211 protein-coding genes, 1 tRNA gene, 2 pseudogenes and 2 riboswitches (2 of these 216 cut by a window edge) are annotated in these 228,052 nt (G+C 62.3%); of the genes and pseudogenes, 114 read left to right on the top strand and 100 right to left on the bottom strand.

Annotation, left to right across the window (positions count from 1 at the left end; translation table 11 throughout):
- The 3 genes from QM996_RS11825 to QM996_RS11815 all read right to left on the bottom strand — a co-directional run.
- Nucleotides 1-1,473: the 5' portion of a putative bifunctional diguanylate cyclase/phosphodiesterase gene (locus QM996_RS11825; RefSeq protein WP_500267640.1), read on the bottom strand. 912 nt of this gene lie to the left of the window's left edge; 1,473 of the gene's 2,385 nt are visible here — the first part of the coding sequence; the start codon lies at nt 1,471-1,473; the stop codon falls past the left edge of the window.
- Between the two features lie 261 nt (nt 1,474-1,734).
- The gene (locus tag QM996_RS11820) at nt 1,735-2,349 is read right to left on the bottom strand and encodes a 50S ribosomal protein L25/general stress protein Ctc (protein WP_500267639.1); all 615 of its coding nucleotides are present in this window, start codon (nt 2,347-2,349) and stop codon (nt 1,735-1,737) included.
- Between the two features lie 155 nt (nt 2,350-2,504).
- Complete coding sequence (locus QM996_RS11815; protein WP_500267638.1) at nt 2,505-3,686, bottom strand: benzoate/H(+) symporter BenE family transporter; 1,182 nt, start codon at nt 3,684-3,686, stop codon at nt 2,505-2,507.
- A gap of 250 nt (nt 3,687-3,936) precedes the next feature.
- Here QM996_RS11815 and QM996_RS11810 point away from each other — a divergent pair, with 250 nt between their 5' ends.
- The 3 genes from QM996_RS11810 (at nt 3,937) to QM996_RS11800 (ending at nt 7,331) form a co-directional block, all read left to right on the top strand.
- A complete protein-coding gene (locus tag QM996_RS11810; RefSeq protein WP_500267637.1) occupies nt 3,937-4,893 on the top strand; it encodes a sigma-54-dependent transcriptional regulator family protein in 957 nt (318 codons plus the stop codon).
- Between the two features lie 376 nt (nt 4,894-5,269).
- Nucleotides 5,270-6,778 (top strand): aldehyde dehydrogenase family protein, encoded by a 1,509-nt coding sequence (gene adh / locus QM996_RS11805; RefSeq protein WP_500270300.1) that lies wholly within the window; start codon nt 5,270-5,272, stop codon nt 6,776-6,778.
- A 154-nt stretch (nt 6,779-6,932) separates the two neighbouring features.
- Nucleotides 6,933-7,331, top strand: a complete 399-nt coding sequence (locus QM996_RS11800; RefSeq protein WP_500267636.1) for a DUF779 domain-containing protein — start codon at nt 6,933-6,935, stop codon at nt 7,329-7,331.
- A 6-nt stretch (nt 7,332-7,337) separates the two neighbouring features.
- Here QM996_RS11800 and QM996_RS11795 read toward each other — a convergent pair whose 3' ends face one another.
- The gene (locus QM996_RS11795) at nt 7,338-8,243 is read right to left on the bottom strand and encodes a LysR family transcriptional regulator (protein WP_500267635.1); all 906 of its coding nucleotides are present in this window, start codon (nt 8,241-8,243) and stop codon (nt 7,338-7,340) included.
- Between the two features lie 118 nt (nt 8,244-8,361).
- Between QM996_RS11795 and QM996_RS11790 the strand changes: the two genes are divergently transcribed.
- Nucleotides 8,362-9,390: an aldo/keto reductase gene (locus QM996_RS11790; RefSeq protein ID WP_500267634.1), complete on the top strand. Its 1,029-nt coding sequence runs from the start codon at nt 8,362-8,364 to the stop codon at nt 9,388-9,390.
- A gap of 70 nt (nt 9,391-9,460) precedes the next feature.
- On the opposite strand, the gene QM996_RS11785 is transcribed toward QM996_RS11790, so the two are convergent.
- The 4 genes from QM996_RS11785 to pgeF all read right to left on the bottom strand — a co-directional run bounded on the left by QM996_RS11785 (nt 9,461) and on the right by pgeF (nt 13,441).
- On the bottom strand, nt 9,461-10,393 hold the full coding sequence (locus tag QM996_RS11785) for a ribose-phosphate pyrophosphokinase (RefSeq protein WP_500267633.1): 933 nt from the start codon (nt 10,391-10,393) through the stop codon (nt 9,461-9,463).
- 206 nt (nt 10,394-10,599) lie between these two features.
- A complete protein-coding gene (locus tag QM996_RS11780) occupies nt 10,600-11,409 on the bottom strand; it encodes a hypothetical protein (RefSeq protein ID WP_500267632.1) in 810 nt (269 codons plus the stop codon).
- Nucleotides 11,410-11,493: 84 nt separating this feature from the next.
- A complete protein-coding gene (locus QM996_RS11775) occupies nt 11,494-12,645 on the bottom strand; it encodes a M24 family metallopeptidase (RefSeq protein ID WP_500267631.1) in 1,152 nt (383 codons plus the stop codon).
- A 1-nt stretch (nt 12,646) separates the two neighbouring features.
- A complete protein-coding gene (gene pgeF, locus QM996_RS11770) occupies nt 12,647-13,441 on the bottom strand; it encodes a purine nucleoside phosphorylase YfiH/LACC1 family protein (RefSeq protein WP_500267630.1) in 795 nt (264 codons plus the stop codon).
- 410 nt (nt 13,442-13,851) lie between these two features.
- On the opposite strand from pgeF, the gene QM996_RS11765 reads away from it, so the two are divergent.
- From QM996_RS11765 to QM996_RS11750, 4 genes are all read left to right on the top strand, one after another.
- The gene (locus QM996_RS11765; RefSeq protein WP_334198640.1) at nt 13,852-14,877 is read left to right on the top strand and encodes an IS110 family RNA-guided transposase; all 1,026 of its coding nucleotides are present in this window, start codon (nt 13,852-13,854) and stop codon (nt 14,875-14,877) included.
- Nucleotides 14,878-15,192: 315 nt separating this feature from the next.
- Complete coding sequence (locus QM996_RS11760) at nt 15,193-16,335, top strand: TRAP transporter substrate-binding protein (RefSeq protein ID WP_500267629.1); 1,143 nt, start codon at nt 15,193-15,195, stop codon at nt 16,333-16,335.
- Between the two features lie 169 nt (nt 16,336-16,504).
- Nucleotides 16,505-17,173, top strand: coding sequence for a TRAP transporter small permease subunit (locus QM996_RS11755; protein WP_500267628.1), 669 nt, complete (start codon nt 16,505-16,507; stop codon nt 17,171-17,173).
- On the top strand, nt 17,170-18,915 hold the full coding sequence (locus QM996_RS11750) for a TRAP transporter large permease (protein WP_500267627.1): 1,746 nt from the start codon (nt 17,170-17,172) through the stop codon (nt 18,913-18,915). Before QM996_RS11755 ends, QM996_RS11750 begins: the two co-directional genes overlap by 4 nt.
- Before the next feature lie 16 nt (nt 18,916-18,931).
- On the opposite strand, the gene QM996_RS11745 is transcribed toward QM996_RS11750, so the two are convergent.
- Together QM996_RS11745 and lgt are read right to left on the bottom strand one after the other, a co-directional pair.
- Nucleotides 18,932-20,035, bottom strand: a complete 1,104-nt coding sequence (locus tag QM996_RS11745) for a class I SAM-dependent methyltransferase (protein ID WP_500267626.1) — start codon at nt 20,033-20,035, stop codon at nt 18,932-18,934.
- A gap of 65 nt (nt 20,036-20,100) precedes the next feature.
- Entirely contained in the window at nt 20,101-20,940 is an 840-nt protein-coding gene (gene lgt, locus QM996_RS11740) for a prolipoprotein diacylglyceryl transferase (RefSeq protein WP_500267625.1), read from the bottom strand.
- 215 nt (nt 20,941-21,155) lie between these two features.
- Here lgt and QM996_RS11735 point away from each other — a divergent pair, with 215 nt between their 5' ends.
- The 4 genes from QM996_RS11735 (at nt 21,156) to QM996_RS11720 (ending at nt 23,733) form a co-directional block, all read left to right on the top strand.
- A complete protein-coding gene (locus QM996_RS11735; protein WP_275024421.1) occupies nt 21,156-21,416 on the top strand; it encodes an accessory factor UbiK family protein in 261 nt (86 codons plus the stop codon).
- A 448-nt stretch (nt 21,417-21,864) separates the two neighbouring features.
- Entirely contained in the window at nt 21,865-22,365 is a 501-nt protein-coding gene (locus QM996_RS11730; protein WP_043618087.1) for a type III secretion system chaperone family protein, read from the top strand.
- 2 nt (nt 22,366-22,367) lie between these two features.
- Entirely contained in the window at nt 22,368-23,186 is an 819-nt protein-coding gene (gene proC, locus QM996_RS11725; RefSeq protein ID WP_500267624.1) for a pyrroline-5-carboxylate reductase, read from the top strand.
- 205 nt (nt 23,187-23,391) lie between these two features.
- Nucleotides 23,392-23,733, top strand: a complete 342-nt coding sequence (locus QM996_RS11720) for a tRNA-binding protein (protein WP_500270299.1) — start codon at nt 23,392-23,394, stop codon at nt 23,731-23,733.
- Nucleotides 23,734-23,826: 93 nt separating this feature from the next.
- On the opposite strand, the gene QM996_RS11715 is transcribed toward QM996_RS11720, so the two are convergent.
- From QM996_RS11715 to QM996_RS11705, 3 genes are read right to left on the bottom strand one after another with little or no spacing between them, the layout of a single operon-like run.
- The gene (locus tag QM996_RS11715; RefSeq protein ID WP_483503822.1) at nt 23,827-25,209 is read right to left on the bottom strand and encodes an ATP-binding protein; all 1,383 of its coding nucleotides are present in this window, start codon (nt 25,207-25,209) and stop codon (nt 23,827-23,829) included.
- Between the two features lie 32 nt (nt 25,210-25,241).
- Nucleotides 25,242-25,943: a response regulator transcription factor family protein gene (locus QM996_RS11710; RefSeq protein ID WP_500267623.1), complete on the bottom strand. Its 702-nt coding sequence runs from the start codon at nt 25,941-25,943 to the stop codon at nt 25,242-25,244.
- A gap of 56 nt (nt 25,944-25,999) precedes the next feature.
- The gene (locus tag QM996_RS11705; protein ID WP_429816031.1) at nt 26,000-26,476 is read right to left on the bottom strand and encodes a MarR family winged helix-turn-helix transcriptional regulator; all 477 of its coding nucleotides are present in this window, start codon (nt 26,474-26,476) and stop codon (nt 26,000-26,002) included.
- A gap of 269 nt (nt 26,477-26,745) precedes the next feature.
- Here QM996_RS11705 and QM996_RS11700 point away from each other — a divergent pair, with 269 nt between their 5' ends.
- The gene (locus tag QM996_RS11700) at nt 26,746-27,636 is read left to right on the top strand and encodes a branched-chain amino acid aminotransferase (protein WP_500267622.1); all 891 of its coding nucleotides are present in this window, start codon (nt 26,746-26,748) and stop codon (nt 27,634-27,636) included.
- A gap of 73 nt (nt 27,637-27,709) precedes the next feature.
- Here QM996_RS11700 and QM996_RS11695 read toward each other — a convergent pair whose 3' ends face one another.
- Nucleotides 27,710-27,976 carry a hypothetical protein gene (locus tag QM996_RS11695; RefSeq protein ID WP_043618063.1) on the bottom strand — a complete coding sequence of 89 codons (267 nt, stop codon included), beginning with the start codon at nt 27,974-27,976 and terminating at the stop codon, nt 27,710-27,712.
- A gap of 334 nt (nt 27,977-28,310) precedes the next feature.
- Nucleotides 28,311-28,934: a DUF1236 domain-containing protein gene (locus QM996_RS11690; protein WP_500270298.1), complete on the bottom strand. Its 624-nt coding sequence runs from the start codon at nt 28,932-28,934 to the stop codon at nt 28,311-28,313.
- A 149-nt stretch (nt 28,935-29,083) separates the two neighbouring features.
- Here QM996_RS11690 and QM996_RS11685 point away from each other — a divergent pair, with 149 nt between their 5' ends.
- On the top strand, nt 29,084-29,248 hold the full coding sequence (locus QM996_RS11685; RefSeq protein WP_500267621.1) for a hypothetical protein: 165 nt from the start codon (nt 29,084-29,086) through the stop codon (nt 29,246-29,248).
- Between the two features lie 67 nt (nt 29,249-29,315).
- Nucleotides 29,316-29,957, top strand: a complete 642-nt coding sequence (locus tag QM996_RS11680) for an MBL fold metallo-hydrolase (protein WP_500267620.1) — start codon at nt 29,316-29,318, stop codon at nt 29,955-29,957.
- A 196-nt stretch (nt 29,958-30,153) separates the two neighbouring features.
- Here QM996_RS11680 and QM996_RS11675 read toward each other — a convergent pair whose 3' ends face one another.
- The 3 genes from QM996_RS11675 to QM996_RS11665 form a co-directional block, all read right to left on the bottom strand.
- Nucleotides 30,154-30,576 (bottom strand): BA14K family protein, encoded by a 423-nt coding sequence (locus QM996_RS11675; RefSeq protein ID WP_500267619.1) that lies wholly within the window; start codon nt 30,574-30,576, stop codon nt 30,154-30,156.
- Between the two features lie 147 nt (nt 30,577-30,723).
- Nucleotides 30,724-30,939 (bottom strand): cold-shock protein, encoded by a 216-nt coding sequence (locus QM996_RS11670; RefSeq protein ID WP_057253168.1) that lies wholly within the window; start codon nt 30,937-30,939, stop codon nt 30,724-30,726.
- Nucleotides 30,940-31,640: 701 nt separating this feature from the next.
- Entirely contained in the window at nt 31,641-32,537 is an 897-nt protein-coding gene (locus QM996_RS11665) for a DMT family transporter (protein ID WP_500267618.1), read from the bottom strand.
- A 91-nt stretch (nt 32,538-32,628) separates the two neighbouring features.
- On the opposite strand from QM996_RS11665, the gene QM996_RS11660 reads away from it, so the two are divergent.
- Nucleotides 32,629-33,060 carry a hypothetical protein gene (locus QM996_RS11660; RefSeq protein ID WP_500267617.1) on the top strand — a complete coding sequence of 144 codons (432 nt, stop codon included), beginning with the start codon at nt 32,629-32,631 and terminating at the stop codon, nt 33,058-33,060.
- Nucleotides 33,061-33,083: 23 nt separating this feature from the next.
- Here the strand turns inward: QM996_RS11660 and QM996_RS11655 are convergent, their stop codons facing one another.
- The 3 genes from QM996_RS11655 to QM996_RS11645 form a co-directional block, all read right to left on the bottom strand.
- Nucleotides 33,084-34,271, bottom strand: coding sequence for a PQQ-dependent sugar dehydrogenase (locus QM996_RS11655; protein ID WP_500267616.1), 1,188 nt, complete (start codon nt 34,269-34,271; stop codon nt 33,084-33,086).
- Nucleotides 34,272-34,354: 83 nt separating this feature from the next.
- Entirely contained in the window at nt 34,355-35,041 is a 687-nt protein-coding gene (locus QM996_RS11650; protein ID WP_500267615.1) for a class GN sortase, read from the bottom strand.
- Nucleotides 35,013-37,367, bottom strand: a complete 2,355-nt coding sequence (locus QM996_RS11645) for a marine proteobacterial sortase target protein (protein WP_500267614.1) — start codon at nt 37,365-37,367, stop codon at nt 35,013-35,015. The genes QM996_RS11650 and QM996_RS11645 overlap by 29 nt, the downstream gene beginning before the upstream one ends.
- A 461-nt stretch (nt 37,368-37,828) precedes the next feature.
- On the opposite strand from QM996_RS11645, the gene QM996_RS11640 reads away from it, so the two are divergent.
- Together QM996_RS11640 and QM996_RS11635 are read left to right on the top strand one after the other, a co-directional pair.
- The gene (locus QM996_RS11640) at nt 37,829-39,031 is read left to right on the top strand and encodes a pyridoxal phosphate-dependent aminotransferase (protein ID WP_500267613.1); all 1,203 of its coding nucleotides are present in this window, start codon (nt 37,829-37,831) and stop codon (nt 39,029-39,031) included.
- Between the two features lie 256 nt (nt 39,032-39,287).
- Complete coding sequence (locus tag QM996_RS11635; RefSeq protein ID WP_500270297.1) at nt 39,288-40,175, top strand: LysR family transcriptional regulator domain-containing protein; 888 nt, start codon at nt 39,288-39,290, stop codon at nt 40,173-40,175.
- Nucleotides 40,176-40,205: 30 nt separating this feature from the next.
- On the opposite strand, the gene QM996_RS11630 is transcribed toward QM996_RS11635, so the two are convergent.
- Both QM996_RS11630 and carA read right to left on the bottom strand, forming a co-directional pair.
- The gene (locus tag QM996_RS11630) at nt 40,206-40,844 is read right to left on the bottom strand and encodes a glutathione S-transferase family protein (RefSeq protein ID WP_500267612.1); all 639 of its coding nucleotides are present in this window, start codon (nt 40,842-40,844) and stop codon (nt 40,206-40,208) included.
- 136 nt (nt 40,845-40,980) lie between these two features.
- Nucleotides 40,981-42,186 (bottom strand): carbamoyl-phosphate synthase small subunit, encoded by a 1,206-nt coding sequence (gene carA / locus QM996_RS11625; protein ID WP_500267611.1) that lies wholly within the window; start codon nt 42,184-42,186, stop codon nt 40,981-40,983.
- A gap of 327 nt (nt 42,187-42,513) precedes the next feature.
- Here carA and QM996_RS11620 point away from each other — a divergent pair, with 327 nt between their 5' ends.
- Complete coding sequence (locus QM996_RS11620) at nt 42,514-42,963, top strand: GatB/YqeY domain-containing protein (protein WP_500267610.1); 450 nt, start codon at nt 42,514-42,516, stop codon at nt 42,961-42,963.
- 335 nt (nt 42,964-43,298) lie between these two features.
- Nucleotides 43,299-45,311 (top strand): DNA primase, encoded by a 2,013-nt coding sequence (gene dnaG, locus QM996_RS11615; protein ID WP_500267609.1) that lies wholly within the window; start codon nt 43,299-43,301, stop codon nt 45,309-45,311.
- Between the two features lie 55 nt (nt 45,312-45,366).
- Here dnaG and QM996_RS11610 read toward each other — a convergent pair whose 3' ends face one another.
- Nucleotides 45,367-46,206, bottom strand: a complete 840-nt coding sequence (locus QM996_RS11610; RefSeq protein ID WP_500267608.1) for a glycosyl transferase — start codon at nt 46,204-46,206, stop codon at nt 45,367-45,369.
- Nucleotides 46,207-46,408: 202 nt separating this feature from the next.
- Here QM996_RS11610 and recQ point away from each other — a divergent pair, with 202 nt between their 5' ends.
- The 3 genes from recQ to tdh all read left to right on the top strand — a co-directional run bounded on the left by recQ (nt 46,409) and on the right by tdh (nt 51,345).
- Complete coding sequence (recQ, locus tag QM996_RS11605; protein WP_500267607.1) at nt 46,409-48,286, top strand: RecQ family ATP-dependent DNA helicase; 1,878 nt, start codon at nt 46,409-46,411, stop codon at nt 48,284-48,286.
- 598 nt (nt 48,287-48,884) lie between these two features.
- Nucleotides 48,885-50,072, top strand: coding sequence for a PLP-dependent aspartate aminotransferase family protein (locus tag QM996_RS11600; protein ID WP_500267606.1), 1,188 nt, complete (start codon nt 48,885-48,887; stop codon nt 50,070-50,072).
- A 238-nt stretch (nt 50,073-50,310) separates the two neighbouring features.
- Nucleotides 50,311-51,345, top strand: coding sequence for an L-threonine 3-dehydrogenase (gene tdh, locus QM996_RS11595; RefSeq protein ID WP_500267605.1), 1,035 nt, complete (start codon nt 50,311-50,313; stop codon nt 51,343-51,345).
- A 36-nt stretch (nt 51,346-51,381) separates the two neighbouring features.
- On the opposite strand, the gene QM996_RS11590 is transcribed toward tdh, so the two are convergent.
- Entirely contained in the window at nt 51,382-51,840 is a 459-nt protein-coding gene (locus QM996_RS11590) for a GyrI-like domain-containing protein (RefSeq protein WP_500267604.1), read from the bottom strand.
- Nucleotides 51,841-52,519: 679 nt separating this feature from the next.
- On the opposite strand from QM996_RS11590, the gene rpoD reads away from it, so the two are divergent.
- Together rpoD and QM996_RS11580 are read left to right on the top strand one after the other, a co-directional pair.
- Nucleotides 52,520-54,577: an RNA polymerase sigma factor RpoD gene (rpoD, locus tag QM996_RS11585; RefSeq protein WP_429806327.1), complete on the top strand. Its 2,058-nt coding sequence runs from the start codon at nt 52,520-52,522 to the stop codon at nt 54,575-54,577.
- Between the two features lie 225 nt (nt 54,578-54,802).
- Complete coding sequence (locus QM996_RS11580) at nt 54,803-55,096, top strand: GYD domain-containing protein (protein ID WP_500267603.1); 294 nt, start codon at nt 54,803-54,805, stop codon at nt 55,094-55,096.
- Between the two features lie 27 nt (nt 55,097-55,123).
- On the opposite strand, the gene QM996_RS11575 is transcribed toward QM996_RS11580, so the two are convergent.
- The gene (locus QM996_RS11575; RefSeq protein ID WP_500267602.1) at nt 55,124-55,939 is read right to left on the bottom strand and encodes a DUF8605 domain-containing protein; all 816 of its coding nucleotides are present in this window, start codon (nt 55,937-55,939) and stop codon (nt 55,124-55,126) included.
- 87 nt (nt 55,940-56,026) lie between these two features.
- Between QM996_RS11575 and QM996_RS11570 the strand changes: the two genes are divergently transcribed.
- Complete coding sequence (locus tag QM996_RS11570; RefSeq protein WP_483503788.1) at nt 56,027-56,596, top strand: transglycosylase SLT domain-containing protein; 570 nt, start codon at nt 56,027-56,029, stop codon at nt 56,594-56,596.
- Between the two features lie 48 nt (nt 56,597-56,644).
- On the opposite strand, the gene QM996_RS11565 is transcribed toward QM996_RS11570, so the two are convergent.
- The gene (locus QM996_RS11565) at nt 56,645-57,097 is read right to left on the bottom strand and encodes a VOC family protein (protein WP_500267601.1); all 453 of its coding nucleotides are present in this window, start codon (nt 57,095-57,097) and stop codon (nt 56,645-56,647) included.
- Between the two features lie 151 nt (nt 57,098-57,248).
- Between QM996_RS11565 and QM996_RS11560 the strand changes: the two genes are divergently transcribed.
- The 5 genes from QM996_RS11560 (at nt 57,249) to QM996_RS11540 (ending at nt 59,944) form a co-directional block, all read left to right on the top strand.
- On the top strand, nt 57,249-57,602 hold the full coding sequence (locus QM996_RS11560; RefSeq protein WP_500267600.1) for a DUF1428 domain-containing protein: 354 nt from the start codon (nt 57,249-57,251) through the stop codon (nt 57,600-57,602).
- Nucleotides 57,603-57,833: 231 nt separating this feature from the next.
- The gene (locus QM996_RS11555; protein WP_500267599.1) at nt 57,834-58,256 is read left to right on the top strand and encodes a YjbQ family protein; all 423 of its coding nucleotides are present in this window, start codon (nt 57,834-57,836) and stop codon (nt 58,254-58,256) included.
- Nucleotides 58,257-58,362: 106 nt separating this feature from the next.
- On the top strand, nt 58,363-58,767 hold the full coding sequence (locus QM996_RS11550; RefSeq protein WP_500267598.1) for a nuclear transport factor 2 family protein: 405 nt from the start codon (nt 58,363-58,365) through the stop codon (nt 58,765-58,767).
- Nucleotides 58,768-58,887: 120 nt separating this feature from the next.
- Nucleotides 58,888-59,193 carry a hypothetical protein gene (locus tag QM996_RS11545; RefSeq protein WP_500267597.1) on the top strand — a complete coding sequence of 102 codons (306 nt, stop codon included), beginning with the start codon at nt 58,888-58,890 and terminating at the stop codon, nt 59,191-59,193.
- Nucleotides 59,194-59,557: 364 nt separating this feature from the next.
- The gene (locus QM996_RS11540) at nt 59,558-59,944 is read left to right on the top strand and encodes a hypothetical protein (protein ID WP_500267596.1); all 387 of its coding nucleotides are present in this window, start codon (nt 59,558-59,560) and stop codon (nt 59,942-59,944) included.
- A 375-nt stretch (nt 59,945-60,319) separates the two neighbouring features.
- On the opposite strand, the gene QM996_RS11535 is transcribed toward QM996_RS11540, so the two are convergent.
- A complete protein-coding gene (locus QM996_RS11535; protein WP_500267595.1) occupies nt 60,320-61,060 on the bottom strand; it encodes an SIMPL domain-containing protein in 741 nt (246 codons plus the stop codon).
- 257 nt (nt 61,061-61,317) lie between these two features.
- Between QM996_RS11535 and QM996_RS11530 the strand changes: the two genes are divergently transcribed.
- Nucleotides 61,318-61,393 (top strand) — tRNA-Ile (locus QM996_RS11530).
- 110 nt (nt 61,394-61,503) lie between these two features.
- On the top strand, nt 61,504-63,252 hold the full coding sequence (locus QM996_RS11525) for a tyrosine-type recombinase/integrase (protein ID WP_500267594.1): 1,749 nt from the start codon (nt 61,504-61,506) through the stop codon (nt 63,250-63,252).
- Between the two features lie 57 nt (nt 63,253-63,309).
- Here QM996_RS11525 and QM996_RS11520 read toward each other — a convergent pair whose 3' ends face one another.
- Complete coding sequence (locus QM996_RS11520; RefSeq protein WP_500267593.1) at nt 63,310-63,546, bottom strand: hypothetical protein; 237 nt, start codon at nt 63,544-63,546, stop codon at nt 63,310-63,312.
- A 1,132-nt stretch (nt 63,547-64,678) separates the two neighbouring features.
- Between QM996_RS11520 and QM996_RS11515 the strand changes: the two genes are divergently transcribed.
- The 8 genes from QM996_RS11515 (at nt 64,679) to QM996_RS11480 (ending at nt 71,588) form a co-directional block, all read left to right on the top strand.
- Nucleotides 64,679-65,095, top strand: a complete 417-nt coding sequence (locus QM996_RS11515; protein ID WP_500267592.1) for a hypothetical protein — start codon at nt 64,679-64,681, stop codon at nt 65,093-65,095.
- Between the two features lie 10 nt (nt 65,096-65,105).
- A complete protein-coding gene (locus QM996_RS11510) occupies nt 65,106-65,294 on the top strand; it encodes a hypothetical protein (protein WP_500267591.1) in 189 nt (62 codons plus the stop codon).
- Nucleotides 65,287-65,469, top strand: a complete 183-nt coding sequence (locus QM996_RS11505; RefSeq protein ID WP_500267590.1) for a DUF7706 family protein — start codon at nt 65,287-65,289, stop codon at nt 65,467-65,469. The genes QM996_RS11510 and QM996_RS11505 overlap by 8 nt, the downstream gene beginning before the upstream one ends.
- Nucleotides 65,470-65,615: 146 nt before the next feature.
- A complete protein-coding gene (locus QM996_RS11500; protein WP_500267589.1) occupies nt 65,616-67,166 on the top strand; it encodes a hypothetical protein in 1,551 nt (516 codons plus the stop codon).
- A gap of 340 nt (nt 67,167-67,506) precedes the next feature.
- Nucleotides 67,507-67,818 carry a hypothetical protein gene (locus QM996_RS11495; protein ID WP_500267588.1) on the top strand — a complete coding sequence of 104 codons (312 nt, stop codon included), beginning with the start codon at nt 67,507-67,509 and terminating at the stop codon, nt 67,816-67,818.
- 3 nt (nt 67,819-67,821) lie between these two features.
- Nucleotides 67,822-69,102 carry a plasmid recombination protein gene (locus QM996_RS11490; RefSeq protein WP_500267587.1) on the top strand — a complete coding sequence of 427 codons (1,281 nt, stop codon included), beginning with the start codon at nt 67,822-67,824 and terminating at the stop codon, nt 69,100-69,102.
- Between the two features lie 3 nt (nt 69,103-69,105).
- Nucleotides 69,106-71,157, top strand: coding sequence for a DotA/TraY family protein (locus QM996_RS11485; protein ID WP_500267586.1), 2,052 nt, complete (start codon nt 69,106-69,108; stop codon nt 71,155-71,157).
- On the top strand, nt 71,154-71,588 hold the full coding sequence (locus QM996_RS11480) for a putative Ig domain-containing protein (protein ID WP_500267585.1): 435 nt from the start codon (nt 71,154-71,156) through the stop codon (nt 71,586-71,588). The genes QM996_RS11485 and QM996_RS11480 overlap by 4 nt, the downstream gene beginning before the upstream one ends.
- A gap of 177 nt (nt 71,589-71,765) precedes the next feature.
- Here QM996_RS11480 and QM996_RS11475 read toward each other — a convergent pair whose 3' ends face one another.
- From QM996_RS11475 to QM996_RS11455, 5 genes are all read right to left on the bottom strand, one after another.
- Nucleotides 71,766-72,032: a hypothetical protein gene (locus QM996_RS11475; protein WP_500267584.1), complete on the bottom strand. Its 267-nt coding sequence runs from the start codon at nt 72,030-72,032 to the stop codon at nt 71,766-71,768.
- Nucleotides 72,033-72,557: 525 nt separating this feature from the next.
- Nucleotides 72,558-73,379, bottom strand: a complete 822-nt coding sequence (locus tag QM996_RS11470) for a hypothetical protein (protein WP_500267583.1) — start codon at nt 73,377-73,379, stop codon at nt 72,558-72,560.
- A gap of 63 nt (nt 73,380-73,442) precedes the next feature.
- Nucleotides 73,443-74,126, bottom strand: a complete 684-nt coding sequence (locus tag QM996_RS11465; protein ID WP_500267582.1) for a helix-turn-helix transcriptional regulator — start codon at nt 74,124-74,126, stop codon at nt 73,443-73,445.
- Nucleotides 74,127-74,204: 78 nt separating this feature from the next.
- Nucleotides 74,205-75,266 carry a flagellin family protein gene (locus QM996_RS11460; protein ID WP_500267581.1) on the bottom strand — a complete coding sequence of 354 codons (1,062 nt, stop codon included), beginning with the start codon at nt 75,264-75,266 and terminating at the stop codon, nt 74,205-74,207.
- A 113-nt stretch (nt 75,267-75,379) separates the two neighbouring features.
- On the bottom strand, nt 75,380-75,610 hold the full coding sequence (locus tag QM996_RS11455) for a helix-turn-helix domain-containing protein (RefSeq protein WP_500267580.1): 231 nt from the start codon (nt 75,608-75,610) through the stop codon (nt 75,380-75,382).
- A 16-nt stretch (nt 75,611-75,626) separates the two neighbouring features.
- Here QM996_RS11455 and tnpA (QM996_RS11450) point away from each other — a divergent pair, with 16 nt between their 5' ends.
- The 3 genes from tnpA (QM996_RS11450) to tnpC (QM996_RS11440) are packed head-to-tail and all read left to right on the top strand — an operon-like array spanning nt 75,627 to nt 78,115.
- The gene (tnpA, locus tag QM996_RS11450) at nt 75,627-75,998 is read left to right on the top strand and encodes an IS66-like element accessory protein TnpA (RefSeq protein WP_291165244.1); all 372 of its coding nucleotides are present in this window, start codon (nt 75,627-75,629) and stop codon (nt 75,996-75,998) included.
- Complete coding sequence (tnpB, locus tag QM996_RS11445; RefSeq protein WP_042779359.1) at nt 75,995-76,348, top strand: IS66 family insertion sequence element accessory protein TnpB; 354 nt, start codon at nt 75,995-75,997, stop codon at nt 76,346-76,348. Before tnpA (QM996_RS11450) ends, tnpB (QM996_RS11445) begins: the two co-directional genes overlap by 4 nt.
- A gap of 45 nt (nt 76,349-76,393) precedes the next feature.
- On the top strand, nt 76,394-78,115 hold the full coding sequence (gene tnpC / locus QM996_RS11440; protein ID WP_334197011.1) for an IS66 family transposase: 1,722 nt from the start codon (nt 76,394-76,396) through the stop codon (nt 78,113-78,115).
- On the opposite strand, the gene QM996_RS11435 is transcribed toward tnpC (QM996_RS11440), so the two are convergent.
- The 6 genes and pseudogenes from QM996_RS11435 to QM996_RS11410 all read right to left on the bottom strand — a co-directional run bounded on the left by QM996_RS11435 (nt 78,096) and on the right by QM996_RS11410 (nt 83,333).
- Complete coding sequence (locus tag QM996_RS11435; RefSeq protein WP_334197012.1) at nt 78,096-78,329, bottom strand: DUF6429 family protein; 234 nt, start codon at nt 78,327-78,329, stop codon at nt 78,096-78,098. The two genes, tnpC (QM996_RS11440) and QM996_RS11435, sit on opposite strands and share 20 nt — an antisense overlap.
- Nucleotides 78,330-78,389: 60 nt before the next feature.
- A pseudogene (locus QM996_RS11430) lies at nt 78,390-78,866 on the bottom strand (recombinase family protein); the annotation flags it as partial.
- Nucleotides 78,867-78,981: 115 nt separating this feature from the next.
- Nucleotides 78,982-79,971: a hypothetical protein gene (locus QM996_RS11425; protein WP_500267579.1), complete on the bottom strand. Its 990-nt coding sequence runs from the start codon at nt 79,969-79,971 to the stop codon at nt 78,982-78,984.
- Nucleotides 79,972-80,015: 44 nt separating this feature from the next.
- Nucleotides 80,016-80,234 (bottom strand): KTSC domain-containing protein, encoded by a 219-nt coding sequence (locus tag QM996_RS11420; protein WP_500267578.1) that lies wholly within the window; start codon nt 80,232-80,234, stop codon nt 80,016-80,018.
- Nucleotides 80,231-82,138 (bottom strand): ATP-binding protein, encoded by a 1,908-nt coding sequence (locus QM996_RS11415; protein ID WP_500267577.1) that lies wholly within the window; start codon nt 82,136-82,138, stop codon nt 80,231-80,233. The genes QM996_RS11420 and QM996_RS11415 overlap by 4 nt, the downstream gene beginning before the upstream one ends.
- Complete coding sequence (locus QM996_RS11410; protein WP_500267576.1) at nt 82,131-83,333, bottom strand: SIR2 family NAD-dependent protein deacylase; 1,203 nt, start codon at nt 83,331-83,333, stop codon at nt 82,131-82,133. The genes QM996_RS11415 and QM996_RS11410 overlap by 8 nt, the downstream gene beginning before the upstream one ends.
- Nucleotides 83,334-83,758: 425 nt before the next feature.
- On the opposite strand from QM996_RS11410, the gene QM996_RS11405 reads away from it, so the two are divergent.
- The 10 genes from QM996_RS11405 to QM996_RS11360 all read left to right on the top strand — a co-directional run bounded on the left by QM996_RS11405 (nt 83,759) and on the right by QM996_RS11360 (nt 96,315).
- Nucleotides 83,759-86,623 carry a class I SAM-dependent DNA methyltransferase gene (locus QM996_RS11405; protein ID WP_500267575.1) on the top strand — a complete coding sequence of 955 codons (2,865 nt, stop codon included), beginning with the start codon at nt 83,759-83,761 and terminating at the stop codon, nt 86,621-86,623.
- Between the two features lie 342 nt (nt 86,624-86,965).
- Nucleotides 86,966-87,163 (top strand): hypothetical protein, encoded by a 198-nt coding sequence (locus tag QM996_RS11400; protein WP_500267574.1) that lies wholly within the window; start codon nt 86,966-86,968, stop codon nt 87,161-87,163.
- 82 nt (nt 87,164-87,245) lie between these two features.
- Entirely contained in the window at nt 87,246-89,966 is a 2,721-nt protein-coding gene (locus QM996_RS11395; RefSeq protein ID WP_500267573.1) for an HsdM family class I SAM-dependent methyltransferase, read from the top strand.
- Between the two features lie 129 nt (nt 89,967-90,095).
- Nucleotides 90,096-90,542 (top strand): hypothetical protein, encoded by a 447-nt coding sequence (locus tag QM996_RS11390; RefSeq protein WP_500267572.1) that lies wholly within the window; start codon nt 90,096-90,098, stop codon nt 90,540-90,542.
- Nucleotides 90,542-91,300: a hypothetical protein gene (locus QM996_RS11385; protein ID WP_500267571.1), complete on the top strand. Its 759-nt coding sequence runs from the start codon at nt 90,542-90,544 to the stop codon at nt 91,298-91,300. Before QM996_RS11390 ends, QM996_RS11385 begins: the two co-directional genes overlap by 1 nt.
- The gene (gene tnpA / locus QM996_RS11380; RefSeq protein ID WP_094513458.1) at nt 91,222-91,668 is read left to right on the top strand and encodes an IS66-like element accessory protein TnpA; all 447 of its coding nucleotides are present in this window, start codon (nt 91,222-91,224) and stop codon (nt 91,666-91,668) included. Before QM996_RS11385 ends, tnpA (QM996_RS11380) begins: the two co-directional genes overlap by 79 nt.
- Nucleotides 91,665-92,018, top strand: a complete 354-nt coding sequence (gene tnpB, locus QM996_RS11375; RefSeq protein ID WP_047637286.1) for an IS66 family insertion sequence element accessory protein TnpB — start codon at nt 91,665-91,667, stop codon at nt 92,016-92,018. The genes tnpA (QM996_RS11380) and tnpB (QM996_RS11375) overlap by 4 nt, the downstream gene beginning before the upstream one ends.
- A gap of 61 nt (nt 92,019-92,079) precedes the next feature.
- On the top strand, nt 92,080-93,732 hold the full coding sequence (gene tnpC / locus QM996_RS11370) for an IS66 family transposase (protein ID WP_500267570.1): 1,653 nt from the start codon (nt 92,080-92,082) through the stop codon (nt 93,730-93,732).
- Between the two features lie 942 nt (nt 93,733-94,674).
- Nucleotides 94,675-95,028 carry a hypothetical protein gene (locus tag QM996_RS11365; RefSeq protein WP_500267569.1) on the top strand — a complete coding sequence of 118 codons (354 nt, stop codon included), beginning with the start codon at nt 94,675-94,677 and terminating at the stop codon, nt 95,026-95,028.
- Nucleotides 95,029-95,298: 270 nt separating this feature from the next.
- On the top strand, nt 95,299-96,315 hold the full coding sequence (locus QM996_RS11360; RefSeq protein WP_500267568.1) for a glycoside hydrolase family 26 protein: 1,017 nt from the start codon (nt 95,299-95,301) through the stop codon (nt 96,313-96,315).
- A gap of 123 nt (nt 96,316-96,438) precedes the next feature.
- On the opposite strand, the gene QM996_RS11355 is transcribed toward QM996_RS11360, so the two are convergent.
- The 3 genes from QM996_RS11355 to QM996_RS11345 form a co-directional block, all read right to left on the bottom strand.
- The gene (locus tag QM996_RS11355; protein WP_173517321.1) at nt 96,439-96,678 is read right to left on the bottom strand and encodes a DUF982 domain-containing protein; all 240 of its coding nucleotides are present in this window, start codon (nt 96,676-96,678) and stop codon (nt 96,439-96,441) included.
- Nucleotides 96,679-96,806: 128 nt separating this feature from the next.
- Nucleotides 96,807-97,529: a GntR family transcriptional regulator gene (locus QM996_RS11350; RefSeq protein ID WP_500267567.1), complete on the bottom strand. Its 723-nt coding sequence runs from the start codon at nt 97,527-97,529 to the stop codon at nt 96,807-96,809.
- Between the two features lie 90 nt (nt 97,530-97,619).
- Nucleotides 97,620-98,414, bottom strand: a complete 795-nt coding sequence (locus tag QM996_RS11345) for a DUF1194 domain-containing protein (RefSeq protein WP_500267566.1) — start codon at nt 98,412-98,414, stop codon at nt 97,620-97,622.
- A gap of 158 nt (nt 98,415-98,572) precedes the next feature.
- Between QM996_RS11345 and QM996_RS11340 the strand changes: the two genes are divergently transcribed.
- Both QM996_RS11340 and QM996_RS11335 read left to right on the top strand, forming a co-directional pair.
- The gene (locus QM996_RS11340) at nt 98,573-99,880 is read left to right on the top strand and encodes a glucoamylase family protein (protein WP_500267565.1); all 1,308 of its coding nucleotides are present in this window, start codon (nt 98,573-98,575) and stop codon (nt 99,878-99,880) included.
- Nucleotides 99,877-100,728: a (2Fe-2S)-binding protein gene (locus QM996_RS11335; protein ID WP_500267564.1), complete on the top strand. Its 852-nt coding sequence runs from the start codon at nt 99,877-99,879 to the stop codon at nt 100,726-100,728. Before QM996_RS11340 ends, QM996_RS11335 begins: the two co-directional genes overlap by 4 nt.
- 49 nt (nt 100,729-100,777) lie before the next feature.
- On the opposite strand, the gene QM996_RS11330 is transcribed toward QM996_RS11335, so the two are convergent.
- The 3 genes from QM996_RS11330 to QM996_RS11320 all read right to left on the bottom strand — a co-directional run bounded on the left by QM996_RS11330 (nt 100,778) and on the right by QM996_RS11320 (nt 103,048).
- The gene (locus QM996_RS11330; protein WP_500267563.1) at nt 100,778-101,575 is read right to left on the bottom strand and encodes a CbtA family protein; all 798 of its coding nucleotides are present in this window, start codon (nt 101,573-101,575) and stop codon (nt 100,778-100,780) included.
- A 298-nt stretch (nt 101,576-101,873) separates the two neighbouring features.
- Nucleotides 101,874-102,050, bottom strand: a complete 177-nt coding sequence (locus tag QM996_RS11325; protein ID WP_500267562.1) for a CbtB domain-containing protein — start codon at nt 102,048-102,050, stop codon at nt 101,874-101,876.
- A 43-nt stretch (nt 102,051-102,093) separates the two neighbouring features.
- Nucleotides 102,094-102,357, bottom strand: a riboswitch (cobalamin riboswitch).
- Nucleotides 102,356-103,048, bottom strand: a complete 693-nt coding sequence (locus QM996_RS11320; protein ID WP_500267561.1) for a TetR/AcrR family transcriptional regulator — start codon at nt 103,046-103,048, stop codon at nt 102,356-102,358. It overlaps the preceding riboswitch by 2 nt.
- Nucleotides 103,049-103,147: 99 nt before the next feature.
- Here QM996_RS11320 and QM996_RS11315 point away from each other — a divergent pair, with 99 nt between their 5' ends.
- Both QM996_RS11315 and QM996_RS11310 read left to right on the top strand, forming a co-directional pair.
- A complete protein-coding gene (locus tag QM996_RS11315) occupies nt 103,148-103,342 on the top strand; it encodes a hypothetical protein (protein WP_500267560.1) in 195 nt (64 codons plus the stop codon).
- Nucleotides 103,339-103,818, top strand: coding sequence for an anthrone oxygenase family protein (locus tag QM996_RS11310; protein ID WP_500267559.1), 480 nt, complete (start codon nt 103,339-103,341; stop codon nt 103,816-103,818). The genes QM996_RS11315 and QM996_RS11310 overlap by 4 nt, the downstream gene beginning before the upstream one ends.
- 60 nt (nt 103,819-103,878) lie before the next feature.
- On the opposite strand, the gene QM996_RS11305 is transcribed toward QM996_RS11310, so the two are convergent.
- Entirely contained in the window at nt 103,879-104,673 is a 795-nt protein-coding gene (locus QM996_RS11305; RefSeq protein ID WP_500267558.1) for a Clp protease/crotonase-like domain-containing protein, read from the bottom strand.
- An 82-nt stretch (nt 104,674-104,755) separates the two neighbouring features.
- On the opposite strand from QM996_RS11305, the gene QM996_RS11300 reads away from it, so the two are divergent.
- Both QM996_RS11300 and QM996_RS11295 read left to right on the top strand, forming a co-directional pair.
- Complete coding sequence (locus QM996_RS11300; RefSeq protein WP_500270296.1) at nt 104,756-105,370, top strand: TetR/AcrR family transcriptional regulator; 615 nt, start codon at nt 104,756-104,758, stop codon at nt 105,368-105,370.
- 184 nt (nt 105,371-105,554) lie between these two features.
- A complete protein-coding gene (locus tag QM996_RS11295) occupies nt 105,555-105,926 on the top strand; it encodes a VOC family protein (RefSeq protein WP_500267557.1) in 372 nt (123 codons plus the stop codon).
- A gap of 140 nt (nt 105,927-106,066) precedes the next feature.
- Here the strand turns inward: QM996_RS11295 and QM996_RS11290 are convergent, their stop codons facing one another.
- Nucleotides 106,067-107,350 (bottom strand): methionine gamma-lyase family protein, encoded by a 1,284-nt coding sequence (locus QM996_RS11290; protein ID WP_500267556.1) that lies wholly within the window; start codon nt 107,348-107,350, stop codon nt 106,067-106,069.
- A 126-nt stretch (nt 107,351-107,476) separates the two neighbouring features.
- Here QM996_RS11290 and QM996_RS11285 point away from each other — a divergent pair, with 126 nt between their 5' ends.
- From QM996_RS11285 to QM996_RS11275, 3 genes and pseudogenes are all read left to right on the top strand, one after another.
- A complete protein-coding gene (locus tag QM996_RS11285; RefSeq protein WP_500267555.1) occupies nt 107,477-107,935 on the top strand; it encodes an Lrp/AsnC family transcriptional regulator in 459 nt (152 codons plus the stop codon).
- 220 nt (nt 107,936-108,155) lie between these two features.
- Nucleotides 108,156-109,445 (top strand): mechanosensitive ion channel family protein, encoded by a 1,290-nt coding sequence (locus tag QM996_RS11280; protein ID WP_500267554.1) that lies wholly within the window; start codon nt 108,156-108,158, stop codon nt 109,443-109,445.
- 2 nt (nt 109,446-109,447) lie between these two features.
- Nucleotides 109,448-109,627 (top strand): annotated as a pseudogene (locus QM996_RS11275) (alpha/beta-hydrolase family protein); the annotation flags it as partial.
- On the opposite strand, the gene QM996_RS11270 reads toward QM996_RS11275, so the two are convergent.
- Nucleotides 109,621-110,493, bottom strand: coding sequence for a LysR family transcriptional regulator (locus QM996_RS11270; protein WP_500267553.1), 873 nt, complete (start codon nt 110,491-110,493; stop codon nt 109,621-109,623). The pseudogene QM996_RS11275 and the gene QM996_RS11270 overlap by 7 nt on opposite strands.
- A 124-nt stretch (nt 110,494-110,617) precedes the next feature.
- On the opposite strand from QM996_RS11270, the gene QM996_RS11265 reads away from it, so the two are divergent.
- The 3 genes from QM996_RS11265 (at nt 110,618) to QM996_RS11255 (ending at nt 117,332) form a co-directional block, all read left to right on the top strand.
- Nucleotides 110,618-113,065: a GcvT family protein gene (locus QM996_RS11265; protein ID WP_500267552.1), complete on the top strand. Its 2,448-nt coding sequence runs from the start codon at nt 110,618-110,620 to the stop codon at nt 113,063-113,065.
- On the top strand, nt 113,062-115,509 hold the full coding sequence (locus QM996_RS11260) for a GcvT family protein (RefSeq protein WP_500267551.1): 2,448 nt from the start codon (nt 113,062-113,064) through the stop codon (nt 115,507-115,509). The genes QM996_RS11265 and QM996_RS11260 overlap by 4 nt, the downstream gene beginning before the upstream one ends.
- Before the next feature lie 278 nt (nt 115,510-115,787).
- Nucleotides 115,788-117,332: a trimethylamine methyltransferase family protein gene (locus QM996_RS11255; RefSeq protein WP_500267550.1), complete on the top strand. Its 1,545-nt coding sequence runs from the start codon at nt 115,788-115,790 to the stop codon at nt 117,330-117,332.
- 52 nt (nt 117,333-117,384) lie between these two features.
- Here QM996_RS11255 and QM996_RS11250 read toward each other — a convergent pair whose 3' ends face one another.
- A complete protein-coding gene (locus tag QM996_RS11250) occupies nt 117,385-117,828 on the bottom strand; it encodes an Lrp/AsnC family transcriptional regulator (RefSeq protein ID WP_246304317.1) in 444 nt (147 codons plus the stop codon).
- 114 nt (nt 117,829-117,942) lie between these two features.
- On the opposite strand from QM996_RS11250, the gene QM996_RS11245 reads away from it, so the two are divergent.
- Nucleotides 117,943-118,527 (top strand): cysteine hydrolase family protein, encoded by a 585-nt coding sequence (locus tag QM996_RS11245; RefSeq protein ID WP_500267549.1) that lies wholly within the window; start codon nt 117,943-117,945, stop codon nt 118,525-118,527.
- A gap of 116 nt (nt 118,528-118,643) precedes the next feature.
- Here the strand turns inward: QM996_RS11245 and QM996_RS11240 are convergent, their stop codons facing one another.
- From QM996_RS11240 to QM996_RS11195, 10 genes are all read right to left on the bottom strand, one after another.
- Nucleotides 118,644-119,168 (bottom strand): hypothetical protein, encoded by a 525-nt coding sequence (locus QM996_RS11240; protein ID WP_500267548.1) that lies wholly within the window; start codon nt 119,166-119,168, stop codon nt 118,644-118,646.
- Nucleotides 119,169-119,387: 219 nt separating this feature from the next.
- Nucleotides 119,388-120,512 carry an ABC transporter substrate-binding protein gene (locus QM996_RS11235; RefSeq protein ID WP_500270295.1) on the bottom strand — a complete coding sequence of 375 codons (1,125 nt, stop codon included), beginning with the start codon at nt 120,510-120,512 and terminating at the stop codon, nt 119,388-119,390.
- A 17-nt stretch (nt 120,513-120,529) separates the two neighbouring features.
- A complete protein-coding gene (gene fhuF, locus QM996_RS11230; RefSeq protein WP_500267547.1) occupies nt 120,530-121,285 on the bottom strand; it encodes a siderophore-iron reductase FhuF in 756 nt (251 codons plus the stop codon).
- A gap of 240 nt (nt 121,286-121,525) precedes the next feature.
- Nucleotides 121,526-122,020, bottom strand: a complete 495-nt coding sequence (locus QM996_RS11225) for an ester cyclase (RefSeq protein ID WP_500267546.1) — start codon at nt 122,018-122,020, stop codon at nt 121,526-121,528.
- Between the two features lie 61 nt (nt 122,021-122,081).
- Nucleotides 122,082-123,509: a gamma-aminobutyraldehyde dehydrogenase gene (locus QM996_RS11220; RefSeq protein ID WP_500267545.1), complete on the bottom strand. Its 1,428-nt coding sequence runs from the start codon at nt 123,507-123,509 to the stop codon at nt 122,082-122,084.
- A 25-nt stretch (nt 123,510-123,534) separates the two neighbouring features.
- Nucleotides 123,535-124,350, bottom strand: coding sequence for an ABC transporter permease (locus QM996_RS11215; RefSeq protein WP_500267544.1), 816 nt, complete (start codon nt 124,348-124,350; stop codon nt 123,535-123,537).
- Nucleotides 124,340-125,290, bottom strand: coding sequence for an ABC transporter permease (locus tag QM996_RS11210; RefSeq protein WP_500267543.1), 951 nt, complete (start codon nt 125,288-125,290; stop codon nt 124,340-124,342). The genes QM996_RS11215 and QM996_RS11210 overlap by 11 nt, the downstream gene beginning before the upstream one ends.
- Nucleotides 125,287-126,285, bottom strand: a complete 999-nt coding sequence (locus tag QM996_RS11205) for an ABC transporter ATP-binding protein (protein WP_500267542.1) — start codon at nt 126,283-126,285, stop codon at nt 125,287-125,289. Before QM996_RS11205 ends, QM996_RS11210 begins: the two co-directional genes overlap by 4 nt.
- 218 nt (nt 126,286-126,503) lie before the next feature.
- Nucleotides 126,504-127,664 carry an ABC transporter substrate-binding protein gene (locus QM996_RS11200; RefSeq protein ID WP_500267541.1) on the bottom strand — a complete coding sequence of 387 codons (1,161 nt, stop codon included), beginning with the start codon at nt 127,662-127,664 and terminating at the stop codon, nt 126,504-126,506.
- A gap of 160 nt (nt 127,665-127,824) precedes the next feature.
- Nucleotides 127,825-128,733, bottom strand: a complete 909-nt coding sequence (locus tag QM996_RS11195) for a LysR family transcriptional regulator (protein WP_500270294.1) — start codon at nt 128,731-128,733, stop codon at nt 127,825-127,827.
- Nucleotides 128,734-128,886: 153 nt separating this feature from the next.
- Here QM996_RS11195 and QM996_RS11190 point away from each other — a divergent pair, with 153 nt between their 5' ends.
- Nucleotides 128,887-129,810 (top strand): alpha/beta hydrolase, encoded by a 924-nt coding sequence (locus QM996_RS11190; protein ID WP_500267540.1) that lies wholly within the window; start codon nt 128,887-128,889, stop codon nt 129,808-129,810.
- Between the two features lie 58 nt (nt 129,811-129,868).
- On the opposite strand, the gene msrA is transcribed toward QM996_RS11190, so the two are convergent.
- Nucleotides 129,869-130,588, bottom strand: coding sequence for a peptide-methionine (S)-S-oxide reductase MsrA (gene msrA, locus QM996_RS11185; RefSeq protein WP_500267539.1), 720 nt, complete (start codon nt 130,586-130,588; stop codon nt 129,869-129,871).
- A gap of 159 nt (nt 130,589-130,747) precedes the next feature.
- Here msrA and QM996_RS11180 point away from each other — a divergent pair, with 159 nt between their 5' ends.
- Entirely contained in the window at nt 130,748-131,152 is a 405-nt protein-coding gene (locus tag QM996_RS11180) for an ACT domain-containing protein (RefSeq protein ID WP_500267538.1), read from the top strand.
- 113 nt (nt 131,153-131,265) lie between these two features.
- Here the strand turns inward: QM996_RS11180 and QM996_RS11175 are convergent, their stop codons facing one another.
- From QM996_RS11175 to QM996_RS11160, 4 genes are all read right to left on the bottom strand, one after another.
- Nucleotides 131,266-131,835, bottom strand: a complete 570-nt coding sequence (locus QM996_RS11175) for a TetR/AcrR family transcriptional regulator (RefSeq protein WP_500267537.1) — start codon at nt 131,833-131,835, stop codon at nt 131,266-131,268.
- Entirely contained in the window at nt 131,832-132,326 is a 495-nt protein-coding gene (locus tag QM996_RS11170; protein ID WP_500267536.1) for an HPP family protein, read from the bottom strand. Before QM996_RS11170 ends, QM996_RS11175 begins: the two co-directional genes overlap by 4 nt.
- Before the next feature lie 119 nt (nt 132,327-132,445).
- On the bottom strand, nt 132,446-134,440 hold the full coding sequence (locus tag QM996_RS11165; RefSeq protein WP_500267535.1) for a CocE/NonD family hydrolase: 1,995 nt from the start codon (nt 134,438-134,440) through the stop codon (nt 132,446-132,448).
- A gap of 130 nt (nt 134,441-134,570) precedes the next feature.
- On the bottom strand, nt 134,571-136,175 hold the full coding sequence (locus tag QM996_RS11160) for an ABC transporter substrate-binding protein (RefSeq protein WP_500267534.1): 1,605 nt from the start codon (nt 136,173-136,175) through the stop codon (nt 134,571-134,573).
- Nucleotides 136,176-136,436: 261 nt separating this feature from the next.
- On the opposite strand from QM996_RS11160, the gene QM996_RS11155 reads away from it, so the two are divergent.
- Together QM996_RS11155 and QM996_RS11150 are read left to right on the top strand one after the other, a co-directional pair.
- A complete protein-coding gene (locus QM996_RS11155; RefSeq protein WP_500270293.1) occupies nt 136,437-137,222 on the top strand; it encodes a helix-turn-helix domain-containing protein in 786 nt (261 codons plus the stop codon).
- Between the two features lie 57 nt (nt 137,223-137,279).
- Nucleotides 137,280-137,621 (top strand): PAAR domain-containing protein, encoded by a 342-nt coding sequence (locus QM996_RS11150; RefSeq protein WP_500267533.1) that lies wholly within the window; start codon nt 137,280-137,282, stop codon nt 137,619-137,621.
- 59 nt (nt 137,622-137,680) lie between these two features.
- Here QM996_RS11150 and QM996_RS11145 read toward each other — a convergent pair whose 3' ends face one another.
- Nucleotides 137,681-139,111, bottom strand: coding sequence for a LuxR C-terminal-related transcriptional regulator (locus QM996_RS11145; RefSeq protein WP_500267532.1), 1,431 nt, complete (start codon nt 139,109-139,111; stop codon nt 137,681-137,683).
- Nucleotides 139,112-139,259: 148 nt separating this feature from the next.
- Here QM996_RS11145 and QM996_RS11140 point away from each other — a divergent pair, with 148 nt between their 5' ends.
- The gene (locus QM996_RS11140; protein WP_500267531.1) at nt 139,260-139,517 is read left to right on the top strand and encodes a DUF1127 domain-containing protein; all 258 of its coding nucleotides are present in this window, start codon (nt 139,260-139,262) and stop codon (nt 139,515-139,517) included.
- A 157-nt stretch (nt 139,518-139,674) separates the two neighbouring features.
- Here QM996_RS11140 and QM996_RS11135 read toward each other — a convergent pair whose 3' ends face one another.
- The 9 genes from QM996_RS11135 to bcoG form a co-directional block, all read right to left on the bottom strand.
- On the bottom strand, nt 139,675-141,306 hold the full coding sequence (locus QM996_RS11135; protein ID WP_500267530.1) for an ABC transporter ATP-binding protein: 1,632 nt from the start codon (nt 141,304-141,306) through the stop codon (nt 139,675-139,677).
- Nucleotides 141,299-142,126 (bottom strand): ABC transporter permease, encoded by an 828-nt coding sequence (locus tag QM996_RS11130; protein ID WP_500267529.1) that lies wholly within the window; start codon nt 142,124-142,126, stop codon nt 141,299-141,301. Before QM996_RS11130 ends, QM996_RS11135 begins: the two co-directional genes overlap by 8 nt.
- On the bottom strand, nt 142,123-143,235 hold the full coding sequence (locus QM996_RS11125) for an ABC transporter permease (protein ID WP_500270292.1): 1,113 nt from the start codon (nt 143,233-143,235) through the stop codon (nt 142,123-142,125). Before QM996_RS11125 ends, QM996_RS11130 begins: the two co-directional genes overlap by 4 nt.
- Nucleotides 143,235-144,824 (bottom strand): ABC transporter substrate-binding protein, encoded by a 1,590-nt coding sequence (locus QM996_RS11120; RefSeq protein WP_500267528.1) that lies wholly within the window; start codon nt 144,822-144,824, stop codon nt 143,235-143,237. Before QM996_RS11120 ends, QM996_RS11125 begins: the two co-directional genes overlap by 1 nt.
- Nucleotides 144,825-145,201: 377 nt before the next feature.
- On the bottom strand, nt 145,202-145,984 hold the full coding sequence (locus tag QM996_RS11115; protein ID WP_500267527.1) for a carnitinyl-CoA dehydratase: 783 nt from the start codon (nt 145,982-145,984) through the stop codon (nt 145,202-145,204).
- Nucleotides 145,985-145,987: 3 nt separating this feature from the next.
- Nucleotides 145,988-148,045 carry an acetate--CoA ligase family protein gene (locus QM996_RS11110; RefSeq protein WP_500267526.1) on the bottom strand — a complete coding sequence of 686 codons (2,058 nt, stop codon included), beginning with the start codon at nt 148,043-148,045 and terminating at the stop codon, nt 145,988-145,990.
- Nucleotides 148,046-148,285: 240 nt separating this feature from the next.
- Nucleotides 148,286-149,446: an acyl-CoA dehydrogenase family protein gene (locus QM996_RS11105; RefSeq protein WP_500267525.1), complete on the bottom strand. Its 1,161-nt coding sequence runs from the start codon at nt 149,444-149,446 to the stop codon at nt 148,286-148,288.
- 140 nt (nt 149,447-149,586) lie between these two features.
- Nucleotides 149,587-151,080, bottom strand: a complete 1,494-nt coding sequence (locus QM996_RS11100) for a carnitine 3-dehydrogenase (RefSeq protein WP_500267524.1) — start codon at nt 151,078-151,080, stop codon at nt 149,587-149,589.
- A gap of 14 nt (nt 151,081-151,094) precedes the next feature.
- Complete coding sequence (gene bcoG / locus QM996_RS11095) at nt 151,095-151,997, bottom strand: beta-keto acid cleavage family enzyme (protein WP_500267523.1); 903 nt, start codon at nt 151,995-151,997, stop codon at nt 151,095-151,097.
- A 108-nt stretch (nt 151,998-152,105) separates the two neighbouring features.
- Between bcoG and QM996_RS11090 the strand changes: the two genes are divergently transcribed.
- Nucleotides 152,106-153,077: a GlxA family transcriptional regulator gene (locus QM996_RS11090; RefSeq protein WP_500267522.1), complete on the top strand. Its 972-nt coding sequence runs from the start codon at nt 152,106-152,108 to the stop codon at nt 153,075-153,077.
- Between the two features lie 48 nt (nt 153,078-153,125).
- Here QM996_RS11090 and QM996_RS11085 read toward each other — a convergent pair whose 3' ends face one another.
- Nucleotides 153,126-154,358, bottom strand: a complete 1,233-nt coding sequence (locus QM996_RS11085) for a LysR family transcriptional regulator (protein WP_500267521.1) — start codon at nt 154,356-154,358, stop codon at nt 153,126-153,128.
- 281 nt (nt 154,359-154,639) lie between these two features.
- Between QM996_RS11085 and QM996_RS11080 the strand changes: the two genes are divergently transcribed.
- The 7 genes from QM996_RS11080 (at nt 154,640) to QM996_RS11050 (ending at nt 163,464) form a co-directional block, all read left to right on the top strand.
- Nucleotides 154,640-156,178, top strand: coding sequence for an aromatic amino acid ammonia-lyase (locus QM996_RS11080; protein ID WP_500267520.1), 1,539 nt, complete (start codon nt 154,640-154,642; stop codon nt 156,176-156,178).
- Between the two features lie 29 nt (nt 156,179-156,207).
- Entirely contained in the window at nt 156,208-157,575 is a 1,368-nt protein-coding gene (gene ertD / locus QM996_RS11075; RefSeq protein ID WP_500267519.1) for a dihydroorotase, read from the top strand.
- An 8-nt stretch (nt 157,576-157,583) separates the two neighbouring features.
- A complete protein-coding gene (locus QM996_RS11070; RefSeq protein WP_500267518.1) occupies nt 157,584-158,867 on the top strand; it encodes a Zn-dependent hydrolase in 1,284 nt (427 codons plus the stop codon).
- A gap of 1 nt (nt 158,868) precedes the next feature.
- On the top strand, nt 158,869-159,963 hold the full coding sequence (ertC, locus tag QM996_RS11065) for an S-methyl thiohydantoin desulfurase family protein (protein ID WP_500267517.1): 1,095 nt from the start codon (nt 158,869-158,871) through the stop codon (nt 159,961-159,963).
- A 13-nt stretch (nt 159,964-159,976) separates the two neighbouring features.
- Nucleotides 159,977-160,306: a TfoX/Sxy family protein gene (locus tag QM996_RS11060; RefSeq protein ID WP_500267516.1), complete on the top strand. Its 330-nt coding sequence runs from the start codon at nt 159,977-159,979 to the stop codon at nt 160,304-160,306.
- A gap of 301 nt (nt 160,307-160,607) precedes the next feature.
- Nucleotides 160,608-162,266, top strand: coding sequence for a urocanate hydratase (gene ertB, locus QM996_RS11055; protein WP_500267515.1), 1,659 nt, complete (start codon nt 160,608-160,610; stop codon nt 162,264-162,266).
- A gap of 391 nt (nt 162,267-162,657) precedes the next feature.
- Nucleotides 162,658-163,464, top strand: a complete 807-nt coding sequence (locus tag QM996_RS11050; RefSeq protein WP_500267514.1) for a class I SAM-dependent methyltransferase — start codon at nt 162,658-162,660, stop codon at nt 163,462-163,464.
- A 237-nt stretch (nt 163,465-163,701) separates the two neighbouring features.
- Here QM996_RS11050 and QM996_RS11045 read toward each other — a convergent pair whose 3' ends face one another.
- From QM996_RS11045 to QM996_RS11025, 5 genes are all read right to left on the bottom strand, one after another.
- Nucleotides 163,702-164,463 (bottom strand): SDR family NAD(P)-dependent oxidoreductase, encoded by a 762-nt coding sequence (locus QM996_RS11045; protein ID WP_500267513.1) that lies wholly within the window; start codon nt 164,461-164,463, stop codon nt 163,702-163,704.
- Between the two features lie 4 nt (nt 164,464-164,467).
- A complete protein-coding gene (locus QM996_RS11040; protein ID WP_500267512.1) occupies nt 164,468-165,286 on the bottom strand; it encodes an ABC transporter permease in 819 nt (272 codons plus the stop codon).
- Nucleotides 165,286-166,152 (bottom strand): ABC transporter permease, encoded by an 867-nt coding sequence (locus QM996_RS11035; RefSeq protein WP_500267511.1) that lies wholly within the window; start codon nt 166,150-166,152, stop codon nt 165,286-165,288. The genes QM996_RS11040 and QM996_RS11035 overlap by 1 nt, the downstream gene beginning before the upstream one ends.
- A gap of 271 nt (nt 166,153-166,423) precedes the next feature.
- Nucleotides 166,424-167,584: a polyamine ABC transporter substrate-binding protein gene (locus tag QM996_RS11030; protein WP_500267510.1), complete on the bottom strand. Its 1,161-nt coding sequence runs from the start codon at nt 167,582-167,584 to the stop codon at nt 166,424-166,426.
- 66 nt (nt 167,585-167,650) lie between these two features.
- Nucleotides 167,651-168,733 (bottom strand): ABC transporter ATP-binding protein, encoded by a 1,083-nt coding sequence (locus QM996_RS11025; RefSeq protein ID WP_500267509.1) that lies wholly within the window; start codon nt 168,731-168,733, stop codon nt 167,651-167,653.
- A gap of 220 nt (nt 168,734-168,953) precedes the next feature.
- Here QM996_RS11025 and QM996_RS11020 point away from each other — a divergent pair, with 220 nt between their 5' ends.
- The 19 genes from QM996_RS11020 (at nt 168,954) to QM996_RS10930 (ending at nt 189,573) form a co-directional block, all read left to right on the top strand.
- Complete coding sequence (locus QM996_RS11020; RefSeq protein WP_500270291.1) at nt 168,954-169,724, top strand: helix-turn-helix transcriptional regulator; 771 nt, start codon at nt 168,954-168,956, stop codon at nt 169,722-169,724.
- Nucleotides 169,725-170,013: 289 nt separating this feature from the next.
- Nucleotides 170,014-170,982 (top strand): sugar-binding transcriptional regulator, encoded by a 969-nt coding sequence (locus QM996_RS11015; RefSeq protein WP_500267508.1) that lies wholly within the window; start codon nt 170,014-170,016, stop codon nt 170,980-170,982.
- A gap of 121 nt (nt 170,983-171,103) precedes the next feature.
- On the top strand, nt 171,104-172,549 hold the full coding sequence (locus tag QM996_RS11010; protein WP_500267507.1) for a type 2 periplasmic-binding domain-containing protein: 1,446 nt from the start codon (nt 171,104-171,106) through the stop codon (nt 172,547-172,549).
- Between the two features lie 331 nt (nt 172,550-172,880).
- The gene (locus QM996_RS11005) at nt 172,881-173,804 is read left to right on the top strand and encodes a carbohydrate ABC transporter permease (RefSeq protein WP_429806471.1); all 924 of its coding nucleotides are present in this window, start codon (nt 172,881-172,883) and stop codon (nt 173,802-173,804) included.
- A gap of 10 nt (nt 173,805-173,814) precedes the next feature.
- Complete coding sequence (locus tag QM996_RS11000) at nt 173,815-174,672, top strand: carbohydrate ABC transporter permease (RefSeq protein ID WP_500267506.1); 858 nt, start codon at nt 173,815-173,817, stop codon at nt 174,670-174,672.
- Between the two features lie 3 nt (nt 174,673-174,675).
- Complete coding sequence (locus QM996_RS10995) at nt 174,676-175,794, top strand: ABC transporter ATP-binding protein (protein ID WP_500267505.1); 1,119 nt, start codon at nt 174,676-174,678, stop codon at nt 175,792-175,794.
- Entirely contained in the window at nt 175,791-176,915 is a 1,125-nt protein-coding gene (locus QM996_RS10990) for an ABC transporter ATP-binding protein (RefSeq protein WP_500267504.1), read from the top strand. Before QM996_RS10995 ends, QM996_RS10990 begins: the two co-directional genes overlap by 4 nt.
- Nucleotides 176,915-178,492: an FGGY-family carbohydrate kinase gene (locus tag QM996_RS10985; protein ID WP_500267503.1), complete on the top strand. Its 1,578-nt coding sequence runs from the start codon at nt 176,915-176,917 to the stop codon at nt 178,490-178,492. Before QM996_RS10990 ends, QM996_RS10985 begins: the two co-directional genes overlap by 1 nt.
- Nucleotides 178,489-179,526 (top strand): 2-hydroxyacid dehydrogenase, encoded by a 1,038-nt coding sequence (locus QM996_RS10980; protein WP_500267502.1) that lies wholly within the window; start codon nt 178,489-178,491, stop codon nt 179,524-179,526. The genes QM996_RS10985 and QM996_RS10980 overlap by 4 nt, the downstream gene beginning before the upstream one ends.
- A gap of 67 nt (nt 179,527-179,593) precedes the next feature.
- Nucleotides 179,594-180,256, top strand: a complete 663-nt coding sequence (locus QM996_RS10975; RefSeq protein WP_500267501.1) for a class II aldolase/adducin family protein — start codon at nt 179,594-179,596, stop codon at nt 180,254-180,256.
- Nucleotides 180,257-180,286: 30 nt separating this feature from the next.
- Nucleotides 180,287-181,801, top strand: coding sequence for an FAD-dependent oxidoreductase (locus tag QM996_RS10970; protein WP_500267500.1), 1,515 nt, complete (start codon nt 180,287-180,289; stop codon nt 181,799-181,801).
- Between the two features lie 12 nt (nt 181,802-181,813).
- Entirely contained in the window at nt 181,814-182,866 is a 1,053-nt protein-coding gene (locus QM996_RS10965; RefSeq protein ID WP_500267499.1) for a class II aldolase/adducin family protein, read from the top strand.
- Complete coding sequence (locus QM996_RS10960; RefSeq protein ID WP_500267498.1) at nt 182,863-184,149, top strand: FGGY-family carbohydrate kinase; 1,287 nt, start codon at nt 182,863-182,865, stop codon at nt 184,147-184,149. Before QM996_RS10965 ends, QM996_RS10960 begins: the two co-directional genes overlap by 4 nt.
- Nucleotides 184,146-184,991 carry an HAD family hydrolase gene (locus tag QM996_RS10955; protein WP_500267497.1) on the top strand — a complete coding sequence of 282 codons (846 nt, stop codon included), beginning with the start codon at nt 184,146-184,148 and terminating at the stop codon, nt 184,989-184,991. The genes QM996_RS10960 and QM996_RS10955 overlap by 4 nt, the downstream gene beginning before the upstream one ends.
- Before the next feature lie 13 nt (nt 184,992-185,004).
- A complete protein-coding gene (locus tag QM996_RS10950; protein WP_500267496.1) occupies nt 185,005-185,943 on the top strand; it encodes a sugar phosphate isomerase/epimerase family protein in 939 nt (312 codons plus the stop codon).
- A gap of 100 nt (nt 185,944-186,043) precedes the next feature.
- The gene (locus QM996_RS10945; protein WP_500267495.1) at nt 186,044-186,823 is read left to right on the top strand and encodes a DeoR/GlpR family DNA-binding transcription regulator; all 780 of its coding nucleotides are present in this window, start codon (nt 186,044-186,046) and stop codon (nt 186,821-186,823) included.
- Nucleotides 186,820-187,587 (top strand): triose-phosphate isomerase family protein, encoded by a 768-nt coding sequence (locus QM996_RS10940; protein ID WP_500267494.1) that lies wholly within the window; start codon nt 186,820-186,822, stop codon nt 187,585-187,587. The genes QM996_RS10945 and QM996_RS10940 overlap by 4 nt, the downstream gene beginning before the upstream one ends.
- A gap of 43 nt (nt 187,588-187,630) precedes the next feature.
- On the top strand, nt 187,631-188,074 hold the full coding sequence (gene derI, locus QM996_RS10935; protein ID WP_483503631.1) for a D-erythrulose-4-phosphate isomerase: 444 nt from the start codon (nt 187,631-187,633) through the stop codon (nt 188,072-188,074).
- A gap of 215 nt (nt 188,075-188,289) precedes the next feature.
- Nucleotides 188,290-189,573: a low temperature requirement protein A gene (locus QM996_RS10930; protein WP_500267493.1), complete on the top strand. Its 1,284-nt coding sequence runs from the start codon at nt 188,290-188,292 to the stop codon at nt 189,571-189,573.
- Between the two features lie 342 nt (nt 189,574-189,915).
- Here the strand turns inward: QM996_RS10930 and QM996_RS10925 are convergent, their stop codons facing one another.
- From QM996_RS10925 to QM996_RS10900, 6 genes are all read right to left on the bottom strand, one after another.
- Nucleotides 189,916-190,389: a 6,7-dimethyl-8-ribityllumazine synthase gene (locus QM996_RS10925; protein ID WP_500267492.1), complete on the bottom strand. Its 474-nt coding sequence runs from the start codon at nt 190,387-190,389 to the stop codon at nt 189,916-189,918.
- A gap of 91 nt (nt 190,390-190,480) precedes the next feature.
- Nucleotides 190,481-190,631: riboswitch (FMN riboswitch) on the bottom strand.
- A 123-nt stretch (nt 190,632-190,754) separates the two neighbouring features.
- The gene (locus tag QM996_RS10920; protein WP_429806502.1) at nt 190,755-191,816 is read right to left on the bottom strand and encodes an ABC transporter ATP-binding protein; all 1,062 of its coding nucleotides are present in this window, start codon (nt 191,814-191,816) and stop codon (nt 190,755-190,757) included.
- Nucleotides 191,817-191,827: 11 nt separating this feature from the next.
- The gene (locus QM996_RS10915) at nt 191,828-192,610 is read right to left on the bottom strand and encodes an ABC transporter permease (RefSeq protein ID WP_500267491.1); all 783 of its coding nucleotides are present in this window, start codon (nt 192,608-192,610) and stop codon (nt 191,828-191,830) included.
- Entirely contained in the window at nt 192,607-193,488 is an 882-nt protein-coding gene (locus QM996_RS10910) for an ABC transporter permease (RefSeq protein WP_429806505.1), read from the bottom strand. Before QM996_RS10910 ends, QM996_RS10915 begins: the two co-directional genes overlap by 4 nt.
- A gap of 129 nt (nt 193,489-193,617) precedes the next feature.
- The gene (locus QM996_RS10905) at nt 193,618-194,724 is read right to left on the bottom strand and encodes an ABC transporter substrate-binding protein (RefSeq protein WP_500267490.1); all 1,107 of its coding nucleotides are present in this window, start codon (nt 194,722-194,724) and stop codon (nt 193,618-193,620) included.
- A gap of 307 nt (nt 194,725-195,031) precedes the next feature.
- Complete coding sequence (locus QM996_RS10900) at nt 195,032-195,910, bottom strand: MurR/RpiR family transcriptional regulator (protein WP_500267489.1); 879 nt, start codon at nt 195,908-195,910, stop codon at nt 195,032-195,034.
- A 175-nt stretch (nt 195,911-196,085) separates the two neighbouring features.
- Between QM996_RS10900 and QM996_RS10895 the strand changes: the two genes are divergently transcribed.
- The 8 genes from QM996_RS10895 (at nt 196,086) to QM996_RS10860 (ending at nt 206,734) form a co-directional block, all read left to right on the top strand.
- The gene (locus QM996_RS10895; protein ID WP_500267488.1) at nt 196,086-196,859 is read left to right on the top strand and encodes an N-formylglutamate amidohydrolase; all 774 of its coding nucleotides are present in this window, start codon (nt 196,086-196,088) and stop codon (nt 196,857-196,859) included.
- 113 nt (nt 196,860-196,972) lie between these two features.
- The gene (locus tag QM996_RS10890; RefSeq protein WP_500267487.1) at nt 196,973-198,520 is read left to right on the top strand and encodes an APC family permease; all 1,548 of its coding nucleotides are present in this window, start codon (nt 196,973-196,975) and stop codon (nt 198,518-198,520) included.
- A gap of 188 nt (nt 198,521-198,708) precedes the next feature.
- Entirely contained in the window at nt 198,709-200,073 is a 1,365-nt protein-coding gene (locus QM996_RS10885; protein WP_500267486.1) for a glutamine synthetase family protein, read from the top strand.
- Nucleotides 200,074-200,278: 205 nt separating this feature from the next.
- Nucleotides 200,279-201,664, top strand: coding sequence for an aldehyde dehydrogenase family protein (locus QM996_RS10880; RefSeq protein WP_500267485.1), 1,386 nt, complete (start codon nt 200,279-200,281; stop codon nt 201,662-201,664).
- Nucleotides 201,661-202,806, top strand: coding sequence for an iron-containing alcohol dehydrogenase (locus QM996_RS10875; RefSeq protein ID WP_500267484.1), 1,146 nt, complete (start codon nt 201,661-201,663; stop codon nt 202,804-202,806). The genes QM996_RS10880 and QM996_RS10875 overlap by 4 nt, the downstream gene beginning before the upstream one ends.
- Nucleotides 202,807-203,139: 333 nt before the next feature.
- Nucleotides 203,140-203,886: a ParA family partition ATPase gene (locus QM996_RS10870; RefSeq protein ID WP_500267483.1), complete on the top strand. Its 747-nt coding sequence runs from the start codon at nt 203,140-203,142 to the stop codon at nt 203,884-203,886.
- Between the two features lie 187 nt (nt 203,887-204,073).
- Nucleotides 204,074-204,793 (top strand): AAA family ATPase, encoded by a 720-nt coding sequence (locus QM996_RS10865; RefSeq protein ID WP_483503616.1) that lies wholly within the window; start codon nt 204,074-204,076, stop codon nt 204,791-204,793.
- Between the two features lie 420 nt (nt 204,794-205,213).
- On the top strand, nt 205,214-206,734 hold the full coding sequence (locus QM996_RS10860) for a methyl-accepting chemotaxis protein (protein ID WP_500267482.1): 1,521 nt from the start codon (nt 205,214-205,216) through the stop codon (nt 206,732-206,734).
- 184 nt (nt 206,735-206,918) lie between these two features.
- On the opposite strand, the gene QM996_RS10855 is transcribed toward QM996_RS10860, so the two are convergent.
- The 4 genes from QM996_RS10855 to QM996_RS10840 all read right to left on the bottom strand — a co-directional run bounded on the left by QM996_RS10855 (nt 206,919) and on the right by QM996_RS10840 (nt 211,388).
- Nucleotides 206,919-207,449 carry a dihydrofolate reductase family protein gene (locus QM996_RS10855; protein WP_500267481.1) on the bottom strand — a complete coding sequence of 177 codons (531 nt, stop codon included), beginning with the start codon at nt 207,447-207,449 and terminating at the stop codon, nt 206,919-206,921.
- Nucleotides 207,450-207,614: 165 nt separating this feature from the next.
- Complete coding sequence (locus tag QM996_RS10850) at nt 207,615-207,980, bottom strand: hypothetical protein (protein ID WP_500267480.1); 366 nt, start codon at nt 207,978-207,980, stop codon at nt 207,615-207,617.
- Nucleotides 207,981-208,174: 194 nt separating this feature from the next.
- Nucleotides 208,175-209,464 (bottom strand): NAD(P)/FAD-dependent oxidoreductase, encoded by a 1,290-nt coding sequence (locus QM996_RS10845; RefSeq protein ID WP_500267479.1) that lies wholly within the window; start codon nt 209,462-209,464, stop codon nt 208,175-208,177.
- Nucleotides 209,465-209,960: 496 nt separating this feature from the next.
- The gene (locus QM996_RS10840) at nt 209,961-211,388 is read right to left on the bottom strand and encodes a L,D-transpeptidase family protein (RefSeq protein WP_500267478.1); all 1,428 of its coding nucleotides are present in this window, start codon (nt 211,386-211,388) and stop codon (nt 209,961-209,963) included.
- A 275-nt stretch (nt 211,389-211,663) separates the two neighbouring features.
- Here QM996_RS10840 and QM996_RS10835 point away from each other — a divergent pair, with 275 nt between their 5' ends.
- From QM996_RS10835 to QM996_RS10825, 3 genes are all read left to right on the top strand, one after another.
- Nucleotides 211,664-212,509 (top strand): aldose epimerase family protein, encoded by an 846-nt coding sequence (locus QM996_RS10835; protein ID WP_500267477.1) that lies wholly within the window; start codon nt 211,664-211,666, stop codon nt 212,507-212,509.
- Between the two features lie 100 nt (nt 212,510-212,609).
- A complete protein-coding gene (locus tag QM996_RS10830; RefSeq protein ID WP_173517222.1) occupies nt 212,610-212,948 on the top strand; it encodes a protein tyrosine phosphatase family protein in 339 nt (112 codons plus the stop codon).
- A gap of 61 nt (nt 212,949-213,009) precedes the next feature.
- Entirely contained in the window at nt 213,010-213,363 is a 354-nt protein-coding gene (locus tag QM996_RS10825; RefSeq protein WP_500267476.1) for a cupin domain-containing protein, read from the top strand.
- Nucleotides 213,364-213,423: 60 nt separating this feature from the next.
- On the opposite strand, the gene QM996_RS10820 is transcribed toward QM996_RS10825, so the two are convergent.
- Genes QM996_RS10820 through QM996_RS10810 form a run of 3 tightly spaced genes read right to left on the bottom strand, consistent with a single transcriptional unit; the run spans nt 213,424 to nt 217,001 of the window.
- Nucleotides 213,424-215,070: a thiamine pyrophosphate-binding protein gene (locus tag QM996_RS10820; protein WP_500267475.1), complete on the bottom strand. Its 1,647-nt coding sequence runs from the start codon at nt 215,068-215,070 to the stop codon at nt 213,424-213,426.
- Nucleotides 215,071-215,100: 30 nt separating this feature from the next.
- Nucleotides 215,101-216,054: a DMT family transporter gene (locus QM996_RS10815; protein WP_500267474.1), complete on the bottom strand. Its 954-nt coding sequence runs from the start codon at nt 216,052-216,054 to the stop codon at nt 215,101-215,103.
- Nucleotides 216,055-216,065: 11 nt separating this feature from the next.
- Entirely contained in the window at nt 216,066-217,001 is a 936-nt protein-coding gene (locus QM996_RS10810) for an alpha/beta fold hydrolase domain-containing protein (RefSeq protein WP_500267473.1), read from the bottom strand.
- 185 nt (nt 217,002-217,186) lie between these two features.
- Here QM996_RS10810 and QM996_RS10805 point away from each other — a divergent pair, with 185 nt between their 5' ends.
- The 4 genes from QM996_RS10805 to metF all read left to right on the top strand — a co-directional run bounded on the left by QM996_RS10805 (nt 217,187) and on the right by metF (nt 221,978).
- Entirely contained in the window at nt 217,187-217,963 is a 777-nt protein-coding gene (locus QM996_RS10805) for a ribonuclease T2 (protein WP_500267472.1), read from the top strand.
- A 168-nt stretch (nt 217,964-218,131) separates the two neighbouring features.
- Nucleotides 218,132-219,781 (top strand): ABC transporter ATP-binding protein, encoded by a 1,650-nt coding sequence (gene ettA, locus QM996_RS10800; protein WP_500267471.1) that lies wholly within the window; start codon nt 218,132-218,134, stop codon nt 219,779-219,781.
- A 224-nt stretch (nt 219,782-220,005) separates the two neighbouring features.
- Nucleotides 220,006-221,025, top strand: a complete 1,020-nt coding sequence (locus tag QM996_RS10795; protein ID WP_247958397.1) for an ArsR/SmtB family transcription factor — start codon at nt 220,006-220,008, stop codon at nt 221,023-221,025.
- A 2-nt stretch (nt 221,026-221,027) separates the two neighbouring features.
- Entirely contained in the window at nt 221,028-221,978 is a 951-nt protein-coding gene (gene metF / locus QM996_RS10790) for a methylenetetrahydrofolate reductase (protein ID WP_500267470.1), read from the top strand.
- Between the two features lie 82 nt (nt 221,979-222,060).
- Here the strand turns inward: metF and QM996_RS10785 are convergent, their stop codons facing one another.
- The 6 genes from QM996_RS10785 to QM996_RS10760 form a co-directional block, all read right to left on the bottom strand.
- The gene (locus QM996_RS10785) at nt 222,061-222,216 is read right to left on the bottom strand and encodes a hypothetical protein (protein WP_500267469.1); all 156 of its coding nucleotides are present in this window, start codon (nt 222,214-222,216) and stop codon (nt 222,061-222,063) included.
- A gap of 455 nt (nt 222,217-222,671) precedes the next feature.
- The gene (locus QM996_RS10780) at nt 222,672-223,610 is read right to left on the bottom strand and encodes a DMT family transporter (protein WP_500270290.1); all 939 of its coding nucleotides are present in this window, start codon (nt 223,608-223,610) and stop codon (nt 222,672-222,674) included.
- Nucleotides 223,611-223,898: 288 nt separating this feature from the next.
- Entirely contained in the window at nt 223,899-225,128 is a 1,230-nt protein-coding gene (locus QM996_RS10775) for a lytic murein transglycosylase (protein WP_500270289.1), read from the bottom strand.
- A 196-nt stretch (nt 225,129-225,324) separates the two neighbouring features.
- Complete coding sequence (locus QM996_RS10770; RefSeq protein WP_500267468.1) at nt 225,325-226,110, bottom strand: glycoside hydrolase family 25 protein; 786 nt, start codon at nt 226,108-226,110, stop codon at nt 225,325-225,327.
- Nucleotides 226,111-226,349: 239 nt separating this feature from the next.
- Complete coding sequence (locus QM996_RS10765; RefSeq protein WP_500267467.1) at nt 226,350-227,018, bottom strand: class I SAM-dependent methyltransferase; 669 nt, start codon at nt 227,016-227,018, stop codon at nt 226,350-226,352.
- Nucleotides 227,019-227,022: 4 nt separating this feature from the next.
- On the bottom strand, nt 227,023-228,052 hold the 3' portion of the coding sequence (locus QM996_RS10760; RefSeq protein WP_500267466.1) for a BtaA family protein. 221 nt of this gene lie beyond the right edge of the window; only the last 1,030 of its 1,251 coding nucleotides appear in the window; its start codon lies off the right edge, out of view; the stop codon is at nt 227,023-227,025.

Below are 228,052 nucleotides of genomic sequence, written 5' to 3'. Positions count from 1 at the left end.
CAGCAAGTCGGAAGCGTTTTCCGCATGGGCCGGGTAGACCGAGATGCCGACGCTGGCGCTGACGAGGAGTTCGTTGCCGGCAATCGGCATCGGCTCGCGTAGCGCCGAAACGATGCGCTCGCCGATCTCGCTCGCGAGCGCCGCAGCGTCCGTGTCGGAAATCAGGATGGCGAATTCGTCGCCGCCGAGACGGGCCATGATGTCGCCGGGGCGCAGCGCGTCATGGATGAGCTCGACCGTGTGGCGCAGCACGTCGTCGCCGGCCGCGTGGCCGAAATTGTCGTTGATCCATTTGAAGCGGTCGAGATCGATGAACAGGCAGCCGAGCTGCATGCCGCATTCGTCGGCCTGGCGGATCGCGTCGTCGAGTGCGGCCTCGAATCCCTGGCGGTTGAGCAGGCCGGTGAGGTGGTCGGTGATCGCCTGGGTGTGGTTGCGGCTTTCCGCCTGCTTCAGCGCCGTGACATCGGTCATGACCGAGAGCGACAGGCTGCCTTCGCCGGTCGCCTTCGTTTCCTGGATCAGAACCGTCATCAGTTCGTCGTCTGCCTTGCGGAACGGGACCGTGACCTCGCGGATCTCATGATCGCCGACGGCGATCGTCTTGGCGTGACTGCGATAGGTCTCGTGCCAGTGCTGGTCGATGAACTCGATGAAGTCGCGGCCGATGACGTCGTCGCGATTGTAACCGGTCGCCAGCAGCCAATAGTCGCTGACGGCGAGCAGGCGCCCGTCGACGTCGAGCGAAAACAGCATGGCCGGCGTCAGGTTGTAGATGTCGGTGACGCGTTCGTGCGCGTTCTTCAGTTCCGTCTCCTCGCGCTCGAGCCGGTCCTGCATCTCGTTGAAGTTGGCGGCAAGCGCGCCCATTTCATCGTCGGAGGTCCAGTCGACGCGGTGGCGCGAGCCGAGCCGGCGGGTCGCCTCGATCGCCGCCGTCAGGCGCATCAGCGGGCGCATCACCGTGAAGCGATTGCCGACGAGTGCTGCGGCGAAGACGATCGCGACGGCGAAGAGCAGGATGGCGAGGATCGCCAGTTCGTCCTTGCTGAACTGCGACAGAAGGCCGGGCGTCGGTACTCTCACTTCGATACGGCCGACCTCCTTCACCCCATCCATGGACTGATAGGAAATGGGCAGGCTGAGGATCCGGTCCTTGGTGCCGGGCACGGCGCCGCCAAGCGGCATCTGGGCGAGGATCGAGCCGGTTTGGTCGCGGACAGTGACGGAGAGGATATCGGTGCCGTTTATCAGCGAGCGGGCAATGTGCTTGATGCCGTCGCTGTCGAAATCCCAGATCGGCTTGCCCAGCGCCTCGGCGCTTGCGGCCATCAGCAGTTCGATATTGTGAATCCGCTCGCGTGCGATGCGGTCGCTGGAAATGCTCAGGAAGAGAACGAGCAGCGGGGCAATGAAAACGAGCATTGCGCCACAGACAATCGCAATAAATCGGTTCTCCACGGAGTGCATCATCGGATGCACGCCTTAGAAGGTGCTGCCACGCATCTCATATTCGGATTCTCTTCAGTCTGAGCCCCAGTTTCCCCGCCAGAAGAACATCATCAAAACCTTAAATGTTGCTGAAATCGCTTCGTGATAAATGATGGGACGCGATGGCGGCGCCGTGTGGCAAGCGGCCTGTGGACCAAAGCAAAAAGCCCGCCCCAAACGAATGGGACGGGCTCTCGATGAAGTGCGGCGGGACTGGCTTTTCGCCAGTCACCCGGAAGCCGATCAGGCCTCTGCTTCGCCTTCCGCTTCGTCTTCTTCCTTCACGCCACCGGCCGGAGCAACGAGCGTTGCAACGGTGAAGTCGCGGTCGGTGATGACCGGGGTCGCGCCCTTCGGCAGCTTGATGTTGGAAATGTGAACGGCGTCGCCGACCTTGAGGCCGGAGAGATCGACGGTCAGGAATTCCGGAATGTCGTCAGCCGAAACGTTGAGTTCGACTTCGTGGCGAACGATATTCAGAACGCCGCCAGCCTTCAGGCCCGGGGACTTTTCTTCGTTCACGAAGTGAACCGGAACTTCAACGGTAACCTGGCTGTCCTTGGAGACGCGCAGGAAGTCGACATGCATGGTGAAGTCGCGGACCGGATCCAGCTGGTAGTCCTTCGGCAGGACGCGGATCTTTTCGCCGTTGACGTCGATCGTTGCGACGGTGGTCATGAAACCGCCGGCGTGGATCTTCATCGTCACTTCCTTGGTGGAGAGCGCGATGGAAAGGGGGGCCTGCTTGTCACCGTAGATGACAGCCGGGATAAGACCGTTGCGGCGAAGTTCACGGGAGGACCCCTTACCAACCCGTTCGCGCGTCTCGGCCTTGAGCTCGTAAGTTGCGTGGCTCATGGGTAGACCTTTCTATGTCTAATTCTGGAGAGCTCATCCGACATGCCGGATGAACCGAAGCCGCATGGGCTTCATCCGCGTTGCCTCCAAGGGTGTCTACGCGGACGCGCGGTGCATAGACGAGATCGCCCGCAAATGCAAGCTTTGCCGCGGGTTCAGCCCTTTTTGCTGGTGAGGCGCGCCAGCGCCAGCATCAATCCGCCGGCGATCAGCCCCCAGAAGGCACCGGAAATGCCGCCGAAACTGACGCCGGAGGCGGTGACCAGGAAGGTGATGGCTGCGGCCTCGCGGGTCTTCGCCTCGGTGAAGGCGGCCATGGCGGAACTGGCGAAGGCGCCGACGAGGGCGAGGCCGGCGACTGCCTCGATCAGGATGGAGGGCGCAAGGCTGACGAAGCTGGTGACGACGCCCGCGAGCAGGCCGAAGAGAATGTAGAAGGCGCCGGCATTGATCGCGGACCAGTAGCGCCTGCCGCGATCGGGATGAGAATCGCTGCCGGCGCACATGGCAGCCGTGATTGCCGCCAGGTTGACGGCATGGCCGCCAAAGGGGGCGCTCAGCATGGAGAAGACACCGGTCGTCGCGAACAGCGGCCCGGGAGCCGGGTGATAGTCGTTGACCTTCAGAACCGCGATGCCGGGGATGTTCTGCGAGGCCATTGTGACGATGAAGAGCGGCAGGGCAATGCTGACCATGGCCGCGATGTTGAACTGTGGGGTCACGAATTCGACGGTCGGTACCAGCGCCGAAGACAGGGAGGAAAGGGCTCCTTCGGGGATCTCGACGCCAAAGGCGATGACGAGCACGAAGGCGACGAGCGCGGCAGGCACCGCATAGAGCTTGTTGACGCTGCCGACGACCGCCCAGGCAATCATGATAGGCAAGCCGAGAAGCGGATTGAAGGCAATTGCCTTGACCGGCGCGAAGCAGAGGCTGAGCAGCACGCCGGCGAGCATGGCATTGGCGAGCGGGGCAGGGATGGTCGAAACCAGGCGGCCGAGCGGCTTCCAGAGGCCGGCGATGACGACGAGCACTCCACAGACGAGAAAAGCGCCGACGGCAGCATTGAAGCCGCCCTCGACGACACCGGCGCTGGCGAGCAGGGCGGCACCCGGCGTCGACCAGGCGATGCTGACCGGCAGCCGCGTGACGGCGCTGATGACAATCGCGCAGACGCCCATGGAGATCGACAGCGCCATCAACCCGGAGGCCGCCTGTGCTTCGCTGGCGCCGACGCCGGTCAGCCCATGCAGCACGACGGCGAAGGAACTGGCGAAGCCGACGAAGGCGATCAGCAGGCCCATGAAAAGGCTCTGGAGCGAGAAGTCACGAAACATGGCGGCAACCGGCTGTTGTGGGTTGTAGTCGTGGCGATTTGATCCTCTCGCCTATCACATTCGGGCGCGCTGTCGATATCGGCGGCGTGATGCACCGATCAAACTCGCTGACGGGTGCTGGAGCTCTCGAACCTTCGTCTGGCTAGACCTTTGCGGAGATCGTTGGCTATAGTGCCGCCCAAGCAGGTGCGCCGTTTGGGAGATCGGTCGCATCCGTCTTCGCCGGTCGACGCTTTCAGGGAGGAAGGCGATGCCTGTCGTCAGGGATCATTCGGAACTTGTCTATCGGGTCGCGCACCAGCCTTCGGCCGCGGCGAGTTCGCCGGTGGCCGCCTCCTGGCGCCGCTGCATGACCCTGCACAAGCTTGCTCCGGAGGAAGCGCGTACGCCGCTTCGGCTGCTGGACAGCGAGTTTCTCTCCGTCCGCGAACGTTCGGGTGAGCTGCTGGCGGAGGCCGGCATCGAGCTCGACCGGTTGTTTGCGACCGTCGGTAAGGCCGGCTGCTGCCTGCTCCTCACCGACAATGATGGCGTGGCGCTCGAACGGCGCGGTGCGGTCGGCGACGACGCGGATTTTCGTGGCGTCGGGCTCTGGTCGGGAACGGTGTGGAGCGAGGCGAGCGTCGGTACCAACGGCATCGGCACGGCGATCGCCGACGAGCGCGCCGTCGTCATCCAGCGCGACCAGCATTTCCTCAGCCGCAACATCGGGCTCAGTTGCGCCACCGCGCCGATCCGCGATCATCGCGGTCGGCTGGCGGCGGCCATCGACATTTCCACCTGCCGCGACGATGCCTCCGAGATCACCATGTCGATCCTGTCGCAGGCGGTTCGCGATGCCGCCGCGCGCATCGAGGCAGGCCTCTTCCGTCGTGCCTTTGCCGGTGCGCGCATCGTGCTGGTGCCGGTGGATCGAGCCGGGCCAGCGCTTCTCGCCGTCGACCGCGACGACCTCGTGCTCGGCGCCACACGTGCCGCGCGGCAATGGCTCGATCTCGACGACAGGCGCATTGCCGCCGGGGTTCCAGCTTCCGACCTTCTGAGGGAGGACACGTCGGGCGATGCCGCCGAACTTCCCGATGCGGAGCGCGCCGCCCTTCGCCGCGTCCTGTCGCGCGCCAACGGCAACGTTTCCATGGCGGCCGAGCTGCTCGGCATCAGCCGCGCCACGCTTTATCGCAAGATGAAGCGGCTCTCGGTGAATTGATCTCCTCATCCTGGAGAATGCCCCTCTCCTCGGGTTTAACCCGAGGACTAACCTTCTCCCCGCAGGCGGGGAGAAGGGACGTGCCTAGTAGCGCCCTTTGCGATTGCATTGGCCTCGTTTGCTTGGAGAACGCGGAGCGCGCAACTTGTCCCTTCTCCCCGTGATCACGGGGAGAAGGTCCCGGCAGGGGGATGAGGGGCAGTTTCAAACCGTCGCTGTTCCCTGCTTGCTGCATTGCAGCACGCTCGATGGAGCCAACCTGTCTCAATTCTGAAACAGATCGTCTTGCGGGCGATTGCGCCTCACTATCGAAGACGCGCGTTCGGTCTCACTTTTCCCTCACAGCTCCGTTGCTGGTTCTCAGGGAGGAATGACTATGTTGCATCAGAAGATCGTCGAAAGCCCGTTCAAGCAGAAATACGGCAACTTCATCGGCGGCGAATGGCGCGAGCCGGTGGCCGGCCGCTACTTTGACAACACGACGCCGGTGACGGGCGGCGTGCTTTGCCAGGTGGCGCGCTCGGATGCCGCCGATATCGAGCTGGCGCTCGATGCTGCCCATGCGGTGCGTGAGAAGTGGGGCCGGACGTCCGCTGCCGAGCGTTCCAACATCCTGATGAAGATCGCCGGCCGCATGGAGGACAATCTCGAACTCCTGGCGCGGGCTGAAACCTTCGACAACGGCAAGCCGATCCGCGAGACCATGGCCGCCGACATTCCGCTCGCCATCGATCATTTCCGCTATTTCGCCGCCTGCATCCGCGCCCAGGAAGGTTCGATCGGCGAGATCGACCACGATACGGTCGCCTATCACTTCCACGAGCCGCTCGGCGTCGTCGGCCAGATCATCCCGTGGAACTTCCCGATCCTGATGGCGGCGTGGAAGCTGGCGCCGGCGCTGGCCGCTGGCAATTGCGTCGTGTTGAAGCCGGCCGAGCAGACCCCGGCCTCGATCCTCGTCTGGGCGGAGCTGATCGGTGATCTGCTGCCGGCGGGCGTGCTCAACATCGTCAATGGCTTCGGCCTCGAAGCCGGCAAGCCGCTCGCCACCAGCCCGCGCATCGCCAAGATCGCCTTTACCGGCGAGACGACGACGGGCCGGCTGATCATGCAATATGCCAGCCAGAACCTCATTCCGGTGACGCTGGAACTCGGCGGCAAGTCGCCGAACATCTTCTTCGCCGACGTGCTCGCCGAGGACGACGACTATTTCGACAAGGCGCTCGAAGGCTTTGCCATGTTCGCGCTGAACCAGGGCGAAGTCTGCACCTGCCCGAGCCGGGCGCTGGTGCAGGAGAGCATCTATGACCGCTTCATGGAGCGGGCGGTGAAACGCGTCGAGGCGATCCGCCAGGGCAACCCGCTCGACAGCGCCACGATGATCGGCGCGCAGGCGTCGAGCGAGCAGCTCGAGAAGATCCTCTCCTATATCGATATCGGCAAGCAGGAGGGCGCCGAAGTGCTGACCGGCGGCGGCCGCAACGTGCTCGAAGGCGAACTGGCGGAAGGCTTCTACGTCAAGCCGACCGTCTTCCGAGGGCACAACAAGATGCGCATCTTCCAGGAGGAGATCTTCGGTCCGGTCGTCTCGGTCACCACCTTCAAGACGGAAGCCGAGGCGCTGGAGATCGCCAATGACACGCTCTACGGCCTCGGTGCCGGCGTCTGGAGCCGCGATGCCAACCGCTGCTATCGCTTCGGCCGCGAGATCCAGGCCGGCCGCGTCTGGACCAATTGCTACCATGCCTATCCGGCCCATGCGGCCTTCGGCGGCTACAAGCAGTCCGGCATCGGCCGCGAGACGCACAAGATGATGCTCGATCACTACCAGCAGACCAAGAACATGCTGGTGAGCTACAGCCCGAAGGCGCTCGGCTTCTTCTGATCGCAACCTGCCTTCCCCGCCGCCGGGGAAGGCAACACGAGCGGGAGGGAAGGTAGTCTCCACCCTTCCTCGCGCTCGAGCGGCGGCTGAGGCGTGCTCTCCACCCACGCCTCAGTCGGCCAATGCAGACTGCGCTCGATCAGGGAGGCTCGCCATGTCCACCGAACTGACAGGAACGACAGAGATTAACGAACCGCGCGTGCTTGCCACCGGTGCGGCACTCGATCTCATCGCCGAGATCCGGCGCGACCACCCCGATATCCTGTTTCACCAGTCCGGCGGTTGCTGCGACGGCTCGTCACCCATGTGTTACCCGGCCGATGACTACATCGTCGGCGACAATGACGTGAAGCTCGGCGAAATCGGCGGCGTACCCGTCTATATCAGCGCCAGCCAGTTCGAGGTGTGGAAACACACGCAACTGATCATCGACGTGGTGCCGGGCAGGGGTGGCATGTTCTCGCTCGACAACGGACGGGAGAAGCGGTTCCTGACGCGGTCGCGGCTGTTTGGTGGCGGCGAGAGTTGCGCCGTCATTTTTCGCGGGCGCTGAGGTGACCTATTTCCGCTCCCGCACCATCTTTGCCGCCAGATCGAGAAACGCCCGCAACTTCGGCTGGGTCTGCGCCTTCGCGGGGAAATAGATGAAGAGTCCGGGCGACGTCGGCAGGTAGGCTTCGAGCACACGTTCGAGGCGGCCGCTCGCGACGGCATCGCGCACGGAAAGGTCCGGCAGGTAGGCGAGCCCGGTTCCGGCTTCCGCCATCTCCATGAGCATCTGGAAGTCGTTGACGGTCAGGCCGCCGGGTACGTCGACGGAGAAGTCGCGTCCCTCCCACTCGAATTCCCAGCGGTAGATCGTGCCGGACGCCGGGTAGCGATAACGGATCGCCTCGTGGCGCGTCAGTTCTTCGGGCGTTTGCGGCCGACCACGTTTCACGAAGTACGACGGCGAGCCGACCACGGCCCAGGTGATGTCGGGCGTCAGCCGAACGGCGATCATGTCCCGTTCGACCGCCTCGCCGATGCGAATGCCGGCATCGAAGCCGTGCTCGGTGATATCGACTGCCGCATCGTCGATCGCGATTTCCAGGGAGACATCCGGATGGGCCTGCCGGAAGCGCGGCAGGAGCGCGGTCAGAACCAAGGGGATCGCCATGCGCGGCACGGTCAGCCGCAGGTTGCCCATGGGTCGGTCGCGAAAGTCGCCGAGCAGCTCATAGGCATCGATAATCTCGGTGGCGGCTGGGCGCACGCGCTTCAGGAAGGCGCTGCCGGCTTCGGTCAGCGCGACGCGCCGCGTGGTGCGGACGAAGAGCTGGAGGCCGAGACGGGTTTCCAGCGCCCTGATCGTCTGGCTGACGGCATTGGGCGTGACGCCGAGCGTCGCCGCTGCCGCTGTGAAGCTGCTCGCCTCCGCGACCGCCAGAAACTCCCGCAATCCGTTGAAGGGGTCGTCCGCCATTTGCCAATTATGAAGATTTTCTTCCAGAGCTTTAAAGATAAAGCCCATTTTTCGCAAGAATCTACTTTGGCATGTTGTCTGCAACCTAAACCGGTCTCTGGAGAGGATGGAGAACGACATGCAATATACGATGCTTGGAAATACCGGTCTCGTGGTCTCGCGCCTTGCTTTCGGCGCCATGACCTTCACCGCCGGCGATCGCAGCCTTGGTGCCGTCTACAAGACCGATGCGGAAATGGCCGATGCCCTGGTCGGGCAGGCGCTGGATGCGGGCATCAATTTCTTCGATACGGCCGACGCCTATGCCTCCGGGCAATCGGAACGGATCCTCGGCGAGGCGCTCAAGTCCCATCGCGACGAGGTGGTGATCGCCACCAAGGTTGGCTTCCGCACCGGATCGCCGCTCACCCAGGCCGGCCTCTCGCGGCGCCATATCCTCTGGTCGGTGGACCAGAGCCTCAAGCGCCTCGGTACGGACTGGATCGATGCCTACATCGTCCACAAGGAGGATCCGCACACGCTGCTCGAGGAGACCCTTTCGGCGCTTGATACGATCGTGCGTTCCGGCAAGGTGCGCTACATCGGTTTCTCCAACTGGTCGGCCTGGAAGGTGGCGGCGGCGATGGAGATTCAGAAGGCCAACGGGTTGGCACCCTTCACCCATGGCCAGATGCACTATTCCTTGCTCGGTCGCGATGTGGAGCGTGACCTCATCCCGATGATGCAGCGTTACGGGCTGGGGTTGACGGTCTGGAGCCCGCTCGCTTCGGGCTTTCTCTCCGGCAAATACACACGCGAAAATCTCGGCGATCCGGACAATCGCTACTCCGGTTTCGACATCCTGCCCTTTGACAAGGAGCAGGGCTTCAAGCTGGTGGAGCGCATGCGCGGGATCGCCGATCACCATGGGGCCAGCGTGGCGCAGGTGGCGATCGCCTGGCTGCTGGCAAAGAAGGCGGTGTCGAGCGTGCTGCTCGGCGCCTCCAAGCCGCACCAGCTCAAGGACAATCTCGGCGCGGCGGATCTGGTGCTGACGCAAGCGGAAGTCGCCGCCCTTGACGCCGAGACCGTGCCCGCGCCGGTTTATCCCAACTGGTTCATCGACAATCTCGTCGATCAGCCTGTGGCGCAGGCTCTCGGGAAATAGCGGGGTCTCCGCAACGAAAAACGCCGGCGCTTGGCGCCGGCGTTCATGAATTGCCGCGTTGGAAACGGCCTTAGTCGAAGAGGCTCGATACCGACTCTTCCTGGCTGGTGCGGCTGATGGCCTCGCCGAGCAGGCCTGCCGTCGTGATCACCCGGATATTGTGGGCGGACTGGACGGCCGTCGTCGGCTGGATCGAGTCGGTGATGACCAGTTCCTTCAGCATCGACGAGGTGACGCGGGCGACTGCGCCGCCGGAGAGGACGCCGTGGGTGATGTAGGCGGTGACGCTGGTTGCGCCGTGCTTCAGCAGCGCTTCGGCCGCGTTGCAGAGCGTGCCGCCGGAATCGACGATGTCGTCGATCAACAGGCAGTCCTTGCCCTTCACGTCGCCGATGACGTTCATGACTTCCGATTCACCCGGACGGTCGCGGCGCTTGTCGACGATTGCCAGTAGACAGTCGAGGCGCTTGGCGAGTGCGCGGGCGCGAACCACGCCGCCAACGTCGGGCGAAACGACCATGACGTTCTTGAGGTCGTAGTTTTCCTTGACGTCACGCGCGAGGATCGGGATCGCATAGAGGTTATCGGTCGGGATATCGAAGAAGCCCTGGATCTGCCCGGCATGAAGATCGAGGGTCAGCACGCGGTCGGCGCCGGCTTCGGTGATCAGGTTGGCGACGAGCTTGGCGGAGATCGGCGTGCGCGGACCGGGTTTGCGATCCTGGCGGGCATAGCCGAAATAGGGAAGCACTGCGGTGATGCGGCGGGCGGAGGAGCGGCGCACCGCGTCGATCATGATGAGCAGTTCCATCAGGTGATCGTTGGTGGGGAAGGAGGTCGACTGGATGATGAACACATCCTCGCCGCGCACGTTTTCGCCGATCTCGACGAAGATTTCCTGATCGGCGAAACGGCGTACTGTCGCCTTGCCGAGGGGCAGGTTGAGATAGTTGCAGATCGCTTCGGCCAGAAGCCGGTTCGAATTGCCTGCGAAAACCTTCATTGACGGACCGCCTTGAGCTGGCGCGGTCACCGTCCGGCACTTTCCGGGAGCGGTGTGTTCCGCGCAGATTCCGAGAGCCATTCCAATCGCGGACATTCTTTGCGGATGGCCGCCGTTCAGAGCTGATCGGCCGCTTTTTAGCGAGACTGAACTTGAATGCAAGGGGAATGCTGCGCCGCGAAGGCCAATATCCTAAAAACTTTGTGTCAACCGGCGTGAGATTGCCGCCATTCGAGGTAGGCGTTAATGGTTTTGGTCGCGATTCCCTGCATGGCTGTCGCCGGTACTCCGCTCCACAAGTCGGCGCCGCCGCCGGGAACCGATTCCTGTCCCTGGATGCGGTGCAGGCGGTTGCCGCTGCCGTCGAGCACGTCCCAGACATAGACGACGGTGGTCTTGTCGCCGTCCTTCAGAGTCGAGAAGTAGCCCTTGAGGATATGTTCGCTGCTGGCGTCGGCCGAGCCCTTGATCGTCAGGCCATGTGCGCGTGCGTCGGCGCCGAGCTGCTTGGAGAGCGGCGTGACCGCCTGGACCGGCGCGCCGATGATCGGCAGGAAACGGATCGATCCGCTGGCGGCGGCACTTGCCTTCGGCAGCGAAGCGACGCTCGGCTGGTTCTGAATGGTCTCGGCTGCGGCTGCCGTCTGCTGCACCGGCGTCGGCTGGGCTTGAGGCAAGCTTTGCACCGGAGCGGAACCGGCGGCGAGCCTGTTTGCCTGGCCTTCGAGGGTGCCGGCCGGATCGGTATAGGTCGCGTCGCCGCTGGCGTAGGCCGTCGGCGTGCTTGACGGGGCCGGCTCCGTGGTGAAGGCCGTGGTCTGGCTGACGGGCGCCCGTTGCACCGGAGCAACGGCGGTCTGGCTGGACATGGAGTCGAGGTCGGATTGCGTCACCGGCGGCGAGCGGAAGGTCCCGCCACCGACGTCGACCTGCGGCGTCAGCATGTCGGTGCTGTTGCAGCCGGCCAAGGCGATGAGAAGGCCAAGGCTGAAAAGGGGCGTCGAGAGCTTTCGCATGGTCAACCGTCCGTTTCTGCGCGGCAGTTTCCTGAAATGGTCTCCTGTCGTCTGCCAGTTCAAAGCAATTCTAGGCGGATTTCCCTAAGCAGAAATGAAGTCCAGGCCGTAACGCGACAAGGCGCGTGGCGTATCCGTGGTGGTGAGGTAGGTCTGGCCGAGGGTCATGGCGGTGCCGCTGTCGGAATCCATGATGATCATGTGCACGAACAGCGACATGTTCGGCTCGATCTCCTGCGGGTTGCCGACATGGAACATCTGGTGCTCCATCCAGGAGGGCGAGAAGCGGGCGCCGAGCGAATAGCCGCAGGCATTCAGCCGGTGGCGAGCGAGGCCGCGCTCGTCCATGATCTTGGCATGCATGTCGAAGACGGTGCCGAACGTGTTGCCGGGACGAAGCACCATCTCGATCGCCTGGATGGTTTCGCGGCAGGCGCTGTAGAGTTCGCGGTGACGGTTGGTCGGCTCGCCGATGACGACGGTGCGCATCATCGCGGCATGATAGTGGGCGCTGACGCCGGCCCATTCGAGCGTGAGCTGGTCCTGGCTGTCGAGCACGCGGCGGCCGGACTTGTAGCGGCAGAGCAGCGCGTCGGCGCCGGAACCGATGATGAACTCGTTGGCCGGATAGTCGCCGCCGCCGGCGAGGATCTTGCCCTGCATCGCCGCGAGGATGTCGGCCTCGTTGCCGCCCGGACGGATCAGCGGCAGCGCGGCTTCGAGCGCGTCGTCGGCGAGGCTGGCCGCCTTCTCGACATAGGCGATTTCGGCGTCGCTCTTGACGAGGCGCAGACGGCTGACGAGGAGCGAGGCATCGATCAGTTCGCCGAAGGTCTGGAGCTGGCGGTCGAGCAGACGGGCAACGCGGCCGGTCATGCCGTGCGTGTCATATTCGACGCCGATGCGGCAGCCGAGCAGGTCGAGTTCGCTCAAGAGGTTCTTGAGGTCCAGGGTCGGATCGGCATTGGCCCGATCCACCCAGATCTCGATGCGCTCGATGTTGGAGGTGTGGCGTGCCTGGCGCAGGTCGGCCGAGCGCGTCAGCAGGACCATCGAGCCGTCCTTCTTCACGATCAGCGTCTGGAAGAAGCAGTAGCCGAAGGTATCGTAGCCCGTCAGCCAGTACATGCTCTCCTGGGCGAAGAGCAGCATCGCATCGAGCTTCTCCTCGCGCATCTTCTCCGTCAGCCGCTCAAGACGGCTTGCATATTCTTCCTGGGCAAAATGAAGCGCCATGTCAGGTCCCCCGTATGCAAATGGCGGAAATCTGTCGGCCGTAGTCCGGCTCCTGCCTGTGGGTTGTCCGACGGTAGGAGAAAAAACGCTCCTCGTCGGCATAGGTGCAGATATCGAGATTTTCGGCGGTAACGCCTGCTTCGGTCAACCTGCGGATCGTGAGGCCCGGCAGATCGAACATTGCGTGGCCGTCGCGATCGGACGGCCTGAAATAGGATGCGTAGCTCTCGTTCGACGAGACGAAGCGCTCGACGAATTCGGCGCCGACCTCGTAGTTGCGGCGGCTGATCGACGGACCGAGGCAGGCGACGATGCGGTCGCGCCGGGCGCCGAGCGTCACCATCGCGTCGATCGTGCTTTCGAGCACGCCGCCGAGCGCACCCTTCCAGCCGGCATGGGCTGCGCCGATGACATTGGCTCCAGCATCGGCAAAGAGGATGGGGCCGCAATCGGCTGTCAGAACGCCGAGCACGATGCCCGGTGTCGCCGTCACCAGCGCATCGGCCTCGGGCCTCGCGCCGTCATAGCTTCCATCAATGATGACGGCGTCCGGAGAATGGACCTGGTGCACGGTCGCCAGCCGCTCCAGCGGCGCACCGAACCAGCCGGCGACGCGGATGCGATTCTCGTTGACATGGGCTCTTTCGTCCTTCGAGCCAAGGCCGACATTGAGGCCGCGATAGAGCCCTTCGGAAACGCCGCCCTGGCGGGTGAAGTAGCCGTGGGCGATTGCCGGCCCGACCTTCTCGCTGAAAAGCGAGCTTTGCACGGGAGAAAGCGCGGCGTCATGCTGCATCGGTATATTTGCCTTTGCTTTATGAATAGATTCAATGGGTTTGGGGGCGCGCTCCGGCCCGGCGACTGGCGGCTGATTTGCCGGCGCGATGTTGACCCGCGATGGCTGGGCTGTCAATTCCCGAACGGCGGGGGATGCCGACGGCCTGCGATCTTCAAGGCCGGTTGACGCCCGTTCATCGCGCGATACGCGTTGACGACAGCACCTTCCCAACGCCCGTGCCGGCACGAGGCAAAGCGGAAAATCGGGAAGTCCGGGTGTGGCTCCTGCCTTCAGGTTTTCGAGCGCCGGCGCCTGCAATCTTTGCGTGGGACCCTTTATAGGAGATGGGGTGGTTGCCGTCCTCCCCTAACAGCACGGGAACTATGCCAGGATGATGCGGCGTAGAGCACCAGCGGAGAGGATGGCAAATGAAAGACATGATGATCGGCGTGGACTTGGCAAAAAGTGTTTTCCAGCTTCACGGAGCGACAATGACAGGGCACGTGAAATTCCGCAAGAAACTGGCGCGAGGGCAATTCTACCGGTTCATGGCGACCCAAGCGCCTGCACTTGTCGTTATGGAAGCCTGCGGCAGCGCGCATTACTGGTCGCGAGAACTTGTCAAACTGGGCCATCAAGTAAAGTTGATCGCGCCGCAATATGTGCGGCCGTTCGTGAAGCGGCAGAAAAACGATGCTGCTGATGCCGAGGCTATCGTTATTGCAGCTCGTCAGCCCGAAATGCGTTTCGTCTCACCCAAAACCGCGGACCAGCAAGCTCAGGCGATCCTGTTTCGAGCACGCGAGCGTATTGTCCACCAACGAACGGAGCTGATGAATGCTCTGCGCGCTATTCTCTACGAGTATGGGCAGGCTGTTCCGCTCGGGATTGGCCGCGTCAAGCGCATCGCAGTGATAGTTGAGGACGTTGATATCGACCTGCCTGAGCTTGTGCGAGATGAATGCCGTGATCTGCTAGCACAGATCAACGAGAAGACCGCACGGATCGAGGAAAAGACGAAGCGGCTTATCGAGCTGTCACGGCAGAGCGATAATGCAAGGCGGCTTCAGACCATGCCGGGCGTTGGGCCGATGATTGCAATGGCTGTTGAGGCCTTCGCGCCAGCGATGGAAAACTTCCAATGTGGGCGTAACTTTGCCGCTTGGCTTGGCCTTGTTCCCCGGCAGTTCTCATCTGGTGGAAAGGAACGGCTCGGGCGAGCTTCAAAAGCCGGACAGGCTGACATACGCAGGCTGCTGATAATCGGGGCGATGACCCGTATCAGGTGGGCGAGCCTCAAGCCACCTGTGAAGGGCTCATGGTTAGCGCGGATGCTGACAAGAAAGCCGCGGATGCTGGTAGCGATTGCACTGGCAAACAAGATGGCCCGAAGAATATGGGCAATGTTGATGAAGCAGGAGGATTATCGAAACCAGGCATTGGTTGTGGCCTGACAAGAACCGGCTGCGAGTAGCAGAGCCGGCGATGAGGTGTGAGAAGTCGACGACCTGAATGGGCGCATGATCGAACCGATCGGGATTGGGAAAACCAGAACATTACTCAGGGTCTATAGCCCGTGTAGGAGATTTGGACCCGATCCGCAGATCACCATACCGGCCAGCGGTCTTTCGAAGTGCCGCAATAAAAGGCCTGACAGAAGACCGCACTCGATCACACGTCAGAAGGGTTGGAAACTTCTTGCGCAACGGACGGCAACCACAGAAGTATTGTCTAATATAATAGAATAGCTGAGTTTCCGGGAGGAGAAGATGAAACGAAGAACCCAGATCGAGGGTCGAACGTCGCGTCGCAAATTCCTGGGCGGAGCCGCAGTGGCCGGGGTTGCAATGGTCGCCGCGCCGAACGTTGTCAGGGCGCAGGGGCCGATCAGCATGCGTTGGCAAAGCACCTGGCCCTCCAAGGACATCTTTCACGAATTCGCGCTCGATTTCGCCAAGAAGGTCAATGATATGACCGGTGGCGACTTGAAGATAGAGGTGCTGCCGGCCGGCGCCGTGGTGCCGGCCTTCGGGCTGCTTGATGCCGTATCGCAAGGAACGCTTGACGGCGGCCACGGCGTCCTCGTCTACCATTACGGCAAGCAGGCGGCGCTGGCGCTATGGGGCTCCGGGCCGGGCTTCGCCATGGATGCCAACATGCTGCTCGCCTGGCACAAATACGGCGGCGGCAACGAGCTGCTGGCAAAACTCTACGAGTCGATTGGCGCCAACGTGGTCTCGTTCCCCTATGGGCCGATGCCGACGCAGCCGCTCGGCTGGTTCAAGAAGCCGGTCGCAAAGCCCGAGGATCTTCAGGGCCTGAAGTTCCGCACCGTGGGCATCTCGATCGACGTCTTCACCGGGCTCGGTGCGGCGGTCAATGCGCTGCCGGGCGGCGAAATCGTTGCGGCGCTCGACCGCGGCCTGCTCGACGCGGCCGAGTTCAACAACGCCTCTTCCGACCGGGTGCTCGGCTTCCCGGATGTGTCGAAGGTCTGCATGCTGCAGAGCTACCACCAGAATGCCGAGCAGTTCGAAGTGCTGTTCAACAAGCCGAAATACGACAGCCTGCCTGAACAGATGAAGGCGATTATCACCAATGCCGTCGAGGCGGCATCTCAGGACATGGCCTGGAAAGCGATCGATCGCTATTCCAAGGACTATTCGGAGATGCAGACGGTCGACAAGGTCAAGTTCTACAAGACCCCGGAAAGCATTCTGAAGAAGCAGCTCGAGGTCTACGACGAGGTGGTGAAGAAGAAGGCAGCGGAAAATCCGCTGTTCAAGGAGATCCTCGAATCTCAGATCGCCTTTGCCGCTCGGACCACGCGCTGGGAGCAGGATACCGTCGTCGGCCGGCGGCTGGTGTTCGATCATTACTTCGGACAGGAGGGCGTGGCGAAGGATCTCTGATGCCGCTCGCTCGGCGTGCAGCAGACGCAACGCCGGCGAAGAACGGCCTCCCGCACGGTGCAGACAGCCGAAAAGGTCGCAGTATTCGATAAATCGAAGCGTTGCAGCGAACTCCGTGCTTTTTGAAGGCACGCTGCTGTGGCGCCCCTCTTGAAGCCGAGGGCCCCGCGTGAACGTTCAGCATTTTCTGCTCAAGGTCGATGCGACCAGCGTGTGGATCGGCAAAGCCGCAGCCTGGCTGATTATCGGGCTGATGACGATGGTCTGCGTCGAGGTCGTCAAGCGCTACATCCTGAACATGCCGACGGCCTGGATATTCGACGCCAGCAACATGTTCTACGGGACGCTGTTCATGCTCGCGGGCGCATACGCCCTGGCGCAGAATGCCCATGTGCGCGGCGACTTCCTCTACAGTTCCATGAGGCCGCGCACGCAGGCCGCCCTTGATCTGATCCTCTACATCCTCTTCTTCCTGCCCGGCGTCACCGCGCTCGTTTACGCCGGCTACGATTACGCAGCGCTTTCCTGGCGGATCGGCGAGCATTCCACCGTGACGGCCGAGGGGCCGCCCATCTACTACTTCAAGACCGTCATTCCGGTCGCGGGCGGTCTCGTCCTGCTGCAGGGATTGGCCGAGATCACCCGTTGCATCGTTTGCCTGCGAACCGGTGAATGGCCAAGTCGGCTCAAGGATGTCGAGGAGCTCGACGTCGTCGCCGAGCAGCTCGAGCACAGCGAGCATGTGGACGCGCAAACGCGCGAGGCAGCGATCGAGCGGGCGCAGGAGATCGACCGGGCGGCCCGGCAACGGGGAATGGGGGGAGGCGGCGAGACGTGAGCGATCCACTCCTCGGATTGACGATGCTGATGCTCATCGTGGTGGTCATCATGATGGGATTTCCGACCGCGTTTACGCTTATGGGGCTCGGCATGCTCTTCGGTTTCTACGCCTTCTACAATCCCGCCGAGCACTGGATCAACAATCGCGTCTTCGACCTGATGGTGCAGCGCACCTATGGGGCAATGACCAATGACGTTCTGATCTCGATCCCGTTGTTCGTGCTCATGGGCTATGTGATGGAGCGGGGCGCGCTCGTCGACAAGATGTTCTACAGCATCCAGCTCGCGTTCAAGTGGGTACCTGCCTCGCTCGCCGTCGCCACTCTCATCGTCTGCACCTTCTGGGGCATCGCCAGCGGCCTCGTCGGTGCGGTGGTCGTGCTGATGGGGGTGATTGCGTTCAATCCGATGCTGCGCGCCGGCTATGACGTGAAGCTTGCCTCCGGCGTGATCACGGCAGGCGGTACGCTCGGCATCCTGATCCCGCCCTCGGTGATGATCATCGTCTATGCGGCGGTCGCGGGACAATCCGTAGTGAAGCTCTACGCCGCCGCGATGTTCCCCGGCTTTTTCCTCTCACTCCTCTACCTTGCCTATATTCTCGGTTGGGCGGTCATCAGTCCGAAGATCGCTCCGCCCCTGCCTGAGGAACAGACCAAGGTGCCCGTCAGTGCGTGGATGCGTGGCCTGCAAGCGTCGTACTCGCACAATATGCTGGCCGGGCTTTCTCGCGCATTGGTCTCGCCGACAAGGGCGCTTGCTCTCGAAGCGGAGGAGGGGCCCCTCACCTACTGGGTAATCGTCAAGAATTTCGGTGCTGCCTTGGTTCCGCTGGCGCTGACGGCTTCTTCCATGGCGCTCGTGTGGTGGTATGTCGTCATCCATCCGCAGGCATCGGCCGAAGCGGAGGCGCCGGAAGGGCTGGAACAGCTCGGCATGCCGGCGGCGGATGCGGGGCCGGCCACCGTCAACGGGCCGACGACAACCTTCTACACGTCATTCTGGCTGATTGCCGCAATCGCCGCGGTGGTGCTTGTCCGCTACTACCGCAACATGGACGCGGAGCGGCTACAGGTGGTGAAGCTTTTGGTCTCCTCTGTCATGCCGCTCGGCATCCTCACCATCGTCGTGCTCGGCGTGATCCTGTTCGGGATCACCACCGCGACCGAGTCGGCGGCCGTCGGCGCCGCGGGGGCTTTCCTGCTCGCATTTCAGGCCCGCACGCTCAACTGGCAGCGCACCAAGGAAGCGGTGTTCCTGACGGCGAAGACCACAGCCATGGTGTGCTGGCTCTTCGTGGGCTCGGCTTTGTTTTCCGCGGTGTTCGCCATACTTGGCGGCCAGGCGCTGATCGAGCAATGGGTGCTGTCGCTCGATCTGACGCCCGTGCAGTTCATGTTCCTTTCGCAGGCGATCATCTTCCTGCTCGGCTGGCCGCTCGAATGGACCGAGATCATCATCATCTTCGTGCCGATTTTCCTGCCGCTGCTAAAGCACTTCGACATCGATCCCGTGGTCTGGGGCGTTCTCGTCTTCGTCAACCTGCAGGCGGCATTCCTGTCGCCCCCGGTCGCAATGTCCGCCTTCTACCTGAAGGGGGTCTCGCCGCCGCATGTGACGATCAACCAGATCTTCGCCGGCATGATGCCCTATATGCTGATCGTCGTGCTCTGCATGGTCATCATGTATATCTGGCCCGGGATAACCCTCTGGCTCCCGAACTATCTCTACGGCAGCTGACGAATGGACTGCTCCGTCAGGCCTTTGGCTTGCGGAAAGGGGAAAGCGTAACCGGCGGGCTGCTCACGGCGAGGACCTTGAAGAGTTCGCCCATCTTGCCGGCACCGGCGCCGGCGAGCCTTTCGACGTCCTGGCGGATGCTCGCTTGCGTCGCGGCGTCCTTGTCGCGGCCAAGTGCCGCGGCACGGTCGAGAAGACCGAGCCCCACGAGGAAATCGCCCTGGTGCGCAAGGCCGTTGATCTGCACGTCGTCGGTCTTGGCGCGGCGGGCAAGCTGCTCGAAATCGACATGGCTGGTGAGATCGGCCCGCCCCGGATTGGCGAGTGGCGGATCATACTCGTGATTGCGAACGGCCTGCAGCGTATCGCCATATCCGGTGGCAAGATGGCCGTAATCGATGATCACGGCGGTGCCGCCGCTGATCTTCAGCCGCTCGCAAAGGGCCGACATGACGGCATCGCGGGCAGGGGCGATCTCGAAGATTGTGCCTTCGGCGACCCCCTGCGCCGGCGTCGGCAAGAGGCTGGGGTCGATGCCGGCGACGCCGGCGGCAAAGGTCAGTTCGTCGTTGGCGTCGAGGCCGACCATGCGCTCACGGAACCCTTGCGCGGTGCGCACGAATTGCCGGATCGGGATCGCATCGAACAGCTCGTTGGCGGCGAGCAGCAGGAAGCCTTCGGGCAAAGTCTCGAAGCTTGCGTGCCATTCGACCTTGTTGCCATGGGCGGCAAGGGTTTCGGACTGGATCTTGCGCAGGCGCTCACTGGTTTCGACGAGATGCACGCCGGCGGATGCATAAAGCTCCGGTGCGAGGCGACGCACGACGCGCAACATGTCGGCCATCATCGTGCCGCGGCCGGGACCGATCTCGGCGATGACGGCACCTTCGGGCTTGCCGTGCTGCTGCCAGGCGTGGACGAGGAAGATGCCGATCATCTCGCCGAAGAGCTGGCTGATTTCCGGCGCCGTGGTGAAATCGCCTTCCCTGCCGAAAGGCTCGTGCACCCGGTAATAGCCGTGCTCCGGATCCGCCAGGCAAAGCGAGAAATAATCGGTGACGCTGATCGGCCCGTGAGCCTTGATCAGCGCCTTGATCTTGTCCGCGAGTGGTGTCGTCATGCGTTCGCCCAGTTGACGGGGTGCGGCAGGAAAGCCGCACGCACCCGTTCCTCCTCATTCCGCGCCTAGGCTGCGACCGCGCGGCGGGCCCGGGCGATCGCCCAGATGCCGGCGAGTGCCATCGGCAGCGAGAGCAGCATGCCCATCGTCAGCCAGCCGCCGACAAGATAGCCGATCTGGGCGTCCGGTTCGCGGAAGAATTCGACGAAAATACGGCTCAAGGCGTAGCCAAGTACGAAGATGCCGGTGACAAGGCCCGGCGATTTCAACGCCTGGCGGCGGTAGACGAACCAGGCGAGCACACAGAGCAGCACCAGGCCTTCGAGCGCCGCTTCGTAAAGCTGGCTCGGGTGGCGGGCAAAGGGGCCGCCGGTCGGGAAGACGATTGCCCAGGGCATCGACGACAACCGGCCCCAAAGCTCGCCGTTGATGAAATTGGCAATGCGGCCGAAGAAGAGGCCGATCGGGACGACGGCAGCGACGATATCGAACAGGCTCCAGAGAACGATGCCGTTGCGCCGCGCGAAGATGATCATGGCGAGCGTGGTGCCGAGGAAACCGCCATGGAACGACATGCCGCCGTTCCAGATTTCAATGGCGCGGATCGGATTGGCGAGCACGGAGCCGAGATCGTAGAAGAGGATGTAGCCGATGCGACCGCCGAGAACGATGCCGCCGGCGGCCCAGAGCAGGAAGTCGTCGAGTTGCTGCAGCGTGACGGCGGGGATTTCGTTGCGCCAGAGCGCCGCATTCATCGCGAGGCGGCGCGCATAGAACCAGCCGATCAGGATGCCCGCGACATAGGCGAGCCCGTACCAATGGACGGCAAGCGGCCCGATCTGGAAGATGACGGGGTCGATTTCGGGGAAGGGAAGAATGGCGAGGCGGGCCGCTAAAGTTTCCAAGATATGTTCTCGTATCTATTTTCTTGTGCAAGGGCCGATTGTTTGGCGGAACATGGCGAGCGATTTCCGCCGGGTCAAGGCGCCTGTGCGCGCGCCTGGTACACGGCGGCGTGATTTGGCATGTGATTTTCCTTGCATCCGCTCGCCGCTGACCCTACCTGAAATTCATGACCGCATCGCAATGCGAGGCGATGGCTGAAATGGAGATCGCGACGATGAGCACAGGCGCCAACCGCATTCTGGATGACTTTGCCAAGATGATGACCGATGCCGCAGGTGCCGCCCAGGGCGTGCGCCGCGAAGTCGAGACCGCCTTCCGCGCGCAGGCCGAACGGGCGCTGAACTCGCTCGACGTGGTCAAGCGCGAGGAGTTCGAGATGGTCAAGGAAATGGCGATCAAGGCGCGCGAGGAAAACGATGCGCTGCTCGCCCGCATCGAGGCTTTGGAAGCGCGCCTCGCCGAGGCCGGCAAGTAACGCGATTCCGCCGAAATAACGGTATTTCAGCGTTTTTACTTCGCCCGCGAACTGGTTTCGCGGGCGTTTTGCTGTCGTTTGTCCTGGATCGTCTGAAACGCCGCTAACGCTGGTTAATAAAACCTGAAAAGTTTTCCACCTGTGGACACTGCCAAAAAACCCTTATGGCAGAGTCGGTTAAGCTCTCGCGCTTCATCCAAATGACAACGTGGACGCGATTCATCCCGGCTATTTTTCGGCCCGGGGGCTGGCAGCCTGACTCCGCCATTATACACTGATTTTAAATGATGATTCGAAACGAACCACGCAAGCTCCGGGCAGGGTAAGTCAGCCAGGATGGATGTGAGTTCAGCAATCATAGTGTGTTTGTAATCGGTGTCGGGTTTGCAGCGTTGCGTCTTGTGAGCGTGATGATGCATGTCTGCGCCACACCTATACAGGGTGATGCATGAGCCTTTTGGAAATGGAAGTCGAGCGCCAATCCAACCCGGTCGATATGATCGAGTTCGTGGCTGCAAACAACGACTGGTCGTTCGAACGATCCGGCGAAGATGAAATCGCCATGACGGTCGAAGGCAAGTGGGCGGACTACCACGTTTCCTTCTCCTGGATGGAGGAATTCGAGGCTCTGCATCTCGCCTGCGCCTTCGACATCAAGGTTCCGGAAAGCCGGGTCAATGAAGTCATCCGCCTGCTCTCCCATATCAACGGGCAGGTGCTGATGGGCCACTTCGACCTGTGGCGCCAGGAGGAAGTGGTGATCTTCCGCCAGTCGCTGCTGCTTGCCGGCGGCGCCGAGCCCACCAACCAGCAGGTCGAAGTTCTGCTTTCGAGCGCACTCGACGCTTGCGAATCCTATTATCAGGCGTTTCAATTCGTCGTCTGGTCCGGCATGGACGCGCAGCGCGCCGTCGATGCGGTCCTGTTCGAAACGGTTGGAGAAGCCTGATCATGACGAATGCCGCTTCCGGTCCCATCGTCCTCGTCGGCGCCGGCAATATGGGCGGCGCCATGCTTTCCGGCTGGCTGAAAAGCGGCGTCAAGGGCACCGACGTGCTTGTCGTCGATCCCGGCCCGCCGCCGGCCATGGCCAAGCTCATTGCCGATAACGGCGTGACACATGCGACCTCGGCACCATCCGGTGTCCAGGCGGGCGTGATCTTCCTGGCGGTCAAGCCGCAGGTGATGGAAACCGTGCTGCCGCCGCTGAAGCCGCTCGTCGGGCCGGATACGGTCATCGTATCGGTCGCGGCCGGCAAGACGCTCGCCTTTATCGAAGCCCATCTCGCCGCAGCGGCCACGGTTCGCGCCATGCCGAACACGCCGGCGATGATCGGCCGCGGCGTCACAGGCGCCTTTGCCAATGCACGTGTCAGCGAAGCGCAGCGCGCCCAGGTTCACGATCTCTTGAAGGTGAGCGGTCCCGTCGAATGGGTCAGGACCGAAGCCGAGATCGATGCCGTGACGGCGGTTTCTGGCAGCGGCCCGGCCTATGTCTTCTACCTCGTCGAGTGCATGGCGGAGGCAGGCCGCAAGGCCGGCCTCGAGGCGGACCTTGCCATGCGGCTTGCAAGGGAAACCGTCGCGGGGGCTGGCGAACTCCTGCACCAGTCCCCCGACGAAGTGGCGCGGCTGCGCCAGAACGTGACGTCGCCCGGCGGCACGACGGCGGCCGCACTCTCCGTGCTGATGGCCGACGATGGCATGCAGCCGCTTTTCGACAAGGCCATCGCGGCTGCGCGCAAACGCGCCGAGGAATTGGCCGGATAGAACGAACGCGCCAACCAAATGCAGATTGCGGCCCCGCGACATCGTCGTGGGGCCGATCCGTTTCGTGGGCGTCGACGATCGCTGGATGCGGCGTGTGCCGTGTGAACGAATTGCTCCAATGGCGTCGCCACGGCGCCGAACCTTCCGGAATCTGGCTGGATGCTTTAAGCCCGGCGGCGAAGAGCGTTTCACTAAGGACCTTGTTATGGTTGAAACTATTGAATTTGCTGATTTCGAACGCGTCGATATTCGTGTGGGCACCATCGTCGAGGCCGAGCCTTTTCCGGAAGCGCGCAAGCCGGCCTTCAAGCTGAAAATCGATTTCGGGCCGGAGATCGGCATAAAAAGATCATCGGCCCAAATCACGGTGCATTATCGTCCGGAAGAACTCGTCGGGCGGCAGGTGCTGGGCGTGGTCAATTTTCCGCCGCGCCAGATCGGTCCCGTCCGCTCCGAAGTGCTGACGCTGGGTTTTGAAGACGAGGCCGGCGCGATCGTGCTGGCTGCCACCGAACGGCCGGTCCCCAACGGCAAAAAACTGATGTGATCCCCATGACCGCGTCGGCATAGCGCTTGAGCGATCGGTTGTAGCGGGGGAGGTGGCGCGACAGGCTGCCGAGCGAAAGCCGACTCCTGGCGATCAAGCCGGCACGCGCACCGTTGCCCTGAGGCCGCCGAGCGGGCTGTCGCCCAGCGTGACATTGCCGCCGTGGCTGCGGGCGATGTCGCGGGCGATCGCAAGGCCAAGGCCGGTGCCGGAACTGTCGAGATTGCGTGCCTCGTCAAGGCGGAAGAAGGGTTTGAACACGTCTTCGCGCGATCGCTCGGGAATGCCTGGACCGTCGTCGTCGACGGTGATCGTGACCCATTTGGCGCTGTGGCGGGCGTCGACATTGACGGTGTTGGCATAGCGATAGGCGTTCGAGGCGAGATTGGCGACGAGGCGGGTGAAGGCGTTCGGCCGGACGCGAACCTCGTCTTCGCCCTCGATCGAGGTGGTCAGCGTCTTGCCGAGCAGTTCGGCTTCCGCGGCAAGCCGCGTCATCAGGTCGCTGAGTTTCAACTGGCCGACGTCCTCCTCCGCTTCGCCACGGGCGAAAGCGAGGTAGCCTTCAAGCATGTTCTGCATGTCCTCGACATCCTGGTTAAGGCTTTCGAGATCCGGATTGTTGCCGGCCAACGCCAACTGCAGCTTGAAGCGGGTGAGGATGGTTCTGAGGTCGTGACTGACGCCGGTCAGCATCGCGGTGCGCTGTTCGATCTGGCGCTCGATGCGCTCGCGCATCAGGATGAAGGCAAGGCCGGCGCGGCGGATCTCATCGGCGCCACGCGGCGCGAAGTCGTCGATCTTCTGGCCCTTGCCGAAGCTTTCGGCCGCCTTGGTCAACGCCAGGATGGGCCGGATCTGGCCGCGCAGGAACAGGATCGCGATCGCCAGCAGCACCAGCGATGCCGCCACCATCCACACGAGGAAGATGTGGGTGTTCGAGGCATAGGCCTGGTTGCGCCGGGCGTAGACACGCAGAATGCGGCCGTCGTCGAGCTTGATGCGGATCTCGACGAGCTTGGAGTTGCCGACCGTATCGATCCAGAAGGGGCGGCGGACCTGGTTGGAGATTTCTTCGCCGAGGATCTGATCGAGGATTTCGAAGAAGGGGCTTGGGCGCGGCGGCGGCAGTTCGCCAGGCGGATCGACGGAAATGCTGAGATCGAGTTGCTCGCGAGCGATGCGGATGATCTCGGCAATGTTGCGATCATCGGGGAAGGTATCGATGAGATCGACGATCGCGGCGATGTCGCCGGTCACGGCGGCCGACAGGCGCTGCGTCACCAGTTGCCAGTGGCGCTCCATGAAGATGAAGGCGACGACCGACTGCAGGAGCACCATCGGGATGATGACGATGAGCAGCGAACGGGCATAAAGGCCCATCGGCAGGCGGCGGCGCAGCCAGCGCGTGAAGCGACGCCAGGCATTGTCGCTGGAACCCGCCGCCCCGCGCTCTATACCGTCAAAGCTTGCCATGGAACGCTGCGCTCATCGGAAGGGCTGCCATCTCAGTCCACGCTCAGCCGGTAGCCGATGCCGCGCACCGTCTGCAGCCAGACCGGATTGGACGGATCGTCCTCGATCTTGCGCCGGAGGCGGTTGATCTGCACGTCGATCGTGCGCTCGCCGACCTCGGCATCGTCGCCGATCAGTTCGTGGCGCGGGATGGTCTCTCCAGCGCGCTGCGAGAAGAGCGTCATGATCTCCTGTTCGCGGTCGGTGAGGCGGATATGATCGGCGCCGCGGCGGAGTTCCTTGCGCACCACCGAAAAAGTGTAGGGGCCGAAGATCACCTGGTCGACCTTGGGCGCTTGGGCCGGCTGGTTGCGGCGCAGGATGTTGTTGATGCGCAGCACCAGTTCGCGCGGTTCGAAGGGCTTCGACAGATAGTCGTCGGCCCCGGCCTCGAGACCTTCGATGCGGGAATTGGATTCCGCCAGGGCCGTCAGCATCAGGATCGGTACGGACTTGATCTGCCGGAGGCTATGGGTCAGCGAGATGCCGCTCTCGCCCGGCATCATCACGTCCACGATCAGAAGATCGAAGTCGAGGCCGACGAGCTTACGCCGCGCCTCGTCCGCATCGGACGCGGTTGTCACCCGGAATCCTTGTTCCACCAGGTAGCGGTTGAGGAGATCGCGGATGCGCCGGTCGTCGTCAACGACCAGAAGGTGAGCCGCATCGTCCGAGACAGTCGGTTTTGTCGTCATTCCACGCTTCCCAATTTCCAGGCTCCCGCGCCCCTCTGCCGGTGGCGAGCCTCGTGTCAGTCTGCGGCGTTCTTCATCCCGGCGAGAAAGCGCTTGACCGTTTCCCGCGCGCCCGGACCCGATCTTGCCAATGCATCGGCTATGCGGCGGGACTGTGGCTCGGCCAGCGCACGCGCCAGCGCCTGGCCTTCCTCGGTTGTATAGAGCATGCGCTGGCGACGGTCTTCGGGGCCCGTCTCCTGGCGGATGTAGCCCGAGTCGATCAATTGCTTGAGGACGCGGGCGAGGCTCTGCTTGGTGATCTTCAACGTGTCGAGAAGGTCGGCGACGGTCATGCCGGGCTCACGGTCGACAAAGTGCACGACCCGGTGATGCGCCCGCCCAAAGCCACTCTTTTCAAGGATCGCATCCGGGTCGGAGGTGAAGTCGCGATAGGCAAAGAAGAGCAACTCGATGATCTCGAAATCGATCGTGTCATCATCGGCGGCGGCATCGCTGAGATACCGGGTGTTCTCTTTGGATTGGCCGGCCACGCGGTCATTTCCTTTCAGCCAGATTGCAACTTGCGAAACATTCGGAAAAATACGTCAGCTTTGTTGACATATTTTTACCGCGTCGTTAGCGTCCTCGCTCGGTAAGCGAGACATTTGGCGTTGGCAACACCTTGAAAGGATAAGCCCCGCCGTTCCGTTCGCAAATCCAAAATCACGAAATTGAATTTTCCCTCAGTCAGTTTGCCGATAGACTGAAAGCAGGACGATAATCAACAGAGAATGGCGCATATGCGCCGGAGGATGACACTATGGCAGCGGTTCCATTTGATCAGTTGGACGGAGAGATCTGGTTCAACGGCGAGTTCGTCGCATGGAAGGACGCCAAGATTCACGTGCTGACCCACGGCCTGCACTATGCCAGCGCCGTTTTCGAGGGTGAGCGCGCCTATGGCGGACGCATCTTCAAGCTGACGGAACACAACCAGCGCCTTCACAAGTCGGCCGATATCCTCGGCTTCAAGATTCCCTATTCGGTGGAAGAACTGGATGCGGCGAGCGTCGAGCTCCTGAAGCGCCAGGGCTTCTCCGAAGCCTATGTGCGGCCGATTGCCTGGCGCGGCAGCGAGAGCATGGGCGTTTCGGCGCAGAATAACCGCATCAATGTCGCCATCGCCATCTGGCAGTGGGGCAGCTACTTCAACCCGGCGGAAAAGCTGAAGGGCATCCGGCTCGACATCGCCGAGTATCGCCGCCCTGATCCGGCGACGGCGCCTGCGAAATCCAAAGCGGCCGGGCTCTATATGATCTGCACCATCTCCAAGCATGCGGCGGAGGCCAAGGGCTACGCCGACGCAATGATGCTCGACTATCGCGGCCGGGTGGCCGAAGCCACCGGCGCCAATATCTTCTTCGTCAAGGACGGCGTCCTGCATACGCCGGTGCCGGACTGCTTCCTCGACGGGATCACCCGCCGCACGGTCATCGAACTTGCCAAGCGCCGCGGCTACGAGGTCGTCGAGCGCGCGATCATGCCGGAGGAGCTCTCGGGCTTCACTGAATGCTTCCTCACCGGCTCGGCTGCCGAGGTGACGCCGGTTTCCGAAATCGGCCCCTATCGCTTCAAGCCGGCGACGATCACCGAAAACCTGATGAACGACTACATGAAGGAAGTCTATCCGGTCGCTGCGGCGGCCGAGTAACGCGGTCAGCAATGCTTTCGAATGCGGAAAAGGCGGCCCCGGGCCGCCTTTTGTCTTGCTACGGATGATCGGGTCAGGCGGTTTTGCCGAGGAACTGTCCGACAATGCCGCTCAGCACGCCACCGCCGACCAGGCCGCCGATGGCCTGCATGGCAAGGCCGGTCGCGGCGGCTTCGCCACCGAGCATCTGAATGAGGAACCCTCCGCCCAGGCCACCGATCGCGCCGACGATTGTCCGTGCGACGATACCGAATGCCTGCTGCTTCAACACTGCGCTGGCTGCGTTGCCGCCGGCCGCCCCCGCGATCAATTGGGTAATGATAGGCATTAATGCTTCCATTGATCCCTCCCGTGTCGTGGCTCGTCGTGGACGGGCCACCAAAAGCCGATGATCCGGCACCGATAGGTTGAAGCCGAATCTGGATTATTGTCAATTTGAACGAAATCGCCGCGCCGGCAGCCGGAGCCTTACCTATTGAAATGGTTTGATTTCAGCCGGAAGCGAGCATCTCGCGGTGGCAGGGAGGAACGCACGCACTGGTATCGGGAACGATCGGTTCTCGGACTGCGCTGAACGAAACGCGTGATTCGTGCGCGGGTCGAACGATGGGAGAAGGCGGAAAGCACGGTATTCTCCGGCGACCGCTTGATCGCCGGAGTAGCAAGGGGCCCCGTTATCGATAGACGTAGACGATGCGCCGCGTCGCCGGCTCGACCAGCACGGGCTGGCCGTTGATGCTGACATAGTCGTAGTTATAGTCAGGCACGCGGCGGACCGCGACGGTCTGCGGCAACTCGGCGCCAACCACGACTTCACCATCGAGGTAGACGGTTTCGCCAGGGTTCGACGCGATGTAGGTACGTACGGTTTCCGGCGGCACGATCGGATCGATCTCTTCGACCGGACCGATCAACTCATCGCCGCTGCTGACGATCACCGGATCGCTCGGCTGCGCCTCATAGGTGACGGCGGGAATCGCCAGATCGGCGCGACGTTCCTGCACCACGACGGTCGAACCGCCGAAGTTGGTCGTCAGATATCGCGCATAGACCCAGCCGCGTACGCCATTGATGTCGATGCGGCACCATTTGCTGCCTTCGATGCAGCCGTCGATGACCGCCGTGCTACCGCGGGTCGCCAGGCCGACTGTCGGATATTGAGGGCCCGGACCCGTGCGTATGTTGAGATCCGTGACTGTGGTGGCGGTCATGGCTGCAAAGGCGGCCGGTATGCCGACCGTCAACACCAAACCCGCGGCCGCAGCGGCTCGCAACAGGGGGCGGGTAAGCTTCACCATCATCTTTCTCCTCTTATTGATGAGGGCGAAACGCCCGCGTGCGCGCGGATGTTCCCCCGGGAACGTCACGAAATGTGACGCCGTGACATTCTCTCACGGGTGCCGCGGCCCGAGCGCCTGAAGAGTCGGCAGTGGAAGAGGGGGCAAAAATGCAGGATATTCAACAGGATCAAAACAACGTCACGGCCCGCAGCCTCAAGCCTGTCGTGCGCATCGTCGTTGCCGCCGAACTGGCAATTTCGGCGCTGCTGATGACGACCGTGCAATGGCCGGCGCCACAGGCCGCCACCAGCCAAGTGGCCATTCTGCGCTGATTGGCGCTGTCACCGGCGCCAATTGCCGTTATAGGAAGAACAACAGATCCTATAGAGGCAGACGCGCATGTTACAGGCGGGCATCATTCCAGTTACCCATTTCGAGCAGAATTGCACGGTGCTGTTCGACAGCGAAACCAAGGAAGGCGTGGTCGTCGATCCTGGTGGCGATGTCGATATCATCCTGCAGACGGTTCGCGAGAACGGCATTGCGCTGAAGGCGATCTGGATCACCCATGGCCATATCGACCACGCCGGCGGTGCCAAGGAATTGAAGGATGCGCTCGGGCTCGAAATCATCGGCCCGCACAAGGACGACCTGCCGCTGCTCGAAAGGCTGGAAAGCCAGGCAGAGCGTTTCGGACTGGCGATGAAGGTCCAGAATGTCATTCCGGATCGCTGGCTCGAAGAGGGCGATACCGTTTCCTTCGGCGATCATGTCTTCGAGGTCCTGCATTGCCCCGGCCACGCACCCGGCCATGTCGTCTACTTCAACCGGGCACAGAATTTCGCCCATGTCGGCGACGTTCTGTTCCACGGCTCGATCGGACGCACCGACCTGCCGGGTGGCAATCACCAGCAATTGCTCGATTCCATCCGTGACAAGATCCTGCCGCTCGGCGACAATGTCGGCTTCATCTGCGGCCATGGCCCCGGCGGCCAGATCGGCGAGGAGCGCCGCACCAATCCCTATCTGCGCGGGCTCTGACAGCGCTTGCGATGCTTGCATCGCATGAAAAAAGCACATGCCTCGGGCGAGACATGTGCTTTTCAAGTTCTATTGCATGTCCCCTTAAATCGACCTTGATTTAAGGACGAAGACATGCAGCAAATCAAAGTCCTACGGCGACCTTTGCGCGTCTGATGCGTCTGATAAGACGCGCGGCGCTGTAGGTTGATCTCACTCAGCGGCAGAGATGGCTGCGGCCGTCATAGCCGATGTACGTGCCGCTGTCCGGATCGAACGAGCGGTAGCGCTGCGAGCAATAGCGGTACCATGCCGGCGTCCAAGGCTCGACGCCATAGGTCTCGACGGCGACCGGGCGATAAACCTCACGATAGACCGGGCGGGCGCGGTAGACCGGCCGCGGCTCGTAATATTCGGGTTCCGGATCGATATAGACGCGGTCGCCGTAACCGCCGTAGGAGCGCGGCTGCGAGGCGATCGCGCCGCCGATCAGCGTGCCGGCGACGAGGCCCGCTGCGCCTGCCGCCCACGCATCGCTGTTGTCGTGATGCCGGTGGGTTGCTTGGGCGACGCCGAAGGTCGGGATGACCATGGCGGCGGCGGCGACCGAAAGAACGGCTGCTTTGATGAACTTGTTCATGGGCTTCAAATCCTATCGCATGGACCGGATCAATCCGGATTTCATGATGAGGGGAGGTTAATGCCGCCACCATGAACCGAGCCTGAACAAAAAAAACCCGGCAAGTCTGCCGGGCTTCAACTGTGAATCTGTCAGCAGATGTCGGCGTTAGCCGGCGATCTGCAGGTTGACCGCCTTCGGGCCCTTGCCGCGGCGATCCGGTTCGGTGTCGAAGCTCACCTTCTGGTTTTCCGTCAGACCGTTCAGGCCGGAAGCCTGGACTGCGGAAATGTGTACGAAGATATCTGCACCACCGTTGTCAGGCTTGATGAAACCAAAGCCCTTGTCGGTGTTGAAGAATTTTACAGTGCCAGTTTCGGCCATGCGTCAGGTCCTTTTCTCTCCACCCGTTTGACGGACGGGCGGCATTGCAGTTTGCCCGGATGGGCGTTGGCAGGCAGTTCTCGACGTCTGAGGAAAGGGTCCTGTTACCGCAGCCAGCCATTGGAGAAGTTGCATTTTCATGCGTCTCCCCGGTCTGGCCGCCCGGAGTTTTGCGTCTCCGGCCCGCTTTTATTTCAAGATCTTCCCGTGTTCGCAGATTGCCCGAACAGAGTAAGAGTGATGGGTTTATTTTGAATTGGCAAGCAAAACTTTTCAGGCGTGGTATTGCGTCTTGTCATTGCTCAAAAACCGGTCATTTCCGCGGTTGTTGTCCCTCCTTCAAGATATATCGCAAGCTGTTGAAATCACAGCTTTTTGAAAATGAGTGCCGCAAAATTGAGTGGGTTTTTGCTGTTTTTGGATGCAGCCGCAAGAAGGTTCATTGAACGCCGGCTCAGCCCGGTATTCGCAACTCTCTGATATATTTGATGCTTCTCGCATCCTGCGGTTCTTACGCAAGATTCTTGCAGAAAGTCTGCAGGTGTTGGATTGGGTCGGTCGATTACCCCGTGCGCCGCTCGCTACGCCGAAGCAACGACTTGATGGTCCGGTACAATAGTAAGTAAAGCATCGGCCCGACGTTGGACCGGCCGCTGATATAGTTCATGGCGCAGCGCCGCTTGCGGCCGCAATGTCCGGTTTCAGGTGGCGGCTTCCGCGCGGCGATTTCTGGTCAGTTCGGGTATGATCTCGACCGCAAGCATAGCCGCGAAGATGATGGCGCAGCCGGTATAGCCGATCGGCGTGATGACTTCGCCAAGCAGGAGAACGCCGAAGAGGGCGGCAAAAAGCGCCTCGCTCGAAAGGAAGATGGCCGCCTGCGGCGCCGTGGTGTAGCGCTGGCCCACCACCTGCAGGATGAAGGCGAGGCCGCTGGAGAAGATGCCGGCATAGAGGATTTCGAAGAGGGCGCCTTCCACGGCCGCAAGGCTCAGCGGCCCCGTCTTCACCGCGAAGAGGAAACCGAGCACCGCGCAGACGGCGAACTGCGTCATGGAGAGCAACATCGGCCGGCCGCTGCTGGGGGCGAAGAGGCCGACGAGCAGCAACTGCACCGCCCAGCAGAGGGCGCACAGGATCGTCAGGTAGTCGCCGCCGGTCAATGCCGACAGGGCGCCGCCGCTCAAAAGGAAGATGCCGAAGAGAGCCATCAGCGCGCCTGGCCAGATGACCCAATGCGGCTTGCGGCGCAGGAAGACGACCGTCAGCACGGGCACGAAGACGACATAGAGCCCGGTCAGGAAGCCGGAATTGGTGACGCTGGTGTCGAGAAGGCCGAACTGCTGGGTCGTTGCGCCGGCAAAAAGTGCGAGGCCGATGAAGATGAAATTGCGCACGGTCGTCAGCCGCAGCGGCTCGGCCGCGCGCCTCGTTTCGATGATGGCGAAGGGCATCGCAACCAGTGTCGCGATCGCAAAGCGAAGCGTGATGAACCACAGCGGGCTGATCGCATCCATGGCCGTCGACTGCGCGACGAAGCCGGCGCCCCAGATCGCGCCTGATATCAACAGCAGCAGATTGGCCTGAATGCGGGGCATGTCGTTCTCTCCTCGGACAGGCCGCCGTCTAGCAGTTGCGTTCTGGGCGGGCAAGGCTCATCGTCGGCGTTCATGGTGCTCGGAGATGGCGATGAATGACAGCGGATATTCCGGCACCCCGCTTGCCCGCAAGCTGGGTTTGAAGGACGGGCAGGCGGCGCTGCTTCTCGGCGTTCCGCCCGGGCTCGGGGAAATCACGGACTTTTCCGGATTCTCGACCTGCGAAAGCTCGATCAGTCGCATCGCCGGGCGCAGCTACGACTATATCCATGTGTTCGAGACTGAGAGGTCCCTATTGGATGACTTGGCGCCGGAGGTTGCGGCCCGGCTGAGGCCTGACGGCATGCTCTGGATTTCCTGGCCGAAGAAGGCATCGAAGGTGCCGACGACCTTGACGGAGGATGTGCTGCGCGACGTCTTCCTGCCGCTCGGTCTCGTCGACGTGAAGGTCTGCGCCGTCGATGCGGTCTGGTCCGGGCTGAAGTTCATGTTCCGCAGGGAGTTTCGCGACCGGCTGTCGTGAAGCGGGAGCGAAGGCCTGAATTCCTATTGCGTCGCACCCTTGGAGACCCGCAGAACGGCGCCGTCCTCCTCGTCGGTCACCATCAGCAATGCACCGTCCGGCGCGACGACCACGTCGCGGATGCGGCCGAACTCGCCGTCGAACAGTCGCTCTTCGGAGCCGATGACGCCGCTGTCGTCACGCTCCAGGCGGACGAGAAGCTGGTACTTCAGCGCGGCGACCAACAGGTCACCGTCCCACTCAGGAAACATCTTGCCGCGATAGACGGCAAGCGCGCCGGGGGCGATCGAGGGATCCCAATAGAAGAGGGGCTGGTCGAGGCCTTCCTTCGCGGTGCCTTCGCCAATCTCGGCGCCGGAATAGTCCTTGCCGTAGGTGATGATCGGCCAGCCGTAGTTGTGGCCGGCCTGCGGATTGTTGACCTCGTCGCCACCGCGGGCGCCGTGCTCGACGGTCAGCAGCGTGCCGTCCTTCGGGTCGAAGGCGATGCCCTGGGGATTGCGGTGGCCCTTCGACCAGATCTCCGCCAGCCCCCCGGTGCCGCCGCGATAGGGGTTCGATCCGGGAATGCTGCCATCGGCGTTGATGTGCAGGATGGCACCGGCATGATCACGCGGGTCCTGGGCGCGATCGCCTTCGCCGCGGTCGCCGATGCCGAAGAACAGGCTGCCGTCGGCTGCGATTGCGATACGGGAACCGAAATGCTGTCCCTTGCCGGTGAATTTCTTCATCCGGAAGAGTTCCTTGACGTCGGCAAGGCCGCTCTCGTCATCGGCCAGTTTTGCCCGCACGACGGCGGTGCCATAGCCGCCTTTGCCGTTGGCGGCCAAGGTCAGATAGAGCGTCCTGTTCTCGGCGAAGCCGGGGTCGAGGGCGATGTCGAGGAGGCCGCCCTGGCCACGCTCGGCGACTTCAGGCACGCCCTTCAGCGGTTTCGACAGCTTGCCATCGCGCAGGATCCTCAACCGGCCGGGACGTTCGCTGACGATCAGGCCGCCGCCGGGAAGCGCTTCGACGGACCAGGGGTGTTCGAGGCCGGTTGCCAAGGTTTCGACCCGCAGAGTGCCGTGCTGGCTCGGGAATTCACGCGCCTCCTGGGAACTGGCGCCGGAAGGCGCGACGATCGTGGCCAGAGCAACGAGCACGGCGAGCGCCGGGATATGCCGCCGCTTACTCAAGTGTTTCGACGCTTCTGCATCCGCTCGCCGCATTCCGCTTCTCCGGGCCGATTCGTTCAACAGGCAAGCTGGAGCGGGAGACGAGGCGGTTCAAGTCACATCCGATCAAAAGCGGTTTATTTCGAGATCGAGCCCGTCGTCAGCGGCGCAGGCCGTTGTTCGCCGATGAGATCGGCATTGACGATGTAGCGCATCGGCCCCTGTTCGACCGCATCGAAGGGCCAGCAGGTGGCGAGCGCCAGATGGTGGCCGGTGGCCGATGCATTGATGCCGCTTTCGTCCCAGCGGGCGACGCGGCTCTCGCCGGCCCGGAACAGGAAGCGCCGGCCATCCTTGCGTGTCAGCACCAGGAGATCGCCGGGGTTGACGTCCTTCAGCCATCGGAAATGCGTGTCGCGGTGGGCGGCGATGACGGAGGTGCCTTCGTCGCCGGGCAGGGGTGTCGTCGTCAGCCAGGCCGGGCCGAAGGCGAGCGCCTCGCCGCTGGCGCCTTCGAGCACGATCGCGGAACGGTTCAATCGCGGCGCGGTGATTTCCGCGGCGGTCTGGAAGTCGGCCCAGGGCCAGGGCTTGCCATCCGGGTTGCCGTGCAGTTGCGCCTCGAAGGTGCGCTTCAGAAGAACCTGCGAGACTTCGGCCTTGGCCTTCATGTAGAAGCCCTTGCCGATCAGCATCAGGCCGGCGAGGGCGATGAGGGCGATCACCGCGAGCACGATCGTTTCGACCGCCGAGAGGCGGGCGAGAAAGCCCGGACGAGGCTCGGGCTTTTGGCTGTCAGCGGCCACGACGGCGCACTCCCGCAAGCACGACGGCGGCGATCGGCGCGCGCCAGAAGACGAACGTCGTGCCGGCGAGGAGGGCGAAAGCCAGCAGCATCAGGCCGATCAGGATCTGCTTGTCCGCTTCCGTTGCCGTCTGCGGCAGGTTTACCTGATTGTTGGCCTCGGCGATCAGACCGGCTGCACGCGCCGTCGGGGCCGCCAGCATGCGGTCTGCTGTCGCCATAGCAAGCTTGGTCCGGCTTTCGATCGCCGCGTCGCGTTCGTCGATCTTGCCGGGGGGGCTCCCAGTGGGCTTTTCGCCAAAGACCTTGCCGAAGTCCCAGCCGGCCGGAAGGTTGAGCGGCAGCTTCGTTTCGGCCTGCGGCTCGCCGGCCGGGCGCGACGGCGTAGCATCGACCGCGACGAGGCTGGTGACGCGGGAAACGAGGTGGTGGGCGAGTGCGACGGTCTCGATCCGCTTGTCGAGCGTGGCGGGGTCGGCAATCGAAGCGGCGCTTGCCTCGAGGTCGTCGATCTTGCGACGCGCCCAGAGCTTGGCGATGCCCTGACCGGTTGAGGCCTTGGCGATGTCCATCTCGACCCGCCAGGGCTGGTCGCCGGCCTTGCCGAGGATCTGCAGCTTGCCCTCGGGTGCGGTGCCGTCGAGTTCGGCCGTCAGCACCACCGGTTCGCCGCGGTAGAGATCGGGCATCGGGTTCGGCGTGATGTCGCTTGCCGATGCGCCCTCAAAGCTCGCGGAGATATCGGTCATCGCAGGCCTTTCGAGCTTGGTGAAAAGCTCACCCATGCGCTCGGCCACCTGGTTTTCCGAGCCGATCAGCGTGAAGCTGCCGCGGCCGTATTCGGCGGCCTTGGTCATGAAATGGCTATTCGGGGCCGAGCCGATGCCGACGGTAAAGACACGGGCGTCGCCACGGTTCTTCTGGATCTCGTCGAAGAGCTGCGTCTCGTTGCCGATCGCACCGTCGGTCAGGAAGACGACCTGGCGAAGGGCGCCGGCCTGGACCGGACCCTGGCTGCGCAGCGCCGCTTCGAGCGCCGGCAGCATTTCCGTACCGCCGTCGGCGGTCAGGCCTCGGACATAGGCGATCGCATCCTCGCGCTTGTCCGGCGTCGCCTCGACGAGATCAGGGAAATGCACGGTCATCGTGTCGTCGAAGCGGATGACGTTGAAACGGTCCTCGGGCTTCAGCCTCGAGATCGCCAGGGCCAGGCTCTCCTTGGCCTGCTCCATCGAGGGGCCGGCCATGGAGCCGGAATTGTCGATGACGAAAACGATCTCGCGCTTGACCGGTTTGGCGCCGGCGTCGGCTGCTGCGACCGGCGGCGTCACGAAGGAGAGCAAATAGGTCTTGTTGCCCATCGTCTCCCGGAAAAGACCGGCATAGGGGCTCTTGCCCTCGATCGCCTTCCAGGTGAGCTCGAAGTCGCGGTCGGCTGGAACACTATTGCCCTTCAACGTGACGCGGCGGCTGAGATCGTCGAGGTTGGCGATATCGACGTCGTGGTAGGCGGATTTCACCTCGCCGAGCGGGAAGCCTGCCTTGAGGTTTACCGTCAGCGTGACGGGGTTGACCTTGGCGTTCTCCTTGGGGTCGAGAACCGGGGCCTCGATCTTTTCGCGATCGGGAACCGGGTCGTTGACGGCATAACCGGTGCGGCTGTCGAGATCGACGGTCTGAACGATCGGTTGCGGGTTGTAGCGGGGTGCCACGACCATCGGGAAGCGCAGCGAATAGAGCCCGTTCGACTGGCGCACAGCGCTCTGGTACTCGATCTGCACGACGACCGTCTCGCCGGGGCCGATATTAGCGACCTGGTTGGTGAAGATGTTCGGGCGCTGCTGCTCCAGCAGAGCCGCCTTCTTGCCCTCGACCTTGGCCTGCTCGTAGATTTCCTTGGCGGCCTGGCGCGGCTTTATCTGGCCCTCGATGAAGCGGTCACCGATCTGCATCTTCAGCGTATCGACGGCCGAGTCCTCGGGAAGCGGAAAGACATAGGTACCTTCGACCCAGCCCTTGCTGGGGTTCTCGAAGCGCTGGGTGACACGGGTGCGCATGATCGGGCCGTTGACGTCGATCGTCACGTCCGTCGCCAGCCTCGGCGCTTCGACGAAATAACCGGGTTCCTTTGACGGGAAGAGCAGGGCGCCGGTGCCCAGATCGTTGGGGCGAACATAGCCGGCCATCTTCTGGGGCTCGGCGCTGGCTGTCTCGGCGGCGACCTGCGTCATCAGGCCGATGAGCATCAGGATGCAGGCAGCGAGCGCGGCGATCGCCAGATACATGCCCCAGCGCGCTTCATTCCGTGCGGTCTTCAATGAGGCAATTTCGTCGTCGAGAAACATTGCATACCCCCGTCATGCGAATGTGTTCGGATGATCGAAGAAGAGGCCCGGAAACCGGCTCTTGCAGGACGGAATTGCGGCGTTCCGCGACAGTTGTGATGGCTAAATTATGGCATTTGAAAAATTGCGGGATTGCGCTGATTTTTTTGAATAAATCGCGATCAACAACCGTTTCCGGCCGATACGTTTCGTGGTCGTTCAAACGGTGGCCATAATTCCGTTTTTCGTTGCGGTCGACGCACGGCCGGGCATCGTTCGGGGCCTAAGCGCGCCATCGACGGCGCTGATCGCACTCATGAAACTTTGTCATGGTGACGCTTTTTGCCCGCGTTTCCGGCGTTTTTGCCGTTCCGGCGCTTGCAAGACCCGGCGTCTTTCGACATAGACCTAACCGCTATGGAGCCTGGCTTTTTACGTTCCGTAGCGATCACCTCGTCTCGAAACGATCAGGACCTTCACCCATGGCCTTCCTTGCCGATGCCCTTTCCCGTGTAAAGCCTTCCGCCACCATCGCCGTTTCGCAGAAAGCCCGTGAGCTGAAAGCGAAAGGCCGCGATGTGATCGGCCTCGGCGCCGGGGAGCCGGACTTCGATACGCCCGACAATATCAAGAAGGCTGCGATCGACGCGATCAACCGCGGCGAGACGAAGTACACGCCGGTCTCCGGCATTCCGGAACTGCGCGAAGCCATCGCCAAGAAGTTCAAGCGCGAGAACAACCTCGACTACACGGCTGCCCAGACGATCGTCGGCACCGGCGGAAAGCAGATTCTTTTCAACGCCTTCATGGCGACGCTGAACGCGGGCGATGAAGTCGTCATCCCGGCACCCTACTGGGTTTCCTATCCAGAAATGGTGGCGCTTTGCGGCGGCACGCCGGTCTTCGTCTCGACCAAGCAGGAAAACAACTTCAAGCTCAAGGCCGAGGATCTCGAAAAGGCGATCACGCCGAAGACCAAGTGGTTCGTCTTCAACTCGCCCTCCAACCCGTCGGGCGCTGCCTATTCGCATGCGGAACTCAAGGCGCTGACCGACGTGCTGATGAAGCACCCGCATGTCTGGATCCTCACCGACGACATGTACGAGCACCTGACCTATGGCGACTTCAAGTTCGCGACCCCGGTCGAAGTCGAGCCCGGCCTTTACGACCGCACGCTCACGATGAACGGCGTTTCCAAGGCCTATGCCATGACCGGCTGGCGCATCGGCTATGCCGCCGGCCCCTTGCCGCTCATCAAGGCCATGGACATGATCCAGGGCCAGCAGACCTCGGGCGCCACCTCGATCGCGCAGTGGGCTGCCGTCGAGGCGCTGAACGGCACGCAGGACTTCATACCTGAGAACAAGAAGATCTTCGAAGGCCGTCGCGATCTCGTGGTGTCGATGCTGAACCAGGCCAAGGGCATTGCGTGCCCGACGCCGGAAGGCGCCTTCTACGTCTACCCGTCCTGCGCCGGCCTGATCGGCAAGACCGCGCCGTCGGGCAAGGTCATCGAGACGGACGAAGACTTCGTCTCCGAACTGCTGGAAGCCGAAGGCGTTGCCGTGGTGCACGGCTCGGCCTTCGGTCTCGGCCCGAACTTCCGCATCTCCTATGCGACCTCGGAAGCCCAGCTCGAAGAGGCCTGCCGCCGCATCCAGCGCTTCTGCGCCGCCTGCAAGTAAGCTCGGCCGACGCCGAGACAAACAGTGGGCCTGCCGTCTCCGGCGGGCCCTTTTTCGTTCGTGCTTTGATAGAAGGCGCGAGCAATCCGATTCAAATCGGCCGGCCAAGTCGCTGAAAACAGAATCATTTCTTCCGCCGGATCTTCCTTCGAAGATCGCCCCGATCCAATGGCCGGGTGAGTTTGGTGGACGACGTTGCGGATCTGGCGCCGTCGTGGATATATCGTCCACGCCTATGGACAGGAGGCGAGCCATGATGCGCAATCTCAACGACTTCGTCATCTTCGCCCATGTCGTCGACCACAGGGGCTTTGCGCCGGCGGCGCGTGTCCTCAACGTGCCGAAGTCGACGCTCAGCAAGCGCGTGGCGGAGCTTGAGAAAAGGCTTGGCGTCCGTCTCATCAATCGCACGTCCCGGCGTTTCACCGTGACCGAGATCGGCGAGGACTTCTATCGCCACGCGGCCGCGATGCTGATCGAGGCGGAAGCCGCGGAGGCCGTCGTCAAGGGCAGGCTTGCGGAGCCGAGCGGCACCGTGCGCATCACCGCCTCGGTGCCGACGGCGCAGATCACGCTTGCCGGGCTGCTGCCGCAACTGGCACTGGCCTATCCCAAGATGCGGGTGGTGCTGCACGCGACCGACCGCTTCGTCGATCTCATCCAGGAAGGCTTCGATATTGCGGTGCGCGATCATTTCGCGCCCTTGCCGGATTCCGGTCTCGTCCAGCGGCGGGTTGCCCGCGAAGTCATCTGGCTGGTTGCTGCGCCCGGCTATCTCGCCCGGCGCGGGACGCCACGCCAACCCGGCGATCTCAACGACCATGACGGCTTGCTGACGTCGCTCGCAAGCGATGGCTGGACGCTTCACAATCAGGATGGCGTTGCCGCCTCTGTGCGCCCGAAGCAGCGCTTCGTCGCCGACGAGTCCCGCGTTCTCCTCGAGGCGGCGCTTGCCGGCCTCGGCATCACCGCCCTGCCGCACAAGCTCTGCCGCGCCGAAATCGACGATGGCAGCCTCGTGCAGGTACTGCCCGATTGGCAGGCGGGGCTGGTGACGACGACGCTTTTGATGCCGCATCGGCGCGGCCAGCTTCCCTCGGTCCGCACGGTCGTCGAATTCATCGCCGAGCGGCTCGGCGCGTGATCCCCGGCCAGGAAACGGCTGACGCTGCCTTCACCCCGAGGGTTTCGTCGTCAACAGGCTAGGCCGTTCGGTCATTCGAGACCACCAGTCCGCCAGATTGGGATAGTCCCTGATGAGCGTCTGGCCCTCCGGGGTCAGGAGGAAATAGGCGAACACCGAAGCCGTGTGCAGATCGGCCAAGGTCAGCCGATCGCCCGTAAGCCAGGGTGCGTCCTGCGTGAGGTCGCTCAGCGCCTTGAGCAGGGTGGCGGCCTTCGGGAGGTTTTCTGCAATGCGCGCTTCGTCGGTCAGGTCGCCTTCAGCGGGCTTCGATATCCGCTCGACGTAGATGCCCCACACCATGACCGGGTAGCCATAGGCGTCCATCATGCTGATGATCTGGTTGCCGCGGGCCCTTTGCCGCAAATCCGTAGCCTGGAGCGCCGGCCCCTCGAAGGCCTCATCGACGTAGCGAATGATCGCGCCCGTCTCATAGAGCCTGAAGCCGTCATGTTCGAAGGCGGGAATGCGGCCAAACGGCTGACGCTCAAGATAGTCGCGCGGGGGACCGCCCTCGGCAAAGACGTCGATGGGCACCAGCCGATAGGCGACGCCCTTTTCCTCGAGCGTCAAGCGAACGGTTCTGACATAGACGCTGTAGTCGGCGCCGAACACAACGGGACTGGCCATGACCTGCTCCCTTCCAGCAATGGTCCTGCGGTACGCACAGATATGTCGGACATAAAAAACCCCTCCCGGCAAGTGCCAAGAGGGGTTTGATCCTATGCCGGCAGGGACGCGGCCCTACCGCTTCTGTCGGGTTCCGTCAACGCTCGGCGAGTGCCGGTTCGCCCTTCTTCTCGCGCACCAGGTTCATGAAGCGGCGGAAGAGATAGTGGCTGTCCTGCGGGCCCGGCGAAGCTTCCGGGTGATGCTGGACGGAGAAGACCGGCTTGCCGGCAACGCGCAGGCCGCAATTGGTGCCGTCGAAGAGCGAAATGTGAGTCTCTTCAACGCCATCCGGCAGAGACTTCGAATCCACCGCGAAGCCGTGGTTCATCGAGACGATCTCGACCTTGCCTGTCGTGTGGTCCTTGACCGGATGGTTGGCGCCGTGGTGACCCTGGTGCATCTTTTCGGTCTTACCGCCGAGGGCAAGTGCCAGCATCTGGTGTCCGAGGCAGATGCCGAAGACCGGGATGTCGGTTTTCAGCAGGTCCTGGATGACCGGCACGGCGTATTCGCCGGTTGCCGCCGGGTCGCCCGGGCCGTTGGACAGGAAGATGCCGTCCGGCTTCTGCGCCAGCACTTCATCGGCGCTGGTCGAGGCCGGCATGACGGTGACGCGGGCGTTGAGGCCGGCAAAGAGGCGCAGGATGTTGCGCTTCACGCCGTAGTCGAGCGCGACGATGTGGTAGGCCGCATCGGTTTCGCCGAGCGTCGAATAGCCTTCATTCCAGACCCAGGGCTTCTCGTCCCAGCGCGAAGACTGGCCCGAAGTTGCAACCTTGGCAAGGTCGAGGCCTTCGAGGCCGCTCCAGGCCTTGGCTTCGGCCTTCAGCGTTTCGATGTCGAAGACGCCTGCGGGGTCGTGGGCGATGACGGCGTTCGGCATGCCGTTCTCGCGGATCCAGGCGGTGAGCGCACGGGTGTCGATGCCGCAGAGGCCGATGATGCCGCGCGCCTTCAGCCAGGCGTCGAGGTGCTTGGCGGCGCGGTAGTTGGACGGCTCGGTGATGTCGGCCTTGAAGATGACGCCGACCGCGCCGTGGCGGGCTGCCGGCGTCAGGTCTTCGATATCCTCGTCATTGGCGCCGATGTTGCCGATATGCGGGAAGGTGAAGGTGACGATCTGGCCGAGATAGGAAGGGTCCGTCAGGATTTCCTGGTAGCCGGTGAGTGCGGTGTTGAAGCAGACTTCCGCCTGCACCTTGCCGGTCGCGCCGATGCCCTTGCCTTCGATCACGGTGCCGTCGGCCAGAACGAGCATTGCGGTTGGTTTTTCAGTGGTCCATGCGGGTGTCGCGGTCATCGTTCCTATCCCGTTGCGGCGTGAAGCGCGGGGCTTGAAAGCCCGGCGGTCGATCGCCATTTCATGTGCTCAGGCATGGACGCGCGGAAACCCCGCGGAAAGTGCTCTCATGCCGATGTTGTGCAGGTGCGGGAAAATACCCAAAGCGCTTATCCGGGTCAACCGGCCGCTGTGAATTGTCAGGAAATAAGATTCCTTATAATTCAAGCGGTTGCGTATTCCGTTTGATTGCGCCTGTCACACTGGTTTAAGACGACGACAACAATGATGGTTTCGAACCGGTTCCGGGCAGAGCACCGCGGGCCGGTTTTGACATGGAGTATGAACATGCGCGACCAGTTCGCTGACGCACTGAAGGAAGCCCTGAAAGCCAAGGACGCACGGCGTACCTCGACCGTGCGGCTGATCCAGGCGGCGATCAAGGACCGGGACATCGCCAATCGCGGCCAGGGCAAGGACCCGGTCAGCGATGACGAGATCCTGCAGATCCTCGCCAAGATGATCAAGCAGCGCGAGGAATCGGCCCGCATCTACGACGAGGGCGGCCGGCCGGAGCTTGCCGAGCAGGAGCGCCAGGAAATCGGCATCATCAACCAGTTCCTTCCGGCCCAATTGTCGGAAGAAAAGGTTCGCGAGCTTTGCACTGCTGTCATCCAGGAAACCGGCGCACAGGGCCTGCGCGATATGGGGAAGTGCATGAACGTGCTCAAGGAGCGCTATCCCGGCCAGATGGACTTCGCCAAGGCTTCCGGCCTGGTGAAGGAACTGCTGAAGTAATCCTACAGAGCCGCGCGTCTTATCAGACGCGCAAAGGTCGCTGTAGCACTTTGAATTGCTGGATGTCTTTGTCCTTTAACCGGCTACGATTAAAGGAGACATGCAGCAGGCCCGTCTCGAAAGAGGCGGGCACGCTTTCTCGCCGTCGTCGGCGATCGCTTGATCTGTGAATAGCGTGAAACGCGGGTGGAAGCGGTGGCTTCCTCGCGGCATGCTGCTTATATGGGCGATCGCGCGTGGGCGAGCGTAGGATGCCTTGTCTGCGACCCGTCCGCTTCGCAATCCATCGCGATGAACCTGGATCGCACCAGGCTCGCTGCGATCCAGAGGTATTGATGCGCTTTTCACAGTCCTTCCTTGACGAGATACGCGATCGCGTGCCGATTTCGGACGTGATCGCCAAGCGCGTCGCCTGGGACCGGCGCAAGACCAATGTTTCGCGCGGCGACTATTGGGCCTGTTGCCCCTTTCACGGGGAGAAGTCGCCGAGCTTCCACTGCGAGGACCGCAAGGGCCGCTATCATTGTTTCGGCTGCGGCGTTTCCGGTGACCATTTTCGCTTCCTCACCGACCTCGAAGGCTTGAGCTTCCCGGAAGCCGTGCAGCAGATCGCCGACATGGCGGGCGTTGCCATGCCGCAGCCCGACCCGCAGGCCGAGCGGCGGGAGAAGGAGCGCACCAGCCTTCTCGACGTCATGGAACTGGCGACTCAGTTTTTCGAGGATCAGCTCCAGACCGCCAACGGCGCCAAGGCGCGCGCCTATCTGCGCGAGCGCGGGTTGACGGGCCGCACGATCGAGACCTTTCGTCTCGGCTATGCGCCCGACAGCCGCAATGCGCTCAAGGAATTTCTGGCCGGCAAGGGCGTCGGCAAGGAGCAGATCGAGGCCTGCGGCCTCGTCGTGTATGGGCCTGATGTGCCCGTTTCCTACGACCGTTTCCGCGACCGCATCATGTTTCCGATCCTGTCGTCCCGCGAGAAGGTCATCGCCTTCGGCGGCCGCGCCATGTCGCCGGATGCGCCGGCGAAATACTTGAACTCGAACGAGACCGAGCTCTTCCACAAGGGCAATGTGCTCTACAATTTCGCCCGCGCCCGCCGCGCGGCGCAAGGCGCGTCCCGCCTGGGTGACGCGGGGCCTGACGATGCCGCCGGAACGATCATCGCCGTCGAAGGCTACATGGACGTGATCGCGCTGCATCAGGCGGGCGTCGAGAACGCGGTCGCGCCGCTTGGCACGGCCCTGACTGAAAACCAGCTCGACCTGCTCTGGAAGATGACGTCGCAGCCAGTGCTCTGCTTCGATGGCGATGGCGCCGGCATCCGTGCCGCCAACCGCGGCGTCGACCTGGCGCTGCCACATCTGAAGCCGGGGCGCTCGGTGCGTTTCGCCATGTTGCCCGACGGCAAGGACCCGGACGATCTGGTGCGCCACGAGGGCCGCGCGCCCTTCGACAAGGTGCTCGCCAATGCACGGTCGCTTGCCGACATGGTCTGGCAGCGCGAGATCCAGGGCGGATCCTTCGACACGCCGGAAAAGCGCGCCGAACTCGAAGCGCGGTTGAAGCAGGTGACTGCCGTCATCGCCGACGAAAGCGTGCGCCGCCACTATGGCCAGGACATGCGGGACCGCCTGAACGCCTTCCTGCAATCGTCAGGATCGGGGCGGGGCGAGCGGCGTCCCTTCGAGCGTGGCGGCCGGCAAGGCGGCGGACCGCGTGGCGCCGGCGGGCCAAGAGGGCCGAATGCGGCCGGACCCACGGCGATTTCCGATCGGCTGGCGCGGTCTTCGCTCGTCAGCGGGCAGCAGATTGCGCCGCTCCTGCGCGAAAGCGTGCTGGCGCTCACCATCGTCAACCACCCGCAATTGCTGTTCGACGAGTATGACGAGATCTCGACGATCGAGTTCGACCATCGCGATCTGCAGCGCTGCTGGGCGGCGGTGCTGAATGCTGCTGCCGCGCACGGGCCGCGCCTGACGCGCGAAGGCCTGATCGAGCAATTGGAGGCGGAAGGCTTTGGTACGCTGATCGGCGCGATCGACCAGCAGATCCGCTATGCGCGGCTCTGGACCGCGACGACGGCGGCCGCACCCGAGGATGCCCGCGAAGGCTATCTGCAGGCCCTGGCCTTGCACCAGCGGTCCAAGGCGCTGCACTGGCAGCGACGTGAACTGGAGCGTGAGCTTGCGCATGCCACTGAAGAAGGCGACCTCGAGGCTGTGCCGCAATTGCTGCGCACGCTTCAGGAAGTGCAGCTCGAAGTGACGCGGCTTGAAAACCAGGAAGCGATCATCGAGGGTTTCGGGGTGCTTTCCGGCCGCGTGAAGGGGCCGGCGGCGCGCTAATGCGAAAAACTGCGCCGCCTTGCCAAAACCCGGTCCGATCTTAACGGAATGCCGACTATTCGCGCCAATGTTCGGCCACCCAGGGAGCAGGGCGGATATAGTGGCGCAGGTAGCGGAACGGGTTCTTCTCACGGCGGTCGCCGTTGAACAGACGGCGAATATGTCCAAGCGGCGTGTCGACGCGGCCGCGATAGCCATATTGCCCATCGATCGCATGTTGCGGCAGCAGGCTGCGCGGGAAAAGCACCACGCGCGCATCGGACGGCAGGCGCGGCGCGAAGAAGTAATTGAGCGGGAAGGTCCAATGACAGTCCTGCCGGAAATGCAGCACCCAGCGCCTTGGGAAGAGCTTCACGCCACCGGGCGCATTGCGCGTGACGAAACGCTGCTCGAAGCGGTATTCGTCGGCAATCGCCTGCGGATTGGCGGCAAATTTCTGCTGCAGCGGCACGAGCTTTCCCACCGGGAAGCGGAACAGCGAGGTCTGGCCGAGGCGCTCGAAGGGTGTCGTCTGGTTTCTGGCAAGAATCACGTCATCGGGTTCGCCGAGCTCGAAGAAGGAATCGAGCGATCCGACAATGACGAGGTCGAGGTCGAGAAAGAGAACCGGGCCCTTGAGATTGCCGAGCCTCGGTCCCCACAGCCGCGACTTCTGCCAGATGCCCGGCGTGTTCGTGGGCATGTCCGCGATGTTGAGCGGCGGCAGGTCTTCGCAGAGAATTTCCGGGCGCAGCCCTTCGAAACTGTCGGTGAAACAGGTGAAGGTGAAGGGCGGGGTGATGTTGCGCGCCACCATGGCATAAAGCCGGTTGATGAACGGAGCGCCGTACTTCGTACCCCAGTTGATGCAGATGATCTGCTTGACGCCGCCGCTCGCCGCTAAAATGTTCGCCATGATGACTTCCTGATTTTTGCGAGCCACTAAAGTACCGGTGCGTTGTCAAGGTCAAGCTGGCAAAAGGCTCAATCCCCCACCTTGGAAAGCCTGCTGATCGCGCGGGATTATCGCAGCGTTCTCTTCATTTGCCCTGACGGCTATGGCATTGCGGTCGCATCCTGCGATGATTGCAGGCAGTGATTCCCATGAAGGAGACGTGATGGAGTTTGTCGAAAGGGCGAAGCGCGCCGCAAGCGCTGCCAGCCATCTCTTCGACGACGCCGGCCCGGCGCCGCTCGATGTGCTGAAGCGCGTCTATGGTTATTCCGCCTTTCGCGGCAGACAGCAGGAAGTGGTCGAGCATGTGACAGGGGGCGGCGATGCCGTCGTTCTCTTTCCGACCGGAGCGGGAAAATCGCTCTGCTTCCAGATCCCGGCGCTCTGCCGTCCCGGGCTCGGCATCGTCGTCTCGCCATTGATTGCGCTGATGCGCGATCAGGTGGAGGCGCTGAGGCAGCTCGGCGTCAATGCCGCGGCCCTCAACTCGTCGCTGACCCGCGAGGAAGCGATCGCCGTGCGGCGGCAGATCTACGACGGCACGCTCGACCTTCTCTATGTGACGCCGGAGCGGATCGTCACCGACGGTTTCGCCGATCTCCTCGGCGATGCCCGCATCGCGCTGTTCGCCATCGACGAGGCCCATTGCGTTTCGCAATGGGGCCATGATTTTCGCCCGGAGTACCGCGCGCTCGGGTTGCTGGCGGAACGTTATCCCGGCGTGCCGCGCATCGCCCTGACGGCGACTGCCGATCCACACACGCGCGACGACATCGTCGAGCGGCTGGCGCTGACCAACGCCAAGGTCTTCACCACCAGCTTCGACCGGCCGAACATCGCCTATGAAATCGTCGAGCGCGACCAGCCGCGCCAGCAATTGCTGCGCTTCCTCTCGCGCTTCAAGGGTGCCTCCGGCATCGTCTACTGCCTGTCGCGGGCGAAGGTCGAGGATACGGCCGAGTGGCTGAACGCCCAGGGCATCCGGGCGCTGCCCTATCATGCCGGCATGGACCGGACGCTCAGGGACAAGCATCAGGACGCGTTTCTGAAAGAGGAGAGCCTCTGCCTTGTTGCGACCGTCGCCTTCGGCATGGGCATCGACAAGCCCGACGTGCGCTATGTCGCCCATCTCGATCTGCCAGGATCGGTGGAGGCCTATTACCAGGAGACCGGGCGCGCCGGGCGTGACGGCCAGCCGTCGGAGGTCTGGATGGCCTATGGCATGGCCGACGTGCTGCAACGCCGCCGCATGATCGACGAGGGCGGGGCGGCAGACGACATCAAGCGCATCGAGCGCAGCAAGCTCAATGCACTGCTCGCGATCTGCGAGACTGCCGGCTGCCGCCGCCAGGCGATCCTCGCGCATTTCGGCGAAGCCCATCCCGGGCGCTGCGGCCATTGCGACACCTGCCTGAAGCCGGTCGAGACTTGGGACGGAACGGAAGCCGCGATTAAGGCGCTGGCGGCGGTCTATCGCACCGGCGAGCGCTTCGGCACCGGCCATGTGATCGATGTGCTGATGGGGACGGTCAATGAGAAGACCGAGCGCTTCGGCCATGTCGATATGCCGGTCTTCGGCGCCGGCAAGGATCTTCCGGCCCGCACCTGGCAATCGGTCTTCCGGCAGTTGCTGGCGGCTGGGCTGATCAGCGTCGATCACACGGCCTTCGGCGCGATGAAGCTGGAACCGGAGGCGCGCGCCGTCTTCAAGCGCGAACGTCAGGTGTTATTCCGCAAGGACCGTCCGACCTCCGGCAAGGCCGCGCGGGGCGCAAAATCGGGCTCGCAACGCGAGCGCGCCGACCTTGCCGGCTCCGATCTCGAACTGTTCGAACTGCTGCGCGCCGAGCGTTTCTCGATCGCCAAGGAGCTGAATGTCCCACCCTACGTCGTCTTCCCCGACGCGACCTTGATCGCGCTCGCCAAGGAGCGCCCGCGCGACTTCGATGAACTGCTCGACATCCCCGGCATCGGCGAAAGCAAGCGCGAGCGCTACGGCGAAGCGTTTCTGGCGGTCATCGATGGATATGTGGACGGATGAGGGGACTGACCGCAGGGTCGCGTCTCATCTACGGCCCGTAATGCGGGTTGGGTCGTCAATGTAGCAAATTAAAGTTGAGGAAACCATCAGCGCTACGTAGGAGAAGAATAGCTTCCAGAAAGTGTCCCAGGTGACGATCTCCCAGCCCCAAAAGCATAAGATCATGACAGCGGCCAGAGTAATCGTCGCTGCCACACAAATCGGGCGAAGGATTGATACGATACGAGAAATCATTTGGGGTCTCCTGTAGAAGCGAATGTTACCCATGCTACTACGCCGCGTCCAGCAGGGGTGCCTACTACCGTTAATTTAGTAGCTGTATGGTGCGCTTTCTGCACTCTGTTCGGGCCGCTCTGCCTCTCACGCGGCCGACGCGGCGCCGCGAGAGAAGTGATGATCCCGCTAACCACTTTCGGTGCCAGACAGAATATGTCACGCAGCGCATCCGGCGCGACACAATATGTCCGCCTCGCCATCGCGCCGTGAAATGCCCTGTCGTTTTCGCGCTCGATCCCGGAGAGCGTGGGATTTTGCTGCAAGTCAAAAGCCGTCATGATACTCGTCAGGTACGCGATGTTATCTTACAGCGAGAGCGGCCATGACTTCAGCCTTTCTGTCTCATCTTCGTTCCGAACTCGAGGGCCTGAAGACGGCCGGGCTTTACAAGTCCGAGCGTGTCATCACCTCGAAGCAGGCGGGTGAAATCGAGGTCGCCTCGGGCGACCGCGTGCTCAACTTCTGCGCCAACAACTATCTCGGCCTTGCCGATAACGAGGAGCTCGCCGAGGCCGGCAAGAAGGCGCTCGACCGCTACGGCTACGGCATGGCGTCGGTGCGCTTCATCTGCGGCACGCAGGAGGAGCATAAGCAACTCGAGGCCCGCATCTCCTCCTTCCTCGGCATGGAAGACACGATCCTCTATTCCTCCTGTTTCGATGCCAATGGCGGCCTGTTCGAAACGCTGCTTAGCGAAGAGGACGCGATCATCTCCGACGCGCTCAACCATGCCTCGATCATCGACGGTGTGCGCCTCTCCAAGGCCAAGCGCTTCCGCTATGCCAACAACGACATGGCGGCGCTGGAGGAGGAACTGAAGAAGGCCGAAGGCAGCCGTTTCAAGCTGATCGCCACCGACGGCGTGTTCTCGATGGACGGCATCATCGCCAATCTCAAAGGGGTCTGCGACCTCGCCGACAAATACGGCGCCATGGTCATGGTCGACGACAGCCATGCGGTCGGCTTCGTCGGCACGAATGGCCGCGGCTCGGCGGAGCACTGCGGCGTCGAAGGCCGGGTCGACATCATCACCGGCACGCTCGGCAAGGCGCTCGGCGGCGCCTCCGGCGGCTATACCGCGGCCAAGGCCGAGGTCGTCGACTGGCTCCGGCAGCGTTCGCGCCCCTATCTGTTCTCCAACACGCTGGCGCCGGTGATTGCTGCGGCGTCGCTCAAGGTCTTCGATCTGATCGAGAACGGCGATGCGCTGCGCGAGCGGCTCTATGCCAATGCGGCGCTGTTCCGCACCGAAATGTCGAAGCTCGGCTTCACGCTTGCCGGCGAGGGGCATCCGATCATCCCGGTCATGCTCGGCGATGCGGCGCTCGCCCAGGAGATGGCGGCACGCATGCTGAAGAAGGGCGTCTATGTCATCGGCTTCTCCTTCCCGGTCGTGCCGAAGGGGCAGGCGCGCATCCGCACGCAGATGTCGGCGGCGCACAGCGAAAACGACGTGCGCCGGGCAATCGCCGCCTTCGAAGAGGTCGGCCGCGAGCTCGGGGTGATCTGAGGGAACGTGGGCTTCAGCCCCTCACCTAGCCCTCTCCCCGCAGGCGGGGAGAGGGGACGTGCCCGGCGGACGCTTGGAGATGGGGTTAAAGGGTGCGGCATATCCCTTCTCCCCGTCTCGACGGGGAGAAGGTGGCGGCAGCCGGATGAGGGGCAAGCCCTCACCGGGCGGATGAGGGGCAAGCGCTTGCCGGTGGATGCGGGGCAAACCCCAGAGAAGGTTTGGTGGAGGCAATCAAATGACGAACATGATGAAGGCGCTGGTCAAGTCGAAGCCGGAAGAAGGTCTCTGGATGGAGCGCGTGCCGGTGCCGGAGATCGGCCCGAACGACGTGCTGATCAAGGTCAAGAAATCGGCGATCTGCGGCACCGACGTGCACATCTGGAACTGGGATCAGTGGGCGCAGAAGACGATACCGGTACCGATGGTCGTCGGCCATGAGTTCATGGGCGAGATTGCCGAGGTCGGTTCGGCCGTCACCAAGTACCATGTCGGCGAACGGGTGTCGGGCGAGGGGCATATCGTCTGCGGCAAGTGCCGCAACTGCCGTGCCGGCCGCGGCCATCTGTGCCGCAACACGCTGGGCGTCGGCGTCAACCGGCCGGGCTCCTTCGGCGAGTTCGTCTGCCTGCCGGAATACAACGTCGTGCCGATCCCGGACGACGTGCCCGATGAGATCGCGGCGATCTTCGACCCGTTCGGCAATGCCGTGCACACGGCGCTGTCCTTCGATCTCGTCGGCGAGGACGTGCTCGTCACCGGCGCCGGGCCGATCGGCATCATGGGGGCGCTGGTCGCCAAGCGCTCCGGCGCCCGCAAGGTGGTCATCACCGACATCAACCCGACGCGGCTGGCGCTCGCGAAAAGCGTCGGCATCGATTACGTCGTCGACGCGTCGAAAGAAAACCTAACCGACGTGATGAAGGCGATCGGCATGACCGAGGGTTTCGACGTCGGGCTGGAAATGTCCGGTGCCGCGCCGGCCTTCCGCGACATGATCGACAAGATGAACAATGGCGGCAAGATCGCCATCCTCGGCATTGCGCCGGCCGGCTTCGAGATCGACTGGAACAAGGTGATCTTCAAGATGCTGAACCTCAAGGGCATCTACGGCCGCGAGATGTTCGAGACCTGGTACAAGATGATCGCCTTCGTCCAGGGCGGGCTCGACCTTTCCCCGGTCATCACCCACCGCATCAAGATCGACGAGTTCCGCGACGGTTTCGAGGCCATGCGCTCCGGCAATTCCGGCAAGGTCGTGATGGACTGGTAAGCCTCATGGGCCGTCGTGCAGGCGATGCGCGGCGGCTCAGTTGGCGAGGCCGAACTGGATCTCGATCTCATGGTAGCGGGCGCCTTGGCCCGCCCAGCGATGATAGATTTCGCGGCTCTCGCCGGAGAAATTGTGCCTGCTCATCTCGATCTCCTCGACGAGCGGCGCGTAGCCCTGGGTGAAAAGGCTGCGCATCGGCCCCTGATGCAGGGTTGACGCCACCATGATCGGCTCGAGATCGATCAGGTCGAGCTCGCCGCGATAGTCGTCGCCGCCCTTAACCGGGCGGCAGATGCGCCAGTCGAACCGGGTCTTGGCGTTTTTCGGCAGGTTCTGTGCGATGAAGATCCAGGGCCCGGCGGGCGTCATTCCGGCGCGCTCTATCTCCGCCTCGATGACAGGCGCCAGTGCGGTGCTTTCATTTTTGACATCGGGAATGGTGAGGCGCCGTGCGATCGACAGCACGCGCATGGCGTCGGTTTCCTTGATGAGCATTTGAGCCTCCATGAGATCGGCGGCGAAGGTCGACCGCGGTCGGGTCGCGCGCAAGCAAAAAGCCGGAATAAACTTGCGAACTTTCGGCAGAAACGAGGCTTTCGGGAAATTGTTTTGCGTGCTCGGCGCCACGCCCCTCGCTTGCCTGGAGGCTCTGCCTGCCGGAGTTCGATCTGAAGGCCGCCAAGATCGTCAAATACGACGGCCGCGCGGTTGGGCAACAAAGGGAAGATGAAGCCCTGGTTGCGGGTACGGATATGGCACAACGGGACCTTGCCGATTAAATCGCGGGTACCCTTGTCTTTTGGCGGGCAGCGCCTACATCTTCAGCGGAAGCTGATAAACCCCAAAAAGCGATAGGAACGGCGATTTTTGCCGAATCAGCCGGTTTTTCAGCGGAAATGCTTGACGGGATCGAAAATTATGGGAATCACCATTTCCGAATAAGAAATGGCGAAGTGACACGGCGGTTAGGGAATCATGCCAGAGGCGTTTCAGTGGCAGGACTGTCGGAGCTTGCCCGCTTGCCACGATCGCACTCGTGGTTAAACAGGAATTAAACATCATCCCGTTACGTCAGGGGAAATGATTCGGTGGCGGGTACGCGGCGTGCCCGAACCTTCGAGCGGCATTGGCACCGGACTTAACGCCGGTTGCGACAAGGAAAGCGACGAACTAAATGGCAACCAAAGTCAAAGAAAACGAAGAAGCTGACGTAGAACGCGAAGGTGCTCCGGACGGTCCGCTTCTCGATCTTTCCGACGACGCTGTCAAGAAGATGATCAAGGCCGCCAAGAAGCGCGGCTACGTGACGATGGACGAGTTGAATTCCGTCCTTCCGTCCGAGGAAGTCACCTCCGAACAGATCGAAGACACGATGGCGATGCTGTCCGACATGGGCATCAACGTGATCGAGGACGAGGAAGCCGAAGAGGCGGCCGGTGGCGGTGACGACGAGGCCGGCGACGACGACGGCGACAGCGAAGGCGGCGAACTTGCGCCTTCCGGCGGCACGGCGCTCGCGACCAGCAAGAAGAAGGAACCGACCGATCGTACCGACGATCCGGTCCGCATGTACCTGCGCGAAATGGGCTCGGTCGAGCTCCTCTCCCGCGAAGGCGAAATCGCGATTGCCAAGCGCATCGAGGCTGGCCGCGAAACGATGATCGCCGGTCTCTGCGAGAGCCCGCTGACCTTCCAGGCGCTGATCATCTGGCGCGACGAACTGAACGAAGGCCAGACGCTGCTGCGCGAGATCATCGATCTCGAAACCACCTATTCCGGTCCCGAGGCCAAGGCTGCGCCGCAGTTCCAGAGCCCGGAAAAGATCGAGGCTGACCGCAAGGCCGCCGAGGAAAAGGAAAAGACCCGCAAGGTGCGCACGGCCGCCAACGACGACGACATCACCAATGTCGGCGGCGATGCCATGCCGGTCGAGGAGGAAGAGGAGGACGACGACGAGTCGAACCTCTCGCTCGCCGCCATGGAAGCGGAACTGCGCCCGCAGGTCATGGAAACCCTCGACATCATCGCCGAGACCTACAAGAAGCTGCGCAAGCTGCAGGACCAGCAGGTGGAAGCCCGTCTTGCTGCCACCGGCACGCTTTCGCCCGCCCAGGAGCGCCGCTACAAGGAGCTCAAGGACGAGCTGATCAAGGCGGTCAAGTCGCTGTCGCTCAACCAGAACCGCGTCGACAGCCTGGTCGAGCAGCTTTACGACATCTCCAAGCGCCTGATGCAGAACGAAGGCCGCCTGCTGCGGCTTGCCGAATCCTACGGCGTCAAGCGCGACTCGTTCCTGGAGCAGTATTCGGGCGCCGAACTCGACCCGAACTGGATGAAGTCGATCAGCAACCTCGCCGGCAAGGGCTGGAAGGAATTCGCCAAGAGCGAAAACCAGACGATCCGCGACATCCGCCAGGAGATCCAGAACCTCGCCACCGAAACCGGCATCTCGATCGCCGAGTTCCGCCGGATCGTCTCCATGGTGCAGAAGGGCGAGCGCGAAGCGCGTATCGCCAAGAAGGAAATGGTCGAAGCGAACCTGCGCCTTGTCATCTCCATCGCCAAGAAGTACACCAACCGCGGCCTGCAGTTCCTCGATCTGATCCAGGAAGGCAACATCGGCCTGATGAAGGCGGTCGACAAGTTCGAATACCGCCGTGGCTACAAGTTCTCGACCTACGCCACCTGGTGGATCCGTCAGGCGATCACCCGGTCGATCGCCGACCAGGCCCGCACGATCCGTATTCCGGTGCACATGATCGAGACGATCAACAAGATCGTCCGTACCTCGCGCCAGATGCTGCACGAGATCGGCCGCGAGCCGACGCCGGAAGAACTGGCCGAAAAGCTCGCGATGCCGCTCGAAAAGGTCCGCAAGGTCCTGAAGATCGCCAAGGAGCCGATCTCGCTCGAAACGCCCGTCGGTGACGAAGAAGATTCGCACCTCGGCGATTTCATCGAGGACAAGAACGCGCTGCTGCCGATCGACGCTGCCATCCAGGCGAACCTGCGCGAGACGACGACCCGCGTGCTCGCCTCGCTGACGCCGCGCGAAGAGCGCGTGCTGCGCATGCGCTTCGGCATCGGCATGAACACCGACCATACGCTCGAAGAGGTTGGCCAGCAGTTCTCGGTCACCCGCGAACGTATCCGCCAGATCGAAGCGAAGGCGCTCCGCAAGCTCAAGCATCCGAGCCGCTCCAGGAAGCTCAGAAGCTTCCTGGACAGCTAAGCAAGTTGCAAGCTGCGCTCGTTCCTCGCTAAAGTCGGGCAACATCGAAAATCAGAAAGGCCGGGCCATGTGCTCGGCTTTTTCGTTTCTGCCTCACCCATGTGCTTTATTGTGAGGCTCTGCGCCCAGGAGTATATTCGCGCTTTCGGAGCAATTGGGGCACCCCGTCTGAGACGCGGGAGCAATCGCACCGCGGGCGTGAAACGTGCCCCATGGAGGTGTAGGATGACCACTTATGTCATGCTCCTCAACTGGACCGAGCAGGGTATCAAGAATGTGCGCGAGTCCCCGAAGCGGCTCGACGCGGCAAGACAGGTGCTCGGTGAGATGGGCGGCTCCTTCAAGCATTTCTTCCTGACCATGGGTGACTACGACATGGTGGCCGTCGTCGAGGCACCGGATGATGCGGTCGCCGCGCGCTTTGCGCTGACGCTCGGCATGGCCGGCAATGTGCGCTCGACCACGCTGAAGGCATTTCCCGAGGCGGCCTATCGCGAACTGATTACCTCGCTCGGATAGGCTGAAGGGCAGCGACAGCGGAACTGCTCAGGGCGACCCGTTTCCGGAGAGGATGCGGGCCGCACCGCGTAGCGCGTTGCGAAATGCGTCGTCGAAGCTGACGCCGCTGATCTGCCACGCGTGACTTTTGCCGCCCGACGCCATCCGCCAGTTGGCGATCCAGCCGCGGGCTTGATCAGACCAGACCAGTGTGCCGGCAAGCGTCACATCCCGCTTGCTAAGCATCGCGGGTCTGGTGAATTTTTCCGGGTTCGCTTGGGATATCGCGGCAAAGTCCAGCGCTCCATCGGCGACGGTCGCCCTGTCCGGCAGGGCGACGGAAAGCGCCAGCGGTGCCGCGGCCGCGCGGAGCGAGTCCGCCATATAGGGGCTTTCGTCGCCGTCGCGCGCCAGGACGAAACGGCGTCTCTGATCCTTAACCGCCAGCAAGACGGTGATCACCGGGCGAGGTTCAAGCCATGGTTTTCGGCCGAGCTTTGCAAGAAGCGGGTCGAGCGTCGCCGGCTCGTAACGGCAGGTCAGATCGTGCGGGCGATCGTGAGTGCCCTGTTCGTCGTGGATCGGGACGCCTTCGAGCCGGTCGCGGTAGGAAAAGGACGAGACGAAGCTGCCGGCCTCGGCCTCGAGCACGGCGAAGCCGGGCGCGTCGAGGATCGTCGGATCACCCGAGAGCTTGACCAAAACTTCACTCAGGCACGCGCGAAAACCGATCTGCCGGTTGACCTCGCCGGTGCCGGTGACGATGGCGTCGCTTTGATAAAGCCGATCGATGTCGTCGACATTTGCCGCGCCGCCAAGGCTTACGGCGAACAGGAACGGCAGCAGCACCCGTGACATCGTCATGCCGTTCTCCCAATCGTTCGCCTTTGAATCAAAAGAGATCCTTAACGTTTACACTTTATCAATCTCTCGGAAACCCGAGGTTCTACGATGCGTTGCGTTTTTGTCGTCGTCCTCCTGTTGCTGGCCGGCTGCGGAACGGTGCCGAGAGACACCCGGAATGCCTGCGCGGTTTTCGAGCAGCGAGATGGCCTATTCAACAATTGGCGCCGTGCCGCCTATAGCGCCGAGCGCGAATATGGCGTGCCCGTGCCGATCCTGATGGCGACGATCTATACCGAGTCCGGCTTCCGCCATAATGCGCGGCCGCCGCGCACCAAGCTTTTCGGTTTCATTCCCTGGACGCGCGTTTCGACCGCCTACGGCTACTCCCAGGCGCTCGATGGCACCTGGGCGCGCTACCAGAGCGAGACCGGCCGCTGGGCGGCGCGACGCTCGGACTTCGGCGACGCCATCCGCTTCATCGCCTGGTACCACCGCGAAAGCGCACAGCAGAACGGCATCGCGCTCAACGACGCCTACCGGCTCTATATCGCCTACTACCACGGCCATGCCGGCTATGCCCGCGGCAACTGGAGCGAAACGGCCAAGACCGGAGCCAAACGGGCAGCCGGCATGGCCTCGGTCTATAGCCAGCAGCTGCGCGGCTGCGGCAGCTGACCAGCTCCACGGACCGAGCACCTGTTGCACAGGCGGGTGGGAATTGCTCTATCCCGCCGCTGCCCGCTCGAGTTTGGCGACATCGATCTTGACCATGCCCATCATCGCCTGCTGGGCGCGGGCGGCGCGTGCCGGATCGGGATCGCTGAGGTGCCGCATCAGCGCGTCGGGAATGATCTGCCAGGCAAGGCCGAACTTGTCCTTCAGCCAGCCGCAACGCTGCGGCGTGCCGCCTTCGAGCAATCGGTTCCAATAATAGTCGACCTCCGCCTGGTCGGCGCAGCGCACGAAAAACGATACCGCCTCGCTGAACTTGAAATGCGGGCCGCCGTTCAAGCCCATGAAATGCTGCCCTTCGATTTCGAAGCTCGCGGTGAAGGCCTTGCCATCCGGACCCCTGTTGATGTCGGTGACGCGGGCGTCGCGAAAGATGGAGGTGTAGAAGCCGATGGCTTCCTCCAGTTGATCGTCGAACCAGAGAAAGGGCGTGATCTTCTGCATGGATATGTCTCCCGTGGTGATTGATACCAACGAGGACGAACGGGGGATGCCCGTTCCGACAGGTGCCGCCTGAAAAAAATCCAAGGGGGTGTCGGAACCTTTGTGCCCCGAGCGTCCTATGCTGGTCGAAAGAACCAAGGAGGATTTCTCAATGACCTATGTGGATGGTTTTGTCGTTGCCGTGCCGAAGGCGAATATCGATGCGTACAAGGCGATGGCCAAGGCGGCGGGCGACGTCTGGATGGAATATGGCGCGCTCTCCTACAATGAATGCCTGGCAGACGACGTGCCCTATGGCGAGGTGACGTCCTTCCCTCGCTCGGTGCAGGCCAAGGACGACGAGACGGTGGTCTTCTCGTGGATCGCCTACAAGTCCCGCGCCGACCGCGACACGATCGTCGCCAAGGTGATGGCCGATCCGCGGCTGCAGGGCGATGCCTGGAAGGAAGTCTTCGACGGCAAGCGGATGATCTACGGTGGCTTCCAGACGTTTCTCGAGATGTAGCCGGCGCGTGGCGCCTTTTCTTGCGATGCCCTGCCTTGGACCGGGAACGGTCCGGGGATAGAAGCGTTGGGCAAATCAAAGCGTTGCACCTGCCTGCTGCATGTTGCCTTTAATCGTTGCCGATGAAAGGACAAAAACATGCAGCACTTCAAAATGCTACAGCGGCCTTTGCGTGTCTGGTAAGACACGCGCCGCCGTAGCGGCGGGTGCAGCTTTCCGCCGGAGATCGACATGCCGCAAACGAGCATCACCATTTCCACGCGTGGCCAGGGGCTCTACGAATTCACCGACGAGGCGGCCGCCTTCGTGCGGGCCAACACGGACGGCGAGGGGCTTTTGACCGTTTTCGTCCGGCACACGTCCTGCTCGCTTCTCATCCAGGAAAACGCCGACCCGGATGTGAGGCGCGACCTCGACACCTTCTTCCGCCGCTTGGTGCCGCCGTCCTCCGATCCCTCGATGAGCTGGGTCGTGCACACACAGGAGGGGCCGGATGACATGCCGGCCCATATCAAGGCGGCGCTGACGTCGGTTTCGCTCGGCATTCCCGTTGCCCGTGGCCGCATGGTGCTCGGCACTTGGCAGGGGATCTATCTCTTCGAACATCGCGACCGGCCGCACCGCCGTGAGGTCGTGCTGCACCTTGGCGCCTGACCGCTGCCCGATCGATGCGACCGGCGAGATTGACCGCAACCGGATCCGTTCTAGTTAGAGCTTTGAGCACAGAGGGGCTCCAGCGCGGTGCCGGAGAGGAGCAGCAATGACGGATGCACAGACCATTGCCAATCGCTTCATCGAAGCGCTGAATGAGCGGGATTTCGAGGCGCTGGCGCGGCTCGTCCATGAGGACGTCGAGGTCGATTCGATGACCGGCCAGCGCGCCGTCGGCGCCGGGCCCTTGCGCGCCTGGCTAATGAACTATCTGCGCCGTTTCGACGAGCAGTTCGGCGATGTCGTGCTGATGCGCGATGCCTTCGGCCAGCGCGTGGCGGCGGACCTGACGGCGCGTGGCACCTACCGCGAGACGATGGAGGGCTTCCCCGCCGCATCGGGCCAGAGCTATTCCATTCCGAGCGTACTCGTCTTCGAGATCGAGGACGGCGTCATTACCCGTCTCAGCCACTATCGTAACATTCGCGTCTTCGAGCGCCTGCTCGCCGGCTGACCTCCAGCGGATAAGAGCGGGGAGGACAGGGGCCGGGGATGACAGCGCCGCGCGACCCGCCTATCGTATGCTGCCGGTTGCAGGCCGGGTTCTTGTTTCGCGTTGATCAGGAGATGATGCATGAAAGCCATGCTTCGCAATTCGGTCCTCGGCGTTGCGCTCGCCGCGACGAGTTTCGTGACCTTGCCGGCGGAGGCTGCGGCCCCGATGCCGCTGCCGATGGTCGACCGTTCGGATGTCGATCTCGTCCGCCACCGCGGCTACTGTTCGTCACGCGAGGCGTTGCGCAGGGCCTGGCGTCTCGGCTTTCACCGCGCCCGCGTCGAGCGCGTCACGCATTCGCGCGTCGTCGTCGTCGGCTGGCGCCGCGGTTTCCTGAGCCGGGTCGTTTTCGCCAATGCCTATGGCTGCCCGCGGATCGGCTGATCGCGCGCTTGGGGCCAGCAGATTCCTCGTGGTTTTCGGGCGCGGCCGGCGACGGCTGCACTCGATCTGTCAAGCAGGGGAAGCGTCGGCAAGACGCATGTCCGGGAGTGCCCAACCCGGCGTGCCGGCGCTTCCGACTTTAGAAACGCAGCTTTATCAAAGCGTTACGGCGATCCCGCATTGCTCGGCGCAACTCGCTGCGGCGCCGAATCTCGTCGGCTGGAGCATCAGGAATCACGCGCCGGCTATCTGAACCTTCCATGAACACCAGGTTCCGCTGTCGTTCAGCTTGGGCAGCCTATCCTCTGCTCAATCGCTTGGGACGGTGATTGCCCATTGAACCCTTCAAGCCTGGAGAGATGTCATGAAGAACCGCTTTTTCAACGCTGCTGCCGCCGCCGTCATCGGATTGACCGGCCTGCTTGGCGCAGCCTCCACCGCTTCGGCGGACTCGATCGAATTCGGCTTCGGCCCGCGTGACGGCATCGACGTGCAGTACCGCGATTACAACGGCGGCTACGGCGACGAGCGTGATTGGAACCGTGGCCGCGACCGTCACTGGGATCGTGGTCGCCGCGGCCGCTGCGCGCCGTGGATCGCCGTCGACAAGGCTCGCGACCACGGCCTGCGCCGCGCCTATGTCGCCGACGTCACACCGCGCCGCGTCGTCGTCGAGGGCCGCCGCCACGGCTACCGCCAGACGATCGTCTTCGCCAATGCCCGCGGCTGCCCGACGATCGGCCGCTGGTAAGCTCCAATCCTGAAATCTTCCCGCCTTGTCTCCCCCGGCCGGCGGGAGAATGGCCCCTCATGCTTCGGCATGGGGGGCTTTTTTGTGGGGAATGGGGGCGTGCGCTCCGAGACGCCCCCCGACGCCGTTTATCTCGGGGAAGAGCTTCTGCGTCGTGCGTCGGGCCGCCGCAGCCACGGCAGCCGCCGGCTTCACACCTTCCGCCGGAGTTCGCAGACCGGCACCTACAGCAACCTTTGATTTGCTGCATGTCCGATTTAAGGAGACATGCAGTAAGCCTGCCGTCCAAAACACTTCGCCCCCGGCGCCGATCTCCGAAGCCAGGGGCGAGGATGAATGAAACCCGCACGCGGTCGCGGCGGGGCCTGCAAGGTTTTACTGCTTGATTTCGAAGGTCACGTTGACCATCACGTTGTAGCTGTTCTCGCCGGTTGCAACCGGCACGGCGTCGGCGGCATATTCCTTGGCCATGCCGGCGCGCATCATCGGGACCGGCTCGGGGCGGTAACCCTGTTCGCTGATGTTGACGACCTTGCCGAGCGAAACGCCGGCGGCTTCGGCGAGAACCTTCGCCTTGACGATGGCATCGGCAACGGCGGCCTTGCGCGCCTCAGTGATGATGGGTTCCGGCTTGTCGTTGGTGAACTGGATGCCGCCGCCCTGGTTGACGCCGAGCGTCACCGACTTGTCGACGACTTCGCCGAGCTTGGCGAGGTCACGCACGCGTACGCTGACGCCGTTTATTACCTGGTAGCCGATCAGCTCCGGCGGGCGATTGCCGCCGTCATTGTTGGGCGGGTAGTTGTATTGCGGGTTCACCGAAAAGCCGCTCGTCTGCAGGTCGCGATCGGCAATGCCGTCGGCCCTCAACGCCTTCAGCACCTCGGCCATGGCCTTGTTGTTGGCGTCGAGCGCTTCGCGGGCGGTCTTGGCGTCCTTGACGACGCTGAGTTGCAGGACCGCCATGTCAGGCGCGGCCGTCGCGCGGCCTTCGCCGGCAACGACGATGGTTGCCTTGTCCTTGTCCGACTCCTCAGCCTGAGCGGCGGCCACACCGGCAAAAGCGGCGGCGAAGGCGGCGATCGAAAGCGTGCGGGCAGTGCGTGTGGAAATCATGGTCTATGTCTCTCCGGTTGTTCCGTCCCTGCGCCTTCATGCTTAGCGATTGTGTGAGCATTGCGGCAATGGCTTGTCGGCAAAAAGGTTTTCCGCTAGAGCCTTTGCCATCCGCGAACTGCCATTGGTTCGCGAATCTGGATCGCTGCAGCGCCACACGTTTTATCTGAGACGGGAACGGCCGCTGTAGCACTTAGAGTTGCTGCATGTCTTACCCCTGGATCGTTACGATTTGAGGAAACCTGCAGATCCAGAGTGGGCCTGTAGCTCAATGGTTAGAGCCGGCGGCTCATAACCGCTTGGTTGGGGGTTCGAGTCCCTCCGGGCCCACCATCGACTGTAAGTCATTGATTTTGAACGAATATTTTTAGGTGAATTTTTCGCCGTACACGGCTTTATACACCACAGCGTACACAATTCGAGCCAGAATTGAGAGGCCGAACTTGTACCTTTGGAAACGCGAAAATGGATTCACCTATCAGCAACGCATTCCCGTTAGCGTCGAACCTCAGTTTGGAAAATCGCCGATCCGCGTGAATCTTGGGCCTCTTCCTGCCGCTGACGCAAGGAAAAGAGCGATAATTCTGTCGGCTGCGGCCCTGAGATTAATGGACGATCCGACAATGACGCGTGAAACACTTGTTCACAGTCTTCGTGCGTTGAACGATGAATTGAAAGCTCTCAAAACCGCAAAATTCGGTAAAGCTGTGCAGCTCGGCGGCGCAAAGAACAGGGCCGACGAATTCCGCGAGCTTGGTGAAGACGAGTTGTCCAAGCGCCAGCTCGACAAGGTGGAAGTTCTGAAAGCTGAAAGGGAAATGCTCTCAAGCTTTCACCGACGACTGACCGGCATTGCCGATGCTCTTTCGAAAGATTCTGTTGCATGGGAAGCCGAGCGAGGAACATACCAATCTGTCGTCGCCCTCCTTGGATCGCTCGATAAACAGGGGAGCGCAATCGCGGTAGAGCCGCCACAGGCAAATGTCGCAACGGTCGGCAGCCGACCGCCTATGCCGCTTCCATCTGCGCCAATCAGCAAACCGGCTGAGGATGTCGTTGCCGATAGCAAAGGGCAGGTTACCGATCCTCGTGCTTTCACCGCTGGGACCAAGTTCGGTGTCGCTGGTCGTGTCGTCCTTGATGCTCGAAGGGCTGCGCTCGACACTAGCGACAAAAAAAGAGGTCGCTACGAGGAACGTCTCGAAGCCACCTTCGCGGCCTTCCTAGATGTGATCGGCGATCATCCAATGAGCTATTACCTGCCGATCCACTTGCAAGACTTCGCCACGGTGATGGGCAAGGTTCCAACTAATCGAACGAAATATGCCGTTTTCAATGGGCTGACGCTCGAAGCAATGGGCAGAAAAAACGACGATTTGCCGGACGGAAAGCGTATTCCTCGTTTGTCGCAATCTTCGGTCAAAGAGCACGTCACGCAGGTTAAGCTAATTTGGGAGAAGGCAACTGCTGGCATTGCCGGAGTCCGGGATATTCGTTCATTTAATGTAACCATGCCAGCAGCGGCGACGGCACCGATAGATCGTGAGGGCCTACCGGTCGCCTCATTGAACAAGTGGCTGGCAGATATCGTTAATCCGAAAATCATGCGGAAGCCGCATAAGGCCTGGCTGCCTCTGGTCGGCCTTCTAACCGGAATGCGGCTCTCGGAGATCGTTTACCTGCAATCGTCCGACATTGTTACCATAGAGGGAAATGAGGTCTTCGATTTGAGATTACCTCTCATCATTGATGGCAAGGCAGTCGACCGGCCCCTTAAGACAAAAACTTCTGTGCGCGTCGTCGCGATTCATCCGCTGCTTCGTGAATGCGGCTTTATCGACTTCGCGAAAAAGCAAAGGGGTCGAGGTGGGTTCATCTTCCCCCATTACCACACTGCCAAAGACCCATCAGACGCGGCCCAGAAGCAGATGTCGAATTGGATGATTGCTCTTGGCATTCATGAGCACCTCAGACAAGTTTTCCACTCGCTACGTCACAATGCCAAGGCGTGGTTTCAAATACACCTTGATGAGCGGCTCGCTGACAAGCAATGCGGTCATGCTGCATCTACTGTCGGACGGAAGTACGGGTTTAAAGCACTGACCTCTCAGGAAGTGGAGATGGTTATGGCTATTCCAGCACCACGCGACATCGACTTTACCCCTTTGATCAACTGGCATCAGGCTCAGTAGCGATCTGGTTACGCGCTGTGTTATTGCTCCGCTAATTAGCGTTGGCGGAGCATGCGCCTATGCGCCGAGCCGGTTGAACGCTCGCAGCCCATCCCTTTGAATTTCTCGTTTCAATTCCTGTGCCGCTCCGGGGAGCCTGCTCTTGCGGACAAGCATCTTTTCCGCGCTTCCGTGCCTCTGAACGTAGATCGATGCCAGATAGCAAATCAGGCCGCCTTTCTCGTGTTCGTGGCGGACTTCTTCGATGATGATATTAACCGTCAAGCCCCGGATTTTCGTGATCGTTTGGCGCATTGGAAATCCTCATTTCCATTTGATTTCATTGAATAATCTATAGCAGAAATGCGGATTCTTGAGAATCCGGCTAACGAAAATGATGCCGGGTTTGGGATAGCGTCCGTTAACTGGATCGGTCGGATTTTAATGATTGTCGAAAGCGATCGCTTGCCATGCCCACGACGGCAGGCAGGGGTTGACGGTAAAAGGGGCGGCATAGGCTTTCTATCCGCCTTGGCCAGAATGGGCATGGCGGTGCCCGAAGGGCAGGAAAGCCGCCCCTCTCACCGTCACCGAGCCAGGAGGCTCCATTTTCTATGCGGGAGAAGCGGTGCGCGTAGGCGCATGAAGGCGGGACACGTGGCCCGCCTGAAAGACTTTGGAGCATCGAAATGGAGAGTGGCGAGGGGAACCCTTGCCGGGTTTTGTTGACATTTCGGGTGATCAGCACCTGGGTTCAGATTTATTTTTGCGTCCTCTTGCAGGATTTTTAATTACCTTTATGTGCCGAAACCAAGAAGGAATGATTTTGCGAAAAATAGGCATTATAGGCCACAAATAGGAACTGTTTTCTGTTTTACCGTGTGCATGTTATTCAAATTCTCGAATACGGCCTTCTCACTGAAAAAAACTTGCAAAATACATCTTGCGGCCGCTTACGCTTTGCGCTTATGTTTATCTCGTCAGCAATCGGAAGATAACTGAAGTAAGCTGATGTTCTGTTTCCCCTTTAGGGATTGGAAGTAAGTCGATCCTCTGAGATCAACTTAGGTCTAGGCAGAAATGCTACGGTTCTGTTTCCCATTAAAGGGATTGCGGCAGACATGATGTCTATAAGTCCGCTCCGCCGAACAGGCGGCTCTGAATATGATTTGCGACATCTCGAAATGTCGTGAGTCCTTTGACCGCCGTGCAGGCGGATGTCGCGCCGGTCCAAACGGTGCGTGGATTGAAACGTTATTCAGTTACGATACGTGACTGCCCTCTACCGCCGCATAGGCGGCTCTGAAAAGATTTTGCGACGTTTAAGGATGCCGCAAAATCCTCTACCGCCGTGTAGGCGGCTCTTCCCCGCTTACGCAGGGATGTCCCGCTTCTGTCATCACCGACATTAGCTTCCCCTGCGCACGCAGGGTTGGAGAGCGCATTCGTGCGCTCTCCACGTGCCATCACTATCCCCCGGCAACTTTTGCTTCCGCTCGCGGAAGGCGGCGAAGCTTTGCCCAAAGACAAGGAACTGAAAATGCTTACGTTCAAACACTTCAAAGACCCCGCCGCGATGGTGTGCATCAAAACCGGTCTCAGGATCGACAAAGCCAACAGTTGGGAGACATTCACTCATCTTTTTCAGGAAATGGACGCGAAGCGTGGCGGAGAGCTTCCCGATCAGTTCCTCGCGCTACCGGCGTCAACGGGTGAGTCAGCGCTCATCCAGGCAATCCTTCATGCCGCTGACTACTCTCGACACGCGGACGGGATGGAAGGTACCGGCACGTGGAAGCGTCTCGATTACGTGTCTGGCGTGCACGCGGAAGCCATTGCCGCCGCGATCCTTCGGCGCGGTTGAGAGGAGCGACATGACCTGGGAAACGAAGAATTCTCCTCAGTTGGCTGAAGTCGTGGCACATCGAATAGCTCGATTGGCCGAGCGGCAGCCTCCGCACTTCTGGGTTGCTCTTGGCATGAAGCTCGATGGGTCGGAGAATGGCACAATCACCATGGCCGATCTTCTAGGCGTTCTCATTGATGGAGAACGTGATGAATAAGATCAAATTGGAGCTGGATGATACGCAAGCCTTGGCACTTGCCCAGCTTGCGAAGCGTTCCTCCATCGACCGCGTGCGACCGTTCTCTGCGTCCGAAGAGGAGGCGTGGCAGATGGTCTACGCAATTCAGGAACTGCGCTCGGCGTTGGCAAAGGCGGGATGGGCTCCGCGTTGAAAGTCGGATCGGAGATTGACGCCGATTCCGTTTCCTCTGAGCATTGAAAAAGCCGCCTCAACGGGCTGGAACCCAAGGCGGCTTTAGGAAGATATTCATATGATTGCTGACGGCTACATGGATGTAAAGACCCCTCTTCGGGATCGGTGAGCGGCGGGCTGGCATATCAGCCAGCCGAAACCCCAGACCTTCGCACCCTAAGCCGTCAACAAATTTGGCCGGAAACCTCCGGCGAAATCCCCAACGATCAAGGCATTTCAGGCATGTTTGCAGCAGCGGCAAACGTGGTCGCGGCTGCGTGTTCGAATTTCTTCGACTACGGCCAGTTCGGGCCACGTCAACATATCGAAAATCTCCATCCTCATAATCACCGGGGAACCGGCGGGCTACGTGACGGAGTGGTTGCTTTTGCGCAGCGCGTCAGAGGTCGAGAAAAGGAGTGGCACGAATGGACGGTTCCCGCCGGTAGCAGCGCGATCCATGAAGCTGAGCGGCTGCTTCAGCAGGACAACCTGAACGATATATATGTATCGCAAGCCGCGTTTAAAAAATGGCGCTCGATCTCTCAGATTACGGCTATTGGCGCGTGTTATACCGACCTCGACTATCATACGCGAGCACACTGGAAAGGACGAAAGCCTACCGATGTAGCGGGCGCGGTCATCAGTCATCTGGAAGATGCAATGATCCCAGCTCCGTCATGCATTCTATCGACGGGTCGCGGACTCGTCTGCGTATGGCTGACAGAGCTGTTGCCGCGTGCTGTGCTGCCCCGATGGAATGCCGTCCAGAAGCGGCTGGGGGAGGTTCTGGAGCCCTTCGGCGCGGACAAGCGTGCCCTAGATGCGGCACGGGTATTTCGGCTCTGTGGAAGTCAGAATTCGCGTGCCGACTGGGATCGGCGCACGGTCGGCATGGTGTGGTGTCATGGACCAACGGAAGCGCCTGCCAGACACACTTTCGGAACGCTCGCAGACGAAGTTCTGCCGATTACGCACGCCGAACTGATTTCCTTGCGTGCCGAACGGGCGAAGCGGAAGGCGGAAGGCAAGAGTAAGACCGGTCCGGCAACACGATTATCTGCCGCCACGTACTGGGAGAGCGTTTTGACGGACCTGCAACGCCTTCGTGCGTATCGATGTCAGGATGGCGCGTTGCCAGAAGGCCAACGGGACGCGTGGCTCTTCATTGCCGGAGTTGCTATTTCGTGGATTTCGCCGCCGGAAGTTCTCGGACGGGAAATCATCGCGCTCGCCGACGAGGCGGCCGGATGGCGCGACACAGAAACGAAATCACGCATGTCCGCCATCATCAAGCGTGCTCGAAGAGCGGCGGCTGGTGAGAAGATCACGTTCGGCAACCGGGATGTCGATTGTCGGTATCGAATGAAGGCCAACACGATTGTCGAGTGGCTTGGTATCGATCCAGCGGAACAATGGGCGGCGGGATTGCGGGTGCTGGTGGATCGGGATCGCAAGACCGAGCTTGCAGTCGAGCGCATGGAGCAATCGCGGCGACGGCGAGGTGTAAAGGCGCGTGCCGAACAACAAGCTGCAAGGTTGGAAATGGGCGGCATTGCGCTGTATATCCAAGCCACGCAGGGCCTGAAACGCGATGAACTTGCAGAGCATTTCGGCGTGTCGAGTGGGCAGATGTCCAAAGCTATGCAGGAAGCGAGACGGAAAGCTTCGGCATAGAGATTTTGTGTTTTACCTGACCGGGGGACAAAGCCCCCCGGACCCCAGGGAAGGTAAACACCATACACCGCATCACTTCGTGACGCGGACAGATCGCCACCCCGGCGACGAAGGGGTCTCCATGAAATGGCCCCTCTGGAAGAGGTTCCCGGCAGGGTCCGCCGGAAGGCTCTCCATGAAATGGTCCGGCTGAAGGCCCCTCCATGGAATGGCCGACACTATGACGAAGGAATAGTGGTAGTCGGTCACTACATCTTTGCTTTCGGTCCCTTTTCTCTGTTTCCGCCGATGGGTTTTAGCTCCAATATTCTAGGAATAAATTCCCACGTTGAGCATTTCTATGAAGAACGATTCCAAGTCCAAAAAGGGTGATACAGACGCAGCTAAGTGTGCTCGCATATTCAATCGTCGTTTGCTTGAAACTGCGAGACTTCAGCCTCCGTATGTCGTCTGGAATGAATTGTGGTACCGATGCGACGTCGAAAAAGTTCGTCAGGTTCCAGTGAAATATTTATGGAAACTCGGCGAAGCACTCACAGCCAGAGTTGCAGCGGAAAGTGGAGAACTCGACTTTTTAAAACCGGACGGTTCGAAAGATTTTGAATTTGACTATCCGACATGGGAAACGGAGCCGCAGACCGGCAAGGAATGATGGATGGGCTATCAGTTCGTCCACCTCGAAAGCTACAGCCGTAAGGCCGATGCGAAAGGCAGATCGACAGATTTTATTTTCGGGGAGGCTTCGCGCAAACCGGAAGCCTCCGTTCACGTTTCCGATCCCACGCCGCCCGTCACTGTTTATGGTGTTGGGGTCGAGGCCCTACAGGAAATGCATGATTCCGCCGTTGCCGCTGCGACGGTTGAGATTAAGGGCGGTAAGACCCGGAAAATCAGGCTAGATCAGAAAACCTTGCACACAGTTGTGGCATCGCACCCTTACACGGTGGACGAGGTTCGAGCCGATCCTGCAAAACAAGCGGAGGCCGAAGAGTGGGAGCGGCGCACGATCCAGTGGTTGAAGGACCAATATGGTGACGATCTGAAATCCGTCGTCAGACATGAGGACGAATCTCACTATCACCTTCACGCGTACGTTCTCCCATCGTCGGACCCCGAATTGAAAGCTGCCCGCTATCATCCCGGCGTGACGGCGAAGCGCGAAATCATGTCCGCCGGTCCTGCAGCGGGCGAGGACGCAAAGGCGCTCGGAAAGCGAGCTGACGCTGCATACAAGGCCGCGATGCGTGGGTGGCAGGACTCGTATCACGAGGCCGTCGCGGTCCCGTGTGGCTTGACGCGCCTCGGCCCGCAGCGCCGCCGTCTGACAAGGGAGGAATGGCAGCGAGAACAGGCCCAAGCGCGGGCGCTTCAAAAGACCGTCCAGCGGGCACGGAAGGTTAAGGAAGCGGGCGAAAGCTTCGTCACCAAAACAAAAACAGAAGCATTCAAAATCGCCGCCGCCGCTGCGCAGGAAAAGGAAGCTGCAAAGCAAGCCACCGCCGCCGCTCTGGCTGCGCAGGATCGTGCCACAAAAGCGCAAGAACACGCGAGCGCAATGCTCTCCGATGCCAAGCGCTACAGCGGTTGGGGTGGTCGACTACGGGCCGTATGGGATGGCCTACGACAGTCGAAGATCGCCGAACGAATCCGGCAAGAGTTTGCCAGTAAAATCGAGCGGGCAGAGGCGCTTGTGAAGGCCGGTCAGGATCGACTGAAGATCGAAGTGCGGAAGCGCCGTGATGCCGAAAAACGAGCCCATGAAGCCGCTCGCGATGCGGAAGCAGCGCGTGACGCGGCATTGCGAGCGTCCCTTGAGAGAGATCGAGCATGGGCGATGTTGCCGCGAGAGCGGCGGCAGGAAGTTGCAACGGTTACGCCCACACTGCAACCTAAACTGAGGCCTAGTAGCGGAAGGAAAAGAAATGAGGAGCGTTGATTGATGTTCGATCTCTTCGCAACTCCCGACTCTCAGGATATCGCGTGGCAATGGGTCAACGCGATCCTCCCAGATGACACTTCATCGCCATGGGGGGCAGCGCTGGCGACGTTCTCCGCCGCCTTGACGCTTTTTGCCTGTACCTTGGTTGGCTGGATGACCGTGAGCGGCATAGTGCAGTCAGCTTATACCGGCAAAGTCTTGGGCGAGCGCTGGCATCAGATTTTCACGCCGCTTCGGTTGATCGTCGGCATAGGCCTAATCGTGCCGGTCGCCGGTGGTTTCAGCCCAGCTCATCACCTGATTAAGCAGGTTATCGCGCGGCCGTCGATCAACATTGCTAATGCTGTGTGGGTTGGTTTTGTGGAAAGCGTCGCCGGTCACGGCATCCCGATAACGCCGGTTTCGTCTGGCGGCTCCGGCCTCGTCATGGACGTCGCCGAACACGAGATTTGCGCAGCGGTCGGCAATGCCATAGGGCGCGGCCGTTACAATTCCAGCAGCCCGATTCCCGATCCGCACGGAACGGTCGAGGACCTTGGAATCTTTGGATATCAGAAGCAAATCGTATGGAACTATGGATCGGATTGCGGCCGGTTATCAGTGACGGTACCGGACAGCCGGGAAACCTTTTCCGAGACCCGGCGCAACGCGGTTGCGACCATCATAAGCGCGAGCCGACCGATTGGCGACGCGTACGGGAAGGCCTACGCGGATGGCCGTAACCCGGCTGCGACCGTTGAAGCGGCTATGCTATCGGAATCGGGGGGCAGGCTGCCTAGCGGCGTCGCCGAAGCGATCCGCGCAGCGGGCGCGGCATATGATGGAACAATCGCTGAGGCCGCGCGTGTCGAGGCTGTAGGCCTCGAAACTGAGGCACGATCAAAACTCGTCGAAGCGGCAAAGCAACAAGGTTGGATCAATGCTGGTTCGTACTGGCGTTCCCTTGCCCAATATTCAGAGCTGACGGTCGCGCTCGCGGGCGAGAAAGCGGAAAACACGGCCCCACGGTGGGGTAAAATGTCTGGCTTTGAAAGCACCATTAAGGACGCGCTGTGGGGCCTGCGTCACCAGATTACCGGAGAGCAAATCTCCGTTGATCTGACCGCCGCCGATCTCGCAGCAGCCGGAGACGAATCGGCGGATTTCCTGACGAAGGTCTTAGGTCCGGTCACTCGGAATCTTGGCGAATGGCTGGCAAGCCGCGATCTGGACGCGGACCCAATGGGGTCTATGATCTCGTCTGGACATTCGATGATTTCGGCGGCGGGCGTCGGTGTCATGGCCGGAGCTGCGGCCAGCGCGGGGGCGTCAAATTGGCTTTCTGAAGCCGTCGGAGCTGGTGGGGCGATTGCGTGGCTGCTTGATTGGTCAAAGCTCGCCATTGGCGCTCTATGGCTGATCGGCGCGGCCTGGGCCTATGTCCTGCCGATGCTGCCTTTCCTGTTCGTCATCGTCGCCGCGATCACATGGGCCGCTGCGATCATCGAATCCATGATTGCCGCCCTGCTATGGTCTTTGACCTGGCTGAAACAAGACAGCGACGATTTCGCCGGTCGAGCGCAGATGGCGGGGCTTATACTCCTCTTTAACGTGGCCCTGAGGCCGGTTCTCGCTGTCCTCTCCCTTTGCGGCTCGTACGTCCTGCTGAATGCCGCTCTGGGGACGGTACAGCAGCTTTGGGCAACCGCGTTTTTTGGAACGACCGGGGGGCACATTGCAGGCTTGTCCGGCCTACTCGTGAGCCTGGCACTGCTGACATACATTCAATGGTTTCTGTGCCTGAAGGTCTTCGGCCTGATCGCGAACCTTCCGGATCGCGTAGCGCAATGGCTCGAAGTTCCGACAACCGGCCGCATGGGCGAGGGCGATCATACAAGCGCTGCTGTGGCCGGTGCGGTGGCTTTGAGCCAGCGTAGCACCCCTGGCGCTATCCCTCGCGCCCGGCGGCCCGGGAAAGATAAAGGTGACGATGGCGGGGACTACGAGGTGACGGCCGCCGTCACCTCGAACAAACAACATCCCAACACAAACAAACAGGGGGACACCCAATGATGAAAACCGCAATCCTTGCGGCGCTGGTCGCCGCTCTATCGGCTCCACCCGTCGAATCGGCCCAAATCATGTGGCGCAGTCCTACGGCGGGCGTCCTCGAAGTGACGCCCGCCCGGCCGTCGACTCCGACACCTGATCCTGATGAGGATCAGGGAGGCGAACAGCCAACGGTCGGATTCGGTATTTTCTACGGAGTGACCAACGTAAAAAAGGGCACCAATCTTGCAATCCGGCCGCTCACAGCGTCCGGATTTCCGGGGGATGGCTTCACATACGCGAGCACCACTACCTTACCTCCCGGCATCGTGATTAACTCCGGAACGGGGGTGATCGGCGGAAGAGCTGTCATTCCGGGGACTTTTGAAATTCCCATCCGGATCGCCAGAGACGACGACTCCGAAACGGTGACGGCGATAATCGTTGTCGGTTGACTGCAACCATTGCGGCGGTCATCCTGATTATCTGCGATGGCTACGCAGGAAAACCCTAACTCCAAAATCTACACGGGGCTGTGACGAGACGGTGACGGAAACGTCACCGCTTTGCCTTTACAACGTCGCCTAAAGCTTTCACGAGGCGGGTATAATTTGGAGGCATGTAACCGACTCTTAGAAAGGCCCCCAGACCGTGGCCGAAATCAGGAGAATCGTGGCTACGTTAATTCCTGCGATAGTCGCCAGAATAAGAAGCACTCCCTTACCCCACGGTTTTTTGACCTTTTTCGACTGCTTCCAAAGCAACCACCCGATGATGAAAATCGCCAGCGTCAAAAGTCCAGTCTTCAATGGACTTGAGTAGTCGGCGTACCGCAGCGGCAGCAAAATATTGTTGGTGAAAGAGGCCGTAAGCTGCGCCAACCAGGATGGTTCATTCATCTGCAATACTCCTTACAATGGCAGATTGATTTTTGCAGTTCCTAGATAACTCAAAAATTGAGGCATACAAGTCATCGTGCCGATGCTCGCCTTTTGCGTTTTTGCTGTTCTGGCTTCGCTTCTAACAGCAACCAAATCGCTCGTGAATCTTCGTATGTCGTCACCATGGATTCGTCCAAGCAGTTCCCGCACGTGGACTCTGCGATCTTGATCATGTCCTCCGATGTTTCGCATTCTCCCCGTGTGTACGCCTCAACAATCAGTGCTTGCAGTCGCAGCGGCACTATGCAGCTGTCGCAGCGGCCACGGCCTGTGGCGACTACTGAGTCGAAATCAGCGATACTGAAGTTCATGATAGCCCCTTTCGTTGATGGAACGGGACGGGATCAGAGAAAATGAACAGAAGCAATTCACATATTATTTTGTTTATAATGCCAAACAAAACGTCATCAAGTATTGACAAGGAAATGAATAAAAATGTGCTCTTATGTACGTTAACAGAATTATTCTTAAATTTCCTTGGCGTCAAGGAAGTTGCATCTTCACTTCTCCTTCGGCATCGGGATCGTTTCTCGAAAGAGTATTCTGCCGCTGCGTCTCGTGCAGCCGCAGTATCGCTTGCTCAGCATGCTGCTTGCTCGCTTCCTCCTCCCGTAAACGCTCTTCGCGCCACCGCGCCGCCGCGCGAGAAATTGCCCACAACGTCGCATCAGGAGTGCGAGATCGGCAGTAGCGAATTTCCTTCCAGCCACCCAGCTCTCCTATGCACGCGTCGATCCAGCCGTGATCTTGGTCAGGGAGCATTGTCTTCAGCGCCGCCGCTGCATCGCGGCGCAAGAAATCTTCGCGAAGATGGTCCAAAAGCGTCCAAACATGCGGCGGTTCGTCGGAATAGCGATCCGGCATGCCCGGGACCTTTTCCTTGTAAGTGCGGGCTTTCAGCTTGTGGGGTTCATGGATGCGCGTAAGGTACACAATGTCTTCCCAAGTCAGCCCGTCCATGACTTCAAGATGAGCTTCGCCGGGCCGCGTGGAGCAATCCCAGTAGATGTGTTCAGCGATGTCAAATGGAGGGCGCTCTTCGAATTCGTCCAGCCTCTTCCGTCGCTTTGGGTTTTCCGTGCGTGGTGGTGGCGGCGCGACTGGGACGGGACCGGCCGAAAGGAAAAACGACTGCACTGGCTTTGACTCCAGCAGCAGCAACAAAAGGACGAGCAGCCATCTGCGGCGACGCTCGCGCTCTGCCTGCATCTGGCGGCGGCGTAAGTCGTCCAGCCAACGCCGGATACGTTCGGCAGCGCGGCGCGTCTTGCGGTCTTCTTTTTTGATTTTGCTTCGGTGATCCATTGCATCCTCCAATCAGAGGGATAGTGGCCGGAAGCAATGCAAGGGAGCAGGAAAATAAGTCGGCTAGTCTTCGCTCGTGTGCCGAATTGACCGGTCAAAACCTGCGGTGACGATCAAGGCAGCGAGGTGAGGCAGGCTCCGCGCTCCTGTTTGCTTTTTTACGCGCTCTAGCCGGTGCTCGACGGTGGGGGGGGAGAGGCCCACTGCCGCACCGATTTCCTTTACCGTCATGCCTTCCAGGAGAGCGGTCAAAATCGCTTGATCGGTCGCGTCGATTTCCGGGTTGTTTGCTGGCGTGCCCGACATGAACCTGCCATTAGTGCATACAACCAACCATTGAGGTTGTGTCTCGGCCCTTTGCGGAAGGATAATGCGATCATAGACCACCCGGACCCCGAGCAACTTTGTTTCAACCGCGTCAATTACCGGTCGCGCGGCGCGAATAGCTTTCGTATACGCCGGGAGAACGGAGCTTTCGATATAATCTTGATCCTTGATGTCGCCTAGCCTGCCGCCCTTGAAGACGGAATTGAGGTCCATGATGCGGCTGGTAATACGAGTCTGGCGCACCGGCCGCAGCAGCCATTCCTTCGGTTCGTCCGAATCAGTCTCGATCACCGCTAGGCGCATGCGGATCGTGAGGGATGACATTATTTCAGAATAGATCGCTTCCGGCGCTGCGGGCGTACGAGCGTCTGTGTATAGCCAGGCGTCGATTAATTTTTGGCAGAGAAAGGTGAAGGGCATCGCAGAACCGTTATGAATTGTTGCAACTACATTGGACAGTTCGCTTTGCAGTCACAAGTGGCAGCCTTCGCGTTTCGATCACCGGAAAAGTTGCAGGATCATTTCATGCCCGGAGTTAGCAATTTGGAGGCCGCTGAGGGCCAGTTGTTCCTGGGTTTGCAAAGCCTTCAGCTTCATTGAGGCTTCATCCATCTCAGCATCAACAAGATGTCCTAACCCCTTTGCCACGGTATCCATCAGGCCTTTGTTGAAATCGTCCTGAAGCGCCATCCTCTTCTGAGCCGCTCCGACGACCGACATCCCGTCCGTAACGGCTTGGATTCGCTCGTCCATCTGGTTGATCAGGTGCCCGTAATAATAGTCGCGATCCAAGTTTTCAAAAGCGATTCTGACCTCAGAATTGCGCAATGTATAGATGTTTTCATTCTTCCTCACTTCCCCGCCAGTATCGACGTAGGTCAGAGGAAAGATGATGTTGGCGCTCCAAAGGAAACCGTCGAGATACCCCATGTTTTCGGAGCCGACGTAGTTCCACATGTTATCGACTGTTCGGTTGTAGTTCACCATCACCACGTCTTTGGCATCTATCGACAGGGTCTGTATTTGACCATTGGCATAGCCAACAGTGAATTCAGTCTTCGCACCCGATAGGGCCGGTTCGCTCTTTTCGTTTTTGAGAAGGTTGACACCAGAGAAGCTCGCCGACTCGATAACTGCGTTGATCTGCTGCCAGTGCTGGTAGATCTCGGCGTCCACCTTGGCGACCAGGGAGTCGTCGTAAATCGGATCAGGTTCGTAGTCATACCAGTTCGAAAACCCATCCGTTTTCGGCGGCGGTAGGCTTTTGGCCGTGATCATCAGGTTGCGAATGGCGGTCATTTCTTCTCTGATGTGATCCATGCCAGCGTAGGTAACATCAAGAATTGCGCTCCCGAGCCCGATGCTATCGGAAACCGCGCTCATGGCCGCCCTGTCGGATCGCATTGTAGTTGCAATCGACCAATAGGCGGCATTATCGGCGGCCGTTGCCACACGCATGCCGGAAGAAATCTGCTGCTGCGTCCTGTCGAGATTGCCGCTGATCGACCGGAGAGTTGCGAGAGCAGCCATTGCCCCGTGGTTTGTCTGTATGCTGGTCATGACGAAATCGATGCTCGATGCCGGAACGGGCCTTATGCCTCGCGCGGATCATGGTTCAAAATTCGTTAATGGAGATCGTGGAAACCGAGGGGGAAATCCCCCTCCTGGACGATTCACAGTCCCCATCGCGTCAGAGCCGCTTCCGCAGCGACCGGGTCAGCTTTGATCCTTAGTATCGTCTGCCGAGATAACCCAATTGCCCTGGCAATGAGGGACGCCCCGGCCCCGGCCGCAAGCATCTCCCGAGCCGCATCAAAATCGCCCCGGCTATAACGTACGCATCCGAGGTGGGCCGCCTTGTAGGAATTGTCGGATTTGGCAACGACTGTCCTTATTGACGTCAATAAGGACAGTGCAGCTATGGATCGAGTTGAGATTGTCGATACGGGTCGGCGTCGTCGTTTTAGCAAAGAGATGAAGCTCCAGATTGTCGCGGAGAGTTATTCGGAACCTGGTTTGTGTGCGACGACGGCGCGGCGACATGGAATATCGCGTTCGCAGTTATATGAATGGCGCCGGCTCGCGCGAGCGTGGCAACTGGATGCTGCGTCGCCTGTCGGCGGCTTTGTCCCGGCGCTGCTTGCTCCAGAGGTAAAGCCGGCAGCAGGGTCGTTGCCGACCGCCGGCCGTATGGAGGTTGTCAGCGCCAATGGTCGCCGTGTGATCGTGGACCGCGATGTCGACGTTGAAGCGCTGCTTCGGGTCTTGCGTGGACTGGAGGCGCTGCGATGAATCCGTTTCCGATGGGAACAGGGGTCAAGGTTTGGCTTTCGACGGGCTATACGGACATGCGCTGTGGCTTTCCCTCCCTGGCGCTTCGGGTGCAGGAGGTTCTGCAGCATGATCCGTTGTCAGGGCATCTCTTCGTCTTCAGGGGGCGCAGATCGGATATTTTGAAGATCATCTGGCATGATGGTCTGGGCGCCTGCCTTTTTACCCGGCGACTGGAGAAGGGCCGGTTTATCTGGCCGAATATGGAGGGCGGGGCGGTCGCGATCTCACCGGCGCAATTGTCGTATTTGTTGTCCGGGATCGACTGGCGCAATCCGCAGGAAACCTGGCGTCCGACACGGGTCGGATAGCATTATTACATTGAAAATATTGAGTGAATCTGATCGAATGGCTTCATGACCTCGAAGCCTGTGGATCTTCCTGCGGACCTTGCGAGCGCCTATCTGGCGCTGCTTTCCGAGCGTGAGATGTTGCAGGCTGAACGTGATGTCGTTGTTGCCGAGCGCGATACCGTCGTCGCCGAGCGCGATACCGTCGTCGCCGAACGGGACATTGCGGTGGCGCAAGCCGCCAATGCGCAGGCCATGCTGTCGGACAGTGAGGCCTTGATTGCCAGTCTGGAACTGGCGATCGAAAAGCTGAAGCGCGAACTGCGCGGTCGGCGATCCGAGCGCACGGCGCGCCTGATCGACCAGATGGAATTGCAGCTCGAAGAACTGGTGATGGCGGCGACGGAGGATGAAGCCGCAGCGCAGGCGGCTGCCGCCAAGACCGCGAGCGTACGTTCGTTCACGCGCAAACGGCCGCTCCGAAAGCCGTGGCCGGAGGATATCGAGCGCGAGCGCGTGGTGATCGATCCCCCCGTCACCTGTGCCTGCTGCGGTGGGTCGCGCCTGTCGAAACTGGGCGAGGACGTCACCGAGACGCTCGAGGAGGTTCCGCGCCGGTTCAAGGTGATCGAGACGGTGCGGGAGAAATTTACCTGCCGCGACTGCGAGGCGATCAGCCAGTCGCCGGCGCCGTTCCATGCGACGCCGCGCGGCTTCATCGGTCCTCATCTGCTGGCGACGATCCTGTTCGATAAGTTTGGCATGCATAGCCCGCTCAACCGTCAGAGCACCCGGTTCAAATGCGAGGGCATCGAGCTTTCGACCTCGACGCTGGCCGACCAGGTCGGGTATGGAACGGCCGCGCTGCTGCCGATCTTTGAACTGATCGAGGCGCATGTCTTCGCGGCCGAGCGGCTTTTTGGCGACGACACCACCATTCCCATCCAGGCCAAAGACAAATGCACGACCGGGCGAATATGGACCTACGTGCGCGATGACCGGTCCTACGGCGGCGCGGCAGCGCCGGCGGCGGTATACTATGCTTCGAGCGATCGCCGCGGCGAGCACCCGCAGAAGCACCTGGCCGAGTATGGCGGCATTCTGCAGAGTGATTGTTACAATGGCTTCGAGCCGCTCAGTGTCGCCGAAAAGAAAGCGGTACCGATCACCTTCGCCTTTTGTCATGCGCACGCGCGGCGCAAATTCTTTGAACTGGCCGACATCCAGAAAAATGCCCGCGACCACAACCGCAAGGGCAAGCCGATCTCGCCGATCGCCCTGGAGGCCGTCCAACGGTACGACGCGCTGTTTGAGATCGAGCGCGACATCAATGGATTGAGCGCCGCGGAACGGTTGGCCGCGCGGCAGGAAAAGAGCAAGCCGCTGTTCGACGACATGCACGCGTGGCTGAAAGGGGAGCGCGCCACGCTCAGCAAATCGTCCGAGGTGATCGAGCCGATCGATTACATGCTGAAGCGCTGGGATGGTTTTGCCCGTTTCCTCGAAGATGGCCGGATTTGTCTCACGAACAATGCGGCCGAGCGCGCGCTGAGAGGAATTGCACTCGGGCGCCGCAACTGGACCTTCGCCGGTTCCCAGCGTGGGGCCGATCGAGCCGCCATCATGCTCTCCGTCATCACGACCTGCCGCCTCAACGACGTCGACCCAAAGGCGTGGCTCGCCGATGTGTTCGCCCGCATCGCCGATCTTCCCGCCTCCCGCCTGCACGAACTGTTGCCTTGGCAATGGAAGACACACCAAGGGACGGCTATTGCGGCGGCCGCGTAAACAGCTCCCGGAACAACGCTTGCGAACGCTCCAGGCCTTCATCGGTCAGGATCAATGACTTCGACTTGTTGACTGGGTCGGCGATCAAGCCCTTCTTGTGAAGCCTATCCGTCGTTGCCCAGTCGAAGCCCTTCCAGGCGCAACGCTCGTTGTGCAGCGTCAGCCATAACAGCGCCAAAACCGCATCGTCGATCTTGTCCTCATCGATCTCCATGAGCCGACATTACCACGCGCGGCGCTCAAAATCCTGCGGCCCTGCTCGGATGGATACGCTATAACTGGGTTTTTTGCCGGGATACTTCCGTCTGTCACGCTTAGCCGCCTCAATGCCAGCCTTCTGCGCTTCCTTCGAGACCTCCGCCTGCGCTTGTGCCATTGCAGCCATGAACGAAATGAGGCTGTCGCGAACCGCCTGCTGCATGGAGTCTGCGGACGAGCCGTCAAACGTCATTCCGTTAATAACCGTCCGGATGACGGCACCTTGCCGCATGAAATGGCGAATCGTATCTGTGACATCCCGGTAATTTCGGCCGAGGCGGTCCACCCAGCGAACAACTAGCGTGTCGCCCGCCCTGAGTTTATCGAACAGGCGTTTGCCCTGGGGACGCTCTGCAAGGCTCGTGCTGACACCCGATACTCCATGGTCGGCAATGATTTCATCAATGACGAAACCGGCAGCGCTGGCCTGGGCGATTTGGTGATCAAGGTTTTGTTCTGCCGTGGAAACACGAGCGTAGAGGATGATGGACATTGGGTCTCCGGACTGTCCGATTGGATCATGTCCAGAGCCTCGGCTGTCCGGATGCAAGGAACAACCCTTGCGGACGCGATCCCGGCCGGTGCTGCAATCGCCCGTAAGGGCATACCTAAATGGCTTTTACCTCTCTCTCTAGCAGTCGGAATCTATCCCTTACTTCCTCTCCAGAATAAAATTCGAGGAGGTCTTCCTTCGTGAACTGTCCATCTTTCAGGAACTTCGCCATATATCTCTGATTAAACTCCATCGACAACATGCTTTTGTCGAGCTGCATCAAAATCTTTTTGCAGTTTTCAATATTTGAGTTCACCAACGATTTAACACTCAGAGCTTCATTAATGTCCTTGATGATTCTATTGACAATAATAGCCATGATGTCTTTGTCGAACTGGATAGATTTTGCATTGATCGCTATATCTCGCGCCAACATATAAGCTATCGTAAGATTCCGGTAATCGCCTTTGAGCGAGTCTATGATGGCAACGAACCCTATCGCCGGAATATACCTCACGTCTTGAACAGCGGATAAGATACCACCGTCGACCAGAGACGCATCGAAAACAATAATGCCAACCCTGCCGTCGCGGTTCGCTTGAGCCTCAATGAGCTGACTCCAGGCAGTGTCGCTTTTCTTAGTGAAGATATCTTTTGTTTGAATATCTCCAAGTCGAATGCCTTTATCAAACTTGCACTCGATAGCAATTTTAATATCGTCACTGCCATCAATGTAACAAACGATATCGCCAGTCTTGTTTTTATGTAGATTGCCTGCTGCGTTTCCCGTCAGTTCAACCCTATCAGAAAGGCGACGCTCGGAAAGGAAGGCAGAAAGGTATTCGGCTATCTCCTCTTCAGCGAGATTACCCTTCACCGACGACTTGAAGAAAAGCTCCTTCTTCATGTCGAAAATCAGCTTAAGACTTTCCAACTCCGTCCCTAGTTCATTGGACGTTTTTGCAAGGAAGGATGATATCCGATCTTCCATAAGAGCCAGAACGCCGATGTAAAGGGCCCTATGGAGCTTCTCGTCTCGGTCAGCGGCAGGGAGATTATCGAAGAAACTAAAGAGTATCTGATTTTCGACTTCAAATGAACTCACTTGAAGTCGCTTCGTCTGGTGATTCAGAGTTACAATTGGCATTTCTAAACTTTGCTGTAGCGATAAACGCCCTTGATGTGTGCCGCGAGGTACTGTCCCTTTGAGTCAGCCTGTTCGAATTCTTTGCTGACGTGCGAAGGAATATCGTAGTATTCGTAAATGCCACCATTTTGAAACGCGACTTCCAATGTGTAGGTAGACTCATTGTACCTAATTGAATGAATGTTTGACGATTCAAATGGAGAGTAAGTATGCCACGTCATTGCTTCTGCTCCTCTTCAACTTGTCGAATAATGCGAGGGTTTTGCTGCCGCCAAACTAGAACGAATTCGTCATAATTCGGGTTTTCTTCCATTGAAATATTCCAGCCACCTGGAATCATCGACAGTTCAGGAGCCAGATCATCGCACACCACTGGGTCTTGGCTGTCGGGACGTTGATCTTTTGGTGGGGCTTGGATCAGTGTTCGCATCGGCAGCCCGACAGCTTCGCCTAATATGATGGCCTCACCCGTTCTCAAAATCGGAAGCATGTTTGTCAATCCCTCCAGATTGTCCGTCAACACACTTGTGATGTGGGAGCGGTCGGTTGCGTTGCTAAGCCTTAACGCAAAGAACGTACCGCATTGCGACAAAATCGTGGGGTTGATTTCTGAGGGGCGCTGGCTGACGATCATCGCGCCGATACCATACTTCCGTCCCTCTTTCACAATTCGCTGGACAATTGACGAAGCTGCCCCGTGGAAATTGTCATTCAAGTATGTGTGAGCCTCCTCCATAACAATCAACAGGGGCCGTTCCCTGCCACCCTGCGATAGGTTACGCGCCCAGAACAAGGCGTCGTAAAGCACCCGAAGCAGGATGCCGATGATGTCATTCATCAGCGTTGTCGGCACTCCCGACAGATCAAGGATCGTAACTGGCCTGGCACTACCGAGCCAGCTTTGCATCAGCTCGGCCAGATCGGCCTCAAGCTCACCGTCTTCCTTCGGCTGCCACTTTCCTGGCCTGAGCACGAAATCGAACCGAGAAATTCGCAGCTTTGCGCCTAAACTATCGAGTTGCGCTCGTATGTTGAGGGGGTCAGGCAACCAATTAATCTTCTCGGGGTCGTCCTTCACAGATTTCGGCTTGCGAAACCTTGGGGGAACGCCCTTGTCTGCATCTCCGACTAAATCGTCGCCAGCCGCATTCTTCTCGTACGCCCAATTGGCACGGATGGGCGTTTTTCCACCGTCCGAATAGTACGTGCCAAACTCAAGACAATAGAGATCATACCAAAGGCGGTTGAGGGAAAACGGGATCGGGCTATCGACGCTCAGATTATCAAGAGTGATGCCTGGCTGCGGATATTTTTGGAGGGTGTCCGTCTTTAGCTGGATTATCCTCTCCATGATAACATTCTTCGCCTTGCCATCAGACGGTAAGCTGCCGAATGTCACCCCTAGCAGCTCATCAAAACTCATCGCCCAGAATGGAATCTGGAGCGGCCTCTCGTGATTGTTGCGGGGGTCCGGATTGACCTTGTAGATGTTCGCGCGATCACCGAGCGCCTTTGAATACTCGCCATGGATATCCAGAACCACTATTCTGGCCGATGGAAAGCGACTGGTGTCCGCTAGGGCGTTTAGAAGGCCAGCTACCGTAGTTGACTTGCCTGACCCGGTCGTGCCGACAATTGCAGAGTGTCGCGTGACGAGTTTGTTGATATCCACCAAAGCTTCAATGGACTCACTGCCAGCAATGTGGCCCACCTTAACGAGATGGTGCTGCTCCGCCTTTCTGCCATAAATAGAAGCCAGGTCGTTTTCAGATACGAGATGAACCTCGTCTTCGATGGTCGGGTACTGCGAAATCCCGCGTTGGAACTTTCCGCCCTTGTATCCCTCCCCAATCAGCTGAACTTTGATCCATCTATGCCCGTTGGGCATCTCGGCGGCCATGCTTTCAGGGACTGCGCTGGCACCCACCTGCGAGACAATTCCGAAAAGCTCAACGTACCCGATAGGGATTTTCACGAAACTCCCTACCTGACCAATTCGATATCCCTGTCCATTTACAAAACTTAGACCCGAGAACTGATTTCCTTGAAGAGTTACGCTGACGGACGTTCCGCTGACATCCTGCACCGTTCCTAGCAGGGTGGCTTGGCTTGCGAGTTTATCCATTGGCGTCGTCACCGGCCGCAGTGATATTTCGGAGCAAGTTTCCAAACTGCATGAAGTCTCCGAGCTTCAGCTCGCACGTTTCCCCCTTTTCATCAGGAACAACGATGCCGCCCGGCAAGGGGAACGGTAGATCGGAATATTTCCATTTGCCTGAAGTACGACCAACAATAGCGCCGTCGAAGGCAAGGACGCTTAAGTTTGGCGTGCCAAGTCCGCATGTTCTAGCTTGTCCGTACTTCTCGTCATTCAATTGACCAAACAAGAGCGCGAATACATGCGCAGTCGGATTAGACGCCAATGTTCGGCAAATCACATCGTTGATATGCTCATCACCAAATGAATAGCCGGACATAAACAATATAGATGAAGGCCTGAGCAAGAATTCCTTTAGCCTATCTAACATTGCCAAGTATGGCATCTTCCGGCTTTGATCATATTTCAAATGTGACGGATATATTAGATGCTTCTGACCTTCGGTGGGTTGATCGGACCTGACGACGTTGTTCGTTTTATCTATTTGCCAGTTAAGCGATCCATGGATTTTCCAAAGACGTGACCATCGTGGCGGAAGATCACCTTCGTTTTCCACCGCCCCTAAATCGAAGAACGCTCGCCGGGTGCCGATAAAGCCGTCAAAGTACGGCGCAGAAGACTCCTCAAGAGCCTGCTCAAGTAGCAGGTCATAGTTAGTCGTAAAGATGTGAACAGGCTGCTCTCGTTTGATAGACCGGGTCCAAACAGCCAGATTGTGGTACGGAGTCTTCGAGTTAGGCAGCTCTTGATCTACTACCTTGGAAATTATTGTACAAATATCTTTATCTAAATTCGATAACTGGTCGGCAGTGAGGTCTCTGACAGTGCCTTTTCCGGCCACGCTCGCCAGCAATCTTATTTGTGTGAGCACGTGCTCAATATTCTTGTCGTTGCCGCCATCCTGCCGAACAAGGCTGATTACTCGGTCCCAGGTCGTTAGATTGTCGGAGTTAGCGCCTTTTAGCTTCTCATTGATAATCCCTGTGAGGCCAACAACATCCGGGATCAGTGCATCCGAGACAACCTTATCGCCCTCTTCACGCTGATTTACTCGAACCGAGAGGGGACACCCAGCGCCAATAAAGAAGCCGAGATGCTTCCTATTTTGCGAGAGCGCTTGCTGGACATAGCTTACTTGCCTGACAACGTCGTGAGTGGTCATCTAATGCCTTCGCGTCTGTGTCGGAATCACATTCCCTGAATACAGGCGATACATAGCACGCCCGTTATTGGGGATGAATACTGTCCGCTCAACTACAAATATGGATACCGTGTTATCCAACGCTGAACGTGGTTGGCGATCTGTAGGGCTTGTGCAAAGCCATGAAAGGAATTTGTTCCATACATATAGCTCAAGCTTATGCGAATTCGCGTCTCTGCCTGAAAATCGCAATTTCAATCCAAATTCGCGTGTTCTTGCCAATTCGCCACCAATTTGCCCACCCAGAACCGCATGACCGCAAAAGTAGAACTCGGTGAAAATACATCCAAAAGTCAAGCGGCAACATGCAATTGCCTTTGTAGGCTCAGTTCTCGCGACGCCTCGAATCTGATTAACGTGTGGCACAACCAGAGATCAGCGAGACTATGGAACCTAAAGATTTCATTCAGAAGTGGTCAAACTCCTCGCTTAAGGAGCGTGCTGCCGCCCAAGAGCATTTCTTGGACCTTTGCCGGTTACTTGGCGAACCCACACCCGCCGAAGCTGATCCATCAGGTCTCGACTACGGATTTGAGGTGGGCGCTACCAAGACCACCGGCGGAAAAGGATTCGCCGATGTCTTTAAACGGGGCTACTTCGCCTGGGAATACAAAGGAACGAAAGCAAACCTCGACACTGCCTTCGCACAGCTACAGCGATATGCGGTCGCACTCGACAATCCACCTCTACTAGTAGTTTCAGACATCGGGAGCGCTATCCGCATCCATACCAATTGGACGAATTCCATTTCCAAGGTTTACGAGATTTCGATCTCTGACTTGGGAGATACCGAAAAGCGGGCTTGGCTCAAGGCTGTCTTCTCCGATCCGGATGCTCTTCGACCCAAAAAGACCCGTCAGCAACTGACGGAAGAGGTTGCAGGTGATTTTGCTAAACTCGCCCGTTCACTACGAGAGCGCGGGCATGCACCGGAACCCGTAGCACATTTCATCAACCGCTTGGTCTTCTGCATGTTTGCCGAGGACGTTAAGCTGTTACCAGATAGCATCTTTTCCAGAATGTTGGACCGGGCGTTGGAAGAGCCGGGAGAATTCGAAGCATTTGCCCGCGATTTGTTCATCGCAATGAAGGGGGGAGGCCGCGTCGGATTTGAGCGAATTGCTTGGTTCAATGGCGGGTTGTTTGATGATGATCTGGTGATTTCCCTTACGAGGAGCGAAATCAAAATCGTTCGCGATGCTGCTGCTCAATACTGGGGCGATATTGACCCTTCTATTCTCGGCACGCTTTTTGAACGCGGTCTCGATCCTGATAAACGAAGCCAGCTGGGCGCTCATTATACTGACCGCGAAAAGATCATGATGATTATCAATCCGGTCGTCGTTGAGCCTCTTGCGCTGGAGTGGGAAATAGCCAAAACGAAAATCGCGGCACTTATGGAGAATGCATCCGCAGGAAAAGGCGGAGCGAAAACCAAGTCAAAAAATCAGGCCCAAGCCGTACTGGATGGCTATTTAAAGCGTCTAGCGGATTTCCGCGTTCTTGATCCGGCATGCGGATCGGGCAATTTTCTATATCTCGCATTACGAGCATTGAAGGATATGGAGCACAGGGCTCAGGTCGAGGCCGAAGCACTGGGACTTCCGCGCAGTTTTCCACGCATAGGACCAGAGGTAGTAAACGGTATCGAACTGAACCCTTATGCGGCGGAATTAGCAAGAGTATCTGTGTGGGTTGGCGAAATACAATGGATGTTAAAGAACGGCTTTGCCGCGAGTCAGAATCCGATTTTGAAGCCACTCAATAACATCGAGTGCCGCGATGCCCTAATGAGCCTCGTCGAAGATGATGGGATTGAAAAATGGGAAGAAGCGGATTGGCCGGAGGCGGAGGCAATTATCGGGAATCCTCCATTTCTCGGTAGACGCAGCCTGCGAAGAGACCTCACGGATGCTTATGTCGACGTCCTCTACCGTGTTTATAGCGGTCAGGTACCACAAGATGCTGACCTAGTAGCCTATTGGGTAAAGAAGGCGGAAAAGGCAATTGCGTCGGGAGGGTCGCAGCGAGCGGGCCTGGTCACAACTAATTCAATCAGAAGTGGCGCTAATAGACGTGTCCTCGAAGACATCCTGAAAAGCTCTACGCTGTTGGCAGCTTGGCCGGACGAGCCGTGGACAAATGAGGGTGCTGCCGTGCGCGTTTCAATTGTCGTGTTCGGGCGAGCGTCTCAAGGCCAAATCCCACAGATTAACGGCACGCCGGTTGCAGCGGTGAATCCTGATCTCACCGGAAGTGCGATAAACTTCGCAAGCAGCCGGAGATTATCTCAGAATATTGGAGTATCTTTCATAGGAATCCAAAAGAACGGTCCATTCGACATCGATGGAGCCACGGCGCGTCAGTGGTTACAGCAGCCGTTGAACGTGAATGGGCGACCCAACGCAGACGTCATTCGTCCTCAGCTAAGTGGAACTGATGTCGCTCGGGAACGCTTGCGCGACCGGTGGATCGTCGACTTTGGCCATCGCACCGGAATGGTCGAGGCATCAATGTTTGAGAAGCCGTTCAGCTTCGTCGAGAAATTCGTTAAGCCGACAAGAGCCGAGACTAAGCGCCGCTGGCGTCGTGAGAATTGGTGGCTGTTTGGGGAGACGATGCCTGCCTTTCGGGCAAGCGCACTCACATTGCCACGATATATCGGAACCAGCCTGACATCCCGCCACAGGATTTTCATTTGGGTTTATCCTCCGGTCATCGTCGACAGCACCATGGTCGCAATTGCACGAGATGATGCCACGAGCTTCGGAATTCTCCACTCAAGAATACATGAACTGTGGAGCCGAAGACTGGGCAATTGGATGGGAGTGGGGAACGATTCGCGTTACACGCCCACCACTACATTTGAAACCTTCCCCTTTCCTAACGGGCTCACGCCCGATGTCCCTGCTGCCAACTACTCTGATGATGCTCGGGCGAGGAAGATTTCGGAAGCGGCGAAACGTCTGGATGAACTGCGCGAGAACTGGCTGAACCCACCGGACCTCGTGAGGCGCGAGCCAGAGGTAGTCACTGGATACCCAAGTCGGATCGTTCCTGTTAACGAAAAAGCGGCAATTTTGTTGAAGAAACGAACGCTCACAACATTGTACAACGAGCGTCCCACATGGCTTGACCACGCCCATAAGGCGATAGATGACGCTGTGGCGGAGGCGTACGGATGGCCTACTGATCTCGCCGACGAAGAAATTCTTGATTGCCTATTTGCGCTCAATCAAGCGCGTTCGTAAGCCAGGCTTGGATTGGATTTGGCGGATGAGTGAGGAAAATGTTGACATGTCCGAGCTTTCACGTACACAGGAACAAGCTCGAAAACGTATCCAAACGCCTTATAAGACTTTGTTTTCGTTTCTAATCTAGGCTTGCGCCCGATGTGCCCGCTTCCTCCCTCCGGGCCCACCAATGTCTCTCTAACAATTTGATTTGTCAGTTGAATGTTGGAGATTGTTGGCTCAACGGAGCGGACCCGGACAACCGCGCCAAGAACAATTGCGTGCTTTCGTGCTTTCGTCCTACTGTAGGCGAGTGATTCGGTTCGCTTTAGCGTACGGCTTTACGGAGAGGATTGCTCGATGGCGACGGCACAAGTACGTGTCAAACAGTCTGGCACGCGGGAGCTTAATTCGAAACCTGCAGAGGTTGCGCCCGCCCGCAGCGACACGCCACTAAATTTTAAGGTTCCGCTCGATTCCCGCCGCGAATTCAAAACCTATGCTGCTCAGTACAATAAGAAATTGAAGCGGCTTCTATTTGAAGCTTTTGCTGCGTAGAAAGCCAAAAATGATTGAGAGCAGGCCGCCAGCGGCCCGTGCCGGTTTTCCCATGGCGCGCGAGACCAGCGGGTTTTAGATTATGACTTCCGAAATCGATAACGACGCCACAGCAGACCTCCTCGCAACTGCTTACAAGCAACTCGGTTTTGACCAGGGCGTATTGCTGCCTGCTACTGCCAATCCGCAGGCTTCCGTGCTGCACGATTGGGTCAATAAAGGCGACTGGCAAACTCTTGCCGCTCAGGTTGGGGCTGAGAAGGTTTTCTTCGTGGATCATGAGCCCGTCGTGGTGTTCGCCAAGACAGCCGACACAACACCTGCCGCTCTTCGGGCGTTCTATGAACGCGTTTGGTGCATGTCCAGACCACAGTTGTTGTTCCTTGCCTGCCCCGGCGAGTTGCTTGTTCTCGACCTCACCAAAGCGCCACCTAAGCCAGAGGAAGCAATTAGTGATCGCTCCCGCTTGATCGCAGTGGCAAGGTCCATTGCCGACATTCAAACCAAGCTTGCTGAATACCATCGCGAACGTATCGAAACCGGTCTCGTGTTCGGTGAGGAGCGTTTCTCAAACTCCTTGAACAGGTCCGATCGCGCGCTCATTCGCGATCTAAAAACTGTGCGACAGCAACTGGCAGCCGTGAGCGCGAGCGGCTACTTCCAGAAGCCGACCCTTCGCGATCTTCACTCATTGATTGGGCGAGCGATATTTATCCGTTATCTCGAAGACCGCAAGATTCTTACTCCCGCCTATTTCGAGAACGTGGCCGCTCGTCGCGAGGAATGGGCCAAATTGCTCGCGCAACGGCCTTCCGCTCCAGCCGTAGAACCTCGACTAGCTGAAAATCGCTTCTTACGAGTCTTGCAAGACAAGGAGTTCTCGTATGCGCTGTTCGATCAGATGGCGGTCGACTTCAATGGTGATACGTTCCCGATCAATGATGATGAACGTGAGCGTATACAACAGGGGCATTTGGACCAACTCAGGGGATTTCTTCTCGGTAACACGACGACCCAAGAAGAGCTTTTTTTCTTCGCCTACCGTTTTGATGTCATACCAATTGAGCTGATCAGCACGATCTACGAAGAATTCTACAATGAGCGTGAGGGCAAAGACCGGAATAAAGGGTCGCACTATACCCCGCCTGCACTTGTGGATTTCGTTCTTGCCCAGACGCTGACACCGGATGTGCTTTCGCAAAGGCCGCGTGTAATCGATCCTGCATGCGGATCGGGCATTTTTCTTGTCGAATCGTTTAGGCGAATGGTGCGCCACCTACAAGCCGAGCAGGGAGGGCATAGGATCAGCCGTCCGCAGCTACGTAAAATTTTGCGCGAGCAGATTGCCGGTATAGACATCAATGAGGAGGCTGTGCGCGTTGCAGCGTTTAGCCTGTATCTCGCGTTCCTGCACTATCAATCGCCGCGCGAAATCAACGATGAGCGAAGGCTGCCTTATCTCAAGTGGGTCGCGCAGGACGAGCGCATGAAGCGCGAGCAGAAAAATCCGGATGCTCATTTCTTCGACATTTTATTGGATGCCAATTCCTTCGATGTGATTTCAGGCAAATACCCTGCCGATGTGACAAAGCGTTTCGGGAGTGGCTCGGCGTCAGTGGTCGTCGGCAACCCGCCGTGGGGCTATCCGAAGAAAGAAGACGAAGAAGGCCGCAAGGCAATGACGGCTACGACAGCTTGGTGTCAGGCCAACGAAGGCCGCCCACTCGGCGACAAGGAGCTTTCGCAGGCCTTCATTCACCTGACCATGGCATTGCTGCGTTCGGGAGGCAAAGCGGGGTTGCTCGTATCGTCCGGTGTCTTCTTTAAGCATCACGAGAATAGCCGCCAGTTCCGTCGTGTTTGGTTGGGTTCGGCAAAACTCACACATGTCGTCAATTTTGCGCATGTACGACATATCTTTTTCTCTGGCGTCCAGCGCGAGGCTCAAGGCATTTCACCATTCGTGTCAGTCGTTTTCGAGAAAATGAAGGTCAATTTGAAGCGCGATGATGTGCGTTTCCCGTACTGGTCCGCCAAGCGCACGGCCGTGGTTGCCAATACCCAAGCCGTTGTTCTTAGCCGGGGCGACATGCACTGGCTTTCGCAACGGGATTGCCTCGAAAACGAGAAGCTCTGGAAGATTTATTGGTGGGGTGGCCACCGCGATGAGGCTTTAGTTAGAAAGCTTGACGCCCATCAGCGCCTTTTTGAGTTGCCCGCCAAGCTCCCCCGTGTGACGCTCACGGCGGGGCGAGGTTTCGAAGTCTTGAGTACAGGGTCAGACAGTGACTGGCTGACGGAATACAAGGAGCTTCCGTCAAAGAAACTGGTAAAATACGGCCCCCAATCTTTGGCTTCGCTGCAGGCGGTGCCAAGCAAAGTGTATCGTAGAGGGCAGCGCGATATCTACAGCGGGCGGAGATTGTTAGTTGGTCGCGGCATCAAGGGAAGTGGATATATTACTTCTCGCTTCGAGACGGAAACGTTCTGCTTTAAGAACTCGATACATGGAGTTCGCTTCCAAGGTTTAGAGGAGTGGGAAGAAGCCGTTATAACAGCTGTCTTTTGGTCATCGCTTGCCCGCTATTACTATTTCACGACCATAGGTTCGTGGGGATTTTGGCACGATGAAATCCATCTGGATCATGTTCAGGACATGCCGATTTCGTTTCCTGAAAGCGCCGAGCTGCGCGATCGAATCGTCGAAGTAGTTAGACAGCTTCAAAATCTTGATATGGGCCCCGATGATTTTCCGCTGGGTTCGGCCCCAGCGCTCGCGAAATTGCCGGGATTGGAGCAGTAACTCGATGATGCCGTCTTCGATCTTTATAAACTCTCCTCCGGGGAAAGAGACCTGATCCGCGACATGTGCAGTATCGGTTTCGAGCTCTTCTACGGGAAAGAGACTAGTAAAGCTCTTAGCAGGGTCTCGATGCCGGAGCACGATAGAGGGACTGTCGCAAACCTCGCGCAACCGGATGAGGGGCTTACCTCGTATCTACGCACCTTCGTCGAGATTTGGAATGCGGAATTGGACATCGACTCCGAGTTTCATTGGCGCGTACTGTCACCCCCGTCTGATGCGCCGCTAATCGCCGTGTCTTTCACGCCTCACTACAAAAACGATCATGTAGCGACTCTTGGCGATAACGAGGAGCAGGCATGGCGCGAAGTGCTCGCGAGGCTAGACGGCGTGTCGCTAAATCCAATTGAACGATCCAGAATTTTTATAGACAGTTTCTACCGCTATGTGAGCGATCGCGAAATACTCTTCATCAAGCGAAATGAGCGACGGTTCTGGACTCGCACGGCAGCTCGGGAAGACGCGGAATCCGCGCTCACGTTCCTTATGAATTCTCAATCTGTGGATGTCGCATAATGCATGCTGCCGTTCCGCGCATACGGGCGAACCAACTGTGGCGTTCACGCGAAGCCAAGTGCCTTAGGATTATCAGCCACGCCCTTGATATTTTCCGGCAGCGCGAGACGTTTCCTGAACCCGAGATCGAACTCAACCGAGAATTTTATTTTTGCCTCATTGCGGCTAGCCGGGAACTTTACCCGGAGGACGAAGTCGCGCCTGTCACCGAATGCTGCAACCAGCCGGACCCGGATGACGGAGCCCGTGCTCGCCGGGAGCAGAAGCGTCCAGATTTTCAATGGATTTATCTTGATCGATACGAAGCTGACCCTCAGCGCAGCAGTAAGCAGTTCGTAGTCGAGTGTAAGCGCCTGGGCGATCCGCCGAGAGCTGATTGGGTTTTAAATCTTAATTACATCGAACATGGCATTGCGCGCTTCAAGCATCCCGATTGGGCTTATGCCAAACGCGCCGAGAGTGGAGCTATGATCGGCTACATCCAAAGCATGACGCCCCACGATATCCTGACCGATGTCAACACCGAATGTCAGGACAAGTCGTTCCCGGACCTAACGCCTGAAGGCGCTTGGGTGCCCGGGGGGACAACCGTAAGCGCCGTCTCCGCCCCATTGGATAGGCTGTATTTTGAGGCTGGCCGGGCGTGCGAGAAGGTTTCCAGGGCTATCTGGAGATTTGCATGGCAGATGATGGATTTGTTGGGCGCTACGAAGTTGTCGAGCCGCGCCGCGGAAACCGGCGTTGGCCAGATGATGTGAAGGCGCGGATCGTGGCGGAAAGCCTTGAGCCTGGTGTTCGAGTTGTTGATGTCGCGCGCCGTCATGACGTTGTTCCGCACCAGCTTTCCTTGTGGCGCCGGCAAGTGCGCGAGGGCATTCTGACGCTGCCTTTTGAGTCTATGCCGGGCCTGTCGGAGAGCGGCGATGCCGAGCCTGCATTTGTGCCTTTGGCGATTGCGGCAGAGCCGAGCGAGGCGGTGAATGTTTTGGCGCCGCCGAAACTGCGGGAGGCGGTTTCGTCAGTCTTGACGCTCACGATCGGCCCGGACGTTGTGATGCGGGTTCCCGGCGATGTGCCGGTTGAACGTGTGGCCGCTCTGGTGCGCGCCATGCGAGGGACGGCATGATCGTCGCGGGCCAACGACTGCCGATCCTGATTGCAACGCGGCCGGTGGACTTCCGCTGCGGGCATCAGGCGCTGGCTCTGATGGTGCAGACCGAGTTGAAGCTCGACCCGCATTCCGGGGTGACGGTGATCTTCCGGTCGAAGCGCGGTGATCGTCTGAAAATCCTGGTATGGGATGGCACCGGCATGGTGCTGACCTACAAAATTCTTGAACATGGAAGCTTTGCCTGGCCCAAGGTGCAGGATGGGACGATGCGTCTTTCCAGGGGGCAATACGAAGCGTTATTCGAGGGGCTCGACTGGCGGCGAGTCATGGCGCAACGGGTGATCGCGCCGTCGGCGGCAGGGTGAATATCCCGCTGCCTTGCATTGTTTTATTTGGATTTTTTGTGCTGCCTTGCTATAAGACCGCATGTCGTCGCCCCTTGATCTCAGCCTGTTTCCGGACCTTCCGCCAGAGGTGGTGAAGGCGTTTGCGGCGATGCAGTTCGAACTGTCGGTCGAGCGTGCTGCACGCCAGCATGAGCAGGCTGTGGTTGCCGAAAAGGACGCCTTCATCACCGAGCTGAAGGAACTGATCGAGAAGCTTGAGGGGCAGGTTCACGACTATCGGCGCACGAAGTTCGGGCCGAAATCGGAAAAGCTCGATCCGGCGCAGATGGAACTGGCGCTGGAAGACCTTGAAACGGCGATTGCCGAAACACAGGCGCGGATCGCCGCCGTCGAGAAAAAGATCGAAGCCAGCGCATCCGATCCGGACAAGGCCGCTCCTCGCAAGGAGCGTAAGGCCCGTGCACTGCCCGAACACCTGCCGCGGGTCGAGAGAGTGATCGAGCCCGAGAGCATCGTTTGTCCCTGCGGTTGCGGCAACATGGTTCGGATCGGCGAGGATCGGACGGAACGGCTCGACCGGATTCCGGCACGCTACGAGGTGATCGTCACGATCCGCCCGAAATACGCCTGCCCCAAGGGTCGAACGGGCGTCATCCAGGCCAGAGCGCCAGCGCATCTGCTGGAAGGGAGCTGGCCGACGGAAGCCCTTCTGGCTGAGATTGCCGTCTCCAAGCATTCCGAACATATGCCGCTCAACCGGCAGGCCGAGGTCATGGCGCGACACGGGGTGCCGATAGACCGCACGGTCCTGGCCGATTGGATGGGGCGCACGGGCAGCGAAATCGCACCGGTGGTCGACCACATGGCAAAACGGCTGCTGTGGGAAAGCACGCGGCTCTATGTCGACGAGACCACGGCTCCGGTGTTGGATCCGGGGCGAGGCAAGACGAAGACCGGCTATCTCTGGGCCGTGTTGCGTGACGATCGCGGCTGGAATGGCTCCGCGCCGTCGGGCGTGGTGTTCCATTATCGACCTGGGCGTAAAGGCGAATATGCCGCTGAAATCCTCGACGGGTTCAACGGCACAATCCAGGTGGATGCCTACGGTGGTTACTCTCACCTCGCCACGTCGGACCGGATGGGTGGCGATCCCTTGAAGCTGGCTTTCTGTTGGGCGCACGGGCGCAGAAAGCTGATCAAGGCCACGCCAAAGAGTGGATCGCCCATCGTCGACGAGGCGCTGGTGCAGATCGCCGCGCTCTACAAGATCGAAGACAGTATCCGGGGCTCAGATCCCGAACATCGCCGGGCAGTTCGACAGGACCTGTCCCTCCCGCTGGTGGACGAGTTCTTCACCTGGCTGGCAGCGCAAGCCAAGCGCGTCTCACGCAAGTCTGACCTCGGAAAAGCCCTGGCCTATATGCTGACGCGGCAGGACGGCTTCCGGCTGTTTCTGGGCGACGGCCACGTCGATATCGACTCCAACCTGGTGGAAAACGCGATCCGCCGACCCGCCATGAACCGCCGCAATGCGCTCTTTGCGGGGCACGATGAAGGGGGCCGCAATTGGGCCCGGTTTGCCAGCCTGATCGGCACTTGTAAAATGAACGGCGTTGAGCCCTACGCCTATCTGTGCGACCTCTTCACCCGCCTCGCAAACGGCCACCTCGCCAAAGACATCGATGCCCTGATGCCATGGGCCTATGCCGCCCGCATCAAGGCCTTACAATGAGCTCGTCAGGTACTCTTCGGTGAGCTCATTTGACGGCCCGTAGATCAACCTCAGATCGCTGCAACTGAAAAAGCGATGGGGCGTGGACGTCGCATACGGACAACCCAGCTAAATCATGCTTTTGAGCGAAGTTTCGACGTTTCGCCGATTAGACTACATCACTTCTGGATCGACCTACGGGTACAGCCATGACAACGGTCCAGTTGAGCGAGTTCACTTGCAGGCAAGTTGCGACCGCCAGCTTTCTCCGCTGCTGAATTAGAGGAGGACTCCAAGCTTCCGGACAAAACTTGAAACCGGATGCACAGATCAAATAGCTCGTGGTTCCAACAATGCCCGTCTTCGCCGAAAGCGGCTAGGCAGATAGGCAAAAAAATGCCCGCAGGACGCGGGCAGTTTTGGAGTGGGCGCATACGCTCAAACATGTTGCGCCTGGCACCAAGGTGGCCGTCAGAGGTCAACGAACTGTAAATGCGCGGTGGCAAAAAATAAGGAATGGGGCGGTACTTGTGTTCCGATGCCCTGCCGCTTGACTGGTCGGCGCGATGGATGGGGCGGCTTTGCCGCCGATTTTCCGCTTTCGCTCGAAATATTTCCGTACGAACCATTCGGCGATGCTGTTCCCCGCATACCACCGGGCGTGGTAGCCGGCGGGGTGGCTGATGGCGGGTGGCTCCGCCTTCGCGCCGTCTATCAGGCAAGCGTTTGGTTTTCCTGTTTTGTCTTGCCGATCCTCGTGCCGACGCGCCAGCGCGGTGCGCGGCTAATCGCCAGCCGCACTTGGCATTTGGATCAGCGTCTTAGCTGCAACCTCTGGAAGAAATCACTAAGAAAGAAAGTGTTAATTTAAGCAATTTATAATGGAAGAGGGGTTGAACATTGCCGCCATATACCCCAAAGGAGGCACCGGGCGGCCATGGCCGCTAATTCGAAAGGATGCTTATGCGAGATAAGACCGCATGTGCCGGCGCGCGCCGCACCACCATTTCGGGTTTCAAGTATCTCGTACCGACCGCTTCCATTCTTGGCCTTCTGCTGCTTTCCGCCGGCTGCTCGTCGACGGTGATCGGTGAAACGCCGCTGTTCGCCTCAAGCCATTCCAGCGCCTATGCCAGCCCTTCGGTGAAGCTCCGGAAGGAGGAGAAGCAGTTGCAGGTTGCCGAGGCCGATGAGCATGTGGTCGCGCCGCAGCCCGTGAAGAAGAGCGCCGCCGCCTATCTGGGTCGCGCTCCCTATATCTGCTCGCCGAGCGGTTTCGGCCGTACGTCGCACTGCTTCCTGAGAGCTTCGCTCTAACGGGACTGTCTCCGTTCGAGTTTGCGTAATTCCAGTGCGGTGAGGCCGCTGGGGATCGTCTGGGGAGCGGCCGGTTCCCTCCTTGGCGGTGACTTTCCGACTGCCGCATGCGTGACGTGTCCGGTTTCATTTGCGGCGTCTACAGCGCCGCGCGTCTTATCAGACGCGCGAAGGTCGCTGTAGCACTTTGAATCACTGCATGTTTTTGTCCTTAAATCGGCTACGGCTTAAGGAAACATGCAGTAGGGACGATCCGCCGGAGAATGTTCGTTGACTGCCAGAGTTTTGAGATCAGCCCTTGCCGCAGGAACCCTGGCGCTTCTCGCCGTCACCGGAACACCGGCGGCGCGTGCGGATGATCCGGCGGGCGGCATCGACCGAAGGCTGACGACGGCGGCGATCGAGCTGCAGGCAGAGGCCGCGACGGAGCGTGCGGTTGCCATCGGCGTCTACGATCCCCATGACGCCGTTGCCGACAGCGACGCGCCGGAGCTCGAACATGTCTTCGTCTACTGGCAGAAGCCGGACCGGGCGCTCCTGAAGCGCAAGATCGGGATCGCCGCGCGGCAGGGGCGGGCGCTGATGCTCTCGGTCGAGCCGTATACCCACGCCGCCGACTGGCGCGCCGGCGGCGAGAGGCTCTTTGCCGATATCGGCAAGGGCCGCTTCGATCGCGAGATTGGCGACGTCTGCGCCCGAGCCGCGGCCTTCGAAGGTCCGGTCTATGTGCGCTGGGGCCACGAGATGGAGGATCCCGATGGCCGCTATCCCTGGGCCCGCCGCGACAAGGAAGGTTACAAGAAGGCATTTCGCTATTTCGTGGCGAGATGCCGGGAGCTCGCGCCCAAGGCGCGGTTCGTCTGGTCGCCGAAGGGCCACCGCAATCTCGCCGGCTACTATCCGGGCGACGATGTCGTCGATGTCGTCAGCATCCCCGTCTGGGGCCTGCAGAAGATGGATGTCGACTATTGGGGGCGCGAGCGCCGTTTCGGCGAAGCGCTGAACGAAAAATACCAGCGTGTCGCCGGCTTCGGCAAACCGGTCATGATCGCCGAACTCGGCGTCTCGGGCTCGGCCGAGTACAAGCGCGCCTGGTACAAGGAAATTCTCGATCAGCGGACCTATCAGCGGGTTTTTCCGCTGCTGACCACCGTCGTGTTCTTCAACGACAAGGAGCCCTACAAGTGGCCGCTCGGCTACGGCTCACCGGACTGGCGGCTCGACAAGGAAGCGCTGAAGGCGCTTGCCGGCCGTCAGACGAAGGAAGCAGCCGAACTCGCCGACTGATCGTCTGTTTCATTCGTCAAAGCGCGGTGGCTTGGGGATCTGCGGCTCCCTTTGGGCGATGCGCCGATCGTCCTTCGGCGCATCGTGAGAGACTGGTCCACGGGGACCTTGGGGATTTCCGCGTCAGGTCAAAAGCAGGCCCGATTCGCGGGCAGCGGCCGCAAAGCAGCGGCTGGCCCGTTCGGTACTCGTCAATCCGTCCAGCGCGTCCAGGCAGCGCCTGAGAGCCGCGCGATACTCCCGTCCGCGACGCCCCGGCCATTGCCGCAGCAACTCGACGGCTTCAAAGACCGTTCTGACGACGGTCTGCCGTTTTGCGGATAACCGGAGGGGGATGGGAGTGGCGAAGAATTTCTCGCTCATTTGCTTTCCTCGTTCTCAGTCTTTTTCGAGCGCGAGGCCAACGCTGTCGTGCGGGAATGGTTCCGCGGGATCACCGACTTTTTTCGGCACATGACCCTTTTGTGATTCCCGGAGCGCTGGAGCGGGTTCTAAAGTTCGAGTGCAGCCTTGAGGTCGGTCGATTTGTGGGTGCGAAGGTCGAGGTCGGCTTCGATGTGGTCGATATGATGGACCATCAGTCTGGCGGCCGCGTCGATGTCGCCGCGTTCCAGCGCGTTGACGATCTCGTCGTGTTCGCTGTGGCCGCAGCTCGAAACGGTCGACTGGCCGTAGAGCGCGATGACCAGCGACGAGCGGGCGACGAGCTCGTCCATGAAGCGGCGGAGAATGGCGTTGCCGCTGAGGTCGGCCAGCGCCAGGTGAAAGTCGCCCGAGGCCTTGATCTCGGCGCGCCTGGCCGAATGGCCGCGCTGTTCGGTCAGCTGCCGTTCGGCAGCAAGCATGCGCCGGAGCTCCGCGAGCTCGGTCTTGCCGATATTCGCCGCTGCGGCGCGCACGATACCGGGCTCGATCAGCCGGCGGGTTGCGAAGATCTGGCGTGCCTCGTCGATCGAGGGATGGGCGACGAAGGCGCCACGGTTCTTCTCGACATTGACGAGGCCTTCATAGGAAAGCGCTTGAAGGGCTGCGCGCACCAGCGTGCGGCTGACATTGAAGAGTTCGCCGACATCGCTTTCCGAAAGCTTGGTGCCAGGCGCAAGCCGCCGTTCGACGATCGCATCGCGCAACGTATCGCGGATATGCTGGCTGCCAGTGTCGGTGGCCGTGTCTGTGGCCATCTCGGCCGGTGGGGGCGTAGTGGTCAAGGCCATGAATCGATCCGCGAAGCAATGGCTCATCTTATCGTCGGGCGGGGCGAAGGGAAACGACAATCTGTCGCGCATGGGTTGCGCGCCGATGGGTTACTTGTCGAGTTCGGGATAGACGCGGTCGAGGAAGCCGGGCCGGAGTTTTTCGCCGATCAGGCAATCGGGCGTCGGGAAGGCATCGACATACCGCACGGTTGGCGGTGGCGGCAGGCCGCTCACTTCGAGCACGAGCTTCTGACGGATGGCGACGGAAAAATCTTCCGGCTCGTGTACCGGCAGCACGAAGGACCCGGGGCCGCCGATGACGCATTCGGCATAATACTGGTCGAGTGGGCCGGTCGAGACCGAGGGGCGGATGAGGATCGCAAGCCCGTTGATGGTGATGCCGCGGGCGACCGCCGTCTCGCGGGCGGGAATGACCGGCGGACCGATATTGTTCGGGCCATCGCCGGAGACGTCGATCACCCGGCGTATGCCGTTGAAGGCGTTCGAATCGATCAGCGCCGTACCGTAGGTGATTGCGTTCGAGATCGACGTGCCGCGCCGGGTGCCGACCGGACGCGCCTCGATCCGCTTGGCAAAGGCATCGGCGTCGGCGGCCGTGGAGATCACTTGCCAGGCGACGACGGAGGATTCGTTAACCGTCCCGGCCCATTCGAAATAGCCGATGGCGATCTTGCCCAGTTGCCCGCTTGCGACGGCATCGAGGAAGTCGCGGTGCCGGAGCGCCTCGACGTAACCGGCGCGCTGGATGCGCGCCTCATCCAGATCCATCGAGCCGGACATGTCGACGGCCAGGATCAATTCGACATCGACATCCGTCGACGCGGCGGTCGATGGGCTCGGGCCGCCGCTCAATGAGAGGATCAACGCCAACACGCTCAACATCGCTTCAACCAGTCATTGCGCGCGGTCAGATTAGAAGAATGTAACACAGGATTGGCTTTCGGCGACCATTTGGGTGTAGTTGGCCTTCAACAAAGAGTGATTTTGCCGGGCTTGCCCCGGAAATGCCTGCGCGCCGGGGACGGGGCTGGAAAGGCGGAATGCAGAAACCGACGGAAAATGCCGAGCTATTTCAGATCGATAGCCTGCAGCGGGCGGCGTTCGGGTATTTTCTCGATCATGCCGATCCGGCCACCGGGCTGATCGCGGACACGTCGCTTCCCGGCGCGCCCTCGAGCATCGCGGCGACGGGTTTTGGCCTTTCCTGCTATCCCATCGGCGTCGCGCGCGGCTGGATTTCGCGCCGCGAGGCAAGCAGGCGGGTCTTGACCGCGCTGCGTTTCTTGAGCGAGAGCCGGCAGTCCCGCGACCAGCGGGCGAGCGGCTATCGCGGCTTCTACTATCACTTCCTCGATATGCGGACCGGCGAGCGCACCTGGCGCAGCGAGCTCTCGACGGTCGACACGGCGCTGCTGATCGCCGGATGCCTGACGGCTTGCGCCTATTTCTCCGGCGAGGACGCGGTTGAAGGCGAGATCCGGAGGCTTGCAGAAGGGCTCTATGCGCGCGTCGACTGGCGCTGGGCGTTGAACCGGAGTGACACACTGACGATGGGCTGGCGCCCGCCGGGCCGGTTCCTGAAACATCGCTGGCGGGGGTACAGCGAAGCGCTGCTGCTCTATGTGCTGGCGCTTGGGGCGACCGATCATGCCATTGGACCCGAGCACTACGACGTCTTCGCCGAGGGCTACGACTGGATCCCGGCTGACGGGGAGCCGCATCTCCATGCGGCGCCGCTCTTCATCCACCTGTTCCCGCAGGCCTGGCTCGATCTTCGCGCGGTCGGCGATCGGCCGATGCGGGAGAGGGGGACGGACTATTTCGCGAACACCCGGCGTGCCATCGCGTTGCAGCGCGACCATGCGCGCCGGAATTCGGGCCGCTTCGCCGGCTATGGCGAACAGCTATGGGGGCTCAGTGCCTGTCACGCGCCGCGCGGCCGGTTGCGCCTTGCGGACGGACGGTGGCAGCGGCTTTTCGGCTACGCCAACCGGGGCGCGCCGTTCGGGCCGGATGACGGCACGCTCGTGCCCTGGGCAGCGCCCGCCAGCCTGCCTTTCGATCCGGACGCATCACGCGCGGCACTCGGCCATATCGCGGCCAGCTATCCCGGACTTCTGAAAGAGGGGCGCCTTCCGGGCGGCTTCAATCCGAGCCTTCCCGGCGATGGGCCGGAAGGCTGGATCGACGAGCGTGTCGTCGGCCTTGACCAGGGGCTCGTCGTGATGATGATCGAGAATTGGCGGAGCGGCTTCGTCTGGAAGCTGACGCGCAGCCTGCCGGCGATCCGGCGCGGCCTCCAACGCGCGGGATTTGAGGGTGGTTGGCTGGCGACGGAGACGGCATGAATTTGGGTGAGCGCCGGCAAACATCGGAAACTGCAGGGAAATATCCGCCGCAGGTGCTGGCGGTGGTCGAGTGGTTGCGCGCGCAGTTTCCTGACGCCGGCGTTTCGCTCGCGGTGGGCGAAAGCGCCTTCAGCGCGCCGGACGCCTTCTGGGCCATGGACGGGGCAGGGGTGGAGCAGAGCCTTGCCTATCAGGACTTTTTCGCAATCGGCATGACGGACCGGATCCGGGCGGCGCATCTGATCGCCTTTTATAGCCGGCAACTGAGTCTGGTTCTCGGCGCATTCTACCTCGGCGCGGGGCTTCACGCTGAAATCGCCGGCATTCGCTTCGAGGACTGGGTTCGGCTGAATGAGAGGCGGGAGATTGCCGGCAAGCGCTATCACTTCCATCTTGGTCGGCTGACGGCGGTGCCGCGGGAGAGCGAAGGCGGCAGCACGTTCGAGCGCGGCTTCACCGCCCATCTGGCGCCGATCATCGCCGTCTTGAAAAGACGGACGGGGCTTTCCTCCGGAGCGCAGTGGCGGCTGGCGGCGGACTCGCTTGCCGGCGCCTTCCTGGAGATCGGGCGTGCGATCGGCGACGAGGCGCGCGGCATGGCCGAGGCGCTGGCAATCGTCAAAAGACCGGCGTCGCCCATGTTCTCGGAAGAGCTCTGCTACGAGGAGATCCAGGCGATCGATCCGGCAAACAGCGCGCGGCTGTCCCGCCAGTACCGGATACGCTGTGGCTGCTGTCTCTATTTCCGAACGGAGGGCGGCAGCTTCTGCGACACCTGCGTGCTGCTCGAGCCGGACGATCGCCGCGAAAGGCTGGCAGCCCACCTCATGCAAAACGGCGGGGGCTGAGCCCCGCCGTCAGTTTTTCAGATGCCCATGGAGGGCATGATCGCCCGGATCAGTTCGCCCTGGCGAAGCGCTCGTTGATGAAGCCGGAAACCACGCCGAGGACGATCCAGAAGGCGAGCGTGGTGGCAAGGGCTGCAACGGCAAATTCAGCGCCGAGCACGGCCGGGACGTTGCTGGAAATGTCGAGCGGCTGCGGTGCGCCGTAGACATGCGGCGCGGCGATCAGCGCGAGGCCGACGACCTTTGCGACGATCTCCTCGCGCAGGACGACGAGATAGAGGCCGACGGCCGAGAGGGCGACGGTTGCCAGCCACCAGGTCTGGCGATCGCCGAGCTCGGCGGCCGGGAAGCCCGGCAATTCCGGCGGCAGGCCGATTGCCGGTAACATGTGCACCGCGAGCCAGCCGCAGGCGCCCCAGAGCGCACCATTCCTCAGCGTGATCGGATAGCCGATCACCAGGCTGGCGCCGGCGAGCAGCAGCGCGAAGCCGGAGCCGGTGACGAGGTTCGCCATCAGCGTGCCCGAGAAGCGGCTGAGCCCGAACATGATGCCGCCTTCCTCGTGTTCGCCCTCATGCGCATAGGCCGGCGTGATCGGCGACAGCGCATCGAGCACGGCGCCGAGCGGCGAGACCGCCTTCAGCGACGAATGCTGATCGTGCCCTTCTGCGGCCGGCTGCGCCGCCCCCGGCTGGCCGACGGGCTGCTCGGTTGTCGCCGGAGCCTCGCCTTCGAATTGTTCCGCATGCAGGATCAGCGGCGTAACCCGGAGTTCCTGGGCGCCGGTCATGAAGACACCGGCAATCAGCCCAGCCACGATCGCGGCCAGAAGCGTTCTGACAATCATCTTGAATTCCCTCGATAACGACAAAAGCCACGCGCTCTGGCGTGGTTTGCAGGCCTTCCCGTTTTTTCTGCCATGCGGATGGCCGTGGTGCGCCGGACGAACCGGCATGCACAAACGCCGACATCCGGCACAGGCCGGATGCGTTCAGGTCCGCAGACACGTCGATGCGGAACGTAAGCTACGTTCCGAGACATCGCCCAGAGCATCCCGCTTTCGGGTGTAACCACTGAAAGTGGAGAAGATGCTCTGCTCTTTAAATCTAGGGCGCACTTTGTGCGTTCGTCCGAACGCACGCGCTCTAGTGGCAGGGGAAGCCGTAGGAATGGCGGGTGTCGTGCGCGGTGTCGTGCAGCACGGCCGAATTGGCAAGGCCGGCACCGAAGACGAGGAATGCGCCGATGAGAAGCGCGAAGACGCCAGCGGTCAGACGATCGCTGAGGGAGAGCGGGGTGCTCGAAATAGTAGACGTAGCCATGACAACCTCCGTGATGGCATCGGGAAATTTCCCGGTGTGGGCCCTATGCCCGTATCGAGTGGCAGGTTTCCTGGCTCACGGCGCTGGGCGGAATGCCCGGGATCTGCCTCGCCTTCCCAGTCCGACCGCCCTCTCGGGGTCTCTTCCAGTGGCTTCTCCCGGATCGCTCCGGAACGGCAAGATCGACGTCGCTCTACAGTCGCGGGGTCGGCCGTGATTTGAATGCCCAGCTTGGGTCCATCCGTCACGTTCCCGTTTACTCCCGACACACGTTCGCGTCTCGGGAACCAATCGATCCCTGATGATTATGAGCGTGCCATGGCGTTGTCAATTGAGCCTGCGCCGCCCATCGCTTCATCAGCGACAAAATCGCGAAGGATCATCTGCTTGTAGGCCTCGACGATGCGGTCGCCCTCAGCGCGGTCGACCGAGATGGCGAGCCGCATCGTGCATTCGCCGAGATACATGATCAGGAACGCGGCCTCGTCGATCGCCGCGCGTGGGCGTTGCGGCTGGAGCCGGGCAAGGACATCGGCGAGCAGACGGCCGGTCACGCGGCTTTCTTCCAGTTCGATCTGCCTCAGCACCTTGTCGGCCTGCATCGCCGACCAGATGTCGCGCATCACTGGTTCGGCGAGGAACATGTCGTAATAGGTATCGAAGAGCGCGCCGAAGGCGTCGCGCAGGTCTGCCATCGACTTCACCTTGGCGAATTCGCCCTCGATGCATTCGCGGGAATAGGCGTTGTAGCGCTCGGCGAGCGTGCGCACGATTGCCGCCTTGTCCGGGAAATACTGGTACAGCGATCCGATCGAAATTCCTGCCTTTTCCGCCACTTCGCTCATGCGCATGGCGTCGCTGCCCTTCTCGGCGATGAGCGTGGAGGTGCAGGTGAGGATGTGCTCGACGCGCTCCCGGCTACGCTTCTGGCTGGGCGTGCGGCGGAGCGCGGTGTCGTCGTCGCCTGCAATCGGCAGGGTGCCTGTCGGCTCAATCATGAGTGATCCTCACATTTTGTCTTGACTGCCAAAATACGAGGATTTATCACATTTGCAAATATGAGAATTCCTCATATTTTTAAACCGGGAGGAAAGATCATGTCTGGCAAGGCTACGTTGGTGCTGGATGGCACGGGCAAGAGGGGGCGCCGCTATCTCTTCTCGTCCGTGCTCGACGGGCGCAATTCCAGCCTGACGCCCGATATCGAGCACCTGCTTGGGCACCGGCCGCGCGACTTCGCGGCCTATGCCCGGGAAGCCGCAGCAACCGGTGTCTGGAGTGTCGCCGCATGATCCCGCTGATCCCCGCTCTGGCCTTCGTCGCCGCCATCGGTTCCGGCCTGATGGCCGGCCTGTTCTTCATCTTCTCGGTCTGCATCATGCAGGCCCTGTCGCGGCTGCCGCCGGAGCAGGGGATCGCCGCGATGAACGCGATCAATGTCGTCATCCAGAACCCGATCTTCCTCAGCGCCTTCATGGGCACGGCGCTGATCGGCCTGGCGCTGGTGGTCATGGCCTTCCTCTCGGGCGGTGAAGGCCGATGGCTGCTCGCGGCCGGCGGCATCGCCTATGTCGTCGGCGTGCTGCTGGTGACGATCATCTTCAACGTGCCGATGAACGATGCACTCGCAGCCGCGGCACCGGGCCAGGCCGCGACCGATCTCTGGCAGCAGCGCTATCTTACCATTTGGGTCTGGTGGAACCACGTGCGCACCGTCGCCTCGATCGGCGCGCTGGCGCTCTTCATTCTCGGTTTCGCCCGCACCTGACGAATTAGCAGCGGCAAGGCCCTCGAGCCTTGCCGCCGTTTTGCCGTGCTGCCGATACGCTCAGCGTATCGGGCCGTCTGCATGGATGCGTCGTCCCTTCCAGGCGGCAAGCGCATCCGAGAGTTCGTCGGTCGGCACCATCTGGGCGAATTGTTCGCTCTCGACCAGCAGCCCCTCCGCTATCGACATGTTGAGACCGCGGGTGACCGCGGTGATGATCGAGCGGACGGCAAGTGGCGAATAGCCCATGATGCGCCTGGCCAGGTCACGGGCCGCAGGGATCAGCGCTTCATGGGCGACGACCCGGTTGATAAGCCCCATCTCCAGCGCGTGCTCGGGCGAGAAATCCTCTCCCGTCAACAGGAGTTCAAGCGCGCGTTTGCGGCCGGCCAGCCGCGGCAGGCGCTGGGTGCCGCCGAAGGTCGGCGGCATGCCGAGCTTGATCTCGGGCTTGGCGAAGCGGGCCCTGTCACTGGCGATCGCCAGATGCACGGCCTCGGTGATCTCGCAACCGCCGCCATAGGCCAGTCCGTTGACGGCGGCGATGACCGGTTTCGGAAAGGCTTCGAGCCTCGCCGTCAGCCGCTGGCCGCGGCGGACGAAGTCGCGCACGGCGGGGTTCACGCCCTTGGCCACGCTTTCGGAAAATTCATGGATATCGCCGCCGGCGGAAAAGGCGCGGTCGCCGGCGCCCGTGATGATCACGGCACCGACATTGTCGTTCACCTCGATCATGTCGAGAAGGACCATTAGGTGGTCGATCAGCTCGTAATTCAGCGCGTTGAGTTTCTCCGGGCGGTTGAGGGTGAGCAGGGCGATCCCCTCGGAAATCTGCATCAGCACGGTCTTGGACATGGTTGTTCTCCGGCAGTGGTTGACGCGGGGAGGCTAGGTGAGGGAAGATGTCATGTATATTCACTAGTCGGTATACATCGTGATGGCGAAAGCAGAGAAGTCGACCCGGGATGTGATCGTCGCCGCTGCGGCGAAGCTCTTTTATGCGGAGGGCATCCGTGCCGTCAGCGTCGATGCGGTGGCCGAAGCGGCGGGGGTAACGAAACGCACGCTCTACTACCACTTTGAAAGCAAGGACGATCTGATCGCGGCCTATCTCGAAGGTCGAGACCAGCCCAACCTGAAACTCTTCCAGAAATGGTTCGCCGAGGCCGAAGGCGAACTGGCGGCGAAGATCGACGCGATCTTCGTCAACCTGGCGCGGGCGGCGCGCCATCCGAAGTGGAAAGGCTGCGGCTTCCTGCGTACCTCCGCCGAACTTGCCAACATGCCAGGGCATCCGGCGATCCGCATCGGTGCCGCCCACAAGAAGAAGTTCGAGGCGTGGATGGCCGAGACCCTTGCCGATGCCGGGGCGTCCGAACCCGCCCTGCTGGCGAAACAGATCCTGCTTCTGCTCGACGGCAGCTTTGCCGTGGTGCTGCTGCATCGTGACGCCGGCTACATGGAGGCAGCCGGCAAGGCGGCGGCCGCATTGGTGCGGGTGGCGCTGGCCCACGCAAACCCGAGGGCGTCATCGGAGCGGGCGGCGCTGTAGGGTGAGAGCCGGTTTCCGCTTCAACCGGGCGCGCTACAGCGCCGCGCGTCTGATCAGACGCGCAAAGGTCGCTGCAGCACTTTAATTGGTGCATGTTTTTGTCCATTAACCGGCTACGATTAAAGGAAACATGCAGTAGCGGCCACTATGGGCCGAACAACCTGTGAGCGCCGGAGAAGGACCCATGACCGTCAAGCGCATCGTCTCCAACCTCTACGCCCCGGACCCGCAAGTGGCGCGCGCCTTCTACGGCGACCTGCTGGAACTGGACGTGGTGATGGATCACGGCTGGATACTGACCTTCGCCGCCGAGGGCGAGGCCGCGATGCCGCAGGTGAGCATCGCCAGCGAGGGCGGCAACGATACGCCGGTGCCGGTGCTTTCGATCGAAGTCGACGATGTCGACCAGACGTACGCGCGCGCCAAGGCGGCGGGCGCGGAGATCGTCTACGACATCACCAACGAGCCCTGGGGCGTGCGCCGCTTTTTCATGCGCGACCCCTTCGGTAACATCGTCAACATTCTCTCGCATCGAGCAATTCCAGGAAAAGTGTGAAACGGTTTTCCGTCCGGAATTGCGGCATTTCAAATCGAGCAATTCCAGGAAAAGTGTGAAATGGTTTTCCGTCCGGAATTGCGTCCTCTCAAATGATCCGCGAAGGAGGCCCCGGCTGAACCGGCGGCACGCGATTGGCATCAGGCCAGGGTCAGGGCGTTGGCGAGATCGGCGACGAGATCGTCCGGGTGCTCGATGCCGATCGACAGGCGGATGGTCGATTCCAGCACCCCGATGCGGTGGCGCACCTCGATCGGCACGCCGGAATGGGTCATGGCCGCCGGGTGGCTGGCAAGCGATTCCGTACCACCGAGGCTGACGGCAAGCTTGAAGATCTGCAGCGCATTGAGGAAGCGGAAGGCCGCCTCCTGGCCGCCTGAAATGTCGAAGGAGAAGGTCGAGCCGGCGCCGGTGCATTGCGCCTTGAAAGTGCGGCCGACAGGCGAGTTCTCGTCATGGAAGGGCAGGTAGTGGATGCGCTCGACCTTCGGGTGCTCGCGCAGGAATTCGGCGACGATGCGGGCATTGTCGTCGGCCTTCTGCATGCGCACCGAGAGCGTTTCCAGCGAACGGCCGAGCATCCAGCAGGAATGCGGATCGAGCTGGGTGCCGATCGCGCCGCGTAGCGCCTTCACCTGCTTCATCACAGCCTTCGAGCCGAGTGCGGCGCCGGCGATGAGGTCGGAATGGCCGCCGACATACTTGGTCAGCGAATAGAGCGAGATGTCGGCCCCGTGTTCGATCGGCCGTTGGAAGACGGGCCCGAGCAGCGTGTTGTCGCAGGCGACGATGGGCGTGTGGCCATGCTTCCGGCCAATCTGATCGGCGACGCGGCGGATCATGGCGACGTCGACGAGGCTGTTCGTCGGGTTCGCCGGCGTTTCCACGAGGATCACCGAGACCCGGCCCTTCGCCATGGCCTGCTCGGCGGCCGCGCTGACGGCGGCCTCGTTGACGCCATCGGCAAAGCCAACGGCTGAAACGCCGAGATTGAGGAAGGTCTTGGCAAGCAGCGTCTCGGTGCCGCCATAAAGCGGTTGGCTGTGCAGCACCGCATCGCCCGGCTTCACGAAGGCGAGCAGGGTGGTGGCGATCGCCGACATGCCGGAGGAAAACAGCGCGCCGCTTTCGGTGCGCTCGTAGACGGCGAGGCGGTCCTCGACGATCTCGCTGTTCGGATGGTTGAAGCGCGAATAGACGAGGCCGGCGCCGACGCCCGCGGGCGGCTCACGCCGGCCGGAGACGAAATCGAAGAAGTCGCGGCCCTCTTCGGCCGAGCGGAAAACGAAGGTCGAGGTCAGGAACACCGGCGGCTTGACGGCGCCCTCCGACAGTTCCGGATCGTAGCCATAGTTCAGCATCAGCGTTTCGGGATGCAGCTTGTGGTTTCCGATGTGGGTCTTGGAGGGATGCGGTGCGGTCATGACTTGTCTCCTGAAGGGAAGCGGGCTCGACTGACTGGCAAATTATATCAGATGCTTGGACCGATCCTTGCTATTTCCGGCCGGATCGCCTTGAGTTGAGCAAAGATTTGGCTGGAAAGAAAAGATATGGCGCAGAAAATTGCCGACGAGACGGATCGTAGGATTTTGAAGGAGCTTGTTGCCGATGCCCGCCTCACCAACAACGAGCTTGCCGAGCGCGTGGGACTGTCGGCTTCGCCCTGTCTGCGCCGGTTACGGCGGCTGGAAGACACCGGCGTCATCAGGGGCTATACGGCGCTGATCGATCCGTCGATCGACGGCTGGACGATGACCGCGATTGCCACCGTCAGGCTCAGCCGCCAGCATGAGGATGAGATCGTCATGTTCGAGGAGGCGGTGCGCGGCTGGGACGAAGTGCTCGAATGCCACCTGGTCACCGGCTCGCGCGACTATGTGCTGAAGGTGATGAGCGCCGGTCTTGAGCACTACGAGCGCTTCATCAAGGAAAAGATCGCGCGGCTCAAATGTGTCGCCTCGATCGAGACGAGTTTCGTCATGAACACGATCAAGGAGCGGCGGATCTAGCGTCCATGCCGCAATAAATCTTTGAAGACGTTCGACTTTCTCCAGCTTCTGCCATGTGTTGCGGTTACGGCGGATCTTGTGGGGGCATTCGAGCTCGAGGGATCCCGTCGCAACGGCTGCGCGTGGTGGCTTTGAAAGTGTCAAGGACGCCCTAGATTCAAGGGATTAGGGCGTCCCCCAAAACGCTCGGTCGGACGCCTGGCTCTCTCGGAGAGAGACGATGGATTTCGTAGAGGCGTTCGACGCCGCCGCTTCCTGGTTGCGGACGGTCCTGTTGAACGAATGGACGTATTATCAGCTTGCCATCATCGTTGCCGGCTACCTGATCTGCGGCGCGCTGGCAAGGCGGATAGAACCGCTCGTCGAAACCCGTGCCCGCATGATCAAGGGCAATCCGGATCTGCTGCGTGTCATCATCGCCTTCATGCGGCGGCTGCGGTGGCTCTTTCTGATCGTTTGGCTCTGGATCGCCGACGGGATGATATTGCGCTTCGGGTGGCCTTCCTATCGCTGGCTGGTGTCGACCGCGCTGACGTTGACGGCGGCATGGTTTGTCATCTCGGTTCTGACCCGGATCATCCGCAACCAGATGCTGGCGCGTGTTACCGCCGTCGTGGGCTGGATCTATTTTGCTCTCTACGCGGTTGGCTTGGACCGCGTGATCCTGACGACGCTCGATGGCGTTGCGGTCAATCTCGGCGCGGTTCGTCTTTCGTTGCTGCTCGTCCTGAAAGCCATCGTGCTTTCTTCCGCCCTGATCTGGCTTGCGGTGCTGATCGGCAACGTCTCAGCGCACTGGATACAGCGGTCAGCGGATCTCACGCCGTCCTTCAAGGTGCTGATCAGCAAATTGGTCAAGATCGCGCTGATCGGCTTTGCCGGTGCGATCGCGCTCTCCGCAACCGGTATCGACCTGACGGCGCTGACGGTCTTTTCCGGGGCGGTCGGCGTCGGTATCGGCTTCGGTCTGCAGAAGGTAGTCTCCAACTTCATCTCCGGCATCATCATTCTGCTCGACAAATCGATAAAGCCGGGCGACACGATCACGCTTGGCGATACCTTCGGCTCCGTGCGCGACCTGCGTTCCCGCTTCGTCTCCGTCATCACCAGGGACGGCAAGGAATATCTCATTCCAAACGAGGACTTCATTTCACAGCAGGTGGTGAACTGGTCGTTCTCCAGCGAATATGTTCGCATCGAAGTCAGCTTCGGAACCTCCTATGACAGCGATCCGCATGAGGTTGTGCGCATCGCCATAGAGACCGCCAAGTCGATTCCGCGGGTTGCGAGCAACTACGCCCAGCCGGTGTGCTGGATGACCGGCTTCGGAGCCTCATCGCTCGATTTCAAGCTGAGGTTCTGGATTTCCGATCCGAGCAACGGGCTGACGAACATTCGCGGTGAAGTGCTCATAGCCCTGTGGGATGCGTTCAAGGCGGCGGGTATTTCGATCCCGTTCCCGCACCGCGAAATCATCATGAAGACGCCTGTAGAAGTCACGCGGGCCTGAGGAAGGCGCCGCGCGGCGCCGATGTCTCGCCGGCGCTGCGCTGGTTTCCGGTCGTGACCATGTTCCAACTGCTCGCCGACATGGCGCTCGCGACAACCTCGCCGATCGGCTACGGCCACATCTATGCGCACACCGAGGCGGACGCCGAGCGCTTGAGGGTGCCGCTTAGGGGCCGCTATTGAGGCTCGGAGGGCGCCGGCAGGGTGGCGAGCAGTTCGCCCATGGCGGCGATGATCTTGCGATGCTGGTGGGCGTGACGGGTACGAAGGCTGGTGGCGGCATAGACCGTCTGCGGGATCACCGGCGCATCCTGTACCCGCGCGGCAGATCCACCCGAAACCAGCCGCTCCGCCGTTGCCGCCGTCACATAGGCCGAGCCGCCGAGGGCTGCGAGCAGCCGGGTGATCGCCATGTTCTGGCCGGCGGAGAGGAGGGCCGCTGAAAGGTGCGGCAAGGCCAGGCGGTGGGCGCGATCGAAGGTCGGCGAATAGCTCGAGCGGATATAGCTCTCGGAGCGGACTTCGGAGAGGGTGCGTGCTTCGGTGCTGACCAGCACGTAATGCAGATCGCCGATCCGTTCATAGTAGAGATCAGGCAGGTAGTGGGGCGTGTAGAGGATCGCGAGGTCGAGGTTGCCGGCGCCGAGATCGCGGTTCATCTGATTGGAGTAATCGGCCTCCATATAGACCTCGATGCCGGGCATGTCCCGGTGGATTGCCGCCATCCATTCGCCGGCGAAAGCCTCCGCCAGATCGTGCTGGATACCGAGGCGCATCGAGCGCTCCAGCGCGCCGGCATTGGTGACCGCGCGTGTTGCCTCATGCCATTGGTTTTGCAGGGCTTTTGCGTAATCCAGAAAGCGCAGGCCCGCAGCCGTCGGCACCGTGCCGCCCTTGTTGCGGGTGAAGAGCTTGCGGTTGAACTGGGCTTCGAGCGCCTTCACCCGATGCGAGACAGTCGACTGGGTGATGTTCAACCGCTCGGCGGTGCGGTTGAAGGAGCGGCTCTCCATCAGGTCGAGGAAGGTTTCGATCAGCTCTACCTGCATGCAATTCTCTCCCGTTGCAGCCGCTCCAATCTAATCGAATTCGTCGATCAATAAAGCCTGTTTCCTTCGCTTGATGGCGCCTCACTTCACCGGCAAGAATTTGGCCAAAACGAGGGAACAGTTGATGTCGAATTTGCCGTCGCACGCACGTGTCGTGATCATCGGTGGGGGAGCGGTCGGCGCTTCCTCGCTCTACCATCTCGCCAAGGCCGGCTGGACCGATTGCGTGCTTCTGGAGAAGAACGAGCTGACGGCGGGCTCCACCTGGCATGCGGCCGGCAACGTGCCGACCTTCTCGTCCTCTTGGTCGATCATGAACATGCAGCGCTATTCGGCCTCGCTCTATCGCGATCTCGGTGCGCTCGTCGATTACCCGATGAATTACCACGTCACCGGCTCGATCCGGCTCGGCCATTCCAGGGAGAGGCTGCAGGAGTTCAAGCGCGTCGTCGGCATGGGGCGCTACCAGGGCATGGATCTCGATATCCTCTCGCCCGACGAGATGCGTGCCCGCTATCCCTTCCTCGAAACCCATGAGCTGACCGGCGCGCTCTACGATCCCTATGACGGCGACATCGACCCGGCGCAGCTAACGCAGGCGCTCGCCAAGGGCGCGCGCGACCTGGGCGCGAAGATCATCCGCTTCTGTCCGGTGACCGGGGCGCGGCGCGAGAACGACGAGTGGGTGATTTCGACGCCTCAGGGCGAGATCCGCTGTGAATACGTCGTCAACGCCGCCGGCTATTATGCCCGCGAAGTCGGCAAGATGTTCGGCCGCGACGTGCCGATGATGGTGATGAGCCATCAGTATATCCTGTTCGACGAGATTTCCGAGCTTGCTGCCTGGTCGAAGGAGGCGGGGCACAAGCTGCCGCTGCTCCGTGACGTCGACAGCTCCTACTATCTCCGCCAGGAGAAGAACGGCATGAACCTCGGCCCCTATGAGCGCAATTGCCGCGCCCATTGGACAACGCCGGACGATCCGATGCCGGAGGATTTCTCCTTCCAGCTCTTCCCCGACGACCTCGACCGGTTGGAATGGTACCTGAACGATGCGGTCGAGCGCGTGCCGATCCTCGGCACGGCGGGGCTGTCGCGGATCATCAACGGTCCGATCCCCTATGCGCCCGACGGCAACCCGCTGATCGGCCCGATGCCGGGCGTGCCGAATGCGTTCGAGGCTTGCGTCTTCACCTTCGGCATCTGCCAGGCGGGCGGCGCCGGCAAGGTGCTTGCCGAATGGATCACCGAGGGTCAGACCGAATGGGACATGTGGTCCTGCGATCCGCGCCGCTACACCGACTATACCGACCAGGATTATTGCATCGCCAAGGGCATGGAGATCTACGGCCACGAATACGCGATGCATTTCCCGAAACACTACTGGCCGGCCGGGCGCGACAGGAAGCTCTCGCCGATCCACGACCGGATCGCAGCCCTCGGCGCCCAGTTCAAGCCCTATAACGGCTGGGAACGCGCCATGTGGTACGCCAAGCCCGGCGACGACACCTCTGAAGGTGCGACCCAGACCTGGGGGCGCGAAGGGCCGTGGGCGAAGCGCATCGAGGAGGAGTGCCTCGCCGTGCGTGATGCTGCGGGCATTCTCGACCTGCCGGGCTTCTCGCGTTTCCGGGTGAAGGGCGAGGGGGCAACCGCCTGGCTTTCGGGCCTCATCACCGGCCGCGTGCCGAAGCCCGGGCGCATCGGTCTTGCCTATTTCGCCGACGACAAGGGCCGGATCGTTACCGAGATGTCTGTCATGATGATCGACGAGGACTTCTTCTTCCTGATCACCGCGGCGACGGCGCAATGGCATGATTTCGAGTGGCTGATGAAGCACCGGCCGGCCAATGCCGCCTTCACCATCGACGACATAACGAAATCCTTCTCCTGCCAGATCCTGACCGGGCCGAAGTCGCGCGCGATCCTCGCGGAAGTCAGCGACGCCGACCTCGCCAAGGGCTGGCTCACGCATCAGACGGCTGAGATCGCCGGGCGCTATTGCCAGCTCGTGCGCGTCTCCTTCGCCGGCGAACTCGGTTGGGAGATCCATACGAAGGTCGAGGATACGGCCCCGATCTTCGACGCCGTCTGGGCGGCCGGGCAGAAACATGGGCTCAAGCCCTTCGGCATGGAGGCGCTCGACAGCCTGCGCATCGAGAAAGGCTATCGTGCCTGGAAGGGCGATCTTTCGACCGACTACACCGTCCTGCAGGGCGGGCTCGAACGTTTCGTCGACTGGTCGAAACCCGGTTTCAAGGGCAAGGCGGCGCTGGAGCGCGAAAAGCAGCAGGGGGTTTCCAAGCGCTTCGTGACGCTGACGGTCGCCGCCGACGGCTGCGACGCGCCTTACATGTCGACGCTCTGGTCCGACGGTCAGGTGGTCGGCGAAACGACCTCGGGCAGCTGGGGTTACCGCGTCGGCAAGTCGATCGCGCTCGGCATGCTGCGCGCCGATCTCGCCGTGCCCGGCAAGGAGATCGAGGTCGAGATCTTCGGCGACCGCTTCAAGGCGACGGTCGAGGCGGACCAGCCGCTCTGGGATCCCTCCAACGAAAGACTGCGTGCATGACGAAGCCCATTCCCTCGAAAGCCCGTGCGGTCATCATCGGCGGCGGTGTTTCCGGCTGTTCGGTCGCCTATCATCTGGCCAAGCTCGGCTGGACCGACGTGGTGCTCTTGGAGCGCAAGCAACTGACCTCGGGCACCACCTGGCATGCGGCCGGCCTCATCGGCCAGCTTCGCGCCTCGCAGAACATGACGCGGCTGGCGAAATATTCGGCCGACCTCTACGTCAAGCTCGAGGCGGAAACCGGCATTTCCACCGGCATGCGCCAAAACGGTTCGTTCACGGTGGCGCTGACGGAGGAGCGCAAGGAAGAGATCTATCGCCAGGCGTCGCTGGCGCGTGCCTTCAACGTCGACGTACGCGAGGTCACGCCCGACGAGGTGAAGGCGATGTATCCGCACCTCAATACCTCTGATGTGAAGGCGGCGGTGCATCTGCCGCTCGACGGCCAGTGCGACCCGGCCAACATTGCCATGGCGCTTGCCAAGGGGGCGCGTCAGAACGGAGCTGTTATCATCGAGGGCGTCAAGGTGACGTCCGTTCTGAAGAAGGATGGCCGGGTCACCGGCGTCACCTGCGAGCAGAACGGCGAGACCTACACGATCGAGACCGACAATGTCGTCAACTGCGCCGGCATGTGGGGGCGGGAGTTTGCGCGGCAATCAGGCGTCACGGTGCCGCTGCACGCCTGCGAGCATTTCTACATCGTCACCGAGGCGATCCCGAACCTCACACGCCTGCCGGTGCTGCGCGTGCCGGACGAGTGCACCTATTACAAGGAGGATGCCGGCAAGATGCTGGTCGGCGCCTTCGAGCTGAAGGCCAAGCCCTGGGGCATGGAGGGCATTCGCGAGGACTTCTGCTTCGACCAGTTGCCTGACGATTTCGACCACTTCGCGCCGATCCTGGAGATGGCGGTCAACCGCATGCCGATGCTGGAAACGGCGGGCATCCATACCTTCTTCAACGGCCCCGAGAGCTTCACGCCCGACGACCGCTACTATCTCGGCGAGGCGCCCGAGGTGAAGGGCTACTGGGTGGCGGCCGGCTACAATTCGATCGGCATCGTTTCCTCCGGCGGCGCCGGCATGGCGCTGGCTGAGTGGATGAACGACGGCGAGCCGCCCTTCGATCTCTGGGAGGTGGATATCCGCCGGGCGCAGCCGTTCCAGAAGAACCGCGCCTATCTGAAGGATCGTGTCTCCGAGACGCTCGGGCTGCTCTATGCCGATCACTTTCCTTATCGCCAGATGGCGACCGCCCGCGGCGTGCGCCGCTCTCCGCTGCACGAGCACCTGAAGGCCCGTGGTGCCGTCTTCGGCGAAGTCGCCGGCTGGGAGCGCGCCAACTGGTTTGCAACGCAAGGCCAGGAGCGCGAGTACCGCTACTCCTGGAAGCGGCAGAACTGGTTCGAGAACCAGAAGGCCGAGCATCTCGCCGTTCGCAACGGCGTCGGCCTGTTCGACATGACCTCTTTCGGCAAGATCCGGGTGGAGGGGCGCGACGCGCTTTCGTTCCTGCAGCGGCTCTGCGCCAACGAGATGAATGTCGATCCGGGCCGGATCGTCTACACCCAGATGCTGAACGCCCGCGGCGGGATCGAGAGCGACCTGACGGTGACGCGCCTCTCGGAAACCACCTTCCTCTTGGTCGTGCCGGGCGCCACGCTGCAGCGCGACCTTGCCTGGCTGCGCAAGCATCTCACTGACGAGTTCGTCGTCATCACCGATGTCAGCGCGGGCGAAAGCGTGCTCTGCATCATGGGGCCGAAGGCGCGGGAGCTGATGCAGAAGGTCAGCCCCAACGACTTCTCCAATACGGCCTATCCCTTTGGCACGGCGCGCGAGATCGAGGTCGGCATGGGCTTGGCCCGGGCCCATCGCGTCACCTATGTCGGCGAGCTCGGCTGGGAGCTCTATGTCTCGACCGACCAGACGGCGCATGTCTTCGAGGCGCTGGAAGCGGCGGGCGAGGGGCTGGGGCTGAAGCTCTGCGGCATCCACACACTGGATAGCTGCCGGATCGAGAAGGCCTTCCGCCATTTCGGCCACGACATCACCGACGAGGATCACGTGCTCGAAGCCGGGCTCGGCTTCGCGGTCAAAGCCGACAAGGGCGATTTCATCGGTCGGGAAGCGGTGCTCGCCAAGCACAATCGCGGGCTGTCGCGGCGGCTGGTGCAGTTCCGGCTCGCCGATCCCGAGCCGCTGCTCTTCCACAACGAGGCGATCGTTCGCGACGGCAAGATCGTCGGCACGATCACCTCAGGCAATTACGGCCATCACCTCGGCGGCGCAATCGGCCTCGGCTACGTGCCGTCTGAAGGAGAGAGCGCAGACGACGTGCTCGGTTCGCGCTTCGAGATCGAGATCGCCGGAACGCGGGTGAAGGCGGAGGCGTCATTGAAGCCGATGTACGACCCGCGGGCGGAACGGGTGCGGATGTAGGACGAGAGTTTGTGGCTGCCCCTCATCCGGCCTGCCGGCCACCTTCTCCCCGCAGGCGGGGAGAAGGAGACGCGGGGCGGGCCTCCAGCCCAAGCTGGGCGAGGTGGCATCCGGATGAAAGGCTAACCCTTTTCCTCATGAGCGGTGAGAAGGGGGACGAGCGGGTGCCGCATGTCCCTTCTCCCCGTCAAAACGGGGAGAAGGTGCCGGCAGGCGGATGAGGGGCGCATCCCTCACCGCGCGAATAAGGGGCGAGTTGCCCATTGGGAGACAAGATAATGGCTGACGATTGCGCAGTTGTGGCTTCGAGACGGTCCGGCGGACGGGCGGCGCGGGTGGCGCTGCGCGCCGCACCACTTGCCGAGAATATCCGGCCGGTGCGCCCCGGTCTTTCCGGCGGCCAATACAAGCCGCTGACGGAAGCCGGCGTGAGGCGCATCCACGAGGCAGCACTCGATGCGCTCGAACAGATCGGCCTTGCCAATGCACCGAAATCGGGCATCGAGATCATGACCGGCGCCGGCGCCATTCTCGGCGACGATGGGCGCATCCGCTTCCCGCGGGCGCTGGTCGAGGACATGCTTTCGATCGCCGCGCGCGACATCACGCTTTACGCCCGCGACCCGAAGCAGGATCTCGAACTCAGCGGCACGCGCGTCTATTACGGCACCGCGGGTGCGGCGGTGCATATCGTCGACGTCGAGAAGCGCGAGTATCGGGAGTCCACCGCCAAGGACCTGTTGAACGCCGCGCAACTGGTTCATCACCTCGACAACGTGCATTTCTTCCAGCGCGCCATGGTCTGCCGCGATGTTGCCGACAATTTCCTGATGGACGTCAACACGCTCTATGCTTGCTGCGCCGGTACGACGAAACATGTCGGCACGAGTTTCTCCGATCCCTCGCATGTCGATGGCTGCTTCGATCTCATCCACATGATCGCCGGCGGCGAGGACAAGTGGCGGGCGCGGCCCTTCGTTTCCAACTCGAACTGCTTCGTCGTTCCGCCGATGAAGTTCGCGGAGGAAAGCTGCATCACCATGGAGAAGTGCATCCGCGCCGGCATGCCGATCCTGCTGCTCTCGGCCGGACAGGCAGGGGCCACCGCACCGGCGCCGCTTGCGACCGCGATCGTGCAGGCGGTCGCCGAATGTCTGGCGGGCGTCGTCTATGTCAATGCCATGGCACCGGGGCACCCGGCGGTTTTCGGCACCTGGCCGTTCGTCTCGGACTTGCGCACCGGGGCAATGTCCGGCGGCTCCGGCGAACAGGCGCTGCTGACGGCCGGCTGCGCGCAGATGCACCAGTTCTACCGCCTGCCGGGCGGGGCCGCCGCCGGAATTGCCGATGCGAAGCTGCCGGACATGCAGGCCGGCTGGGAGCAGGCGATCTCCAATGTCATGGCCGGGCTCTCGGGCCTCAACATGGTCTATGAGGCCGTCGGCATGCATGCCTCGCTGCTCGGCTTTTGCCTGGAGTCGCTGGTGCTCGGCGACGATCTCTTAGGACAAGTACAGCGCTGCATTCGCGGCATCGACGTCACCGAGGACTCGGTCTCGCTCGAAACCATGCGCTCGGTCTGCCTCGACGGCCCCGGCCACTATCTCGGCCATCCGCAGACGCTGGGGTTGATGCAGACGGAATACATCTATCCGGCTGTCGCCGATCGCACGAGCCCGAAGGAATGGGTGGAGATCGGCCGACCGGATCTGGTGGCAAAGGCGATCGAGAAGAAGAACCGCATTCTCGCGGAAGCTGCACCCTCGGTGATCGCGCCGGAGATCGATCTGATGATCCGGGAGAAATTCCAGATCTATTGCTGAGTTTCGTCGAGAGGCTCAATCCTCGCTCCGGTTCCGGGGCGAGGGGGCTCACCTAATCCCGCCGGTCGAAATGAGTCCGGAGCGCCACATGCGTCTGCACCGTGGCGACACCCGGGATCAAAGAGATTTGCCGGCGGATCGTGTCGAGGTCGCCGTTCGTGGCGCATTCGACGAGCACCATCAGGTCGGTGGCACCGGCGAGCGACCAGCAGGTGACGACGGGCGGCATGGCGGAAAGATGCGGCACGATATGGTCGCAATTCTTGCCGGACTGGAACGAGATGGCGACCAGCGCCCTGACCGTCGGGTTCTTGTCCTCGACGCCGAGGCGGATCGTGTAGCCGGCGACGACGCCCTTGGCTTCGAGCCGCCGCAGGCGCTCGTGCACGCCGCTGCGCGAGAGGCCGGCGTGTCGGGCGAGCGCTACCAGGCTCTGGCGCGAATCCTGGCGAAGCGCTGCCAACAGCAGCCGATCCTTGTCGTCCAGTTCCGTCAAATTGTATCTCCTTTTGCGCCAAGTCCGGACAATTGTCCGGTTTTGCGCCATTTTGTCCAGTGAAACCGGACGATAGGATGGATAGCTTCCTTCTAGCAACGAAGGAGCTTTGCCATGAAAATACCAGTCGTGCCCGACAATGCTGTGCTGCTGCCGATCGACATGCAACCGGCTTTTGACAGTGCCCCCTGGCCGCGCCGCTGGAATGCCGATATCGACCGGAACGGTCTTACCCTGCTTGCCGCCTGGCGCGCGGCCGGCCGGCCGGTGATCCATGTCCGCCACGACAGCGTCATGCCGGGCTCGACGCTTGGACCCGGTGCACCCGGCAATGCCTTGAGGCCCGGCTTCGAGCCAAAGGCCGGCGAACCACTCGTCACCAAGAGCGTCAACGCGGCCTTCATCGGTACCGATCTCGACCTCAGGCTTCGGCGTCTCGGCGTCGATACAGTCGTTACCTTCGGTATTTCGACCGACATGTGTGTCTCCACCTCGGTGCGCGTCGGCGCCAATCTCGGTTACCGCATGATCCTCGTCGAGGATGCATGCGACTGCTTCGATCAGCCGGATGGAGACGGAACGGTAATCGCTGCCCGGGACATCCACCGGGCCCATGTCGCGACCCTGCGCGCCGAATTCGCCGAGGTGACCTCGACGGTTGCCTTCGTCGAAGCCTTACGCCGTCCGGACGCCGCCTAGAATATCCCACTCTCCTGTCGAAATCGCCGCGCGCGCTGTTTACAAGCGATTCCTGATAAACTCTGAAGCGGGTTTCCGCCGGAATTGTGTCGCATTCCGGGCACCGGACGTGCTGTTCACCGGTTTGTGCCGCGGACCTCGACGATCTCGGTCGTCCATTTCGGCGCCGTCAGGCTCTGGCCTTCGCGGTTCGGAAAGGTGAGGAAGGTCTCGAATGGCCGGCTCTGGCCGGCCGGTACCCGGGCGAGAATGAGGGCCGCATCGTCGCCGATCGTCTGGCAGGCGTCGCCAGGGCAATCTTCCAGCGTGACGGAGAGGCGGAAATATTCGAGCAGGGTCCGGCCCTTGTTCGTCACCGTGCCGCGCAGCCGGAAGCTTCGTTCCGGCTGGCTTTGCTCGAAGGTCAGTCCATCCAATGCAATGTCGGTGATGGTCAGGCTCGCGGGCTGCGCCGTCTGGGTTGGCTCGGATGCTACGGGCTTGCGGCCGTCGCGATCGCCGAACCAGATGATGAAGGCGACGAGCAGGCCGACCGCCACGGCAACCGAGAGGATGGGTTCCGCCCATTGGCGAAAACGGCTGAAGCGCGTTGCCAGATACACAACGACAAGACCCAGCGGTAACGCGATCAACCAAAGCATCCAGATCCTCCTCACCGCATCATTCCTTGAATCGGGTTCGATGCAAGAGGGAAACCATGCAGCCGATCAAAGCGTTAGACGGCCTTGTCCTCACGAGGCAAGGCCGTGACGACACTTATATAGGGTGCCCGACGGCTGACAACACGCGCCCATAGGCAGCAGCCGCCGGTTCCGGTGAACCAGGGATGGGTCCTGTTTCGGGGGAGGACAAAGCGGATGCTAGTCCACCGGCTTCAGATCCACCCAGTAGCTGCCCTCGAACGGGACCGCGGCGAAACGTTCGTTGATTTCGGCAAGGCTCTTCTTCGGGTCGAGATCGCCGAAGAGGTCCGGCCGGATCCAGGTGGCGAAGGCCTCGGCGGCGACGATGTTGAGCGGGATGGCGTTGAAGAAGTTCCAAAGTCCGTGAACGCGCTTTTCCTGCACGGCGCGGATGCTCGCGAGCGCCGGCGCTTCGATGGTGCGGGCGAGCGTCTCACGCGCCTCGTCTTCGCTGACACCGGGGCCGATCGACAGCGTGCCGTATTTGCCGCCGGGCGAGGAGGTGGCGATGTAGATATCAGGGTTCGCCGCCATGATCGCCTCGGCGTTGACCGTGCCGCCCGGCCGCGGCAGCACGCCTTCGGCGATGTTGCGGCCGCCGGCCATCGTCAGGAACTCGCCGAGGCCGCCGGTGCCATAGGCCCAGCAGCAGCGGTTGGCCTGGGGGAAGGCGTCCATCAGCACCAGCGGGCGCGGCTCGGGCTTGGCGGCGATGCGTGACCGGATCAACGCCAGCTTGCCCTCGTAGAACTGAGCGAAGGCTTCGGCCTGTTCCTCCCGCTCGAGGATCCTGCCGAGAAGGCGCATCATGCGCGGCGTGCCGGTCAGCGCGTCGTTGTTGAAGTCGACGACGATCACCGGCACGCCGATGCCGGTCAGATAGTCGATGGCGCGCTTGCCGGACTCGGTATCGGATTGCCAGTTGTTGAGGAGCGCGAGATCGGCCTTCACCGTCAGCAGGGTCTCGAAGGAGAGGCCCGGGCCGGTGCCGTCGTCGATCTGCGGCACGTCGGCGATCGCTGGGAACTTCCGCCGGAAGCTTTCGTAGATCTCCGGGTTGTCGCCCTTCATGTCGCCGGACCAGCCGGCGAGCAGGCTGACGGGATCGGGATGGATCAGCGACAGGGCGACGAGGTTGAAACCGCTGCCGAGAAGGATCGCCTTCGGCCTTGCCGGTATCGTCACCTCGCGGCCGACCGCATCGGTGACGGTCATCGGCCATTGGCCTTCGGCATGGGCTGCGGTCGCGAGCATCAGAGCGGCAAACAGAACGAGCAGAAGCCGCCGGGCGGCCGGGAGAATGCAGCGATGAGGCAAGCCTATTGGTTCCTTTGGCTGGGGAGGGCGCAGAGGCTGCCGCAACTGGGGACCCCGGGCAGCAGATAGCGCAGGCAGCAGATCTTGCGGCGGCAGACGCGGGCGCCGTTTTCCTCCTCGTGGCGCAGGCAATCGAAGAAGGGATTGGGCGAACCATCGGGCATCGACCTGTTGCCGATCAACGCGTCGGCCTGGGCGCTCAGCGGCTCGATGCCGGCGGCGCGCAGCGCATAGTCGATATAGACGAGCGCATTGTTCCAGGCGAGTTTCGGGGCGATGCCGCCGACAGACTTGAGATAGCCGACCACCTCGCGCAAATGCCCGTGCATCAGGGGGCCAAGGGTGGCGAAAACGTCGGCGTCGTCAACCTCTTGCCAATTGCCAGATGTCGCGACGCCGAAGGTCCGGGGCAGGCCATCCTCTGCGAGCGCCATCTTCATCTCGTCGAAAGCGACGGGCAGCACCTGATGGTCGAGTACGCGTGCCACCAGATAGGGGATGGTGAGGTTCGAGAAATAATAGAGCGACCACATGGAGGCGACGGCGCGCCGGTCGCTGGCTCCGGATTTTTCCGTGTAGACTTCGAGCGCTCTGTCGAAGGCGCCGGAGGCGAAGAAGTCCGGCAGCGCCATGCCGTCGGAGAGCTCGTCCGAGAGCACCATCTTCTCGTTGCACCAGGCATGGGTGCCGGCAAAGGCCGCCGACAGTGCCTTGGGACCTCCGGTCGCGACGACCGGTTCGCAAACGGCAGCCGTCATGGCGCCATCCGCGCGCGAATACGCCCGATCGGAAACACAGCCGTGAAAGAACGCCGTCCTGCAAGCATGCGACACCTTCTGAGCGCAGTCAGATACTCATAAGGTGATCGTGTTACTCAAGATTTTTCCCGGCGCAAGTCATTTATGAGTTTTATAATCATGATTTGTCGGCAAAGATGCGAGACGCCGCAAGCCGGAGCTTGCGGCGGTCGAGGCGTCGAGACGCAGGCCAAGCGTCGCCTATTGCATCAAGCCGAGCTGCTTGTAGAAGCCGAGCGCGTCGTAATAGTCGCTCTGGGCAGCGATCTTGCCACCCTCGACGGTAAAAACCGAGGCTCCGCTGATCTTGAAGCTCTTGCCGGTTCCCTTCGTGCCGTCGCTCCAGGCGCCGGTGTTGGTGCCGGAGAACTCCCATTCGAAGGATACCTTGTCGCCGGCGGCGATGGGGTCGCCCTTCATGGTCCAGACTGCATCCGGAACCGCGTTCAGGAAATTGTCGATGACGCTGGTCTTCGCGGCATCCTTCCCAGTCACGGGCTTGCCGACGGACGCGTCGTAATAGGTCACGTCATCGGCGAAATAGGAGGCCGCCTTGCCCGAGTCATGGGCATTCCAGGCCGCGACATAGGCCGCGACCACATCCGGCGCCGCGTCGGCGGCAAGGGCCGCCGGCGTGAGTACGAGGGCACTGAGGCCGAGGGCCCCAGCGGCAACAAGCAATTGACGACGGTACATGGCAAACTCCTCCCGTTTGTCTTTGTTTGCATGCGGAATCGTGGCTCGCGACGCGCGGGCCTCAGCCGTGGTTGATCATGATGTGGCGGACCGCGGTGTAGTCCTCGAGCGCGTAGACCGACATGTCCTTGCCGTAGCCCGACTGCTTGACGCCGCCGTGCGGCATCTCGTTGGTCAGCATGAAGTGGGTGTTGATCCAGGTGCAGCCATATTGCAGGCGCGAGGCGGCCTTCATCGCCTTGGAGATGTCCTTGGTCCAGACGGAGGAGGCGAGGCCGTAATCGCTGTCATTCGCCCAGGCGATCGCATCGTCCTTGCCGGTGAAGCGGGTGACCGAGACGACCGGGCCGAAGACTTCGCGTCGGACGATCTCGTCCTCCTGGGTTGCGCCAGCGACCACGGTCGGCTGGAAGAAGAAGCCGTCCGAACTGCCGGCGCTGCCGCCGGTGGTGATCTCGATGTGCTTCTGGTCGGCGGCGCGCTCGACGAAACTGGCGACACGATCGCGCTGGCGGCGCGAGATCAGCGGGCCGATCTCGTTTTCCGTGTCGTCGGCGAGATTGTAGCGGATGGTCGAGACGGCCGATGTGAGGTCGGCGACGAGCTTCTCGTAGATGCCGGCCTCGGCATAGATGCGGCAGGCGGCGGTGCAATCCTGGCCGGCATTGTAGTAGCCGAAGGTGCGGATGCCGTTGACGACGGCTTCGAGGTCGGCGTCGTCATAGACGATGACCGGGGCCTTGCCGCCGAGCTCCAGATGGGTGCGCTTGACGGTCTTGGCCGCCGCTGCCAGCACCTTCTTGCCGGTGGCGATGTCGCCGGTGATCGAGACCATCGAGATCTTCGGATGGTTGATCAGCGCATTACCGACGGTTTCGCCGCGGCCGGTAATGACGTTGACGACGCCTTCCGGCAGGATATCGGCGAGGATACGGGCGAGCTTCAGCGCCGTCAGCGGCGTCTGTTCGGAAGGCTTGAAGACGACCGTGTTGCCGCCGGCGATCGCCGGCGCCAGCTTCCAGGCCATCATCATCAGCGGGTAGTTCCAGGGCGCGATCGAGCCGACGATGCCGATCGGGTCGCGGCGGATCATCGAGGTATGGCCGGGCAGGTATTCGCCTGCGGTCGGCGCATGCAGGTTGCGCACGGCGCCGGCAAAGAAGCGCCAGCAGTCGACGATCGCCGGAAGCTCATCGTTCTTCACGGCGTTGATCGGCTTGCCGCAGTTCAGCGCTTCGAGTGCCGCAAAGCCGTCGGCCTCCTTCTCGATCGCGTCGGCGATCTTCAGGAGATAGTTGGAGCGCTCGGCCGGCGTCGTCTGCGACCAGGTCGAGAAGGCGCTTTCGGCGGCGCCGACCGCCGCCTCGACCTGGGTGTGCGAGGCTTCCGGCAAGTCGACGATCTTGCCGCCCGTCCGCGGGTTCAGGATGTGTTCGTCGGCCTCGGTGCCGGCCTCGAAGCGCGATCCGATCAGCAGTTGGGTGTCCATGTCTGTTCTCCCTTGAAAAGTCGAGTTATTTGCCGGCGCCGGCGATCTGGTCGCCGTCGCGGGTGAGGTAGTAGGCGCCGAGGATCGGCAGGAAGGTGACGAGCACCACGACCATGGCAACCACATTGGTCACCGGCCGCTGGCGCGGGCGGATCAGTTCTTCGAGCATCCAGATCGGCAGGGTCGACTGCTGGCCGGCGGTAAAGGTGGTGACGATCACCTCGTCGAAGGACAGCGCGAAGGCGAGCATGCCGCCGGCGAGTAGCGCCGTGCCGATGTTCGGCAGGATGATGTAGCGGAAGGTCTGGAAGCCGTCGGCGCCGAGATCCATCGACGCTTCGATCAGCGAGCCGGAAATCCGCCGGAAGCGGGCGACCGCGTTGTTGTAGACGACGACGATGCAGAAGGTCGCGTGGCCGAGCACAATGGTCCAGAAGGAGAAGGGGATATCGGCCATCGAGAAGGCGGAGCGGAGCGCAATGCCGGTGATGATGCCGGGCAGCGCGATCGGCAGGATGACGAGCAGCGAGATCGTCTCGCGACCGAAGAAGCGTGTCTGGCTGACGGCAGCGGCGCAGAGCGTGCCGAGCACAAGCGCCAACGATGTGGCAATGGAGGCGACCTTGACCGAAAGGGTCAGCGCCGCCCAGACATCGGGTCGGTTCCAGGCAACGGCGAACCATTGTGCCGTCAGTCCCGGCGGCGGGAACTGGTAGCTCTTCTCCTCGGTCGTAAACGCATAGAGGAAGATCAGGAGGATCGGCAGGTGCAGGAAGGCGAGGCCGGCGGCGGCGGCGATCTTCAGGCCCATCGGCGAGCGGTTCAAGCGATCAGAGCGCATCGAAGGCCCCCATGCGTTTGGCCATGAAGAGATAGGCGCCCATGATGACGATCGGCACGACGGTAAAGGCGGCGGCGAGCGGGATGTTGCCGGCCGTGCCCTGCTGGGCATAGACCGCCTGGCCGATGAACAGGCGCGACGAGCCGACGATCTGCGGGATGATGTAGTCGCCGAGTGTCAGCGAAAAGGTGAAGATCGAGCCGGCGACGATGCCGGGCAAAGCCAGCGGGAAGAGCACGAAGCGGAAGGTCTGCGCCGGCGTGCCGCCGAGGTCGGAGGAGGCCTCGATCAGGTTGCCCGGCACGCGCTCCAGCGCTGCCTGGATCGGCAGGATCATGAAAGGCAGCCAGACATAAACGAAGACGATGAAGGTGCCGGTATAGCTGACCGAGAGTGAGTTGCCGCCGACAACGGGCAGCGACAGCCAACCGTCGAGCAGCCAGATGAGGTGCAGCTTTTCGAAGATCCAGGTAAGGATGCCTTCCTTGGCGAGGATCAGCTTCCAGGCGTAGATCTTGACCAGATAGCTCGACCAGAGCGGCAGCATGACGCCGAGATAGAAGAGCACCTTCCATTTTCCCTGCGCATAGCGGGCGGCATAATAGGCGATCGGGAAGGCGATGACGGCGGAAGCGACGGTCACTGTCGCCGCCATCAGCACGGTGCGCAGAATGATGTCGAGATTGGTTTCGCTGAGCAACTGGCGATAGGTCGCCAGCGTGAACTCGTAATTGATCAGGCCGGAGAAGTCGTCGATCGAGAAGAAGCTCTGGAGAAGCAGCGCAAAGAGCGAGCCGAGATAGACGATGCCGAGCCAGAGCAGCGGCGGGGCGAGCAGCACCGTCAGCAGCAGATGCGGATGCCGCCAGAAGAAGTCCGACAGGCGACCGGCAGGGCCGCGGCGCTCAGGCAACACGAGGGGTTCGGCAAAGGCGGTCATGCGTCCTCCATCGGGTGCAGTTCGTTTGCGGCGAAGCTGATGGTGACGGGGCTGCCGACCGCAGGCACGGCGAGTGCTGCGGGGCTGGCGACAGCAACACGGGCGCCGTCGACGTCGACGACGACGCGGTTGACGGCGCCGAGGAAACTATGGGCCGAGACGGTGCCCGAGAGGCTGAGCGCGCCGTCGACCGGCGCGGCGATGGCGATCGCCTCCGGTCGCAGGCTGGCAAAGGGCGTCTTCAGCCCCAGCCGCTGGCAGAGCTTTTGCGGCAGCACGTTGGAGGAGCCGACGAAATCGGCAACGAACCGCGTCTTCGGTTGCTTGTAGACGTCTTCCGGGCGGCCGAGCTGCTGGATGCGGCCATCGTTGAAGACGGCGATGCGATCGGCCATCGACAGCGCCTCGCCCTGGTCGTGGGTGACGAAGACGAAGGTGATGCCGAGCGACTGCTGCAGGCTCTTCAGTTCCTCCTGCATCTGCTCGCGCAGCTTCAGATCGAGCGCGCCGAGCGGCTCGTCGAGCAACAGCACCTTCGGCTTGTTGACGAGGGCACGGGCGAGCGCCACGCGCTGGCGCTGGCCGCCGGAAAGCTGGCCGGGGCGGCGGGTGCCATAGCCCGGCAGCTTGACCATGGCGAGCGCATCCTCGGCCGCCTTGCGGCGCTCCTCGCGGCCCACACCCTTGACCATCAGCCCGTAGGCGACGTTGTCGAGGATCGAGAGATGCGGGAAGAGGGCATAATCCTGAAAGACGGTGTTGACGCTGCGGCGATAGGGCGGCACGCCCTCGGCCGTCTCGCCGAAGATCTCGATATGGCCGCCGGTCGGCTGCTCGAAGCCGGCCATCAGGCGCAGACACGTGGTCTTGCCCGAGCCGGAGGGGCCGAGCATGGCGAAGAACTCGCCCTCGGCGATTTCGAGGTTCACGCCATCAACGGCGCGCACGGCGCCGAAGTGGCGGGAAACATTGTCGAAAAGTACGGCGGTGGTCATTGAGATACTCCAGGAAGTTTGGCCCCTCATCCCCGCGGTGAGGGGAAGCGCCCCTCATCCGCCCTGCCGGGCACCTTCTCCCCGCAGGCGGGGCGAAGGGGACTCGTGGCCGGCGTCTTGCCTCATGGTCACGCGATGCTTGGCCAGAGGCGTTCCCTCTCCCCGCTGGCGGGGAGAGGGCTAGGGTGAGGGGCAAATGCTTGCGATGCGGTTGCGGCTCAGCGGCCGCCGATCACGCCGATATAGTCGGAGACCCAGCGGTGATAGGGCACGCATTCGCCCTGGCTTGCGCACTTCGTCACCGGCGTCTTCCAGAACTTCACCTTGTCGAAGTCCTCGTAGCCATTGGTCTTGCAGCCGGCGTCGGTCAAAAGGTCGTTGCCCTTGCAGGCCGCACCGACCGACGGGTTGGCGCCGAACCAGGCGGAGACGTCACCCTGCACCTTCGGCGACAGCGAGTGCTCCATCCACATATAGGCACAATTCGGATGCTGGCTTTCGGCATGCAGCATGGTCGTATCCGCCCACCCGGTCACGCCTTCTTCCGGAATGGTCGAGGCGATCGGCAGCTTCTCGGCTTCCATCAGGTTCACCTGGAATGGCCAGGAGCCGGAAGCGACGACGCCTTCATTCTTGAAGTCGTCGATCTGGATCATCGCGTCATGCCAGTAGCGGCCGACGAGGGTGCGCTGGGTGCGAAGCAGATCGAGGGCCGCCTTGTACTGGTCCTCGTTCAGCTCATAGGGATCCTTGATGCCCAATTCCGGCTTGTGCTTCATCAGGTAGTTGGCGGCATCGGCCACATGGATCGGGCCGTCATAGGCCTGAACGCGGCCCTTGTTGGACTTGCCGTCGGGGAGCTTCATTTCCTCAAAGACGACGTTCCAGCTCTTCGGTGCTTCGCCCTTGAAGGCATCCTTGTTGTACATCAGCACGTTCGGGCCCCAGACATAGGGCACGCCGTAGTGAACGCCATTGACGGTATGCCAGGGGGCGTTCTGCATGCGCTCGTCGATCGTCTTCCAGCTCGGGATGAGGTCGGTGTTGATCGGCTGGACGCGCTTGCCGGCGACCAGGCGCAGCGAGGCGTCGCCCGAGGCGGTGACGAGGTCGAAGCCGCCTTCGTTCATCAGCGCCACCATTTCATCCGAGGTCGCTGCGGTCTTGACGCTGACCTTGCAGCCCGTCTGCTTTTCGAAATCCGTGACCCAGTCGTAGTTCTTGTCGGTCTCGCCGCGCTCGATGTAGCCGGCCCAGGCGACGATGGAGAGTTCGCCTTCCCCCTTGCCGAGTTCCTTCAGCGGCTCCTGCGCGAAGGCCGGGGCGACAAGGCCAAGCGTCAGGGTCAATGCCGTGCAGGATTTGAGCATCTGCTTCATCTGAATTCTCCCAGTTTTGAGCCGCGTTTTGCGGCTTCGTTCCCAGGATGAAGCGTGCCTTGGTTTTACCGTATTCGCAAATTCATTAAACAGAATGTCGCTTTCGGGTTTTCCGATACCAGATCGCTGGGACTGCTTGAAATAAAGTAATATCAGCTTGTTAACGCGGGCGCGCGCTTCGTAGCGCCTCGGCGATGCCGACGAAATCGCGGGCGGATTGCGGCAGGCCGGAGCCCTTGCGCCAGACCATGCCGACCTGCACGACGGGCAGCGCGCCTGAGACGTCGCGGCTTTCGATGCGGTCGCCTTCAAGCGACCAGGGGCGATAGACGAGATCCGGCAGCAGCGCGATTCCCGCGCCGGTCGCAACCAGGCTGCGCACCGCTTCGACCGAGCGGGTGCGGAAGGCCACATGCGGGCGGGCGCCGAGCGCGGTCAAGAGCTTGCCGGTGTTCTCCTCGATTTCATCCACCGTCAACATGATCAGCGGTTCCCTGGCGATATCGCTGACGGAGATGATGTCGGCGCTGACGAGCGGATGGCCGATCGGCAGCCACAGGCGATAGGGCGAGGTTTCGAGGATCTCGGCCTGCAGCGCCATGCGGTCGCGCAGGTTCGAGATGACCATGACGGCAACGTCGAGTTCGCCGCCGATCAGGAGATGTTCGAGATAGGAGCCGTTGTCCTCGATGGCGCTCACCTCGACGCCAGGGCAGGCGCGGCGGTAGCGGGCCAAGAGATCGGAGAGCACATAGCCGGCAACCAGCGAAGTGACGCCGAGATTGAGCCTGCCGCCGGTCTCCTCGCGGCTCTCGGAAAAGCTGCGCCGGGCGTCCGAGACATTGGCGAGGATTTTCGTCGCATGGCGCAGGAACTGGTGGCCGTTGTGGGTGATCGACAGGCCGCGCGGATGTCGGTCGAAGAGTTCGACGCCGAGATCGCCTTCGAGCTCCTTGATCGCCTCGGTGATCGAGGATTGCGAGATCGAGAGGTTCTGCGCCGCACGGGTGATCGAACCCTGTTCGGCGACGGCGACGAAATACTGCAACTGTCGAAATGTGAAGGCCATGGCGCGAGTTAATAGCTGCGGGGCGACGCTGGCAAGCGGCGAAATGCATGCGGGTCGACCGGTCATTTTTTCCACCCATGTCGGTTTTCGGACAGGGAGCCGGGGCCGCGGTGATAAGCTTGCGCGCAAGAGCGGGATCAGTGGGAGGATGACATGGACCAGGCGACGAAGCGGCCGATGCCGACGGAGGAGGGGATCCTCGCCTTTCACTGCCGCTGCGAGGACTTCTATCCCGCCGACGCGGTCGATGCCTCGATCGAGCAGCAGCGCAAATGGTACGATGCGCTCTGCGCCGAATTCGATGCGCCGAGCCCGGCCGGTCTCACCCGCGAAGACACACTCGTCGGCGGCCGTATCCCGATCCGGCGCTACCGCCCGGCGACGGTCTCGACCGAAACGCGCATCTACTACATCCACGGCGGCGGCTTCGTCGTCGGCTCGCTCGATAGCCACGATGCGATCTGCGCCGAGCTTGCGGATTTTGCTGAGGCCGAACTGGTGTCGGTCGACTACCGCCTGGCGCCGGAGCATGTCTGGCCGGCGGCCTTCGACGATTGCTACGTTGTGCTCAAGGAACTGCTGTCCGACGGCCGCCCAGTCGTCATTGCCGGCGACAGCGCCGGCGGCAATCTGGCGGCGGGCGTCGTGCTCAAGGCTCGCGCCGAAGGGCTCACCGGCATCGTCGGCCAGGTGCTGATCTATCCCGGGCTCGGCGGCGACCTGGTCTCCGGCTCCTATGTGGAAATGGCCGAGGCGCCGGGGCTGACGACCGCCGACTCCAGTTACTATCGCAAGATCCTGCAGGCACCGGCCGACAATCCCTTCGCGGCACCCTTGGCGGAAAGGGACTTCTCTGGCTTGCCGTCCACCTATATCACCGGGGCCTTCTTCGATCCGTTGCGCGATGACGCCCGCATCTATGCGGCCCGCCTTGCCATGGCGGGCGTCAGCGTCACCTTCCGCGAAGAGCCGCAAATGATCCATGCCTGGCTCAGGGCGCGGCATATGAGCGAGGGCGCGCGCGAAGGGTTCCGGCGGCTGGCCGAGGGTGTTGCGGTTCTCGTCGGTACCCGTTGACGCCGCGATCCGATACGACGCATTTCCGGCCCGCCGCTTCAGGGCTTTTGGGGAATGCTCAGCTCTTCGCCTTGAACACCAGCGCCGGATTTGCCCGGAATGCCTGCGGAAAGAGCGCCCGCAGGTTTTCGATCTTGGGCAGGTCGTTATAGACGATGTAGGGATGCGTCGGGTTCCGTGTCAGGAAGTCCTGGTGATAGTCCTCGGCGGCGTAGAAGCCCTTGAACGGCGTGACCTCCGTGACGATCCTTGCCGGGAACGCGCCTGACTTGCCGAGTTCGGCAATATAGGCATCGGCGATGTGCTTCTGCTCAGAGGTAACTGTGAAGACGGCCGATCGATATTGGGTGCCATGATCCGGCCCCTGATAGTTGAGCTGCGTCGGATTGTGGGCGACGGAGAAGAAGACCTGCAGTAGCCGCCCATAGGTCACCTCACGCGGGTCGTAGGTCACTTCCACCGATTCCGCGTGGCCGGTCTTGCCGCCGCTCACCGTCTCGTAATCGGCGGTCTCGCGGCTGCCGCCGGAATAGCCGGAGACGGCCTTTCTGACGCCTTTGACATGCTGGAAGACGCCCTGCACGCCCCAGAAGCAACCGCCGGCGAAGACGGCGATCTCTGTTGATACGGCTGCCTTCTCATCGAGCGATGGCGGCGGGATGACCACGGCCGGTTCCTGGGCGGCGGCGATCGGCGCTGACGCCAGTAGCGCGGCGAAGGCAGCAGCCAGCATCACGAGTCCGCCCGGGCTGTGTCTCGATTTGCCGTAAGTCATCATTTTCATCTTCCTCCGCCACCCGGTTTCCGCTTCGGGCGCTTGATGACCTCATGTTTTCACGGGAATGACAATGGTCAAATCGCGATCGCGTGCTTCACGCCAACGTGACGATCCGCTACCACTTCATTCGAAGAAGCGGTTCGAAAAGAGGGGAACGTCATGGCCGGAGAAACGGATCTCGCGAAGTTGCTGGCGACGATGAGCCCGGTGCTGTTTCCGCAGACCTACGTCTATTGCACGGTCGCCTATCGGGATGTTCCGCGCTATCAGGCGCTGGACCCGCTGGCCACTTATCGCGAGGATGAAGGGTTGACGCTGGTGCTTGCCCGCAGTGATGCGGACGAGGCGGGGCTCGACTACGGTCCGCTGCTTCGGCGCATTACGCTCAACGTGCATTCGGCGCTTGAAGCCGTGGGCCTGACTGCCGCCGTCTCGGCGGCGCTGACGCGCGAGGGCATCAGCGCCAACGTGATCGCGGCCTATTATCACGATCATATCTTCGTGCCGGAGGCGGATGCGGAGCGGGCGCTGGCAGCGTTGCGCGCACTAACCCGGTGTATTTGAGGTCAGGTCTTCCTCGTGGAGAGGAGGTGGCGTCCGGCCGCCTTCCACAATTAGAGCAATTCCAGGAAAAGAGTGAAACGGTTTTCCATCCGGAATTGCGTAATTTCAAAAGGTTACGTGTCGGAAGCGGCCAGGCACCGTGTCTGCAGCCGCGCGAGCACCCGGCCGAAAGCGCCGGGATCGTCGAGACTTCGAGCGAGGATCAGCGCACCCTGAATACCGCCGATGATCTCCTCGGCGAGGGCTGCGCACTCTGCCTTGGGGGTGCCGTTGCGCTCGAGCGTTGCGGCGAGGTCGGCGCGCCAGTCGGAGAAATAGCCGTTTAGTTCGCGCGCGAAGCGGTCATGGGCGCCGCTGGCCGCGATCACGCCCATCAGGCAGAGCCTGCGGCCCTGGCGGAAGTAATTGTCGACGGCGGAAAACATCGTCTCCAGCGCCTGCTCGGCATTTTCCGTGTTGCGCAGCGCGTCGAAGATGTGGGTGCGGAACCAGGCGGCGATGTCGCCAAGCACGGCTTCGGCCATCTCCTCCTTCCCGCCGGGGAAGAAGTGGTAGAGGCTGCCTTTTCCGAGACCGGTCTTCTCGGTGATCAGGCTGAGGCTTGCGCCGTCATAACCATGCTCGCGGAAGATCTCGGCCAGCATGGCGATGACGTCCTGGCGTTCGGCGACGGTGCGACTCATGCCGGTTTCCTCACCAGCGGATATTCGACCTTGGCGAAGCGGTGGAACAGCGCGCCGACGGCGACGAGGACCAGCGAGCCGGTCAGCACCGGAAAGAGCAGGAACTCGAAGCCGGGGTCTGCGGCAAACACCACGAGGGGATTGGCGCCGGCCGGCGGATGGGTGATGCGCAGCGCCGCCATCAGCGCGATTGCCGCGCCGACCGCGATCGCCACCGCCCACCATTCGTTGGGGAAGGCAGTCCTCAGAACGAGACCGACGAGAGTGGCGACGAAATGGCCGCCGACGACATTGGCCGGCTGTGACAGCGGGCTGGCGGTGACCGAGAAGATCAGCACGCAGCTCGCCCCGAACGGCGCCATCAGCATGGGATGGCCGACGAGATTGGTGAGCGCGCCGACGGCGGCGATGGCGACGAGGCCGCCGATGCCGGCGATCAGGCCGCGGGAGATGTGAGTGGGAGGCTGATGACGCGAGAAGAAACGACGCATGACTGTACCGATCGGTAAATTGTTTACTGATCGGTACAGTGCTTTTGTGGTGGTGTCAAGCAGGCGGCTGGAAAACGGGCGTGGCGGCGGCCCACCGCACGCCTCTTTCCTTGCGCGTCCTACATGAGATCGCGACGGATCCGCTTCTTGAAATGCTTCTCGAAGATGCGGTTTTCGCCCTCATAGGCGACAACCTCGGCTTCGGTGACCCATTCGCCCTCCGTGCAATGGAGCGTCGAGGTCGAAACCGTCCGCACCGACCAGCCCTCACGCCTGGCGACGCAGGTCCAGGTCGAGGTTCCGATCATCGACAGCGGATCGTCAGGCGCGATCGACCAGGTTTCGTCGCGAATGTCCTGGGTGGCGAGGCCCGTATCCGGGTGTTCGGAAAGGCCGGTATCCTCGTAGATCCGGTAGTGCGTCATGCCGTGGGTCATGTCGCGCTCGACCGTCCGGCTGGTGCTGCCGCGCGTCAGTTCGCGGTATTTCGGCAGCGGATCCGGGTTTGCCGGCTCGGGCACGACAATCTCCTTGTGCGCGCCGAGCAGGGGCAGCGCCAGCGACAGGCTTGAAGTATCGATCGTCAGGCCCGGATCCGTGGGCGACGGCAGGATCAACGGCCAATAGGAGGTGGAGAGCGAGACGCGAATACGGTTGCCGGCGCGGAAGCGATAGCCGCAGGCGTCGAGCACCAGCGTGATCCGCGTCTTGCGGCCCGGCTCCATCGGCCGCGGCTGGGCGTTGCCGTCGCGATGCGCCAGGTTGAGCACGCCGAAGGCGACGCGGGTTGCGGTTCCATCCGGACGCACATCGACGAGGCGGACGGCGAGATTGGCGGTTGCCGCCTGGCAGGTGACCTCGACCGTCAGCACCGGCTGACCGAGATAGTCGGCGGCTTCGAGCAGCGGTGCCGTCTCGAAGGTGAGCGATCCGGCATCGTCGATGCGCTGGTCGCCGGCCATCTCGGCATCGGGCTTCAGCGTGAAATATTCGCCGGAGGCCGTGCCGGTATCGAGCGGCGATTTCAGGTAGATCTCGCCGATGCCGGTGCCGCCGGCAGACGGCGTCAGCCTGCCGTCATGGGAGATGCCGAAGAGCTGCATTTCCGGGGGCGCCCAGGCATCCTTCGCCACCCAGCGGCCGGGATCGCTGTCGCGCCGGAGCGACGGGCGCGGACCGTCGAGAATATAGGCGCGCACCTGCGGCCCATCCTCGGCGCCGTTCTTCTCGTCGCGCAGCCAGCGGTTCCACCAGCGGATCGCCTCACCGTGGAAATCGGCGCGCGGCTTCGGGAAGGCGAAATGCGGATACTTGTGGACCCAGGGGCCAATCAGCGCCTTCGCCTTGTCGCCGAGGCCCTCGACCGCCTTCAGCGGCGTGTTGCGGTAGCCGTCGGCCCAGCCGGCAATGACGAGCGCCGGAATCTCGACGCTTCCGAAATCGTCCAAAATCGAACCGTGCTGCCAGAAGGCGTCGCGGCGCTGGTGTTCCAGCCATTCCTCCAGGAAGAAGGGCTCGTTTTCCAGCCGCTCCAGCCACATTTCCTTCCAGCGGTCGCCGACGATTGCGGGGTCCGGCGAGCGCGACTGGTAGCCGAGCATGGTCGCTGCCCAGGAAAGCTGGGCCGAGAGGTGGCAACCGTTCTTGTAGTGGATGTCGTCGTTGTAGCGGTCGACCGTCGAGGCGATGGAGATGACCGCCTTCAGCGCCGGCGGCTTAAGTGCCGCGACCTGCAGGCAATTGAAGCCGCCCCAGGAGATACCCATCATGCCGACCTTGCCGTTGGACCAGGGCTGCGCGGCGATCCATTCGACGATCTCGCAGCCGTCGGCAAGCTCGCGTGGCGTATACTCGCCGTCGATGACGCCATCGCTTTCGCCGCAGCCGCGAATGTCGACGCGCACGCCGGCAATGCCGGCGGCCGCGAAGACCGGGTAGGTGGATTCGTCGCGCAGGCTGGTGCCGCCCTGCTTGCGGTAGGGCAGGTATTCAAGCACGGCCGGTACCGGAGCGGCCTCGGCACCGGCGGGCATCCAGATGCGGGTCGCGAGCCGGGTGCCGTCCTTCAGCCGGATCCATTCGTTCTCGATCAAGGTGAATTCACGTTCGGACATGTCGTTCTAACTATCTCTTTGTTCTCTCGGGCAATTCGGGACGCGAAAGCGCGCCCCACTTTAACTCGAATTGCTCCATTGCTTTTCGCAATTCCTGACGCGAAACGGCGTTGCACTTCGCTGGAATCGCTTAGCTGTCGAACCAGACGCGGCTGGCGACGTAGCCGTTGGAAAGATCGTTGCCGATGTCGTCGACGAAGCCCTTCAGCGAGGCCGAGGCAGCGTTCACATAGTCGTTGAAGACAGGCAGGATCAGGCCGCCCTCGTCGCGCACCGTCATAGCCATGGTGTGGTACATCTCCTTGCGCTTGGTCTCGTCGAGCTCGGAGCGGGCCTGGAGCAGGAGCTTGTCGAAATCCGCGCGCTTGAAGCGCGTGTCGTTCCATTCGGCAGTCGAGAGGTACGAGGTGGAGTAGCGCGAATCCTGCGTCGGCCGGCCGCCCCAATAGGAGGCGCAGAAGGGCTGCACGTTCCAGACATTGGTCCAGTAGCCGTCCTCCGGCTCGCGGCGCACTTCGATTTCGATGCCGGCCTTCTTGGCGCTTTCCTGGAAGAGCACCGCAGCATCGGCAGCGCCGGGGAAGGCGGCGTCGGAGGTGCGCAGAAGGATCGGCCGGTCGTGGCCGGACTTCTTGAAATGGAAGGCGGCCTTGTCGGGGTCATAGGCTCGCTGCTCGATGCCTTCGGGTGCCAGCGCGTAGTTGCCGTTGACGGGGTAGTCGTTGCCGAGCGTGCCGAAGCCGCCGAGCACCCGGTCGAGGATCGCCTGACGGTCGACCGCGTATTTCAGCGCCAGCCTCAGATCGTTGTTGTCGAAGGGAGCCGTGTCGCAATGCATCAGGAAGCTGTAGAAGCCCTTGCCGGCAGTACGCAGGATCTCGACGCGCGGCGCCCGCTTCAACAGCGGCACGGTCTTCGGGTCGATGTTGTTGATGAAGTGGACCTGGCCCGAGGAAAGCGCCGCGATGCGCGCCGTCGTGTCGTTCATCACGATGATCTCGACCGAATCGACGAAGCCGCGGTCGGAGCGCCAGTCATCGGCGTTCTTTTCGAAGGTGGCGCGCAGGCCGGCCTCGTAGCTTGAAAGCTTGTAGGGACCGGTGCCGATCGGCGAGGCCGGATTGTCGACGCCGCCCTTCGGCTGGATGATCAGGTGATAGTCGGTGAGCAGCAGCGGCAGGTCGGCATTGCCTTCGGTCAGCGTCAGCACCAGTGCGCCGGCCTTTTCCTCGATCGTCTTGATCGAGCGCATCAGCCCGAGGGCGCCGGACTTCGAACCTTCATCCGCATGGCGCTTCAGCGTGGCGACGACGTCGGCAACGGTTAGCTTGCTGCCGTCATGGAAGCTGACATCGCTGCGGATCTTGAAGGTCCACTCGGATGCATCGGCCGAGGGCTCCCAGGATTCGGCAAGAGCCGGCAGCGGCGCACCGGTCGTCGGGTCGGATTCGACCAGGGTGTCGCCCCAGAGGTGACCGATGACGAAGGAGACGGAACCGCTATAGGCGGCCGGGTCGAGCGAATCGGTGGTGGCGCCGCCCTTGAGGCCGAGCTTCAGGTGGCCGCCGCGCTTTGGCTCCTCGGCGCGCGCGTCCTTGGCCGTCAGCGTGCCGCCAAGGCCGGCCGCAAGGCCAATCGCTGCCGTGCCGGCCAGAAAGCCGCGCCGGCTGATGCCAGCCGGGGTAACGCCAGTCGGGACAAGAAGGCCGTCGGGTCGCTTCGTGAAGTCGGTCATTTCCAGGTTCCCTTTTTGTATGATGTTCTCCTGCATGTTCCTTCAATCGCCGCCGACGGAAGGACAAAAACATGCAGCAGATCAAGGTGCTGCAGCGATCTTCGCGCGTCTCAAGACGCGCGGCGCTGTAGGGAAAACCTAGCGCCTGCGGGATCATGCACAATTTCGCGACTTGACGCTGATTTGCGCTCTTTTACGCTACCTCCGGGCCGCATCGGTCGGTGCGACGGGAGCGTATGTTGGGGGAATGGCGTGCAGGACATCGAAATCTTCTCGGCCAATCTGCGTTTTGCCTGCGCGACACGGCGTTCTATTTCGCAGATCTGCCGCGAGATCGGCATCAACCGGCAGCAATTCAACCGCTATATCGGCGGCGAGGCGCGGCCATCGCCGCACAATGTCGCGCGCATCGCCCGCTTCTTCGGGCTCGTGGCCGAAGACTTTTCGCTAACCCCGAAACAGTTCGAAGCCCGGATGATGCGGCCAGACCGTGATCGCTCGGATGCCGGCCTGCTGCTCGAAGGTTTCCCGGGCGATATCGTCGGCCTCCGGCGTCACATCGGCTACTATCAGACCTATCACGTCTCGCCGTCCTGGCCGGGGCTCGTCGTCTGCTCCTGCGCCCGGATCTACGAGGAGGCGGGCTCGATCCGGGTGAAGTCGATCGAGCGCATCCGCGACCCGATAAACGAGATCCAGCAATTCTCGAAATATGTGGGGCTCGTCACCTTCTGGCGCAACCGCATCTTCATCGCCGAGCGCAGCATCGGGCGGGAGCCGATGCTGGCACAGACGATCCTCCTGCCGTTCGAAGTGCACCAGCGCGTCTATCTGCGCGGCACCACCATGGGGGTCTCCTGGCGCAAGGAGAACCTCCCCTATGCCTCGCGCATGATCTGGCGCTCTCTCGGCCAGCAGCCGGACCTGCGCCAGATGCTCGCGCGTTGCGGCGTGCTTTCCTTCGGCTCGCGCCATATGCCCCAGACGGTCCGCGCCTTTCTCGATACGCCCGACGCCGAGCTCTTGACCGTACCCACCGAATATTGAGGCGGGGACGCGGCCTTGTGATAGGCTCGCCGACACGGACCCAAGGAGGAGGGGATCATGAAATCTGCGGCGGCGGTCATCGCCTGCCTTTCGTCCGCCTTGCTGGCTTCGTCTGCGATGGCCGAGGAGGCGCGCGCGCCGATCCCGTCCTGTGCGCTTTCGGGCGCCTCCAGCGTCATGATCGGCGGCCAGCCGGCGCTCAGGCTCTCCGACGTCGCCAATTGCCCGGCGGAACTTTACGAGGTGGTGCCGAGCATCATGATCGAGGGCCAGCCGGTCGTGCATTTCCGCGCCGGAAGCGGCGCCACGGGCGATTGCTCGGCAAAGGGCGAGGCGACGGTGACCTTTGAAGGCGAGGCGGCGCAACGCGTGGGCGACGTCGACTGCCGGCAGAAGTAACGGAGCACACCGCTGCCAGAGCCGAGCGGCGGCGTGCGTTCAGTTGAACGCACGCCGCTCTAATCGAACATTGCCAGCCGGGCCCCTTCCTGAACCGCTTGCAGCGCCGGAGGATTGGTGACCGGATAGCCGGCGATGAACCGTTCGACCGAGAAACGCGGGAACTGGGTCTTCAGCCTTAGCGCGGTGCTCGCCGCTTCGGATGATTGCCCGACAAATGCCTGGGCCATCGCCTGGAACATGAGGGTGTTCGGCGATTCCTGCGAACTGTGTTCCAGCGCCGAAAGGCTCTCCGCGTGGCGTCCGGTGACGAAGAGGGCGCGGCCGAGCATGCCGTAATACCAGGGCGGCGCCAGGGGGTTGAGGGACAGCGCCTTCTCGATCAGCGACATCGCTTCGTCCGGGTCTCCGGCCACCAAAGCCTTGCTTCCGGCCAGCAGCGCCAGCGTGTCCGCACTGTGCTTGCCATGCTGGAACGCCAGTGCCTGGGCGTCGGCGGCACCTTTGAGATCGCCCATGCATGCCTTGAGGTCGCCGAGGCAGGTGTGGGCGAAGGGGTTCGTCGGATCGAGCCGCAGGGCCCGTTCGATCGCCGATCGCCAGTTCCCGATGGTCGTGGCAAGGTCGATGCCATACCCGTTGCAGGCCTGGACGGAATAGGCATAGGCCAGTTCGATCCAGGCCCTTACCCGGGCGGGGTCCAATTCGAGCGACCGCGTGAGGAGCTCAATTGCCGCGGCGTTTCCCTCCGCGCTGAACCGGTTGAGCTGCTCGACGCCGAGAAGATAATAATCGTAGGAATGCAGGTTCGAGCGCGTCTTCTTGCGGCTGGCGCTACGTACGAGTGCGGCCAGCTTGCCGAAGCATCCTGCCAGCGCGTTGACAACGCTCTCGGTCAAATTGTCCTGGAGCGCGAGTATGTCTCCGATCGGCCGGTCATAGCGTTCGGTCCATGGCGTCAGACCGGAGCGCGTTTCCGAAAGCTGGATCGTCAGCCGCACCTGTCGGTCGTCGGCGCGCACCTGGCCCGTCACCGCATAGGTCGCGCCAACGGCCTGGACGTGATCATCGTAGTTCTCCGGACGGTTGCCAAGCAGCTTCATGGTGTGAAAGGCGACGACGGGCAGATCCGCGTAGCGCGCGAGGTCGACGCAGATATCCGATGAAAGGCCGTCGGCAAACCGGCGCCAGCGCTGCTCCTCGTTGAGGCTTTCGATCGGGAACAGGGCGAGCACCGGTGGTCCTTGCTCCGCCGCGGCCGCGGACACTCGCTCCGCCGGCCCGGCTATCTCCGACGCCAGCTCGATCTTGTTGCGGACACCGAGCTTGCCGTAGATCGTCGCGAGATGGCTGCGCACGGTCGAGGGCGCAATGCAGAGCGCTTCGCCAATTTGGCGATAGGTCAGGCCGGCGGCAAAGCGTTCGGCGACCGCGCGCTCGCGATCCGACAGGGCCGCAGGAACAAAGCGAGGCGTCAGGATGCGGGCCATACCTGCCTCCTTGTCGTTCTACCGGTTTGTTCTGCTGCGGCTCCAGCAAAATACTACAAATGCTGGAAGCAAAACACCGCACATGTGTGATTGCCGCATAGTTCTATGAGGCTAGAGTTTGCGCTGAACGTCACGTGGGAGGACGACAATGAGCAAGCTTCTGTCAGGCATGTCCGACTTCTACCACGCCGTATCCGAGGACGTCGAGCAGACGTCCGAGCCCGGCGATGGCCGCATCACCAAGTGGTTTCACCCGAAGCGTCTCTTTGCCATGTGGGACGATCGCCAGCACTACCGCGATCAGCTTGCCCATATGGCAGCCGACGCACCGGAACTAATCGATGATATCGGCTTGACGGAAAGACAAGTCGATGCCGAGGTCAAGAAGCATTTCTGGGAGCATTGACGGGAGCTCACGCGAAGCATGAAAGCGTCCGCCGCACCGTGATGCGGCGGACCCTCGAAGCCGAGCATTGGGGGCAGGGAAGCCGATCGCCTGTGCGCGACCGGCTTCCCTTCAAATTGCGCTCCACGACAGGCAACGCGCATTTTCCGCCGCCGCGTCAGTTTCCGGCGCTTTCCATCTTTCGCGTCTTCAGGACACGCTCCAGCCAGCCGATCTCCATTTCCGGAACCGACTTCAGAAGCAGGTCGGTATAGTCGTCGAAGGGTGGCGATAGCACTTTCGACTTCGGCCCGAAGCGCACGAGGCGGCCGCGGTGCATGACCGCGACGCTGTCGGCGATCGCCCGGACGATGGCGATGTCGTGGGTGATAAAGACATAGGAAACAGCGGTTTCCTCCTGAAGCTTCAAAAGCAGATTCAGGATGCCTTCGGCGACCAGCGGGTCGAGCGCCGAGGTCGGTTCGTCGCAGAGGATGAGCTCCGGCTTGGCGGCCAAGGCGCGTGCGATCGCCACGCGCTGCTTCTGCCCGCCGGAAAGTTCGGCCGGATAGCGATCGAGGAAGCGGCTGCCCATCTCGATCTGGTCCAGCAGCTCCTTGACCCGCTCCGTCTTCTTCTGGCCGTGCATGCTGAAGTAGAAGGAGAGCGGACGGCCGACGATGTCGCGCACCGTCTGGCGCGGGTTCATCGCCGTGTCGGCCATCTGGTAGATCATCTGGATGCGCCGGAGCTCGTCATTGCTGCGGCTCTTCAAGGCCCGCGGCAGTTCCTTGCCCTCGAAGGAGATGCGCCCCTCGGTCGGCGGCAAGAGGCCGGTGATGACGCGGGCAAGGGTGGATTTGCCCGAGCCGCTTTCGCCGACGATCGCCAGCGTCTGCCCCTTCGGCAGGTGCATCGAGACATCGTGCAGCACCTTGAAGCCATTGGCATAGCCGGCGCTGATATGCTCGATCTTCAACTGGGCCCCGGTCTGGTCGTTTGCCTCGTCGCGCTTGGTCTGCCGCACGCTGACGAGCGCACGGGTATAGTCTTCCCGCGGCGCCTCGATCACCTGCTTGGTGCTGCCATATTCCACCGTCTTGCCGTGGCGCAGCACCATGATGTCGTCGGAGATCTGGGCGACCACCGCGAGATCGTGGGTGATATAGAGCGCCGCCGTATGGGTCTCCTCGATCGCGTGCTTGATCGCGGCCAGCACGTCGATCTGGGTCGTGACGTCGAGCGCGGTCGTCGGCTCGTCGAAGACGATCAGCTCCGGATTGGGGCAGAGCGCCATGGCGGTCATGGCGCGCTGGAGCTGGCCGCCGGAGACCTGATGCGGATAGCGGTCGCCGAAGGTTTCCGGATTGGGCAGACCCAGCACCCGGAAGAGATAGAGCGCCCGCTTCTTTGCCTCCTCGCGGCTCATGATGCCGTGGCGGAGCGATGCCTCGATCACCTGGTCGCCGAGCCGGTGGGCCGGGTTGAAGGCGGCCGCGGCCGACTGCGCGACGTAGCAGACGCGGGCGCCGCGGATCGAGCGGATGCCGTTCTTTTCGAGCGTCAGGATGTCCTTGCCGTCGAGCAGGACCTGGCCGCCGGTGATGCGCACGCCGCCGCGGCCATAGGCGAGCGCCGAAAGGCCGATCGTCGACTTGCCGGCGCCGGATTCGCCGATGAGACCGAGCACCTTGCCCTTCTCGACATCGAAGGACACGCCCTCGACGAGGGTGACGACCTTGGGCGGTTCGCCCGGCGGGTAGCTGGTCGCTTCGATCTTGAGGTTCTTGACGGAGAGCAACTCAGGCATCGCCGCGTCCTCCCTTGAGGCTGGAGGTTCTCTTCATCAGCCAGTCGACCACGAGGTTGACGCAGATTGCGAGCGTGGCGATCGCCGCCCCCGGGATCAGCGCCGCCGAGATGCCGAAGATGATGCCGTCCTTGTTGTCCTTGACCATGCCGCCCCAGTCGGCGGCCGGCGGCTGGATGCCGAGGCCGAGGAAGGAGAGGGTGGAAAGGAACAGGATCGAGAAGGCGAAGCGCAGGCCGAACTCGGCCAAGAGCGGCGACAGCGTGTTCGGCAGGATCTCGCGGAAGATGATCCAGAGCGAGCCTTCGCCGCGCAGCCTTGCGGCCTCGACGAACTCCATGACCGCGACATCGAGCGCAACGGCGCGGCCGATGCGGAAGACGCGGGTGGAATCGAGCACCGCCATGACGAGGATCAGGATCCACAGATGCTGCGGCAACACGGCGAGAACGACGAGGGCGAAAATCAGCGTCGGGATCGCCATCATCAGGTCGTTGAAGCGGGAGAAGAGCTGATCGGTGAAGCCGCCGACGACGGCGGCCGTGAAGCTCAAAAGCATGCCCAGCGAGAAGGAGAGCACGGTTGCCGCCAGCGCCACGAAGATGGTGGTGCGGGCGCCGTAGATCAGACGCGAGAGCAGGTCGCGGCCGAGATTGTCGGTGCCGAGCAGGAAATCACCGCCGGCGGGAAGCCAGATGTCGCCGACCACGTCGCGCTCGCCGAAGGGGGCGATGACCGGTGCGAAGACGGCACAGAAGATCGCAATCGCGATGCCGGCGATGCCGACCCAGGCGCTCAAGGGGATGGATCTCAGGTTCATCGCGGGTGCCTCAGTCTCGGATTGGCAATGATCGCCAGAATGTCGGCCGCCATGTTGAGGAAGATGTAGAAGGCCGCGAAGATCAGGCCGCAGGCCTGGACGACCGGCATGTCGCGCACGGTCACCGCATCCACCATGTATTGCCCCATGCCAGGATAGACGAAGACGACTTCGACCACGACCACGCCGACGACGAGATAGGCGAGGTTGAGCGCGATGACGTTGATGACGGGCGCCACCGCATTGGGGGCTGCGTGCCGCGCGATGATGCGGAACATGCTGAGACCCTTCAACTCCGCCGTCTCAACATAGGCCGACGACATGACGTTGAGAATCGCCGCCCGGGTCATGCGCATCATGTGGGCGAGCACGACGAGAACGAGGGTCGCGACGGGAAGCGCGATCGCCGAAAGACGTTCGGCGAAGCTCATGCTGTCGTAGACGGTCGCGGGGAAGGTCGCGATGCCGTATTTGACGGCGAAGAACATGATCAGCAGATAGCCGACGAAGAACTCCGGCAGCGAGATGGCCGCGAGCGAGATGACGTTGATGATCTTGTCGGGCAGCCGGTTGCGGAACTGCACCGCCAGCATGCCGAGGCCGACGGCGAGCGGCACGGATATGAGCGCTGCGAAGAAGGCGAGGAACAGCGAGTTGCCGAGGCGCTTGCCGATCTGTTCGCCGACCGAGTTCTTGCTCGCCCAGGACGTGCCGAAATCACCTCGCACGGCGCCGCCGAGCCAGGAGACGTAGCGCTCGGTCCAGGGCTTGTCGAGGCCGAGGTCCTTGCGGATGTTTTCGACCGCCTGCGGCGTTGCCGACTGGCCGAGATAGGTGGTGGCGAAGTCGCCGGGAAGCGCCTCGATGCCGCCGAAGATCATCAGCGATACGGCGAAGAGCAGGCCGACGCTCAAGCCGAGGCGCTGCAGGATCAGCGCCGCGAGAGGGCGACGGAAGGTGAAGCGCCGCCAGAAGGTGCCGGCGATTTCACCATCGGCGGCAGGGTTGGGTTTTGCTGGTACTCCGGTAAGTTCGGCAGACCGCGGATGCGATGCATCCGCGGTCCCATCCGTCGGAACCGGACCAGTGAGCGGTCCGCTTTCCATCATCATGCGTCCAGCCACACTCGGGTCGCGACATAGCCGTTCGACATGTCGTTGCCGATATCGTGCACGTAGCCCTTCACCTGCTTGGTGGCGGCGTTCACGAAGTCGTTGAACATCGGCAGGATCAGGCCGCCTTCGTCACGCACCATCATGGCCATGGTGCGGTACATGTCCTTGCGCTTGGCCTCGTCGAGTTCCGAGCGGGCCTCGAGCAGGATCTTGTCGAAATCCGGACGCTTGAAGCGGGTGTCGTTCCAGTCGGCCGTCGAAAGATAGGCGGTGGAGTACATCTGGTCCTGCGTCGGACGGCCGCCCCAGTAGGAAGTGGAGAAGGGCTGCACGTTCCAGACGTTCGTCCAGTAGCCGTCGCCCGGCTCGCGCTTGACCTCGATCTCGATGCCCGCCTTCTTGGCGCTTTCCTGGTAGAGCACGGCTGCATCGACCGCGCCGGGGAAGGCGACGTCGGAGGTGCGTAAGAGCACCGGACCGCTGTGGCCGGACTTCTTGTAGTGGAAGGCCGCCTTGTCCGGATCGTAGACGCGCTGCTCGATGCCTTCCGGGAAGAGGGCATAGGTGTCGTTGATCGGGAAGTCGTTGCCGACCTTGCCGTAGCCGCCGAGGATGCGCTGGACCATGGTTTCGCGGTCCATCGCGTATTTCAGCGCCATGCGCAGGTCGTTGTTGTCGAAGGGCGCGGTGTTGCAGTGCATGATGAACACGTAGTGGCCGCGGCCGGACGTGTTCAGGATCTCGACTGTCGGCGCCTTCTTCAGAAGGCTGACGGTCTTCGGATCGACGCGGTTGATGTAATGCACCTGGCCGGAGGAGAGGGCGGCGATGCGGGCGGTCGCATCGTTCATGGCGATCAGTTCGACCGAGTCCACATAGCCGCGGTCGGTGCGCCAGTCGTCGGCATTCTTCTCGAAGGTGGCGCGAACGCCGGGCTCGAAACTCGTCACCTTGTAGGGACCGGTGCCGATCATCGCGTCGGGCGCGTCGACGCCGCCGCCCGGCTGGATGATGAGATGGTAGTCGGAAAGAAGCAGCGGCAGGTCGGCATTGCCTTCCGTCAGCACCAGCACCAGCTTGTCGCCGTCGGCCTTGATCTCCTTGATCGACTTCATCACGCCGAGTGCGCCGGATTCCGACTTTTCGTCGGTATGGCGCTGCAGCGTCTTGATGACGTCGTCGAGCGTCAGTTCCTTGCCGTCATGGAACTTCACGCCCTTGCGGATGGCGAAGGTCCAGGTCGAGGCGTCGGCCGACGGCTCCCAGGATTCGGCAAGCGCCGGCACCGGCGCGCCGGTCGTCGGATGGCTTTCGACCAGCATGTCGCCCCAGTTGCGGCCGACGACGAACATGAATTGCGAAAGCGCCTTGGCCGGGTCCTTCGAGTCGGTCGCAGCCGCACCTTCGAGACCGAGTTTCAGATGGCCGCCGCGCTTCGGCTCCTGCGCCGCCGCGCTAGTCGCAAACAGCGTGCCGGCCGTCGAGGCGAGAATGCCGGCCGCAGCCGCGCGGCCGAGAAACTCGCGCCGGTTCATCTTGCCGAGCATGACCTGTCGTGTGAGGTAATCCTTGTAATCGCTCATTCCCCTGTTCCCTTCTCTGTCGGCATTCGCCGTTCGTTGTGGTTGGTTAGAGATTGCTGCGTACAGCCATTGTATCGATGGCTTCGGATCGGCCCAAAGCGGCCGTTTCTTGTTCTTTTGGTGGCTTGTTCTCCTTCCGTCAGCCGGGGCGTCCTTCGTTCAGATCGATAAGCGTAATCTCTGGAACTCTTCTTGTAACGCCCTAAATTACAATTTATTTCCATAAGCTTGGCTTATGGAGGCGTGTTTCGTTGCGCACGGTCTCGTCCGCGCGTCCTGCCACGTCATGCTGCCGGTCGCCCGGCTCTGTTGCCTGCGCCGCCATGCCTGGCGGCGTCTGTTCAAAGCGGCGGAAAACCGCACAGATTCATCCGCCTTCAGCGGCCCTTCCAGACCGGGTCGCGCTTCTCGGCGAAGGCGCGCACACCTTCCAGCTGGTCTTCGCTCGAATAGAGGATGTCGACCGTCTTCAGCTGCCGTTTGGTGATCTTGTTCATGGTCGTCTGGAAAGCCTCGCCTTCGGCGTTGCGAACCACTTCCTTGATCGCGGCGTAAACCAGCGGCGGTCCGCTTTCGAGCAGGCGGGCGAGCTCCCAGGCGCGTTCCATAAGCTTGCTCAATGGCAGGATCTCGTTGACGAAGCCCCAGCGGTTGGCCTCGGCCGCATCGAGCCAACGGCCGGTCAAAAGCATGTCCATGGCGATGTGGTAGGGGATGCGCTTCGGCAGCTTGATCGAGGCGGCATCGGCGACGGTGCCGGAGCGGATTTCGGGCAGCGCGAAGGTCGCGTGCTCGGCGGCAAGGATCATGTCGGTCGACAGCGCGATCTCGAGGCCGCCGCCGCAGCAGATGCCGTTGATGGCGGCAATGATCGGCTTGTTGAGATCGCGCAGCTCCTGCATGCCGCCGAAACCGCCGACGCCATAATCACCGTCGACCGCATCACCGCCGGCGGCGGCCTTCAGGTCCCATCCCGGGCAGAAGAATTTTTCGCCCGCCCCGGTGATGATCGCGACGCGCAACGTGTCGTCGTCGCGGAAGTCGCGAAAGATCTCGCCCATCACCCGGCTGGTCGCAAGGTCGATGGCATTGGCCTTTGGCCGGTCGATGGTGACTTCGAGAATGCCGCCTTCGCGGCGTGTGCGGATCGGTCCGGTCATGGGTCATTTCCTCCGGCGGATCAGGGCGTCGGCAGCAACGGCTCCCTGGCCGTTCGGCAACACCATCAATGGATTGATATCGAGTTCTTCGAGCTTGGAGGCGTTTGAAACGACATAGGATGCCGCCGCCGCGACAGCTTCGATCAGAGCAGCGAAATCAGCGGTCGGGCCGCCGCGATAGCCGTCCAGGAGCCTGCGGATCTTCAGGCCGTCGATCGCCTCGCGGATCGCTTCCGGCGTCGTCGGCAGCGTCAGGATGGCGGAATCATCGAGCAGTTCCACGAGGATGCCGCCGGCGCCGATCGTCAGAACCGGTCCGGCGACGGGATCGCGCATGGCGCCGATGATGAGCTCGGCGACGGGCTTGCCCACCATCTTCTCGACGAGGTAGCCCGAGGCGACACCGGCCATGGCGGTTGCCGCCGCAAGGACCTCCTGGCGACTTGCGAGGTTGAGCTTCACCGCGCCCGCTTCGGTCTTGTGGGCGACGCCGAGGCCCTTGAGCACGACGGGGAAACCAAGAGCTTCGGCCGCCGCTGCGGCCTCCTCGGCGGTCGCGGCCGTCCTGCCCTCGGGTACTCTCAGACCCGAAGCGGCAAGCTCCACCTTGGCCTCATGCTCACTGAGCGTGATCGCGTCCCCGGCGGCGATACCGCCGCCGTCGAGCAGGCGGGGCGCAGCGGGTTTCTTCCAGGCGGCGCCGATGTCGGCGGCCGTCTCGATCGCATCCAGCGCCTCCTCGATACCGAAGAAGGGCACGATGCCCGCCTTCATCAGGAAAAGCGCCGTCGCCTCGGGCATGTTCTCGCCGAGGCTGGCGACGATGCCGGCGCGCGCACCCGTCGTTCTTGCCGCCTCGATTACCGCTTGGCAGGTGGTCTCCCAGTCGGCGGCGTCGCAGCGGTCGAGCCGCGGGAAATCGAGCACGATGAGGTTGATCGCATAACCGCCCTTCATCATGGCGGCAAACGCGGTCGCCTGCTTCTCGCGGTTGCCCCAGACGAAGGTGTGGTAGTCGAGCGGGTTGGCGATCGTCACCATCTCGCCGAGCGCGTCCTTGAGCGGCTTGCGCTGGTCGTCGCGCAGCGCCCGGTAATTCACCCGGTAGCGCTCGCCGGCGTCCGCCATCAGCGAGGCCTCGCCGCCGGAGCAGCTCATCGAGGAAATGTCGCGGCTGTCGAGGGGGCCTGCAACATGAAGCAGCTTCAACGTTTCGAGAAGTGCCGGCAGCGTATCGACGCGGCCGATGCCGAGGCGGGCAAGCAGTGCGGAGGAGACGCGGTCGTTGCCGGCAAGCGAGGCGGTGTGCGACACCGTCGCAAGCTGGGCGGCTTCGGATTTGCCGACCTTGAGTGTCACCACCGGCTTGCCGAGTTCGCGCGCCCGGGTCGCCAGCCGCTCGAGCGCTGCAACGCTGTCGAAGCCTTCGATATGCAAGCCGACGGCGGTGACGCGCGGATCTTCCAGCACGGCGCAGGCGATGTCGGAAAGGCCGGTCTGCGCCTGGTTGCCCGCGGTCATGACATAGGCGAGCGGCAGGCCGCGCGTCTGCATCGAGATGTTGCAGGCGATGTTGGAGGATTGCGTCAGGATCGCGACACCCTTCTCGACGCGCAGCATGCCATGCTGGTCCGGCCAGAGCAGGGCGCCATCGAGCATGTTGATGAAGCCGTAGCAATTGGGCCCGACGATCGGCATGTCGCCGGCAGCGGCGACCAGCGCCTCCTGCAGGTCGTTGCCGTCGTCGAGCTCGCTTGCCGCCTCGCGGAAGCCGGAGGCATAGCAGACGGCGCCGCCGGCGCCGCGGGCGGTGAGATCGCGGATGATGTCGATCGTCAGTTGCCGGTTGACACCGACGAAGGAGGCATCCGGCGCTGCGGGCAGTTCCGCCACGGAGCGGTAGCACTTGCGGCCGAGGATCTCGGCCTCGCGCGGGTGCACCGGCCAGATCTCGCCGGAAAAACCCATCTTGTCACATTGTTCGATGACGCGCCTGGCTTCCTTGCCGCCGAAGACGGCGATGGAGCGCGGGCGGATCAGACGGTCGAGGGAGCGCGTCATGCGGCGCCTCCCGCCGGAGCGCGCGTCGAGGGCGTGGCGGATACCCCCCTCTGCCCTGCCGGGCATCTCCCCCACAAGGGGGGAGATTGGGTGAGGCGCGATCCGCGCCAATCATTGAAGGTTGGGGGATGAGTGGCGCGCTCACATGGAACCGGGGTTGCCTCTTGCCGATCTCTCCCCTTGTGGGGGAGATGCCCGGCAGGGCAGAGGGGGGTAACTTCCGTAAACGCTCCCATCCCGTCACGCCCCCAACGGCCGCAGCAGGTCGCGGCTGATGATGTGGCGCTGGATTTCGGAGGTGCCGTCCCAGATGCGCTCGACGCGGGCGTCGCGCCAGAAGCGGGCGAGCGGCAGGTCGTCCATCAGGCCCATGCCGCCGAAGATCTGGATCGCCTCGTCGGTGACACGGGCGAGCATTTCGGTGGCGAAGACCTTGGCGGATGCGATCTCGCGGTTTGATGGCAGGCCGTTGTCGAGCCGCCAGGCGGCAGATAACGTCAGGAGGTCGGCGGCGTCGATGTCGGTGATCATGTCGGCGAGCTTGAAGGAAACGCCCTGGTTGGCGCCGATCGGCTTGCCGAACTGCTTGCGTTCGGCCGCGTAGTTCAGCGCATAGTCGAAGGCGCGCCGTGCCCGGCCGACCGAGGTCGCCGCCACCGTCAGGCGGGTAGCGTAGAGCCAGTCGTTGGCGAGGTCGAAGCCCTTGTGCACCTCGCCGAGGATCTGTGCGGAGGGCAGGCGGCAATCATCGAAGGTCAGGATGCAGTTGTTGTAGCCGCGGTGCGAGACGGAATTGTAACCCTTGCGGATCTCGAAACCGGGCGTACCGCGATCGACGAGGAAGCAGGTGATCTTCTTCTTGGGCCCACGCGGCGTATCCTCTTCGCCCGTGGCGATGAAGACGATGACGAAGTCGGCGATGTCGGCATGGCTGATGAAGTGCTTGGTGCCGTTGACGATCCAGTCGTCACCGTCCTTGCGGGCGAAGCATTTCATGCCACGTACGTCGGAGCCTGCATCCGGCTCGGTCATGGCAAGCGCATCGAACTTCTCGCCCTTGACGGCTGGAATCAGATACTTCTCGCGCTGCTCGGCATTGCAGCCCATCAGGATGCCCGAGGGGCGGCCGAAGAAGACGGTGAGGCCCATGGAGCCACGCCCGAGCTCGCGCTCGACCAGCGTGAAGGAGGTGTGGTCCAGGCCGGCGCCGCCGACTTCTTCCGGAAAATTGCAGCCGAAGAAACCGATCTCCTTGCACTTGCGGGCGATTTCCTGGCCGAGCTCGCGCGGCACCACGCCGGTGCGCTCGACCTCGTCCTCATGCGGATAGATTTCCGTTTCGACGAAGCTCCTGACCGTATCGACGATCATCTGCTGTTCTTCGGTCAGTGCGAAATTCATTGTGTTGTTCCCCTCGTTTTCGCGCCGCTGACGTCCGTGCCGGAGCCTCGACCCACCTCCTCAAGCGGGCCTCGGCTGCGGTTTGCGGTTGCGCCGTCGGGGCGGCGAAACTGCCTGTTGATGGTCTGCCGCTGTTGCGGTCAGGCGCGCTTCTGGCCGACGAAGCGTCCGACGCCTTCCGGGGCCGGCAGCTTCGCATGCGCTTCGGTGAGCGCACGGAGCTTGCTCAGCACGTGTTGCGGCGCCGGTACCGACTTGCCGGCCTTGCTGTCGACATGCAGCGCCATCTGTTCGGCGGTCGCGACGGCTTCGTTGGTCTGCGCATTGTAGATCGTCGAGAAGATGTGCAGGCGCTTCTCGTCGGAGGAGAGCACCTGGCAGGTCGAATAGAGCGCGTCGCCGAGCTTGGCCTCGCCGAGGTTCCGGATATGGGTCTCGACGGTGTAGTAGCTGTGGCCGTCGCGCACATAATCGAGATCGACGCCGATCAGGCGCAAGAGGCCGTCGGTCGTGTCGCCGAAGACCTGGAGATAGCGATGCTCGGTCATGTGGCCGTTATAGTCGACCCAGGCGGCACTCACCTTGGTGTCGACGATGCGCAGCGGCTTGACGTCGCCGAGATCGGCTTCCGGCTTCTTGGCGTTGGCCCAGAGCCTGGCCTCGAAATCGGCAAGCAGCTTGCCGGCGCCCCAGCCTTCGCCGCCATTGCCGGCTTTCAGCGCATGCATGATGCCGACGAGGTTCTCGTCGCGGATGCGCTCGAGCTCGCGGATCGAGCGGCCGGCAGCCTGTGCGTCCGACTGGGCGCCGATCTTTTCGACCAGCGCGTCGTCGAGGTCGACGACATCGGTGAACTTCGTCCAGGGCCATTTGAGGCAGGGGCCGAACTGGGCGAGGAAGTGGCGCATGCCGGCTTCGCCGCCGGCGATGCGATAGGTCTCGAACAGGCCCATCTGTGCCCAGCGCATGCCGAAGGAATAACGCATGACGTTGTCGAGCGTTTCGGTATCGCAGATGTCGTCCTGGATCAGCCACAGCGCCTCGCGCCAGAGCGCTTCGAGCAGGCGGTCGCCGACGAAGGCCTCGATCTCCTTGGCGATGACGACGCCCTTCATGCCGATCTGCTCGACGCCCTGCATGGCGCGCTCGATCGTCGCCTTCGTCGTCTTCTTGCCGCCGACGAGCTCGACGAGCGGCAGCAGGTAGACGGGATTGTAGGGATGCGCCACGAACATGCGCTCGGGATGGTGCATCTCGGATTGCAGGTCGGAGGGCAGCAGGCCCGAGGTGGAGGAGCCGATCAGCGCATCGGCCCGTGCGGCCGCATCGATCTTGGTGATGACGCCGCGCTTCAGCTCAAGCCGCTCCGGCACGCTTTCCTGAATCCAGTCAGCATCTTGAACGGCTTCTTCGATGCTCTTGCAGAATGTCAGTTTGCCCTTCGGCGGCAAAGGCGCCATGGTCAGCATCGCATAGGCGCGCTCGGCATTCGCCATGACCTCGCCGATGATGCGCTCGGCTTCCGGATGCGGGTCGAAGATCTTCACATCGATGCCGGCGAGCGCGAAGCGCGCCACCCAGGCGCCGCCGATAACGCCACCGCCGACGCAGGCTGCTTTGGTGATAAAGCTCATGGTCCCGTCCTCGCTCAGCGCTTCGTCAGCTTCAGTTTCTTGCGGACTTCATCGGGGCCGATGATCTTGGCGCCCATGCCCTCGATGACGCCCACGGCTTTCTCGACGAGCTGGCCGTTGGTCGCGAGCTGGCCCTTGCCGATATAGAGGTTGTCTTCGAGGCCGACGCGGACGTTGCCGCCGGCAAGGATCGCCGCTGCCGGATAGGCGAGCGCGTTGCGGCCGATGGAGAAGGCTGAGAAGGTCCAGTTATCAGGCACGTTGTTGACCATGGCCATGAAGGTGTTGAGGTCGTCCGGCGCGCCCCATGGAATACCCATGCAGAGCTGGATCAGCACCGGATCCTCGATCAGGCCTTCCTCGACGAGCTGCTTGGCAAACCACAGGTGGCCGGTATCGAAGGCTTCGATCTCGGGGCGGACGCCAAGCGCCGTCATCTGGCGGGCCATTTCTCTCAGCATCGACGGCGTGTTGGTCATGACGTAATCGCCGAGCGAGAAGTTCATGGTGCCGCAGTCGAGCGTGCAGATTTCCGGCAGGCATTGAGCCACATGGGCGACGCGCTCGGTGGCGCCGGCCATGTCGGTGAATTTTTCGTTGACCGGGAAGGGGCTCTCGACATTGCCGAAGACGAGGTCGCCGCCCATGCCGGCGGTCAGGTTCAGCACCATGTCGACATCGGCGGAGCGGATGCGATCGGTCACTTCCTTGTAGAGATCGAGCCTGCGGGAAGGCGCTCCGGTCTCCGGATCGCGGACGTGGCAGTGGACCACGGCAGCGCCGGCCTTGGCCGCCTCGACCGCCGCTTCGGCGATCTGTTTCGGCGTGATCGGAACATGGCTGGACTTTGAAACGGTGTCTCCCGAGCCGGTGACGGCACAGGTGATGAATACCTCGCGGTTCATGCTGAGCGGCATTGCTGTCTCCCTTTTATTGACCCCATTACGAGCCAAGAAAGACCGGGTTGCTTTTCATTATCGGCTCTATCTTATACATTATCGGCGGCAGGGTGGAGAAGTTTGGGCATGGATCAGAACGTTTCGCAGGTGCAGCACGTCGATATCCTGGTGCTGCCGGAGACCAATCTGATCCTTGTCGCTTCCGTGATCGAGCCGATGCGTGCCGCCAACCGCATCGCCGGGCGTCCGCTCTACGACTGGACGATCTACAGCCCCGATGGCGCGCCGATCGAAACGAAGAGCGGCATACCCATTCCGGTCGCGGGCATCTTCCGGCCGCAGCGCGAAACCTCGCCGCTCTTCATCCTGTCGAGCTACAACTGGCAGCGCAGCGCCACCTCGCAGCTGAAGATGCTGCTTTCGCAGACTGCCCGGCACCGGGCGCTGATGGCAGGGATCGAATCGGGCTCCTGGCTGCTCGCCGAAACCAGCCTGCTCGACAATTTCAAGGCGACCACCCACTGGGAGGATTTCGAGGATTTCACCGCTGCTTACCCGCAGGTGACGATGGTGCGCGAGCGCTTCGTCATCGACGGCAAGCGCATCACGACAGGCGGCTCGCTGCCGACGCTCGACCTGATGCTGGAGCTCATTCGCCGGGCGCACGGTTATTCGCTGGCACTCGAGGTTTCGCGGCTCTTCATCTACGAGCAGGAGCGCACCCGCGGCGACCTCCTGCAGATGCCGGCGATCGGCAACATGCGCATCCTCGATCCGCGCGTCGGTGCTGCCGTCAAGCTGATGGAGGAAACGGTGGAGGCGCCCCTGACGCTGGCACGGCTCGCCCGCCGGATCGGTGTCAGCACGCGCCACCTGCAGGATCTCTTTCGCGACACGATGGGGGTGGCGCCGCACGAGCACTACTTGGCGCTCCGTCTCAACGCCGCCCGGCGCAAGGTGATCGAGACGCGCCTGGAGTTTGCCGACATTGCGGCGATCTCCGGCTTCAATTCGTCCTCCTCCTTCTCCCGCAGCTACCGGGCGCATTATCGCGAAAGCCCGAGCGAAACCCGCAGACGGCTGAAGCTGAAGACTTGAGGCCGCACTTCATGAAGTGATTCAAGAAGGCGGATTTGTAGATTCGTTTCAGGCGTTTGGCGAGGAAAGGTCGGAAAGTGATTCCGTCGAGGACGGCCGTTCCGAGGCCTGTGCCGGCGCTCGCGTCATCGAAACCATCAACTCGCCGATCTCGCCGGCAAAAGTCCCTCGCGGCCAGACGAGTGTCAGGGACTGCCGGTAGGCCGGGCCGAGCCGGATCATGGCGGGCGGGCGGTGCACGCGGGCAAGCGAGGATTCCGGCAGCACCGAGAGATAGCCGTGCTGGCCGACGAGGTTGATGATGACCGGGATGGAGTCGACCTCGACGAGGGTGATGCGCCGCCGTTCGGTCTCGCTGAGCGTGTCGTCGAGGAAACGGGCGGCTTCGCGGCGCAGGCCGCTCCTGACGCTGGGCACGGCGATCGGGCAGGTGGCGAGCAGTCGCGGCAGGTCGCCGCCGAGATCGGACAGCGCTGCCGCGGGGCCCGCCAGCACCAAGGGGGTTTGCGACACCAGCCGTCCGTCGCAATCGGCGGGAATCTCGGCGACATCGAGCAGGGCGGCATCGAAGCGCCGGCTGCGGAGGCCGGCAAGGAGGTCGTCGGCCGTGGTGCTGGAAATGAACAGCGGCTGACGTGGGCGCGTGCGGTGCCAGTTGGCGGTCAGGCTCGCAAGCATGCGGGCGATCTCGCTTTCGGGACCGAGCGGCATGACGGCGCCGAGCCGCCAGGTGGCGACATCACGGCGGAAGCGATCGGCGGAGGCGTGCGTAAGCCGCGCCCATATATCGAGCAGCGCCTCGACGAGCGGAATGATGCGCTCGGCGGTTGCGGTGCAGAGGATGCCGCTGTGGGAGCGCTCGAACAGGCGGCAGCCGAGGTGGCGTTCGAGATCGGCGATCTGCCGGGTCAATTGCGGTTGGCCGAGGCCGAGCACCTTTGCCGTGGCGCGGATGCTGCCGGAGCGGGCGATCCGGACGAAGCGGTCGAGTGCGACGAGGCCGATCGGCGGCACCGGGTCGGCGGGCTCTTTTCCCGCCGCATCGAGGATCACGGCGATCTTCGCCATCGCCTCACGGACAGCGGGCGCGCGGGCGCGGGCCTCCAGCGTCAGCACGATAACAGTTTCCTCCCGCCGGAAGAGCGGCATCGAAACGGCCTGCTCGAACCGTTTGACGGCGGAGCTGACACTCGACGGCGCCCGCCCGCAGCGGGCGGCGGCAGCGCGGATGCCGCCTTCGCTAAGCACCGCATCGACGATTACGATCGTTGCCAGGTCCATTCGGCGGTCCTTCTGGAGCGGAATAAGGAAATCTGTGCGCGGTTTTCCGCCCGCATCCCGCTCTAATTTTAGAATCGATCACGTGCAGCCGCATGCGCCGATGTCATGTTCATAATTCGGCATCAGCCGTTCGAGAATTGGGATATAGCACGAGTGGGCGATAAGCGCATAGCATGCATGAAGCAGCCGGACGCTTGCGAGCGGCGGTTGCGTGAAAATCCAGGCATCCGCGCACATAGCCTCGATGTCGAGGCGCGCCGCGCGGAAAGGTTCGTGTCGGCATGCTGCATCAGGTCAAAAACATCGTTCTCTGTGGGAAACCGCTGGACTTCGCGACGCTCGAGGATATCGGGGCGGGAAGGGTGCGGCCGGTGGCGGACGACGGCGGCATGGAGCGCGTGGCAGCAGCCCACAAGGTGATCGCCGAGCGGATCGCGCTGGGGCTCCCGGTCTATGGCTCCAATACGGGCGTCGGCTCGATGAAGGACCGGCTATGGACCGCTGGCGATCTCGACGAGTTCAATAATTCGCTGGTGCGCGCGCACCACTTCGGCACCGGCGAGTTTTTTGCGCCCGCGATCGTGCGCATGGCGATCGCCATCCGCGTCAATACCGCGATGCGCGGCCATACCGGCTGCAGCCCGGAGCTGCTCCGGGCTTTTCTGGCGCTCTCCGAGCACGACATCATTCCGGCCGTGCGCCGCCATGGCTCGATGGGTTGTGCTGACATCGGCCTGATGGGGCAGATCGCCTCGGTGCTGACCGGCGTCGGCGAGGCCTATTATCAGGGGCGTCTCGTCTCGGCGGAGACGGCGCTTGCCGAGGCCGGCCTGGAACCGTTTGTCATGCAGCCGCGCGACGCGCTGGCAGCACTCAGCGTCAACGCCATCTCCTTTGCCGCGGCCGCCGACGTTCTGCGCGAAGCCGCGGCGGCGATCCGGGTGCTGCTCGTCACCGGCGTGATGTCGTCGCTGGCGCTCGGCGCATCCGCCGATCCGTGGCGGGTGGCGGCGACGCTTTCGACCCGCGGCGAGGCCTTGGTTGGCTCCTGGCTCTATGGCCAATCCGGCATCTCCGACTGGCCGGTGCCGACGGCGATCCACGACCCCTTGAGCCTGCGCATGACGGCCCAGGTCTTCGGCGCGGTCGTCGACACGCTGCTGGTTGCCGCCGGCCGGCTGGTGGAGCAGACCTATCTTTCTGATGACAATCCCGTCGTGCTCGGTGGGCAGGTGCATTCTTCCGGCGCATCGCTGCCTCTGACGACGACGCTCTATATCGAAGCGGCGCAGGTTGCCTTTTCCCATGTGGCGCGCAACGTGCTGAACCGCTGCATCCTGCTGTCGAATGGCGGCCGTCGCAATCTCTCGGTCAACCTGGTGGCGCCCGGTGAAGTGGCGACCGGGCTCGGCCCGCTGATGAAGCTGGCGGTCGAGCTCTACATGCGCGTGCAGTCGCTCGCCTTGCCGCTCTCGGCCCAGTCGATCGTGGTGGCCGGCGGGCTCGAAGAGGAAGCGACTTTCCTGCCACTGATCGTCGAGCGCATGGAAACGCAGGTGCGGGATCTGCGCCAGCTTGCCGCCATCGAGGCGATGCTGTCGGCACAGGCGATCGACCTCGTCGGCGACCAGCCCCAAGGGATCGTCAAGCGCGCCTATGACCAGACCCGGTCGGTCAGCGCGATCTATCTCAAGGACCGGCCGCTTTCGAAGGAGATCGAGGCGCTGCAGGAAGCCTTCACCTGTCACGATCTCTTGCGCTCCTTTGTCGCCACCGCGCCGATGCCGGAGTTCGACGACTTCTTCGCGCTCGGCAAGTGATCGAACACTGATCCAATTGGGAGAGCACCATGTCCGATTTCGATCTTGTTTTGAAAGGCACCGTTGTTCTTCCGCACAGGATCGTTGAAGGCGGCCACGTGGCGGTTCGCGACGGCAAGGTCGTACATGTCGGGCAGGGCGCAGCACCGGCGGCGCGCGAGCGTCATGATCTCGGCAATGCTTTGATCCTGCCCGGCGCCGTCGACGCGCAGGTGCATTCGCTGTCGCAGAAGAACCAGGAGGATTTCGTCTGGTCGACGCGCTCGGCGGCCGCCGGCGGCGTCACCACGATCGTCGACATGCCCTATGACGAGGGCAATCTCGTCTGCTCGGCCGAGGCCGTGCGCCGCAAGATCGACCATGCAGGCCCGCAGGCGCGCGTCGACTTCGCCCTTTATGGCACCGTCGATCCGGAGGAGGGGCCGGCGCGGATCGGCGCGATGGTGGAAGCCGGCGTTGCCGCCTTCAAGTTCTCCACTTTCGGCACCGATCCGAAGCGCTTTCCCCGTATCCCGGCCGCCCTGCTCGAAGACTGTTTCCGCGCGATCGCGCCGACCGGGCTTGCCGCTGGCGTGCACAATGAGGACGACGAAGCGGTGCGGGCCGCGATCGACAAGGTGAAGGCGGCAGGGATTACCGACTACCGCGCCCATGGGCTGTCGCGCCCGCCGCTGACGGAGCTGCTCGCCACCAGCCAGATCTACGAGACGGGAGCCGCCACGGGGTGCCCGGCGCATGTCGTGCATTGCTCGCTCGGCCGCGGCTACGAGATCGCCGCCGCCTATCGCGCCCAGGGCCATAAAGCGACGATCGAGTGCTGCATCCACTACCTGACGCTCGACGAGGAGAACGACGTGCGCCGTCTCGGCGGCAAGGCGAAGATCAACCCGCCGATCCGGTCGCGCGCCGAGGTGGAGAAGCTCTGGCGGCATGTGGCTAACGGCAATGTGACGATGGTTTCGACCGATCATGTGAGCTGGTCGGAAGACCGCAAGACCAATCCGGACATGCTGGCGAATGCGTCGGGTGTGCCAGGGTTGGAGGTCATGGTGCCGCTCTTCGTCATGGGGGCGCTGGAGCGCGGCATTCCGCTGACGCGGGCGGCCGAACTGATGGCGCTCAACCCGGCGCGGCAATTCCGTATCGACCACCAGAAGGGGGCGCTGGAGGCCGGCAAGGACGCCGATATCATCGTCATGACGCCGGAGCCCTATATCTATGACGCCGCCGCAAGCGGTCATAACGTTGTCGGCTGGTCGCCCTATAACGGCATGAGCCTGCCCTGGCGGGTGGCCGCGACCTATCTCCGGGGGCAGCTTGCCTTTGATGGGCGCGCGGTGCTGGCCGAGCCGGGCACCGGCCAGTTCGTCCGGCCGCTTACGACCTTGACCCTGTAGGAGGCGTGATGAGCAAGACTGCCAACGACAAGGTCGCCGCCAATCTGCCTGTCAATGCCGGCCGGATCGCCGGCATCGTCAACGGCCTCGCAGGGATCACCGAGCCGGACCGGCCCTATACGCGCCGCGCCTTCACGCCGCTGTTCCTCGAAGGTCGTGCCTTTCTCGATAGACGTTATCGCGCCGCCGGGCTCGAAACCCGGATCGACGCCGCCGGCAATCTGATCGGCCGGCGCAAGGGGCGCAAATCGGCGCTCGGCACCATCCTCGTCGGCTCCCATTCCGATACGGTGCCGGATGGCGGCCGTTTCGATGGCATCGCCGGCGTGGCCGCGGCGCTCGAAGTGGCGCGGGCGCTCGTGGACAAAGGCATCGAGCTCGATCATGATCTGGAGATCGTCGATTTCCTGGCCGAGGAGGTGTCGGTCTTCGGCGTCTCCTGCGTCGGCAGCCGCGGCATGGCCGGCGTGCTGCCGGATGGCTGGCTGAGCCGCACGCAGGGAGACTTGAGCCTGCGGCAGGGCATCGTCGAAGTGGGAGGCGATCCGTCACGGCTTTCGGGCTCGAAGCGCTCGGACATCAAGGCGTTTCTGGAACTGCACATCGAGCAGGGCCCGGTGCTCGAAACCGGGCGGCTCGATGTCGGCATCGTCACCGCCATCTCCGGCATCACCCGCATCGAGATCATCGTCGAGGGACAGGCGGACCATGCCGGCACGACGCCGATGGGGCATCGCCGCGATGCGCTGGTCGCGGCCTCCCGGCTGGTGCTGGAGATCGAGAGGCTGGCGACGGAATTTTCCGGGGGCGAGGGGCATTTCACCGCGACGGTCGGCGAGTTCTCGATCGAGCCGAATGCCGCCAATGTGGTGCCGTCCCGCGTGCGGCTGCTGATCGATGCGCGCGCCGAGCTGCGCCCGCAGATGGAGCGGTTCCTGACCGCACTCGGGCCGCTTTGCCAGGGCGTTGCCGAGGCATCGGGCGTTACGATCGCGCCTGCCAATGTGATTTCCGACAACCACCCGACGCCGGGCGATGCGCTGTTGCTTTCAACGCTCGAAGAAAGCTGCGATGCGATCGGTGCCAAACACCGGCGCATGGCGTCCGGCGCCGGCCACGACACCGCCTGGATGGGGCGCATCACCCGCTCGGCGATGATCTTCATTCCGTGCCTCGGCGGGCGCTCGCATGCGCCGGAGGAATGGGCCGAAAACGACGATATCGCGCTCGGCGCCGCCGTTCTCTTCGATGCGGTGAAGAGGCTCGACAGGAAACTGCAGGAGAAGGTGTGAGATGGGCCGGATACTGAAGGAGAAGGACGTCGAGGCGGCGGTCAAGGGCGGTTCCGTCTATGCGGCGGGCGGCGGTGGCTGGGCCGACCATGGCCGCATGCTCGGCTATGCCGCGGTCTCGATCGGCAAGCCTGAACTCGTCTCGATCGACGAGCTCGACGCCAACGACTGGGTGGCGACGGCAGCGGCGATCGGCGCGCCGGCCTCGACCACGCCCTGGGAGATGCGTGGCGTCGACTACGTCAAGGCTGTGCAACTGCTGCAGGAGGCGCTCGGCGAGAAGCTTTCGGGCCTGATCATCGGCCAGAACGGCAAGTCCTCGACGCTGAACGGCTGGCTGCCTTCGGCGATCCTCGGCACCAAGGTGGTAGATGCCGTCGGCGACATCCGGGCGCATCCGACGGGCGACATGGGCTCGATCGGTTTAGCCGGTTCGCCCGAGCCGATGATCCAGACGGCGGTCGGCGGCAACCGCGAGGAAAACCGCTACATCGAGCTTGTCGTGCGCGGCGCCACCGCCAAGGTCTCGCCGATCCTGCGCACGGCGTCCGACATGTCCGGCGGCTTCATTGCCTCCTGCCGCAATCCGGTGCGCGCATCCTATGTGAAGGCCAATGCGGCGCTTGGCGGCATCTCGTTGGCGCTGGCTCTAGGCGAGGCGATCATCGCGGCCGAAGCCAAGGGCGGCAGCGCTGTGATCGATGCGATCGTCAAGGCCACCAATGGCGCGATCCTCGCCGAAGGCACGATCACCGACAAATCCGTCGTCTATACCAAGGAAGCCTTCGACATCGGCACGGTGACGCTGGGGCAGGGCGCTGACTCCACGGTATTGCACGTGATGAACGAATATATGGCGGTTGACTCTGCGGAAGGCCGGCGGCTGGCAACCTTCCCCGACGTCATCACTACGCTGTCGCCGGAAGGCGAACCCTTAAGTGTCGGGCAATTGCAGGTCGGCATGAAGATCTTTGTGCTGCATGTGCCGAAGACGGTGATCCCGCTTTCTTCCAGCGTGCTCGACCCGACGGTCTATCCGTCGGTCGAAAAGGCGATGGGCATCGAGCTTGCCCGTTACGCGCTTTCCGGAAATTGATGGGAGCGATGTCATGGCGCGCGATGCAGGACTGGAAGAATTGATCCGGGAAGAACTCGGCGACCGATCCGGGCTTTCGGAGAGAGCGATGTTCGGCGGCTGGGCCTATCTGCTTCACGGCAACCTGCTCCTCGGCGCGCGCGAGGGCTCGCTGCTCGTCAGGCTCGGCAAGGGCAATGACGGCTGGGCGCTCGCACTGCCCGATATCGAGCTGATGGTGATGAACGGGCGGGCGATGCACGGCTGGGTACGTGCAGGAGCCGATGCCTATGGCGACGATGCCCTGCGCAGGCGTCTGATCGACGGCGCAATTGCCTTCGTGGAGACGCTGCCGCCGAAGTGAAAGCTGGCGGCCTGTCCCGCCAAGGAGCGTCGAGGTTTGCCCCTCACCCTAACCCTCTCCCCGCAGGCGGGGAGAGGGGACGTGGCCGCCACAAATGTCGTGTGCGTGGCAAGTGCTGAGCCATTCACTCGGCCATTGCGGGACGCGGAAACGTCACGGTGGCATGGGCGGGCGCAGCAAGCTCAACGCGTCCCCTCTCCCCGCAAGCGGGGAGAGGGTTAGGGTGAGGGGCTGTTGCCACCCGTCGCCATAATTGAGAGGGGCGCCTAACCCCGCCGAGACAACAAAGAGGAACGAGACGATGCCCAAGGCCAATCCCCGTCATCCTGGTTTTCCGATCCCCGGCGGGCCGGAGCTGCGCGCCAAGGGCTGGCGGCAGGAAGCGCTGCTGCGTCTCCTGGAAAACGTGCTTGCGGTCGGCGAGGATCCGGACAATCTCGTGGTCTATGCCGCGCTCGGCAAGGCGGCGCGCAACTGGCCGGCGCATCGCGCCATCGTCAGGTCGCTGATCGAGATGGACGAGGACCAGACGCTCATCATCCAGTCGGGCAAGCCCGTGGGTCTGCTGAAGACCCACGCCAAGGCGCCGCTGGTCATCATGGCCAATTGCAACATTGTCGGCCAATGGGCAAAGGCCGAGGTTTTCTACGAGTTGCAGCGCAAGGGGCTGATCTGCTGGGGCGGGCTGACGGCCGGCGCCTGGCAATATATCGGCAGCCAGGGCGTGATCCAGGGCACCTACGAGATCTTCATGCGCATCGCCGAGCGCCGCTTCGGCGGCGATCTCTCCGGCCGCTTCGTGCTGACGGCCGGCCTTGGCGGTATGGGCGGCGCACAGCCGCTTGCCGGCCGCATGGCGGGGGCGGCGATCCTCTGTGTCGACATCGATGCGGAGCGGGCGAAGAAACGTCGGGAGATCGGCTATCTCCAGGAGATCGCGCCTGATCTCGACGCGGCGCTCTCGATGATCGACGCGGCGGTGAAGGAGAAGCGGGCGCTTTCCGTCGGCCTCGTCGGCAATGCGGCGGAGATCTATCCGGAGATCGCCCGGCGCGAGATCGTGCCCGATGTGGTGACGGACCAGACCTCGGCGCATGATCTCGTCTACGGCTATGTGCCGAAGGGCATGAGCCTCGATCAGGTAAGGGCGCTACGCGATGACGGGCAGGGGCAACTGATGGCGGCAAGCCGCGCCTCGATCGTCGAGCATGTGAAGGCGATGCTCGACTTCCAGCAAAAGGGCGCTGAGGTCTTCGACAACGGCAACCTGATCCGCACCCAGGCGCGCGAGGGCGGCGTCGCCAATGCCTTCGACATCCCGATCTTCACCGAAGCCTATCTGCGCCCGCTCTTTGCCCGCGCCATCGGCCCGTTCCGCTGGATGGCACTGTCGGGCGAAGAGAGCGACATCGCCCGCATCGACGATCTGCTCTTGGAAATGTTCCCGGATAACAAAATCATCACCAACTGGATCAAGCTGGCGCGTGAGCATATCCCCTTTGAGGGCCTGCCGGCGCGCATCGCCTGGCTCGGCCACGGCGAACGCACGGCGCTTGCGCGGCGCGTCAATGAACTGGTTGCGTCCGCCGAGCTCAAGGGTCCCGTTGCGTTTTCCCGCGACCATCTCGACGCCGGCGCCATGGCGCACCCCAACATCATGACCGAGCGGATGAAGGACGGCTCGGATGCGATCGCCGATTGGCCCTTGCTCGACGCCATGCTGCTCTGCTCGTCGATGGCCGATCTCGTCGTGGTGCATTCCGGCGGCGGCGGTTATGCCGGCTACATGACGAGCTGCGGCGTGACGGTCGTCGCCGACGGCACGGCCGCCGCCGACGAGCGCCTCGACCATGCACTCACCAACGACACCGCGCTCGGCGTCATCCGCTATGCCGATGCCGGCTATGACGAGAGTTTCGAGGAGATCGCCGCCAAGGGCATCGGGCATGTGAAGGTGTAGGCCTTGGAGTGGGAGCCTGCGCAGGGGACCACGTTCGCCGCCCTCATCTCTGTGCTTGTCACAGAGATCCAGCAGCGCCGCGTCGGCGGCGCGGGAGACTCTTTCGTTCCGCGGGCGCTATTCACGGCGCGGACGCGCCGTGGCTGGATTTCTGTGACAAGCACAGAAATGAGGGATGAGAGGAAACGCTCTGAGCTCGCAGCGAGGGCCGAGGTCGAGGCTGCGATGGCTCGTTCAACGGGGGAACTCGAGTGGAACGGAAAGCTCCCGCAGATAAGCTGACGATCGTTCCTCCCAACGTTGTCGCTTATCGAGCTCGCGCCGCACGCCACCGTCTTGGTCCGCCGCCTGCCGCACATTACAATGCGCGCTTTGCCGCCCGGAGGCGATCATGACGTCGAGCTTCAATGTGCAAAATGCTGATGGTTACGAGCAACTGATGGGGCGCTGGAGCCGGCAGCTTGCGCCGCTCTTCATCGATTTCGCAGGCATTGCCGATGGTGAGCGGGTGCTGGATGTCGGCTGTGGTACAGGCAGCCTGACCTTTGCGTTGCCGCATGCAGCCAATCTCAGCGAGATTGCCGCAATCGACTTTTCGCCCGTCTTCGTCGAGGCGGCGACCCGGCGCAACACCGATCCCAGGATCCACATCCGGCAGGCTGACGCCTGCGACCTGCCATTTCCGGAGGGCTATTTTGATCGGGCGCTGGCGCTGCTGGTTCTGCATTTCGTGCCGGAAGCCGGAAAGGCGGTCGCCGAAATGCGCCGTGTCGTGCGGCCGGGCGGCGTCGTTGCCGCCGTGGTCTGGGATCACTTGGGCGGCATGTCAGGCATGCGCATGGTGCTCGATACGGCCGCGATGCTGGATGAAGGCGCAGCTCAGGTCCGCAGCCGCTATAGTTTCCAGCCGATGATGCGGCCGGGCGAGATGATGCAGAGTTTTGAGGCGCATGGCCTCGTGGACGTCGAGCAGACCTCGCTCCTGATCCGGATGGACTATCAGTCGTTCGAGGATTTCTGGCAGCCGATCGCTGCGGGCGAGGGACCCTTGGGCAAATATGTCGCCTCGCTGGATCCGGGACTGCGGGCGAAGACCGATGCCGCGGTACGCGCCGCCTATGAGGCCGGCCAGCCTGATGGCCCCCGGTCTTTTGCGGCCGTGGCCTGGGCGTGCCGGGGGACTGTCCCGAAGACCTGACGGCGTTCTGCTACATACGCCAACCTCATCCCTGTGCTTGTCACAGGGATCCAGCGGCGCCGCGTCGGCGGTGCCAGGGACTGCTTCGTTCCGGCGCTCCCAAGAGTCATTCACGGCGCGGACGCGCCGTGGCTGGATTTCTGTGACAAGCACAGAAATGAGGGAGGTCGGAATCTTTGGGCTCGTGAGCACCGCGGATTGGCAGAGCTGTGTTGGCTATCCCTCAACGCCTGACGGTCACACCACCGTCTCGCCGCCATCCACCACAAGGATCTGGCCGGTCATGTAGGACGAGCGATCCGAAACGAGGAAGAGGATCGACTCGGCGATCTCGTCGACGCTTGCCCAGCGGCCGAGCGGCACCTTTTCGCGGATATAGGCTTCGATCGCGCCGCGGCCGCCCATCTGGGCGATGAAGGGCTCGTTGAAGGGTGTGTCGACCCAGCCGGGGCAGAGCGCGTTGACGCGGATGCCGTGGCGGGCGTAGTCGCCGGCCATCTGCTTGGTCATGGCGATGACGGCGTGCTTGGTCGTCGTATAGGCGATCATCTCGCGGTCGTAGAGCACACCTGAGGAGGAGGAGGTGTTGACGATGACGCCGCGGCCGGCGGCCCGCATCGACGGCATGACCAGGCGTGCGGCCATGAAATGGGCGCGCACGTTGAGGTTCCAGGAGCGGTCGAAGCCCGGGATCTCGACCTGTTCCAGATCGCCCGCAACTTGCGCGCCGGCATGGTTGTGCAGGATGTCGATGCGGCCGTGGCGGTAGAGAACATCGGCGATGCCATCGGCGAGCGCTCCGTCATCCGTCACGTCGATGGCGAGTGCCTCGGCGCTGCCGCCCGTGACGGTTATGCCATCGACGGTGGCGGTCGCGGCGGCAAGGCTGCGGTCAACGACGACGACATGGGCGCCCTCGCGCGCCATGATGGCCGCACCCGCCTGACCGATCCCGGAGCCGGCTCCGGTCACGATCGCGACCCGGTCTTTCAGGATCATGGTTTTACTCCCCGGATTTCGTTTTCTTCTCCCGCATCAGGATGCGGGCGGTCAGGATCAGAAGCAGCGAGGCGACGAGGACCAGCGTCGCGATCGCGTTGATCTCGGGCGTCACGCCGCGTCGGATCGAGGCGAAGACGTAGATCGGCAGGGTGGTCTTCGAGCCCGCGACGAAGAAGGCGATGATGAAATCGTCGAAGGAGAAGGTGAAGGCCAGCAGGAAGCCCGCGAGGATCGACGGCAGGATCTGCGGCAGCACGATCAGTCGGAAGGTGGTGAGCGGTGTCGCGTAGAGGTCGCTCGACGCCTCGACGATATCGCGGCCGAGGCTGGCGATGCGAGCTTTCACGATCATCGTCGCCAGCGCCATCGAGAACAGGCCGTGGGCGGCGATGATCGAGCCATAGCCGAGGCCGAGTTGCGGCGGCTGCTCGCCCGGCCAGATCGTTGCCAGCGCCGGATTGACGAAGGAGAAGACGGCGACGAGCGCCACCAGCGTCGCGATGCCGATGACGACGCCGGGCACGACGATCGCGGCTGCGAACAGCGCGTCGAAGATCGCCCGGCTGCGCGGCGCCAGCCGCTCCATGCCAAGCGCCGCCATGGTGCCGAAGATCGCCGCGAGCGTGGCGCTGGTAAAGGCGATCATCAGGCTGTTCTGCAGCGCCGAGACCAGGAAGGTGTTCCCCAGTGCCTTGCCGTACCAGGCGGTCGAAAACCCGGTGAACTCGCTCGCATTGCGCCCCGCATTGAAGGAAAACAGCACGACGAGCGCGATCGGCGCGTAGAGGAAGAGATAGACGGAAGAGATGAAGGCGCGCATCAGACGAGATCCACCTGTCTTGTGCCGGCAACCCGGAAGGCGATGCGCATCGCCGCCATCAGCACCACGACGACGACGGCAACGAGCGTGACGGCGATCGCCGAGCCAAAGGGCCAGTTGCGCGATTGCAGGAAGAGATCGACCAGCGCGTTGCCAATGAAGAAGACCTTGCCGCCGCCGAGCAGTTGCGGGATCAGATATTCGCCGAGCAGCAGGATCGTCACAAGCGCGACGCCGGTCATCACGCCCGGCAGCGACAAGGGCAGGGTGACGCCGAAGAAGGTCGAGACCGGCTTGGCGCCGAGATCGGCGGAGGCTTCGAGCAGGCGGCGGTCGAGTTTTTCGAGGCTTACGTAGATCGGCATGATCATCAGCGGCAGGTAGCCGTAGACGATGCCGAGCAGCACGGCGCCCGGCGTGTTCAACATCCTGACGTCCTCGATGCCGATCATCGACAGAAGATTCGGAATGCCGCGCGAGCCGAGGATATACATCCACGCATAGGTGCGCACGAGCAGGCTGGTCCAGAAGGGCACGACGACGAGTGAGACGAGGATCAGCCGATAGCGCGGGTTCGCCTTCACCGCGAGGTAATAGGCGACCGGATAGGCAATCAGCAGGCAGGCGAGCGCGCCGATCGGCGCCAGGATCAGCGTGTTCCAAAAAGCCGCCGCCCGCGTCGGCAGGTTCGCAAACTGTGCAAAGGTAAAGGCCGCCTGATAGCCGCCTTCCGGTGCGCGCTCGCCGAAGGCGAAGACCAGCATGGCGATGAAGGGCAGCACGAGGAAGATCATCAGCCAGGCGGCGGCCGGCGCCACCAGCGCCGCGGTCACCAGGTTTCTCTTCGTGTTCGTTGCCGCGGTCATAAGTTCTATCCGTTGAGTTTCAGTAGCATTTCGGGCCGCGCGGTAAGGGAAGGGCCCCTCATCCGCCTGCCGGCACCTTCTCCCCGCAGGCGGGGCGAAGGGGACTCGTGGCGCCCGCTCGGTCCCTCTCTTTCGACAGAAGGGGCAGGGAGCTCGCGGCTTGTCCCTTCTCCCCGCTTGCGGGGAGAAGGTGCCGGCAGGCGGATGAGGGGCATTTCCTCACGGCGCGGATGAGGGGCAATCCCTCTCGCGTGGGCAGTCGGATGGCAGATCAGGCCGACTTGAACCGCGCCATCAGCTCGGCGCGGCCGGGGTCGGTGAGCGTGACGGCGGCGCCGAATTCGAGCGGCGTCAGCGATGCCTCGTCCGGATAGACGATCTTGTTCCCCGTGACGTCGGCCGGGAGCAGCTTCAGCACGCGGCTGTCGGTGGTCGGCGCGCCGTTGGCGATGTGTTCCTTGACGGCGTTTTCCGGCGTCATCAGGTAGTTGAGCAGCGCGTAACCGGCCGCCTTGTTCGCGGCACTCTTCGGGATCGCGTAGAAATCCGACCAGATCTCGCCGCCGTCCTTGCCGAGCACGAACTGGATTTCCGGCATGTCGCGGTTGAGCTGGGCGCCGTCATTGGTCCAGCACATGGTCATCCAGGCATCGGTGGCGCGCATCGACGGCTGGTAGTCGCTGTTGATGGCGTAGAGATGCGGCTTCACCTTGATCAGCAGTTCCTCGGCCTTGGCGAGTTCCTCCGGCTTGATCGAGTTGAAGGAATAGCCGAGCGACACCAGCGCATTGCCGATGGTGGTGAGCTGGTAATCGTGGACCATGGCGCGGCCGTCGGCCTCGGTCATGGCGATCTCGAAGAAGTCCTTCCAACTGGTCACCGGCTTCTTGATCTTGCCGGAGTTGACCGCGATACCGGTCGTGCCCCAGTTCTTCGGCACCGCATAGGTCTTGCCGTCGACGATGCCTTCGTTGGTGAAACGTGCCGTTTCGGTCGAAGCGTTGTAATTCGGCACCTTCGAAAGGTCGAGTTCGTCGATGAGACCGAGCTTCACATAGGTGGAGATCGTGTAGTTGGTGGGCACGAAGAGGTCCCAGCCGGTGCCGCCGGCCTGGAGCTTGGCGAGCATTTCCTCGTTCGAGCCGAAGACATTGACCTCGACGGCGACGCCGGTTGCGGCCTGGAAGGCCTCGAAGGTTGCGGGGTCGTGATAGTTCGGCCAGGTGGCGATCGACATTTGCGTGCCGAGGTCGCCGGCAAAGGCGGTGGAGTTGAAGAGGCCTGGCTGGCGCGCCAGCACGGCGGTCGCGAGCCCGAGGCCGGTGACGCCGAGGAAGTGGCGGCGCGTGACCGAGCCGCGCTTCAGGCGCATCAGTTCGTCCGAGAGCTGATCGGCGGTAATAGGGGCATTTTCTCTGTACCATTTGGTCATGACGCTGTTCCCTTTATCGTTTGACGTTCATGCGAGGTGGCAGAACCGGCTTGGTGGAGCCGGATATCAGGCTGGAAAGACGTGCAGCGCATTCGGATCGAAGGCGAGGCCGACCTTCTCGCCGGGTTCGACGAGCTCGCCGTCGCCGAGCGTGCGGCGGTCGGCGGTCACCAGGAAGTCGCCGAGCCCGTCGACCGCGACCGAATATTCGACCGCCGATCCGAGGAAGATGCGGTGCGTGACGGTGCCGGCGAGCGTGTCTGCGCTGGCGGCGCCATTGCGCGTCAGGTGGATCGCTTCCGGCCGCAAGGCCACCATGGCAGCGCCCCTGGTGCCGTTGACCCCCGGGGCCGCGAAGCGGGCGCCGTTGGCAAACTGGACCGAAGCGTTGCCGTCGACGGTGGCTGAGATCCGGTTGGTCTTGCCGACGAAATCGGCGACGAAGAGGCTTGCGGGGCGGTCGTAGATTTCCTGCGGCGGGCCGACCTGGACGATGCGGCCGGCATTCATGACGCAGACGAAATCGCTCATCGACAGCGCTTCCTCCTGGTCGTGGGTGACGAGCACGAAGGTAATGCCGAGATCGCGCTGCAGAGTCTGCAGTTCGATCTGCATGGCGGTGCGTAGCTTCTTGTCGAGGGCGGCGAGCGGCTCGTCGAGCAGCAGCACCTTCGGCTTGTTGACGATGGCGCGGGCAAGCGCCACGCGCTGCTGCTGGCCGCCGGACATTTCGTGGATGCGGCGCTTGCCGAAGCCGCCGAGCCGCACCATTTCCAGCGCTTCCTGGGCGCGCCGGGTGATCTCGCCGGCGGCGATGCGCGGCCGCATCTGCCTCAAGCCGTAGGCGACGTTCTGCTCGACATCGAGGTGCGGGAACAGCGCATAGTGCTGGAACACCATGTTGACCGGGCGGCGATAGGCGGCAACGCCGTTCATCGGCTCGCCGCTGATGAAGACCGTGCCCTCGCTCGGCTGCTCGAAGCCGCCGATCATGCGCAGACACGTGGTCTTGCCGCAACCGGAGGGCCCAAGCAGTGCCATGAAGGCGCCGCGCGGCACCTCGAGATTGATGTCCGATACGGCCGTCACGGCGCCATAGCGTTTGGCGACCGAACGGAATTCGATGTCGTTCGTCGAAGCGGATGTCACGTCTGTTCCCTGCGGTTGTTATCGGATGTCGCCAGGAATCTCCCGTCCCGGCACTCCACCGTCATTGACACGCAGCCTAGCCACCGCGTGCCCTGCCGGTATATACCCCGAGAGAGGTATTTCAACGTGAGAAGCTCTGTGTGAGGAGTATATCCCTGAAGCGGCAGGCATTGACCGGGGGAGCGGTTTGAGCGTCGATCTCGAAGGACTTTTTCAGGTCATGGCGCCGCTGGTGACGGGCGCGCCGCTGGAGGACGAGGCTGTCGGCACCACCTATCGGCGGTTGATGTCGACGCTGATGACCTTCGACTATGTCGTCGTCTTCGCCTATCGCGGCAAGGAACGGCCGATCGACCTCTACAGCACCTTCAACGCCAAGGACCATGTGCTCTTCGTCAGCCTCTACCAGGCGGGGCCGTATCTGCTCGATCCGTTCTACCACGCGGCGTCGCAGGGCAAGCCCGGCGTCTGGCGGATGCGGGAGCTCGCGCCCGACCGGTTCTTCTCGTCGGAATACTACCGCACCTATTACGTGCAGACGGGGCTTGCCGAGGAGGTCGGCTTCTTCGTGCCGCTCGACGAGCAGATCACCGTCGTGCTCTCCTTGATGCGGCGCGAGGCGACGGGGCCGTTCAGCGCTGCGGAGTTTGCGCTGCTGAAAAAGGTCGAGCCCTTGGTCTCCGGCCTCGTACGCCACCACTGGGCGGGGCTTGGCCGGCGATTCGACGCGGCGCTGGCGAAAAATGGCCGCAGCCGCCGCAAGGCGACGCACCCGCCGGCTGATGGCGTCTGGCAGCACCTAAACCTGACGGAACGGGAATCTTCGATCATTGAGCTGGTGCTGCAGGGCCATTCGTCGGAATCGATCGGCCTCCGGCTCGGCATCTCCACCGGCACGGTGAAGGTTCACCGCCGCAACGTCTACCGCAAGCTCGGCATCTCCTCGCAGACGCAATTGCTGTCGCTCTACCTGAGAAACCTCGGGCAGTAACGGGCGTGCTCTTGCGCCTTCGGCCGCCGTCCCGGTGAGGGACGCGGACCGCCAGCGCGTCGCGTCCATTCCGGTCACTATTCAAAGTCCCTTTCCTGGCCGGCTCTTTGATGCCCACCGTCATGCGGCAGCGCGCTTCCATCCACTCTCCTCCACAAACGTGAACGGTCGCTCTGTCGATCGCTCTTGACATTTTTTGCACGCCATGAAATTTCTTTCATCAGCGGATAAAAATATCACGCGGTGCAAAAAATATCATGCAGCGCAACAAGAGACGCGGGTGGAGACAATGACGATCATCGGTGGGGCAGGCATTCGGGATGACGAGACCAGCATGGCGACGCGGGCGGCCTGGCTGCACTATGCCGGCGGCCTGACCCAGGCCGAGGTTGCCAAGCGCCTGGGCCTTACCTCGCTGAAAGCCCATCGGCTGATCATGAAGGCCAACCAGGAAGGGCTGGTGAAGGTCTATATCGACGGCGAAGTCTCCGAATGCGTCGAGCTCGAGCAGGCGCTCTCGGCCCGCTTTGGCCTCGACTATTGCGAGGTGGTGCCGGACTTCGATTCCGACGATCTGCCGCTGAAGGCGCTCGGCATTTCCGGCGCGCAGTTCCTGAAGCGCGAGATCGAGCGCGGCGAGACAGCGCTGGTCGGCGTCGGCCATGGCCGTACGCTCGCGGCCTGCGTCGAATATCTGCCGCGCATGGCGAGCGGCAACACCCGCTTCGTCTCGCTGCTCGGCGGTCTTACCCGCAAGTTCTCGGCCAACCCGCATGACGTGATCCACCGGTTGGCTGAGCGCACCGGCGCGGAAGCCTATGTCATGCCGGTGCCGTTCTTCGCCAACACGGTCGAGGATCGCGACGTGCTCTTCAGCCAGCGCGGCGTGCGCGAGGTCTTCGATCTCGCCAAGACCGCCGACCTGCTGATGGTCGGCATCGGCACTGTCGAGCGCGAGGCGTCGCTGGTCTCGACCGGGATGATCGAAACGAGCGAGATCGAGGAGATCCAGAAGGGCGGGGCGATGGGCGAGTTGCTCGGCCACTTCTTCGACGAGGATGGGGCGCCGGTCGAAACGGCGCTGTCCGACCGCACCTTCACGCTCAGCCGCGAGGACCTGAAGAACCGCCGCGCGGTTGCCGTGGCCGGCGGCAAGATCAAGGTGCCGGCCATTCGCGCGGTGCTTGGCAGCGGACATCTGAGCGGCCTCATCACCGATGAGCGGACCGCGCGGGCGCTGGCCGCCCACAGCGCATGAGGCGCTGAGACATTCGAGGCCATGGGGAGGGCAGGGAGGATCTGCCGTCCAGGTCTCAAAGGGAGGACTACCGGTGGGGTAGCCGGCACTGCAATCATACCCGCAACGGAGGAGAAGACGAATGTACGAGAAGGAGAAGGACCTCATCAGCGCGTTCCTGCGTGGGGAGGTGGACCGCCGCGGCATGCTCAAGGGATTGGGCGCGGCAGGCTTGACGGCCGGCACGGCCGGCACGTTGTTCAACATGATGTCGACCCAGGCGCTCGCCGCCGATTTCGACTGGAAGGCTCATTCCGGCAAGAAGCTGAAGCTGCTTCTGAACAAACACCCTTATGCCGATGCGATGATTGCCAACCTGCAGACCTTCAAGGATCTGACCGGCATCGACGTCACCTATGACGTGTTTCCGGAAGACGTCTATTTCGACAAGGTGACGGCGGCGCTGTCGTCGGGCTCGGCCGAATACGACGCCTTCATGACCGGTGCCTATATGACCTGGACCTATGGCCCGGCCGGCTGGATCACTGACCTGAAGGAATGGATCAACGATCCGGCCAAGACCAACCCGCAATATGCCTGGGATGACTTCCTGCCGGGCGTGAAGAACTCCTGCGCCTGGAACGGCCAGCCGGGCGGGGCGCTGGGTTCGGAAGACGCCAAGCAATGGTGCATCCCGTGGGGCTACGAGCAGAACAATCTCTCGTTCAACCAGGCCATGTTCGACAAGGCGGGCGTTGCCGTTCCGAAGAACCTCGACGAGCTTTCGGCCGCAGCCGCGAAGCTCACCAAGGATGTCGGCGACGGTGTCTATGGCATCGGCGTGCGCGGCTCGCGCTCCTGGGCGACGATCCACCCGGGCTTCCTTTCGGGCTATGCAAACTTCGGCCAGAAGGACCTGAACGTTGCAGCCGACGGCAAGCTGTCGGCGGCGATGAACACGGCCGAATCCAAGGCCTTCCACGCCAAGTGGGTGTCAATGATCCAGGAAAGCGGTCCAAAGGACTGGTCGACCTATACCTGGTACCAGGTCGGCACCGATCTCGGTGCCGGCGCCTCCGCCATGATCTACGACGCCGACATTCTCGGCTACTTCATGAACGGCGGCGATAACAAAATGGCCGGCAAGCTCGCCTACGCGCCGTTCGCGGCCAATCCCGCGGCTTCCGCTCCGACGCCGAACATCTGGATCTGGTCGCTCGCCATGTCCAACTTCTCCAAGGACAAGGACGCGACCTGGTACTTCCTCCAGTGGGCGACCGGCCTTGAGCACGCGATCTTCGGCGCGACGAAGATGGACTTCGTCAACCCGGTCCGCGCCTCGGTCTGGAAAGACGAAATCTTCCGCGAGCGGCTGAACAAGAGCTATCCGGGCTATGTGGAAATGCACGACGTTTCGGCGCCGGGTGCCAAGATCCACTTCACCGCGCAGCCGCTGTTCTTCGACGTCACCACTGAATGGGCGGCGACGCTGCAGAAGATGGTCGCCAAGCAGGTGCCGGTCGACGAAGGTCTCGACCAGCTCGCAGAAAGCATCAACCGCCAGCTCCAAGAGGCGGGTCTCGGCTGATAGGCCTCCCAAGCGATGCCCGGCGCCCTAGAGCATCCTGCCCTCACGTGGAACCACGCGAGGCAGAAAGATGCTCTAGAATCAAAGTGCTAGAGCGTCCTTTGTGCGTTCATATGAACGCACGGCGCTCTAGTGGCGCTGGCATCCCGAGATGCCGGCAATGGCCGGTTCGTGACGATCTCCAGTGAGGTCGCACCGATATTCAAACGATGGAGCAGATCTGGCGCGAGGCGCCGTGCTCCAAAGACAACCTGAGATGCCGAGGACTGGCGCGGGCTCGAGCTTCCGCGTGCCGCGTGCTTTCTTCAAGACTTCAGGAACGGAGCTCGACATGGCTTCAACAGAAACCCTTCGCAGACCGGCCTCCGGTTTCAGGATCAGCAGGAAGATGCTTCCCTATGTGCTGAGCCTGCCGGCTCTGCTCGTCTGCATCGGCATCCTCATCCCGTTCTTCACGGCGGTGGTCTATTCCTTCCAGCGCTACCGGCTGAGCCAGCCCTGGAGCCGCCAGTTCAACTGGGGCGAAAACTACCTCAACTTCTTCACCGATCCGGCCTTCTGGAACACACTCAAGGTGTCGCTGCTCTATGCCGGCATCACCGTGACGCTGGAGCTCTTGCTCGGTCTCGGCATCGCGCTGCTCTTGCAGCGCCGCTCGGCGGTCAACAACTTCATCTCGATCATGCTGCTTCTGCCGCTGATGATCGCGCCGGCGCTCGCCGCGCTGATGTGGAAGCTGATGACCAATCCCAGCTTCGGTATCCTCAGCTATCTCGCAAGCCTCATCGGCCTGCACGATTTCCGCTGGGCGTCCTCGCCGGACACGGCACTCTTGACCGTCGTGCTCGTCGATATCTGGGTCTATACGCCCTTCATCATGATCCTGCTGCTCGCGGGTCTGCGCTCGCTGCCGACACAGCCGTTCGAGGCGGCGGCACTCGACGGCGTGCCGCGCAGCTTCGTCTTCTTCCGCATCACCCTGCCGATGCTGACGCCCTATATCCTGACGGCGACGCTCTTCCGGCTGCTCGACAGTATCCAGCAGTTCGACATCATCTATGCGATGACGCAAGGGGGGCCAGGCAACACGCTCACCGTCTTCCAGGTCGAGGCCTATCTCAATTTCTTCCAGTCGACCAATGTCGGCCGTTCGGCAGCGCTGCTGATCATCCTGTGGGCGATCACCTACACGCTGTCCAATGTCTTCATCAAGAACTGGCTGCGCCTGCGCGAACGCGCTCGCGGCGAAGCGTAAGGAGGTTCCAATGGAAACCATGTCCCCGCTCGAACGGACCTTACGCGGTCTCGCCCTGACGCTCGTCGTCGTCTTCTTCATGTTCCCGATCTTCTGGATCTTCCTGATGTCGTTCCAGACGAACGAGACGATCCTCGCGATCCCGCCCTCGGTCGTCTTCGCGCCGACGCTTTCAAACTATGCGGCGCTCATCACCGGCAAGCTGCAGACGGCCGCCGGTACGCTCGACATCGCCTTCATGAGCAATCTCGGCAACTCGATCTTCCTGTCGGTCGCTTCCGTTGCGGTCTCGCTGGTGCTCGGCGTGCCCGCGGCCTACGCCTTCGCCCGCCACAAGTTCAAGGGCTCGGAAGACATCGCCTTTACGCTGCTCTCCTTCCGCTTTGCGCCGCCGCTGCTGGTCCTCCTGCCGCTGACGCAGTATTTCCAGTGGCTCGGCCTCTCCAACACCTATTTCGGCCTGATCTGGGTGTACCAGCTGATCTGCCTGCCGCTCATCCTCTGGATTGTGCGCGGCTATTTCGAGGACATCTCGGCCGACGTCGAATATGCCTATCGCATTGCCGGTCACTCCTGGTTTGCGACCTTCCGCAAGATCGCCCTGCCGCTGGCAGGACCTGGCATTGCCGCTGCCGGCCTGCTCGCCTTCATCTTCGCCTGGAACAATTTCGTCTTCGCGCTGGTGCTGGCCTCCGCCGACAAGCAGCCGGTGACGGTGGGCGCGCTCGCCTTCGTTACGTCCTCTGGCATCCAATACGGGCAGATCGCCGCGGCCATCGTCCTTTCGGTCACGCCGACGCTCGCACTTGCACTCTACGCCCAGCGCTACCTCGTCGAAGGCCTGTCGCTCGGCGCAGTGAAGGGATAAATCATGACCACGCTGCAACTGAAGAATATCGTCAAGCGCTACAAGAGCCAGACGGTTCTCGACGACCTGACGCTCGACGTCGCCGATGGCGAGCGGCTGGTGCTCTTCGGCCCCTCCGGCGCCGGCAAGACCGTGCTGCTGAGGTTGGTAGCCGGCGTCATCGAGCCGGATGAGGGGCGGGTGCTGATCGGCGGCGAGGACATGACCGACGTCGATGCCGAACATCGCGGCGTCGGCATGGCGTTCCAGAACTTCGCGCTCTTCCCGCACATGAGCGCCTTCGACAATATCGCCAGCCCGCTGACGGCGACCCGGTCGTCGAAGGACAAGATCGCGGCCGGCGTGCAGAAGGTTGCGAAGCTCCTCAAGATCGACCATGTGCTGAGCCATCACCCGAAGGCGCTTTCCAATGGCCAGAAGCAGCGCACCGCGCTTGCCCGTGCGCTGGTCGGCTCGCCGCCGCTGCTTCTGCTGGATGATCCCTTGCGCAACGTCGATGCGAAGCTTCGCTTTGAGATGCGGCTGGAACTGCCGCGGCTCTTGGCCGCCGAAGGGGCAACCGTCGTCTACGTCACCCAGGACTACAAGGAGGCGATGGCGCTCGGCGACCGGATCGCCGTCATGGCCGCCGGCCGCATCCGCCAGGTCGGCACGCCGCAGGAGATCTACAATGCGCCCGCCGATATCGAGATCGCGCGGCTCTTCGGCGATCCCACCATCAATCTGCTCGATGTTACGCCGCAACGCGGCGGCGAGGGCGTCTTCGTGGAGCTTTCCAATGTCCGGGTGCGGCTTGCCGATTATGGTGGCGATGTCGTCGGCAGGCAGTGCGTTCTGGGCCTCCGTCCGGAGGCGATCAGCTTCGTCGATGCCGCAGCACCGGGCGCCATCCCGGTGACGGTGGAGGCGGAAACGCCGCTCAACGAAAAGACCGTGACCTTGGCGTTGACCGTCCGCGGCCGCGAAATCCTGGTATCGCGCCCGGCCGGCACGCCTGGTCCCACCGCCGGCCCGGCCCATATTGCCGTCAATGGCACCCAGGCCTTTCTCTTCGACAAGGCGAGTGGCGCTTTGCTGCCGCGCGCCGACCTCGCAGCCAAGCGCAATGGAGAAGCGGCATGACCGACACCGCTCTTTTGATCAAGGACGTCGACAAATTCTACGGCCCCGTCGACTACGGCGTGCATGCCGTGAAGAAGCTGAACATGGATGTGCGCAAGGGCGAGATCATCGCGCTGCTCGGCTCGTCTGGTTGCGGCAAGACCTCGACCTTGCGGATGATCGCCGGCTTCGAGGCGGTATCGCGCGGCACGATCTCGCTTGCCGGCAAAGAGGTCCAGACCCTGCCGCCGGTGCGCCGCAACGTCGCCATGGCCTTCGAGGGCTATTCGCTCTATCCGCCGCTGACCGTGCGCGAAAACATCGCCTTCGCGCTGAAGGCGTCGAAGCTCTCGCAGAGCGTCGTCGACGAGAAGGTGGCTGGTATCGCCAAGCTCTTGGAAATCGAGGACATTCTCGGGCGCTATCCGAGTTCGATTTCGGGTGGCCAGCAGCAGCGCGCCTCGCTCGGCCGGGCACTGATCCGCGATGCCAACCTGCATCTGCTCGACGAGCCGATGGGGCAACTGGAGCCGCAGCTTCGGGCGCTGCTGCGCGGCCGGATCAAGCATTACATCAAGGAGCGCGGACTGACGGCGATCCTCGTCACCCACGACCAAACCGAGGCCAATGCGCTCGCGGATCGCATCGCCGTCATGGAAGGCGGCGTGCTGCAGCAGTTCGACACGCCGCAGAAGATCAAGGAGCGCCCGGCCAATCTCTTCACCGGCACCTTCGTCGGCGAACCGCCGATGAACGTTTTCGAGGCCAGCGTTTCGGGCTCGGAGAGCAAGGTCGCCTTCGGCCTCAAGGACGGCGTGCGGCTCGAATACCTGGCCTCCGACTTCTCGCATGCGGTGCGCGACGCGCTGGTCAAGCGGCAGAAGGTGGTGCTCGGCATCCGGCCCTATTCGGTCCGCCGCAGCGCCGACGGCGTGACGGGCCGTGTCGCCGTCAACCAGTGGCTCGGCGACCAGACCCATATCGCTGCGGATTTTGCCGGCGGCACCATGGTGCTGGTCGAGCACGACCGCACCGAACTTGATGTCGGCGAGCCGATCGGCATCCATCTCGATCCGTCGAGCCTGCATGTCTTCGATGGCGAGAGCGGCCGGGCGATCAGCCATGGACAGGAGCTTGCCTGATGCGGGACATCCTCATCGGCATCGATGCGGGCACCTCGGTCATCAAGTCGGTGGCCTTCGACCTTCGCGGCCGGCAGCTCGCCATGGCGGCGCTGCCGAACGCCTATGAGGCCGTCGGCCGCGCCGGCAGCGTCCAGGATCTCGACCGCACCTGGGCCGATGCGGCAACGACGCTGAAGCAGCTCTCCGACAAGATCGAAAACCTTCCCGGCCGCGTTGCCGCCATCGCGGTCACCGGTCAGGGAGATGGCACCTGGATGATCGACAAGGCGGGCGCGCCCGTCGGCAAGGGCTGGCTGTGGCTCGATGCGCGCGCCGGCGAGACGGTGGAGCGGCTTCGCGCCGACAGCGGCGATATCGCCCGCTTTCAAAGCACCGGCGCGGGCCTTGCCGCCTGCCAGCAGGGGCCGCAGCTTCGCTGGATGAGCGACCACGCGCCCGAGATGTTGAACGGCGTCGCAACGACGTTCCATTGCAAGGACTGGCTTTATTTCAAGCTAACGGGCAAACGGGCGACCGATCCGTCCGAGGCCAATTTCAGCTTCGGCGATTTCCGCACCCGCACCTACAACGACGACGTCATCGCCTTCCTCGGCCTCGAAAAGCTGAAGCATGTGCTGCCCGAGATCGTCGATGGCGCCTCGACCCATCACCTGCTCTCGGCGGAAGCGGCAAGGATCACGGGCCTCACGGAGGGCACGCCTGTTGTGCTCGGCTACGTCGATGTCGTCTGCACCGCGCTTGGCGCCGGCCTCTATGATCCCGGTACCGATACCGGCTGCTCGATCATCGGCTCGACCGGCATGCACATGCGGTTGGCCAACGGTGCCGACGACGTGCGGCTGAACCGGGATTTGACCGGCTACACGATGTGCATGCCGATCCCGGGCACCTATGCGCAGATGCAGTCGAACATGGCGGCAACGCTCAACATCGACTGGATCCTGTCGGTGGCATCAGGCGTGCTGAAGGGCATGGGGGTGGAAAAGTCCAAGAGCGAGCTGCTCGCTCATGTCGACGGCTGGCTTGCCGATGCCAAGGACACGCCGCTCCTCTTCCAGCCCTATATCTCGGATGCCGGCGAGCGTGGACCCTTCGTCGACGCGACGGCGAGGGCGTCTTTCGTCGGGCTCTCGATCACCCACGGCTTCGGCGACATGGTGAAGGCGGTCTTCGATGGGCTCGTGATGGCGGCGCGCGATTGCTACGCCGAGATGGGACCGCTGCCGGCGCGTATCCGGCTGACGGGCGGTGCCGCGCGCAGCGCATCGCTCCGCCGCATCCTCGGAGCCGCACTCGGCGCCAGCGTCCAGACGAGCGAGCGGGAAGAGGCGGGTGCGGCCGGTGCCGCGATGATCGCCGCGGTCTCGCTCGGCATCTATCCCTCGATGGCCGATTGCCTCGGCGATTGGGTCACCCCCTATCAACGACCGGCGGAAGCCGCCGATCCGGCGCTTGCCCGCCGCTTTGACGAACTCTTCCCCGCCTACCAGCAGTCGCGAACAGCGCTCAGACCCGTCTGGCACGCACTCTCCCAAGGTGCTGACGCCGGAAACCAACAGGAAAGACCGAAATGAAGAAGATAGCCATTATCGGCGACCGGTTCATGCTGCCGGACGTCTTCCGCGACAAGATCGTCGAGGCGACCGGTAACGGTCATGACATCCGCACGCTTGAACTGCCCTGGCCGGACGTGCCGATGGAGCACGGTTATGCCGTCGAAGGCATGGACGGGCTGAAGGAGTATCTCGGCAAGCCCGAGGATATCGTCGAATTCATCGGTGACGCCGAAATCCTGGTGACGCAGCTTGCGCCGTTGTCCCGGGGAATGCTCAAGGCGCTGCCCGGTCTGAAGCTCGTTGCAGTCTCGCGCGGCGGCCCCGTCAACATCGACATGGGTGCGGCGCGCGATGCGGGTGTGCGCGTCGTCAATACGCCCGGCCGCAATGCAAGCGCGGTTGCGGAGTTCACGCTCGGCGCCATCCTTGCCGAAACCCGGCTGATCCGCACGGGGCACGAGGCTCTCCGCAGGGGCGAATGGCGCGGCGATCTCTACCGCGCCGACCGCACCGGCCGCGAGCTCTCGGAAATGACCGTCGGCGTCATCGGTTATGGGAATATCGGCACCAAGGTGGTGCGTCTGCTGCGCGCCTTCGGCACCAAGGTGCTGGTGCACGATCCCTATGTGCAGCTTTCCGCCGATGATCTCAACGCCGGCGTCGTGCAGGTCTCGCTCGACGATCTTCTCTCCCGTTCCGACCTTGTGACGCTGCATCCGCGCGTGACCGAAGAGACCCGCAACATGATGAACGCCGAGACCTTCGCGAAGATGAAGCCGGGCGCGATCTTCGTGAACACGGCGCGTGGGCCGCTTTGCGACTACGACGCGCTCTACGAAAACCTGGTGAGCGGCCATCTCTCGGCGGCGATGCTGGAGACCTTCGCGGTGGAGCCGGTGCCGGAGGATTGGCCGCTGCTGCAATTGCCGAACGTGACGCTGACGCCGCATATCGCCGGCGCCTCGGTGCGCACCGTCACCTTCGCGGCCGAGATGGCCGCCGAGGAAGTCCGCCGCTACATCGCCGGCCTGCCGCCGGTTCACCCCTGCTAGAGCGGGATGAGAAAAAGTGTGTGCGGTTCTCCGCCCGCACTCCCGCTCTAATCCAAGAGGACTCGTCATGAAAGAACGCGAACTGCGCCAGTCGATCGTCGATCATTGCCGTCATATGAACGCGATCGGCCTCAACCAGGGCACGTCCGGCAATATCAGTGTGCGCCACGGCGACACCATGCTGGTGACGCCCTCCGGCATTCCCTATGGCGAGATGACGGCGGACATGATCGTCGCCATGCCTGTTAACGGCGAATACGGCGCCTGGGAAGGCCCGAAAAAACCCTCGGTCGAGTGGCCGTTCCACCTGGATATCCTGCGCGCTCGGCCGGAGGTCGGTGCCGTCGTCCACACCCATGCGATGTATTCGACCATTCTGGCGATCGCCCGCAAGCCGATCCCGGCCTGCCACTACATGATCGCGGCCTTCGGCGGCAACGACGTGCGCGTTGCCGACTACGAGCGCTATGGCACCAAGGCGCTTTCCGAAAGCGTGCTGCGGGCGCTTGAGGGCCGTACGGCGTGCCTGATGGCGAACCACGGCATGATCGCGACCGGCGTAAGTCTGGAGAAGGCGATGTGGGCGGCGGTCGAGCTCGAGACGATCGCCAAGCAATATTACCACACGCTCTTGATCGGCGGCCCGGTGGTCCTGCCGGACGCAGAGATCGCCGGCGTGATCGAGGGCTTTTCCACCTATGGCCTGCAGGACAAGACGAAGGCGGCCTGAGGTGCGACGTGAATTCGAAGGAGTGACGACGTGAATCCCGAGACCGGAGTATATGATCTGTTCGTCGTCGGCGGCGGCGTCAATGGCGCGGGCATTGCGCGTGATGCCGCCGGGCGAGGGCTTTCGGTTCTCTTGTGCGAGAAGGACGATCTGGCGCAAGGGACGAGCTCGCGCTCGGGCAAGCTCGTGCATGGCGGCTTGCGCTATCTCGAATATTACGAGTTCCGCCTGGTGCGCGAGGCGCTGATCGAGCGCGAGGTGCTCTTGGAATCCGCGCCGCACATCATCTGGCCGATGCGTTTCGTCCTGCCGCACAATCCGGCAGACCGGCCGGCCTGGCTCGTGCGGCTCGGCCTCTTCCTCTACGATCATCTCGGCGGGCGCAAGCGCCTGCCGGGGACCCGCAGCCTCAACCTTGCGACCGCGCCGGAGGGCGCGCCGATCAAGCGCGAATACCGCAGGGCGTTCGAATATTCCGACTGTTGGGTGGATGACGCGCGCCTCGTCGTCTTGAACGCACTCGATGCCCGCACCCGCGGTGCCCGGGTGCTGACGCGGACCGCCTGCAGCGCCATCCGCCGGCGGGACGGGCTCTGGCATATCGAAATGACCGACACGCGCACGGGCGTGAAGACGGAGGCAAGGGCGCGCTGCGTCGTCAACACTGCCGGTCCTTGGGTCAACGATGTCATCGGCCGGATCGGCGGGCTGAATTCGAGCCGCAGCGTGCGCCTCGTCAAGGGCAGCCACATCGTCGTGCCGAAATTCTGGGAAGGGCGGCAGGCCTATCTCGTACAGAACCCGGACAAGCGGGTGATCTTCATCAACCCCTACCAGAACGATCTGGCGCTGATCGGCACGACGGATATTCCCTATGAAGGCCGGCCCGAGGATGTGGCTGCCGACGACAACGAGATCGCCTATCTCTTGAAGTCAGTGAACCGCTACTTCAAGCAGCAGCTCACGTCGGACGATATCGTCTACAGCTTCTCGGGCGTCCGGCCGCTCTATGATGACAATGCCGAAAATCCTTCGGCCGTCACCCGCGACTATATTTTCGAGGTCGATGCGGCCAACGGTCAGGCGCCGCTGCTCTCGGTTTTCGGCGGCAAGATCACCACCTTCCGCAAGCTTTCCGAACATGCGCTGGAGCGGCTGAAGCCCTTCTTCCCTGACATGGGGCCGGCCTGGACGGCGAAGGCGCATCTGCCTGGCGGCGACATGGTGGATGCCGATTTCGAACAGTTTCTCGGGGATCTCAAGGTACGCTACCGCTGGCTGCCGGCCGATCTCGCCAAGCACTATGCGCGGCTCTATGGCACGCGGACGCATGCCTTGCTTGCCGGCGCGTCCTCGCTCGATGATCTCGGCCCGGCCTTCGGTCCGCACCTTCGCGAGCGCGAAGCACGGTTCCTCATCGAAAACGAATGGGCGCGAACGGCGGACGACATTCTCGACCGCCGGACCAAGCACGGCCTGCACATGACGCCGGCCGAGCGGCAGGCCTTCACCCATTGGCTCGAACGTCAGCAGGCGGCCGCCTGAAGGAGGACCGGGATGCGAAGTCTGGAATTCGAAGCGCTTCTCGATCTTTCGGCCCGTGTCGGATCGGATCCGCTGCTGGTGCAGGGGGCGGGTGGCAACACCTCGATCAAGGAGGGCGGCACGCTCTGGATCAAGGCCTCGGGCCTGTGGCTGGCACAAGCCCGCCAGCGCGACGTCATGGTGCCGGTGGCGCTCGATCCGCTGCTCGATGCGCTGGAGCGCAACGACCCGGCGACCGAGAAGGCCCAGGATTTCGTCATTGCCGAGCGCAACCCCTCGGGGTTGCGCCCCTCGATCGAAACGACGGTGCATGCGCTGATGCCGCAGAAGGTGGTGGTGCATGTGCATTGCGTTGAGACGATCGCGACGGCGGTGCAGACGAACGGGGCGGCGATTGCCGCCGAGCGGCTTGCGGGTTTCGGCCATGTCTTCGTGCCCTATGCCCGGCCGGGACTCCCGCTTGCCAAAGCAATCGCCGAGCGCCTGCAGGACAATACTTCCGTGCTGGTCCTCGGCAACCATGGTCTCGTCGTCGCAGCCGAGACCGTGGCGGATGCGGCGAGCCTTTTGACCAACATTACGCGCCGCCTGATCGGGCCGAGGCGGCAGGCGCCGACGGCCGATCTCGCGGCGCTTTCGCGGCTTGCGGTCGACAGCGACTATCGGCTGCCGGACGATGCTTTTCTGCATGCGGTCGCGGCCGATCTCGACAGTTGCCGGCTCGCCGCCGGCGGCAGCCTCTATCCCGATCATGTGATCTTCCTCGGCAGGGGCGTTGTGGTGGCCGCCCCCGGCGAGACTGCTCTTTCGATCGAGGCGAAGCGGCGTGCGGCCGGCGAGAGGCTGCCGCCACTCCTGCTTTTCCCCGGCAAGGGCGTGCTGGTGCAGAAGGAGATTTCCGCCGGAGCCCTCGCCATGGCGCGGTGCCTTGCCGATGTGACGGCACGCATTCCCGCGGATGCACGACTGCGCTACCTGACGGAAGCGGAGAACGCGGAGCTGCTCGGCTGGGACGCGGAAAAGTACCGCCAAGAGCTCAATCGCGCCGGGCAGGTGCTGCAATGAGCGGCGATGATCGCAAGCTCGTCGTCGGCATCGATATCGGCACCTCGGGCGCGCGTGCCGTCGCGATGGCTTCGAATGGCGCTGTCGTCGCGTCCGGTGCGGCGAAACTCTCGTCCTATTCCGACGACCATCGCGACCCCATCGGATGGTGGAAGGCGGTGCAGGCGGCGCTCGAGGAAACGCTCGGCGGCATCGACAGGCAAACGGTTTGCGCTCTCGCGATCGACGGCACCTCGGGCACGATGCTGCCGGTCGGCCAAAGTGGCGCGCCGCTGGCGACGCCGATGATGTACAACGACCCGGTTGCCGATCGTGCTCTTCTCGATGCGGTTTCTGCCCATGCGCCGCGGGAGAGTGCCGCGCATGGGGCCACATCAGGCCTTGCCAAGCTTCTCGCCTTTCAGTCCGTGCCCGGCACTTTCCGGGTGATCCACCAGGCCGATTGGCTCGCCGGACATTTCACCGGGCTTTATGACGTCTCCGACGAGAACAACGCGCTGAAGACCGGCTACGATCCGGTATCGCGGTCGTGGCCGGAGTGGATCGAAAAGACCGGTGCGCGTGTCGATCTGCTGCCCGATGTGATGCCGGCCGGAGCGCCGGTCGCGGTGATCTGTCCCGCGGCTGCCGAAGCCTTCGGCCTTTCTGCCGATCTCGTGGTCGTTGCCGGCACCACGGACGGATGCGCCTCGTTCCTGGCAACGGGCGCCGATCAGCCGGGTGACGGCGTCAGCGCGCTCGGTACGACCCTGACGGTGAAGATGCTTTCCGACCGCCCGCTGTTTGCGCCGGAATATGGGCTTTACAGCCACCGCATCGGCGAGATGTGGCTCGCGGGCGGGGCGTCCAATACCGGCGGGGTGGTGCTGGCCGAACATTTCTCGCCGGAGAAAATTGCCGCGCTTTCGGCCGGGATCGATCCGTCCGCCGACACCGGGCTCGATTATTATCCGCTGGTGAAACCGGGCGAGCGCTTCCCCGTCGCCGATCCGGATTTTCCGCCGCGGATGAGCCCGCGGCCGGCCGATGACGCAACTTTCCTGAAGGCGATTTTCGAAGGCATTGCCGGTGTCGAGAGCCTTGCCTATCAGCGGTTGAACTCGCTTGGCGGGCCGGCGCTCCGGTCGCTGCGCAGCGTCGGCGGCGGCGCCAAGAATGCGGCCTGGTCGGCGATCCGGACGCGCAAGCTCGGTGTGCCTTTCCTGCCGGTTCTTTCCGAGGAGGCGGCCGCCGGCACGGCGCGGCTGGCGCTTTCCGGCGCGAGAAAGGCGGGCGTGCTGTGACCGTGGCTCAAACCATCGACAGGCTGAGCGCCATTGCCGAGCGCTACGACGCCTTCCTGATCGACCAGTTCGGCGTGCTGCGCGATGGCCGCGGTCCCTATCCGGGAGCGGCCGAAACGCTGGTGAAGCTGAAGGATGCCGGAAAACGCATCATCATCCTGTCCAATTCGGGCAAACGCTCCGCGGAAAACGACCGCCGCCTTGTCGATATCGGTTTCGTTGCCGGCAGTTGGGACTGGTTCCTGACCTCCGGCGAGGTCGCCTGGCAGATCCTCAAGCGGGAAGGTAAGGGCGTAAGCGGCGCTGCGCGCAAGTGCCTGCTCATCAGCCGCGACGGTGACCTCTCGCCGCTGGCGGGGCTAGACTTGGAACGCACGGCGAGCGGAGCGGATGCCGACTTCGTGCTTCTGGCCGCGAGCGAGGGCGACGTCTATCCGCTTTCCCATTACGAGACGCTGCTGGCACCGGCGGCGAAGCGCGGCGTTCCCTGTCTCTGCACCAATCCCGACAAGGTGATGCTGACGAAGACGGGCACGGCCTTCGGCGCCGGCCGCATTGCCGAGCTCTACGAGGAACTTGGCGGCAGCGTGCGCTGGATCGGCAAGCCTTTTGCCGACATCTATGCGTCAGCGCTCGATTTCCTTGGTCATCCCGATCCGACGCGGGTCTGCGCCATCGGCGACAGCATCGAGCATGATATCGCCGGTGCAGCAAATGCGGGGCTCCATTCCGTGCTGGTGACGACGGGCATACTGGAGCACGCCTCGGATGAGGAGCGGTGCCGGCTCTTTGCCGAGCACGGTGCCAGTCCCGATTTCATCCTTCCGAAGTTCATCTGGTAGCCGGGAGTAAGCCGTGGCCTTCACGCTGTCGCTCAACACCAATCCGCTGGTCAACCGCTTCGCCGAACCTGACGATCTGATCGACACGATCGCCAAGAAGATCCGCATCGGCTACGTGCAGCTCACCCATGAATTCGTCAATCCCGGCTGGCCGGCGGCGACGATCGCCAAGACCGTCCGGCAGTTCCGGCGGGCACTCGACCGCACCGGCGTGAAGATCACCTCGGGCATGACCGGGCCCTATGGCAGGCTCAACCATTTCGGCCATCCGGACCCGGACGTGCGACGCTACTATGTCGACTGGTTCAAGACCTTTGCCGATATTTCCGCCGAGCTCGGCGCTTCCGGCATGGGCACGCAATTCGCGATCTTCACGCTTCGCGACTACGACGATCCGGCGCGGCGCGAGGAGATGATGCGGATCGCCATCGACTGCTGGCGCGAGGTCGCCGAGCACGGCAAGGCGGCGGGTCTCTCCTATGTCTTCTGGGAACCGATGTCGGTTGGCCGCGAGTTCGGCCACACGATCGAGCAATGCCGGGCGCTCGACCGGCGGCTCGCCGAAGCCCAGCTCCCGATCCCGATGAAGATGATGGTCGATATCGACCATGGCGACGTCACTTCCGACAACCCTGACGATATCGACCCCTATGCCTGGGCCGGGGCATTCCCCAAGCGTTCGCCGATCATCCACATCAAGCAGTCTTCGATGAACAAGGGTGGCCATTGGCCGTTTACCGCCGCCTACAACAGGGACGGCCGCATCACGCCCGAGAAACTGATCGGCGCGGTCAGGGCCGGCGGCGGCACCGACAACGAGATCTGCCTGGAGCTTTCCTTCCGCGAGCGCGAGCCGACCGACCACAACGTCGTCGCGATGATCCGGGAGTCGGTCGAATATTGGGAGCCCCACATCGACACGGGCTTCAATCGCACAGAAAAATCACACTGAAAGATCACAAAATAACGCAAATCAAATTGAAATATCACAAATAGATGTTATCTTCTCACGGTGAGCGTGGCCGAGGCTGCGTGAAATCGGAGCCGAGACGATGAAGCCGGAAGACAGGCGACAGGCGATCATGGATGTGCTGATGGAGGCCGGCGCGGCGTCCGTCGAAGACCTGTCGCTGCGCTTCGGCGTCAGTAAGATGACGGTGCATCGCGATCTCGACGACCTCGAACAGGCGGGCCTCCTGCGCAAGGTGCATGGCGGCGCCTCGATCCAGTCGAGCCCGCAATTCGAAAGCGATTTCCGCTACCGCGAGAAGATCGCCACCGTCGAAAAGCGGCGGATCGCCGAATATGCGGCCGGGCTGGTCGAGCCGGGGCAGAGCATCCTGATCGACGACAGCTCGACGACGGGCGCGATCGCCGACTGCATTCGCGACATTCGCCCGCTGACGGTCATCACCAACAATCTCGGCGTGATCACCAGCCTCTCGGGCGCGCCGGGCATCAACGTCATCGCGCTCGGCGGCCAGTACAGCAAGAAGTTCAACGGCTTCTTCGGCATCGTTACCGACGAGGCGCTGCGGTCGCTGCGTGTCGACATCGCCTTTCTCTCGAGCTCGGCGATCGAGGGGACCGCGGCCTTCCACCAGGACCAGGAAGTGGTGCAGGCCAAGCGCCTGATGGTGAAGGCGGCCAAGCGCAAATACCTGCTGGTGGACCACGACAAATTCGGGCGCTCGGCGCTCCATTTCCTGACCGGGCTCGATGCCTTCGACGCGGTGCTCACCGGCGCTGAAGTTGCGGCCGAACACGCCGCGCCGCTCGACGAGGCCGGCATCCGGCTGGTCAGGGTCGACAATCGCAAGGAGAAGGCATGAGCAAGTCCGGGCTCTGGGTCGGCACCAGTTGGAAGATGAACAAGACGCTGGCCGAGGCGATGACCTTCGCCGACGGTCTCAAGGCTGCGGACGCGGCGCATGACGAACGCATCCAGCGCTTCGTCATTCCACCCTTCACGGCGGTGCGTGAGGTCAAGGCGCGGCTTGCCGCAACCAGCGTCAAGGTCGGCGCGCAGAACATGCATTGGGACGATGCCGGCGCCTGGACCGGCGAGGTGTCGCCGCTGATGCTGAAAGACTGCAACCTCGATGTGGTCGAGCTCGGCCACAGCGAGCGGCGCGAACATTTCGGCGAGACGGACCGCACCGTCGGCCTGAAGACGGCGGCCGCCGTGCGCCATGGCCTGGTACCCTTGATCTGCATCGGCGAGACGCTTGCCGAGCGCGAGGCGGGCAAGGCGGATCAGGTGCTGAAGCGCCAGGTCGAGGGCGCCCTGGCGCTGCTCGAAGGCGAGGCGAAGAAGGCGACAATCCTGCTTGCCTACGAGCCCGTCTGGGCGATCGGCGTCAACGGCATTCCGGCGACATCAGACTATGCCGACGAGCGCCACAAGCGCATCGCTGATGTGGCGGAAGCGGCGCTCGGCAGGCGCGTGCCGGTTCTCTACGGCGGCAGCGTCAATCCCGGCAATTGCGAAGAACTGATCAGTGAGGCGCATATCGACGGCCTCTTCATCGGTCGCTCCGCCTGGGACGTCACGGGCTATCTCGACATTCTGCAGCGTGTCTCGAAGGCGATCTGAGCCTTCGGCAGTGGCAGTTCCTCAAGAACGGAAAGGAACAATCATGAAGATTGCAATCGGGGCGGACAGTGCCGGCAAGCCCCTGCTGGATGTGATCGCCGCCCATCTTGCGGGCAGGGACGACGTGGAGGTCGTGGACCTCAGCCAGGCCGGCTACTATGCGGATCTCGCGCAGAAGCTGGCGCAGCAGGTCGTCGAGGGCAAGCATGATCGAGGCATCCTGTTCTGCGGAACCGGCATCGGCGTCTGCATCTCCGCCAACAAGGTGCCGGGTATTCGCGCCGCGCTGACGCACGACACTTATTCGGCCGAGCGTGCGGCGAAGTCGAACAACGCCCAGATCATCACCATGGGCGCCCGCGTCATCGGGCCGGAACTGGCGAAGTCGATCGTCGACACCTGGCTCGCGTCCGAATTCGACCCGAACGGGCCCTCGGCCGGCAACGTCGAGGCGATCGATCGTCTCGATGCTGCTAGAGCGGGATGAGGAAAAGTGTGTGCGGTTTTCCGCCCGCATCCCGCTCACATATATCAAGGCCTAACTGATCTCGCGATGCCCGTTGATCCTCCCTCAGGCATCGTGACGAGACGCCCGGCAGCAATGCCGGGCGTTTTCATGTTCGGGGATTGTCCGTCGTCTTGACGAAGCTTTGGCAAATATTTGAACATTCTTGCGGATCGTCAAATGAAGGGCGCCGCCGCATGACTGAAACAAGCTCGACCGGGCCGCAGCAAAGCGCGCACCACCATGTCTCGCGCATGAGGGGCCGCGACACGCACGAACATCACAGGACGGCGACGACGCTCGAACTTTTGTTCGATCTGACTTTCGTCATCGCCTTCAGCCTCGCTGCCTCGCAGCTCGCGCATCTCTTCGCCGAGGGCCACTTCATCGCCGGGCTGATCGGCTTCGGCTTCGCCACCTTCGCCATCTGCTGGGCCTGGATCAATTTCAGTTGGTTCGCCTCGGCCTACGACACGGACGACTGGATCTTTCGCAGCGTCACCATGGTGCAGATGGTCGGCGTCCTGATCCTGGCGATCGGCCTGCCGCCGATGTTCGAGTCGATCGACAAGGGCGAACACCTCAACAATGGCGTCATGGTGCTCGGCTATGTCGTCATGCGCGTGGCGATGGTCTTCCAGTGGCTGCGCGCCAGCCGGCAGGATCCGATGCGGCGCGAGGCGTGCATGGTCTATGTGAAGGCGATCAGTGCCGCCCAGCTCGGCTGGATCGTGCTGATCTTCTTCGACTTCTCGCTTGCCGTGACCTTTGCCATGGTCGTCGTGCTGACGGCGATCGAGATGCTCGGTCCCTATATCGCCGAGATGCGGTATGGCGGAACGCCCTGGCATGCCCATCACATCGCCGAGCGCTATGGCTTGCTTGCGATCATCGCGCTCGGGGAAGGGGTGGTCGGCACGGTTGCCTCGATCTCCGCGGTCGTCGAGGGCGCGGGCTGGAACCTCGATGTCGCGCTCGTCTGCCTCGCGGGCACGGGGCTCACCTTCGGCATGTGGTGGATCTATTTCCTGCTGCCGAGCGCCGAGATTCTGCACCACCACCGCCTCAAGCGGTCTTTCGTCTGGGGCTATGGCCACATGCCGATCTTCGCATCGATCGTCGCAACCGGCGCCGGGCTGCATGTGGCGGCCTACTATATCGAGCACAAGGCGCACATCGGCTCGGTCGCAACGGTGCTGACGGTCGCGGTGCCCGTCGCATTCTACATCGGCATGCTCTACGCGATGTACGCCTATCTGCTGCAGCAGACGGACCGGCTGCATCTCTGGCTGCTCGTGGGCACGGCGCTGGTGCTGGTCGCCTCCGTGGCCGCGGCGATGGCCGGGCTCGACATGGCGGCGTGCCTGATCATCCTGACGCTGGCGCCTGTCATCACCATCGTCGGCTACGAGGTGGCAGGGCACCGGCACCGCATGGCGGCGCTGGAGCGCAGCCTGCATGAGGGCGAGGCGACGCGGTAGGCCGGATATTTGGGAGTCGAAACAGGGGTTTGTTCGCTCAAGCTGACGATTCGATTCAGGTGGTTCAGAGGTTGATTCAACTGGTCTGATTGCGGCAGCCCGCGGGAGCGCTTGCCCCTCACCCTAACCCTCTCCCCGCAGGCGGGGAGAGGGGACGAGTTCTTTCGCCGGGTCGGAGCCCTGATTGACCCCCGCGTGGATGCCGTTCTCGATGACCAAGGATGAGTTTGGGCGGCAAGGGTGCCACGCGTGTCCTTCTCCCCGCAAGGCGGGGAGAAGGTGGCCGGCAGGCCGGATGAGGGGCGAGCCAAGTGCACTACGTTTCAGTGACCCACCAAGCGCTCAGGCGTTGACCAGCGCCAGCTTGGCGCGGGCGTCGAGGATCTGGGTGCAGGCATTGGCCGCTTCCGTGCCCTTGACGACGAAGTGCTCGCGGAAGAAGGCGATCAGCGGTTCGCTTTCCTGGAAATTGTGCGGCGTCAGCACGGCGGAAAGCACCGGTACGTCGGTGTCGAGCTGTACGCGCATCATGCCGTCGAGCACGGTGCCGGCGACGAAGTCATGGCGGTAGATGCCGCCGTCGACGACGAAGGCGGTGCCGAGGATTGCGGCGTAGCGGCCGGTCTTTGCCAGCGTCTGCGCATGCAGCGGGATTTCGAGCGCGCCCGGCACGTCGAAGATCTCGACATCGGCGGCCGAGCCGCCGAGCTTCGTCCACTGCGCGACGAAGGCATCGACGCAGCGGTCGACGATATCGGCGTGCCAGCGGGCACGGACGATCGCGATCTTGGCGGCGGGGTGGGAAAGAATGGTCATGGTCTCAAGCCTTTCAGGGTTTGGCGTTTCCAATGATCCCGTCGGGCGAACATGCATGCGCGCGGGGTCCCGTCGCGGGGCCCACGTTCCTGCTTGCTCTCTTCCATCCGGACTGTGACCGTCGGCTCCGGAATTCGACCGGATCTGCTGACCCCAAGGGCTAAATCCTAAGGCGCTCGCGGGCTTCGAGGCTTCGCCTCGCTACCGCCGGTGGGGAATTTCGCCCCGCCCTGAGAACAACGCGACTATATAGGGCGGCCGTGCGCGGTCAAACGCAGGGCGCGACGAAAACAGCGGAAATCACGACAGATTTTTCCAGAGACCGACGTCACCGGAAGAAATCGTTCCGATGACGTCCGGCTCGCTCACTCGCGAATGACGAGCAGGTCCTTGGCAGCAAAGCGCAGCGTGACGTTGTCGCCGGAGACCGGCGGGGTGACGCCCGGATTGTTGAACATGTCGAAGGAGATGACGTCGCCGCCGACGCGCAGCCGCGTGCGGATGACCGAGCCGAGGAAGCTGGTCGAGACGACCTCGCCGGCAAGGGCGGTATCGCCCTTCGCGCCCTCGGCGATCGAGCCCGCTTCGGGACGCAGCGCCAGCGAGATGCTGTCGCCGCCCTTCATGCCGGCAATCGGGTCCTTGAGCGCCACCTGCTGGTTGCCGATCGTCACGGATCCGGAAGCCGGATCGGCGACCTTGCCCTCGATGATGTTCAGCGTGCCGACGAAGGAAGCAACGAAGCGCGTCGACGGCGTGTTGTAGATCTCGAAGGGAGTGCCGATCTGGTCGGCGCGGCCGGCATTCATGACGACGATGCGGTCGGAGATCGACAGGGCCTCTTCCTGGTCATGGGTGACGAAGACGGTGGTGATGCCGAGTTGCTGCTGGATCTGCCGGATTTCCTCGCGCAGCGATACGCGGATCTTGGCGTCGAGCGCCGAAAGCGGCTCGTCAAGCAGCAGCACCTGCGGCTTGACCGCAATGGCGCGGGCGAGGGCCACGCGCTGCTGCTGGCCGCCGGAGAGCTGGTAGGGGAAGCGGTCCGCCAGGTGCTCGAGCTTGATCAGCCCGAGCATCTGCTTCACCCGTGCCTCGATCTCCGACTTGTCGACGCCCGCAACCTTCAGGCCGAAGGCGACGTTGTCTTGCACGTTCATGTTGGGAAACAGCGCATAGGCCTGGAACACCATGCCGATATTGCGCTGGTTGGGCTTCAGCGAATTCTGGTCGCGACCGTTGATGACGATCTTGCCGCTGGTCGGTGTCTCGAAGCCGGCGATCATACGCAGAACCGTCGTCTTGCCGCAGCCCGAGGGCCCAAGGAAGGAGACGAACTCGCCCTTTTCGATGTTCATGTTGAAATCGTGCACGACCTGAACCGGGCCGAAGGACTTCTTGATGCTGGTGAGTGACAGGAAACTCATGAGTGCGGTCCTCAGGCCTTGGGGGGCGCGCTTTTCTGGAAGCGCGAAACGAGCTGGATGAGGCCGAGGCAGCCCCAGGTGATGCCGAATGCGATGACGGCGAGTGCTGCAGGCTCATAGGCGCGGTTGGCGCCGAGAAGCTGCATGTAGGGGCCGAAGGCCGGTCGGTTGAGCAGCGCCGCCATGGTGAATTCGCCGATGACGATGGCGAAGGTCAGGAAGGCGCCTGAAAGCACAGCGACGAGCACGTTCGGCAGGATGATCTTTGCCAGAATGGTGGTCCATCCGGCGCCGAGGCTCTGGGCGGCTTCGGTGAGCGTCGCGACGTCGATGGTCCGAAGCCCGGTATCCACGGCGCGATACATGTAGGGCAAAGCGAGCGTGGCATAGCCGAACATCAGGAGGATGTTGGTGCCGGTGACCGTGCCGGTCAGCGGCAGCCAGCTCGAGGTGTTGTAGAGCCGGATGTAGCCGAAGACGATGACAATCGCCGGAATGACCAGCGGCAGCAGCGTGATGAACTCGATAACCGGGCGCAGCCGCGGCAGTTTGAGCCGGACCCAATAGGCGGTCGGTACGACAAGCAGAACGCCGAAGACGATGGTGAACAGCGCCTGCATCACCGAATAGGTGAAGGTTTCCTGGAAGCGTGGATCGCCGAAGACCTTGCCGTAGGCGTCGAAGGAATATTCGCCGCGCCGCATCTTCAGCGAGAAGTTGGTCATGCCGATGAGCGGCAGGGTGAAATAGAGGAGGCCGAAAACGAGGGCCCCCCAGGCCCAGATCTTCTTCATTTCAGCCACCTTTCGCTGCGGGCGCGGAGCCAGATGTAGATCGCGTTGGCAATGCCGGTGACGACGATCATGCCGAAGGCGAGCGCGTAGCCGAGATGCGGATTGCCGAGCACGTCGCCGCGGATCTGGGCGAAGAGCAGGATCGGCACGATCGACAGCGACGAGCCGGTGAGCGCGATGGCGGTCGCGACCGCGCCGAAGGCATTGGCGAAGAGAAGCGCCAGCGTGCCGAGCAGCGACGGCAGCAGGATCGGGAAGGCGACCATGCGCCAGTATTGCAGGCCGGTGGCACCGAGGATTTCGGCGGCCTCGCGCCATTCGCGCTTCAGCCCGTCCAGCGCCGGCGTGATGATCAGGATCATCAGCGGGATCTGGAAGAAGAGATAGGTGATCGTCAGCCCCCAGAAGGAGAGAAGGTTGAAGCCGAGCATCCGGAGGTCGAAGCCGAAGTTCGAGCGCAGGAAGACGGTGAGGATGCCGACCGGACCGAGGGTCGCGAGAAAGGCGAAGGCGAGCGGCACGCCGGCAAAGTTGGAGGCGACGCCGGAAAAGGTCAGAAGCGGGCCGCGGATGCCCTTCGGCAAGCCGCCGAAGACAATGGCCGAGGCCATGGCAAAGCCGATCAGGCAGCCGAGAAGCGCCGAGGCGATGCTGATCTTGATGGAGATCCAGTAGGCCGCGAGGATCGAGGGCGTGAACAGGCCCCGGATGTTCTCAAGCGTGAAGCTGCCGTCTGCCGTCTGAAAGGCGCCGACCACGATCTTCATCGTCGGCAATATCAGGAACAGTGTCACGAAGGCGGCAAAGGGCACGATGCCCAGCCAGTGAAGCGGTAGGCGACGCGCCGGCGGGCTGGCGTCGGGTTTAGCAGATGACATTCCGTTCGCGCCCCTGAAGCCGCGTTGTCGACGCGGGCGTTATTGGTGTTCTAAGAAGTTGAATTCCTTACGAATAACGTAAGTGCCCCGACCGGAAAACCGGTCGGGGCGACATCTCTGTGGAAAGGCTTACTGGACGTTCGCGCCGACGACGGAATCCCAGCCGCCGGTGACGGCAGCCTTGTTGGCGTCGACTTCTTCGAGCGTCGGGAAGTAGGCCTTTTCGTAAGCCGCTGCCGGCGGCAGGGCGTCGATCAGCGCCTGCGGAACTTTGCCGGCCTTGACCATGGCGTTGAAGCGGGTCGGGTGGCAGAAGCCCTTGAGCCAGCCGAGCTGACCTTCGTCAGAATAGAGGTGCTCCATCCACAGCTTGGCAGCGTTCGGGTGCGGCGCGTAGGCCGAGATGCCCTGGACGTAGACGCCGGCGAGGACGCCGCTGGCCGGAACGACGACTTCGGTCGGCGGGTTGCCGTTGAGCGTCTTGGCCCAGCCAAGCGCGTTGTAGTCCCAGGCGACGACAATCGGGGTCGAGCCCTGGGCGAGCGTGCCGGACTTGCCGATAACAGGAACGAAGTTGCCGGCCTTGTTCAGTTCGGCGAAGTAGCCGAGACCGGCTTCACCGGCTTCCTTGCCCGACTTTGCACCCTTGGCGAGACCGGCGGCGAGAACGCCGAGGATCGCCTGGTTCGAGGCGCGCGGATCGCCGGCGAGAGCGACCTGACCGGCATATTCCGGCTTCAGCAGGTCAGCCCAGTCCTTCGGAGCGTTCTGGACGAGGTCCTTGTTCACCAGGAAGGACATCACGCCGTAGTAGTCGCCGTACCAGTAGCCTTCGGCGTCCTTGACGCTGTCCGGGATCTCGTCCCAGGTGGAGACCTTGTAAGGTTGCAGCAGACCTTCGGCCTTCATCTGCGGGCCGAAGGCGAGGCCGACGTCGACGACGTCAGGCGCCTGCGGGCCCTTGTTGTCCTTGTTGGCCTTGACGGCCTCGACTTCGTCAGCGGAGCCGGCGTCCGGGTTCAGTTCGTTGACCTGGATTTCCGGATACTTGGCCTTGAAGGCGGCGATGACGTCGCCGTAGCCGCACCAGTCGTGGGGCAGGGCGACCGTGGTCAGCATGCCTTCCTTCTTGGCGGCTTCGATGAGCTCGGCGCTCGGCTCGGCTGCGGCAATTGCGGTCGTTGCCAGGAAAACGGCGGTGGAGAGCGAAAGCAGGCGATGGGTTTTTGAAATCACTGGTGTTCTCCTTATGGGTTTAGTCAATTTCGCGGGGTTTCAGTCGATTTCGGCTACAGCGCCGCGCGTCTGATCAGACGCGCAAAGGTCGCTGTAGGACTTTGATTTGCTGCATGTCTTCGTCCTTAAATCGAGGTCGATTTAAGGAGACATGCAGTAGGCTGTTAAAGAGATGCGATGAAAGTAATGTGACAGCAGTTTTTCCGATCGCGCCGCCTATGTCGTTGGAAGAACATTTGTTTTTTTGATCCGGCGGGCCACTGTCGCATGACTGGATGAAATTCCGTGAACGGGTCGGCGAGCTCTCCTAGACGGGTTTGCGAAAGATGCGGGTGGAATCGAACAGGCCCTCGAGCGTCTTCATCCGATCTCGGGTTTCCTCCCAGTTCGAACTCTGCACGGCCTCGATCAGCGCTTCGATCAGGAACAGGATCACCACCGAGCTGTCCCAGGCCGAAGGCACTTCGATATGCGAGCGGAACACGCGGGAGGCGGACTTGGCGACCGGCGAAGTCCAGCGATCGGTGAACAGCACGATCTCGACGCCACGCTCGCGAGCGGATTTGGCGAGCGTCACCATCTCCTGTTCGTAGCGGCGGATGTCGAAGAGAATCAGCACGTCGCCCTGGCGCATGTCGAGCACGTAGTGCGGCCAGGCGCTGGCATTGGAGGCGATTTCGGTGACGCCCGGCCGGATGACCTGAAGGTGAGTGAAGAGATAATCGGCAAGGGCGTGGGTGATGCGTCCGCCGAGCAGATAGATGCTGCGCTTGCGGTCGGCGATCAGGGCGGCGGCCTCGTCGAAATCCTGCGGCTCGATCTGTGTCAGCGTCTCGCGCAGGTTGCTGGTGATCGCATCGGCGAAGCGATTGAGCGTATGGGTGCCGGGCGCATTGGCGGCCCAGCGGTCGTGCTTGGTGATCGGATTGGAAATCGTCGCTTCCAGTTCCTGGTGCAGCCTCGCCTGGAAATCCGGAAAACCGCGGAAGCCGAGCTTTTGCACCATGCGCGCGACGGTGGGCGTCGAAACACCGGCGTTCTCGGCGACCGTGGTGATCGAACCGAGCCCCGAGACGGGATAATTGTCGAGAAGCGTCTCCGCCAACTGCTTCTCCGCGCGGGTCAGCGCAGTGAAGTGGGCAGTGATCACATCCGACACCGTCGTGGATGCAGCCTTGCTGGTCAAATTGTCTCCCCTGAACCGATCTAGAGCCGGTTTGTGACAGATTAAACATCGCTGTCACAATTGGAGTCAATCGCAATTTTGAAGAGATCGTTTCAGATTTCGATTGACACTCGCCAATCTCTGAAGAATTCTTTTCATTAACGAACGTCTGACGGGGCAAGAGGGGATGCCGGTGTTGACGCGACTTTTGACCGAAGCAGATGGCGATCCGGTTGCGATCGAAAACGCCGCAGGGAAGGGCGATATCGTGCTCGTCTGCGAGCACGCCTCACGCCGTGTTCCGGAGCGCCTGGGAACGCTGGGCCTCACCGAGCAGGCGCTCGAAAGCCACATCGCCTGGGATCCCGGCGCGCTCGCCGTTGCCAAATTTCTCACCGCCAAGCTTGATGCGGCGCTGATCTACCAGCGCTTTTCGCGGCTTGCCTATGATTGCAACCGCCCGCCCGAGGCGGAGGCGGCGATGCCGGTTCTGAGCGAAGTCTACGAGATCCCGGGAAACCGCACGATGTCGGCCGAGGAGCGCCAGGCGCGCGTGGACGAGATCTACCGGCCGTTCCATGACGCGGTCGCGCGGTTCGTTTCCGAACGCAAGGCGGCCGGCAGGCCCCCCATCCTCGTGACCATGCACAGCTTCACGCCCGTCTATTTCGGCAGGCCGCGGGCGGTCGAGGTCGGCATCCTGCACGATGCCGACAGCCGGCTTGCCGACCACATGCTGGCGTTCGCAACGAAGGGCCAGGTTTCCTACGACATTCGCCGCAACGAGCCCTACGGGCCCGCCGATGGCGTCACCCACAGCTTGATCGAATACGGCGTCCACAACGGACTGCCGAATGTGATGATCGAGATCCGCAACGATCTCATTCGCAACGAAATCGGCCAAAGGGTCATAGCCGATTATCTGGAAGGATTGCTCCGCAAAGGCGCAGCGGCACTTTCAGCACAATAAAAGACCCTGGGGAGCGGCATGGCCGCGGTCCTGTTCCGGCTCTCCGGACCAGGTGGTTGATGGGACCCAGCCGCAATGGGGCGGCCTGGTCTGAAGAAATCAGGGGAAGAGCAATGTCAGACTACAGTGAATTGGACAAAAAGCAGGACATGAGCGTCCTGCACTCGATGGGCTATGCCCAGGAGCTCGAGCGGCGCATGAGCCAGTTCTCGAACTTCGCGGTGTCGTTCTCGATCATCTGCATTCTTTCGGGCGGCATCAACTCGCTGCCCCAGGCGACGGCCGGTGCAGGGGGCGCCGCGATCGGTATCGGCTGGCCGCTCGGCTGCTTCATCTCCTTGGTCTTCGCCGTCGCCATGGCGCAGATCAGCTCGGCCTATCCGACGGCCGGCGGCCTCTATCACTGGGGCTCGATCCTCGGCAACCGCTTCACCGGCTGGCTGACGGCCTGGTTCAACCTGCTCGGCCTCGTCACCGTTCTCGGCGCCATCAACGTCGGCACCTACTACTTCTTCATGGGTTCCTTCGGTACGCCCTATTTCGCGCTGGAGGACACGATCACGACGCGTATCGTCTTCCTGGCCGTTATCACCGGCGCCCAGGCGCTCGTGAACCATATGGGCATAGGCCTCACCGCGAGGCTTACGGACTTCTCGGGCTATCTGATCTTCGTGACGTCGATCCTGCTTGCTCTCGTGTGCCTTGTCGCTGCCGACAGCTACGACATCGCCCGGCTCTTCACCTTCTCCAACTATTCCGGTGAAGCGGGCGGCAATGTCTGGCCGCAGAACTCGAGCACCTGGGTCTTCCTGCTCGGCCTGCTGATGCCGATCTACACGATCACCGGGTACGACGCCTCGGCGCACACCTCGGAAGAAACGGTCAAGGCGGCCCATTCCGTTCCGCGCGGCATGGTTTCGTCGGTGCTCTGGTCGGCGCTTTTTGGCTACATCATGCTGTGCGCCTTCGTCTTGATGATCCCGAACATGGACGAAGCCGCCAAGCAGGGCTGGAACGTCTTCTTCTGGGCCATGGACACCCAGGTCAACCCGGTCATCAAGGACATCCTCTATCTGGCCATCCTCGTCAGCCAGTGGCTGTGCGGCCTGGCGACGGTGACCTCGGCATCGCGCATGATCTTCGCCTTCTCGCGTGACGGCGGCCTGCCGGCCTCCAAGGCACTCGCGAAGGTGAGCCCGACCTACCGCACGCCGGTGGCCGCGATCTGGACTGGCTCGGTCCTCTCGGTCCTGTTCGTCTGGGGCTCGTCGCTGGTCTCGATCGGTGAAACGCCTGTCTACACGATCGTCGTTTCGTGCACCGTCATCTTCCTGTTCTTCTCCTTCGCGATCCCGATCACGCTCGGCCTGTTCGCCTGGGGAACCTCGAAGTGGGACAAGATGGGTCCGTGGAACCTCGGCGAGAGCATGTTCAAGCTCTTCGCGATCCTGTCGATCGTCTCCATGGTCTTGATCTTCATTCTCGGCGTGCAGCCTCCGAGCGATTGGGCGCTCTACATCACCGTCGGTTTCCTGGTGCTGACAGGCGCGGTTTGGTTTGGCTTCGAAACCCGCCGTTTCCGCGGCCCACCGATCGGTGACGAAGTGGCACGCCGTCAGGCCGAAATCGCTGCCGCGGAAAAGGCCGTCGGCGAAGTCTAACGAACGAGCGAAAGGCGGGAGCGCGACCGCGACTTCCGCCTTTTCTTTTGTGGAGCCGGGATGAGCAAGCCAGGCGCGGATTTCCGCTGGCATCCCGCTCCGATCACCTGAAGCGATCACGTTCACGCGGCCCAAAAATATCGTGACCCAAGGGGACGGCCGCGTGACCAAACATGGGATGGAAGTTGATGAGCTATACGTTTGATGAGTTGAAGGAAGACGTCGCTGCCGGCCGCATCGATACGGTTCTCGCCTGCCAGGTCGACATGCAGGGCCGTCTGATGGGCAAGCGCTTCCACGCGCAGTTTTTCGTCGACGGCGCATGGAAGGAAACGCATAGCTGCAACTACCTGCTGGCGACCGACATCGAGATGGAAACCGTTCCCGGCTACAAGGCGACGAGCTGGGAGAAGGGCTATGGCGACTATACGATGAAGCCGGACCTTTCGACGCTCCGTCGCATTCCCTGGCTTGAAGGCACCGCACTCGTGCTCTGCGACGTGCTCGACCACCACACCCATGAGGAAGTGGCGCATTCGCCGCGGGCGATCCTGAAGAAGCAGGTGGCGCGGCTCGAGAAGATGGGGCTCAAGGCCTATATGGCGAGCGAGCTTGAGTTCTTCCTGTTCGACCAGTCCTATGACGATGCCCGTCATTCCGGCTATCGCGACCTGCAGCTCGCCAGCGGCTACAACGAGGACTACCACATCTTCCAGACGACCAAGGAAGAAGACGTGATGCGGGCGATCCGCAACGGTCTCCAGGGCGCCGGCATCCCGGTCGAGAATTCCAAGGGCGAGGCATCTGCCGGCCAGGAAGAGATCAACGTGCGCTATGCCGATGCGCTGACGATGGCCGACCGGCACGCGATCATCAAGAACGGCTGCAAGGAAATCGCCTGGTCGCGCGGCAAGGCGATCACCTTCCTCGCCAAGTGGAACTATTCGGCCGCGGGCTCCTCCTCGCATATCCACCAGTCGCTCTGGAGCGCCGACGGCAAGTCGTCGAAGTTTTACGACGAGGGCGGCAAATACGGCATGTCCGAGATGATGCGCCACTATGTGGCCGGCCTTCTCAGCCATGCGAGCGAGATCACCTATTTCCTGGCACCCTACATCAACTCCTACAAGCGCTTCATGGCCGGCACCTTCGCGCCGACCAAGGCGGTCTGGAGCAAGGACAACCGCACCGCCGGCTATCGCCTGTGCGGCGAGGACACCAAGGCGATCCGCATCGAATGCCGTGTCGGCGGCTCGGATCTCAATCCCTATCTCGCCTTCGCGGCTTTGATCGCGGCCGGCATTTCCGGTATCGAGAGCAAGATGGAACTGGAAGCGCCCTTCGTCGGCGACGCCTATGGCGGCAAGGACGTGCGCGAGATCCCGCGCACGCTCAGAGACGCAACCGTGGCGCTGTCGGAATCGAAGATGCTGCGCGCCGCCCTCGGCGACGACGTCGTCGAGCACTATGCGCGGGCCGCACGCTGGGAACAGGAAGAATACGACCGCCGCGTCACCGACTGGGAGGTCGCGCGCGGCTTCGAAAGAGCGTAAGGAGGGCGCGAGATTTGCCCCTCACCCTAACCCTCTCCCCGCCTGCGGGGAGAGGGGACCTGCCCTGCGAATCGGGCTTGGTTGGGAGAAACGGCGCGGCATATTTCCTTCGCCCCGCTTGCGGGGAGAAGGTGGCCGGCAGACCGGATGAGAGGCGGCTGCAGCACCGAACGAGAATTCCGATGGAACAAACAGGAAAACGATCATGAGCATGATCAAGTGCATTTCGCCCGTGAACGGCGAGGTCTATGCGGAACGCCCGGCGATGCCGCTGGACATGGCAAAGCAGGTGGTCTCCCGTGCCCGCCAGGCGCAGAAGGCCTGGGTGCGCCGTCCGCTCGACGAGCGCGTCAATCTGGTGCTGGCGGGTGTCGCTCGCCTCAACGAGATGGTCGACGAAGTGGTGCCGGAGCTTGCCTGGCAGATGGGCCGGCCGGTGCGCTACGGCGGCGAGTTCAAGGGCTTCAACGAGCGCTCGAACTATGTCGCGACGATCGCTGCCGATTCGCTGAAGCCGCTGGTGATAGAGGAAAGCGACCGCTTCGAGCGGCGCATCGTCCGTGAGCCGCACGGCGTCGTCTTCGTCGTGGCACCGTGGAACTATCCCTATATGACCGCGATCAACACGGTGGCGCCGGCGCTGATGGCTGGCAACACCGTCATCATCAAGCATGCAAGCCAGACGATCCTCGTCGGCGAGCGCATGGTCCGCGCCTTCGTCGAAGCCGGCGTTCCCGCCGACGTCTTCCAGAACATCTTCCTCGACCATGAAACGACGGCGGCGCTGATCGCCGCCAAGAGCTTCGACTTCGTCAACTTCACCGGCTCGGTCGAAGGCGGCCGGTCGATCGAGCGCGCGGCCGCCGGCACCTTCACAGGTCTGGGCCTGGAGCTTGGCGGCAAGGATCCGGGCTACGTCATGGAGGACGCGGACCTCGACGCCGCCGTCGACACGCTGATGGACGGTGCTACCTACAATTCCGGCCAGTGCTGCTGCGGCATCGAGCGCATCTATGTGCATGAATCGCTTTATGACGCCTTCGTCGAGAAGTCGGTCGCCTGGGTTTCCAACTACAAGCTCGGCAACCCGCTTGATCCGGAAACGACGCTCGGGCCGATGGCCAACAAGCGCTTCGCCGCGACCGTGCGCGACCAGATCGCCGATGCGGTTGCCAAGGGCGCCAAGACACTGATCGATCCGAAGCTCTTCCCGCAGGATGACGGCGGCGCCTATCTCGCGCCGCAGATCCTTACCAATGTCGATCACTCCATGGCCTTCATGCGCGAAGAAACCTTCGGTCCCGCCGTCGGCATCATGAAGGTGAAAAGCGACAGCCAGGCAATCGAGCTGATGAACGATAGCCAGTACGGGCTCACCGCATCGCTCTGGACCAAGGATGCCGAGCGCGCCGCGCGCATCGGCGCCGATATCGAGACCGGCACGGTCTTCATGAACCGCGCAGACTATCTCGACCCGGCGCTCTGCTGGACCGGCGTCAAGGAGACCGGCCGCGGCGGCTCGCTCTCGGTCATCGGCTTCCAGAACCTCACCCGCCCGAAATCCTACCATCTGAAGAAAGTCACCGCATGACCATCACCGCCAACTGGAGCTACCCGACCGCTATCAAGTTCGGTGCCGGCCGGATCAAGGAGCTTGCCGACCATTGCAAGGCGGCGGGCATGAAGAAGCCGCTTTTGATCACCGACCGGGGCCTGGCGCCGATGGCGATCACCCAGAACGCGCTCGACATCCTCGACGCCGCCGGCCTCGGCCGCGCGATCTTCGCCGAAGTCGATCCGAACCCGAACGACGTCAACCTCGAAGCCGGGGTGAAGGCGTTCAAGGACGGCGGCCATGACGGCGTCATCGCCTTCGGTGGCGGCTCGGGCCTTGATCTTGGCAAATGCGTCGCCTTCATGGCCGGGCAGACGCGCCCGGTCTGGGACTTCGAGGACATTGGCGACTGGTGGACACGCGCGAGCGTCGAAGGCATCGCGCCGATCGTTGCCGTGCCGACGACGGCCGGCACCGGCTCGGAAGTCGGCCGCGCCAGCGTCATCACCAATTCGGCAAGCCACGTGAAGAAGGTGATCTTCCATCCGAAGTTCCTGCCGGCCGTCACGATCTGCGACCCGGAACTGACGGTCGGCATGCCGAAGGTGATCACCGCCGGCACCGGCATGGACGCCTTTGCCCATTGCCTGGAAGCCTATTCCTCGCCCTTCTACCATCCGATGTCGGCGGGTATCGCGCTCGAAGGCATGCGGCTGGTGAAAGAGTATCTGCCGCGCGCCTACAAGGACGGTACCGATATCGAGGCCCGCGCCAACATGATGAGTGCCGCTGCCATGGGGGCCGTCGCCTTCCAGAAGGGCCTCGGCGCCATCCACTCGCTGTCGCATCCGGTCGGCGCGATCTACAACACCCACCACGGCATGACCAATGCGGTGGTGATGCCGCCGGTCTTACGGTTCAACCGCCCGGCGATCGAAGACAGAATAGCGCGTGCTGCCGCCTATCTCGGCATTTCCGGCGGCTTCGACGGCTTCTACGACTATGTGCTGAAGCTGCGCGAAGAACTCGGCGTTCCGGACAAGCTCTCGGCGCTCGGCGTCGGCACTGACCGCATCAATGAGATGTCGGAAATGGCGATCGTCGACCCGACGGCCGGCGGCAACCCGGTCGAACTGACGCTCGACGCCGCAAAGAAGCTCTTCCGCGAGTGCATCTGAACAAACTGCCGGCGCCTCAGGACCAAGGCGCCGGTTTCTCCTACTGCATGTCTCCTAAAATCGCCCTCGATTTAAGCAGACATGCAGCAGATCAAAGTCCTACAGCGACTTTTGCGCGTCTGATTAGACGCGCGGCGCTGTAGTTTAGATAGATCGAAAATACCACTTGCCATTGCAGGCGATTTGTCACCTAATCGTCACGGAACTGTCATGATTTGGTTCTCTGAAGCGCGCCGTTTACAGTTCGTTTACCTCCATCTGGAACGCTTCCATTAGGGTGTGCGTATGTATTCGGCCGCCGTGTTTCGCGGCCGTGGTGAGTAGGGTCGACCGATGGCAATTATTTCCCTCGCGAATGCGAAGGGGGGCGCCGGTAAGACGACGGCCGCTTTGCTGCTTGCCTGCGAATACGCCCGGCGCGGCGACAGGGTCGCGGTTCTCGATTGCGATCCACTCGCCTGCATGACCGACTGGTTCCGGCACGGCCGCCATGACGGCAATCTCTCCATCATCTCCGGCGTGACGACGACGACGCTCAGCGATCATCTCAGGCGGCTGCGCGGCCGGGCCGAGCATGTGATCATCGATCTCTCCGGTGCCGCCGATGTGCTCGTGGCGCTTGCGATTGGCCTTTCCGACCTGACGCTGATCCCGGTGCAGGGCTGCATCATGGACGCGCGTGGCGCCACGCATGTGCTTGAACTGATCCGCTATATCGAGGACAATGCGCGCGCCAACATCAACCACGCCGTGCTGCTCACGCGTGTCAACCCGATCGTGACGACCCGTGCCATGCGCAAGGTCAAACTGTTGTTGGCCGAGAGCCGGATCCGGCTCGTCGATACCCCGCTGGTGGAGCGCACGGTGTTCCGCGAAGTTTTCGAGCAGGGCGATACGCTCCATTCGCTCGACGCGAGCAGGGTCAGCAATCTGGCGAAGGCCCAGGCGAATGCGCGCGATTTTGCCGACGACGTGCTGGCGCTTCTCCATCCGGCGGGGGAGGCGGTGCGGCACGGGCCATTCTCGTCGATGTGCTACCGTTCGGAGCGGACAGCCGACCCGGTCGTGCTGCCGGCGTGAGGGCCGCGACCTCGGCTTTTTTCATCGGTCTCGCAGGCGCCGACCGTCTTCCGGCAGAGCGACTGTCAGGTTTGACGTCCGGTCGTTACCGTTTCGTTAACCATCTTCTGTAAGGTTTCGTTAAGAAGCGAACCATCGGCTTTTGCCGTGTGGTTCTGCGCGGAACATGCAGAGAATGGGGAATATCATGGCGGTCATCACTTTCGCCAATGCAAAGGGCGGCGCGGGCAAGACGACGGCGGCGCTGATCCTGTCGACGGAGCTGGCGAGGCAGGGACATCGCGTCGTGGTTCTCGATGCGGATCCGCAGCGCTGGATCACGAGTTGGGCGGAAGTTTCCGGCCACATCGCCAATCTCACCGTCATCTCGCATATCACGCCGGGCTCGCTCGAATGTCATATCCGCGAGATGAAGGACGAGGCGGATTACATCGTCATCGATCTCGCGGGCGCGAAAGACCAGATCGTCGCCCTGGCCTTGGCCGTTTCCGACCATGTCCTGATCCCGGTGCAGGGCTGCGCCATGGATGCCAAGGGCGCTGCCCAGATCCTCGAACTCATCCGCCAGATCGAGGACCGGTCGAAGCAACGCATCAACCATTCGGTCGTGCTCACTCGCGTCAATTCGCTCGTCACCACGCGCGCCCTGCAGACGATCAAGGCCATGCTTGCCGAGCGCGGCGTCTCGGTGCTCGACACGCCGATCGTCGAGCGTGCCGCCTACCGCGAGATCTTCGATTGCGGCGGGACGCTGCAGACGATGGATCCGGCCCGCGTCAGCAATCTCGACAAGGCGCGCGAAAACGCATTCGCCCTGGCCAGGGAAGTTCAGACGTTGCTGCCGGTCAAGGCGCGCCGTTCCTGGGCCGCACGCATGCCGTCCTGGGCGTCGCGCAACGCGGCCTGATCGCCCAACGCGAATAAGATTCAAACGACGCAGTTCCGGACGGAAAACCGCTCCACACTTTTCCCGGAATTGCTTGCTTTCAACCGGAATTGACGTTTGTCAGTTCCGGTTGAATCCTGTTTCAGACTTCGCGAAATGGCTGTCGCCCGTAAGGCTTCCTTTACCCTGGGCTTCTAACAGTGGTCCTGGATACAGGTTTGCCCGCCGCGATCACCCGCAACCGGGCAATCGGCCGCCATGACTGCGGCCATGATCTCAAACGCCTTGCGCGATAGATCCCGTCTCCATGGTCCACGACAGGGCCGTGCGTCTCATCAGGCGCACAAAGGTTGCTGTATCACTTTGAACTGCTTCATGTTTCTCCCTGAAATCGAACAGGATTTGCGAAGCATGCAGCGGAGCATGCAGGGAAGTTCGCACATGAAAACGGAACACACCGCTGCCGGCACGCAGGACGTCGCCGGTCGTCTGAATTTCATGGCGCTCGATGATGCCGCCCGAACGAGCCTCAGGGCGCTGAAGCCGATCCTCGAGAAGGAGCTGAAGCCGGCGCTCGATAAGTTCTACGGCAAGGTGAAGACGACGCCCGAGACGAAGCGGTTCTTTGCGTCCGACGCCCATATCGATCGCGCCAAGGGCGCGCAGGTCGGGCACTGGGCGAACATCGCCGACGCCAATTTCAGCGAAGACTATAGCACCAAGGTGCGCACCATTGGCCAGGTGCATGCCCGCATCGGCTTGGAACCGCGCTGGTATATCGGCGGCTATGCGCTGATCGCCGAACACCTGATTACCGAGATCGTCAGGGCGCACTGGCCAAAGCGCGGCCTGTTCTCGCGCCAGACCACCTCGGCCGAAGAACTGGGCGCGATGCTGTCGAGCCTCGTCAAGGGCGTCTTCCTCGACATGGACCTGTCGATCTCCGTTTATATGGACGCGTCCGATGTGACCAAGCAGCGCGCCGTGCAGGAGAAAGTGCTGGCGGCCGAGCGCGCGCTGATCAGCAAGACTTTCGGCGCCGCCTTGAAGAAGATCGCCGATGGCGACCTCACCGCGCGCATAGGCGCCGATCTGCCGGCCGCCTATCAGGAGCTTGGCGAAAACTTCAACCACGCGATCGGCGAGCTTTCGCGCGCGATCGGCGGCATCGAGGCCGGCGCCAGCCAGATCCACACAAGCGCCAAGGAAATCGCGGCGGCCGCCGACGATCTTGCCAAGCGCACGGAACGCCAAGCCGCCAATCTCGAGGAGACGGCGGCAGCCGTCGAGCAGGTGACGCGCACGGTGAAGCAGACGGCCGAAGGCGCCGACCAGGCGAACTCGACCGTGATCGCAGCGCGTGCCAATGCCGAGCAGAGCGGCGAGATCGTCAGCCACGCGATCGAGGTGATGCAGGAGATCCAGACCTCGTCCGCCAGCATCGCCCGGATCGTCGACGTGATCGACGAGATTGCCTTCCAGACCAACCTCCTGGCGCTGAATGCCGGCATCGAGGCGGCGCGCGCCGGCGAAGCGGGCAGGGGCTTTGCCGTGGTCGCTTCCGAAGTGCGCGCGCTTGCCCAGCGCTGCGCCGAAGCGGCCAAGGACATCCAGGACCTGATCGCCAAGTCGCGCGGCCAGGTGGACGACGGCGTGAACTCGGTCAACCAGGTGGCCCAGTCGCTGCAGCAGATCGTGGCGCAGGTGGTGGAGGTCAGCTCCGTCTTCGGCGCGATCCGCGCCAGCACCGCCGAACAGGCAACGGGCCTGCAGGAGGTCAACACCGCCATCGCGCAGATGGACCAGATCACCCAGCAGAATGCTGCGATGGTCGAACAGGCCAATGCCGCGAGCCAGGCACTGACGGGCGAAGCCGAGCACATCGCCATGCGGCTCAAGGCGTTCCGCACGTCGGGGCATGTGCAGGTCAGCGCCGGCTCGGGTTATCGCGCGGCTGCGTGAGCGTGCATTCCGCATTGATAGATGACGCCTCGGGTTAGTGACGGCCCGGGGTGTTCTTGTTTGTCACACTGGACGGGTCGCGAGATTAAGGCATGTTGCGCAAAAGCGCGGTTTTGCGATAGCGACACGCGAAATATCAAAAGCCTGAAGCGCAAGGAGCGAATCTGAAAGATCGCGACCCGCCTTAGGCAGGAACGTAGGTGAGCCTCACCACATCCTCGTCAATCCGGTCATGACCTACAAGGCGGAGCCGTGGCCGGGGGCCGGCAAAGTAAGGGTTGCCGTGACCAAGCACGACGGGGTGCAGGTAGATCCGATACTCATCGATCAGGCCGAGTTCGGTGAGGCTTTGCGCCAGGACCGGGCCGGCAACTTCGATCTCACCGTCGCGCTCGGCCTTCAACGCGCGGATCGCGCCTTCGAGATCACCCTCGACGAGCCGGGCATTGGGGCCGACAGATGTCAACGAGCGCGAGACGACCCATTTCGGCTGCTTGCGCCATGCCGCTGCAAAGGCCTGTTCGTCCGCATCCCATTCGGGATGCTCGTCGTCCCAGTAGCGCATGATCTCATAAATACGGCGGCCATATAGGCTGCCGGCCTGGCGCTCAGCCTCCTCGATGAAGTGGCGGAAGAGCTTGGGACCTGGCGCAAACGCCGTATGGTCGACATAGCCGTCGAGCGACTGGTTCATTCCGAACACGAGCCTAGCCATGGCCACTTCCCTTTCTCGAATGGCACATTCGCGCGGACCTGATTGCGATATGCAATCAGTTCAGGTTAAGCCGACTGATCTCAAATCACAAGTGGTTTTTGGAGGCTTGGACATCGAGGGGGCCGCCTCCCGTAGGTCTTCAACGGCAGGAGAAGGCCCAGATTGCTATTGCGAATTGGCCGCGATCGGCCTTCTGCGTTTCGACACGGCCTTTTCCAGGTGATGATCGTACCAACCGTCGGGGAATGCGATGCTCCACATGTGGCGACGCAACGCCTCCACGTTGATGTCCCGATATCCAAGCTCTTCCAAGCGAAGCAGAAGCAGCATGTGGTCGATAATGACGATCAGCCGGGCGTGGCTGCCGACTTGCTGCAGTGCCGGGCGCATCGCGGCGTATGACTTGAAGCCGAACGAAGCGGCGATTGCTTCGTCCATGTGCGACGATTTGATCTGAGGGTAGCGATCCCGCAGCGACCCCTTCAGCGCGACGATGTTGGAAGGCGAAAACCTGACCTGAGGATTCAGCATGAGACGATCCAATGCTCTTGGCCGAAGTCTGCCGATTACGCTTCGACGTTGATGAACATGGTCGTCGAGTGGAATTCCGCGGCCCTTCAACCCGGCAGCAGGTTTGGACAGGCGCCCACGACGGAAGCTACACCCCGGGAATCCGATATTCAAGATTCAGTCTGAGACCGCACCAACGCGGCGCCCGGAACCGCTCAAAACCGCCGGTCGATGAAATGCTTGGCCTGGGCGCCGGCGTGGTAGAAGGCCGACTTTACGCCGCGCCAGGCGTCCGGGGTTACCGGCGTCTCGGCGAGCGGGATCGCCGAGGTCTCGCCGGTGACGTGATGGGCCAGTGCCCGGCCGAAGACCGTGCCAGGCGCGATGCCGCGGCCGTTGTAGCCGCTGACGGAGATGACGTTCGGGGCCAGCGTGTGCAGGGCCGGCAGGTTGTTGGTCGTCATGCCGATGCGGCCGTCCCACCAGTATTCGAAGCGGAAATCGCCGATATAGGGGAAGAGTTTGCGCACCGAGCGGGCAGCAAACGCGCGATGCGTGCCTTCGGCGATTGCGTCGAGCCGGCCGATCGAGCCGAAGATCAGCCGGTTCTGCTGGTCCATGCGGAACGAGGTCATGACGAGGCCGGTGTCCCAGGTGCCCTGGCGTTCCGGCAGGATGCGGGTGGCGACCGAATCGGGCAGCGGATTGGTGGCGAACTGGAAATAGGGCAGGATCGTCAGTTCCTGCGTATGCGCCTGCCATGGCGTCTCGGCGAAGAGGCCACCATAGGCGTTAGTGGCGAGGATCACGTGCTTGGCGCGCACGACCCCACTGCCGGTCTTCAGCACCCAGATGTCGCCCTGGCGTTCGGCGCCGGTGAGCGGCGTATCGGTATAGATCTCCGCGCCGGCGGCAAGGGCGGCGCGCGCGAGCCCGCGGGCGTAGGCGAGCGGCTGGATCGTGCCGGCGCGTCGATCGAGCAGGGCGCCGGCAAAACCTTCGGCGCCGGTCAGCGCATGCGCGCGCTCGGCCGAGAGCGCCTCGACCGGGGCGCCGCGCTTCCGCCATTGCGCTTCGCGATCCTTGATTTCCGTGACACCTTCGCTGCCGACCGCCATGTGCAGCGTGCCGTTGCGTACCGCCTCGCAGGCAATCCCGTGTTTTTCGACCAGTGCGTAAACCATCGACGGGCCGTCACCAAGCTCGGTGAGCAGCCGGTTGCCGGCGGCCGGACCGAGGGTCGAGATCAGGTCGTCGGGCTTTACCCACATGCCGGCGTTGACCAGGCCGACATTGCGGCCGGAGCCGCCGAAGCCGATCATCTTTGCCTCGACGACCGTGGCCTTCACGCCCTTTTCGGCGAGGTGCAGGGCTGCCGAGAGGCCAGTAAAGCCGCCGCCGATGATGGCGACATCGGTCGACACATCGCGGGCAAGCGGCTTCGTGTCGGGCGCGGCCGGTGCCGTCGCGTGCCAGAGGTTGGGCAGGGTGCGCTCCGTCGCCATCGCGGCAATCCTTCAAGTGCGGCCGGATGTCGGCCTATAGGTCGGGGTTTCTCGGTGATAGCCGATTGCGGGGAAAATTCTCATGACAATGTTTCATGAAGTCATGATGCAAGGCGGGGCATTGGCGGCATCGGAGCGTTGTGCTGTGGGGCGATGAAAAAACCGCAGCTGGGTCGTCGGCAGCTGCGGTCTTGTAAATGTATACGTCTGAAAAGTCTTTGCCGAAACCTGGTCTCGCCTCGGCGATACATCTTTAAAAACGCGCCTGTCGTGGATGGTCAATCAGGCAATCCCATCTTCTACGGCGTTTTGCCGAAGTCACTCACCCAATTGGGGGAAGAGAGCAAAAATGCTCTCGGCTGCGCCGCTTGGCCTATGGCGCCACGCGTCTTTTCAAGACGGGCAAAGGTCGCTGTAGCCCTTTGAACGGCTGCATGTTTTTGTCCTTCAGCCGGCTACGATTGAAGGAAACATGCCGTAGCCGAAGGCAAAGGCGTCAATCCACGAACTCGACGGTAACGCCGGGGCTGACCATCTTGGCGAGCTCGGTCGCGTCCCAGTTGGTCAGGCGCACGCAGCCATGGCTCTGGGTCTTGCCGATCTTCGAAGGATCGGGCGTGCCGTGGATGCCGTAGGTCGGCTTCGAGAGCGCGATCCAGACGGTGCCGACCGGGCCGTTCGGACCGGGCTGCAGCGTGAGGATCTTGTCGTTGTTGCCCTGCTGGAAGTTGATCTTCGGGTTGTAGGTGTAGCCCGGATCGAGGGCAATGCGCTCGACATTGACGGTGCCCGACGGCGATGGCGTGTCGGACGAGCCGATCGTTGCCGGATAGGCGGCGATAAGCTTGCCGGTGTCGTCATAGGCGAGCACCTGCTTGCGCGCCTTGTCGGCAAGGATGCGGGCGACTTTGCCGGTCTTGTTCGCACCCGGATTGATCACCTTGATGATCGTGCCCGGGATGGTGAAGTCGACACCGGGGTTCAATTCACGCAGGTAGGCCTCGTCCATGTGGAACTTCTCGCCGAGCATTTCCGTGGTCGAGGTGAAGGACATATGCGGCAGCATCGCCTTGTGCGCGTAATCCTCCGGGATCGACGCGACATAGGGGCCGGCGGCGTCGGCCGCGGTGATCGTATAGCTGGTGATCGGCATGCCGCCGTTCATGCGCAACCGCTCGAGAATGTCCTCGGTATTGTTGGGGTCGAGCGTTTCGCCGGTCGACTGCTGCCAGGCCTCGATCGCCTTGGTGACGTTCGAGCCCATCTTGCCGTCGATCACACCGGGCGAAAAGCCTTCGCGGTCGAGGAAGACCTGCAGCGCGGTGATCTCGGCGCGCGACTTGCTCTTGACCGCCATGGCCGGCGGCATCGACGGGCGCATGGTCTGGGTGTCGTTCGGATCGATCGCAGCCTCTTCGGTGCCGTCGATCAGGCCCGGCAGGCTGTTCGGCAGATCGTTGCCGTCGGTGGACGGCGGCACCACGTCGCGGTAGTCGGGGACGGAGCCGGTGACTTCGCCAGGCTCGGAATAGCCGTAGCCGCGCTCGGTGTCGCGGTTGCGCCGGTTCGAATAGATGTCGACGTCGCCCTCGCGGCGATAGCCGCCATAACCGCCTTGGCGGCCACGATTGGGCACCACGGTCGCGATCACGTTGCCCCAACCATCGATCAAGAGCGTGCGACCCCGGCTGTCGCGCATGGTCTGCACCTCGTCGTCGCGCGGCACGTAGTCGAGGATTTCGCCATCAGGCGTGACCAGCAAGACGTCGTCGCCATAGCGGTTCCTACCGCGATAGTCCTGCGCGAAAGCGGCCGTCAAATCCACGGCAAGAAAGCCGGCTGCAGCGAGAAGCGAGAGGCCGATGCGGGTCGCTGACGTCACGTGAGAACCTGTTTTCATTGAAGCGAATGTGGCGCGGTACATTTGGATTTCGACGTTAATGTGAAAAAAATGAATTCATTATGAACAAGCGGTTAAATTCTACAGAGCGGGATGAGGAAAAGTGTGTGCGGTTTTCCGCCCGCATCCCGCTCTAACTTATTAGAATCGATCACGTTCATGATCTTGGGTCGATCCGACCCGAGATCATCGTGATCTAGGCGGAGCAGACTTCGGCTTCAACCAAGGAAATGTGTCTCTCCTCAGCTATCATCTCTTTGTGATTGCAGTGATTCTGCGGCCGATTTGGGGAAGAGGACATGCTGAGAACGCTTGAAGAACCTGCGGACGGCCGAGAGAACCATGTGCTGTTCGACCGCCTCTCTGCGCTCGACATCGCTGCCTTCGTCGTCGATGGCGTCGACCTGTCGCCGGGCGCCGCGATCCCCTCGGATGGCGATGTCAGGATCGATCGGGCGCTCGCCGGTTTTCTCTTCACCTGCGGCCCCGAACATATCCGCCATCCCGAAGCGATCGAGGGTGGTGTGGAAGGCGCACGCTATCCGCTGCATGGGTCGCTTGCGGGAACGGCGGTCAGCCGAACGGAGATGGCAAGTGACGGCGCCGAGTGCACGGCGACGATTGAGGTGGCGCTCGCCGATGGCGGGCAAGCGCGGGTCGAGCGGCGGTGGCGGATCGATGCCGGGCGGAACGAGGTCGTGCTCGATGATCGCGTCGTCAACGTCGGGACCTCGGCCTTTCCGCCGATGATGATGTATCACGTCAATATCGCCGGTCGGTTGCTTGGACCGGGAGCCCGTATCGTCAGCGCTTCGCTGGAAGGCGGGGAGAGCGCCTGGCGCTTCGGCAATGGCGAGAGTGCGCATTTCTGCCTGCCGGCGGCAGTTGGTTCTGATGGCTGGTCGGACGCCACCCTTGCGGGCCTTGCCGGGCTCGGCGGGCGAAACCTCCAGGTGCGGTTCCGGACCGACACGCTGCCGTTTCTGCAGATGTGGCGCTGCCAGCGCGGCGGGGCGGACGTGATCAGCATCGAACCCGTGTCGCACCGCATCGCCAAGCGTCCGGAGCTTGCGGCGGCCGGAGAACTGATCCCGCTTCGGCCGGGTGAGGCACGCAGCTACGCGATCGCCTTCTCGGTCTTCTGACCTTTCGCGACCTTGGGCCTTTGAGGCGCGGCTTTTGAATTGACGCGGAGAAGTGCTGCGCCTACATCAGAGACCATCACATTTCCTGAGGAAGACGACCATGGACATCCGCCAGATCAACGACGAATACTCGGTCTCCGGCCAGATCACCGTCGAGGATCTCGACCAGATCAAGGCGCTCGGCTTCAAGTCCATCGTCTGCCACCGCCCGGATTTCGAAGCGCCGGATCAGCCGACCTTCGATTCGATTGCCGCACGTGCCGAAGAGCTCGGCATCGAAACCATGCACATTCCCGTCGGCCCGATGGGCGTGACGGCGGAGGCCGTGACGCGCATGGTCGATGCGCTCGACGAGTTCCAGCGGCCGATGCTCGGCTATTGCCGTTCGGGTGCCCGCTCGACGGCCGTCTACCAGCAGACCCAGCATATCCGCGGCTGAACCACGCGAACCCAGTTCTCGCGCTCGGCCGTTTCGTTCCATCGGACAATGGAGGACCGGCATGGCCGAAGCGCATCTCATTTCGCGCGAGCAATGGGCTGATGAGCCCGGCGTCTGGAGCGGCGAGTTCGAGGGCGGTGCCTATGGTGCGGGGCTCTCGGTGATCTTCTTTACCACCGACCAGATCGGCTTCGGGCCGAAGCTGCACCGCCATCCCTATCCGGAAACCTTCATCGTCCGCCTCGGCCGTGCCCGCTTCACCGTCGGTGACCGCACGATCGACGCCGAAGCCGGCGAGATCGTCGTGGCGCCGGCCAACGTGCCGCACAAGTTCGAGAATCTCGGGCCGGGCCGGCTGGAAACGACCGACCTGCACGCCGCCGGTGCGTTTTCGACCGAGTGGCTGGAAGAATAGGTTCGGTTCGCCGCTTGCGACCGCCGCAGTTCGCAGCGGTCGCAATCAGTTCCCAATCGATCAGCCGTTGCGGATATCCGTCAGCGTGCGTGTCGGCGTGATCGCTTCGGGGTCGAGCTTGATCTCGATGATCGACGGCTTGCCGCTGGCGCGCGCCCTGAGGAAGGCGGCGGCAAACTCTTCCGTCTTCTCGACCGTCTCACCGTGGCCGCCATAGGCGCGGGCGAGCGCCGCGAAATCCGGATTGGTGAGGTCGGTGGCGCTGACGCGGCCGGGATACTCGCGCTCCTGGTGCATGCGGATCGTGCCGTAGATGCCGTTGTTGACGACGACGGTGATGATCGGCAGGCGGTAGCGAACGGCGGTGGCGAATTCCTGGCCGTGCATCAGAAAGCAGCCGTCGCCAGCAAAGCAGATGACCTCGCGATCCGGATGGAGCTGCTTGGCGGCGACCGCGGCCGGCAGGCCATAACCCATCGAGCCGGAGGCAGGTGCTGCCTGCGTCGCATAGCGGCGGAAGCGGTGGAAGCGGTGCACCCAGGTGGCGTAGTTGCCGGCGCCGTTGGTGAAGATGGTATCCGCAGGCACGTTCGCCTCGATCCAGTTCATGATCGGGCCCATCTGCACAGCGCCCGGTCCGGTTTCCGGCGGGGTCGACCACTTGAGATAGGCGGCGTGCATGGCTTCCGTGCGGGCGGCCCAGGCGGGTTCGCCTGCGGGGGCAAGGCCGTCGAGCGCGGCGACGAAGTCGCGCGGGCTTGCGGCGATCGCCAGTTCCGGCCGGTAGACGCGGCCGAGCTCGGATGTGTCCGGATGCACATGCACCAGCGTCTGGCGCGGGTAGGGGCTATCCATCAGCGTGTAGCCGGACGACGGCATTTCCGAGAAGCGGCCGCCGAGAAGCAGCACCAGATCCGCTTCCTTGATCTCCTTGGCGAGCGCCGGGTTGATGCCGATACCGACATCGCCGGCATACATCGGATGCAGGTGATCGAAGAGCATCTGGCGGCGGAAGGAGCAGCCGACGGGCAGTTTCCACCGCTCGGCGAAGCGCTGGAACGCCGCGACGCTATCGGCGGTCCAGCGGGTGCCGCCGAGGATGGCGATCGGCCGCTTGGCGTTCTCGAGCATCTCGCCGAGCCGCTTTACCTGCGCCGCGCCCGGATGGCCTTCTACCGGCTGGTAGGGCTTGGCGGCGGGCGCTTCGGCGCTGCGGGTCAACATGTCCTCCGGCAGGGTCAGCACGACCGGGCCGGGACGGCCGGAGGTGGCAACAGTGAAGGCGCGGGTGACGAACTCCGGAATGCGGGCGGGATCGTCGATCTCGCCCACCCATTTGGCGACCTCGGTGAAGGCGCGGCGGTACTCGATCTCCTGGAACGCCTCGCGCTCGCGCGCTTCGCTCTGCACCTGGCCGATGAAGAGGATCATCGGAATCGAATCCTGCCTTGCGACATGCAGACCGGCGGACGCGTTGGTCGCGCCGGGGCCGCGGGTCACCATGCAGATGCCGGGCTCGCCCGTCAGCCGGCCCCAGGCATCCGCCATCATCGCGGCGCCGCCTTCCTGGCGGCAGACGAGCACGTCGATGTCGGTGTCGTAGAGCGCATCCAGCACCGCCAGGTAGCTTTCCCCCGGCACGCAGGCGATGCGCTTCACGCCATTGGCGACGAGGGCGTCGACGACGAGCTGTCCTCCAGTTTTCATGATCTTCCTCCCGATGGTCTTTCTTTGTTGTCAGATTGCTGGCGACACCGGAGCGACGCTCGTGTCCTTGTGCACGCGGCGCTCGCGCCAGATGATGTAGAGGCCGGAGCCGATGATAATGGCGATGCCGAGCCATTTCAGCGCGTCCGGCAGATCGCCGAAGACGAGCCAGCCGAAGATCGTGGCCGAGACGATCTCCAGATATTGCAGTGGTGCCAGCACCGAAGCGGGGGCCGCACGATAGGCGTAGACGCCGAGCACGCCCGAGATGGTGGCGGTGACGCCGACGCCGAGCAGGTAGGACCAAGTGTAGCCTTCCGGCCAGACCGGATCGAAGATGCTGGAGCCGGTGCCTTCGCCGAAATAGAGGAGCACGAGGCAGAGGAGGCCGCCCCAGATGCCGGCATGAAACTGCATCGACCAGGGGTCCTCGTTCTGCGCCACCATGCGGGTGACGAGCAGGAACACGGCGAGGGCGAAGGCGGCGACAACAGGCAAAAGCGCGATCGGCCCGACCTCCTGCATGCTCGGCTGGATGACGAGCAGCGCGCCGAAGAAGCCGACGCCGCAGGCGGTATAGCGCCGCCAGCCGATCGTTTCCTTCAGGAAGACGCTGCCGAGGATCGTCAGGATGACCGGCTCGACGAAGAAGATCGCAATCGCATCGGCCACCTCCATCACCTTCAGCGTGGTGATGAAGGAGAGCATCGTCACGACCAGGAGACCGCCGCGCAGCGCATGGAGCCCGGTCTTGCGCCAGGTGAGATCGAAGAGGCTGCCGCGGAAGAGCACGATCGGCAGGATGAAGACGGCCTGCAGCAGGAAGCGGACGGCGGTAATTTCGGCCGAGGGAACGGTGGTGATCGCCAGCTTCGCGAAAATATCGATCAGCGGCGACAGCAGCACCGAGATCACCATCAGCGTCAGCCCGAAGGAGATGCGATTGTGGTCCGCCGCGATTTTGGGAAAGGATATGTCGGTCATGGGATTTCCGGTCAGCGCTTGCCTGCAACGACGCTCAAGCACCAGGCGGCAAAGTCCGCGGTCGCCTGTTCCCGGCCTAGTTCGTTCAGGGTCTCGTGGCGCATGCCATCATAGACGGTAACGGTGACGTTGCTCAGGCCGGCCGCTTTCATCCTGGTGCCGAGCCAGCGCACGGCATTGCCCATCTCCGTGGACGGGTCGGCGCTGCCGCCGACGAGATGGATGGGCAGGTCCTTGCGGAGCCGTGCCAGCCGGTCGGGCCGGGCGCCACCGAAGGACAGCCGGAAGAGGTCAAGCCAGAGCGAGACGGTCGCATCGAAGCCGCAAAGCGGATCGGCTGCGTATTTCGCGACCTCGGCATCGTCGCGCGACAGCCAGTCGAGATCGGTCTTGCGATCCTTGATGGCGCCGCCCCACATGCCGAAGGTGAGTTTGGTCAGAAGCGGGCTCGGAACGTCGGAGCCCTTCAACGCTTTCTCGATCTTGAGGATCACCTGGCCGCCGCGGCCGGCAAGGCCGGGACGGAAATTGGAGTTCCAGACGGCGAGCGCATCATAGAGGCCGGGGTCGGTCTCGGCGGCGTTGAGCGCGATCAGCCCGCCCATGGAGTGGCCGAAAAGGATGACCGGCAGATCCGGATGTGCTGCGGTCGCCAGCGCCCGCACGGCCCGGATATCGGCGAACACCTTGTCGAGGCCTTCGCGGTTCGAGAACATGCCGAGCGGTGCGTCCGGCGCCCGCGTTCCGCCGTGGCCGCGATGGTCATGGGCATAGACATGGAAGCCGTGCGCGGCCATGGCTTCGGCAAAGCGGGCGTAGCGGCCGGAATGTTCGGCCAGGCCGTGGCTGACGAGCAGGATGCCGCGGGCATTGGCGGCCGCCGGGAAATGGCGCCAGCGCAAGGTGGCACCGGTCGGGCTCTGATGTGTCTTCACCTGCCCGAACACGATTTCCCCCGGCAACAACGACAGACCATTTCGATATCAAATCGATTTGCAAGGCAAAGGCAATCGCCGCTTGTTGCTCGTTGCGCATGAGGTCACAAGAGAATGTGTATTCATCGTAATTATGAGTTGCAATTTTCCCGTTTTGAGCGATATTCGTTCCCTGTTTGTTTCCGCAGGAGGATATCATGGTTAGTTTCTGCAAGGCGATATCGGGTCCGATCGCAGGACTGCTGGCAGCACTGCTTCTTGCGCCGGCTGCCTTTGCTGCCGGCGAGGAAATGTCGGATCAGGGGGCGTCCGAAGGCGCGGGCGCGCGCACGGAATATGTGCTGGCGGTGAGCTGGCAACCCGGCTTCTGCGAAACCCGGCCGCAGCGCAAGGAATGCGAAAGCCAGACGGCCGAGCGTTTCGACGCCACCAATCTCTCGCTGCATGGTCTTTGGCCGCTGCGCAAGAGCTATTGCGGGGTAGCGGCTGATGTGCGCACGAAGGATCGCAAGGGCAACTGGCTCGATCTGCCGAAGCTTGCCATGGCCGACGACACGGCGGCGCGGCTGCTCATCGCCATGCCCGGCGTGCAATCCGGGCTCGACCGGCACCAGTGGCTGAGGAGCGGCACCTGCCAGGGCGGCTCGGTCGACGATTATTTCTCGGCGCAGCTGCGCATGCTGGAGGAGCTCAATCGCTCGGCGGTCGGCGCGCTCTTCCGCCAGCGCATCGGCTCCGAGCTCGATGAGGCGACCATCAAGCAGGCCTTCGACCAGAGTTTTGGCGCCGGCGCCGGCGATCGGGTGCGCATGCGCTGTCAGACGGTTCAGGGGCGCAGCATCATCACCGGGCTGACGATCGGACTGACCGGCGACGTCTTGAAGGCTTCGAGCCTCGGACCGCTGATCCAGGCGGCTGGGCCGACCGAGTTCAAATGCGCCAAGGGCATCGCCGATACGGCCGGGCGAAGCTGACCCGCCTCGCAGGGCTATTTTCTCGATGGCAAGAGCGCTGCCGGGGCAGGACGGCCGCATGGGATAGGTTAAGGGGACAAGCCGGCGCGAATGCCTTTGATCATTGCCCCCTTCCTATAATTCGCCTACATAGCGGGCAAATTTCCTTTCCCTGCGGAGCATTCCCTTATGGCACGTCAGTTCATCTATCATATGGCCGGACTTAATAAGTCCTACGGCGCGAAGAAGGTTCTGGAGAACGTTCATCTGTCGTTCTACCCGGACGCCAAGATCGGTATCCTCGGCCCGAACGGCGCCGGTAAGTCGACGGTGCTCAGGATCATGGCCGGTCTCGACAAGGAATTCACCGGTGAGGCCTGGGTGGCCGAGGGCGCGACCGTTGGCTACCTGCCGCAGGAGCCGCAGCTCGATCCGACGAAGACGGTGCTTGAGAACGCCATGGAAGGCGTTGCCAAGAAGAAGGCGATCGTCGACCGCTACAACGAACTGATGATGAACTATTCCGACGAGACGGCGGAAGAGGGCGCCAAGCTCCAGGACATCATCGACAGCCAGAACCTCTGGGATCTCGAAAGCCAGGTGGAAATGGCCATGGAAGCGCTGCGCTGCCCGCCGGGTGACGCGGAAGTCACCAATCTCTCCGGCGGTGAAAAGCGCCGTGTGGCGCTCTGCAAGCTCCTGCTCTCGCAGCCGGACCTGCTGCTGCTCGACGAACCGACCAACCACCTCGACGCCGAGACGATCGCCTGGCTCGAAAAGCACCTGCGCGAATATCCGGGCGCCGTGCTGATGATCACCCACGACCGCTACTTCCTCGACAACGTCACCGGCTGGATCCTCGAGCTCGACCGCGGCCGCGGCATTCCCTATGAGGGCAACTACTCGGCCTATCTGCAGGCCAAGGCCAAGCGCATGGCCCAGGAAGGCCGCGAGGAGGCCACCCGCCAGAAGGCAATCAGCCGCGAGCAGGAGTGGATCGCATCGAGCCCGAAGGCGCGTCAGGCGAAGTCCAAGGCCCGTATCCGCGCCTATGACGAGCTGGTCAAGGCAGCCGCGGACCGTCGCCCGGGCGACGCCCAGATCATCATCCCGGTCGGCGAGCGCCTCGGCCAGGTGGTCATCGAGGCCGACAATATTTCCAAGGGTTACGACGATCAGCTGTTGATCGAAGGCCTCTCGTTCAAGCTGCCGCCGGGCGGCATCGTCGGCGTCATCGGCCCGAACGGCGCCGGCAAGTCGACGCTGTTCCGGATGATCACCGGTCAGGAAGAGCCGAACGAGGGTTCGTTCCGCATCGGCGACAGCGTGCAACTCGGCTATGTCGACCAGAGCCGCGACTCGCTCGACGGCAACAAGACCGTCTGGGAGGAAATCTCCGGCGGCAACGACATCATCAAGCTCGGCAAGCACGAGGTCAACTCGCGCGCCTATTGCTCGTCCTTCAACTTCAAGGGCGGCGATCAGCAGCAGAAGGTCGGCACGCTGTCCGGCGGTCAGCGCAACCGCGTTCACCTCGCCAAGATGCTGAAGTCCGGCGGCAACGTCATCCTGCTCGACGAACCGACCAACGACCTCGACACCGAAACGCTGGCAGCGCTTGAAGATGCACTGGAAAACTTCGCCGGCTGCGCGGTCATCATCAGCCACGACCGCATGTTCCTCGACCGCCTGGCGACGCACATCCTCGCCTTCGAAGGCGACAGCCATGTCGAGTGGTTCGAAGGCAACTTCGAAGACTACGAGAAGGACAAGATCCGCCGCCTCGGCCCGGACTCGGTCAACCCGAAGCGGGTCACCTACAAGCGCCTGACGCGCTGATCAAAGCCAAGGCGCCGCCTCGTTTGCGGCGCCCGGTGCCTTTGCGGCCGCAAACACGGGTATTGGAAGTCCATTGTCATGGAAACGGGCGTAGCGCAGGCTCCGCCCGTTTTCCTTTGCAGGCCTGTCCCACCGACGCCATTGTTTGGCCTTTCCACGCAAATCCGCTTGCGCCGATCCCGCAAATCACATAAACATATCTTTATGTGTTGATGGGGAACGCGATGGCTGTTCAGAAAGAGCTGGGTCTGGATGCGCTGGTAGACGTGCTGAAGGCGGCGGGAGAGCCGACCCGCATGCGTCTCGTCGCTTTGCTCGCCGCCGGCGATCTCACCGTCACCGATCTTACCGAAATTCTCGGGCAGTCGCAGCCGCGCATTTCGCGGCACCTGAAGCTGCTTGCCGAGGTCGAACTCGTCGATCGTTATCAGGAAGGCGCCTGGGCCTATTTCCGCCTCAGGCAGGATGGCGCCCGCGTCGCGCTGGTGCGGGCGATGCTGGCGTCGGCGTCCGCCGACGACGCGGTGCTTTCGCGCGACGCGGCGCGGCTGGCGACGCTCAAGAAGGCGAGGGCCGAGAAGGCGCAGGCCTATTTCAGCCGCAATGCCGCCGGCTGGGACGAGCTTCGCCGCCTGCATGTCAGCGAGCGCGACGTCGAAGCGAAGCTGCGCGAGATGGTCGGCGACGAGCCGGTCGAAAGCCTGCTCGACCTCGGTACCGGCACCGGACGCATCCTGCAGCTCTTCGAAGGGCTCTATCGCCGCGGTGTCGGCGTCGATGCCAGCCGCGACATGCTCGCCGTGGCGCGCTCCAATCTCGACCGCGCCGGCATCACCAAGGCGTCGATCCGGCACGGTGACATCTTCAATCTCCCGCTCGACGGCCACGCCTTCGACCTCGTCACCATTCACCAGGTGCTGCATTTCCTTGACGAGCCGGAGGCGGCGATCGCGGAAGCCGCGCGCATGCTGATGCCGGGCGGTCGCCTCGTCATCATCGACTTTGCGCCGCACGGGCTCGAGCATCTGCGCGACGAGCACGCGCATGCGCGCCTTGGCTTCTCGCACCAGGTGATCGCCGATTGGCTCGCCAAGGCCGGCCTCGTGCTCGAAAAGACCACGGACCTTTCGCCGGAAGCGGCGGAGGAGGAAAAGCTGACGGTGACGATCTGGCTGGCGCGCGATCGGCGGGCCGTGAATGAGAATGAAACGCCGCGGCCGCGCGTTCATGCAGGGGGAGTTTGAGAATGACGGCACAGACGCTTTATCCGGCCGAGCGCGGCAATCTGAGGCTTTCCTTCGAATACTTCCCCCCCAAGACCGACGAAATGGAAGCGCAGCTCTTCCAGACGGCGGAAGATCTTTCCGTCTTCGGTCCCGCATTCGTGACGGTGACCTATGGCGCCGGCGGCTCGACCAAGGCACGCTCGCTGACGACCGTGCGGCGGATGATCGAGGAGATGGGTTTTGCCAATACGGCCGCGCATCTGACCTGCGTCGGCGCGCCGAAGGCGGAAGTCGATGCCGTCATCGACGAATATATCGACTATGGCGTCCGCCATTTCGTGGCATTGCGCGGCGATCCGCAGGGCGGCATCGGCAGCACCTATCAGCCGCATCCGGATGGCTATGCCAGCAGCACCGATCTGGTGCGGGCGATCCGCGCGCGCGGCGACGATATCGAGATTTCCGTATCCTCCTATCCGGAGAAGCACCCGGAGAGCCCTGACGTGGCCGCCGACATCGATATGCTGAAGCGCAAGGTCGATGCGGGAGCCAACCGGGCGCTGACCCAGTTCTTTTTCGACAATGACGATTTCGAGCGTTATCTCGAACGGGTGCGCCGCGCCGGCGTCAACATCCCGATCGTGCCGGGCATCCTGCCGATCAACAACCTGGCGCAGGTGCAGAAATTTGCCGGCCTCTGCGGTGCGAGCGTGCCGGAGGCGATCGTCACCCGGCTCGTGCACCTGGAAGACCAGCCGGCCGAACGCTTCAAGGAGGCGACCCACATCGCCGCCGAGCAGATCGTCGATCTCGCCCGGCGCGGCGTGCGCGATTTCCATCTCTATACGATGAACCGCTCGCCGCTGGTGACCGCCGTCTGCGATCTCGTGGGCTTCGAGCGGGGCTCAGCGGAGCCGAGCGTGGTGCTCCCCGGTCAGCGGCTCCAGGTGGCGGCCGGAGCGGCTGCCTGAATGGTGAGGTTGGGGCGCGCAGCGCTCAGCGCCTAACCGACGCGCAAAGGTTGCCGTAGCGCTTAAAGCGCGTCGCGATCTTTCAGATTCGCTCCTTGCGCTTTAAGTTTTTGATATTTCGCATATCGTTATCGCAAAACCGCTGCGCACTTTTGCGCGACATGCCTTGATCCGCCGCACGCCTCTTCAGCCAGGCGATACCCGAAAAAAGAGAAAGCGCATGAAGGCCGACCTTCATGCGCTTTCTCTTTTTTATCGCAGCGATCAGACCCTGTGCTCTCTTGGCGGTCTAGCTTGCTTGGTGCTGCAAATTGGGTTTCCGGAAATTTAAGTCCCTATTCGGTTTGGACTGTCAGCGGCCGCTCATCAGATGAAGAGCATCGTGGCCACGAATACGAACGCTGCACTTATCATGAGGACATTCAGCGAATGTGTAAGGCCCATGGAAGACCCTCCCTGCGTTGACGCGTTAAAACATAGGGCGAAATCACGATGTGTTAAAGCGAAACTTGTGCTGCAGTGCGAAATCCGTGAGGGGGAGTATGCTTGTTCACAGGGCTATAATATTGAGATATTTATCTTTTTCAGGTTGCCACAATTTTTTCACAATCGCTTCAGCAAGGTTAATATAAACGTTTGTAATCGTGCGTGAGCGCTTCGGAAGAGGACGAGTTGGCCGGTTCGATTCCTCGTTCAGGCGGCCTGTCTGAGCCGTAGAATGCGGCCGTCGAGCACTGCGAGGCCGAAAGCGATCAGCGCCATGCCGGCGATGTCGGCTGCCTGTAGCGTTTCCCCGAGGAAGAGATAGCCGAGCAGGATCGCGCTTGGCGGCACCAGCAGAGTGACGAGGGAGGCATTGGTGGCGCCGGCTTCCGCCATGATCCGGAAAAAGAGGATATATCCATAGGCGGTCGAGACGAGCGCGAGGCCGAGGATGGCAAGCGTCGCTGCCATTGGCGGCATCGGCAAGGTCCAGGGCGCATCGGTGAAGGCGGCAACGGGCAGCATCATCAGCGTCGAAGCGGTGAGCTGGCCGGCGGCGGTCACCGGCGGAGCAAGATTTCGAAAGCGCTTTCCATAGGTCGCTGCGAAGCCATAGCTGACGGCGGCCAGCACCGGCAGGACGAGCGCCCAGAGCGGAATGCCGCTCGTCGTGCCGAACAGGCCCGCAAGCGCGCTCGGCCCGATCAGCACCACGGTACCGGCAAGGCCGAGCAGGCAGCCGGAGATCTTGGCGGAGCTCAGCTTCTCGTCCTCGGTCGCCATGTTGGCGATGATGACGGTCCAGACCGGAGTCGTGGCGTTGAGGATCGCCGCCAGCCCGGCGCCGATCTGTGTCTGGCCGAGGAAGATGAAGGCGTGCGGAATGGCGTTGTTGATCAGTCCCATCAGCGCGAACTCGCGCCAGCGTCCGGAAAGTGCCTGATACATGCCGAAGCGGCCGCGGATATAGAGATGCAGGGCAAGTGCCGCGAGGCCCAGGCGCAGCACCACCAGCGTGAATGGCGGCACATGGGCAACGGCCACGCGCGCGAAGAAGAAGGACCCGCCCCAGATGAGACCGAGCAGGGCGAGCAGCGCCCAGGTTCTGATGCTCATCTGATGGCCGTCGACTGTGGTTCGCGCATTCATGGTGATTGCCCTGCCCGTGCTGATTGCCTCGCCTGTCAGCTTCGTCCAGGCGGGAGAATGGCGATCGCTGCGCAAGGGTTGCGCCCGACATTCCCGGACCGGTTGTGCTCTGACGACTGTTTCATAGCCCGGCGTCGTCGCGCGGACCACCCGGTTCTTGCGGTACTGGTGGAAAGGGTCGCTCAGGCCGTCGTGGCGCTCGGCTGCGGATAAAAGAAACCCCGGAGATCGGTTCCGATCCCCGGGGTGATAGATCTTCATGCGCCACGTCCGTGGCCCGCGGTTCGCTCAGAGCGCGTTCAGGAGTTCCAGCGTCGCCCAGCCGTCGGCCGGGCGACCGAGGCGGAGCTGCTCCTTCTGGAGCGCGGCGCGGGTGCCGGAGCCGAGGATGCCGTCGACCTTGCCGACGTCATGGCCGAGCGTCTGCAGCTTGGTCTGCAGCGCCTTCATGCCGACATCGTCGAGGCCGGGCTCCGGGTTGCCGCTTTCATAGGTCGGCGCGCCGGCGAGGCGGGTTGCGAAATAGGCGGCCGAGGTCGTGTAGATGAACGACTGGTTCCACTCGAGATAGATATTGAAGTTCGGGTAGGTGAGGAAGGCCACGCCCTTGCGGCCCTGCGGCAGCACCAGCGAGGCTTCGAGGTTACCGTTGGCGGTGTTGCCGTCGCGCGGGCTGACGCCGAGCGCGAACCAGTCGGAAGCTTTCATGCCCGGCTGCAGGCCGGTCTTTTCCCAGGGAAGGTTTTCGGGAACGGTCACTTCCTGGATCCAGGGCTGGCCGGCCTTGAAGCCGAGGCTCTGGATGAACTTGGCCGCGGTCAGGATCGCGTCCGGCGAGCTCTTCTTGAGGTTGACGTGACCGTCGCCGTCGCCATCGACGCCATAGGCGATGATGTCTTCCGGCAGCATCTGCACCTGACCGATCTCGCCGGCCCAGGCGCCGGTGGTCGTTGCCGGATCGAGGTCGCCGTGCTGAACCATCTGGATCGCCGCGATCAGTTGCGGCCGGAACATTTCCGGGCGGCGGCAATCGTGCGAGAGCGTTACCAGCGCATTGCGGGTGTTGAAGTCGCCCTGAACGGCGCCGAAGTCGGTTTCCATCGCCCAGAAGGCGGTGATGACGGGGGCCGGCACGCCGAATTCCTGCTCGGCCCGGGCAAAGACGTCGGCATATTCCTTCATCTTCTGGTGGCCGAGATCGAGGCGCGACTTGCTGACGGTTCGCTTCGAGAATTCGGTGAAGGTCTGCTTGAAGACGCCCTGGGTGCGGTCACGGCTCAGGACCTTCTGGTCGATCGCGGCGCCGGCGAGCGCACGATCGGCGACATCGGCCGGAACGCCCTTGGCGACGGCTTCGGCCTTCACGCCCTCAAGGAATGCGCCGAGATCGCCACCGCAGGCCACAGCCGGAGCGGCCGTCTGCGTGCCCGTCTGGGCCGCGGTCTGGGCGAAGGCGGTGGAGGCGGTGAGGGCCAGGAGGGCGACGGAGGCCAGGGCGTTCCGGGCTATGCGGTTCATCATAATTCCTTTCTGTGGCCGCGGGGTGAGGGAGGCACCACCACGGGCAGCAATTTGCTGTTTAAAGTGCTACAGCGACCTTTGCGCGTCTCCGGAGACGCGCGGGGCTGCAAATCTGCAGTTGCTCTTTCAGAGCATTATGACCGAATGAAGAAAATGGGGTTCCTTGCTGCGCCCGGCGGCAAGAATGCCGACCTTACTTCGGCTCTGAGACCGCTGCGACCCAGTTCTTCCAGTTTTTCGCCGAGCCGGCGAACACGTTGATATCCGTGGCGCCGTCGATGCCGGGGATCACGCCGGTGCTGGTATACTGCCAGAACGCCCAGCGGCGCTCGACATAGACTTCACCCGGATGCTTCGCGACCGAGCGGACCCAGAAGTGGTGTTCCTTGAACTGGTCGACGAGATTGTCCCGGTGGAAATCGACCGAGGTGTAGATGATCGGCCGCTTGCCGTAATGGGCTTCGAGGCGATCCATGAAGCGCTTCATTTCGACGCGCACTTCGTCCGGCGTCGGGCGGTGGCGGCAGGTCTTCGATTCGCCGTTCCACTCGACGTCGAGCACCGGCGGCAGATAGACCGCGCTCTTCGGCACGTTGGCGATGAACCAGTCGGCCTGTTCGTCGGCGGTCGAGCAGAAATAATAGAAGTGATAGGGCGCATAGGGGATGCCGGTGGCACGCGCCTTTTGCCAGTATTCGTTGAAGCGGGTATCGACCCGGTCCTTGCCTTCCGTCGCCTTGATGAAGGCGAAGGAGACGCCTGAGTTCTTGACCTTCATCCAGTCGATATCGCCGTTCCACTTCGAGATGTCGATGCCGTGGATATTGTGGTTCTGCGGGGTGCGATCACCGAAATCCTGCGGATCGGTGTCCTGGAACCGTGGCGGAATCGATGCCGTCTTGATCAGGTCGTAATCGGTCGACGAACAGGCGGAAAGGAGGGTGGCAATGGGCAGTAGAGCCAGGAGAAGCCGGCGCATGAGGTACCTGTCTAGAGACGATCGACGATCCTGCCTCACACGATGGCTTTCATATCGGTGATTTCCCCCGCGAGGCGTGAACCTCATCTTCACCATATCATCGTAAAAATTGGGTTAGCTCAAGCGGGAATTGCAGGCGGAGCGGAGCACTCCCCAGCAGGAAAAGAGCCGAAATCCCTGGGCGATTTCGGCTCTTGCTGAACAATGGACATGGGACGATCGCGAGCCGCAGGCCCGGATCAGGCGGCAACCGCGACGGCCGGACGGTGATAGACCGCCAGCCAGGCATAGCCGCGACCAATCGCCCGGCGTTCGAGATCGGCACCGTTTGCTCTCGCCTTCTCGCGCAGCACGTCGAAGAGGTTTGCGCGTGGCGTGACGTGGAAGCGGTCCAGCCAGCCGTGCAGCGCGCGGCGGAAGCTCGCCGGCAGGCGCTCCTGCTGGCCAAAATCGGCGATATGCAGCGATCCGCCTGGATTGAGCGCGGCGATGGCCACATCGATCGCCTTCTGCCAATCGGGGATCATCGACAGCGAATAGGAGATGACGATGCGGTCGAAGCCCCGTTCGCCGAAGATCGCCGGATCGAAATCCGTCGCATCGGCGACCTGAAGCACGGCGCTGCGTTTGCCGCCACGGGTGAGCTTGGCATCGGCGGAGGTGAGCATCTCCGAGGAGATGTCCAGGCCGAAGAGACGGGCCGAAGGGAAGCAGCGGCGGATGAGCGCCAGGTTACGCCCGGTGCCGCAGCCGACTTCGAGCACCGAGGCGCCGGGGGCCGGGTTCATTTCCCGGATCAGCGTGTCGCGCCCGAAGAGGTAATATTTTCGCGTCACGTCGTAGAAGTGCCGCTGGTAGCGGTACATGTGGTCCATGCGCCGCGCGTGCGAAATCCCGGCCTCGCGCATGGGCTCAAGCCTTCTTCCGGTAGATGTGGAACCCGCCATAGATGGCGGAGCGATCTTCGGCACCGAGCCTGGTCGATGTCTCGGTATCATAGTGCCACTGATCGAGCAGGGCCGAAGAGACGCGCCCCGGCAGGATGCTGTCTTCAGCCGCGGTGCGGAAGATGACGACGGCGCCGTTGTCCGCGGTGCGGGTGATCTCGGTCCAGAGGTCGTTGAGCTGCTGGTCGGTCATCCAGTCCTGGGCATCGAGCAGGATGTAGCGGTCGACGGAAGCGGCCGGCTTGTTGGCCAGGAGCTCGGTATAGCTTGCGTGACGGACCTCGACGCGCTCGGCATTGTTGCGGATCGCCTCATAGGCGCAGGCCTTGAGGTAGGGCGGCAGTTCACCTTCGTGCGGCAGCGGATAACGGCGACCGAAAGCCTGCCAGGCGAAATAGTTTTCCCTAAGCGGGAAGTGGCAGGTGAGCTTTTCCAGACGGTGACGCAGCACGGCTGCGAGCGATTTCTCGCTGCTGAGGCTGGCAAGCTCGTCGAACTGCTGCGGCGGGATGCCGAGCCCGAAAAGCGAGCTCTTGCGGCCGGTGATCCAGCGGATGACGGGACGATCGAAAAGCGGCGCGAGGCGTTCGTCGAAGAATTGGCGCTGCTCGCGCATCGAACGCGCCTGGACGAATTCTTCCGGGTTGACGCCATGCAGGCGGGCGAGCAGATGGCTTGCGGCGATGAAGCGCCCGAGCAGGCCGGTGCGATAGATGTTGCGGCCGAAGACGCCGATGCGCCGGCGACCGGTGATGTCGCGGCCGTTCCAGTAGCTGCGTGTGGCGGCGTCGAGCTTCGGAGAGAGGAAGAGGTCGAAGGCCTGGACGTTGGTCGCCGTGCCCTGGGTTGCCAGGAAGCGCGTGACATCCTTGTGGCTCGGCAGGTGGCGGAAGGCCGCGAGCTTGAGGCGGTTCAGCGCGATGTGGTGCGGGTTGAGATCGACGACGTCGATCTTGCGCGGGCCGGCCGACAGGTAGGTCAGCATGTTGCAGCCG

Origin of the sequence: Sinorhizobium chiapasense, assembly GCF_045277575.1 — a bacterium.
Lineage (GTDB): Bacteria > Pseudomonadota > Alphaproteobacteria > Rhizobiales > Rhizobiaceae > Ensifer > Ensifer chiapasense_A.
This window is presented reverse-complemented; position numbering and strand designations above follow the sequence as displayed.

Bases quoted from the DNA above. Each gene is read 5' to 3' on its own strand.
- QM996_RS11675 (WP_500267619.1), bottom strand. From the start codon at position 30,576: ATGAACAAGTTCATCAAAGCAGCCGTTCTTTCGGTCGCCGCCGCCGCC.
- derI (WP_483503631.1), top strand. From the start codon at position 187,631: ATGAAGATTGCAATCGGGGCGGACAGTGCCGGCAAGCCCCTGCTGGAT.
- QM996_RS11280 (WP_500267554.1), top strand. From the start codon at position 108,156: ATGGATTTCGTAGAGGCGTTCGACGCCGCCGCTTCCTGGTTGCGGACG.
- QM996_RS11100 (WP_500267524.1), bottom strand. From the start codon at position 151,080: ATGAGCTTTATCACCAAAGCAGCCTGCGTCGGCGGTGGCGTTATCGGC.
- QM996_RS11590 (WP_500267604.1), bottom strand. From the start codon at position 51,840: ATGCTCATCAAGGAAACCGACGCCATGCGCGTGCTGTCGATCGCACGG.
- QM996_RS11110 (WP_500267526.1), bottom strand. From the start codon at position 148,045: ATGACGCGCTCCCTCGACCGTCTGATCCGCCCGCGCTCCATCGCCGTC.
- tnpB (WP_047637286.1), top strand. From the start codon at position 91,665: ATGATCGTCGCGGGCCAACGACTGCCGATCCTGATTGCAACGCGGCCG.
- QM996_RS11150 (WP_500267533.1), top strand. From the start codon at position 137,280: ATGAAATCTGCGGCGGCGGTCATCGCCTGCCTTTCGTCCGCCTTGCTG.
- QM996_RS11200 (WP_500267541.1), bottom strand. From the start codon at position 127,664: ATGAAGCAGATGCTCAAATCCTGCACGGCATTGACCCTGACGCTTGGC.
- QM996_RS11145 (WP_500267532.1), bottom strand. From the start codon at position 139,111: ATGGCCCGCATCCTGACGCCTCGCTTTGTTCCTGCGGCCCTGTCGGAT.
- QM996_RS10975 (WP_500267501.1), top strand. From the start codon at position 179,594: ATGAAAGAACGCGAACTGCGCCAGTCGATCGTCGATCATTGCCGTCAT.
- msrA (WP_500267539.1), bottom strand. From the start codon at position 130,588: ATGATGACTTACGGCAAATCGAGACACAGCCCGGGCGGACTCGTGATG.
- QM996_RS11340 (WP_500267565.1), top strand. From the start codon at position 98,573: ATGCAGAAACCGACGGAAAATGCCGAGCTATTTCAGATCGATAGCCTG.
- recQ (WP_500267607.1), top strand. From the start codon at position 46,409: ATGGAGTTTGTCGAAAGGGCGAAGCGCGCCGCAAGCGCTGCCAGCCAT.
- QM996_RS11655 (WP_500267616.1), bottom strand. From the start codon at position 34,271: ATGCGGCGAGCGGATGCAGAAGCGTCGAAACACTTGAGTAAGCGGCGG.
- QM996_RS10775 (WP_500270289.1), bottom strand. From the start codon at position 225,128: ATGAACCGCATAGCCCGGAACGCCCTGGCCTCCGTCGCCCTCCTGGCC.
- ertB (WP_500267515.1), top strand. From the start codon at position 160,608: ATGCCCAAGGCCAATCCCCGTCATCCTGGTTTTCCGATCCCCGGCGGG.
- QM996_RS11390 (WP_500267572.1), top strand. From the start codon at position 90,096: ATGCCGGAGCACGATAGAGGGACTGTCGCAAACCTCGCGCAACCGGAT.
- QM996_RS11645 (WP_500267614.1), bottom strand. From the start codon at position 37,367: ATGTTTCTCGACGACGAAATTGCCTCATTGAAGACCGCACGGAATGAA.
- QM996_RS11620 (WP_500267610.1), top strand. From the start codon at position 42,514: ATGCGCGACCAGTTCGCTGACGCACTGAAGGAAGCCCTGAAAGCCAAG.
- QM996_RS11355 (WP_173517321.1), bottom strand. From the start codon at position 96,678: ATGAGCGAGAAATTCTTCGCCACTCCCATCCCCCTCCGGTTATCCGCA.
- QM996_RS11800 (WP_500267636.1), top strand. From the start codon at position 6,933: ATGTCCACCGAACTGACAGGAACGACAGAGATTAACGAACCGCGCGTG.
- QM996_RS11020 (WP_500270291.1), top strand. From the start codon at position 168,954: ATGGCGCCGCTGGTGACGGGCGCGCCGCTGGAGGACGAGGCTGTCGGC.
- QM996_RS11635 (WP_500270297.1), top strand. From the start codon at position 39,288: ATGCGCAATCTCAACGACTTCGTCATCTTCGCCCATGTCGTCGACCAC.
- QM996_RS11165 (WP_500267535.1), bottom strand. From the start codon at position 134,440: ATGTCCGAACGTGAATTCACCTTGATCGAGAACGAATGGATCCGGCTG.
- QM996_RS11435 (WP_334197012.1), bottom strand. From the start codon at position 78,329: ATGGAGATCGATGAGGACAAGATCGACGATGCGGTTTTGGCGCTGTTA.
- QM996_RS11040 (WP_500267512.1), bottom strand. From the start codon at position 165,286: ATGCGCGCCTTCATCTCTTCCGTCTATCTCTTCCTCTACGCGCCGATC.
- QM996_RS11555 (WP_500267599.1), top strand. From the start codon at position 57,834: ATGCCGCAAACGAGCATCACCATTTCCACGCGTGGCCAGGGGCTCTAC.
- pgeF (WP_500267630.1), bottom strand. From the start codon at position 13,441: ATGCAGCATGACGCCGCGCTTTCTCCCGTGCAAAGCTCGCTTTTCAGC.
- QM996_RS10960 (WP_500267498.1), top strand. From the start codon at position 182,863: ATGAGCGGCGATGATCGCAAGCTCGTCGTCGGCATCGATATCGGCACC.
- QM996_RS11105 (WP_500267525.1), bottom strand. From the start codon at position 149,446: ATGAATTTCGCACTGACCGAAGAACAGCAGATGATCGTCGATACGGTC.
- QM996_RS11265 (WP_500267552.1), top strand. From the start codon at position 110,618: ATGTCGAATTTGCCGTCGCACGCACGTGTCGTGATCATCGGTGGGGGA.
- QM996_RS11680 (WP_500267620.1), top strand. From the start codon at position 29,316: ATGTTACAGGCGGGCATCATTCCAGTTACCCATTTCGAGCAGAATTGC.
- QM996_RS11210 (WP_500267543.1), bottom strand. From the start codon at position 125,290: ATGACCGCCTTTGCCGAACCCCTCGTGTTGCCTGAGCGCCGCGGCCCT.
- QM996_RS11120 (WP_500267528.1), bottom strand. From the start codon at position 144,824: ATGAGCGATTACAAGGATTACCTCACACGACAGGTCATGCTCGGCAAG.
- QM996_RS11795 (WP_500267635.1), bottom strand. From the start codon at position 8,243: ATGGCGGACGACCCCTTCAACGGATTGCGGGAGTTTCTGGCGGTCGCG.
- QM996_RS11300 (WP_500270296.1), top strand. From the start codon at position 104,756: ATGGCGAAAGCAGAGAAGTCGACCCGGGATGTGATCGTCGCCGCTGCG.
- QM996_RS11290 (WP_500267556.1), bottom strand. From the start codon at position 107,350: ATGACCGCACCGCATCCCTCCAAGACCCACATCGGAAACCACAAGCTG.
- tnpC (WP_334197011.1), top strand. From the start codon at position 76,394: ATGACCTCGAAGCCTGTGGATCTTCCTGCGGACCTTGCGAGCGCCTAT.
- fhuF (WP_500267547.1), bottom strand. From the start codon at position 121,285: ATGACGGCTGCCGTTTGCGAACCGGTCGTCGCGACCGGAGGTCCCAAG.
- QM996_RS11135 (WP_500267530.1), bottom strand. From the start codon at position 141,306: ATGCCTGAGTTGCTCTCCGTCAAGAACCTCAAGATCGAAGCGACCAGC.
- QM996_RS10840 (WP_500267478.1), bottom strand. From the start codon at position 211,388: ATGTACCGCGCCACATTCGCTTCAATGAAAACAGGTTCTCACGTGACG.
- QM996_RS10765 (WP_500267467.1), bottom strand. From the start codon at position 227,018: ATGCGCGAGGCCGGGATTTCGCACGCGCGGCGCATGGACCACATGTAC.
- QM996_RS11325 (WP_500267562.1), bottom strand. From the start codon at position 102,050: ATGGCTACGTCTACTATTTCGAGCACCCCGCTCTCCCTCAGCGATCGT.
- QM996_RS10990 (WP_500267504.1), top strand. From the start codon at position 175,791: ATGACCGACACCGCTCTTTTGATCAAGGACGTCGACAAATTCTACGGC.
- QM996_RS11745 (WP_500267626.1), bottom strand. From the start codon at position 20,035: ATGACGACACCACTCGCGGACAAGATCAAGGCGCTGATCAAGGCTCAC.
- QM996_RS11220 (WP_500267545.1), bottom strand. From the start codon at position 123,509: ATGGACACCCAACTGCTGATCGGATCGCGCTTCGAGGCCGGCACCGAG.
- QM996_RS11205 (WP_500267542.1), bottom strand. From the start codon at position 126,285: ATGACCACCGCCGTACTTTTCGACAATGTTTCCCGCCACTTCGGCGCC.
- QM996_RS11715 (WP_483503822.1), bottom strand. From the start codon at position 25,209: ATGGCAAGCTTTGACGGTATAGAGCGCGGGGCGGCGGGTTCCAGCGAC.
- QM996_RS11570 (WP_483503788.1), top strand. From the start codon at position 56,027: ATGCGTTGCGTTTTTGTCGTCGTCCTCCTGTTGCTGGCCGGCTGCGGA.
- QM996_RS10890 (WP_500267487.1), top strand. From the start codon at position 196,973: ATGTCAGACTACAGTGAATTGGACAAAAAGCAGGACATGAGCGTCCTG.
- QM996_RS11050 (WP_500267514.1), top strand. From the start codon at position 162,658: ATGACGTCGAGCTTCAATGTGCAAAATGCTGATGGTTACGAGCAACTG.
- QM996_RS11350 (WP_500267567.1), bottom strand. From the start codon at position 97,529: ATGGCCTTGACCACTACGCCCCCACCGGCCGAGATGGCCACAGACACG.
- QM996_RS11330 (WP_500267563.1), bottom strand. From the start codon at position 101,575: ATGATTGTCAGAACGCTTCTGGCCGCGATCGTGGCTGGGCTGATTGCC.
- QM996_RS11335 (WP_500267564.1), top strand. From the start codon at position 99,877: ATGAATTTGGGTGAGCGCCGGCAAACATCGGAAACTGCAGGGAAATAT.
- QM996_RS11510 (WP_500267591.1), top strand. From the start codon at position 65,106: ATGACCTGGGAAACGAAGAATTCTCCTCAGTTGGCTGAAGTCGTGGCA.
- QM996_RS11575 (WP_500267602.1), bottom strand. From the start codon at position 55,939: ATGACGATGTCACGGGTGCTGCTGCCGTTCCTGTTCGCCGTAAGCCTT.
- QM996_RS10885 (WP_500267486.1), top strand. From the start codon at position 198,709: ATGAGCTATACGTTTGATGAGTTGAAGGAAGACGTCGCTGCCGGCCGC.
- dnaG (WP_500267609.1), top strand. From the start codon at position 43,299: ATGCGCTTTTCACAGTCCTTCCTTGACGAGATACGCGATCGCGTGCCG.
- QM996_RS11175 (WP_500267537.1), bottom strand. From the start codon at position 131,835: ATGAGTCGCACCGTCGCCGAACGCCAGGACGTCATCGCCATGCTGGCC.
- QM996_RS10770 (WP_500267468.1), bottom strand. From the start codon at position 226,110: ATGCGCCGGCTTCTCCTGGCTCTACTGCCCATTGCCACCCTCCTTTCC.
- QM996_RS11475 (WP_500267584.1), bottom strand. From the start codon at position 72,032: ATGAATGAACCATCCTGGTTGGCGCAGCTTACGGCCTCTTTCACCAAC.
- QM996_RS11685 (WP_500267621.1), top strand. From the start codon at position 29,084: ATGCAGGATATTCAACAGGATCAAAACAACGTCACGGCCCGCAGCCTC.
- QM996_RS11640 (WP_500267613.1), top strand. From the start codon at position 37,829: ATGGCCTTCCTTGCCGATGCCCTTTCCCGTGTAAAGCCTTCCGCCACC.
- QM996_RS10940 (WP_500267494.1), top strand. From the start codon at position 186,820: ATGAGCAAGTCCGGGCTCTGGGTCGGCACCAGTTGGAAGATGAACAAG.
- QM996_RS10965 (WP_500267499.1), top strand. From the start codon at position 181,814: ATGCGAAGTCTGGAATTCGAAGCGCTTCTCGATCTTTCGGCCCGTGTC.
- ertC (WP_500267517.1), top strand. From the start codon at position 158,869: ATGGGCCGGATACTGAAGGAGAAGGACGTCGAGGCGGCGGTCAAGGGC.
- QM996_RS11305 (WP_500267558.1), bottom strand. From the start codon at position 104,673: ATGTCCAAGACCGTGCTGATGCAGATTTCCGAGGGGATCGCCCTGCTC.
- QM996_RS11580 (WP_500267603.1), top strand. From the start codon at position 54,803: ATGACCACTTATGTCATGCTCCTCAACTGGACCGAGCAGGGTATCAAG.
- QM996_RS11785 (WP_500267633.1), bottom strand. From the start codon at position 10,393: ATGAAGGTTTTCGCAGGCAATTCGAACCGGCTTCTGGCCGAAGCGATC.
- QM996_RS11550 (WP_500267598.1), top strand. From the start codon at position 58,363: ATGACGGATGCACAGACCATTGCCAATCGCTTCATCGAAGCGCTGAAT.
- QM996_RS11420 (WP_500267578.1), bottom strand. From the start codon at position 80,234: ATGACGTGGCATACTTACTCTCCATTTGAATCGTCAAACATTCATTCA.
- QM996_RS11505 (WP_500267590.1), top strand. From the start codon at position 65,287: ATGAATAAGATCAAATTGGAGCTGGATGATACGCAAGCCTTGGCACTT.
- tdh (WP_500267605.1), top strand. From the start codon at position 50,311: ATGACGAACATGATGAAGGCGCTGGTCAAGTCGAAGCCGGAAGAAGGT.
- QM996_RS11535 (WP_500267595.1), bottom strand. From the start codon at position 61,060: ATGATTTCCACACGCACTGCCCGCACGCTTTCGATCGCCGCCTTCGCC.
- QM996_RS11730 (WP_043618087.1), top strand. From the start codon at position 21,865: ATGAGCCTTTTGGAAATGGAAGTCGAGCGCCAATCCAACCCGGTCGAT.
- QM996_RS11240 (WP_500267548.1), bottom strand. From the start codon at position 119,168: ATGCTTTGGTTGATCGCGTTACCGCTGGGTCTTGTCGTTGTGTATCTG.
- QM996_RS11130 (WP_500267529.1), bottom strand. From the start codon at position 142,126: ATGAACCTGAGATCCATCCCCTTGAGCGCCTGGGTCGGCATCGCCGGC.
- QM996_RS11490 (WP_500267587.1), top strand. From the start codon at position 67,822: ATGGGCTATCAGTTCGTCCACCTCGAAAGCTACAGCCGTAAGGCCGAT.
- QM996_RS11415 (WP_500267577.1), bottom strand. From the start codon at position 82,138: ATGGATAAACTCGCAAGCCAAGCCACCCTGCTAGGAACGGTGCAGGAT.
- QM996_RS10860 (WP_500267482.1), top strand. From the start codon at position 205,214: ATGAAAACGGAACACACCGCTGCCGGCACGCAGGACGTCGCCGGTCGT.
- QM996_RS11695 (WP_043618063.1), bottom strand. From the start codon at position 27,976: ATGGAAGCATTAATGCCTATCATTACCCAATTGATCGCGGGGGCGGCC.
- QM996_RS11775 (WP_500267631.1), bottom strand. From the start codon at position 12,645: ATGGCGCTTCATTTTGCCCAGGAAGAATATGCAAGCCGTCTTGAGCGG.
- QM996_RS11540 (WP_500267596.1), top strand. From the start codon at position 59,558: ATGAAGAACCGCTTTTTCAACGCTGCTGCCGCCGCCGTCATCGGATTG.
- QM996_RS11125 (WP_500270292.1), bottom strand. From the start codon at position 143,235: ATGATGGAAAGCGGACCGCTCACTGGTCCGGTTCCGACGGATGGGACC.
- QM996_RS11140 (WP_500267531.1), top strand. From the start codon at position 139,260: ATGAGCAAGCTTCTGTCAGGCATGTCCGACTTCTACCACGCCGTATCC.
- QM996_RS10780 (WP_500270290.1), bottom strand. From the start codon at position 223,610: ATGAATGCGCGAACCACAGTCGACGGCCATCAGATGAGCATCAGAACC.
- metF (WP_500267470.1), top strand. From the start codon at position 221,028: ATGACGGCACAGACGCTTTATCCGGCCGAGCGCGGCAATCTGAGGCTT.
- QM996_RS11780 (WP_500267632.1), bottom strand. From the start codon at position 11,409: ATGCGAAAGCTCTCGACGCCCCTTTTCAGCCTTGGCCTTCTCATCGCC.
- QM996_RS11255 (WP_500267550.1), top strand. From the start codon at position 115,788: ATGGCTGACGATTGCGCAGTTGTGGCTTCGAGACGGTCCGGCGGACGG.
- QM996_RS10930 (WP_500267493.1), top strand. From the start codon at position 188,290: ATGACTGAAACAAGCTCGACCGGGCCGCAGCAAAGCGCGCACCACCAT.
- tnpB (WP_042779359.1), top strand. From the start codon at position 75,995: ATGAATCCGTTTCCGATGGGAACAGGGGTCAAGGTTTGGCTTTCGACG.
- QM996_RS10845 (WP_500267479.1), bottom strand. From the start codon at position 209,464: ATGGCGACGGAGCGCACCCTGCCCAACCTCTGGCACGCGACGGCACCG.
- QM996_RS11820 (WP_500267639.1), bottom strand. From the start codon at position 2,349: ATGAGCCACGCAACTTACGAGCTCAAGGCCGAGACGCGCGAACGGGTT.
- QM996_RS11195 (WP_500270294.1), bottom strand. From the start codon at position 128,733: ATGGCCTTCACATTTCGACAGTTGCAGTATTTCGTCGCCGTCGCCGAA.
- QM996_RS11630 (WP_500267612.1), bottom strand. From the start codon at position 40,844: ATGGCCAGTCCCGTTGTGTTCGGCGCCGACTACAGCGTCTATGTCAGA.
- QM996_RS11560 (WP_500267600.1), top strand. From the start codon at position 57,249: ATGACCTATGTGGATGGTTTTGTCGTTGCCGTGCCGAAGGCGAATATC.
- QM996_RS11170 (WP_500267536.1), bottom strand. From the start codon at position 132,326: ATGCGTCGTTTCTTCTCGCGTCATCAGCCTCCCACTCACATCTCCCGC.
- QM996_RS10820 (WP_500267475.1), bottom strand. From the start codon at position 215,070: ATGAAAACTGGAGGACAGCTCGTCGTCGACGCCCTCGTCGCCAATGGC.
- QM996_RS10925 (WP_500267492.1), bottom strand. From the start codon at position 190,389: ATGACCATTCTTTCCCACCCCGCCGCCAAGATCGCGATCGTCCGTGCC.
- proC (WP_500267624.1), top strand. From the start codon at position 22,368: ATGACGAATGCCGCTTCCGGTCCCATCGTCCTCGTCGGCGCCGGCAAT.
- QM996_RS11045 (WP_500267513.1), bottom strand. From the start codon at position 164,463: ATGATCCTGAAAGACCGGGTCGCGATCGTGACCGGAGCCGGCTCCGGG.
- carA (WP_500267611.1), bottom strand. From the start codon at position 42,186: ATGACCGCGACACCCGCATGGACCACTGAAAAACCAACCGCAATGCTC.
- QM996_RS10805 (WP_500267472.1), top strand. From the start codon at position 217,187: ATGGTTAGTTTCTGCAAGGCGATATCGGGTCCGATCGCAGGACTGCTG.
- QM996_RS11480 (WP_500267585.1), top strand. From the start codon at position 71,154: ATGATGAAAACCGCAATCCTTGCGGCGCTGGTCGCCGCTCTATCGGCT.
- QM996_RS11090 (WP_500267522.1), top strand. From the start codon at position 152,106: ATGGATCAGAACGTTTCGCAGGTGCAGCACGTCGATATCCTGGTGCTG.
- QM996_RS11660 (WP_500267617.1), top strand. From the start codon at position 32,629: ATGAATGACAGCGGATATTCCGGCACCCCGCTTGCCCGCAAGCTGGGT.
- QM996_RS11030 (WP_500267510.1), bottom strand. From the start codon at position 167,584: ATGACCAAATGGTACAGAGAAAATGCCCCTATTACCGCCGATCAGCTC.
- QM996_RS10945 (WP_500267495.1), top strand. From the start codon at position 186,044: ATGAAGCCGGAAGACAGGCGACAGGCGATCATGGATGTGCTGATGGAG.
- QM996_RS11700 (WP_500267622.1), top strand. From the start codon at position 26,746: ATGGCAGCGGTTCCATTTGATCAGTTGGACGGAGAGATCTGGTTCAAC.
- QM996_RS11310 (WP_500267559.1), top strand. From the start codon at position 103,339: ATGATCCCGCTGATCCCCGCTCTGGCCTTCGTCGCCGCCATCGGTTCC.
- QM996_RS10830 (WP_173517222.1), top strand. From the start codon at position 212,610: ATGGACATCCGCCAGATCAACGACGAATACTCGGTCTCCGGCCAGATC.
- QM996_RS11270 (WP_500267553.1), bottom strand. From the start codon at position 110,493: ATGCAGGTAGAGCTGATCGAAACCTTCCTCGACCTGATGGAGAGCCGC.
- QM996_RS11735 (WP_275024421.1), top strand. From the start codon at position 21,156: ATGAGCACAGGCGCCAACCGCATTCTGGATGACTTTGCCAAGATGATG.
- QM996_RS10880 (WP_500267485.1), top strand. From the start codon at position 200,279: ATGAGCATGATCAAGTGCATTTCGCCCGTGAACGGCGAGGTCTATGCG.
- QM996_RS10835 (WP_500267477.1), top strand. From the start codon at position 211,664: ATGCTGAGAACGCTTGAAGAACCTGCGGACGGCCGAGAGAACCATGTG.
- tnpA (WP_094513458.1), top strand. From the start codon at position 91,222: ATGGCAGATGATGGATTTGTTGGGCGCTACGAAGTTGTCGAGCCGCGC.
- QM996_RS11760 (WP_500267629.1), top strand. From the start codon at position 15,193: ATGAAACGAAGAACCCAGATCGAGGGTCGAACGTCGCGTCGCAAATTC.
- QM996_RS10920 (WP_429806502.1), bottom strand. From the start codon at position 191,816: ATGAGTTTCCTGTCACTCACCAGCATCAAGAAGTCCTTCGGCCCGGTT.
- QM996_RS11720 (WP_500270299.1), top strand. From the start codon at position 23,392: ATGGTTGAAACTATTGAATTTGCTGATTTCGAACGCGTCGATATTCGT.
- QM996_RS10915 (WP_500267491.1), bottom strand. From the start codon at position 192,610: ATGAAGAAGATCTGGGCCTGGGGGGCCCTCGTTTTCGGCCTCCTCTAT.
- QM996_RS11010 (WP_500267507.1), top strand. From the start codon at position 171,104: ATGTACGAGAAGGAGAAGGACCTCATCAGCGCGTTCCTGCGTGGGGAG.
- QM996_RS11345 (WP_500267566.1), bottom strand. From the start codon at position 98,414: ATGTTGAGCGTGTTGGCGTTGATCCTCTCATTGAGCGGCGGCCCGAGC.
- QM996_RS11000 (WP_500267506.1), top strand. From the start codon at position 173,815: ATGGAAACCATGTCCCCGCTCGAACGGACCTTACGCGGTCTCGCCCTG.
- QM996_RS11665 (WP_500267618.1), bottom strand. From the start codon at position 32,537: ATGCCCCGCATTCAGGCCAATCTGCTGCTGTTGATATCAGGCGCGATC.
- QM996_RS11410 (WP_500267576.1), bottom strand. From the start codon at position 83,333: ATGACCACTCACGACGTTGTCAGGCAAGTAAGCTATGTCCAGCAAGCG.
- QM996_RS11245 (WP_500267549.1), top strand. From the start codon at position 117,943: ATGAAAATACCAGTCGTGCCCGACAATGCTGTGCTGCTGCCGATCGAC.
- QM996_RS10855 (WP_500267481.1), bottom strand. From the start codon at position 207,449: ATGGCTAGGCTCGTGTTCGGAATGAACCAGTCGCTCGACGGCTATGTC.
- QM996_RS11470 (WP_500267583.1), bottom strand. From the start codon at position 73,379: ATGGATCACCGAAGCAAAATCAAAAAAGAAGACCGCAAGACGCGCCGC.
- QM996_RS11365 (WP_500267569.1), top strand. From the start codon at position 94,675: ATGCGAGATAAGACCGCATGTGCCGGCGCGCGCCGCACCACCATTTCG.
- QM996_RS11260 (WP_500267551.1), top strand. From the start codon at position 113,062: ATGACGAAGCCCATTCCCTCGAAAGCCCGTGCGGTCATCATCGGCGGC.
- QM996_RS10910 (WP_429806505.1), bottom strand. From the start codon at position 193,488: ATGTCATCTGCTAAACCCGACGCCAGCCCGCCGGCGCGTCGCCTACCG.
- QM996_RS11810 (WP_500267637.1), top strand. From the start codon at position 3,937: ATGCCTGTCGTCAGGGATCATTCGGAACTTGTCTATCGGGTCGCGCAC.
- QM996_RS10815 (WP_500267474.1), bottom strand. From the start codon at position 216,054: ATGACCGACATATCCTTTCCCAAAATCGCGGCGGACCACAATCGCATC.
- QM996_RS10995 (WP_500267505.1), top strand. From the start codon at position 174,676: ATGACCACGCTGCAACTGAAGAATATCGTCAAGCGCTACAAGAGCCAG.
- QM996_RS10795 (WP_247958397.1), top strand. From the start codon at position 220,006: ATGGCTGTTCAGAAAGAGCTGGGTCTGGATGCGCTGGTAGACGTGCTG.
- QM996_RS11070 (WP_500267518.1), top strand. From the start codon at position 157,584: ATGAGCAAGACTGCCAACGACAAGGTCGCCGCCAATCTGCCTGTCAAT.
- rpoD (WP_429806327.1), top strand. From the start codon at position 52,520: ATGGCAACCAAAGTCAAAGAAAACGAAGAAGCTGACGTAGAACGCGAA.
- QM996_RS11545 (WP_500267597.1), top strand. From the start codon at position 58,888: ATGAAAGCCATGCTTCGCAATTCGGTCCTCGGCGTTGCGCTCGCCGCG.
- QM996_RS11765 (WP_334198640.1), top strand. From the start codon at position 13,852: ATGAAAGACATGATGATCGGCGTGGACTTGGCAAAAAGTGTTTTCCAG.
- QM996_RS11285 (WP_500267555.1), top strand. From the start codon at position 107,477: ATGGCGCAGAAAATTGCCGACGAGACGGATCGTAGGATTTTGAAGGAG.
- QM996_RS11465 (WP_500267582.1), bottom strand. From the start codon at position 74,126: ATGCCCTTCACCTTTCTCTGCCAAAAATTAATCGACGCCTGGCTATAC.
- QM996_RS11460 (WP_500267581.1), bottom strand. From the start codon at position 75,266: ATGACCAGCATACAGACAAACCACGGGGCAATGGCTGCTCTCGCAACT.
- QM996_RS11190 (WP_500267540.1), top strand. From the start codon at position 128,887: ATGGACCAGGCGACGAAGCGGCCGATGCCGACGGAGGAGGGGATCCTC.
- QM996_RS11495 (WP_500267588.1), top strand. From the start codon at position 67,507: ATGAAGAACGATTCCAAGTCCAAAAAGGGTGATACAGACGCAGCTAAG.
- QM996_RS11035 (WP_500267511.1), bottom strand. From the start codon at position 166,152: ATGACCGCGGCAACGAACACGAAGAGAAACCTGGTGACCGCGGCGCTG.
- QM996_RS10875 (WP_500267484.1), top strand. From the start codon at position 201,661: ATGACCATCACCGCCAACTGGAGCTACCCGACCGCTATCAAGTTCGGT.
- QM996_RS10785 (WP_500267469.1), bottom strand. From the start codon at position 222,216: ATGAAGGTCGGCCTTCATGCGCTTTCTCTTTTTTCGGGTATCGCCTGG.
- QM996_RS10870 (WP_500267483.1), top strand. From the start codon at position 203,140: ATGGCAATTATTTCCCTCGCGAATGCGAAGGGGGGCGCCGGTAAGACG.
- QM996_RS10825 (WP_500267476.1), top strand. From the start codon at position 213,010: ATGGCCGAAGCGCATCTCATTTCGCGCGAGCAATGGGCTGATGAGCCC.
- QM996_RS11060 (WP_500267516.1), top strand. From the start codon at position 159,977: ATGGCGCGCGATGCAGGACTGGAAGAATTGATCCGGGAAGAACTCGGC.
- QM996_RS11520 (WP_500267593.1), bottom strand. From the start codon at position 63,546: ATGCGCCAAACGATCACGAAAATCCGGGGCTTGACGGTTAATATCATC.
- QM996_RS11670 (WP_057253168.1), bottom strand. From the start codon at position 30,939: ATGGCCGAAACTGGCACTGTAAAATTCTTCAACACCGACAAGGGCTTT.
- QM996_RS10985 (WP_500267503.1), top strand. From the start codon at position 176,915: ATGCGGGACATCCTCATCGGCATCGATGCGGGCACCTCGGTCATCAAG.
- QM996_RS10850 (WP_500267480.1), bottom strand. From the start codon at position 207,980: ATGCTGAATCCTCAGGTCAGGTTTTCGCCTTCCAACATCGTCGCGCTG.
- QM996_RS11085 (WP_500267521.1), bottom strand. From the start codon at position 154,358: ATGGACCTGGCAACGATCGTAATCGTCGATGCGGTGCTTAGCGAAGGC.
- QM996_RS11485 (WP_500267586.1), top strand. From the start codon at position 69,106: ATGTTCGATCTCTTCGCAACTCCCGACTCTCAGGATATCGCGTGGCAA.
- QM996_RS11600 (WP_500267606.1), top strand. From the start codon at position 48,885: ATGACTTCAGCCTTTCTGTCTCATCTTCGTTCCGAACTCGAGGGCCTG.
- QM996_RS11315 (WP_500267560.1), top strand. From the start codon at position 103,148: ATGTCTGGCAAGGCTACGTTGGTGCTGGATGGCACGGGCAAGAGGGGG.
- tnpA (WP_291165244.1), top strand. From the start codon at position 75,627: ATGGATCGAGTTGAGATTGTCGATACGGGTCGGCGTCGTCGTTTTAGC.
- ettA (WP_500267471.1), top strand. From the start codon at position 218,132: ATGGCACGTCAGTTCATCTATCATATGGCCGGACTTAATAAGTCCTAC.
- QM996_RS11815 (WP_500267638.1), bottom strand. From the start codon at position 3,686: ATGTTTCGTGACTTCTCGCTCCAGAGCCTTTTCATGGGCCTGCTGATC.
- QM996_RS11405 (WP_500267575.1), top strand. From the start codon at position 83,759: ATGGAACCTAAAGATTTCATTCAGAAGTGGTCAAACTCCTCGCTTAAG.
- QM996_RS11015 (WP_500267508.1), top strand. From the start codon at position 170,014: ATGACGATCATCGGTGGGGCAGGCATTCGGGATGACGAGACCAGCATG.
- ertD (WP_500267519.1), top strand. From the start codon at position 156,208: ATGTCCGATTTCGATCTTGTTTTGAAAGGCACCGTTGTTCTTCCGCAC.
- QM996_RS11215 (WP_500267544.1), bottom strand. From the start codon at position 124,350: ATGCGCTCTGATCGCTTGAACCGCTCGCCGATGGGCCTGAAGATCGCC.
- QM996_RS11320 (WP_500267561.1), bottom strand. From the start codon at position 103,048: ATGATTGAGCCGACAGGCACCCTGCCGATTGCAGGCGACGACGACACC.
- QM996_RS11225 (WP_500267546.1), bottom strand. From the start codon at position 122,020: ATGTACCGTCGTCAATTGCTTGTTGCCGCTGGGGCCCTCGGCCTCAGT.
- QM996_RS11385 (WP_500267571.1), top strand. From the start codon at position 90,542: ATGCATGCTGCCGTTCCGCGCATACGGGCGAACCAACTGTGGCGTTCA.
- QM996_RS11565 (WP_500267601.1), bottom strand. From the start codon at position 57,097: ATGCAGAAGATCACGCCCTTTCTCTGGTTCGACGATCAACTGGAGGAA.
- QM996_RS10980 (WP_500267502.1), top strand. From the start codon at position 178,489: ATGAAGAAGATAGCCATTATCGGCGACCGGTTCATGCTGCCGGACGTC.
- QM996_RS11400 (WP_500267574.1), top strand. From the start codon at position 86,966: ATGGCGACGGCACAAGTACGTGTCAAACAGTCTGGCACGCGGGAGCTT.
- QM996_RS11080 (WP_500267520.1), top strand. From the start codon at position 154,640: ATGCTGCATCAGGTCAAAAACATCGTTCTCTGTGGGAAACCGCTGGAC.
- QM996_RS11395 (WP_500267573.1), top strand. From the start codon at position 87,246: ATGACTTCCGAAATCGATAACGACGCCACAGCAGACCTCCTCGCAACT.
- QM996_RS11115 (WP_500267527.1), bottom strand. From the start codon at position 145,984: ATGACCGGACCGATCCGCACACGCCGCGAAGGCGGCATTCTCGAAGTC.
- QM996_RS11295 (WP_500267557.1), top strand. From the start codon at position 105,555: ATGACCGTCAAGCGCATCGTCTCCAACCTCTACGCCCCGGACCCGCAA.
- QM996_RS11180 (WP_500267538.1), top strand. From the start codon at position 130,748: ATGGCCGGAGAAACGGATCTCGCGAAGTTGCTGGCGACGATGAGCCCG.
- QM996_RS11790 (WP_500267634.1), top strand. From the start codon at position 8,362: ATGCAATATACGATGCTTGGAAATACCGGTCTCGTGGTCTCGCGCCTT.
- QM996_RS11710 (WP_500267623.1), bottom strand. From the start codon at position 25,943: ATGACGACAAAACCGACTGTCTCGGACGATGCGGCTCACCTTCTGGTC.
- QM996_RS10865 (WP_483503616.1), top strand. From the start codon at position 204,074: ATGGCGGTCATCACTTTCGCCAATGCAAAGGGCGGCGCGGGCAAGACG.
- adh (WP_500270300.1), top strand. From the start codon at position 5,270: ATGTTGCATCAGAAGATCGTCGAAAGCCCGTTCAAGCAGAAATACGGC.
- QM996_RS11610 (WP_500267608.1), bottom strand. From the start codon at position 46,206: ATGGCGAACATTTTAGCGGCGAGCGGCGGCGTCAAGCAGATCATCTGC.
- tnpC (WP_500267570.1), top strand. From the start codon at position 92,080: ATGTCGTCGCCCCTTGATCTCAGCCTGTTTCCGGACCTTCCGCCAGAG.
- bcoG (WP_500267523.1), bottom strand. From the start codon at position 151,997: ATGCCGCTCAGCATGAACCGCGAGGTATTCATCACCTGTGCCGTCACC.
- QM996_RS11690 (WP_500270298.1), bottom strand. From the start codon at position 28,934: ATGGTGAAGCTTACCCGCCCCCTGTTGCGAGCCGCTGCGGCCGCGGGT.
- QM996_RS11005 (WP_429806471.1), top strand. From the start codon at position 172,881: ATGGCTTCAACAGAAACCCTTCGCAGACCGGCCTCCGGTTTCAGGATC.
- QM996_RS11160 (WP_500267534.1), bottom strand. From the start codon at position 136,175: ATGACCGACTTCACGAAGCGACCCGACGGCCTTCTTGTCCCGACTGGC.